The organism is Thalassobacter sp. HA4-2 (assembly GCF_055693705.1).
The window spans coordinates 1,572,708-1,799,040 of record NZ_JBVFUK010000001.1; the positions used below are offsets into that span (position 1 = coordinate 1,572,708).

General features: G+C 63.4%; 206 protein-coding genes, 2 tRNA genes, 1 other RNA gene, 21 pseudogenes and 1 riboswitch (2 of these 231 only partly in view). Of the genes and pseudogenes, 129 read left to right on the forward strand and 101 right to left on the reverse strand.

Features of this window, described 5'->3' with window-relative positions:
* Positions 1-469, forward strand: the 3' portion of a protein-coding gene (locus tag ACZ1G0_RS08040) for a CheB methylesterase domain-containing protein (RefSeq protein WP_472736468.1). 68 nt of this gene lie to the left of the window's left edge; 469 of the gene's 537 nt are visible here — the last part of the coding sequence; the start codon falls outside the window, past its left edge; it ends in the stop codon at positions 467-469.
* Between the two features lie 206 nt (positions 470-675).
* Entirely contained in the window at positions 676-993 is a 318-nt protein-coding gene (locus tag ACZ1G0_RS08045; RefSeq protein ID WP_472736469.1) for a chemotaxis protein CheD, read from the forward strand.
* A gap of 42 nt (positions 994-1,035) precedes the next feature.
* Here ACZ1G0_RS08045 and ACZ1G0_RS08050 read toward each other — a convergent pair.
* Positions 1,036-1,879, reverse strand: a pseudogene (locus ACZ1G0_RS08050) (fumarylacetoacetate hydrolase family protein).
* Positions 1,876-2,559: a GntR family transcriptional regulator gene (locus ACZ1G0_RS08055; RefSeq protein WP_472736470.1), complete on the reverse strand. Its 684-nt coding sequence runs from the start codon at positions 2,557-2,559 to the stop codon at positions 1,876-1,878. The pseudogene ACZ1G0_RS08050 and the gene ACZ1G0_RS08055 overlap by 4 nt, the downstream one beginning before the upstream one ends.
* A gap of 140 nt (positions 2,560-2,699) precedes the next feature.
* Between ACZ1G0_RS08055 and ACZ1G0_RS08060 the strand changes: the two genes are divergently transcribed.
* The 12 genes and pseudogenes from ACZ1G0_RS08060 to ACZ1G0_RS08115 all read left to right on the forward strand — a co-directional run bounded on the left by ACZ1G0_RS08060 (position 2,700) and on the right by ACZ1G0_RS08115 (position 14,750).
* Positions 2,700-3,719, forward strand: coding sequence for a TRAP transporter substrate-binding protein (locus ACZ1G0_RS08060; RefSeq protein ID WP_472736471.1), 1,020 nt, complete (start codon positions 2,700-2,702; stop codon positions 3,717-3,719).
* Between the two features lie 104 nt (positions 3,720-3,823).
* Positions 3,824-4,990: a mandelate racemase/muconate lactonizing enzyme family protein gene (locus ACZ1G0_RS08065; protein ID WP_472736472.1), complete on the forward strand. Its 1,167-nt coding sequence runs from the start codon at positions 3,824-3,826 to the stop codon at positions 4,988-4,990.
* 48 nt (positions 4,991-5,038) lie between these two features.
* Positions 5,039-5,869, forward strand: a complete 831-nt coding sequence (locus tag ACZ1G0_RS08070) for a TRAP transporter small permease subunit (RefSeq protein ID WP_472736473.1) — start codon at positions 5,039-5,041, stop codon at positions 5,867-5,869.
* Between the two features lie 3 nt (positions 5,870-5,872).
* On the forward strand, positions 5,873-7,684 hold the full coding sequence (locus ACZ1G0_RS08075) for a TRAP transporter large permease (RefSeq protein WP_472736474.1): 1,812 nt from the start codon (positions 5,873-5,875) through the stop codon (positions 7,682-7,684).
* Entirely contained in the window at positions 7,654-8,769 is a 1,116-nt protein-coding gene (locus ACZ1G0_RS08080) for a mandelate racemase/muconate lactonizing enzyme family protein (protein WP_472736475.1), read from the forward strand. Before ACZ1G0_RS08075 ends, ACZ1G0_RS08080 begins: the two co-directional genes overlap by 31 nt.
* Positions 8,766-9,710 (forward strand): phytanoyl-CoA dioxygenase family protein, encoded by a 945-nt coding sequence (locus ACZ1G0_RS08085; RefSeq protein ID WP_472736476.1) that lies wholly within the window; start codon positions 8,766-8,768, stop codon positions 9,708-9,710. The genes ACZ1G0_RS08080 and ACZ1G0_RS08085 overlap by 4 nt, the downstream gene beginning before the upstream one ends.
* Positions 9,711-9,717: 7 nt before the next feature.
* Positions 9,718-11,201 (forward strand): annotated as a pseudogene (locus ACZ1G0_RS08090) (UxaA family hydrolase).
* A complete protein-coding gene (locus ACZ1G0_RS08095) occupies positions 11,198-12,022 on the forward strand; it encodes a Gfo/Idh/MocA family protein (RefSeq protein ID WP_472736477.1) in 825 nt (274 codons plus the stop codon). Before ACZ1G0_RS08090 ends, ACZ1G0_RS08095 begins: the two are co-directional and overlap by 4 nt.
* On the forward strand, positions 12,007-12,258 hold the full coding sequence (locus ACZ1G0_RS08100; protein ID WP_472736478.1) for a hypothetical protein: 252 nt from the start codon (positions 12,007-12,009) through the stop codon (positions 12,256-12,258). The genes ACZ1G0_RS08095 and ACZ1G0_RS08100 overlap by 16 nt, the downstream gene beginning before the upstream one ends.
* A gap of 35 nt (positions 12,259-12,293) precedes the next feature.
* A pseudogene (locus tag ACZ1G0_RS08105) lies at positions 12,294-13,025 on the forward strand (NAD(P)-dependent oxidoreductase); the annotation flags it as partial.
* A 118-nt stretch (positions 13,026-13,143) separates the two neighbouring features.
* Complete coding sequence (locus ACZ1G0_RS08110; protein WP_472736479.1) at positions 13,144-13,866, forward strand: SDR family oxidoreductase; 723 nt, start codon at positions 13,144-13,146, stop codon at positions 13,864-13,866.
* A complete protein-coding gene (locus ACZ1G0_RS08115) occupies positions 13,866-14,750 on the forward strand; it encodes a DMT family transporter (protein WP_472736480.1) in 885 nt (294 codons plus the stop codon). The genes ACZ1G0_RS08110 and ACZ1G0_RS08115 overlap by 1 nt, the downstream gene beginning before the upstream one ends.
* Here the strand turns inward: ACZ1G0_RS08115 and ACZ1G0_RS08120 are convergent.
* Complete coding sequence (locus tag ACZ1G0_RS08120) at positions 14,738-15,532, reverse strand: NAD-dependent epimerase/dehydratase family protein (RefSeq protein ID WP_472736481.1); 795 nt, start codon at positions 15,530-15,532, stop codon at positions 14,738-14,740. The two genes, ACZ1G0_RS08115 and ACZ1G0_RS08120, sit on opposite strands and share 13 nt — an antisense overlap.
* A gap of 51 nt (positions 15,533-15,583) precedes the next feature.
* Here ACZ1G0_RS08120 and ACZ1G0_RS08125 point away from each other — a divergent pair, with 51 nt between their 5' ends.
* On the forward strand, positions 15,584-16,723 hold the full coding sequence (locus ACZ1G0_RS08125; RefSeq protein WP_472736482.1) for a mandelate racemase/muconate lactonizing enzyme family protein: 1,140 nt from the start codon (positions 15,584-15,586) through the stop codon (positions 16,721-16,723).
* A gap of 9 nt (positions 16,724-16,732) precedes the next feature.
* On the opposite strand, the gene ACZ1G0_RS08130 is transcribed toward ACZ1G0_RS08125, so the two are convergent.
* On the reverse strand, positions 16,733-17,467 hold the full coding sequence (locus tag ACZ1G0_RS08130) for an SDR family oxidoreductase (protein WP_472736483.1): 735 nt from the start codon (positions 17,465-17,467) through the stop codon (positions 16,733-16,735).
* Between the two features lie 72 nt (positions 17,468-17,539).
* Between ACZ1G0_RS08130 and ACZ1G0_RS08135 the strand changes: the two genes are divergently transcribed.
* Complete coding sequence (locus ACZ1G0_RS08135) at positions 17,540-18,226, forward strand: RraA family protein (protein ID WP_472736484.1); 687 nt, start codon at positions 17,540-17,542, stop codon at positions 18,224-18,226.
* Positions 18,227-18,338: 112 nt separating this feature from the next.
* Here the strand turns inward: ACZ1G0_RS08135 and ACZ1G0_RS08140 are convergent, their stop codons facing one another.
* Entirely contained in the window at positions 18,339-19,256 is a 918-nt protein-coding gene (locus ACZ1G0_RS08140; protein WP_472736485.1) for an NAD(P)-dependent oxidoreductase, read from the reverse strand.
* An 83-nt stretch (positions 19,257-19,339) separates the two neighbouring features.
* Here ACZ1G0_RS08140 and ACZ1G0_RS08145 point away from each other — a divergent pair, with 83 nt between their 5' ends.
* Genes ACZ1G0_RS08145 through denD form a run of 3 tightly spaced genes read left to right on the forward strand, consistent with a single transcriptional unit; the run spans position 19,340 to position 21,797 of the window.
* Positions 19,340-19,939, forward strand: a complete 600-nt coding sequence (locus ACZ1G0_RS08145; protein ID WP_472736486.1) for a LysE family translocator — start codon at positions 19,340-19,342, stop codon at positions 19,937-19,939.
* Complete coding sequence (locus ACZ1G0_RS08150) at positions 19,939-20,850, forward strand: sugar kinase (RefSeq protein ID WP_472736487.1); 912 nt, start codon at positions 19,939-19,941, stop codon at positions 20,848-20,850. The genes ACZ1G0_RS08145 and ACZ1G0_RS08150 overlap by 1 nt, the downstream gene beginning before the upstream one ends.
* Positions 20,847-21,797 (forward strand): D-erythronate dehydrogenase, encoded by a 951-nt coding sequence (denD, locus tag ACZ1G0_RS08155; protein ID WP_472736488.1) that lies wholly within the window; start codon positions 20,847-20,849, stop codon positions 21,795-21,797. Before ACZ1G0_RS08150 ends, denD begins: the two co-directional genes overlap by 4 nt.
* Positions 21,798-21,901: 104 nt before the next feature.
* Here denD and ACZ1G0_RS08160 read toward each other — a convergent pair whose 3' ends face one another.
* The 6 genes and pseudogenes from ACZ1G0_RS08160 to ACZ1G0_RS08185 form a co-directional block, all read right to left on the reverse strand.
* Complete coding sequence (locus tag ACZ1G0_RS08160; protein WP_472736489.1) at positions 21,902-22,810, reverse strand: 2-hydroxyacid dehydrogenase; 909 nt, start codon at positions 22,808-22,810, stop codon at positions 21,902-21,904.
* Positions 22,807-23,702: pseudogene (gene ltnD / locus ACZ1G0_RS08165) on the reverse strand (L-threonate dehydrogenase). Before ltnD ends, ACZ1G0_RS08160 begins: the two are co-directional and overlap by 4 nt.
* Before the next feature lie 79 nt (positions 23,703-23,781).
* The gene (locus ACZ1G0_RS08170) at positions 23,782-25,104 is read right to left on the reverse strand and encodes an HlyC/CorC family transporter (protein ID WP_472736490.1); all 1,323 of its coding nucleotides are present in this window, start codon (positions 25,102-25,104) and stop codon (positions 23,782-23,784) included.
* A gap of 31 nt (positions 25,105-25,135) precedes the next feature.
* Positions 25,136-26,086, reverse strand: a complete 951-nt coding sequence (locus ACZ1G0_RS08175) for a site-specific tyrosine recombinase XerD (protein WP_472736491.1) — start codon at positions 26,084-26,086, stop codon at positions 25,136-25,138.
* Positions 26,083-27,549 carry a hypothetical protein gene (locus ACZ1G0_RS08180; RefSeq protein ID WP_472736492.1) on the reverse strand — a complete coding sequence of 489 codons (1,467 nt, stop codon included), beginning with the start codon at positions 27,547-27,549 and terminating at the stop codon, positions 26,083-26,085. Before ACZ1G0_RS08180 ends, ACZ1G0_RS08175 begins: the two co-directional genes overlap by 4 nt.
* Before the next feature lie 22 nt (positions 27,550-27,571).
* Entirely contained in the window at positions 27,572-27,754 is a 183-nt protein-coding gene (locus tag ACZ1G0_RS08185) for a hypothetical protein (RefSeq protein ID WP_472736493.1), read from the reverse strand.
* An 11-nt stretch (positions 27,755-27,765) separates the two neighbouring features.
* Here ACZ1G0_RS08185 and ACZ1G0_RS08190 point away from each other — a divergent pair, with 11 nt between their 5' ends.
* Both ACZ1G0_RS08190 and aroB read left to right on the forward strand, forming a co-directional pair.
* Complete coding sequence (locus tag ACZ1G0_RS08190) at positions 27,766-28,359, forward strand: shikimate kinase (RefSeq protein ID WP_472736494.1); 594 nt, start codon at positions 27,766-27,768, stop codon at positions 28,357-28,359.
* Positions 28,349-29,455 (forward strand): 3-dehydroquinate synthase, encoded by a 1,107-nt coding sequence (aroB, locus tag ACZ1G0_RS08195; protein ID WP_472736495.1) that lies wholly within the window; start codon positions 28,349-28,351, stop codon positions 29,453-29,455. The genes ACZ1G0_RS08190 and aroB overlap by 11 nt, the downstream gene beginning before the upstream one ends.
* Here the strand turns inward: aroB and ACZ1G0_RS08200 are convergent.
* The 4 genes from ACZ1G0_RS08200 to ssrA form a co-directional block, all read right to left on the reverse strand.
* Positions 29,452-29,679 carry a ribbon-helix-helix domain-containing protein gene (locus tag ACZ1G0_RS08200; RefSeq protein ID WP_472736496.1) on the reverse strand — a complete coding sequence of 76 codons (228 nt, stop codon included), beginning with the start codon at positions 29,677-29,679 and terminating at the stop codon, positions 29,452-29,454. The genes aroB and ACZ1G0_RS08200 overlap by 4 nt on opposite strands.
* Positions 29,676-29,861, reverse strand: a complete 186-nt coding sequence (locus tag ACZ1G0_RS08205; RefSeq protein WP_472736497.1) for a DUF4169 family protein — start codon at positions 29,859-29,861, stop codon at positions 29,676-29,678. Before ACZ1G0_RS08205 ends, ACZ1G0_RS08200 begins: the two co-directional genes overlap by 4 nt.
* A 7-nt stretch (positions 29,862-29,868) precedes the next feature.
* Complete coding sequence (locus ACZ1G0_RS08210; RefSeq protein WP_472736498.1) at positions 29,869-30,330, reverse strand: SspB family protein; 462 nt, start codon at positions 30,328-30,330, stop codon at positions 29,869-29,871.
* A gap of 82 nt (positions 30,331-30,412) precedes the next feature.
* Positions 30,413-30,764, reverse strand: a transfer-messenger RNA (tmRNA) gene (gene ssrA / locus ACZ1G0_RS08215).
* A gap of 118 nt (positions 30,765-30,882) precedes the next feature.
* Between ssrA and ACZ1G0_RS08220 the strand changes: the two genes are divergently transcribed.
* Positions 30,883-31,260 (forward strand): TadE/TadG family type IV pilus assembly protein, encoded by a 378-nt coding sequence (locus tag ACZ1G0_RS08220; RefSeq protein ID WP_472736499.1) that lies wholly within the window; start codon positions 30,883-30,885, stop codon positions 31,258-31,260.
* Positions 31,257-32,723 carry a pilus assembly protein TadG-related protein gene (locus tag ACZ1G0_RS08225; RefSeq protein ID WP_472736500.1) on the forward strand — a complete coding sequence of 489 codons (1,467 nt, stop codon included), beginning with the start codon at positions 31,257-31,259 and terminating at the stop codon, positions 32,721-32,723. Before ACZ1G0_RS08220 ends, ACZ1G0_RS08225 begins: the two co-directional genes overlap by 4 nt.
* 10 nt (positions 32,724-32,733) lie before the next feature.
* On the opposite strand, the gene ACZ1G0_RS08230 is transcribed toward ACZ1G0_RS08225, so the two are convergent.
* From ACZ1G0_RS08230 to ACZ1G0_RS08240, 3 genes are all read right to left on the reverse strand, one after another.
* On the reverse strand, positions 32,734-33,087 hold the full coding sequence (locus ACZ1G0_RS08230; RefSeq protein ID WP_472736501.1) for a DUF4345 family protein: 354 nt from the start codon (positions 33,085-33,087) through the stop codon (positions 32,734-32,736).
* Positions 33,088-33,169: 82 nt separating this feature from the next.
* Positions 33,170-34,201, reverse strand: coding sequence for an extracellular solute-binding protein (locus ACZ1G0_RS08235; protein WP_472736502.1), 1,032 nt, complete (start codon positions 34,199-34,201; stop codon positions 33,170-33,172).
* Between the two features lie 70 nt (positions 34,202-34,271).
* The gene (locus ACZ1G0_RS08240; RefSeq protein ID WP_472736503.1) at positions 34,272-34,988 is read right to left on the reverse strand and encodes a FadR/GntR family transcriptional regulator; all 717 of its coding nucleotides are present in this window, start codon (positions 34,986-34,988) and stop codon (positions 34,272-34,274) included.
* A gap of 72 nt (positions 34,989-35,060) precedes the next feature.
* Here ACZ1G0_RS08240 and ACZ1G0_RS08245 point away from each other — a divergent pair, with 72 nt between their 5' ends.
* From ACZ1G0_RS08245 to ACZ1G0_RS08305, 13 genes and pseudogenes are all read left to right on the forward strand, one after another.
* Complete coding sequence (locus ACZ1G0_RS08245) at positions 35,061-35,840, forward strand: DUF2182 domain-containing protein (RefSeq protein ID WP_472736504.1); 780 nt, start codon at positions 35,061-35,063, stop codon at positions 35,838-35,840.
* A 3-nt stretch (positions 35,841-35,843) separates the two neighbouring features.
* Positions 35,844-36,551 carry a DUF1326 domain-containing protein gene (locus tag ACZ1G0_RS08250; RefSeq protein WP_472736505.1) on the forward strand — a complete coding sequence of 236 codons (708 nt, stop codon included), beginning with the start codon at positions 35,844-35,846 and terminating at the stop codon, positions 36,549-36,551.
* 25 nt (positions 36,552-36,576) lie between these two features.
* A complete protein-coding gene (acuI, locus tag ACZ1G0_RS08255) occupies positions 36,577-37,578 on the forward strand; it encodes an acrylyl-CoA reductase (NADPH) (protein WP_472736506.1) in 1,002 nt (333 codons plus the stop codon).
* A 190-nt stretch (positions 37,579-37,768) separates the two neighbouring features.
* Positions 37,769-39,184 carry a cryptochrome/photolyase family protein gene (locus ACZ1G0_RS08260; protein WP_472736507.1) on the forward strand — a complete coding sequence of 472 codons (1,416 nt, stop codon included), beginning with the start codon at positions 37,769-37,771 and terminating at the stop codon, positions 39,182-39,184.
* Positions 39,185-39,273: 89 nt separating this feature from the next.
* Complete coding sequence (locus ACZ1G0_RS08265; protein WP_472736508.1) at positions 39,274-39,399, forward strand: hypothetical protein; 126 nt, start codon at positions 39,274-39,276, stop codon at positions 39,397-39,399.
* A gap of 141 nt (positions 39,400-39,540) precedes the next feature.
* Positions 39,541-41,871, forward strand: coding sequence for an outer membrane protein assembly factor BamA (bamA, locus tag ACZ1G0_RS08270; protein ID WP_472736509.1), 2,331 nt, complete (start codon positions 39,541-39,543; stop codon positions 41,869-41,871).
* Positions 41,872-41,874: 3 nt separating this feature from the next.
* Positions 41,875-42,477: an OmpH/Skp family outer membrane protein gene (locus tag ACZ1G0_RS08275; RefSeq protein WP_472736510.1), complete on the forward strand. Its 603-nt coding sequence runs from the start codon at positions 41,875-41,877 to the stop codon at positions 42,475-42,477.
* A gap of 129 nt (positions 42,478-42,606) precedes the next feature.
* Positions 42,607-43,044: a 3-hydroxyacyl-ACP dehydratase FabZ gene (fabZ, locus tag ACZ1G0_RS08280; protein WP_472737783.1), complete on the forward strand. Its 438-nt coding sequence runs from the start codon at positions 42,607-42,609 to the stop codon at positions 43,042-43,044.
* A 4-nt stretch (positions 43,045-43,048) separates the two neighbouring features.
* The gene (gene lpxA / locus ACZ1G0_RS08285; protein ID WP_472736511.1) at positions 43,049-43,843 is read left to right on the forward strand and encodes an acyl-ACP--UDP-N-acetylglucosamine O-acyltransferase; all 795 of its coding nucleotides are present in this window, start codon (positions 43,049-43,051) and stop codon (positions 43,841-43,843) included.
* A 56-nt stretch (positions 43,844-43,899) separates the two neighbouring features.
* A pseudogene (locus tag ACZ1G0_RS08290) lies at positions 43,900-44,328 on the forward strand (LpxI family protein); the annotation flags it as partial.
* A gap of 188 nt (positions 44,329-44,516) precedes the next feature.
* A pseudogene (lpxI, locus tag ACZ1G0_RS08295) lies at positions 44,517-44,747 on the forward strand (UDP-2,3-diacylglucosamine diphosphatase LpxI domain-containing protein); the annotation flags it as partial.
* Positions 44,744-45,886, forward strand: a complete 1,143-nt coding sequence (lpxB, locus tag ACZ1G0_RS08300) for a lipid-A-disaccharide synthase (protein WP_472736512.1) — start codon at positions 44,744-44,746, stop codon at positions 45,884-45,886. The pseudogene lpxI and the gene lpxB, both read left to right, overlap by 4 nt.
* A 42-nt stretch (positions 45,887-45,928) precedes the next feature.
* Positions 45,929-46,005, forward strand: a tRNA-Arg gene (locus ACZ1G0_RS08305).
* A 72-nt stretch (positions 46,006-46,077) separates the two neighbouring features.
* Here ACZ1G0_RS08305 and ACZ1G0_RS08310 read toward each other — a convergent pair.
* From ACZ1G0_RS08310 to ACZ1G0_RS08320, 3 genes are all read right to left on the reverse strand, one after another.
* Positions 46,078-47,394, reverse strand: coding sequence for an aminotransferase class I/II-fold pyridoxal phosphate-dependent enzyme (locus tag ACZ1G0_RS08310; protein WP_472736513.1), 1,317 nt, complete (start codon positions 47,392-47,394; stop codon positions 46,078-46,080).
* 3 nt (positions 47,395-47,397) lie between these two features.
* Complete coding sequence (locus ACZ1G0_RS08315; protein WP_472736514.1) at positions 47,398-49,812, reverse strand: GcvT family protein; 2,415 nt, start codon at positions 49,810-49,812, stop codon at positions 47,398-47,400.
* A gap of 149 nt (positions 49,813-49,961) precedes the next feature.
* Positions 49,962-50,051, reverse strand: a tRNA-Ser gene (locus ACZ1G0_RS08320).
* 178 nt (positions 50,052-50,229) lie between these two features.
* Here ACZ1G0_RS08320 and ACZ1G0_RS08325 point away from each other — a divergent pair.
* From ACZ1G0_RS08325 to ACZ1G0_RS08370, 10 genes and pseudogenes are all read left to right on the forward strand, one after another.
* Positions 50,230-51,093, forward strand: a complete 864-nt coding sequence (locus ACZ1G0_RS08325; RefSeq protein WP_472736515.1) for a DUF2059 domain-containing protein — start codon at positions 50,230-50,232, stop codon at positions 51,091-51,093.
* A gap of 161 nt (positions 51,094-51,254) precedes the next feature.
* The gene (locus ACZ1G0_RS08330) at positions 51,255-51,968 is read left to right on the forward strand and encodes a 50S ribosomal protein L21 (protein WP_472736516.1); all 714 of its coding nucleotides are present in this window, start codon (positions 51,255-51,257) and stop codon (positions 51,966-51,968) included.
* A gap of 6 nt (positions 51,969-51,974) precedes the next feature.
* On the forward strand, positions 51,975-52,244 hold the full coding sequence (gene rpmA / locus ACZ1G0_RS08335; protein WP_472736517.1) for a 50S ribosomal protein L27: 270 nt from the start codon (positions 51,975-51,977) through the stop codon (positions 52,242-52,244).
* A 91-nt stretch (positions 52,245-52,335) separates the two neighbouring features.
* A complete protein-coding gene (locus ACZ1G0_RS08340) occupies positions 52,336-52,839 on the forward strand; it encodes a GNAT family N-acetyltransferase (protein ID WP_472736518.1) in 504 nt (167 codons plus the stop codon).
* Positions 52,836-53,444, forward strand: a complete 609-nt coding sequence (locus ACZ1G0_RS08345) for a LysE family translocator (protein WP_472736519.1) — start codon at positions 52,836-52,838, stop codon at positions 53,442-53,444. The genes ACZ1G0_RS08340 and ACZ1G0_RS08345 overlap by 4 nt, the downstream gene beginning before the upstream one ends.
* Positions 53,441-53,962, forward strand: a complete 522-nt coding sequence (locus tag ACZ1G0_RS08350) for a GNAT family N-acetyltransferase (RefSeq protein WP_472736520.1) — start codon at positions 53,441-53,443, stop codon at positions 53,960-53,962. The genes ACZ1G0_RS08345 and ACZ1G0_RS08350 overlap by 4 nt, the downstream gene beginning before the upstream one ends.
* A gap of 65 nt (positions 53,963-54,027) precedes the next feature.
* Positions 54,028-55,064 (forward strand): annotated as a pseudogene (gene obgE, locus ACZ1G0_RS08355) (GTPase ObgE).
* Entirely contained in the window at positions 55,061-56,170 is a 1,110-nt protein-coding gene (proB, locus tag ACZ1G0_RS08360) for a glutamate 5-kinase (protein ID WP_472737784.1), read from the forward strand. The pseudogene obgE and the gene proB overlap by 4 nt, the downstream one beginning before the upstream one ends.
* 9 nt (positions 56,171-56,179) lie before the next feature.
* Positions 56,180-57,436 (forward strand): glutamate-5-semialdehyde dehydrogenase, encoded by a 1,257-nt coding sequence (locus ACZ1G0_RS08365; protein ID WP_472736521.1) that lies wholly within the window; start codon positions 56,180-56,182, stop codon positions 57,434-57,436.
* On the forward strand, positions 57,433-58,614 hold the full coding sequence (locus ACZ1G0_RS08370; protein WP_472736522.1) for a trans-sulfuration enzyme family protein: 1,182 nt from the start codon (positions 57,433-57,435) through the stop codon (positions 58,612-58,614). The genes ACZ1G0_RS08365 and ACZ1G0_RS08370 overlap by 4 nt, the downstream gene beginning before the upstream one ends.
* Here ACZ1G0_RS08370 and ACZ1G0_RS08375 read toward each other — a convergent pair.
* Positions 58,611-59,006: a hypothetical protein gene (locus tag ACZ1G0_RS08375; RefSeq protein WP_472736523.1), complete on the reverse strand. Its 396-nt coding sequence runs from the start codon at positions 59,004-59,006 to the stop codon at positions 58,611-58,613. The genes ACZ1G0_RS08370 and ACZ1G0_RS08375 overlap by 4 nt on opposite strands.
* A 106-nt stretch (positions 59,007-59,112) precedes the next feature.
* On the opposite strand from ACZ1G0_RS08375, the gene ACZ1G0_RS08380 reads away from it, so the two are divergent.
* The 10 genes from ACZ1G0_RS08380 to ACZ1G0_RS08425 all read left to right on the forward strand — a co-directional run bounded on the left by ACZ1G0_RS08380 (position 59,113) and on the right by ACZ1G0_RS08425 (position 69,422).
* Entirely contained in the window at positions 59,113-60,156 is a 1,044-nt protein-coding gene (locus tag ACZ1G0_RS08380) for an ATP-binding protein (RefSeq protein WP_472736524.1), read from the forward strand.
* A gap of 138 nt (positions 60,157-60,294) precedes the next feature.
* Positions 60,295-61,320 (forward strand): substrate-binding domain-containing protein, encoded by a 1,026-nt coding sequence (locus tag ACZ1G0_RS08385; RefSeq protein WP_472736525.1) that lies wholly within the window; start codon positions 60,295-60,297, stop codon positions 61,318-61,320.
* Between the two features lie 83 nt (positions 61,321-61,403).
* The gene (pstC, locus tag ACZ1G0_RS08390; RefSeq protein WP_472736526.1) at positions 61,404-62,873 is read left to right on the forward strand and encodes a phosphate ABC transporter permease subunit PstC; all 1,470 of its coding nucleotides are present in this window, start codon (positions 61,404-61,406) and stop codon (positions 62,871-62,873) included.
* Positions 62,870-64,204, forward strand: a complete 1,335-nt coding sequence (gene pstA / locus ACZ1G0_RS08395) for a phosphate ABC transporter permease PstA (protein WP_472736527.1) — start codon at positions 62,870-62,872, stop codon at positions 64,202-64,204. Before pstC ends, pstA begins: the two co-directional genes overlap by 4 nt.
* A gap of 12 nt (positions 64,205-64,216) precedes the next feature.
* Entirely contained in the window at positions 64,217-65,011 is a 795-nt protein-coding gene (pstB, locus tag ACZ1G0_RS08400; RefSeq protein WP_472736528.1) for a phosphate ABC transporter ATP-binding protein PstB, read from the forward strand.
* A gap of 2 nt (positions 65,012-65,013) precedes the next feature.
* A complete protein-coding gene (phoU, locus tag ACZ1G0_RS08405) occupies positions 65,014-65,724 on the forward strand; it encodes a phosphate signaling complex protein PhoU (RefSeq protein ID WP_472737785.1) in 711 nt (236 codons plus the stop codon).
* 3 nt (positions 65,725-65,727) lie between these two features.
* A complete protein-coding gene (phoB, locus tag ACZ1G0_RS08410) occupies positions 65,728-66,414 on the forward strand; it encodes a phosphate regulon transcriptional regulator PhoB (RefSeq protein ID WP_472736529.1) in 687 nt (228 codons plus the stop codon).
* Positions 66,415-66,426: 12 nt separating this feature from the next.
* Positions 66,427-67,854, forward strand: a complete 1,428-nt coding sequence (gene xylB, locus ACZ1G0_RS08415) for a xylulokinase (RefSeq protein WP_472736530.1) — start codon at positions 66,427-66,429, stop codon at positions 67,852-67,854.
* Between the two features lie 360 nt (positions 67,855-68,214).
* Positions 68,215-68,661 carry a type II 3-dehydroquinate dehydratase gene (gene aroQ / locus ACZ1G0_RS08420; RefSeq protein ID WP_472736531.1) on the forward strand — a complete coding sequence of 149 codons (447 nt, stop codon included), beginning with the start codon at positions 68,215-68,217 and terminating at the stop codon, positions 68,659-68,661.
* A complete protein-coding gene (locus ACZ1G0_RS08425; protein ID WP_472736532.1) occupies positions 68,658-69,422 on the forward strand; it encodes a LuxR family transcriptional regulator in 765 nt (254 codons plus the stop codon). The genes aroQ and ACZ1G0_RS08425 overlap by 4 nt, the downstream gene beginning before the upstream one ends.
* 357 nt (positions 69,423-69,779) lie before the next feature.
* Here the strand turns inward: ACZ1G0_RS08425 and tsf are convergent, their stop codons facing one another.
* The 13 genes and pseudogenes from tsf to dusB all read right to left on the reverse strand — a co-directional run bounded on the left by tsf (position 69,780) and on the right by dusB (position 84,071).
* Positions 69,780-70,658 (reverse strand): translation elongation factor Ts, encoded by an 879-nt coding sequence (gene tsf, locus ACZ1G0_RS08430; RefSeq protein ID WP_472736533.1) that lies wholly within the window; start codon positions 70,656-70,658, stop codon positions 69,780-69,782.
* A 56-nt stretch (positions 70,659-70,714) separates the two neighbouring features.
* The gene (rpsB, locus tag ACZ1G0_RS08435) at positions 70,715-71,473 is read right to left on the reverse strand and encodes a 30S ribosomal protein S2 (protein WP_472736534.1); all 759 of its coding nucleotides are present in this window, start codon (positions 71,471-71,473) and stop codon (positions 70,715-70,717) included.
* A 185-nt stretch (positions 71,474-71,658) separates the two neighbouring features.
* Positions 71,659-72,216 carry a lipid-binding SYLF domain-containing protein gene (locus tag ACZ1G0_RS08440; RefSeq protein WP_472736535.1) on the reverse strand — a complete coding sequence of 186 codons (558 nt, stop codon included), beginning with the start codon at positions 72,214-72,216 and terminating at the stop codon, positions 71,659-71,661.
* Between the two features lie 85 nt (positions 72,217-72,301).
* On the reverse strand, positions 72,302-73,609 hold the full coding sequence (gene hflX / locus ACZ1G0_RS08445; RefSeq protein ID WP_472736536.1) for a GTPase HflX: 1,308 nt from the start codon (positions 73,607-73,609) through the stop codon (positions 72,302-72,304).
* On the reverse strand, positions 73,575-73,826 hold the full coding sequence (hfq, locus tag ACZ1G0_RS08450) for an RNA chaperone Hfq (protein WP_472736537.1): 252 nt from the start codon (positions 73,824-73,826) through the stop codon (positions 73,575-73,577). The genes hflX and hfq overlap by 35 nt, the downstream gene beginning before the upstream one ends.
* 127 nt (positions 73,827-73,953) lie before the next feature.
* Positions 73,954-74,700, reverse strand: coding sequence for a potassium transporter TrkG (locus ACZ1G0_RS08455; protein WP_472736538.1), 747 nt, complete (start codon positions 74,698-74,700; stop codon positions 73,954-73,956).
* Positions 74,646-75,461 carry a hypothetical protein gene (locus ACZ1G0_RS08460; RefSeq protein ID WP_472736539.1) on the reverse strand — a complete coding sequence of 272 codons (816 nt, stop codon included), beginning with the start codon at positions 75,459-75,461 and terminating at the stop codon, positions 74,646-74,648. The genes ACZ1G0_RS08455 and ACZ1G0_RS08460 overlap by 55 nt, the downstream gene beginning before the upstream one ends.
* 3 nt (positions 75,462-75,464) lie before the next feature.
* The gene (gene trkA, locus ACZ1G0_RS08465; RefSeq protein ID WP_472736540.1) at positions 75,465-76,844 is read right to left on the reverse strand and encodes a Trk system potassium transporter TrkA; all 1,380 of its coding nucleotides are present in this window, start codon (positions 76,842-76,844) and stop codon (positions 75,465-75,467) included.
* 62 nt (positions 76,845-76,906) lie between these two features.
* Positions 76,907-78,306: pseudogene (ntrX, locus tag ACZ1G0_RS08470) on the reverse strand (nitrogen assimilation response regulator NtrX).
* 9 nt (positions 78,307-78,315) lie between these two features.
* A complete protein-coding gene (locus ACZ1G0_RS08475) occupies positions 78,316-80,544 on the reverse strand; it encodes a sensor histidine kinase NtrY-like (RefSeq protein ID WP_472736541.1) in 2,229 nt (742 codons plus the stop codon).
* A gap of 87 nt (positions 80,545-80,631) precedes the next feature.
* The gene (locus ACZ1G0_RS08480; protein WP_472736542.1) at positions 80,632-81,996 is read right to left on the reverse strand and encodes a response regulator; all 1,365 of its coding nucleotides are present in this window, start codon (positions 81,994-81,996) and stop codon (positions 80,632-80,634) included.
* Positions 81,997-81,999: 3 nt separating this feature from the next.
* Positions 82,000-83,073 (reverse strand): two-component system sensor histidine kinase NtrB, encoded by a 1,074-nt coding sequence (locus ACZ1G0_RS08485; RefSeq protein ID WP_472736543.1) that lies wholly within the window; start codon positions 83,071-83,073, stop codon positions 82,000-82,002.
* Entirely contained in the window at positions 83,070-84,071 is a 1,002-nt protein-coding gene (gene dusB / locus ACZ1G0_RS08490) for a tRNA dihydrouridine synthase DusB (protein ID WP_472736544.1), read from the reverse strand. Before dusB ends, ACZ1G0_RS08485 begins: the two co-directional genes overlap by 4 nt.
* Positions 84,072-84,281: 210 nt before the next feature.
* Between dusB and ispF the strand changes: the two genes are divergently transcribed.
* From ispF to ACZ1G0_RS08510, 4 genes and pseudogenes are all read left to right on the forward strand, one after another.
* Positions 84,282-85,421 (forward strand): 2-C-methyl-D-erythritol 2,4-cyclodiphosphate synthase, encoded by a 1,140-nt coding sequence (gene ispF / locus ACZ1G0_RS08495; RefSeq protein WP_472736545.1) that lies wholly within the window; start codon positions 84,282-84,284, stop codon positions 85,419-85,421.
* Entirely contained in the window at positions 85,418-85,927 is a 510-nt protein-coding gene (locus ACZ1G0_RS08500) for a phosphatidylglycerophosphatase A family protein (protein ID WP_472736546.1), read from the forward strand. Before ispF ends, ACZ1G0_RS08500 begins: the two co-directional genes overlap by 4 nt.
* Positions 85,924-86,391 carry a CinA family protein gene (locus ACZ1G0_RS08505; protein WP_472736547.1) on the forward strand — a complete coding sequence of 156 codons (468 nt, stop codon included), beginning with the start codon at positions 85,924-85,926 and terminating at the stop codon, positions 86,389-86,391. Before ACZ1G0_RS08500 ends, ACZ1G0_RS08505 begins: the two co-directional genes overlap by 4 nt.
* A gap of 249 nt (positions 86,392-86,640) precedes the next feature.
* Positions 86,641-87,820, forward strand: a pseudogene (locus ACZ1G0_RS08510) (ammonium transporter).
* A gap of 59 nt (positions 87,821-87,879) precedes the next feature.
* Here ACZ1G0_RS08510 and eda read toward each other — a convergent pair.
* The 3 genes and pseudogenes from eda to hisI all read right to left on the reverse strand — a co-directional run.
* A pseudogene (gene eda, locus ACZ1G0_RS08515) lies at positions 87,880-88,488 on the reverse strand (bifunctional 4-hydroxy-2-oxoglutarate aldolase/2-dehydro-3-deoxy-phosphogluconate aldolase); the annotation flags it as partial.
* Between the two features lie 68 nt (positions 88,489-88,556).
* Positions 88,557-90,361, reverse strand: a pseudogene (gene edd, locus ACZ1G0_RS08520) (phosphogluconate dehydratase).
* A gap of 66 nt (positions 90,362-90,427) precedes the next feature.
* The gene (gene hisI, locus ACZ1G0_RS08525; RefSeq protein WP_472736548.1) at positions 90,428-90,787 is read right to left on the reverse strand and encodes a phosphoribosyl-AMP cyclohydrolase; all 360 of its coding nucleotides are present in this window, start codon (positions 90,785-90,787) and stop codon (positions 90,428-90,430) included.
* A 77-nt stretch (positions 90,788-90,864) separates the two neighbouring features.
* Between hisI and ACZ1G0_RS08530 the strand changes: the two genes are divergently transcribed.
* Positions 90,865-91,314, forward strand: a complete 450-nt coding sequence (locus ACZ1G0_RS08530; RefSeq protein WP_472736549.1) for an iron-sulfur cluster assembly scaffold protein — start codon at positions 90,865-90,867, stop codon at positions 91,312-91,314.
* 203 nt (positions 91,315-91,517) lie between these two features.
* On the opposite strand, the gene ACZ1G0_RS08535 is transcribed toward ACZ1G0_RS08530, so the two are convergent.
* The 5 genes and pseudogenes from ACZ1G0_RS08535 to sciP form a co-directional block, all read right to left on the reverse strand.
* Complete coding sequence (locus ACZ1G0_RS08535; RefSeq protein WP_472736550.1) at positions 91,518-91,640, reverse strand: hypothetical protein; 123 nt, start codon at positions 91,638-91,640, stop codon at positions 91,518-91,520.
* Positions 91,641-91,750: 110 nt separating this feature from the next.
* Positions 91,751-93,840, reverse strand: a pseudogene (gene recG, locus ACZ1G0_RS08540) (ATP-dependent DNA helicase RecG).
* Between the two features lie 3 nt (positions 93,841-93,843).
* Complete coding sequence (ligA, locus tag ACZ1G0_RS08545; protein ID WP_472736551.1) at positions 93,844-95,958, reverse strand: NAD-dependent DNA ligase LigA; 2,115 nt, start codon at positions 95,956-95,958, stop codon at positions 93,844-93,846.
* Between the two features lie 62 nt (positions 95,959-96,020).
* Positions 96,021-96,734: a response regulator transcription factor CtrA gene (ctrA, locus tag ACZ1G0_RS08550; protein WP_472736552.1), complete on the reverse strand. Its 714-nt coding sequence runs from the start codon at positions 96,732-96,734 to the stop codon at positions 96,021-96,023.
* Positions 96,735-96,832: 98 nt separating this feature from the next.
* Entirely contained in the window at positions 96,833-97,105 is a 273-nt protein-coding gene (sciP, locus tag ACZ1G0_RS08555; protein ID WP_472736553.1) for a CtrA inhibitor SciP, read from the reverse strand.
* 146 nt (positions 97,106-97,251) lie between these two features.
* On the opposite strand from sciP, the gene mnmA reads away from it, so the two are divergent.
* Positions 97,252-98,391: a tRNA 2-thiouridine(34) synthase MnmA gene (gene mnmA / locus ACZ1G0_RS08560; RefSeq protein ID WP_472736554.1), complete on the forward strand. Its 1,140-nt coding sequence runs from the start codon at positions 97,252-97,254 to the stop codon at positions 98,389-98,391.
* On the opposite strand, the gene ACZ1G0_RS08565 is transcribed toward mnmA, so the two are convergent.
* The gene (locus ACZ1G0_RS08565; RefSeq protein WP_472736555.1) at positions 98,388-98,699 is read right to left on the reverse strand and encodes a Dabb family protein; all 312 of its coding nucleotides are present in this window, start codon (positions 98,697-98,699) and stop codon (positions 98,388-98,390) included. The two genes, mnmA and ACZ1G0_RS08565, sit on opposite strands and share 4 nt — an antisense overlap.
* A 206-nt stretch (positions 98,700-98,905) precedes the next feature.
* Between ACZ1G0_RS08565 and ACZ1G0_RS08570 the strand changes: the two genes are divergently transcribed.
* A complete protein-coding gene (locus tag ACZ1G0_RS08570; protein WP_472736556.1) occupies positions 98,906-100,303 on the forward strand; it encodes an aminotransferase family protein in 1,398 nt (465 codons plus the stop codon).
* Between the two features lie 277 nt (positions 100,304-100,580).
* Positions 100,581-102,035 (forward strand): MocR-like pyridoxine biosynthesis transcription factor PdxR, encoded by a 1,455-nt coding sequence (pdxR, locus tag ACZ1G0_RS08575; protein ID WP_472736557.1) that lies wholly within the window; start codon positions 100,581-100,583, stop codon positions 102,033-102,035.
* On the opposite strand, the gene ACZ1G0_RS08580 is transcribed toward pdxR, so the two are convergent.
* The gene (locus ACZ1G0_RS08580) at positions 102,032-102,493 is read right to left on the reverse strand and encodes an Lrp/AsnC family transcriptional regulator (protein WP_472736558.1); all 462 of its coding nucleotides are present in this window, start codon (positions 102,491-102,493) and stop codon (positions 102,032-102,034) included. The genes pdxR and ACZ1G0_RS08580 overlap by 4 nt on opposite strands.
* Positions 102,494-102,635: 142 nt before the next feature.
* On the opposite strand from ACZ1G0_RS08580, the gene cysG reads away from it, so the two are divergent.
* The 6 genes from cysG to ACZ1G0_RS08610 all read left to right on the forward strand — a co-directional run bounded on the left by cysG (position 102,636) and on the right by ACZ1G0_RS08610 (position 108,095).
* Positions 102,636-104,027, forward strand: coding sequence for a siroheme synthase CysG (gene cysG, locus ACZ1G0_RS08585; protein ID WP_472736559.1), 1,392 nt, complete (start codon positions 102,636-102,638; stop codon positions 104,025-104,027).
* Positions 104,024-104,320: a DUF2849 domain-containing protein gene (locus ACZ1G0_RS08590; protein ID WP_472736560.1), complete on the forward strand. Its 297-nt coding sequence runs from the start codon at positions 104,024-104,026 to the stop codon at positions 104,318-104,320. Before cysG ends, ACZ1G0_RS08590 begins: the two co-directional genes overlap by 4 nt.
* Entirely contained in the window at positions 104,320-105,987 is a 1,668-nt protein-coding gene (locus tag ACZ1G0_RS08595; RefSeq protein WP_472736561.1) for a nitrite/sulfite reductase, read from the forward strand. The genes ACZ1G0_RS08590 and ACZ1G0_RS08595 overlap by 1 nt, the downstream gene beginning before the upstream one ends.
* On the forward strand, positions 105,977-106,717 hold the full coding sequence (locus tag ACZ1G0_RS08600; protein WP_472736562.1) for a phosphoadenylyl-sulfate reductase: 741 nt from the start codon (positions 105,977-105,979) through the stop codon (positions 106,715-106,717). Before ACZ1G0_RS08595 ends, ACZ1G0_RS08600 begins: the two co-directional genes overlap by 11 nt.
* A gap of 9 nt (positions 106,718-106,726) precedes the next feature.
* Complete coding sequence (locus ACZ1G0_RS08605) at positions 106,727-107,137, forward strand: DUF934 domain-containing protein (RefSeq protein ID WP_472736563.1); 411 nt, start codon at positions 106,727-106,729, stop codon at positions 107,135-107,137.
* A 106-nt stretch (positions 107,138-107,243) separates the two neighbouring features.
* Positions 107,244-108,095, forward strand: coding sequence for a ferredoxin--NADP reductase (locus ACZ1G0_RS08610; RefSeq protein WP_472736564.1), 852 nt, complete (start codon positions 107,244-107,246; stop codon positions 108,093-108,095).
* A gap of 196 nt (positions 108,096-108,291) precedes the next feature.
* On the opposite strand, the gene ACZ1G0_RS08615 is transcribed toward ACZ1G0_RS08610, so the two are convergent.
* A complete protein-coding gene (locus ACZ1G0_RS08615) occupies positions 108,292-109,215 on the reverse strand; it encodes a translation initiation factor 3 (protein ID WP_472736565.1) in 924 nt (307 codons plus the stop codon).
* Positions 109,216-109,514: 299 nt separating this feature from the next.
* On the opposite strand from ACZ1G0_RS08615, the gene infC reads away from it, so the two are divergent.
* Positions 109,515-109,925 (forward strand): translation initiation factor IF-3, encoded by a 411-nt coding sequence (gene infC, locus ACZ1G0_RS08620; protein WP_472736566.1) that lies wholly within the window; start codon positions 109,515-109,517, stop codon positions 109,923-109,925.
* A 59-nt stretch (positions 109,926-109,984) separates the two neighbouring features.
* Here infC and ACZ1G0_RS08625 read toward each other — a convergent pair whose 3' ends face one another.
* Positions 109,985-110,560, reverse strand: coding sequence for a lytic transglycosylase domain-containing protein (locus tag ACZ1G0_RS08625; protein ID WP_472736567.1), 576 nt, complete (start codon positions 110,558-110,560; stop codon positions 109,985-109,987).
* A gap of 153 nt (positions 110,561-110,713) precedes the next feature.
* Between ACZ1G0_RS08625 and ssb the strand changes: the two genes are divergently transcribed.
* From ssb to trpE, 4 genes and pseudogenes are all read left to right on the forward strand, one after another.
* On the forward strand, positions 110,714-111,268 hold the full coding sequence (gene ssb, locus ACZ1G0_RS08630; protein WP_472736568.1) for a single-stranded DNA-binding protein: 555 nt from the start codon (positions 110,714-110,716) through the stop codon (positions 111,266-111,268).
* 15 nt (positions 111,269-111,283) lie between these two features.
* A pseudogene (locus ACZ1G0_RS08635) lies at positions 111,284-112,452 on the forward strand (aminotransferase).
* Positions 112,453-112,509: 57 nt separating this feature from the next.
* A complete protein-coding gene (locus ACZ1G0_RS08640) occupies positions 112,510-114,381 on the forward strand; it encodes a peptidylprolyl isomerase (protein ID WP_472736569.1) in 1,872 nt (623 codons plus the stop codon).
* Positions 114,382-114,384: 3 nt separating this feature from the next.
* Positions 114,385-115,893, forward strand: a complete 1,509-nt coding sequence (gene trpE / locus ACZ1G0_RS08645; protein ID WP_472736570.1) for an anthranilate synthase component I — start codon at positions 114,385-114,387, stop codon at positions 115,891-115,893.
* 9 nt (positions 115,894-115,902) lie between these two features.
* Here the strand turns inward: trpE and ACZ1G0_RS08650 are convergent, their stop codons facing one another.
* Entirely contained in the window at positions 115,903-116,796 is an 894-nt protein-coding gene (locus tag ACZ1G0_RS08650; protein ID WP_472736571.1) for an endonuclease/exonuclease/phosphatase family protein, read from the reverse strand.
* A 108-nt stretch (positions 116,797-116,904) separates the two neighbouring features.
* On the opposite strand from ACZ1G0_RS08650, the gene ACZ1G0_RS08655 reads away from it, so the two are divergent.
* Together ACZ1G0_RS08655 and ACZ1G0_RS08660 are read left to right on the forward strand one after the other, a co-directional pair.
* Positions 116,905-118,140, forward strand: a complete 1,236-nt coding sequence (locus ACZ1G0_RS08655) for a bifunctional alpha/beta hydrolase/OsmC family protein (protein WP_472736572.1) — start codon at positions 116,905-116,907, stop codon at positions 118,138-118,140.
* A gap of 66 nt (positions 118,141-118,206) precedes the next feature.
* Complete coding sequence (locus ACZ1G0_RS08660; RefSeq protein ID WP_472736573.1) at positions 118,207-118,479, forward strand: DUF6455 family protein; 273 nt, start codon at positions 118,207-118,209, stop codon at positions 118,477-118,479.
* Here ACZ1G0_RS08660 and ACZ1G0_RS08665 read toward each other — a convergent pair.
* Positions 118,466-118,870: a DUF6314 family protein gene (locus ACZ1G0_RS08665; RefSeq protein ID WP_472736574.1), complete on the reverse strand. Its 405-nt coding sequence runs from the start codon at positions 118,868-118,870 to the stop codon at positions 118,466-118,468. The two genes, ACZ1G0_RS08660 and ACZ1G0_RS08665, sit on opposite strands and share 14 nt — an antisense overlap.
* 101 nt (positions 118,871-118,971) lie before the next feature.
* Here ACZ1G0_RS08665 and purB point away from each other — a divergent pair, with 101 nt between their 5' ends.
* From purB to ACZ1G0_RS08695, 6 genes and pseudogenes are all read left to right on the forward strand, one after another.
* Positions 118,972-120,279 carry an adenylosuccinate lyase gene (purB, locus tag ACZ1G0_RS08670; RefSeq protein ID WP_472736575.1) on the forward strand — a complete coding sequence of 436 codons (1,308 nt, stop codon included), beginning with the start codon at positions 118,972-118,974 and terminating at the stop codon, positions 120,277-120,279.
* 71 nt (positions 120,280-120,350) lie between these two features.
* The gene (locus ACZ1G0_RS08675) at positions 120,351-120,521 is read left to right on the forward strand and encodes a hypothetical protein (RefSeq protein WP_472736576.1); all 171 of its coding nucleotides are present in this window, start codon (positions 120,351-120,353) and stop codon (positions 120,519-120,521) included.
* A gap of 118 nt (positions 120,522-120,639) precedes the next feature.
* Positions 120,640-121,533, forward strand: coding sequence for an N-acetyl-gamma-glutamyl-phosphate reductase (argC, locus tag ACZ1G0_RS08680; protein ID WP_472736577.1), 894 nt, complete (start codon positions 120,640-120,642; stop codon positions 121,531-121,533).
* 48 nt (positions 121,534-121,581) lie between these two features.
* Positions 121,582-122,115, forward strand: coding sequence for a tetratricopeptide repeat protein (locus ACZ1G0_RS08685; protein WP_472736578.1), 534 nt, complete (start codon positions 121,582-121,584; stop codon positions 122,113-122,115).
* Positions 122,116-122,260: 145 nt separating this feature from the next.
* Positions 122,261-122,386: pseudogene (locus ACZ1G0_RS08690) on the forward strand (magnesium and cobalt transport protein CorA); the annotation flags it as partial.
* A 1-nt stretch (position 122,387) separates the two neighbouring features.
* Positions 122,388-123,245 carry a FliG C-terminal domain-containing protein gene (locus ACZ1G0_RS08695; protein WP_472736579.1) on the forward strand — a complete coding sequence of 286 codons (858 nt, stop codon included), beginning with the start codon at positions 122,388-122,390 and terminating at the stop codon, positions 123,243-123,245.
* A gap of 40 nt (positions 123,246-123,285) precedes the next feature.
* Here ACZ1G0_RS08695 and ACZ1G0_RS08700 read toward each other — a convergent pair whose 3' ends face one another.
* Positions 123,286-124,200, reverse strand: a complete 915-nt coding sequence (locus ACZ1G0_RS08700; protein ID WP_472736580.1) for an agmatinase — start codon at positions 124,198-124,200, stop codon at positions 123,286-123,288.
* Positions 124,197-125,156 (reverse strand): agmatinase, encoded by a 960-nt coding sequence (gene speB / locus ACZ1G0_RS08705; protein WP_472736581.1) that lies wholly within the window; start codon positions 125,154-125,156, stop codon positions 124,197-124,199. The genes ACZ1G0_RS08700 and speB overlap by 4 nt, the downstream gene beginning before the upstream one ends.
* Positions 125,157-125,262: 106 nt before the next feature.
* On the opposite strand from speB, the gene ACZ1G0_RS08710 reads away from it, so the two are divergent.
* Positions 125,263-125,766, forward strand: a complete 504-nt coding sequence (locus ACZ1G0_RS08710) for a flavin reductase family protein (RefSeq protein WP_472736582.1) — start codon at positions 125,263-125,265, stop codon at positions 125,764-125,766.
* Here the strand turns inward: ACZ1G0_RS08710 and ACZ1G0_RS08715 are convergent.
* From ACZ1G0_RS08715 to ACZ1G0_RS08740, 6 genes are all read right to left on the reverse strand, one after another.
* On the reverse strand, positions 125,763-126,803 hold the full coding sequence (locus ACZ1G0_RS08715; protein ID WP_472736583.1) for an ABC transporter ATP-binding protein: 1,041 nt from the start codon (positions 126,801-126,803) through the stop codon (positions 125,763-125,765). The genes ACZ1G0_RS08710 and ACZ1G0_RS08715 overlap by 4 nt on opposite strands.
* A 101-nt stretch (positions 126,804-126,904) precedes the next feature.
* Positions 126,905-128,023 (reverse strand): ABC transporter ATP-binding protein, encoded by a 1,119-nt coding sequence (locus ACZ1G0_RS08720; protein WP_472736584.1) that lies wholly within the window; start codon positions 128,021-128,023, stop codon positions 126,905-126,907.
* A 30-nt stretch (positions 128,024-128,053) separates the two neighbouring features.
* Positions 128,054-129,703, reverse strand: coding sequence for an alpha-amylase family glycosyl hydrolase (locus ACZ1G0_RS08725; protein ID WP_472736585.1), 1,650 nt, complete (start codon positions 129,701-129,703; stop codon positions 128,054-128,056).
* 9 nt (positions 129,704-129,712) lie between these two features.
* Complete coding sequence (locus ACZ1G0_RS08730) at positions 129,713-130,870, reverse strand: carbohydrate ABC transporter permease (RefSeq protein WP_472736586.1); 1,158 nt, start codon at positions 130,868-130,870, stop codon at positions 129,713-129,715.
* Positions 130,870-132,093, reverse strand: a complete 1,224-nt coding sequence (locus ACZ1G0_RS08735; protein WP_472736587.1) for a carbohydrate ABC transporter permease — start codon at positions 132,091-132,093, stop codon at positions 130,870-130,872. The genes ACZ1G0_RS08730 and ACZ1G0_RS08735 overlap by 1 nt, the downstream gene beginning before the upstream one ends.
* 68 nt (positions 132,094-132,161) lie before the next feature.
* Complete coding sequence (locus tag ACZ1G0_RS08740) at positions 132,162-133,427, reverse strand: ABC transporter substrate-binding protein (protein WP_472736588.1); 1,266 nt, start codon at positions 133,425-133,427, stop codon at positions 132,162-132,164.
* Between the two features lie 231 nt (positions 133,428-133,658).
* Here ACZ1G0_RS08740 and ACZ1G0_RS08745 point away from each other — a divergent pair, with 231 nt between their 5' ends.
* The 10 genes and pseudogenes from ACZ1G0_RS08745 to ACZ1G0_RS08790 all read left to right on the forward strand — a co-directional run bounded on the left by ACZ1G0_RS08745 (position 133,659) and on the right by ACZ1G0_RS08790 (position 141,872).
* On the forward strand, positions 133,659-134,684 hold the full coding sequence (locus tag ACZ1G0_RS08745; RefSeq protein WP_472736589.1) for a substrate-binding domain-containing protein: 1,026 nt from the start codon (positions 133,659-133,661) through the stop codon (positions 134,682-134,684).
* A complete protein-coding gene (locus ACZ1G0_RS08750; RefSeq protein WP_472736590.1) occupies positions 134,677-136,008 on the forward strand; it encodes a GH1 family beta-glucosidase in 1,332 nt (443 codons plus the stop codon). Before ACZ1G0_RS08745 ends, ACZ1G0_RS08750 begins: the two co-directional genes overlap by 8 nt.
* Positions 136,009-136,016: 8 nt before the next feature.
* Positions 136,017-136,967, forward strand: a complete 951-nt coding sequence (locus tag ACZ1G0_RS08755; protein WP_472736591.1) for a glucokinase — start codon at positions 136,017-136,019, stop codon at positions 136,965-136,967.
* A 101-nt stretch (positions 136,968-137,068) separates the two neighbouring features.
* The gene (locus tag ACZ1G0_RS08760) at positions 137,069-137,347 is read left to right on the forward strand and encodes an STAS domain-containing protein (RefSeq protein ID WP_472736592.1); all 279 of its coding nucleotides are present in this window, start codon (positions 137,069-137,071) and stop codon (positions 137,345-137,347) included.
* Positions 137,344-137,706 (forward strand): response regulator, encoded by a 363-nt coding sequence (locus ACZ1G0_RS08765; protein WP_472736593.1) that lies wholly within the window; start codon positions 137,344-137,346, stop codon positions 137,704-137,706. The genes ACZ1G0_RS08760 and ACZ1G0_RS08765 overlap by 4 nt, the downstream gene beginning before the upstream one ends.
* A gap of 12 nt (positions 137,707-137,718) precedes the next feature.
* Positions 137,719-139,852 (forward strand): annotated as a pseudogene (locus tag ACZ1G0_RS08770) (chemotaxis protein CheA).
* A gap of 3 nt (positions 139,853-139,855) precedes the next feature.
* Positions 139,856-140,323: a chemotaxis protein CheW gene (locus ACZ1G0_RS08775; protein ID WP_472736594.1), complete on the forward strand. Its 468-nt coding sequence runs from the start codon at positions 139,856-139,858 to the stop codon at positions 140,321-140,323.
* An 18-nt stretch (positions 140,324-140,341) separates the two neighbouring features.
* A complete protein-coding gene (locus tag ACZ1G0_RS08780; protein ID WP_472736595.1) occupies positions 140,342-141,160 on the forward strand; it encodes a CheR family methyltransferase in 819 nt (272 codons plus the stop codon).
* Positions 141,161-141,164: 4 nt separating this feature from the next.
* Positions 141,165-141,551, forward strand: coding sequence for a response regulator (locus ACZ1G0_RS08785; RefSeq protein ID WP_472736596.1), 387 nt, complete (start codon positions 141,165-141,167; stop codon positions 141,549-141,551).
* Positions 141,552-141,872 carry a hypothetical protein gene (locus ACZ1G0_RS08790; RefSeq protein WP_472736597.1) on the forward strand — a complete coding sequence of 107 codons (321 nt, stop codon included), beginning with the start codon at positions 141,552-141,554 and terminating at the stop codon, positions 141,870-141,872.
* Positions 141,873-141,920: 48 nt separating this feature from the next.
* On the opposite strand, the gene ACZ1G0_RS08795 is transcribed toward ACZ1G0_RS08790, so the two are convergent.
* Both ACZ1G0_RS08795 and ACZ1G0_RS08800 read right to left on the reverse strand, forming a co-directional pair.
* A complete protein-coding gene (locus tag ACZ1G0_RS08795; protein WP_472736598.1) occupies positions 141,921-143,765 on the reverse strand; it encodes an ABCB family ABC transporter ATP-binding protein/permease in 1,845 nt (614 codons plus the stop codon).
* A gap of 73 nt (positions 143,766-143,838) precedes the next feature.
* The gene (locus ACZ1G0_RS08800; RefSeq protein ID WP_472736599.1) at positions 143,839-144,951 is read right to left on the reverse strand and encodes a LysM peptidoglycan-binding domain-containing protein; all 1,113 of its coding nucleotides are present in this window, start codon (positions 144,949-144,951) and stop codon (positions 143,839-143,841) included.
* Between the two features lie 90 nt (positions 144,952-145,041).
* On the opposite strand from ACZ1G0_RS08800, the gene ACZ1G0_RS08805 reads away from it, so the two are divergent.
* Entirely contained in the window at positions 145,042-145,590 is a 549-nt protein-coding gene (locus ACZ1G0_RS08805) for an LOG family protein (protein ID WP_472736600.1), read from the forward strand.
* Here ACZ1G0_RS08805 and rarD read toward each other — a convergent pair.
* The 6 genes from rarD to ACZ1G0_RS08835 all read right to left on the reverse strand — a co-directional run bounded on the left by rarD (position 145,554) and on the right by ACZ1G0_RS08835 (position 151,361).
* A complete protein-coding gene (gene rarD / locus ACZ1G0_RS08810; RefSeq protein ID WP_472736601.1) occupies positions 145,554-146,432 on the reverse strand; it encodes an EamA family transporter RarD in 879 nt (292 codons plus the stop codon). The genes ACZ1G0_RS08805 and rarD overlap by 37 nt on opposite strands.
* A gap of 72 nt (positions 146,433-146,504) precedes the next feature.
* Entirely contained in the window at positions 146,505-147,104 is a 600-nt protein-coding gene (locus ACZ1G0_RS08815) for a superoxide dismutase (protein ID WP_472736602.1), read from the reverse strand.
* A gap of 81 nt (positions 147,105-147,185) precedes the next feature.
* Positions 147,186-147,593, reverse strand: coding sequence for a hypothetical protein (locus ACZ1G0_RS08820; protein WP_472736603.1), 408 nt, complete (start codon positions 147,591-147,593; stop codon positions 147,186-147,188).
* 18 nt (positions 147,594-147,611) lie between these two features.
* Positions 147,612-148,151: a sarcosine oxidase subunit gamma gene (locus tag ACZ1G0_RS08825; protein WP_472736604.1), complete on the reverse strand. Its 540-nt coding sequence runs from the start codon at positions 148,149-148,151 to the stop codon at positions 147,612-147,614.
* Complete coding sequence (locus ACZ1G0_RS08830; protein ID WP_472736605.1) at positions 148,144-151,047, reverse strand: 2Fe-2S iron-sulfur cluster-binding protein; 2,904 nt, start codon at positions 151,045-151,047, stop codon at positions 148,144-148,146. Before ACZ1G0_RS08830 ends, ACZ1G0_RS08825 begins: the two co-directional genes overlap by 8 nt.
* On the reverse strand, positions 151,044-151,361 hold the full coding sequence (locus ACZ1G0_RS08835) for a sarcosine oxidase subunit delta (protein WP_472736606.1): 318 nt from the start codon (positions 151,359-151,361) through the stop codon (positions 151,044-151,046). The genes ACZ1G0_RS08830 and ACZ1G0_RS08835 overlap by 4 nt, the downstream gene beginning before the upstream one ends.
* A gap of 141 nt (positions 151,362-151,502) precedes the next feature.
* On the opposite strand from ACZ1G0_RS08835, the gene ACZ1G0_RS08840 reads away from it, so the two are divergent.
* Positions 151,503-151,715: a hypothetical protein gene (locus tag ACZ1G0_RS08840; RefSeq protein WP_472736607.1), complete on the forward strand. Its 213-nt coding sequence runs from the start codon at positions 151,503-151,505 to the stop codon at positions 151,713-151,715.
* Here the strand turns inward: ACZ1G0_RS08840 and ACZ1G0_RS08845 are convergent.
* Entirely contained in the window at positions 151,712-152,956 is a 1,245-nt protein-coding gene (locus ACZ1G0_RS08845; protein WP_472736608.1) for a sarcosine oxidase subunit beta family protein, read from the reverse strand. The genes ACZ1G0_RS08840 and ACZ1G0_RS08845 overlap by 4 nt on opposite strands.
* 201 nt (positions 152,957-153,157) lie before the next feature.
* Between ACZ1G0_RS08845 and ccmI the strand changes: the two genes are divergently transcribed.
* Genes ccmI through ACZ1G0_RS08860 form a run of 3 tightly spaced genes read left to right on the forward strand, consistent with a single transcriptional unit; the run spans position 153,158 to position 155,114 of the window.
* The gene (gene ccmI / locus ACZ1G0_RS08850) at positions 153,158-154,411 is read left to right on the forward strand and encodes a c-type cytochrome biogenesis protein CcmI (protein WP_472736609.1); all 1,254 of its coding nucleotides are present in this window, start codon (positions 153,158-153,160) and stop codon (positions 154,409-154,411) included.
* 44 nt (positions 154,412-154,455) lie between these two features.
* Positions 154,456-154,890: a Holliday junction resolvase RuvX gene (ruvX, locus tag ACZ1G0_RS08855; RefSeq protein WP_472736610.1), complete on the forward strand. Its 435-nt coding sequence runs from the start codon at positions 154,456-154,458 to the stop codon at positions 154,888-154,890.
* Positions 154,887-155,114 (forward strand): DUF1289 domain-containing protein, encoded by a 228-nt coding sequence (locus ACZ1G0_RS08860; protein WP_472736611.1) that lies wholly within the window; start codon positions 154,887-154,889, stop codon positions 155,112-155,114. The genes ruvX and ACZ1G0_RS08860 overlap by 4 nt, the downstream gene beginning before the upstream one ends.
* A 73-nt stretch (positions 155,115-155,187) precedes the next feature.
* Here ACZ1G0_RS08860 and ACZ1G0_RS08865 read toward each other — a convergent pair whose 3' ends face one another.
* The 26 genes and pseudogenes from ACZ1G0_RS08865 to pyrH all read right to left on the reverse strand — a co-directional run bounded on the left by ACZ1G0_RS08865 (position 155,188) and on the right by pyrH (position 179,737).
* Positions 155,188-155,952 carry a hypothetical protein gene (locus tag ACZ1G0_RS08865; protein WP_472736612.1) on the reverse strand — a complete coding sequence of 255 codons (765 nt, stop codon included), beginning with the start codon at positions 155,950-155,952 and terminating at the stop codon, positions 155,188-155,190.
* Positions 155,943-156,761 (reverse strand): sulfite exporter TauE/SafE family protein, encoded by an 819-nt coding sequence (locus ACZ1G0_RS08870; protein WP_472737786.1) that lies wholly within the window; start codon positions 156,759-156,761, stop codon positions 155,943-155,945. The genes ACZ1G0_RS08865 and ACZ1G0_RS08870 overlap by 10 nt, the downstream gene beginning before the upstream one ends.
* A 93-nt stretch (positions 156,762-156,854) precedes the next feature.
* Positions 156,855-157,852: pseudogene (gene dusA, locus ACZ1G0_RS08875) on the reverse strand (tRNA dihydrouridine(20/20a) synthase DusA).
* Positions 157,853-157,995: 143 nt separating this feature from the next.
* A complete protein-coding gene (locus tag ACZ1G0_RS08880) occupies positions 157,996-159,555 on the reverse strand; it encodes a peptidoglycan-binding domain-containing protein (RefSeq protein ID WP_472736613.1) in 1,560 nt (519 codons plus the stop codon).
* Positions 159,556-159,611: 56 nt separating this feature from the next.
* The gene (locus ACZ1G0_RS08885; protein WP_472736614.1) at positions 159,612-160,346 is read right to left on the reverse strand and encodes an ABC transporter permease; all 735 of its coding nucleotides are present in this window, start codon (positions 160,344-160,346) and stop codon (positions 159,612-159,614) included.
* The gene (locus ACZ1G0_RS08890) at positions 160,343-161,119 is read right to left on the reverse strand and encodes an ABC transporter ATP-binding protein (RefSeq protein ID WP_472736615.1); all 777 of its coding nucleotides are present in this window, start codon (positions 161,117-161,119) and stop codon (positions 160,343-160,345) included. The genes ACZ1G0_RS08885 and ACZ1G0_RS08890 overlap by 4 nt, the downstream gene beginning before the upstream one ends.
* Positions 161,119-161,787 carry a TenA family protein gene (locus tag ACZ1G0_RS08895; RefSeq protein ID WP_472736616.1) on the reverse strand — a complete coding sequence of 223 codons (669 nt, stop codon included), beginning with the start codon at positions 161,785-161,787 and terminating at the stop codon, positions 161,119-161,121. The genes ACZ1G0_RS08890 and ACZ1G0_RS08895 overlap by 1 nt, the downstream gene beginning before the upstream one ends.
* The gene (locus tag ACZ1G0_RS08900) at positions 161,784-162,719 is read right to left on the reverse strand and encodes an ABC transporter substrate-binding protein (protein ID WP_472736617.1); all 936 of its coding nucleotides are present in this window, start codon (positions 162,717-162,719) and stop codon (positions 161,784-161,786) included. The genes ACZ1G0_RS08895 and ACZ1G0_RS08900 overlap by 4 nt, the downstream gene beginning before the upstream one ends.
* Positions 162,716-163,645 carry a HesA/MoeB/ThiF family protein gene (locus ACZ1G0_RS08905; protein ID WP_472736618.1) on the reverse strand — a complete coding sequence of 310 codons (930 nt, stop codon included), beginning with the start codon at positions 163,643-163,645 and terminating at the stop codon, positions 162,716-162,718. The genes ACZ1G0_RS08900 and ACZ1G0_RS08905 overlap by 4 nt, the downstream gene beginning before the upstream one ends.
* The gene (locus tag ACZ1G0_RS08910) at positions 163,642-164,238 is read right to left on the reverse strand and encodes a thiamine phosphate synthase (RefSeq protein ID WP_472736619.1); all 597 of its coding nucleotides are present in this window, start codon (positions 164,236-164,238) and stop codon (positions 163,642-163,644) included. Before ACZ1G0_RS08910 ends, ACZ1G0_RS08905 begins: the two co-directional genes overlap by 4 nt.
* Positions 164,235-165,002: a thiazole synthase gene (locus tag ACZ1G0_RS08915; protein ID WP_472736620.1), complete on the reverse strand. Its 768-nt coding sequence runs from the start codon at positions 165,000-165,002 to the stop codon at positions 164,235-164,237. The genes ACZ1G0_RS08910 and ACZ1G0_RS08915 overlap by 4 nt, the downstream gene beginning before the upstream one ends.
* 1 nt (position 165,003) lies before the next feature.
* Positions 165,004-165,198: a sulfur carrier protein ThiS gene (gene thiS / locus ACZ1G0_RS08920; protein ID WP_472736621.1), complete on the reverse strand. Its 195-nt coding sequence runs from the start codon at positions 165,196-165,198 to the stop codon at positions 165,004-165,006.
* Entirely contained in the window at positions 165,182-166,153 is a 972-nt protein-coding gene (locus ACZ1G0_RS08925; protein ID WP_472736622.1) for an FAD-dependent oxidoreductase, read from the reverse strand. The genes thiS and ACZ1G0_RS08925 overlap by 17 nt, the downstream gene beginning before the upstream one ends.
* Positions 166,150-166,947 carry a bifunctional hydroxymethylpyrimidine kinase/phosphomethylpyrimidine kinase gene (gene thiD, locus ACZ1G0_RS08930; protein ID WP_472736623.1) on the reverse strand — a complete coding sequence of 266 codons (798 nt, stop codon included), beginning with the start codon at positions 166,945-166,947 and terminating at the stop codon, positions 166,150-166,152. The genes ACZ1G0_RS08925 and thiD overlap by 4 nt, the downstream gene beginning before the upstream one ends.
* A 40-nt stretch (positions 166,948-166,987) precedes the next feature.
* Positions 166,988-167,085, reverse strand: a riboswitch (TPP riboswitch).
* 87 nt (positions 167,086-167,172) lie between these two features.
* Positions 167,173-167,907: an alanyl-tRNA editing protein gene (locus ACZ1G0_RS08935; RefSeq protein ID WP_472736624.1), complete on the reverse strand. Its 735-nt coding sequence runs from the start codon at positions 167,905-167,907 to the stop codon at positions 167,173-167,175.
* Positions 167,904-170,255, reverse strand: coding sequence for a mechanosensitive ion channel family protein (locus tag ACZ1G0_RS08940; protein WP_472736625.1), 2,352 nt, complete (start codon positions 170,253-170,255; stop codon positions 167,904-167,906). The genes ACZ1G0_RS08935 and ACZ1G0_RS08940 overlap by 4 nt, the downstream gene beginning before the upstream one ends.
* Positions 170,256-170,261: 6 nt before the next feature.
* Entirely contained in the window at positions 170,262-171,296 is a 1,035-nt protein-coding gene (locus ACZ1G0_RS08945; RefSeq protein WP_472736626.1) for a cysteine synthase A, read from the reverse strand.
* 177 nt (positions 171,297-171,473) lie between these two features.
* Positions 171,474-172,589, reverse strand: coding sequence for a gamma-glutamylcyclotransferase (locus tag ACZ1G0_RS08950; RefSeq protein ID WP_472736627.1), 1,116 nt, complete (start codon positions 172,587-172,589; stop codon positions 171,474-171,476).
* On the reverse strand, positions 172,589-173,032 hold the full coding sequence (locus ACZ1G0_RS08955; protein ID WP_472736628.1) for a TrgA family protein: 444 nt from the start codon (positions 173,030-173,032) through the stop codon (positions 172,589-172,591). The genes ACZ1G0_RS08950 and ACZ1G0_RS08955 overlap by 1 nt, the downstream gene beginning before the upstream one ends.
* Positions 173,032-174,243, reverse strand: a complete 1,212-nt coding sequence (locus tag ACZ1G0_RS08960; protein ID WP_472736629.1) for a class I SAM-dependent methyltransferase — start codon at positions 174,241-174,243, stop codon at positions 173,032-173,034. The genes ACZ1G0_RS08955 and ACZ1G0_RS08960 overlap by 1 nt, the downstream gene beginning before the upstream one ends.
* Before the next feature lie 96 nt (positions 174,244-174,339).
* Positions 174,340-175,662, reverse strand: a complete 1,323-nt coding sequence (gene rseP / locus ACZ1G0_RS08965) for an RIP metalloprotease RseP (protein ID WP_472736630.1) — start codon at positions 175,660-175,662, stop codon at positions 174,340-174,342.
* A gap of 26 nt (positions 175,663-175,688) precedes the next feature.
* Positions 175,689-176,864 carry a 1-deoxy-D-xylulose-5-phosphate reductoisomerase gene (gene dxr, locus ACZ1G0_RS08970; RefSeq protein WP_472736631.1) on the reverse strand — a complete coding sequence of 392 codons (1,176 nt, stop codon included), beginning with the start codon at positions 176,862-176,864 and terminating at the stop codon, positions 175,689-175,691.
* Positions 176,864-177,652, reverse strand: coding sequence for a phosphatidate cytidylyltransferase (locus ACZ1G0_RS08975; protein WP_472736632.1), 789 nt, complete (start codon positions 177,650-177,652; stop codon positions 176,864-176,866). Before ACZ1G0_RS08975 ends, dxr begins: the two co-directional genes overlap by 1 nt.
* The gene (gene uppS, locus ACZ1G0_RS08980; RefSeq protein ID WP_472736633.1) at positions 177,649-178,371 is read right to left on the reverse strand and encodes a polyprenyl diphosphate synthase; all 723 of its coding nucleotides are present in this window, start codon (positions 178,369-178,371) and stop codon (positions 177,649-177,651) included. Before uppS ends, ACZ1G0_RS08975 begins: the two co-directional genes overlap by 4 nt.
* Before the next feature lie 49 nt (positions 178,372-178,420).
* Positions 178,421-178,981, reverse strand: coding sequence for a ribosome recycling factor (gene frr, locus ACZ1G0_RS08985; protein ID WP_472736634.1), 561 nt, complete (start codon positions 178,979-178,981; stop codon positions 178,421-178,423).
* 27 nt (positions 178,982-179,008) lie between these two features.
* Positions 179,009-179,737 carry a UMP kinase gene (pyrH, locus tag ACZ1G0_RS08990; protein ID WP_472736635.1) on the reverse strand — a complete coding sequence of 243 codons (729 nt, stop codon included), beginning with the start codon at positions 179,735-179,737 and terminating at the stop codon, positions 179,009-179,011.
* Between the two features lie 100 nt (positions 179,738-179,837).
* Between pyrH and miaA the strand changes: the two genes are divergently transcribed.
* From miaA to ACZ1G0_RS09020, 6 genes and pseudogenes are all read left to right on the forward strand, one after another.
* Positions 179,838-180,704 (forward strand): tRNA (adenosine(37)-N6)-dimethylallyltransferase MiaA, encoded by an 867-nt coding sequence (miaA, locus tag ACZ1G0_RS08995; protein ID WP_472736636.1) that lies wholly within the window; start codon positions 179,838-179,840, stop codon positions 180,702-180,704.
* Between the two features lie 54 nt (positions 180,705-180,758).
* Positions 180,759-181,583, forward strand: coding sequence for a helix-turn-helix transcriptional regulator (locus ACZ1G0_RS09000; protein ID WP_472736637.1), 825 nt, complete (start codon positions 180,759-180,761; stop codon positions 181,581-181,583).
* A gap of 203 nt (positions 181,584-181,786) precedes the next feature.
* Positions 181,787-183,448 carry an ABC transporter substrate-binding protein gene (locus ACZ1G0_RS09005; protein ID WP_472736638.1) on the forward strand — a complete coding sequence of 554 codons (1,662 nt, stop codon included), beginning with the start codon at positions 181,787-181,789 and terminating at the stop codon, positions 183,446-183,448.
* A gap of 117 nt (positions 183,449-183,565) precedes the next feature.
* The gene (locus ACZ1G0_RS09010; protein WP_472736639.1) at positions 183,566-184,651 is read left to right on the forward strand and encodes an ABC transporter permease; all 1,086 of its coding nucleotides are present in this window, start codon (positions 183,566-183,568) and stop codon (positions 184,649-184,651) included.
* Positions 184,652-184,660: 9 nt separating this feature from the next.
* Positions 184,661-186,105 (forward strand): annotated as a pseudogene (locus ACZ1G0_RS09015) (ABC transporter permease).
* A 183-nt stretch (positions 186,106-186,288) separates the two neighbouring features.
* On the forward strand, positions 186,289-188,373 hold the full coding sequence (locus tag ACZ1G0_RS09020; protein WP_472736640.1) for a dipeptide ABC transporter ATP-binding protein: 2,085 nt from the start codon (positions 186,289-186,291) through the stop codon (positions 188,371-188,373).
* Between the two features lie 55 nt (positions 188,374-188,428).
* Here the strand turns inward: ACZ1G0_RS09020 and ispG are convergent, their stop codons facing one another.
* The 4 genes from ispG to ACZ1G0_RS09040 all read right to left on the reverse strand — a co-directional run bounded on the left by ispG (position 188,429) and on the right by ACZ1G0_RS09040 (position 192,862).
* Positions 188,429-189,547, reverse strand: coding sequence for a flavodoxin-dependent (E)-4-hydroxy-3-methylbut-2-enyl-diphosphate synthase (ispG, locus tag ACZ1G0_RS09025; protein WP_472736641.1), 1,119 nt, complete (start codon positions 189,545-189,547; stop codon positions 188,429-188,431).
* Positions 189,548-189,646: 99 nt separating this feature from the next.
* The gene (locus ACZ1G0_RS09030) at positions 189,647-190,864 is read right to left on the reverse strand and encodes a helix-turn-helix domain-containing protein (protein WP_472736642.1); all 1,218 of its coding nucleotides are present in this window, start codon (positions 190,862-190,864) and stop codon (positions 189,647-189,649) included.
* 110 nt (positions 190,865-190,974) lie between these two features.
* A complete protein-coding gene (hemA, locus tag ACZ1G0_RS09035) occupies positions 190,975-192,198 on the reverse strand; it encodes a 5-aminolevulinate synthase (RefSeq protein WP_472736643.1) in 1,224 nt (407 codons plus the stop codon).
* Between the two features lie 97 nt (positions 192,199-192,295).
* Complete coding sequence (locus tag ACZ1G0_RS09040) at positions 192,296-192,862, reverse strand: 5-aminolevulic acid synthase (protein WP_472736644.1); 567 nt, start codon at positions 192,860-192,862, stop codon at positions 192,296-192,298.
* 112 nt (positions 192,863-192,974) lie between these two features.
* Between ACZ1G0_RS09040 and ACZ1G0_RS09045 the strand changes: the two genes are divergently transcribed.
* From ACZ1G0_RS09045 to ACZ1G0_RS09080, 8 genes and pseudogenes are all read left to right on the forward strand, one after another.
* The gene (locus tag ACZ1G0_RS09045; protein ID WP_472736645.1) at positions 192,975-194,351 is read left to right on the forward strand and encodes a M20/M25/M40 family metallo-hydrolase; all 1,377 of its coding nucleotides are present in this window, start codon (positions 192,975-192,977) and stop codon (positions 194,349-194,351) included.
* Positions 194,352-194,485: 134 nt separating this feature from the next.
* Complete coding sequence (gene xsc / locus ACZ1G0_RS09050) at positions 194,486-196,264, forward strand: sulfoacetaldehyde acetyltransferase (RefSeq protein WP_472736646.1); 1,779 nt, start codon at positions 194,486-194,488, stop codon at positions 196,262-196,264.
* 37 nt (positions 196,265-196,301) lie between these two features.
* Complete coding sequence (gene pta / locus ACZ1G0_RS09055; RefSeq protein WP_472736647.1) at positions 196,302-197,276, forward strand: phosphate acetyltransferase; 975 nt, start codon at positions 196,302-196,304, stop codon at positions 197,274-197,276.
* Positions 197,273-198,043, forward strand: a complete 771-nt coding sequence (locus tag ACZ1G0_RS09060) for a TSUP family transporter (protein WP_472736648.1) — start codon at positions 197,273-197,275, stop codon at positions 198,041-198,043. Before pta ends, ACZ1G0_RS09060 begins: the two co-directional genes overlap by 4 nt.
* Entirely contained in the window at positions 198,040-200,865 is a 2,826-nt protein-coding gene (locus ACZ1G0_RS09065) for a molybdopterin oxidoreductase family protein (RefSeq protein ID WP_472736649.1), read from the forward strand. The genes ACZ1G0_RS09060 and ACZ1G0_RS09065 overlap by 4 nt, the downstream gene beginning before the upstream one ends.
* On the forward strand, positions 200,862-200,996 hold the full coding sequence (locus ACZ1G0_RS09070) for a hypothetical protein (protein ID WP_472736650.1): 135 nt from the start codon (positions 200,862-200,864) through the stop codon (positions 200,994-200,996). The genes ACZ1G0_RS09065 and ACZ1G0_RS09070 overlap by 4 nt, the downstream gene beginning before the upstream one ends.
* Positions 200,993-201,762 (forward strand): annotated as a pseudogene (locus tag ACZ1G0_RS09075) (4Fe-4S dicluster domain-containing protein). The gene ACZ1G0_RS09070 and the pseudogene ACZ1G0_RS09075 overlap by 4 nt, the downstream one beginning before the upstream one ends.
* Positions 201,763-202,635 (forward strand): dimethyl sulfoxide reductase anchor subunit family protein, encoded by an 873-nt coding sequence (locus ACZ1G0_RS09080; protein WP_472736651.1) that lies wholly within the window; start codon positions 201,763-201,765, stop codon positions 202,633-202,635. It begins immediately after the preceding pseudogene.
* Between the two features lie 10 nt (positions 202,636-202,645).
* Here ACZ1G0_RS09080 and ACZ1G0_RS09085 read toward each other — a convergent pair whose 3' ends face one another.
* The 3 genes from ACZ1G0_RS09085 to ACZ1G0_RS09095 are packed head-to-tail and all read right to left on the reverse strand — an operon-like array spanning position 202,646 to position 204,878.
* On the reverse strand, positions 202,646-203,101 hold the full coding sequence (locus ACZ1G0_RS09085) for a YaiI/YqxD family protein (RefSeq protein WP_472736652.1): 456 nt from the start codon (positions 203,099-203,101) through the stop codon (positions 202,646-202,648).
* A complete protein-coding gene (locus ACZ1G0_RS09090) occupies positions 203,098-204,099 on the reverse strand; it encodes a hypothetical protein (protein WP_472736653.1) in 1,002 nt (333 codons plus the stop codon). Before ACZ1G0_RS09090 ends, ACZ1G0_RS09085 begins: the two co-directional genes overlap by 4 nt.
* 26 nt (positions 204,100-204,125) lie before the next feature.
* Positions 204,126-204,878, reverse strand: coding sequence for an HpcH/HpaI aldolase family protein (locus ACZ1G0_RS09095; protein WP_472736654.1), 753 nt, complete (start codon positions 204,876-204,878; stop codon positions 204,126-204,128).
* Positions 204,879-205,078: 200 nt separating this feature from the next.
* Here ACZ1G0_RS09095 and ACZ1G0_RS09100 point away from each other — a divergent pair, with 200 nt between their 5' ends.
* From ACZ1G0_RS09100 to ACZ1G0_RS09125, 6 genes and pseudogenes are all read left to right on the forward strand, one after another.
* A complete protein-coding gene (locus tag ACZ1G0_RS09100) occupies positions 205,079-206,092 on the forward strand; it encodes a C4-dicarboxylate TRAP transporter substrate-binding protein (RefSeq protein ID WP_472736655.1) in 1,014 nt (337 codons plus the stop codon).
* Positions 206,093-206,176: 84 nt separating this feature from the next.
* Positions 206,177-206,851, forward strand: coding sequence for a TRAP transporter small permease subunit (locus ACZ1G0_RS09105; protein WP_472736656.1), 675 nt, complete (start codon positions 206,177-206,179; stop codon positions 206,849-206,851).
* Positions 206,848-208,247: pseudogene (locus tag ACZ1G0_RS09110) on the forward strand (TRAP transporter large permease). The gene ACZ1G0_RS09105 and the pseudogene ACZ1G0_RS09110 overlap by 4 nt, the downstream one beginning before the upstream one ends.
* Positions 208,248-208,556: 309 nt before the next feature.
* Positions 208,557-210,298: pseudogene (locus ACZ1G0_RS09115) on the forward strand (acetolactate synthase 3 large subunit).
* Positions 210,299-210,355: 57 nt separating this feature from the next.
* Entirely contained in the window at positions 210,356-210,919 is a 564-nt protein-coding gene (ilvN, locus tag ACZ1G0_RS09120) for an acetolactate synthase small subunit (protein ID WP_472736658.1), read from the forward strand.
* Between the two features lie 481 nt (positions 210,920-211,400).
* A complete protein-coding gene (locus tag ACZ1G0_RS09125) occupies positions 211,401-212,558 on the forward strand; it encodes an aromatic ring-hydroxylating oxygenase subunit alpha (protein ID WP_472736659.1) in 1,158 nt (385 codons plus the stop codon).
* Positions 212,559-212,561: 3 nt separating this feature from the next.
* Here ACZ1G0_RS09125 and ACZ1G0_RS09130 read toward each other — a convergent pair whose 3' ends face one another.
* Entirely contained in the window at positions 212,562-214,016 is a 1,455-nt protein-coding gene (locus ACZ1G0_RS09130) for a divergent polysaccharide deacetylase family protein (protein ID WP_472736660.1), read from the reverse strand.
* Positions 214,017-214,172: 156 nt separating this feature from the next.
* Here ACZ1G0_RS09130 and ACZ1G0_RS09135 point away from each other — a divergent pair, with 156 nt between their 5' ends.
* The 6 genes and pseudogenes from ACZ1G0_RS09135 to lexA all read left to right on the forward strand — a co-directional run bounded on the left by ACZ1G0_RS09135 (position 214,173) and on the right by lexA (position 219,023).
* Complete coding sequence (locus tag ACZ1G0_RS09135; RefSeq protein ID WP_472736661.1) at positions 214,173-214,754, forward strand: anthranilate synthase component II; 582 nt, start codon at positions 214,173-214,175, stop codon at positions 214,752-214,754.
* The gene (trpD, locus tag ACZ1G0_RS09140) at positions 214,751-215,770 is read left to right on the forward strand and encodes an anthranilate phosphoribosyltransferase (RefSeq protein WP_472736662.1); all 1,020 of its coding nucleotides are present in this window, start codon (positions 214,751-214,753) and stop codon (positions 215,768-215,770) included. The genes ACZ1G0_RS09135 and trpD overlap by 4 nt, the downstream gene beginning before the upstream one ends.
* Positions 215,767-216,578 (forward strand): annotated as a pseudogene (gene trpC, locus ACZ1G0_RS09145) (indole-3-glycerol phosphate synthase TrpC). Before trpD ends, trpC begins: the two are co-directional and overlap by 4 nt.
* A complete protein-coding gene (moaC, locus tag ACZ1G0_RS09150; RefSeq protein WP_472736663.1) occupies positions 216,578-217,057 on the forward strand; it encodes a cyclic pyranopterin monophosphate synthase MoaC in 480 nt (159 codons plus the stop codon). Before trpC ends, moaC begins: the two are co-directional and overlap by 1 nt.
* Positions 217,054-218,229 carry a molybdopterin molybdotransferase MoeA gene (locus ACZ1G0_RS09155; protein WP_472736664.1) on the forward strand — a complete coding sequence of 392 codons (1,176 nt, stop codon included), beginning with the start codon at positions 217,054-217,056 and terminating at the stop codon, positions 218,227-218,229. Before moaC ends, ACZ1G0_RS09155 begins: the two co-directional genes overlap by 4 nt.
* A 107-nt stretch (positions 218,230-218,336) precedes the next feature.
* Positions 218,337-219,023, forward strand: a complete 687-nt coding sequence (gene lexA, locus ACZ1G0_RS09160; protein ID WP_472736665.1) for a transcriptional repressor LexA — start codon at positions 218,337-218,339, stop codon at positions 219,021-219,023.
* Here the strand turns inward: lexA and ACZ1G0_RS09165 are convergent.
* Positions 219,017-220,888 (reverse strand): ComEC/Rec2 family competence protein, encoded by a 1,872-nt coding sequence (locus tag ACZ1G0_RS09165; RefSeq protein ID WP_472736666.1) that lies wholly within the window; start codon positions 220,886-220,888, stop codon positions 219,017-219,019. The genes lexA and ACZ1G0_RS09165 overlap by 7 nt on opposite strands.
* A gap of 254 nt (positions 220,889-221,142) precedes the next feature.
* On the opposite strand from ACZ1G0_RS09165, the gene gltX reads away from it, so the two are divergent.
* The 4 genes from gltX to ACZ1G0_RS09185 form a co-directional block, all read left to right on the forward strand.
* Entirely contained in the window at positions 221,143-222,543 is a 1,401-nt protein-coding gene (gltX, locus tag ACZ1G0_RS09170) for a glutamate--tRNA ligase (RefSeq protein ID WP_472736667.1), read from the forward strand.
* A 77-nt stretch (positions 222,544-222,620) separates the two neighbouring features.
* The gene (gene gltA / locus ACZ1G0_RS09175) at positions 222,621-223,916 is read left to right on the forward strand and encodes a citrate synthase (RefSeq protein WP_472736668.1); all 1,296 of its coding nucleotides are present in this window, start codon (positions 222,621-222,623) and stop codon (positions 223,914-223,916) included.
* A gap of 188 nt (positions 223,917-224,104) precedes the next feature.
* A complete protein-coding gene (locus tag ACZ1G0_RS09180) occupies positions 224,105-225,001 on the forward strand; it encodes a calcium-binding protein (RefSeq protein ID WP_472736669.1) in 897 nt (298 codons plus the stop codon).
* Between the two features lie 201 nt (positions 225,002-225,202).
* Positions 225,203-226,333, forward strand: the beginning of a protein-coding gene (locus ACZ1G0_RS09185; protein WP_472736670.1) for a peroxidase family protein. It continues 1,683 nt past the right edge of the window; only the first 1,131 of its 2,814 coding nucleotides appear in the window; it begins with the start codon at positions 225,203-225,205; the stop codon falls past the right edge of the window.

The following is a 226,333-nucleotide window of genomic DNA, read 5'->3' on the forward strand; positions in this document are numbered from 1 at the left end:
TGCGTTTCTTGTGTCGCTGTCTCAGCGCCTGAACGCGCGTCTTGCGCCCAAGGTTGCGCTTGCGCAAGATGGCTTGGCCGTCGCCCCAGGCCACATCTATTTTGCGCCTGGGGAAGAGACGCATCTTACGCTCCACGCCGATGGCCGCCACTTGAAATTGTGCTCTGAAGATCGTGTGACCGGGCACCGTCCGTCCGTTGATCGACTGTTCGAGTCCCTTTGCCCTGTTGCCACCAAGGTCAGCGCTGCCGTCCTGACCGGCATGGGGCGCGATGGGGCTGCGCAATTGGCACGTTTGCGGTCCTTGGGAGCGTCGACTTTTGCGCAGGATGAAGCCACAAGCGTGGTCTTTGGCATGCCGAGAATGGCGATCGAGGCAGGCGGGGCGGATATGGGCACTCCATTGGAAGACATCGCCAAAGGACTACTGTCCGTGCCTCGCCTATCAACACCAGTTGTGGCGCATTAACCTATGGGGTCGGAGCGGATCATCCACGTGCCACAGGGCACGCAATACGTCTCGGCAGAGGCCAACGTGGTTCTGTCCACGGTTCTGGGGTCTTGTGTGTCCACGGTTCTTTACGATGCGCGACGTGGTGTTGGGGGTTGAACCATGTTCTACTGCCCACACACCGATCAGGCGATGCCATGGGCGCCATGGCGCAGGTTAACCTGATGGAAACGCTGATCAACTCCATACTGCGGCTTGGTGCCGACCGAAGTGCTTTGCAAGCCAAGGTGTTTGGCGGCGCGGCCATGTTGGGGCGTGGCGATCGCATCGGGCAAGAAAATGCAGACTTTGTTCTGGGGTTTTTGAAAGACGAAGGGATTCCCTGCCTTGCTCAATCTCTTGGGGGCACGCAGGCCAGACGTGTTCGGTTCTGGCCAACGACTGGAAAAGTACAGCAAAAAATAGTGAATGAAACCGTGCAGGACCAAGTTCAAACAGCGAATTCTGGCACTGCTGATTTTGAGTTGTTTGGTATGGGATGAAGCAGCGCTTGCCCCGGATGCAACCCGGGGCAAGCACCGTGTCTAGTCAGCCGCCACGGCGGTCTGCTTTTGCGTCCCAAGGCCCTCGACGGTGATTTCCATCTCGTCCCCGGGGGCCAAGAACCGTTGCGGTTTCATGCCCATGCCCACACCGGAGGGCGTGCCGGTCGCAATGATATCACCGGGCTGAAGTTCCATGAATTGCGACATATGACTGATAATTTGGCGCACCGAAAAGATCATGTCCGACGTGTCGGAGGCTTGCACGGTCTCGCCGTTCAACGACAACGAAAGGGCCAGCGCCTGTGGATCGGCCACTTCATCGGCGGTCACAAGATAGGGGCCAATCGGTCCGAACGTGGGCGCGGATTTGCCTTTGATCCATTGGCCACCGCGTTCAATCTGAAACGCGCGTTCAGAGACATCGTTGATCGTGCAATAGCCTGCGACGTAGTCCAGCGCGTCCTCTTCAGACACATAAAGCGCGGTCTTGCCGATCACGACACCCAGTTCGACTTCCCAATCGGCCTTGACCGATCCGCGTGGTATGATCACCGGATCAAAAGGGCCCGACAGCGCGCTGCTGGCTTTTGAAAACACGATGGGCTCTGCGGGGGCTCGGCCCCGGTTTCGGCGGCGTGTTTGGCGTAATTCAAGCCGATGCAGAAAAATTCGGCACATCTGCGAGGCAGGACCCAATCCGCCCAGGCTCGTCGACAATGGGTTGCGCGTCGATGTCGGCGGCCTGCAAGCGGGCAATCGCCTCGAGCGACACGGTGTCCCGGGCGAAGTCGCCTGTCAGGGCCGACACATCGCGCACCTTGCCATCGCTGCCCAAAGCCCCGGGTTTTTCCTGACCTTTAGGACCAAATCGCAGTAGTTTCATTTGTCTCTCCCTTGGATAATGGGATCAGAGGCTTGCTGCGCCGCCTGATCGTAGCGTTGTTTGATAGAATTCATCAGCGCATCAAGATGCTCGTCGATCGCCGTGACAACTTGGGGCGCATCGCGGCGTTTCAAGCCCTCGATGATCCGGGCATGATCGCCCAAGACTCGGGCCTTTTCCTTGCGCCCGCGCGACGACAGGGACCGAACCCGCCACATCCGGGCCAAGTAGGCGCGGTGGGTCGCGATCAACTCTGGGTTGTGCGAGGCACGGGCAATGGCGCTATGAAACTCCATGTCCCGCTCAAAACGTTCGACCGAATCGCTGGTCTCGAACGCTTCGGCCATGCGGGCGTTTGCCTGTTCGATGTTAACGATGTCGTCGGCGGTGGCGTATTTGACCGCCAGTTTTGCCGACAATTCTTCGAGGGCGATCAGAACCACAAGGTTGTCCGTGGCCTCTTTGAAGGACGGATTGGCGACAATCGGACTGCGGGCAGGGCGCAAATCCACCAATCCTTCTTGGGCCAAAATGCGGATCGCCTCGCGCATGGGCGTGCGGCTGACGCCAAGGGCGTCGGCGTTGTCGCGTTCCTTGATGGGTGCGCCCGGCTTTAGGGTGCCGCGCAGAATCTCGCGGCGCAATTGGTCCGCAATCGTATGTGCCCGGGTGTTTTCCACGGGGGCGTCCCTCCCTTTTTTGAAATTTGGTATACCAAACACTGTTGCTTGGGAAGGCAACTTCGGTCTAGCGTACGAGTCAGGATGGTATACCATCTAACAACAGTGGGCGGGGAGGCTCACTACAGGGAGTATTAAAAATGATCAAGAAGTCGCTTTTGGCGACGGCTGCTGCCGTCGCAGTGCTGGCAACAGGCGTTGCCGCAAATGCACAACAAACCACACTGCGCATCCAAACACACCACGCGCCCGAGACCCCCATGGGTCAGTTGGCGACCAGCTACATCGAAGACGTGCAGCGCATGTCCAACGGTGAAATCGCCATCGAGATGTTCTATTCGTCCTCGGTCGTGAAATCCGTTGAGACCTTCGACGCTGCCGCCACGGGTATTCTCGATTGCGACATGACCGGTGGTGGTTATCAAACCGGTAAGAACCCTGCGTTCCAGTTCGTCGGCGACATCATGGGCGGCTATTCTACCCCCATCCAGCAGCTGACATGGCTGTATGAAGGCGGCGGCATGGAAGCGGCCCAAGCTCTGTACAACACCTACGACATGCAGCTGATCGGCTGGTGGGTGCCGGGGCAGGAGTCCCTGTCTTCGACCGAACCTTTGGCGGGCCTCGAAGATCTGCAGAACTGGAAGTTCCGCTCGCCCCCCGGCATGCAGACAGACATCTTTGCCAAGTTGGGCGCCTCGCCCATCGTGATGGATTTCACAGAGATCTTCACCGCGCTTGAAACCGGTATCATCGACGGGGCGGACGCTTCGGCGCTGGCCAACAACGTCGGGCTGGGCCTCTATGACATCGCGGGTCACGCGACGTTCCCCGGCTTCCACTCCATGCCGTCGGATCACCTTGCGTGCAACAAGGCCGTCTATGATGCCCTGCCAGAGCATCACAAGACGATCCTGAACGTCGCGATGGAGGCGCTGTCCCTGCGCACCGCCATGCGGTTTGAGCGCGCAAACGCCGAAGCCGCGGCCAACCTGACCGCACAGGGCATCACCCTGCACACTTGGTCTGACGAGGATCTGGCCGCCTACCGCAAGGCCGCTCAGGAAACCTGGCCCGAGTACGCCACCACGCCTGAGGCCGAAGCACTGGTCGCAAGCCACTTGGCCTACCTGAACCAGCTGGGTCTGGTCCAAGAATAATCCGTCAGGGTTAACCGGGCCGCCCCTGTTCTGGGGCGGTCCACATCATGCACGTACGGCCTTGGCGGTATGTGCTTTCTCCAGTCTTTTCCGGGTGTTGGCGCATGAAGATCACGCAGATCACAAGTCATGTACTTCAGTACGACATGCCCGAAACGCTGGGCTATTCCCAACAGTATTACAGCAGACGCACGGCGCATCTGGTCGAGGTCCGCACGGACGAGGGACTGACCGGCTGGGGCGAGTGTTTCGGACCGGGCGCAATTGCGCTGGCCAACAAGGGCATCGTCGAAGGGGTCATTGCCCCCATGGTGCTGGGCCGTAACCCCATGGACCGCGACGCGATCTGGCATCACGTTTACAACATGCTGCGCGACCACGGGCAAAAGGGTATGCCCATGCAGGCCCTGTCCGGGGTGGATATCGCCCTTTGGGATATCGCGGGGCAGGTGGCGGGGCTGCCGATCCACCAGTTGATCGGTGGCGCACACCGCCATGACGTGCCCGTCTATGGCTACGGCATGATGCTGCGCCCGGACATGGATGCGGCCAGCATGGCCGATCTGTTCCGCGACGAGGCCGCTGCGATCATCGGCGCAGGGTTCAAGGCCACCAAGATGAAAGTGGGCCTGGGACCCCGTGATGATGTCAAACTGTGTGCCGCCGTAGCAGACGGGGCCGGGGAGGCGCGGTTCATGGTGGATGCCAACCACTGCTACACCACGTCTGACGCCTTTTACGTGGGCCGCGCCCTAGACGAATTGGGCGCCTATTGGTTCGAAGAACCCGTGGCCCCCGAGGATCACGCCGGCTACCGCGAATTGCGCGCGGGCCTACGCACCAACATCTCGGGCGGGGAGGCTGAGTTTGGCCGGTGGGGCTGGCGCGCCATCCTGGAAAACCGGGGGCTCGACATTGCCCAGCCCGAGGTCTGCGCCCTGGGCGGGATCAGCGAATACATCCGGGTGCTGGCCCTGTGTCACGCCCATTTCACGCCCGTGATCAACCACGTCTGGGGCAGCGCCATTGCGGTTGCCACCAACCTGCAACTGTTGGCCGCCATGCCCGCGCTGCCCGGTGGTCTGCACCCGTGGGAACCGATGCTGGAATTCGACACCACGGACAACAAATTCCGCGATCAGTTGTTGATGGATCCCTTGGATATCCAAGGTCAGGTCGCTGCCAACGATGGTCGTGTCACCATACCGCAAGGACCGGGGTTAGGAGTGGCCCCTGACCTTGCGTTTATCGAACATTACAAGGTCGCCTAATCGCCCTTGGGGAGGGGAAGCATTATGCAAAGCAAACAATCGGGAACCATGATCGAGTGGCTTATGCCCTTGGCCTTCATCCTGTGCGCAGGCTGGGTCACGTGGCATGTGCCAGCCTTCACGCTGTCTTGGGCACCGCCCGAAACAGACAGCGCCATGGCGCGTCTGTCGGGCCTGTTCGAACGCCACGACGTCACGCCCAATCTGGGCGGACTGTTCGGGGGGCGGGCGGATATCGTGGATTACACCGCCCTGTTGCTGATGCCTGTGTTCTTCGTTCTGGGTGTCATGACCGTGCGCCGCGCCGCCATGGAGTTCGAAAGTTGGAGCGCGATTGACCGTATCGCCGTGTTCATCGGGCGGGTCACAATGCTGCTGGTGGTGCTGCTGACCAGCGTGATGCTCTACGAAGTGGTCCTGCGCTATGTGTTCGAGGCGCCCACGATCTGGGCCAACGAGCTGTCCCTGTGGCTGGCCGGGTTCGTGTTCCTGCTGGCGGGGCTTTATGCCATGCAGCAACGCAGCCACATCCGTATCTTTCTGCTCTACGATGTTTGCCCCCGCTGGTTGCAGCGCACGTTTGATGTGATCTCCACAGGGCTGATCGTCACCTTTGCTTTCTTTCTGGTCTACGGCGGCTATGGTGAGGCCTTTGCCAAGTTCTACCGCTGGGAGACCTTCGGCACGGCCTTTGACCCGCCGTTGCCCGCGACCCTGAAAATGGCTGTTCTGATCGTGATCCCGCTGGTGGCCGTGCAGGCCATCATCAATCTGATCGCCGATTGGAACGCAGAACCCGTGTTGCACACCGCAGCCGATGACATTGACGCAGACGAGATCGCGCGCCTGAAGGCCGCGGCCGGCGTGAAGGAGGACTGACCCATGGACGTTGGAACCATATCACTGGTCCTGATGCTGGCGCTTTTGGTGCTGCTGGCGATCGGGATGCCCCTTGGGCTGGCCTCGGCCGTCTTGGCCGTTCTGGTCCTGTTCATGCGGTTCGAGCCGGACGCCCTGTTGGCCATGTTCTCCTCCGAGATCACCTATACGTGGGGTGAGGGGATATTGACGGGCAGGCCCGGGTCAGGGCCCCTCAACATCCTTGCGCAAAAGATCTACGGGTTGCTGACGGATTATGTCCTGATTTCGATCCCGCTGTTCATCTTCATGGCCGCCCTTCTGGAACGCTCGGGCATTGCCAAGGACATGTATTCGTCGCTGAGCATTTGGTTGAACCGCACCCGCGGCGGCATCGCTATCGTCACCTCGATCATGGCTGTGATCATGGCTGCCATGTCCGGTATCATCGGGGGCGAGGTGGTCCTGCTGGGCCTGATCGCCCTGCCGCAGATGCTGCGCCTTGGGTATAACCAGAACCTGGCCATCGGCACGATCTGCGCCAGCGGCAGCCTTGGCACCATGATCCCACCGTCCATCGTGTTGATCATCTATGGGCTGATCACGGAAACCTCGATCAAGGCGCTGTTCACCGCGTCCTTCCTGCCCGGTTTCATGCTGGCCAGCTTCATCATCATCTACATCATCATCCGCACCAAAATTCACCCCGAGGATGCGCCCCTGCCGGACCCCGAACCGGGCGATCCCGTGGGCCGCGAAAAAGGCGGGCTGTTCATGGCCTTCCTGACCCTACTGGTGGGGGGCTTTTCGGTCGTGCTGTTCCTACGGGCGTTGTTCTTTACCCTGACGGGCCAGAACGCGGTGATCGAGGGCGTGGATCCCATTACACTTGGCACCCCGTGGCACGTGGGCTTCTTCGCGGTGCTGGTCGCAATCTGCGCGGCCTTGGGCTGGTTCTACTACGGCAAGGACAAGGTCCTGCGCGGCTGGTCCATGGGTAAGGGCCTTGTGCCCCCCGTGGTGGTGATCGGCGTCGTCATGGGCTCGATCTATGGCGGCATCACCGGCATCACCGAAGCCGCGGGCATGGGCGCGCTGGCGGTTTACATCCTGATGACCCTGTACCAGAAGACCGGCGCGGAATGGGCCGAGACGGTCAAATCCCACACCGGCTGGATCGTGGGCTGGGTCGTCGTGGTCCTGATCGCCCCGCACTTCATCTGGGGATCTGCGGCGGTGACCATCCCGACGGTCATGCTGACCCTTGGCGCGCTGCTGCTGTGCACCCTTCGGATCCCGGCGGTGGTGGACGGGCTGTGGGACAGCCTGATGCGGACCCTGAAATCCACGGGCACCATCATCTGGGTCACCATCGGGGCGGCCGCGCTGGCTGGGGCCTACACCATTGCGGGCGGTCCCACTTACGTGGCGAACTTCATCATCGGGTCTGAACTGTCCACCATGATGATCATCCTGTTCATGATGCTGATCCTGTTGTTCATGGGGGCCTTCATGGACTGGGTGGGCATCGTGCTGCTGATCATTCCGGTGTTCCTGCCCATCGTCCTGCGCCTGCCGGTCGAAGAAATCGGCGTCTTCGGCCAGTTGGAGCCGCGCCACGTGGCCATCTGGTTCGGGGTCCTGTTCTGCATGAACATGCAGGTCAGCTTCCTGTCGCCGCCCTTTGGCCCTGCGGCGTTCTACCTGAAATCCGTGGCCCCGGCGCACATCAGCCTGACCGATATCTTCCGCGGCTTCCTGCCGTTCATCGGCATTCAGCTGTGCGCGCTGGCGGTTCTGCTGCTGTGGCCACCGATCGTGACGTTGCTGCTGTGACCCGGATCGACAGGGTCCAGACGGATCACTACCTGATCCCGCTGCCCCGTGTGTTGGAGGATTCCATGCACGGGGCCATGGCCGGGTTCGAGGTTGTGACGGTGCGCGTCACCGATACCGATGGGGCCATAGGCGTGGGCTATACCTTCACCTGCGGCGTCAATGGCGGTGCGATTGCCAACATCCTGACCCGCGAGATGGGGCCCATGGTGCTGGGCCGCGACCCCGCGCTGATCGAGGCGATCTGGAAAGACGTCTTCTGGGCCTTCCACTACGGCGGGCGGGGCGGGCCGACCATGTTCGCCCAATCGGCCCTGGACATGGCCCTGTGGGACCTCAAGGCAGTGCGGGCGGGCCTGCCGCTTTATTCCCTGCTGGGGGGCTATGACCCTTCGGTGCCGTGTTATGCCGGGGGCATTGATCTGGACCTGACGGCGGCGCAGCTGGTGGACCAGACCCACGCCAATATCGAAAACGGCCACCGGGCCATCAAGATGAAGGTGGGCCGGGATCGGTTGTCCGAGGACGTGGCGAAACTGTCGGCCATGCGCGACACTTTCGGCCCCGATATGCCTCTGATGGCCGATGCCAACATGAAATACACCGTGGCGGGGGCCATCCGCGCCGCCCGGGCCTTTGTGGATTTCGACCTGACGTGGTTCGAAGAACCGATCCCCCCGGACGACCCCGCAGGACACGCCCGCGTGCAGACCGAAGGGGGCATCCCCGTGGCCACGGGCGAAAACCTGCGGTCCGTGTGGGATTTCAAAACCGTGATCGAGGGCGGCGGCGTCAGCTTTCCCGAACCTGACGTCACCAATTGCGGCGGCGTCACCCCGTTCATGAAAATCGCCCGACTGGCCGAGGCGCACCATTTGCCCGTGACCTCTCATGGGGCGCACGACATTACCGTGCACCTTCTGGCGGCCTGTCCCAACCGCTCCTACCTGGAGGCCCACGGCTTTGGGCTAGAGGCTTACGTCGAAACACCCCTGCGGATCGAGGACGGCCATGCCATCGCCCCGGACCGCCCGGGCCACGGTGTGGCCTTCGACTGGGACAGATTAGAAGGAGTACGAGCATGACCCTGACCGCTGCACAAATCGACACGTTCCACCGCGACGGAGTGCTGGTGGTGGACGATGTCCTGTCGCCCGACTGCCTGTCGGACGTGCGCGCCGAATATGCCGACCTGCTGGATCGTCTTTATGCCGATTGGCAGGATCAGGGCCTGCTGCCACAGGGGCAGGGCGGCGATTTCTGGGACAAGCTGCTGACCAGCTACAAGGCCGGACTGGACTGGTTCCAGCCCATGGATATCAGCCTGCCCGGGGACGCGATCACCCGCGACACGCCGTTCCACTTCGGCCCCGCCGTGTTCGAGATGATCCGCCACAAACGCCTTTTGGACATCGTCGAGGCGCTGATCGGACCCGAGATCACCTCGAACCCGATCCAGCACGTGCGCATCAAGCCCCCGGCCGCTGATCTGACCGCAGACGAGGCGCGGGCGCATATCACCGCCACAGCGTGGCACCAAGATCGCGCCGTGGGCCACGCGGACGCGGACGGCACCCAGATGGTCACCTGCTGGCTGGCGATCACCGATGCCACGCCCGAGAACGGCTGTCTGCAGGTCGTGCCGGGCAAGCCGCAGATGTATCCCCATTGCCCGCAAAAACAGACCTCGATCGCCCCCGGCGCGCTGGACATGACGCGGGCCCGGGCCTTGCCAGTGCGGGCTGGGGGGGCCGTGTTCTTTCACCCGCTGACGCCCCATGCCAGCCTGCCCAACCGCACGGACGGGTTCCGGTGGTCCTTTGACATTCGGTTCAACGTCACCGGACAACCCACGGGCCGCGCACACTTTCCGTCCTTTGTAGCGCGCTCCAGATCTGCCCCCCAGACCGAATTGCACGACTGGCAAGCCTGGCGCGCAGCGTGGCAAGAGGCCCGCGCGCGCCTGTCTGACGCGCCCCATATCCCGATCCACCGCTGGCGCGCCGACGCGCCGGTCTGCGCCTGAGGCCCCTATGAAGACCGTCCAACTCTCCGCCACCGACAATGTCGCCACCGCCGTCACCCCCCTGGAGGTCGGGACCGAAGGTGCCATTCAATTTATCCCGCGCGGCCACAAGATTGCCCTGACCGATATCGCCAAGGGGCAGCCGGTCACGAAATACGCCCAGACCATCGGTTATGCGTCCCAGGACATCGCCAAGGGCGCCCATGTGCACACCCACAACCTTGGGTTTCGCGCGGTGGATCAGGCCTATGAGTTTGCCACCAACCTGACCCCCGTGGCCCCCGCCACCGGCGACACCTTCATGGGCTATCGGCGGGCCAATGGGGTGGGCACGCGCAACTACATCGCGGTGCTGACCTCGGTGAATTGCTCGGCCACGGCGGCGCGGATGATTGCGGATCATTTTACCCCATCCGTGCTGGAATCTTATCCAAACGTCGACGGCGTGTGCGCATTCGTGCACGGGACGGGCTGCGGCATGGCCGACAGCGGCGATGGGTTCGAGGCCTTGCAACGGGTGATGTGGGGCTATGCCAAGAACCCGAATGTGGGCGGCGTTTTGATGGCCGGTCTAGGCTGCGAAATGAACCAGATCGATTGGTTAGTGGAGGCTTACGGGCTGACCCCCGGTCCCCTGTTCCAAACCATGAACATCCAGGACGTGGGCGGTCTGCGCAAAACCGTGGCGCTTGGCATCAAAAAGATCGAGGCGATGCTGCCCGAGGTCAACAAGGCCAGCCGCACCGAATGCCCGGTGTCTGAGTTGATGGTGGCCCTGCAATGCGGTGGGTCGGATGCGTGGTCCGGCATCACCGCGAACCCCGCTGTGGGCTATGCCTGCGACCTGCTGGTGGCCCAGGGGGGCACCGGGGTCTTGGCGGAAACCCCTGAAATCTATGGGGCAGAGCATCTTTTGACCGCCCGCGCCAAGGACCGCGCCACCGGCGAAAAGCTGATTGATCTGATCCATTGGTGGGAGGATTATACGGCGCGCAACAAAGGCTCCATGGACAATAACCCCAGCCCCGGGAACAAGAAGGGCGGTCTGACGACGATCCTTGAAAAGTCCTTGGGCGCTGCGGCCAAGGGGGGACGACCCCGCTGATGGGGGTGTACAAATACGCCGAACCCGTACGCACCAAGGGCTTTGTGTTCATGGACAGCCCCGGCTATGATCCGGCCAGTGTTACGGGCCAGATCGCCAGCGGCTGTCAGATCGTGTGCTTTACCACCGGGCGTGGGTCTGCCTTTGGGGCCAAGCCCAGCCCGTCGATGAAGGTCGCCACCAATTCCGAGCTGTTCGCCCGGATGCCCGACGACATGGACGTGAACGCAGGCACCATCCTGACCGGTGAAAAAACCGTCGAGGAGGTGGGCCGCGAGATCTATCAGATGTGGCTGGACATGGCCTCGGGCAAGGTCAGCAAGTCCGAGGCGCAGGGCCTTGGCGACTATGAGTTCGTGCCATGGCAAATCGGGGCGGTGATGTGAGACTGCCTGTCGCGGTCATGGGCGCGGGCCTGATCGGGATGCGCCATGTGCAGGTGGCGCAGGCCAGCGACAAGGTGCGCCTGTCAGCTGTGGTGGAGCCGGATGATGCACTCCGAAAAGTATTGAATGACAAAGGTTTACGGGCTGTTTCTGATGTGATGGATCTACCTGAGGATACTCGGGCTGTCATCATCGCCACCCCCACACCGGCCCATTTCGAGGGGGCCATGGCCGCGCTAGATCGCGGCTGCGCCGTGCTGGTGGAAAAGCCGATCACGGGCACCTTGGGCGAGGGTCGGGCGTTGATCGACCATGCCAAAGACACCCCCCTGATCACCGGGCACCACCGCCGCTGTCACCCCTTTGTGGCCGCGGCGCAGGCGCGCTTGGCGGGGCTTGGCCCCATCGTTGCGGTGCAGGGGTTTTGGTCCCTGCGAAAGCCCGATGCCTATTTCGACGTGCCATGGCGGCGCGCGCCCGGGGCCGGGCCGCTGATGACAAACCTGTCCCATGAGTTGGACCTTTTGCGCCTGCTGGTGGGCGAAATCAGGGAGATCACGGCCACCACGTCGACGGCGCGGCGGGGCCTTGCGGTCGAGGATACAGCGGCCCTGACCCTGCGGTTCGAGGGCGGCGCGCTTGGGTCCTTTGTGGTGTCAGACGCGGGCGCGTCCCCTTGGGCGTTCGAGGCCGCGACCGGCGAGAATCCGGGCATTGCCGCCAGCGGTCAGGACTATCTGCGCATCACCTGCGAGGGGGGCGCGCTGGCCTTTCCCAGTTGCACCACGTGGACCGGGGCCGCCGATTGGTCCGCCCCCTGACGATGACGCCCGCTGCGACATTCGCAAAGATCGACCCGATTGCCGCGCAGCTGGACCGCTTTGCCGCTCTTGTGGGGGGCGCGCAGGACCCGGGACTGGCCACGGGGGCGGACGGGCTGGCAGCGCTGGAATGGACCTTGGCCGCGGCCCTTTCGGCGGACACACAACGCCCTGTGCACGCGGGGCATACACCTGACACCTATCGTGGACCAATTCAAAAGGAAGTCGCAGCATGACCAAAGAGACAATCGGATTTATGGGCCTTGGCCTGATGGGCGCAGCCATGGTGGAGTGTTTGCAAAAGGCGGGCCACCCGGTCATCGCACTGGCCAACCGCGACCGTACGGGGATTGACGCCGCCATAGCGCGCGGGGCCACCGAGGCTGCCAACGCGGCCCAGCTGACCCGGGACGCGGATATCGTCATGCTGTGCATGGGCACGTCAGAGCATGTGGAGGGCCGCGTTTACGGCGACGACGGCATTTTGTCCGCTGTGAAGCCGGGGCAGGTTGTCATCGACTTTGGCACTTCGCTGCCCGGGTCCACCCAAAAGATCGCCGCCGATATGGCCGAAAAGGGCGCGGCGTACCTCGACGCCCCCCTTGGCCGCACCCCGGCCCATGCGGTGGACGGCTTGCTGAACATCATGTGCGCGGGGGACAAGGACGCTTACGACCGCGTGCTGCCGGTCCTGCAAACCGTAGGCGAAAACGTGTTCCATCTGGGGGCCTCGGGCGCGGGGCATACGATCAAGCTGATCAACAATTTCTTCGGCATGACCACCGCCGCCGCCATGTCCGAGGCCTTTGCCATGGCGGATCAGGCAGGTGTGGACCGTCAGCAACTGTATGATGTGATGTCCGCGGGGCCCCTGCGGTCGGGCATGATGGACTTTGTCCACACCTATGCCACCACAGGCAAACCAGCCATTGAGTTCTCGATCCAGAATGCGGCCAAGGACGTGGGCTACTACCGCGCCATGGCCGATGGGCTGGGTGTGACCAGTCAGATGTCTGGTGCGGCCAACGACACCCTGCAAGGTGCGATTGCCGCCGGCAAGGGGAGGGGATGGTGGCCGAGCTGGTTGATCATCTGGCCGATACATTCAAGGGAGATCGAAAATGAGACTGGACGGAAAACGCGCCTTTGTGACCGCAGCGGGTCAGGGCATCGGTCGGGCCATTGCCGAACGGTTCGCCGCCGAGGGCGCCCATGTCATCGCCACGGACCTGAACGGCGACCTGGTGGCGGGCGTGGGGGCCGAAAGCCACGCCTTGGACGTGACCGACAAGGCCGCCCTGACAGCGGCGGTGCAGGGGGCGGAGGCGGATATCCTCGTCAACTGCGCCGGTTTCGTGCACGCGGGCGAGATCACCCAAGCCACCGAGGAAGAGTTCGACTTTGCCGTCAACCTGAACATCCGCAGCCAGTTCCATTCCATGCAGGCCGCCCTGCCGGGGATGGAGGCGCGCGGGGCCGGGTCCATCGTGAACATCGCCAGCGTTGTGGGGTCGATCATCGGCGCGCCCAACCGCTTTATCTACGGCATGTCCAAGGCGGCGGTGATCGGGATGACGAAATCCGTAGCTTCGGACTACTTTACACGCGGGGTGCGGGTGAATGCGATCTGCCCAGGCACAGTGGACAGCCCATCTCTCCATGACCGGTTGCGCGCCACAGGCGATTACGAAGCCGCCAAGGCCGCCTTCATCGCGCGCCAGCCCATGGGTCGGATCGGTGAGGCGTCCGAGGTTGCCTCGCTGGCGCTTTATCTGGCCAGTGACGAGGCCGCTTTCACCACCGGCCAGTGCCATGTGATCGACGGCGGCTGGTCCGCCGTCTGATGCGGACCATCGCCCCGCGCGAGGATCGGGCCGCGGCGGGCCTTGGCCTGATGCTGGTCGCCGTGACCCTGTTCATCTGCGTGGACACCTCGGCCAAGTGGTTGGCCGGGGCAGGGGTGTCAGTCGCGGTCGTCGTTTGGTTGCGCTATGCGGGGCACCTCGTTCTGGCGCTGGCGTGGTATCTGCCGCGCGAGGGGGTGGACGCCTTACGATCCGCCAACCCGCGCCTGCAAGCCCTGCGGTCCGCATGCCTGCTGATGGGCACCACCTGCAACTTCATGGCGCTGTCACTGTTGCCCATCACGGTGACCACGACGATCCTGTTCGCAAATCCCATCGTCGTCACCCTTTTGGCGATCCCCATGCTGGGGGAACGGGTAGGCCTGCACCGGATCGGGGCGGTCTGCGTGGGCTTTGGCGGCGTTTTGGTGGTGATGCAGCCCTGGGGCGCGGGCTGGTCACCGGCCATGCTGTGGTCCGTGGCGGCGCTGCTGTTTTCATCCATGTTCTTTCTGCTGACCCGCAAACTGGCGGGGCAGGAATCCGACGCCACCGCGCAGATCTGGCCTGCCGCCTTGGCCACACTGGCCGTGACCCCCTTTGCCATCGCGTTCTGGCAGATGCCGCCCACGGGCCTTGTGATTGCTGTGGGCCTGGGCATCGGAGCCTTTGCGCTGGCGGGGCACAAGGCGAGTGTCGTGGCACACCGGCTGGCCGATGCGTCCATCCTGGCGCCTGTGTTCTACACCCAGCTGATCCTTGCGGCGATCATCGGATATGTGATCTTTGCCACGCCGCCCACAGTTTTTACCCTACTGGGTGGGCTGATCATCGTGGGATCGGGCCTGTACATCTGGCGGCGCGAGCGGCTTCAGTCCTCGTAGTGGCCCGCCTTGGCAAAACCGCCGCCCTGATAGATCACCTCCGGGTCGTTCGGGTCTTCGGGTGGCAGGTCCGCGAACAGATGGGCGAATTCGGCGCTGCTGTCTTGGGGGCGCCAGCCAAGGTAATCCGCATGGCTGTTGTCCCACCAGACTTCGGGGTTGTTGGACACGCCATAGATGATCGGGCAGGCCAAGCGCGGGGCCTCCAACACCCGGTCGATCAGGCGCAACAGGTCGCCCGCCGACAGCCAGGTGGCCAGCATCCGACGGTTGCGCGGGGCCGGAAAGCACGACCCGATCCGTACCAGCGCGCTTTCGATCCCGTACTTGTGCCAATACAGCCGGGCCAACCCCTCGCCATAGATCTTGGCCACACCGTAGTTCCCGTCGGGCCGCGCCTCGGCGTCCGCGCCAATCTTGTCCTCGCGCCTGTGGAACCCGATGGCGTGGTTCGAGGAGGCGAACAGCACCCGCCGCACGCCGGCCTTGCGCGCCGCTTCATAGACGTTGTAGGTGCCCTCGATGTTCACGCGATGGATGAGGCACGCCTCCTTTTCCACTGAAATACCACCGAAATGCAGGATTGCATCGCATCCGTCCACGGCCGCGTCCACCTGCGCGCGGTCGGTGACATCGGCCATCACCCAGTCCTCGCCCGGCTGTCGGCCGTCCTGGGGCTCGGCCACGTCCGACAGGCGCACGGGGTGACACAGCTGCCCCAGCATGGGGCGCAACTGTGTCCCGATCCCACCCGATGCGCCTGTAAAAAGGACCTTGCCCATGTCACTCTCCCCTGTTTGATCCCAGCCTAGACCCAGTGCCGGAGCGTCGCAATGAAGATCACCTGCATCACCCCCCATGTCCTGCGCCACACTTTGGCACAACCGTTTCAATCGGCGTTCTCGATCTTCACGGACCGTTGGGCCTGTGTGGTCGAGGTCGAATGCGACGACGGCACCATCGGCTGGGGCGAGGCGTTGGGCCCGTCCCGCACGCTCGCGGGGATCATTACCGACATGGCCCCGCTGTTGCTGGGCAAGGACCCGCGACGGGTCGAACCCCTGTGGACCCGCGTCTACACCCAATGGCGCCCACAAGGACACACGGGCTTGGCCGTGGCGGCCCTGTCGGGCATCGACATCGCCCTGTGGGACATCTGGGGCAAATCCCTTGGCCAGCCGATCCATGCGCTGGCAGGCGGGGCTTACCGCGCGTCGGTGCCCGCTTACGCCACGGGCGGCTTCAACATCCCCGGCCAGGACCGGATCGAGACGCTGGTCCAGGAAGTCACCCGCTACAAGGCCGCAGGCTTTCAGGCCACCAAGATCAAGATCGGTTTCGGCCATGACCTCGACGTAGCCGCTACCCGTGCCGTGCGCGCCGCCATTGGCGATGACATGGCCCTGATGGTGGACGCCAACCACGGCTACGATGCGACCGAGGCCATCGCCTATGGCCGCGCCGTGGCGGACCAGAACATCGCGTGGTTCGAGGAACCCGTGGTCCCCGAACAGATCAACGCCTATGTGGATATCCGCAACCGCCAACCGATCCCGCTGGCCGGCGGAGAGACGTGGTACGCCCGCCACGGCATGGCCCCCGCCCTGACCAAACGCGCCGTGGATATCCTGCAACCGGATGTGGCGGGATGCGGCGGCATCACCGAGATGCGCAAGATCGTCTATCAGGCCGAAACCCACGGCATCCGCGTCACGCCCCACGTCTGGGGCACGGGCATCGCCGTGGCCGCATCGCTTCACATGCTGGCAACCCTGCCGCCCGTTCCCCAACGCCATGCGCCCAGCGACCCATGGTTGGAGTTCGACCAGACCGACAACCCCTACCGCATGGCGATCCTCGACAAACCGATCACGCACGACCGGGGCCAGGTTGACATTCCAACCGCCCCCGGCCTCGGCATCACCGTGAACCGCGAGGAACTGATGCGCTGGTGTGTGGCTTCATTGGGTTAAAAATACCCACTACCCCCGCCCGATATAGGGCATGCCGCTGGCCATCAGGGTCATGAACTGCACATTCGCGCCCAAAGGCAGCCCCGCCATGTGCAGCACGGCATCGGCGATGTGGGCCGCGTCCATCACAGGCTCCACGGCCACGGACCCATCGGCCTGGGGCACACCCTTGGTCATCTTCTCGGCCATATCCGTCAGGGCGTTGCCGATATCAATCTGCCCGCAGGCAATGTTGAACTGCCGCCCGTCCAGGGACAAACACCGGGTCAGCCCGGTCACCGCGTGTTTCGACATGGTATAGGGTGTGGATCCATAGCGCGGCACATGGGCCGAGACGCTGCCGTTGTTAATGATCCGGCCCCCTTGGGGGTCTTGCGCGCGCATGTGCCGAAACGCGGCGCGGGCGGCATAGAACATCCCGTCAATGTTGATCCGTGACAGGGTCTGCCAGTCGTCTGCGCTGATCTCGTCTATCATGGCGGTGCCCAGGGACACGCCCGCATTGTTGAACAGCGCGTCAATCCGACCCCAATCGCGCGCGGCGGCATCGAAGGCCGCGTCTACCGCCTCGGGCTCCGTTACGTCCAGCGCCATGACCCGGGCGGCGCCGTGCCCGTCTGCCGTTTCTTCCAACGCCGCGACCCGGCGCCCGGCCAAACCCACGTCCCAGCCTGCGTCCATAAACGTCCGCGCCGTGACCCGTCCAATACCCGATCCGGCCCCGGTGATGATGATAGTTGGCATCGCTCTCTCCCTTGCGCTTTTGGCAAGTGTGCCGTTTGGTATACCAAACGCAACCCCAGATCGGACCCCGCCATGATCGAAGAACCGCCACTATTGACGATCCACACCCACCGCAACCGCCCTACAGCGGACCAGATCGCAGCGTTCCAAGATGTGCCCACGGGGATTGTCTGCGACGCGATGAACGGCACCGGCGCGCTGGCCGCCACCATCGCCCCCCTGAACCCGGACAATTGCACCTTTGCAGGCCCGGCCCTGACGGCAGACAACCGCCCCTCGGACCTGCTGGCAACCTTGGGCGCGTTGAACCTGATCCAGGATGGCGATGTGCTGATCGCCGGGGCGCAGGGCTTCCAAGGGTGCGCTGCAGCTGGTGACCGGGTGCTGGGCATGCTGAAGAACGCAGGCGGCGTGGGGCTGGTCACGGATGGCCCCATGCGCGACTACACAGGCCTGCGCGCCGTGGGCCTGCCCGCGTTTTGCACAGGCCTGACCCCCAACTCTCCCTTCGCCAAAGGCCCTGGCACCATTGGCGGCCCCATGACAATCGGAGGCTATCCCGTGGCCACCGGCGACATGATCGTCGCGGACCGCGACGGGGTCGTCGTGGTGCCCTTCGCCCAGATCGACACGGTCATCGCGCGCCTGAAAAACATCACAGACATGGAAAACGCCCTCGACGCCGAAGTTACCGCAGGCAAATCCACTGTCCTCGACCTTGACGAAATGCGCAGCCTCGGCACTTTGCGCGACATCTAACCCTCATTGTTCCCCAAATACCCTCGGGGGAGGCGCCCCGCGCCGGGGGGCAGCGCCCCCCTTAAACATCGCGTGCGGCGCAGCCGCCCCGCCAGGTCAGGCGTCGTTCAGGTCAAGCGTCGTTGGCCTTGCGCACCACCTCGGCTAAGTCGATCCCGTTCAGCCGCGCCACGTGATCCGACAGCATGGGCACATAATCGTCCCCTGCGCCAATCGCCTCCACATGGGTGTAGTAGTGCTTGATCGCCGCCGCCAGATTGTTCACCACGCCTGCATCCGTGGCCATCTGGTTGACGTAGCGCACGTCCTTGCTGGCGTTGGTGATGCTGAACTTGTGGGCGTCCCTGTCCCGGTCCACGGCATATTTCATGAACGTATCAAAGAACCCGTTGCCCATGCGGCTGGGGGCCAGAACCTGCCGGATCGTCTGGGGCGGGATGTCCACCGCCGCGCCCAGCGACAGCAGTTCGGAGTACAGCGCGCCGTAACCCATAGCCATGAAGTTCATCAACAGCTTCATCTTGTGCCCCGACCCGGTGGGTCCGATCAGGGTGGCCGTGCCGGACCAGGTGTCCAAGACCGGCTTGATCCGTGAGAAAACCTCTGGCGCGGCACCGACCAGCGCGTCCAGCGTGCCTTCCTCCGCCTCCTTGGGGGTGCGGCCCAAGGGGGCGTCCACCAGCACGGCACCCTTGGCCTCCAACTCGGCGGCCAGGGCGAGGGTGGAGGTCGGATCGGCTGTGGAACATTCCACCACGATCAATCCCGCGCGCGCGCCCTCTAGGATACCGCCAGGGCCACGGATCACCGCCTCCACCTGTTGCGAGTTCGACAGGCAGATGTGAATGATATCGCAGTCCGCAGCCATCTGCGCGGCACTTTCGGCCTCGACGGCGCCCAGACCCACCAACCGGTCCACCGGTGCGCGGTTGCGGTTGCCCTTCACCATCAGCGGATAGCCCGCCGCCCGGATGTTGGCAGCCATGCCCGCCCCCATGAACCCCAGCCCGATAAACCCGATCTTATCCATTCGCTCTCTCCCAATGCGGCGCCGATTGACACATCCGTCCCTGCGCGTCACAGATGGTATACCAAATGGGAGGGGGTTCAACGGTGCTGACATTCGCGGCCGCCGTCTTTTTTCTGATCATCACACCGGGGCCGGGCGTTTTGTCCGTGGCCGGCATCGGTGCGGCCTATGGATACGGTCCGGGGCTGCGGTTCATTGCGGGGCTGTGCATCGGGAACTTTGTCGTCTCTGTCGCCGTGATCACCGGGGTCGCAGCGCTGGTGTTGGCCGACCCTGTTGTGCGCACCGTTCTTATGGCGCTGTCCGTGGGCTACCTTCTGTTCCTCGCCGCCCGCATCGCCTTGGCCGGGTCAAGGGTCGCGTTTACCCCCGCCAAGTCCGCGCCCGGGATCACCGCAGGCTTTCTGCTGCAACCGATCAACCCCAAGGCCTATGCCGTGAATGCGGCGCTGTTTTCGGGCTTTGCCTTTTTGCCCGGGGCCTACTGGGCCGAGGCGGCGATCAAACTGGTGATCTTCAACGCGATCTGGATCCCGCTGCATGTGCTGTGGCTGTGGGCCGGGGTCTCGCTGCATCGCCTTGATCTGGCGGCCGCGCAGCAACGGCAGATCAATATCGCAATGGCCCTGTCCATGGTGCTTGTGGTGGCGCTGGCGATCTGGTCGGCACGGGGAGGGCTGTGATGCGGTTTCTGGCCTTGGGCGAATGTATGGTCGAGATGGCAGACAGGGGCGATGGCACCTACGCGCGCGGATTTGCAGGCGATACCTTCAACACCGCGTGGTACGCCCGCCGCCTTTTGCCTGCAGACAGCAGTGTCGCCTTTGGGTCCTGTATCGGCACCGACGCGGTCAGCGCCGAGATGCGCGCCTTCATGGCGGGGCAAGGGATCGAGACGACGGCCCTGCGCGCCGTGCCCGGGCGCACCGTGGGCCTGTACATGATTTCTCTGACCGGCGGCGAGCGGTCCTTCAGCTATTGGCGCAGCCAATCCGCTGCACGTACCATGTGCGACGACACGGACTGGTTGGCGCGGATCGTGCGCGCGGCGGATGTGATCCACCTGTCCGGCATCTCGCTGGCGATCCTGTCCCCACGGGGACGCACCGCCATGCGCGACACCCTGAACGCAGCCCGGGCGCGCGGGGCCAGCGTCAGTTTCGACACGAACCTGCGCCCCACCTTGTGGGAGGATACGGCGGCCATGAAATCTGGCCTGACCATGGGCGCGGCTTGTGCGGATATCGTGCTGCCGTCCTTTGACGAGGAAACGGCCCTGTTCGGGGACGCCACACCGGCGGACACAGCGCGGCGCTACGCGCAGGCGGGCGCGCGTGTGGTGGTCGTGAAGGATGGCGCAGGACCCATCACCGTGCTTGAGGACGGGGCGCTGGCCAAGGTGTCCCCCGTGCAAAACATCCAAGTGGTGGACACCACAGCCGCAGGCGACAGCTTTGCCGCAGGGTTCGTCACCGCTTACCAACAGGGCGCAGAGGCGGCAGAGGCCGCAGGGCAGGGCGCGCGGCTGGCCGCCAAGGTCATCGGCGCACGCGGGGCCTTGGCCCCCCAGATTTTCGAAGGAGACAACACATGAACATTCTGATCATCGGCGGTGGCGGGGTCATCGGCCAGAAACTGGCGAAGGCATTGACCGTAAGGGGGCACTTACGGGGGCAAGACATCGGCCGCATTGTGCTGGCCGACATCGTGGCCCCCGCGCCCGTTGAGGGCTGCGACAGCGTGGTGTGCAACATCACCGACCCAGCCTCGGTCGCGGGGTGTTTTACGGATGACATCCAGGTTGTCTACCACCTCGCAGCCGTCGTCTCGGCTCATGCGGAGGAGGAGTTTGACGAGGGCTACGCCATCAACCTAGGCGGCACGACCAACATCCTGAACCGCGCGCGGGCGCTTGGGACGGTGCCGGTGGTTGTTTTCTCCAGCTCTATCGCGGTGTTCGGGGGCGAGGTGCCGGACCCGATCCTGGATCACACACTTCTGAACCCGCAAACCAGCTACGGCGCGCAAAAGGCGATCGGCGAGATGCTGGTGACGGATTATTCCCGCAAGGGCTATGTCGATGGGCGCGCCTTCCGCCTGCCGACCATCAGCGTGCGCCCGGGCAAGCCGAACCGTGCTGCGAGCAGTTTCATGTCGTCGATCCTGCGCGAGCCCTTGAACGGGCAGACCGCTGTGTGCCCAGTGGATGAAGATTTCTTGCATTATTATTTGTCGCCAAGGCGTTGCGTGGCGAACTTGATCCAAGGGGCCGAGGTGGACGCCGCCGATCTGGGTCAAAACCGGGCCATGATGATGCCGGGCAAGATGCTGTCGATCCGGCAGCTGATCGACGCCATGACGGCCGTTGTTGGGCCGGAGCCTGCCAAATTGATCCAATGGGAACCACAGCCCGAGATAAAGGCCATCGTATCTGGCTGGCGGTTCGATATGCGGCCCGAAAAGTCGATCCGGCTGGGCCTGACCGCCGATGACAGTTTCCAGGACAACATCCGCTACTACCTTGAGGACGACAAACCTTAGGGGTGCGGCGGGACAAGTCCCGCCCTACGGGGCGCGCCGCTGCGGGCGGTGTGCCTGGTGTAAGGGCGGGACTTTGGGTATTTCTGACCCAATGAAGCGTGGGTTCAGTTCACTGGTGTCAACAGCGCCTGGCCGGTGAGCTGGGCGGTGATGTTGTCCCTTTGCAGCTTGGCCATGGCGGCGCGGGTGGCGTGGGTGCCGGAGCCTTGGTGCGGCTGGATCGTCACGTTATCAAGGACATAGAAGCGTTTGTTGATGTCGGGTTCGCCGTTGAACACGTCCAGCGCCGCGCCGCCGATCGCGCCTGCCTCCAAGGCGTCCAGTAGGGCGTCTTCATCCACTGTGGACCCGCGCGAGATGTTGACCACAATTGTGTCGGGCCCCATGGCGGCGATGCAGTCCGCGCTGACGTATTTCTCGGTCTCTGCCCCGCCCACCAGTGCGATGATCAGATAATCCACCGCCCCGCACAGGGCGACCGGATCCGCATGGTAGGTCCAGCTATCGGTCGCCTTTTCGCTGCGGGAATGGTAGTGGATATCGCATTTGAAGGCCGCCAGCCGGTCCGCGATTTCGCGCCCGATGCGGCCCAACCCCATGATGCCCACGCGCGCGCCAGACATCTTGCGGTTCAGGCGGTATTCGCCTTTCGTAGCCCAATTGCCCGAGCGCGCCCAGTCTTGCGCCTGCGCCATCTCGCGGCTGTGCATGATCATCATGCCCACGGTCAGGTCCGCCACATCGTCGTTCAGAACGTCCGGCGTGTTGGTCACCTTGATCCCCCGCGCGCTGGCGGCGCCCACGTCGATGCTGTCGTAGCCCACGCCGTAGTTTGCCACGATTTCAAGGTTGGGGTAGCGGTCCATAAGGTCTGGCCCCACACCTGCGTGTCCCTTGTAGGCCAAGGCGCGGATGGCAGCGGGGTCGGGCGCCGTGTCATAGACCACGTCGAATTCTTCGTTCAGGGCAGCGGTTTCGGCCGCGTTGAAGGGGCCAATGGCAAGAACGGTCATGTGTCATCTCCGGGCAGTTTCAGGTTCGCCGCTTTGGCATAGACCTTGGTGACGGCGGCATCATCTTCGGCCCCAAGTCCGGCGTCCACGGCCGATTGGAACTGGGACAGGGCGGCGTCGGTAACGGGTGTCGGCAGTCCAGCGTCTGCGGCGATGGACTGGACGATGCCCAAATCCTTGGGCCAGATCGTGACGGCGGACCGGGGGCGTAGTCGTTGTCGACCACGTGGGGGGCGCGATTGCTGAACATCCAACTGGCCCCGGCAGAGACATTGATCACCTCGACTGCGCGGCCAAGGTCCAGCCCTTGGGACGCGGCGAAGGCCAGCGCCTCGCCCATGGCGGCGATGTGCACACCTGCCAGCAATTGGTTGACGGATTTCATGGCGGATCCTGCGCCCGCCTCGGGCCCCAGATCGTGGACGGTTTCGGCCATGGTATCCAGCACAGGGCGCGCGGCGGCGAAAGCGTCAGCGGTGCCGGAGGCCATGATCGACAGTTGCCCCAAAGCGGCCTTGGCGGCCCCGCCCGAAATGGGTGCGTCAAGGTAGTGCAGGTCCAGTGAGCTGGCCTCGGCTGCATTGGCGCGGGCCTCCTCCGGGGGGATCGTCGCGCAGGAAATCATGACGGAGCCGGGGCGCATGTGCTGCGCCGCACCCTCGGGGCCGAACAGAACCGCCCGCGTTTGGGCCGCGTTCAGGACGACAGACACCACCGTGTCGGAGGCCGCCGCCGCCTGAGCCACGTCCCCGGGTGCACCGCCCTCGGCCACGAAATCCGCCATGCGGCCCGCGTCGACGTCAAACCCATGGACCGTGTGACCGGCCGCCAGTAACGCGCGGGCCATGCCGCCGCCCATGGACCCAAGGCCAAAAAGTGTGATCGTTCCCATATGTCCCCCATTTGGTATACCAAAGTGACTTTGGTCACCGAGGGCGCAGGTGTCAACGCCCCCCGGACATAGATTGGGCCTACAGTTTCGACAGGGGGCGAATTTTCAATTGGGTCAGCCGGTTGGCATCGCGCTCCGCGATTTCGAACCGGAAGCCGTGGAAACTAAAGACTTGGCCCGTGGTCGGGATCGTCTGCGCCTCGTGGATGACAAGGCCCGCGATGGTGTTGGCCTCGTCGTCGGGCAGGTTCCAGTCGGTGGCGCGGTTCAGGTCGCGGATCGTCATGCCGCCGTCCACGGTGTATTGGCCATGGTCGTCGGGGGACAGCACAGGTGCCTCTTCCACGTCGTGTTCGTCGGTGATCTCGCCCACGATCTCTTCTAGGATGTCCTCCAGCGTGATCAGCCCCTGCAAGGCCCCGTATTCATCCACCACGAGGGCGAAGTGTGTGTGACGGCGCAGGAACTGGCGCATCTGTTCATCAAGGGACGTCGTCTCGGGTACGAAATAGGGGGTCATGGCCACATCCATGACGTTGAACACCTTGAGCGCAGCGGCGCTGGCATCGGGGCCCCGGATCAGGCGGTCCATGGCGCGGCTGAGGTCCTTGGCGTGGACGACGCCGATGATGTTCTCATGCTCGCCCTTGTAGACCGGCAGGCGCGTGTGGGGCGAGGCAAGGATCTGGCTGAGGATCTGTTCGGGGTCGTCGTCCGCGTTCACCATTTCAATGGCCGAACGGTGGAGCATGATTTCCTCGACCGTGCGTTCGCCAAGATCCAGCGCGCCCAGCAGGCGGTCGCGGTCCTCTTTCTCGACGCTGCCTTCGGAGTGGCCAAGGTTGATCGCGCCCTGAATTTCCTCTTGGGCGGACATGATCCGGCTGTCGGGGTCGATGCGCACCCCGAACAACAGCAGCACCCCGCGCACCAGCGCCCGCACGATGGTGACCACGGGGCTGAATACCACGATGACGATGGCGATGACCGGCGACACCCGGCTGGCGGCCACCTCGGGGTTGGAAATGGCGTAGGTCTTGGGCAGCACCTCGGCAAAGATCAGAACCAGCAGGGTCATGACCAGCGTCGCCACGGCCACACCGGATTCGCCAAACGCCGTCGTGAACAGCACCGTGGCAAGGGATGCGGCAAGGATGTTCACAAGGTTGTTGCCCAGCAGCACCGCGCCGATCAGGCGTTCGCTGTCCTCGGTCAGGTGCAGCGCGCGGGCGGCCCCAGTGGCCCCCTTGTCGGCCTGCACGCGCAGCTTTCCTCGAGAGGCAGCGGTGAGGGCCGTCTCGGAGCCGGAGAAGAACGCCGACAACAGCAGCAAGCCGAGGATAGAGGCGGCAGTGCCCCAAAACGCGGCGTCGAAAACGGGGGTGATGGCTTCGGGTGTCATGGCATGGGTATGTAGGCGTTCCGCGCCGTTTTCAAGCGTCTCCGCCCTGTGCCAGCGGGTGGTGTTCCAGCACCAGCGATTTCAGGCGTTCGTCCAGCACGTGGGTGTAGATTTCCGTGGTCGAGATGTCCGCATGGCCCAGCAGGGTCTGGATCGCGCGCAGGTCCGCGCCGCCGGCCAAGAGGTGTGTTGCAAAGGCGTGGCGCAGGGTGTGGGGCGTGACCTTGTCCGGGTCCACGCCGCCCGCGACTGCGAAGTCCTTGATCCGGGCGTAGAACCAGTGGCGGGTGTAATGGCCCAGTTTGCCCCGCGAGGGAAACAGGAACCGCGACGGCGACGTGCCCTTTTGCAGGCGCGCCAGATCTTCGTCCCGGTCGCGCAAGGCCAGCCAATCGGACAGGGCCGCTTGGGCAGGGGGCGACAGGGGAACCATGCGTTCCTTGCCGCCCTTGCCTTGGATCAACAGCATGCGCGGATTGCCGCGCGCGGCGGCGACGGGCAGGCTGACCAGCTCTGTCACCCGCATGCCGGTGGCATACAGGACTTGCATCAGGGCCGTGTCGCGGGCCCGGGCGCTGTCGGATTTGGCCAAGGTGCGGGCGGCAGACAGAAGCGCGTCCACCTCGCCGTGATCCAGCGTCTTGGGCAGGGATTTCTGCCGCCCCGGTCCCTTGATCTGGATGGCCGGGTTGTCGCTGCGCCAGCCTTCCTCGTAGGCAAAACGGTACAGCTGTTTGATCGCAGACAAGCGCCGGGCGCGGGTGGATTGGGCCAGCCCCTCGTCGGCGCATCGGATCAGGTAGCGTTCCACGTCGTTGCGGGTCAGGGTCGCAAAGTCCAGACCCTGTGCCCCGGCCCATGCGGCAAAGGTCATCAGGTCCCGCGCATAGGCCAGTTGCGTGTTTTCGGCGGCGTCAAGCTCGGCCGCTTGCGCCTCGACAAACCGGTCTATCCAAAGGGCAGGGGTGGCGGGGGCGCTCATCGGTCCAGCAGCAGCATTTGCAGCGCCGCCTCGCGCGCGGTGGCCCGCAGGCCCGTTGCATTCAGCAGGCGCAGGGCGGCGGTGATGTCGCCTGCGTCGGACCCCGCCCCGGCGGTGATGGCTTGGGTCGCCTCGAACAAAGCCTCGCCCAATCGGCCCCCCGTCGCGCGGCTGGCATAGGCCCCCGGCGTGCCGTCGAACCCCGCGGCAATGGCGGCTTGCAGGGCCGTGTGATCGGCCTGTGGCGCGACACGGCCCGTGGCGACGGCGCGGGCAAAGTCGCCCTCGGGCAGGGCACGGGCAACCACCTCGTAGTCTTCGGACAAAAGGCCCACGGTTTGGGCCAGCGGTTTGACCGAGGCGGGCAGGGGCAGGCGTTGCAGGTCGGCGGCATAGGTGCGGGCAAAGGGCACCTCTAGCTCCACGGCCTGCATGGCGCGCCAAACGGCGGGCAGGGCGGCCCCGACGGCCCCCGGGTCCCCTGTGGTGATGGCGGTGTCAAAAACCTGATAGGCCTCGGCCCGGTCCCAGACCCCGCCCGATGCGGCGGGCATGCGGTCTGTGTAAAGGCCGCGCAGCCGTTCCATGCCGATGCCACCCGTGCGGGCAAGACGCTCCGCCGCCTCTAGCTGGGCCTTCCAGCCCATGGTCTCGCGCAGGTCGGCATTGGCAAAGGCCAGCGGCAGGGGGCCGGTTGCGGGCGGTTCCCCAAGCCCGTCCAGCAGGCGAAAGCGCATGGGCGTCATCTCGCCCGCAGGCGGGATCAGGGGCAGGCCCTCGTAGGCCTCGGGGTCCAGGAACCGCGCGATCAGGTCGGCCTCGTCGCCGGGGATCAGGCCGACAGCCCGCCCCGTGTCCAGCGTCACAAAGGCGGCACTGGCATCCCCAGTGCGCGCAAGGCAAAAGGCGCGGGCGGCAAGGTCTGGAGACAGGGTCGGACGGTCGGCAAGGGCCGCGCAGGCGTCGGCGTCCGTCCCGGTCAACAAGGCCACATCAAGGTAGGTCGGGAACAGCGCTGGTGTGCGCCAGTCGCTGGCTTCCAACATGGCCTGTGCCTGTTCCAGCGCGCCAAAGCGGACCAAGGCACGGACCCGGGACAGAAGGAACGCCGCCCCCGATGCATCGCCCACAGGTGCGTCCAACTCTGCCAGCAAAAGCATGGTTTGCAGATCTTGCAGGGCGGGCAGGGCGTGGGGGCGCAGCCCGTCGATCAACCCGACCAGCCGGTCCGTGTCACTGCCCGAAAATGTGTCCGCAGGCAGCCCTGTAATGTTGCGGGGCAAAAGACCCGTGGCATTGGCCGTGGTCTCCGCCAATTCGCTGGCCTCGATCACTTCGGGGCGCAAGCCGGGGACGGGCGCGGGATCATCCGACACCACCGGGACGGGCGGCGCCTGCAACGCCTCGCGCAGCCAGCCGATGGCGGCGGCGGGGTCGTCTTGGGCGGCCACTGGTCCCGCCATGACGACGAGTGCGGCAAGGGACCTAGTCCACATCCAGCGTGATCTCGCGCGTGATTTGCTGTGCATCGAACGTCATCACGAAGGAGTAGCCATAAAGCCCCCCACGGTCAAAACCGCCAAGATGATCAGATATTTCAGTAGCCTGCCCATGGACGTTGCCCCGTGTTCGTCTTATCCAATCAATATATGTAAATTCGTCGCCCATAACAGGGTTGATTGGCCGGAGATGTCCCTTTGCGCGAAGCCTCGCCCGTTTTGACCCCCGTTCTGACCCGGCCCGTCGTGCTGGTGGGGATGATGGGGTCGGGCAAGACGGCGGTCGGCACGGCGCTGGCGCGTCGGTTGGGCGTGCCGTTTCGGGATTCCGACCATGAAATCGAGGCGGCGGCAGACCGGTCGATCGCAGAGATTTTCGAACGCGACGGCGAGGCCTTCTTTCGTGCCCGGGAAACCGAGGTGATCGCCCGTCTATTGGGTGACGCGCCTGCGATCCTGTCCACGGGGGGCGGTGCGTATCTGCGAGCCGAGAACCGGGCGCTGATATCGGCCTCGGGCGTGTCATTGTGGTTGCGCGCTGACTTGGAACTGCTGTGGTCCCGGGTCCGGCACAAGGACACTCGGCCCCTGCTGCGCACGTCTGACCCCAAGGCGACGCTGGCACAGTTGCTGGCGGATCGTACACCGTCTTACGCCCTGTCCGAACTGGTTGTGGACGGCGCACCGGGTCTGAGTATCGAAGAAATGGTGGACCGGGTCATCGGCGTTTTGCGCCACGGCGCTGTCCTGACGGAGGCCACCCATGAGCGATGATATTGTCCACGTCGAGCTGGGCGCGCGGTCCTATGATGTGCGTATCGGCACCGGGTTGCTGGCTCAGTCGGGTGCGGCCATTGCCCCCTACCTGCGCCGCCCACGGGTCTTTGTCGTGACCGAGACGCGGGTGGCGGACCTGCATCTGGCGACATTGCGCGCGGGTCTGATGGCTGGGGACGTGGACTGCGAAGTGCTGCAAGTCCCTCCGGGCGAGGGCACGAAATCGTGGCGCTACCTTGAACAGGTCGTCGAATGGTTCCTATCCCAAAAGGTGGAACGCGGCGATGTGGTCGTGGCGTTCGGCGGCGGCGTGATCGGCGACCTTGTGGGCTTTGCCGCTGCGATCTTGCGGCGCGGAGTGCGGTTTGTGCAAATCCCCACCTCTCTGCTCGCGCAGGTGGACAGTTCCGTGGGGGGCAAGACGGGGATCAATTCGCCCGCTGGCAAGAACCTTGTCGGGGCCTTTCACCAGCCGGTTCACGTGTTGGCGGATGTCGATGTGCTGGGCACCCTGACGGCCCGGGACTTTTGCGCAGGTTACGGCGAGGTGGCCAAGTACGGCCTGCTGGGGGACGAGGCGTTCTTTCGCTGGCTGGAGGACAATGGACCCGCATTGGCCGCCGGGGACGTCGCCCTGCGCCAAGAGGCCGTGCGCCGGTCCGTGCAGATGAAGGCCGACATCGTTGCGCGCGACGAGACGGAGCAGGGGGACCGCGCCCTGCTGAACCTTGGCCACACGTTCTGCCATGCGTTGGAGGCCGCCACGGGCTATGGCGACCGGCTGCTGCACGGCGAGGGGGTGGCCATCGGCTGCGCGCTGGCGTTCGAGGCGTCGTCCCGGCTGGGTCTGTGCAGCCAAGAGGCGCCCAGCCGTGTGCGCGCCCACCTGACCGCCATGGGTATGAAGAAGGATCTGCGCGATATCGAGGGCGACCTGCCGGACAGCGCCGCCTTGGTGGACCTGATGGCCCAGGATAAAAAGGTTGTGGATGGACAGCTGCGTTTCATCATGGCGCGCGGGATTGGTGACGCTTTTGTGACCGCTGACGTACCACGCGATGTGGTGGTGCAGGTGCTGGACGACGCGCGCTAGCGGTCCGCCAAGGCGCGGTAGTGGCGCAGCACGAAAATGCGGATCGCGCCCGCGAGGCCGGATTGCAAGATGCGCTCTTCGTCAATCTCCGCCGCCAGTGCATTCACGCTGACGCCCCGTGCCGCCGCGATATCCGTAAAGGCCGCCCAGAAATCGTCCTCCAATGACACGCTGGTGCGGTGACCGCGCAGGGTGATGGAGCGTTTCTTGGGCCGTTGGGTCATTCGGGCGCGTCGCGCTTGTGCTGATCCAACGTCTTGCGCATGGCTGCATTGGCCTTGGCGGTGGCCTCCCGCTCTGCCTTGGTGCGCCCGAACTGGACGGCATTCTGATCCGCTTGCGCCGCTCGGGTCCCGCGCGCCTTGGCCTTGCGCGCTTGCCTCAGGTTGACGACTTTTCCGGTCATGGCGCCTCTAGTGTTTGCGGAACTGGTCCAGCTGGACCACCTCGGCGTCTCCCTGCACTGGGTCTTCGTCGCCATCCAGATCATCCTCGGGATCTGGATCGTCGCCATCGTCGTCGGTCTGTCCTTCAAACCTCAGGCCAAATTCTACGGACGGATCCACAAAGGTCTTGAGCGCATCGAAGGGCACCACCAGCGCCTCGGGGTTGTCCCCGAAATTCAGCGTCACGGTAAAGCCGTCCTCGGTCACATCCAGATTGTCGAACCAATGCTGGATCACAATGGTCATTTCCTCGGGGTAGCGTTCGCGCAGCCATGGGGCGATATCCACCTCGTCGTGTCGGGTGTCGAAGGTGATGAAAAAGTGATGCTCGCCGGGCAGGCCATCTTTGGACACGTCGGTCAGGACGCGCCGGATGAGGGACCGCATCGCACTGTGCATCAGGTTTCCGTAGTCGATCCGATCTGCCATGACACGCCTCGTTGGTTCGTCATGGCCAGCATAAGCATATCCCGAACGGGTTCCACCGGTTTTGCATCACTCAAAGGGGGAAAGTGCAGGTTTCTGTTGCCAGGTACCTGCGAACCCCGCCCTAAGCGGCTAGGCCTAGGGGCTTAAGTTTTGGTCTTACGAACCGCTTACGCGGCCAGTGCAACCGGAGCTTTGTTGTCATTTGCAACTACTAAGCTTGAACCGATAACGGTGGTATCTCACCGAGCGAAAGCTAACCCCTTTAGACGTCCGTCGATCCTATTTCGGCCCCATGATCCTGCAAATGAAGGATGGATGGTGGAGCCGCCGGGTACCGCCCCCGGGTCCGAGCCGCTTATTACGAGCGCGTTTATCGCCATATCCCCTTACGAGGCCAACCACACATACGAACCAGCCACCGGGATTTCAAGGCCTCAGATTGCTGGTCCATTGTTGGTTAATTGTGCAAAATGCCCCAATTGCGCCATCATTCTTCCGCTTAATTCCCCCAATGGCCCCTTATTGAGGAGCAAACCAAGTGGGAATTGTGACATGCAACGGTTTATCAAAGGCACAGACGGCGCAGTGACAGTCGAATTCTGCCTGTGGCTGATCGTTCTTGTGGCTGTGATCATGCTGGCCGCGGACGGCACCATTCTTCTGACCCGCCAAGCCGAGATGATCGACGTCGCCCGCGAGATCGGGCGGCAGGTCGCCATCGGCAAGCTTGCGGTGGCGGATATCGATGAAGTGGTCAACCTGCGCTGGCCCGACGCGACCTTTTACACGTCCAGCGTGACGGAGGTTGGCGACTTCTTTGCCGTCTCGATCAAGGCAAAATTCTCGGATGTGTTGGTCTTTGGTGATAATTTTGTCGGCGACTCGATCCTAGAAGGGCGGGTTGTCATGGCCCGGGAGGCGGGCGCATGATTGCGTCTGCGTTCAAATGGCAAGGCGATCCAGAGGCGGGCACAGCCTCGGTCAGTGGCCTGTATTGGCTGCTGCTAGTGTTGATGCTTTCGGGCGCGGCCATTGATAGTGCAAACAGTTGGCGCACCAAGGCCAAGCTGCAAGCGGCCACAGACGCCGCCGTTTTCGCCGCTGCCATGCATATGGATGATTTTGACAAGGCCCGCGAGACAGCCATAGCAGTGGCCGAGGCAAACCTTGATCCGCTGGTCTATGGTGACATCGTGCGCATACAGGATGTGCAATTCGGGACCTACAATTCGGTCTCGGGCCGTTTCATCGAAGACGAAACAAACGTGGACGCGGTTATGGTCACCGCCAACCGCACCGCCGCACGGGGCAACGGCCTGGGCACTTTCCTGCTGGGCCTTGCGGGGTATGACACGCTGGACATCACGACCACTGCTGTCGCAGCCCCCCGTAGCCGTACCGTAGACACGACCGACCCGACAAACCCTGCAACCGTCCAGTGCAATGACAGCATCTTCATCACGGAAAACACGTTGGCACTGGGGGGCGACGGTGCCTTCAACGGCGCCCATTGCCTGCACGGAGATCTGAGCGTCACGTCGGAGGGAGGGGACTTCTTCGCCTATGGATCGGCCATCACATCCCGCCGTGCAGGTGACGTGCAACTGGGCGCCTTCACATCCGGTCCCCCTGTGGGCGTTTCGACGCAGCCATCCGCGCCCAAGACGGTGGAAACAGGCAGTGCCAGCCAGCCCCTTGTGATCTTGCCCATTCTGGCAAAACGCTGGGAAGAGTACTTTACCATGAATGGCGACCAACCCGGTCAAAGTACGGCGTCTTACACGACCCAGTTTGCCGGCTCCCAGATCCCGTCCTTCATGGGGATCGCAACGGGGGACAAGGTGCGGCTCGACTATGTCAACGGCGACCTCACCCTTAGTGGCAACAACGCCTATGGCAAACGGATCTTCATTGTCGACGGCGATGTGAAGTTTGCCGATGGCTTCTACAATCCGGACCTGATGATCATTGTGCACGGCAAGGTCACGTCCGATCCGACCGCCACCATCACGCTGGACCGCACGTTTATCCTGTCGGAGGGCGAAGTGGCCCTGGGCGGCAACGTCTATATCGGAAAGGACACCTACTGCTCCGACGGATTTTCGCGGGTCTATCTGCTGAGCCTGACGGCGGTCAAAGTGGATCACGGACCCATCGAGTCAGAGATGTACGCCGCCACCGTGGTCGCGCCCCATGTCAATATCCGGGCCATAGCGACCGACATGGCCTCGGTCTATGTAGAGTCGGAATCCTACATGATGATCGACCCCAATGCCCTTGTGCACGCATGCGGCACACCGATGACCAACATCTTCAATATCAATCGGACCGTTGGCATGTCCTCGTCCACGGTTCAGACAGCAACCGTTTCCGGGTCGCGTCTGTTGCGATAGGCGGGCGCGATCAGGTCAGGTTGATCCAGATCGTCACAAGGCCCACGACCCATTCCGTTGCGGCAAAGGTCAGCTTTTGGCGCGTGATCCCGTCGCGGATCAGGGATGTGGTGCGTCCTACCGCAGCCCCCAGCCACGCAAAGCCGACCATCGCAAAGGCCGCAGGGGTGGCCAGGATCAACGCCCCCAAACCAAGCCCGATGAACAACGCGCCGGATGCGGCCCGCACCTCTGACGTGCCCATCCCCTCGGCGTCCGTGGCCTTGATGGACAGCACGCCCATGGTGTAGCGCGGGGCAAGCCATCCCACAGCCCCAAGGCCGATGGACAGGGCGGCCGCCACCCAGTTCAGAATATCAATCATCTGTCGCTCCGTTGTAAACCAAGCCCATGAAAAAGGCCCCGGCAGATCAACTCCGCCGGGGCCTTTATCGTTGCGCCGTTATTTAGAAACCGGCTTTGATCTTTTCGAACTCTGCGGCCTGTTTGGCGCGCAGCTCGGCGCTCATGGGCAGTTGGGCCAGGATCGGGGCGCTGATCTCGCCCAAGCCCGATGCCTCTAGCGCGTCCGCTCCCTTGGTGGCCATGGCCGCCGCGTTGGCCTGACCATAGCCCGACTCCAACAGCGCATCTGTTGCGGTGGGCGACAGGAAGGCGTTGAGGTAATCGTACACCTTGCCCTCATCGCCGGGGCCGTCCGCCATGTTCAGGTAGCCGCACAACCACAGGCTGGACCCTTCTGCTGCCTCACGCTGGAACCCAACAGGGAAGCCTTCGTCCGCCAAGGTGGGGTAGGTCTCGTTCCACGCCCAGCTGACCAGCACCTCGCCGCTGGCCATCAACTGGCTCAACTCACCGGGATCGACCCAATAGGTGCGCAGGTTGGCATGGGCTTGGCGCAGCCAGTTGCTGGCGGCTTCGAATTGTTCGTCCGTCGCATTCTGCCAATTCGTGGTGCCCGTGGCCAGATATCCCAGGGCGTAGGCGTCATCCACGTTGTCTGGGATGGTCACGCGACCGGCGTATTCGGGGTTCAGAAACACGTTCAGAGAGGCAACATCTTCCGCCGGGACCTCTTCGGTGTTGTAGGCGATGGCGGTGGACCCAAACTCCGACGGGATGAAGAAAACATCACTCCCCGCGCCGATCTCTTCCCCGGTCAGGTTGCGGTCCAGGTTTTCCCATTCGGTGATTTGCGACAGGTCCCAAGGCTCCACGATGCCGGACTCGACGAACTTGGTCACGGACCCCGCGCAAACCTTCGTCACATCCGCCTCAAACCCCGAGCGCAACTTTTGAAACGCTTCGTCCTCATCTCCGAAGAACGCAAAGTCGGGGCTTTCCCCGTGGGTGGCGACGTAATCGGGGTGAAAGATCGGATCCTCGAACCCCGAGTAGTCAAACACCAGCATGTCGGCGGCTGCGGTGCCGGCCATCAGTGTCAGGGCTGTCCCTGCAAGTAGGAATTGCTTTGTCATAGTGGTCACTCCCCTTTGGACCATTGCTTTGGTCGCAAACTATGACGCACCCCGGGGGGCGGCAAGGGGATTAGGCGCGTGCGGCCCGACTTGCGCGGAAACTATCGGCCAATTCCAGCGTATAGGCCTCCAACTCGCGCAGCAGGGCGATCACCTCGGCGGGGTCTTGCGCCTGCAGCGCGGTGGCAATCGCGCGGTGCAGGGCGATGATCCGCGCCCGGTCCCGCGCCTTGAAGGTGATCATGTTCATCAAGGGCTGCATCGCCTCGACCGCCCCGGCCAGTTGGTAGGACAGCACCGGATTGTCGGCGGCATCCACAAGGGCGCGGTGAAAGGCGACGTCGCTGGCGCACCAATCCTCGTCCGACAGGTCCGGCGTGCCTTGCAGGGTGATCTGCGCGGCCATGGTGTCCAGATGGGCGCGGGTGTGGCGGGCACAGGCCAGATGGGCCACAGACCGTTCCAGCGTGTAGCGTGCCTCGCAGGCGGTCTCGAAACTGACGGCGTTCATGGACAACAACAGGGTCGAGGTGCTGATGTGGCTGTCTACCGCCGCGTCGTAGGTCAGGCGGTTCACAAAGGCCCCGCCGGAGTGCCCGCGCTGTGTGCGGATCAGGTTTTGTGCGGCCAGCCGCTTCAATGCCTCGCGCACGGTGCCGCGACTGACGTCAAACCGCGCGCAAAGGTCCGCCTCGGACGGCAAGCGGTCGCCGGTCAGCAGCGCGCCCGACAGAATGTCCGCGCGCAGGGTGTCAGCGATGGTGGTCGACAGGTCTGTTTTGGGCATATCTATTGTCTGACATTCAAAAGTCTGACATTTGATTAGGGGAATTTGAGTCGTGTGACAAGGGAGGTGCGCGTGTCAGGTATCGTGCGATCCACACTCTGGCTGGGCTTTTTTGCCGCTATCCTAGGCGCTTGGGCGATCATGTACATGATGGCGACGGGGCTGGGATTGGACCTGATCGGACGCCCCGGACCGACCACAGACGCGGCACTGTCGGACCCGATGATGCGATCCATGATGACGGAGTTTACACCGCTGGCCATCATGTGGGCGCTGATGATGGCGGCGATGATGCTGCCGACCCTTGTGCCGACCTTGCGCACCTACGAGGACCTGATGCGCAGCGCCGATGGCACCCGGGCGGGGTGGTCGGGCGTGCTGCTGGGCTACTTCGTGGTCTGGGTCGCCTTCGCGGTTGGCATTGCGGGCCTTCAGGTGGGCCTGTTGCAAATGGGCCTGATCGACGACCTCGGCATCGCCACAAGTGCTTGGATTTCCGGGCTTTTGTTGGTCGCAGTGGGCCTGTATCAATTCACACGGCTGAAAGAAATCTGCCACGGCGTCTGTCATAGCCCAATGTCCTACTTCCTCGGCAACTGGCGCACCGGGTTTGCGGGTGGTTTGCGCATGGGGCTGGGCCTTGGCGCGTTCTGCGTGGCCTGCTGCTGGGGGTTCATGGCCCTTGGCTTTGTCGGCGGCGTCATGAGTTTTTTGTGGATGGGGGCCGCGACCCTGTTCATGGTACTCGAAAAATTGCCGCAAATCGGCCACCGGGTCACGAAACCCGCTGGCGTTTTGCTGGTACTGGGGGGCGTCTACGTGCTGACGATCCCTATGATTACAGGAGGATAGCACATGACCCTCAAGCGACGTCCCGACGCGGACCGCCTGCCCATCAGTCAGCGCATCGACAGCCGCATGGCCAACCCCAAGCGCCGCAAGATGAACCCCACCGAATGGGCCATCAAGGGGGAGCTGTTCCTGAACTGCTCTTGCACGGTGTTCTGTCCATGCGTGGTGTCGCTGGGCGCGTACCCTCCCACAGAGGGGCATTGCTATGCGTGGATGGCCATTGCGATTGATGAAGGCCACTTCGAGGGTGAGGATCTGTCGGGCCTGAACGTGGGCCTTATGGTCGAGATTCCGGGCCGCATGGGCGAGGGCGGCTGGAAGGTCGCGGCCTATGTGGACGACCGCAGTTCTGGCAAGGCTTACAATGGCTTACTACAGATCTTCAGCGGGCAGGCCGGGGGCACTACGGGGCTGTTCACGATGCTGGTCAGCGAGATTGTCGGGGCCGAGCGTGAGAAGGTCGAGATCGTCCGCGAGGGCAAGAAACGGGGTCTCTATGTGGGTCGCAAGATTCAGGGCGAGATCGAGATGATCGACGGCGCGTCCCCAGATCACCCGGTGATGATCACCAATTCCAAATACTGGATGGGGCCCGATATCATTGCCGCGCGTGGGCTGAAATCCAAGGTGCGTGATTATGGTCGCATCTGGGATTTCTGGGGTAAGTCCGCCGAGATTTGCCCCATCGACTGGTCTGGTCCCGGTAAATAAATCAACACACTACAGGAAGAAGTTCATGTCAGAGACGTTCAACGCCCTCGTGGTGACCCGCGACGAAGAAACCCGCAAAACCAGCGCCAGCGTAGAGGCAATGGCCCCCCATTGCCTGCCCGAGGGCGACGTGACCGTGGCGGTCGACTATTCAACGGTAAACTATAAGGACGGACTGTGCATCGGCCCCGGCGGCGGCCTTGTACGCAACTACCCCCACGTGCCCGGTATCGACTTTGCCGGCACGGTCGAGGCCAGCGATAATCCCAAGTACAAACAAGGGGATAAGGTGGTTTTGACGGGCTGGCGCGTGGGCGAGGCGCATTGGGGCGGCTATTCCCAAAAGGCGCGGGTCAAGGGCGATTGGCTGGTGCCCCTGCCAGAGGGGCTGACCACGCGGCAGGCGATGGCCGTGGGCACGGCGGGCTTTACGGCGATGCTGGCGGTCATGGCGCTGGAAGATCATGGCCTAACCCCCGAAAAAGGCGAGGTTCTTGTGACCGGCGCCGCGGGCGGTGTCGGGTCGGTTGCCACCGCGATCCTAGCCAATCTGGGCTACGAGGTGGCGGGCGTGACCGGTCGGCCCGAGACGGCGGACTACCTGAAATCCCTTGGGGCAAGCCGCATCGTGGCCCGGGACGAGATCAACGAAACCGTGAAAAGACCATTGGAATCAGAGACTTGGGCCGGTTGCGTGGACGCCGTTGGCGGCGCGATGTTGGCCCGGGTGCTGGGGCAGATGAAGTACGGCGGCTCCGTCGCGGCGGTGGGGCTGGCCGGGGGCGCTGCCTTGCCCGCCACGGTGGTGCCGTTCTTGTTGCGGGGCGTCAACCTGCTGGGCATCGACAGCGTCATGCAACCCTTTGAAAATAGGGTCAAAGCATGGAACCGCATCGCCAGCGACCTGCCCATGGACAAGCTGGAGGCGATGGTGCAGCCCGCAACCCTGTCCGACCTGCCACAGCTGGGCGCGGACATCCTGAAGGGTCAGGTCAAGGGCCGTGTCGTGGTCGATGTGAACGCCTAAAGGTTACCCCTAAACCATGCCAAACGCCACGCCTGACCAGCGTGGCGTTTTTGGTTAACGAGGCCCCTTTGGACCGATCTGGGTTTTACCCCCGAAACCCACCCCGAAAAGCCCCCCGATTTCGTCCTGTTAACCTTTTGTGGGTGGCGATGGGGTTCACTGGACCTAGGTGAGGTCCAACGGAGGAACCATGACTGCACCGACACTCTATTGGATGCGCCGCGACCTGCGGCTGGCCGACAACCCCGCCTTGACCGAGGCCGCGAGGGCTGGCCCCGTGATCCCGGTCTTTATCCTGGACCCCGAGACCGAGGCGCAGGGGGCAGCCCCCCTGTGGCGTCTGGGCCGTGGGGTGGAGCATATGGGCCAAACGCTGGCGCAGCAGGGCAGTCGGCTGATCCTGCGCAAGGGGGCTGCGCTGGATGTGCTGCGCGCCCTGATCGCCGAGACGGGGGCGCAGCGGGTCGTGTGGAACCGCCTTTATGATCCCATCGCGCGGGACCGGGACACGGGCGTCAAGGATGGCCTGCGCGAGGACGGCATCGCGGCGGACAGTTTCAACGGACACCTGATCAACGAGCCCTGGACCGTCGAGACCAAGACCGGCGGGTTCTACAAGGTCTACACCCCGTTCTGGAAAGCCGTGCGCGACCGCGCCGTGGCGGACCCCTTGCCGACGCCTGCGACGATCCCGGCGCCTGAGGCCTGGCCCGACAGCGACGACATTGCCGATTGGGACTTGGGCCGTGCCATGGGCCGGGGGGCCGCCATCGTCGCCCAACACATCAATCTGGGCGAAGAGGCCGCGCGCGGACGGCTGGGCGCGTTTACGGGCCACAAGGTGGAGGGGTATGCAGACGCCCGCGACATGCTGGCCCAGGACGGCACAAGCCGATTGTCGGAAAACCTGACCTATGGCGAGATCAGTGCGCGCAGCTGTTGGCACGCGGGACAGCGCGCCATGGCAGAGGGCAAGGCCGGGGCGGAGACCTTTCTGAAGGAAGTGATCTGGCGGGATTTTGCCTATCATTTGGTGTATCACACGCCCCAGATCACCACGGAAAACTGGCGGCCCGAATGGGACGGCTTTGATTGGCAGGGCGACAACGATCAGGCAGAGGCATGGCGCAGGGGCCGCACGGGCATGGCTGTGGTCGATGCGGGTCTGCGCGAGATGTACGTGACCGGCACCATGCACAACCGCGCGCGGATGTTGGTGGCCAGCTACCTGACCAAACACCTGCTGACCCACTGGAAGGTGGGGCTGGACTGGTTCGCCGATTGCCTGATCGACTGGGACCCCGCCAGCAACGCCATGGGCTGGCAGTGGGCCGCCGGGTCCGGGCCCGATGCAGCCCCCTATTTCCGCGTGTTCAACCCCGAAACCCAGGCCGAGAAGTTTGACCCCAAATCGGTCTATCGCCGCCGCTGGATCGCGGAACAGCAGCCAAATGCCCCGCAAACCGCGCTGGATTATTTCGACGCGATCCCGGTCAGTTGGGATATGAAGGTGTCCGATGGCTATCCGCTGGCCCCGATCGTGGGCGCGGGCGAGGGGAGGACACGGGCGCTGTCGGCCTACGAGAAACGTCCAAAGCCGGACTAAATACCCTACACTCGCCCCATCCATGCCCCATTTGCGCCCCAATTCGGGGGCATCTTCAGCAAAATGTTGGGCAAGACAGGAATGGTGCAATGAAACATATTCAACACGGATACAAAGGGCTGAGCCTGTTCGTCGGTTTGAACATCGACCGCATGTTGTCGATGCTGATCGTCAGCGCGATGATCCTGTTGGCGTGCTACCTCGGCTCTCTGTAAGTCGGGCACGCAAAGACGTATCGCAAAGCGCGCGGGGCTTGGCCTTGGCGCGCTTTGTTTTTGGGCTCGGGTTCGTTTTGACAACCCCGGCGGGCCACGTTACAGACCCTATATCTGGTGAGAGATAAAGAGGGTCCCCCTATGCCTGCGCACACAAAACGCCGCCTGTCCGTCCGCAGTGTGGGGCTGGCAACCGCTATGACTGTGATGCTGTCGGCGTCGGCCATGGCCCAGAGTTTCCGGTTCACCAGTTTCGAGGTGGACGGAAACCAGCGGATCGAAGACGCGACCGTGCTGAGCTACATCGGCGTCGCCCCGGGCGAGACGGTCAGCGCGGGTCAGTTGAACGACGGGTTCCAGCGTTTGCAGGCCTCGGGCCTGTTTGAACGGGTGGAGCTGGTGCCCCAAGGCAACCGCCTGATCGTGGTGGTGCAGGAATTCCCGACCGTCAATGAAATCAGTTTCGAAGGTAACGACAACCTCGATACCGAGGATTTGCAGCGCATCGTGCGCAGCCAGTCGCGCCGGGTCTACAACCCCGCGCAGGCCGAGCGGGACGCCGAAGCCATCGCAGAGGCCTATGCCGCCAGCGGGCGTTTGGCGGCCTCGGTGTCGCCCAAGATCATCCGCCGCTCTGACAATCGCGTAGATCTGGTGTTCGAAATTGGCGAGGGCCGCGTCACCGAGGTGGAGCGGGTGTCCTTCGTGGGCAACCGTGTCTATTCGGACCGCCGTTTGCGCCGGGTCATTGAATCCTCCCAGGCTGGTATTTTCCGCGCCCTGATCCAATCGGACACCTTCGTGTCGGACCGGATTGCCTTTGATCAGCAGTTGCTGCGCGATTTTTACCTGTCCCGCGGCTACGTGGACGCGCAGGTCCTGTCCGTCACGCCAGAGCTGTCGCCGCAACGCAACGCCTATTTCCTGACCTTCCGGGTGCAAGAGGGGCAGCAGTTCCGCTTTGCCAATGTCACCGTGTCCAGCGATCTGGATATCGACCTGGAGGCCTATCAGGCCCAACAGAAAATCCGCGAGGGGCAGGTGTACAACCCCGCCGCCGTGGACCGGATGATCGAACGGCTGGAATTGCTGGCCACCCGCGAGGGGCGTCGGTTCATCCGCGTCACCCCGCGCATCACCCGCAACGACGCCGATCTGACGCTGGATGTGGATTTTGTCGTGGAGCGGGGCGAGCGTATCTTCGTCGAACGCATCGACATCGAGGGCAACGCCACAACGCTGGACCGCGTGATCCGCCGCCAGTTCGACACGGTCGAAGGCGATCCGTTGAACCCCCGCGCCATCCGTGCCGCCGCCGAGCGCATCCGCGCCTTGGGCTTTTTCTCGAACGCCGAGGTGTCGGCCCGCGAGGGGTCGTCGCCCGACCGCGTGATCGTGGATGTGGACGTGGAGGAGCAGCCCACAGGGTCCCTCGGTTTCGGTCTGAACTATTCGGTGCAGGATGGGGCCGGTCTGGCCATCAACTTCTCCGAGGCGAACTTTCTGGGGCGCGGGCAAGCGGTGCGCTTTAACATCGATACCAGCAGCGCGGCACAGAACTCTTCGATCCGGTTTACCGAACCACACTTCCTGAACCGCGATCTGGCCTTCACAACGGGCATTGGCTACGTCACCACCGACGATGACAATGCCAGTTTCCAGACCGAAGAGGTCAGCTTTGACGTCGGTCTTGGCTTCCGCACGGGCGAGCATAGTCGGCTGGGGCTGACCTATGCGATCCGCCGCGACACGTTGGTCTTGAACGACCAGTCAACGGCGCCCCTGAAAACATCCGCCATTCTGACGGCGGACGAGGGGGCTTATACCACCTCCTCCATCGGCTATAACTGGACCTATGACACCCGCACCACGGGGCTGGATCCCAACCGCGGCGTGCTGCTGTCGCTGTCGCAGGAATATGCGGGCCTTGGGGGGGACGAGAAATTCGTCAAGACCAGCTTCGAGGCGCAGGCAGTCACCAAGGTCTGGAACGAAGAAGTCACCCTGTTCGTCACCCTGGAGGGCGGCAATATCACGTCGCTGGGTGACACGACCTCCCGCCGGGCAAACCGCTTCTTCAACAGCCAATCCATCTTGCGCGGGTTTGAATCCGCCGGGATCGGGCCGCGCGAATTGGGGGCCGGGGCCGCGCCCGACGCCCTTGGCGGCAACAACTACTTTGCCCTGCGGTCCGAGGCGCAGTTCCCGCTGCCCTTCGTGCCGGACGAATACGGGATGTCCGGCGCGGTGTTCTATGATGTCGGGTCTGTCTGGGGCCTCGACAACACCAATGGCGGTGTCGCGGGCAATGACCCTGTGGACGACGATCTGCACATCCGCAGTGCCATCGGGTTCGGCGTTCTGTGGGACACGCAGATCGGCCCCCTTCGGTTCAACTTTACCGAAGCGCTGGACGCCCAAAGCTACGACAAGGAACAATCCTTCGATCTGACCATTGAGGCCCGGTTCTAGGCCATGGTGCTGCGCGCGCTGGCCCTGTGTGCCTGCCTGGGGCTGGCCTTGCCCGCCGGGGCGCAGGACTTGGGCCTGCCGCGCTTGCCGATTGTTGTGCTGAACCAAGACCTGTTGTTCAGCGACTCGTTGTTTGGTCAGCGTATTCAGGCCGATCTGGCCGAGGCGCGCGATACTTTATCTAGTGAAAACAGGCGGATAGAGGCCCTTCTTGAAGCAGAAGAGCAATCCCTGACCGAGCTGCGCCTGACCACGGACCCTACGGAATTCCGCGCCATGGCGGCAGAGTTTGACGGCCGTGTGCAGGATATCCGCCGCGCCCAAGATGCCAAGTCCGATGCCCTGGGCCGTCAGTTGGATGCCGCCCGGGCCCTGTTCGCCCGCGAGGCGAATGCGGTGCTGGAACAGGTGATCGCCGATACCGGCGCGCTGCTGGTGCTGGATCGGCGCGATGTGGTCGCGGTGGCCGGGCAGGTAGACATCACCGCCCTGACCATCCGCCGGATTGACGCGCAACTGGGCGAAGGCCCGGGGCTGGCAGAGGTGGCCGATACGCTGGCCGCACCTGTGCCGCGCCCCGACCAACTGGTCCCCGAGGCGGAGTGACCAGACCCTGAACTCCGCCTACGGCCCCCGTTCACCTTGTGGGCGCGGGACGGGCGCGCTAGGTCTGGCACACCACACGAACCAAGAGGCCCCCATGACTGACACCGCGCCCCCCCGACCGAGGCCGACATTCATCTGATCCAGCGGATCATCCCCCACCGCTATCCGTTCCTTCTGGTAGACAAGGTGCGCGACATCGACGGTTATCACTCGGCTGTGGGCATCAAGAACGTCACCTTCAACGAGCCGCATTTTCAGGGTCACTTCCCCGCCACCCCCATCATGCCCGGTGTCACGATCATCGAGGCGATGGCCCAGACCTCTGCGGTGATGGTGGGTGTGGCCATGGATATGGCGGACAAGGAATTGCTGGTCTATTTCATGGGCATCGACAACTGTAAATTCCGCCGCAAGGTGGTGCCCGGCGACGTGTTGGAAATGCGGGTCGAGACCACGCGCGGCAAGCCCGGTGGCAAGGTGTGGAAGTTTCGGGGCGTGGCCACCGTGGACGGGGAAATGGCCGCCGAGGCGGATTTCACCGCCATGATGGACCTGCCCAAGGCCTGAACCCATGATTGATCCGAGCGCGCACATCCACCCTTCCGCCGTTGTTGAACCCGGTGCCGTGATCGGGGCGGGGGCCTCGGTGGGGCCGTTCTGCCTTGTGGGCCCAGAGGTGCGCCTTGGCGCGCGGGTCGCGCTGAAGTCCCACGTGGTGGTCACGGGCGACACCGAGGTGGGCGAGGATACGGTGATCTTTCCCTTCGCCAGCATCGGTGAAATCCCCCAGGACCTGAAATTCTCGGGCGAAAAGACCCGGCTGGTGATCGGCGCGCGCAACCGCATCCGAGAGCATGTGACCATGAACACCGGCACCAAGGGGGGCGGCGGCCTGACCCAAGTGGGCGATGACGGCATGTTCATGGCGGGGTGTCACATCGCCCATGACTGCATCATCGGGGACCGGGTGATCGTGGTGAACAACTCCGCCGTGGCCGGGCACTGCGTGATCGAGGACGAGGTAATCATCGGCGGGCTGTCGGGCATCCACCAGTTCGTGCGCATCGGGCGCGGGGCGATCATCGGGGCCTTGTCCATGGTGACGGCGGATGTGATCCCCCATGCCCTTGTGCAGGGGCCGCGCGCGGAACTGGACGGGCTGAACCTTGTGGGCCTGAAACGGCGCGGGGTGGCCCGGGCCGATATCATGGCCTTGCGGGCCGCGTTCCTGACCCTGAAACAGGGCGACGGGACCTTCACGGAGCGGGCCGAACGATTGGGCGAGGAATACGACAGCGCCTTTGTGCAACAGATGGTGGCCTTCGTGTTGGGATCCTCCGACCGTGGGTTCCTGACGCCGAAATGATCGCGCTGTTTGCGGGGCAGGGGGCGCTGCCCTCCATCGTGACCGCCGCGGCGCGGATGGACGTGGTCTGCGCGCTGGAAGGGTTTGCACCGGATATCCCGGTGGATGTGACGTTTTCCATCGAAACCCTTGGCACGCTGATCGCGGAGCTGCGCGCGCGTGGCGTGACCCGGATCTGCTTTGCAGGCAGCGTGGCGCGTCCGCCCATCGACCCCGCCCGGATCGACGCCGCCACCATGCCCCTTGTGCCGCGCATGATGCAGGCGATGCAGCAGGGCGATGACGCGGCCCTGCGGGTGCTGCTGGATTTCTTTGACGCCGCCGGGATTGCGCCACAGGCGGTGCAAGACATCGTCCCCGATCTGGTTCTGGCCGAGGGGGTCGTCACGGGCACCGTCACCGAACAGGACAAACGTGACCTCAGCCGCGCCCGTGCCGTGCACGGGGCGCTGTCCGCCGTGGACGTCGGTCAAGGCTGCGTCGTGGCGCGGGGCCAGGTGCTGGCGGTGGAGGCGACGCCGGGCACGGATTGGATGCTGCGCGCCTTGCGCAAACCGGCCCCGCAACCCACCACCCCCATTGTGGACAAGGGCGACCCTTTCGACTGGGCCTTTGGCGGAGTGGCCGATTGGCTGTCCGGGGATGGCGCGCCAAAACCCGCCCGCGCGCCTGCGGACAGTTTCCCCGGCCCCCCGGTGGCCTGTTCTTCAAGGCCCCGAAGCCCGGACAGGACCGGCGCATCGACCTGCCCACCATTGGCCCTGCGACCGCAGACGGGGTCGCCGCCGCCGGTCTGAACGGCATCGTGATCGAGGCGGGCGGCGTGCTGGTGCTGGATCAGGCGGGCCTGCGGGCGGCGTGCCAGCGCCATGGCCTGTTTCTTTGGGCCGTGCCTGCGCCATGACCCGCGTGTTCGTGATCGCGGGCGAACCCTCTGGCGACCGGCTGGGGGCGGCCTTGATGGCGGGCTTGCGCGCGCTGGCGTCAGACGTGAGTTTCGACGGCGTGGGCGGCGAGGAGATGGCGGCCCAGGGCCTGACCAGCCGTTTTCCCATGGAAGAGCTGACCGTCATGGGCATCGCCGAGGTGCTGCCAAAACTACCCAAGCTGCTGGCGCGCGTCTCTGAAACCGCCCGGGCCGTGACCGACACTGCACCGGACGTGTTGGTCACCATCGACAGCCCGGATTTCTGCCTGCGCGTGGCGGCCAAGGCCCGTGCGGCCAACCCCGGCTTGCGCACCGTGCACTACGTGGCCCCTTCGGTCTGGGCGTGGCGCGAGGACCGGGCCGAGAAGATGGCCCGCCACATCGACCACGTCCTGGCCCTGTTGCCCTTCGAGCCGCCCTATATGCAGGCCGCTGGCATGACCTGCGATTTCGTGGGCCACCCGGTGGTGGCGGAACCGCAGGCCACGGCGGCGGAGGCTGCGGCCTTTCGCACAGATCACGGCATCGCCCCGGATGCGCCCCTGATCCTTGCGCTGCCCGGGTCGCGGCGGTCCGAGATTGACCGGTTGGCGGGGATCTTTGGCGACACCCTGACCCGCGTCTTGGCGGACCACCCGACGGCCCGTGTGGTCGTGCCCACCGTGGCGGCGCAGACCGACCGCGTGCGCGCCCTGACCGCCCGCTGGCCCGGCGCGCCCGTGGTCCTTGGCCCGGATCCGGTGACGAAACGCGCGGCCTTCGGGGCGGCGGATGCGGCGCTGGCCGCCTCTGGCACGGTCAGTCTGGAACTGGCCGCCAGCGACACGCCCATGGTGATCGCCTACGACATGAACTGGATTTCGCGCCGCCTGATCGCGTCCAAGCTGAAGATTGACACGGTAACGCTGGTCAACCTTGTGTCCCAGACCCGCGCCGTGCCGGAGTTTCTGGGGACCGCCTGTGTGCCCGCCGCCATCGCCCCGGCCCTGTCGGGGCTTTTGACGGATGCAGGCACCCAACGCGCGGCCATGGCCCTGACCATGGAGCGGTTGGGGCAGGGCGGTCCCGCCCCCGGCCTGCGCGCGGCCCGTTCGGTGCTGTCCCAGATCAGATAGGTATTGCACGCACCTGCCGTGCGCGCTATCCGAGCGGCAGGAGCACCCATAGCTCAGCTGGATAGAGCGCTGCCCTCCGAAGGCAGAGGTCTCAGGTTCGAATCCTGATGGGTGCGCCATTTCCCCCGTTTGTCCGTGTTGCCCGCACCGTGTTGAGGTATTTTTGGAACAATGAGGCCATGGCCCGGGCCTTAGGGGTTGATGTAGTGCAACGTGGTAAAGGTTTGCCGCCACGCAGCGACCTCTGCGGCGATGTCCTCGCCCGCAAGGCCCTTTGCGATCAGGCTGGCCATGCGCGGGGCGTCGGAGGGGGTGACGCCCGTGCGGGTCAGTTCCGGCGTGCCGATGCGCAGCCCGTTCATATCGCCGTCTACGGGTGCGATGGGCAGGCCGATCCCGCAGGCCAGAAAGCCCGCCCGGCGCAGGGTTTTGGAGGCCGCTTGGCCACCGCCGAAGGACGCGGCCTTGAGCGCGAACTGGTGGGAGTGTGTGGGGCCATTGGATGTTGTGAACACCGGCAGGCCCAGGGCGGTCAGCTCTTGGGACAAGGATTGCGCCAAGTCGATCATCGCCCGCGCGTAGGCCACGCCGTGGTCGCGCCAGTCCAGCAAGGTGACCGCAAGGGCCGCGGATTTCGCCGCGTCAAAGTTGGCGGTCATGCCGGGAAAGGCGATGGCGTCCAGCCGCTGTGCCAGGTTCGCCTCGTTCGTGACGATGATGCCGCCTGCCGGGCCGCCGAGGGATTTATAGGTGCTCATGGTCATCATATGCGCGCCCTCGGCCAGAGGGTTGCGCCACGCGCCGCCCGCGATGATGCCGCATTGGTGGGCGGCGTCGAACAGAACCTTTGCCCCGACCGTATCGGCGATGGCGCGGACCTCGGCCACGGGGTGTTCGCACAGGTTCAGACTGCCGCCCACGGTGATCAGCTTGGGCCGCGTGTCCCGGGCCAGGGTCGCCAGCGCCTTTGCGTCCAGGGTGTAGCCATCGGCGGCCACCGGGGCCTCGATGATCCGCAACCCGTAAAGCCCAGCGCACCCGGCCCCGTGGTGGGTGACATGCCCGCCGATGGACGCGGGGGGCACGATGATCGTGTCGCCGGGCTGGCAGGTGGCCATAAAGCCATACAGGTTTGCCAGCGCCCCCGAGGGGACCCGGATTTCGGCGTATTTCGCGTCGAAGACTTCGGCACACAGCTGGGCGGCGATGACCTCGATCTCTTCGATCGCCTCTAGGCCCATTTCGTATTTGTCACCGGGATAGCCCAAGGACGGGCGCGACCCTATGCCAGAGGCCAACAAGGCCTCCGCACGCGGGTTCATGATGTTGGTGGCGGGGTTGAGGTTGAAACACTCCGCCTCGTGGATCGCCTTGTTGCGGGCGGCCAACGCTTCGATCCGGGCGGCGATCTGGTCCGACGCCATGGCAGCGGTGTCGCGCGCGATGGTCTGGACCCGGGTTTCGCACAGGGCGGGCACCCAGGGGCGGGCGGTCAGAGATTTCGTCATGGTCTAGGCCTTTACACGTGTCATTTCAGGATCATAGAGCGCGCCGTCCACGATGCGCGCCCGGGCATGGTGGCCGCAGATGTCGATGGTCAGATCGCCGTCGCGCGCATGGGGGGTCACGAACGCATAGGCGATGTTGTGGCCCGTGCGGTGCCCCCATTCGCCAGAAGTGACGGTGCCCACGACCCGGTCCCCCAGTTGGACAGAGGCCCCGGGGATCGCCCGCCCGCTCGCGTGATCCACCAGCAGCGTCACAAGACGCGTGCCATCGTCCGCGCGCGCCGCCAGCGCCGCCTTGCCCACGAAATCGGGTTTGGAAATGTCAACGAAACGGGACAGGCCGGTCTGGATGGGGTCAAATTCGGTGATCAGGTCCGCCTTCCAGTGCAGATAGCCCTTTTCCATGCGCATGGACTCCACGGCCAAGGCCCCGAACAGGCGCAGCCCATGGGCCGTGCCTGCGGCGCGCAGGGCGGTGTAGGCGGCATAGAGGGCGGCATTGGGCACGTGGATTTCATAGGCCAATTCGCCGCTGAAGCTGACCGACAGGACGGTGGCGGGGGCGTAGCCGATGAAACACTCGCGCACGCTGAGCCATGGGAAGGCCGCGCGGGACCAGTCGGCGCGAGAGACCGCCTGCATCACAGCGCGCGCTTTGGGGCCGGCCAGCACAAGGATGGTCTGGTCGTTGGTTAGGGACCGGATCTGAACGTCCCGCTCGCCGATGTGGCTTTGCAACCAGTCCATGTCGTGGAACTCCGCCGCCGCTGCGGACCCGTACCAGATGCGATCCGGCCCCCGGTCGCTGGCGGGGAGATTGGCAATCGTCGCCTCTGCCTTCACGCAGCCGCGGTGGTTCAACAGGTAGGCGAGGCCCACACGGCCTGCGCGCCGGGGCAGGCGGCCGCAGATCATGTGATCGAGGAAGGCGTGCGCGTCCGTCCCGGTGATCTCGAACCGGTTGAAGCCGTTGACCTCGCACAGGCCCACATCGTTTTGCACCGCCGCGACCTCTGCCGCCACCACGTCGAAGGATTCGTCGAACCCGAACCCATGGGTGACGCGCAGATCGGGGGCAAAGAACTCCGCCCGTTCCCAGCCGTTGACGACTGTGAAGTGCGCGCCCTGCGCCGCCAGCACCGGGGTCAGGGGCGTGGTCTTGGCCATGCGGCCTGCGGGGCGGTGTTCATTGGGGAAGTGAAAGCGGAATTCGTTTTGGTAGTCCTCGATGGCCTTCAGGGCCGTCAACTCCACATTGGCATGGCCGGTAAATCGGCGCGGGTCGATACACCACGTGTCATAGCAGGCCTCGCCGTGGACGATCTGTTGTGCCAACAGCCAGCCGTGGCCGCCGCCCTCGCCCAGACCCGCGCGCAACCCGATGATGCAAAAGGCATTGCGCTTGCCCGGGATCGGACCGACCAAGGGCGCGCCGTCGATGGTATAGGTGATGGGGCCGTTGATCACGGTCTTGATTCCCACCTCGGTCAGGGCTGGCATCCGTTCAAACGCCCCCTCCAGCACGTCCATCACGCGGTCCAGATCGTCGGGGCAGAGGTCATTGGTAAAGCTGGGCGAAATCCCGTCCATGCCCCATGTCTTGCAGTCCTGTTCATAGAACCCGACCAGCAAGCCGTTCTTTTCCTGCCGCGAATAGTAGTCGCTGATCGGGCAGCGCAGCAGGGGGATGCGGTGGCCCGCGTCGCGCACGGCCGGGATGTCTTCGGTGACGAAATACTGATGCTCCATGGACATGACGGAGTGGTGCACGCCCATCATGGCCCCCACCTCGTTCACGCGGTAGCCGCAGGCGTTCACCACCACCTCGCAGTCTATGTCGCCCTTGTCAGTGTGCACGGTCCATGTGTCGTCGGCGTGCTGGGTCAGCCCGGTGACAGAGGTGCCCCGGTACACCTCGGCCCCTGCTTTGCGGGCACGGCGCGCGAGAGCTTGGCACAGTTGCGCGGGGTCGATGTGGCCGTCGGACCCGTCCCAAAGCCCGCCCAACAGGTTGTCGGTCGAAATCAACGGATGACGGCGGGCACATTCGGCGGCGTCTAGCACCTCGAACTCCACCCCCATCCCCCGCGCCATGGAGGCGAAATGGCGATACCCCTCCATCTGCGCTTGGGTGTTGGCCAGCCGGATGCCGCCGTCGCCGTAGTTGTAATCCACCGGGTAGTCCGGGTCGGCGGCGAGGTCACGGTAGAGCGCGATGGAATGAGACTTCAGGCCCACCATGGTCTGGTTGGCCCCGAAATTCGTCACCTGCGCCGCCGAATGCCACGTGGTACCAGAGGTCAGCTCGTCCCGTTCCACCAGGACCACATCGGTCCACCCCTCTTGCGTCAGGTGATACAGGGTGGAACATCCTGCAATCCCGCCCCCAATCACCACGGCCCGTGTCGTCGTCTTCATAGCGCCCCCACAACTGGTACGCTCTACAATGCGCCCCCGGGCCGGGCGGTCAATGACATAAACAGGTGCCTGCCTTATTGTTCCACAGATACCCTTGGGCGGAGGGCGCGCACCAGCGCAGCGCACCATATGTCGCGTGGGGTGAAGTTTGGCGGAGAGACAGGGATTCGAACCCTGGGTAGACTTGCATCCACAACGGTTTTCGAAACCGTCCCGTTCGACCACTCCGGCACCTCTCCGCGACCAAGGGGCGAGTGGCGGCCCTTTGGTGGGCGCGGAATAGTCCATGACCCGGCCCCGCGCAAGCGTGTTTTCGCGGATTTGACCGGGCTGCGGGCAATCGGCGGCCAAAGGGCTTGGCCAATGGCCCCGCGTGCCCCATCTATACCCCAAACAGCCCAACCGCCGGAGAGCCCTATGCTGCGCATCATCATGACCTCGTTTCTTGCACTGGCCCCGGTTGCGGGCACGGTCGCGCTGCCGACCTTGGCTACGGCGCAGACCGCTCCCAACGCGACCGACAGTCAGTTGGCCGACCAGTTGATCGAAATGGTGCAGCTGGCCCCGCTGGTCGAGATCATTGCGCAGGAGGGGTTGGCCTCTGCCCCCGATTTGCAACGGGACATGTTCCCGGGACGCGGCGGGGCAGGGTGGATGACGCAGGCGCAGGCCATCTATGACGCCGACCGCCTGTTCGCCCTTGTGGTGCAGGACTGGCCCGGCGACATGACGCGCGCGGACCTTGAAACCCTGACCGCGTTTTATGGCAGCGACCTTGGCCAACGATTCATTACCGCCGAGGTCGAGGTGCGCGCCCAGATGATCGACCCCGCGATCCGCGATGCCACGCTGGCCGCCGGTGTGGTCCTGCGCGAAGAGGACGACCCGCGCGTGCCTCTGCTGACGGATTTCATTCAGGCCTATGACCTTGTGACCCAGAACGTGGTGGGCGGCATGAACTCCAACTTCGCCTTCTACCGGGGGATGGAGGCGGGGGGCGCCTTGCCCGAGGCCATGACCGAAGAGCAGATGCTGCGTGAGGTGTACAGTCAGGAACCCGAGATCCGCGCCGAGATGGAGGAATGGCTGTATGGCTATCTGGCCGTGGCCTACGCCAGCTTTACCGATGACGAGCTGCGCACCTACACCGCCTTTGCCGAAACCTCTGCCGCTCAGGCCTTCAACCGCGTGATCTTTGACGGCTTCAACCGTCTGTTCGAAACCGTCAGCCGGGATCTGGGCCGGGCGGTCGCGGGCTATATGGTGGCCGAGGATATCTAGTGTTGACAGCCCCAGCCTGATCCCCCATACGCCCCTCACGACCGCTCGGGGACCGTTCCGCGCGGCGTTTTGCAATTATGCCCTTGGGGCACGCTGTCCGCGGTACCAAACTCTGGGCTTGATCCAGGACCACAGGATGCGACTGACAAAGGAAACATGCGATGTTCGCAGTCCTCAAGACAGGCGGCAAACAGTACCGGGTCAAATCCGGTGACGTTCTGCGCGTCGAAAAGCTGGCGGCAGATGCCGGCGAAACCATCCAATTCAACGAAGTGCTGATGCTGGGGGGTGACAGCGTCACCGTCGGCGCGCCACTGGTGGACGGTGCGGCTGTGCAAGCCGACGTGATCGACCAGATCAAGGGCGAAAAGCTGATCCACTTCGTCAAGCGTCGTCGGAAGCACTCGTCCAAGCGGACCAAGGGCCACCGTCAACAGCTGACCCTGCTGCGCATCACGGACATCCTTGCCTCGGGCGCCGATGCCACGGGCGTCAAGGCTGCTGTGGGTGCGGGTTCCGTGGCCGGTGTTGCCGTTGCGGCCACCGCCGCTGCCGCTGCCCCCAAGAAGGCCGCTGCCAAGAAAGCCGCGCCCAAGGCCGCCGCTGCCGAGGCACCTGCGGCAGAAGGCACGCGCCCCGAGAACCTGCTGACCGAGGCCCGCGAGGGTGGTGCGGACGATCTGCGCAAGATCTCTGGCGTGGGTCCAAAACTGGAAAGCACCCTGCACAGCATCGGTGTGTTCCACTTCGACCAGATCGCCGCTTGGGGTCCCGAAGAAATCGCATACATGGATGACAAGCTGTCGTTCAAAGGTCGCATCGAGCGCGACAACTGGATCGAGCAAGCCACCGCGTTTGCCGCTGAAAAGGAGTAAGGACACATGGCACACAAAAAAGCTGGTGGTTCATCCCGGAACGGTCGCGACTCTGCGGGTCGTCGTCTTGGCGTGAAATTGTTCGGTGGCCAAGCCGCCATCCCAGGCAACATCATCGTGCGTCAGCGCGGCAACAAATGGTGGCCGGGTGAAGGCGTGGGTCAAGGCAAGGATCACACGATCTTCGCCACGACCGAGGGCGCTGTGACCTTCAAGAAAGGGTTCAAAGGCCGTACCTTTATTTCCGTGCTGCCGGTGGCCGAGGCCGCAGAATAAGCGCTGACCTTTAGGTTTTGAACAAGGGGGATCGGTGCAAGCCGGTCCCCTTTTTCGTTGTGCCCCCCTTGTGAAAGCAGGCTGCATGTCCATGCTCCCGCCCCCTATCCAGACCGACCGCCTGACCTTGCGCCCTTTTTCGGCGTCGGACGCGGGGGCAGTGGTGCTGGGCCTGGGCGATCTGGCGGTGTCGCAATGGTTGGCCAAGGTGCCCCATCCTTTCACCCCCGACGACCTGCACCTGACCTGTCCCCATGGGGACAGCCGCTGGCCGGACCTGGCGGCGATTGAATACAAGCGCGCCGTGGTGGGGGCGGTCTCGACGGGGGATCATTTTGGCTTTTGGCTGATGCGCGGGGTCTGGGGGCAGGGCTTCGGGTTCGAGGCCGCGCGCGCCGCCCTGCCGCTGGCCTTCGCGGACCGCGACGTGGTCGAAAGCGGGTACTTCGTGGGCAACAGCGCCAGCGCGCGCATCCTGCACCGTCTCGGCTTCACGATCACCGGACGCGGGCGCACCTATTGCACGGCCCTCGACCAGATGCGCCCGGATGTGACCTGTCACCTGACCCGCACCGATTGGCAGGCCACCCCATGAGCGTCGCCATCGCCAGTTTCGCCGTCTTCGCCGCCAGCCAGGTGGGCACCCCCGGTCCCGCCAACATGGCGCTGCTGACCACGGGGGCGCGGTTCGGCCTGCGCGCGGCGCTGCCGTTTGTGGCGGGCGTAGCCTTGGGCAAGCAGTTGATCATCTGGCCCATCGGCTTTGGCTTGATGGGGGTGCTGTCGGCCTATCCGCTGGTGTTTCTGGGGCTGAAGTACATCTCGGCGGCCTATATCATCTATCTTGCGTGGCGGGTGGCCAACCTGCGGCTGGAACCGGGGCAGGCGGGGGCGGCGGCCCCGGGCTTTGCCGCCGGGCTGATCGTGCACCCCCTGAACCCCAAGGCCTGGGCCATGATCACCACGGGCTTTACCGCCTTCACCGCCCCCGGCACCCCGGCCCTCGAGGCGACGGCGATCATCGCGGCCGTGTTGTTGTTGTGTCAGGTGGTGCTGCACCCCATCTATACCTCAGCCGGGTCGCTGTTGGCCGCGCGAGTGGCGGGCACCCCGGCCGAACGCGGTCTGATGTGGACCCTTGCCGCCCTGACCGTGGCATCGGTCCTGTTTGTCCTGTTTGCCGGAGGAGGCGCGCCATGATCCAGACCTACACCACCGACCGTTTCGTGCTGCGCCCCCTGCGCGCTTCGGACGCGGGTCCCATCGCGCAGTTCGCGGGCGACAAACGTGTGGCCAATGCCACCCGCGACATTCCCCATCCGCTGCCCCCCGGGGCCACCCAGGCCTTTGTGGAGCGGATCTTGTCGGGTGCCAGCGACCAGCGGGTCTGGGTGATGGACGCCAGCGCGTCGGGCCTGGGCGAGGTGATCGGTCAGATCGACCTGACCCCCATGGACCGCAACCAATCCGAGATCGGCTTTTGGGTGGCCCCCGTGGCCTGGAACACCGGCATCGCGTCCGAGGCCGTGCGCCACCTGATCGCGGCCAACCCCCTTGGCAATGCCACGATGTTTGCCAGCGTGTTTCAGGACAACCCCGCCTCCAGCCGCGTGGTCACGGGGGCGGGCTTCGACTACATCGGGGACGCCGAGGCGTTTTGCGTGTCGCGCAACGCCCGCGTGGCCACCTGGACCTACCTGCGCCGCATGGATCCGTAGGGCGGGACTTGTCCCGCCGCGCCCCCGGGCTATCCCGGCCCCGAAACCACGAAAGTCGACACGCCATGAAGTTCCTCGATCTTGCCAAGGTCTACATCCGCTCCGGCGCGGGCGGCAACGGCTGCATCTCGTTCCGGCGCGAGAAGTATATTGAACACGGTGGCCCCGATGGCGGCGACGGGGGCCGGGGGGCGATGTGGTGGCCGAGGCGGTCGAGGGGCTGAACACCCTGATCGACTTTCGCTACCAACAGCACTTCTTTGCCAAGAACGGCGTCCCCGGCATGGGCCGACAGCGGACGGGGGCCGATGGGGACACCATGGTCCTGCGTGTCCCCGTGGGGACAGAGATCCTGGACGAGGACGAGGAAACCGTTCTGGCCGACCTCACGGAGGTGGGCCAACGGGTGACGCTGGCCAAGGGCGGCAACGGCGGCTTTGGCAACCTGCATTTCAAATCCTCCACCAACCAGGCACCGCGCCGCGCCAACCCGGGCCAGCCCGCCATTGAGCGCACCATCTGGCTGCGCCTGAAACTGATTGCGGATGTGGGCCTGTTGGGCCTGCCCAACGCGGGCAAATCCACCTTTCTGGCCGCCACGTCCAACGCGCGGCCCAAGGTGGCGGATTATCCGTTCACCACCCTTGTGCCGAACCTGGGCGTTGTGGGTGTGGACAATGTGGAATTCGTGGTGGCCGATATCCCCGGCCTGATCGAAGGCGCCCACGAGGGGCGCGGCATCGGGGACCGGTTTCTGGGCCACGTGGAACGCTGCGCGGTGCTACTGCACCTTGTGGACGGGACCAGCCCGGACGTCGCCGGGGACTACCGCACCATCATCCACGAGTTGGAGATGTACGGCGGCGGTCTGGCGAACAAGACCCGCGTGACGGTCCTCAACAAGATCGACGCCCTGATGGACGACGAGCGTGCGGAAAAACTGGCAGAGTTGGAGGCCGCAGTGGGCGGCCCCGTGATGACCATGTCCGGCGCATCCAAGGAAGGCACCGTCGATGTGCTGCGCGCCCTGCGCGGTGAGATCGACGCGGACCGCCTGCGCCACAAACCCCAGGAGGAGGCCCAACCGTGGTCTCCGGTCTGACGCCGCGCATCGCCGACGCCCAGCTGATCGTGATCAAAATCGGCTCGGCCCTGTTGGTGGACCGGGTCAGCGGCCGCTTGCGCACGGACTGGCTGCAAAGCCTTGCCGCCGATGTGGCCCACTTGCGCGCGCGCGGGGCGGGGGTTGTGCTGGTGTCCTCGGGTTCCATCGCCCTTGGGCGGCGGGTGCTGGACCTGCCGGGCACGGACCTGTCGCTGGAACATTCCCAGGCGGCGGCTGCCGTGGGGCAGATCCAGTTGGCCCAGGCGTACCAACAGGTGCTGGCCCCCCTGGGCCTGACGGCGGCGCAGGTGCTTGTCACCTCCGAGGACAGCACGGACCGGCGGCGATACCTGAATTCCCGCGCAACCCTTGCGGCCCTGTTGGCCCTTGGAACCGTGCCCATCGTCAACGAAAACGACACCATCGCCACGGATGAAATCCGGTTCGGCGACAACGACCGTCTGGCCGCACAGGTCGCAGTGATGGCGGGGGCGGATCAGTTGATCCTGCTGTCGGACGTGGATGGCCTGTACAGCGCCAACCCCCACACCGACCCCGCCGCCCGTCACCTGGACACCGTGGCCGAGATCACGCCCGAGATCGCCGCCATGGCGGGCGAAGGGGTCAGCGGGCTGTCCAAGGGCGGCATGATTACCAAGCTGATGGCCGCCCGCACCGCCATGGACGCAGGATGCGCCATGGCGATTGCCCAAGGCGCTGTGCCCGGTCCGATCCGCGCGCTGGAGGATGGCGCACGTGCCACGTGGTTCCTGCCCAAGGATGATCCCCAGGCCGCCCGCAAACGCTGGATCGCGGCGATGAAACCCAAGGGCACCATCGCGATTGACGCAGGCGCGGCGGCGGCCTTGCGCGCCGGGAACTCCCTTCTGCCGGCCGGTGTGACCTTTGTGGGCGGCACCTTTGGCCGGGGCGAGCCGGTGGTCATCGAGGGGCCGGACGGTATGGCCATGGCCCAGGGCCTGACCCGTTACACCGCCACCGAGGCGCGCAAGATCAAGGGCGCGCAAAGTGGCGATATTGCAGACTTGCTTGGCTATCCGGGCCGCGCCGCTATGGTGCACCGGGACGACATGGCGCTTTGAGGATTTGATATGACTGACATCCAGACCATGATGGCCGATATCGGCGCGCGCGCCCGGGCGGCCAGTACACAGCTGGCCACCGCCAGCGCCGAACGCAAGCACGCCGCCCTGATCGGCGCGGCCGAGGCTGTCTGGGCCAAACGCGCCGATATCATCGCCGCCAACGCGTTGGACATGGAATTCGGGCGCGACAAGGGCCTGTCGGACGCCATGCTGGACCGCCTGATGCTGGACGAGGACCGGGTGCGTGGCATCGTCGACGGTCTGCGTGCCGTGGCCGAACAGGCGGACCCCGTGGGCCGGGTGCTGGCCGAATGGGACCGCCCCAGCGGCCTGTCGATCCAGCGGGTGGCGACCCCCCTTGGGGTCATCGGTGTGATCTACGAATCCCGCCCCAATGTCACCGCCGACGCCGGGGCCCTGTGCCTGAAGGCCGGGAACGCCGTGATCCTGCGCGGCGGGTCGGAATCCTTCAACTCCAGCGCCGCGATCCACTCCTGCCTTGTGCAGGGTTTGCAAAGCGCGGGCCTGCCTGCGGATGCGATCCAACGGGTCCCCACCCGCGACCGCGCCGCCGTGGCCGCCATGCTGACCGCCACGGACCACATCGACGTTATCGTGCCGCGCGGGGGCAAGGGTCTGGTGGGTCTGGTCCAGCGCGAGGCGCGGGTGCCCGTCTTCGCCCACCTCGAAGGGATTGTGCACATCTATGTGGATAAATCCGCCGACCCGGAAAAGGCCCTGAAAGTGATCCTGAACGCCAAGACCCGGCGCACGGGGATTTGCGGCTCGCTTGAATGTCTGCTGATCCACGGGGACGTCATGGACACCATCGGCCAAGGCGTGATCCGTGCCCTTGTGGACGCCGGGGTCGAGGTGCGCGGGGATGCGGCCGTGCAAGGGGTGCCAGGTGTGGTGCCTGCCACCAAGGACGACTGGGGCACCGAATATCTGGACATGATCATGGCCGCGCGCGTCGTCGCGGACGAAGACGCTGCCATCGCCCACATTCGCCAGCACCACAGCCAGCACACCGATTGCATCATCGCCGAGGACGAGGGCGCAGTGGCCGCCTTTTTCGCGCAACTCGATTCAGCCATCCTGATGCACAACGCCTCGACCCAGTTTGCAGACGGCGGAGAGTTCGGCATGGGCGCGGAAATCGGCATCGCCACGGGCAAGATGCACGCGCGCGGCCCCGTGGGGGCAGAACAATTGACCAGCTTTAAATACCTCGTACGGGGCAACGGAACGGTGCGCACATGACCCAGCAAACGCCTCGCCCCAACATCATCCGCCGAGCGGCCCTGCCCGGGTCGGTGTCCCGCCCCGTGGTCACGCCGATCCAGCCGTCGGTGGTCTATGCCAGCCCCGACATCGACACCCTGCACGCGCAATACGAAGGCCGCGCCACGGGATATACCTACGCGCGCGAAGGGCATCCGAACGCGCAACTGCTGGCGCAGAAGATCGACATGCTGGAAGGCGGGCAGGGCGGTCTGGTGCTGGGCAGTGGCATGGCCGCCGTGGCCGCAACCCTGCAAGGGTTGCTGGGGTCGGACGATCATATCGTGGCGGGCGATCAGCTCTATGGGCGGTCCCTGCGGATGCTGACCCAGGACCTGCCGCGTTTCGGCATCACTGCGACCCTTGCGGACCCCACGGATGCGGCGGCCTTTGCGGCGGCGATCCAGCCCAACACCAAGCTGATCCTGATCGAGGCCGTCAGCAACCCCACCCTGCGCATCGCGGATATGGAGGGGATCACGGCGCTGGCCCACGCACGCGGCATCACGCTGGTGGTGGACAACACCTTTACCACGCCCATCGGCTATCCTGCCTACGCGCGCGGGGCGGACATCGTGATCCATTCCGTGACCAAGCTGTTGGCGGGCCATTCGGACGTGACCCTGGGCTATGTGCTGGCGCGCGATCCGGGGCAGGCCAAGGCGATCTACGATTATTCCGTCACCGTGGGCTTCACCCCCAGCCCGCAGGAATGTTGGCTGGCAGAACGGGGCCTTTACACCTTTGATCTGCGCTATGACCGGGCCGAGGCGAACGCCGCCATCCTTGCCGATCACATCGCCGCCAGCGACAAGGTGGCCCAGGTCCTGTACCCCGGGCGCGCCGATCACCCCGATCACAACCGGGCGGCCAGCGTTTTGAACGGGCGGTGGGGCAACATGGTCAGCTTTGCCCTGAAGGGGGGCGAGGCGCAGGCCAACGCCTTTGTGCGCGCGGCCCCGCAACTGGCCTTCGCGCCCACCTTGGGCGATGTGGGTACGACCCTGTCGCACCCGCCCTCGTCGTCGCACCGGGCGCTGACGCCCGAGGGGCGCGCGGCCATTGGCATTACGGACGGGTTCTTTCGCGTCTCGGTAGGGGTGGAGCCGATCGAGACCCTGATCGCTGACTTCGATCAAGGCCTTGCTGCCGTCTAGCTGTAGCGGACACCGGCGGCGGGGCGCAGGACCTTGACATCCAGCGCAAGGTCCGGGGCCACGGTGCGGATGTCGCCCGTCACCACATTTGCCGCGAGGGGGGCAAAGCTGACGGCGACGTAGGTGCCGGTATAGCCCACGTCCGTCAGATAGGCGGCGATCTCCATGGCGTCGAAATCGGGGGCGATGACAGGCGTGACCATGATCTCGCTGTTGGCCAAATCCTCTGCCCGCAGATGGCTGAACCGTTCATATGTCGCCACAACACGCCCCGCCGACAAGGCAGAGGCGTAAAGCGCCCGTTGCAGATCTGAGTTCAGCCCCACTGCCAGAACGCGTCCGTCGGGGGGTATAACGCCATCTGACACTTTGATCGTGTCTCGGCCTGTCATGTTGATCACCAAAAATCCCGACGGTTTCCCGTCCTTGGGGTTACCGCTATAAGGTGCCTGTTGCCGGGTGTGTAAGCAACGATTATCGGTGGATTTCGGGGCAGTCATGGATGAATTCGGCACTTTGGCAGAGGCTTTACCCGCCCCGGTTGTGGTGCTGGACGGGGCAGGGCGCATAGCGGTTGCAAATGCGCCGGCCCGGGCAATCTTCGGAGAATGGGTGCTGAGTCGGTCTTTTGTCGCCGTTTTGCGCCAGCCGGGGCTGTTGGACGCGATCGAGCGTGTCGTTGAAACAGGCAGCGCCCAAGGGGCGAGCTATCGCCACGCAGAGGTGGGCCTTGTCACTGAATACCGGGTCAGCGTGCAGCCCATGCGCCCGGATCCGGGAGGCCCTTGGATCGTTTTGTCGTTCGAATTTGTGGGCCACGTGTCCGAGGCCGCGTCGCAGCGCCGGGATTTTGTGGCCAACGTCAGCCATGAACTCAAGACGCCCCTGACCGCGCTGATGGGGTTTATCGACACCCTGCGCGGCCCCGCACGCGACGACAGCGCGGCGCAGGCCCGATTTCTGGATCTTATGGCGCGCGAGGCGCAGCGGATGGACCGGCTTGTCACGGATCTGCTGTCCCTGTCCCGGGTCGAGGCGCAGGGCAGGTCGCGGCCCACGCAGGTCGTGGATCTGGTGCCGATCATCGCGGCGGCGGTGTCGATTTTGGATCCTGTGGCCGAGGGCGCGCAGGTTGCGCTGGCGCTCACCACGCCCGATCACGCCCCCCTGACCGGGGATGCGGATCAACTGACCCAAGTGGTGACGAACCTGATCGAGAACGCCATCAAATACGGGGCCGGTATGGTACAGGACGGCAAGGTTACGATCACAGTCACGGACCTGCCGAAGGATGCCCGCCTGCGCGGGCCCGCATGGCGGCTTGATGTGGCGGACAACGGGCCGGGCATCGACCCGCTGCATTTGCCGCGCCTGACCGAGCGATTCTATCGGGTGGACAGTCACAGAAACCGCGCCACGGCGGGCACAGGGTTGGGTCTGGCCATCGTCAAACACATCGCACAGCGCCACCGGGGGTATATGACGCTAGACAGCGTCCCCGGAAAAGGCAGTGTTTTCAGTGTGATCCTGCCGCGCGGCTAGTTTTTCGGGCGGGCGTGCCCGATTGTCATAAAACTGCAATATAACTGTCACAAAACCCCAGCGAAAGCCGCCTAGGTGTGACGCCGAGCGGGGCTTCCCCGCCACACGATCTAAACCAAGGGACCAAAGGAGCTGTCCATGTCTCTCTCGAAAATCTCCGTATCCGCTTTGGCGTTGGCTGCCATGTCCACCGCTGCAACGGCCCGCGATCAGGTCCAAGTGGCCGGTTCGTCCACCGTGCTGCCCTATGCGACCATCGTTGCCGAAGCCTTCGGTGAAAACTTCGACTTCCCGACACCGGTTGTGGAATCGGGCGGCTCTTCGGCCGGGCTCAAGCGGTTCTGCGAAGGCCTGGGCGAAAGCACCGTGGATATCGCCAACGCCTCGCGCGCGATCCGCGACAGCGAACGGGCTGTCTGTGCCGAGAACGGCGTGACCGACATCATCGAAGTGCGCATCGGCTATGACGGCATCGTCTTTGCCAGCCAGATCGACGGCCCGGCCTTCACCGCCTTCACCCCATCGGACCTGTTCAACGCCCTGGCCCCCAAGGTCATGGTGGACGGCGCGTTGGTGGACAACCCCCACCAGCAGTGGGTGGATTTCAACGCTGATTTGCCTGCGGCCGATATCCTGGCCTTTATCCCCGGCACCAAGCACGGCACCCGTGAAGTGTTCGAAGAAAAGGTGATCGCCGCTGGTTGCGAAGCCACCGGTGCGTTCCAAGCCATGATGGATGCCGGCATGTCCGAGGATGACGCAGAGGATGCCTGCCTTGAGGTGCGCACCGACGGTAAATCCGTGGACATCGACGGTGACTACACCGAAACGCTGGCCCGGATCGACGCGAACCCCAACGGCGTGGGTGTCTTTGGCCTGGCGTTCTACGAGAACAATACCGACAAGCTGAAGGTTGCGACCATGTCTGGCGTGGCCCCCTCGACCGAGACGATCTCGACCGGGGAATACCCCGTGTCCCGTCCGCTGTACTTCTACATCAAGAAGGCCCACATCGGCGTGATCCCGGGCTTGAAGGAATATGCATCCTTCTTCATGATGGATGATATTGCGGGTCCCTTCGGGCCGCTGGCAGATTACGGGTTGGTCGCTGATCCGGAATTGGCAGAGACCCAAGCCAAGATCGAGAACGAAGAAACGATGTAAGCCCCGGCTTGCACCAACACACTGGGGCGATTATGCCCCCGCGCCTCCGCATCCACGCGGGGGCGCCATTGTGGGAGAGGTCCATGCCGCTACTTTGGCTTTTTGCTTTGCTTGCTGCCCTGTCCGCCGTTGCCTATTTCTTGGCACGGCAGCGGGCCATGGCCTCTGTCAATGGGGACCTGCGGGATCTGCATTCGCTGCCCCATGCCTACGGCATGTTCGGGGCGCTGGCCGGTCTTGTGCCCGCCCTTGCCGTGATGGCGGTTTGGCTGGTGGCCCAACCCGTGGTCCTTGAGAACCGCTATGCCGGTCTGATCCCCGCCGATGCCATCGCCGAGGGCAGCACCCGCAGTCTTGTCATGTCCGACGTGCGCCGGGTGGCCGATGGCCTGTCTGCCGCCGTGACGCAAGGCGCGTTGGACGAAGCGGCAGTGGATGCCATGGATCTGGATGCCACCGACCTGCGCGCTGTTCTGGGGCAGGTGGGCGTGGCCCTTGGGGACGAGGTGTCCCCGGCGGTGCTGGACACGGCCCGCGCCTATCGGGCGGCCAGCGTGTGGGGGGCCGCGTTGATGTGGGTCGCCGTGCTGGCCGTGGCGGTGGTCGGGGCGATGTACGGCGTGTGGTCCGCACGCAAGGATTTCCGCGCACGCAACGCCGTCGAAGCCGGGGTGAAGGCCCTGCTGATTGCCGCCGCTTCCATCGCCATCCTGACGACTGTGGGCATCGTGCTGTCCATGCTGTTCGAGACCCGCAACTTCTTTTCTCAATACGACTGGCGGGACTTCTTCTTTTCGGCCACGTGGTCGCCCAGCTTTTCGGGGCGCGGCGGCGGGTCGGAGTTGGGGATCCTGCCTCTGCTGTGGGGCACCCTGTATGTGTCCTTCATCGCCCTTCTCGTCGCGGTCCCCGTGGGTCTGTTCGCAGCCATATACCTGTCGGAATACGCCGGGCCGCGCATGCGGTCCGTTGCCAAGCCGATGATCGAAGTCTTGGCCGGTATCCCCACCATCGTCTACGGTCTGTTTGCCTTGATCACCGTGGGCCCCTTGCTGCGGGACTATTTCGCGCAGCCCATGGGCCTGGGCGACAGCTCCAGCTCTGTCATGACGGCGGGGCTGGTCATGGGCATCATGCTGATCCCCTTTGTGTCCAGCCTGTCCGACGACATTATCAACGCCGTGCCACAGGCCATGCGGGACGGGTCGCTGGGGTTGGGGGCGACGCAATCGGAAACCATCCGCCAAGTGGTCATTCCAGCGGCCTTGCCCGGCATCGTGGGCGCGATCCTGCTGGCCGCCTCTCGCGCCATCGGGGAAACGATGATCGTGGTGTTGGGGGCAGGGGCCGCCGCCCGGCTGGACCTGAACCCGTTTGAGGCGATGACCACCGTCACCGTCAAGATCGTCAGCCAGCTGACCGGGGATACGGATTTCGCCGCCCCCGAAACGCTGGTGGCCTTTGCCCTTGGCCTGACCCTGTTCGTCATCACACTGGGGCTGAACGTTCTGGCCCTCTACATCGTGCACACATATCGGGAGCAGTACGAATGACCGACCTTACCGCAAATGCGCCCAAAACCTCGATCCTGACCGAGGACGCCAACACCAAGCGCCGCAATGCCGCCGAAAAGCGGTTCCGCGCCTATGGGCTGACGGCCATCGTGATCGGGATGCTGGCGCTGGTCATGCTGCTGACATCCATCGTGATGAACGGCGCATCAGCCTTCATGCAGACCAAGATCACCTTTCAGGTGACGCTGCCCGAGGATCGGCTGGACCCTTCGGGCGTGCGCGACATCGAGGCGATGAAGAAGGTCACGACCTTTGGCTACGCCCCCCTGATCCGCGACGCCCTGGCCGAGAGCATTGCCGCCGCCGGGGTCGAGACGGACTTGAATGCGCGCGATATCAGCGGCCTGATCTCGAAGGACGCGCCGGCGCAGCTGCGTGATTTCGTGCTGGCCAATCCGCAAGTCCTTGGCAGTACGATCGACATTACGGTTCTGGCCCATGGCCGGGTGGACGGTTACGTCAAAGGCCGCGTGACCATGGAAAGTGCCGCGCTGGACAAGAACATCAGCCCCGAGCAACTGGTCCTGTCGGATCAACTGACCGACGCGGGCTTGATGGAGACGTCGTTCAACTGGGACTTCATCACCGGCGCCGATGCCTCCGGCCAGCGGCCAGAGGCGGCGGGACTGGGCGTGGCCATCATGGGGTCGCTTTACATGATGCTGGTGGTCCTGTGTCTGGCCCTGCCCATCGGGGTCGCGGCCTCGATCTACCTGGAGGAATTCGCCCCCAAGAACCGCTGGACCGACCTGATCGAGGTGAACATCTCGAACCTGGCCGCTGTGCCCTCTATCGTGTTCGGCATTCTGGGTCTGGCGATCTTTATCAACGTGGCGGGGCTGCCCCAGTCTGCGCCCATCGTCGGCGGGCTGGTCCTGACCCTGATGACTCTGCCCACGATCATCATCGCCACACGGGCCTCGTTGAAATCGGTGCCCCCCAGTATCCGGGATGCCGCCCTGGGGCTGGGCGCGTCCAAGATGCAATCGGTGTTCCACCACGTCCTGCCCTTGGCCGCCCCCGGTATCCTGACGGGCACGATCATCGGCCTGGCCCAGGCCCTTGGGGAAACCGCGCCCCTGCTGCTGATCGGGATGGTGGCCTTTGTACGCGAATACCCCGGCGGCCTGCCGGACGGGTTCTTTGATCCCGCCAGCGCGCTGCCGGTGCAGATCTTTAACTGGACCCAGCGGTCGGACCCTGCCTTTGTCGAGCGGGCCTCGGGCGCGATCATCGTGCTGCTGGTGTTCCTGTTTGCCATGAACCTGGCCGCGATTTTGTTGCGCCGCCGCTTTGAACGCCGCTGGTAAGGGGCTAAACAGATGTATGACCTTCAAATGGAGAGTGCCGTGACCACCGACCAGATCAAGATCGCCGCCAAGGGCGTGCAGGTCCACTACGGCGACAACCACGCCATCAAGGACGTGGATGTGGATATCCTCGACAACACCGTGACCGCGTTCATCGGGCCCTCGGGCTGCGGCAAGTCCACCTTCCTGCGCTGCCTGAACCGGATGAACGACACCATCGACGTGTGCCGGGTGACGGGCGATATCCATCTGGACGGCGAGGATATCTACGATCCCCGCGTGGACCCCGTGCAGCTGCGCGCCAAGGTGGGGATGGTGTTCCAGAAACCCAACCCGTTCCCCAAGTCGATCTACGACAACGTGGCCTATGGCCCCAAGATCCATGGGCTGTCCCGCAACAAGGCGGAACTGGACGAAATTGTCGAGATGTCCCTGAAGCGCGCCGCCCTGTGGGGCGAGGTAAAGGACCGCCTGAACGCGCCGGGCACCGGCCTGTCCGGGGGCCAGCAACAGCGCCTGTGCATCGCCCGCGCCGTTGCCACCAACCCCGAGGTCCTGTTGATGGACGAGCCGTGCTCGGCCCTTGATCCCATCGCAACGGCTCAGGTTGAGGAGTTGATCGACGACCTGCGCTCGCGCTTTTCGGTGGTGATCGTCACCCACTCCATGCAACAGGCCGCGCGGGTCAGCCAAAAGACCGCCTTCTTCCACCTCGGCAACCTTGTGGAATACGGCGAAACGGACAAGATTTTCACCAACCCAGAGGATCCGCGCACGGAATCCTATATCACCGGGCGGATTGGCTAATGATCGACAGCACCCATATCTCCAGCGCGTTTGACCGCGATCTCGAAGGCATCCAGGCCATGATCATGAAGATGGGCGGCTTGGTGGAACACGCCATCGACCAGTCGTTCCATGCCTTTGTGACCAACGATCTGGACCTTGTGAACACCGTCCGAAACGGGGACAAAGTCATCGACGCGCTGGAAGAGCAAGTCAACGAGGCCGCAGCCCGGGTCATCGCCCTGCGCGCGCCCACCGCGGGGGATCTGCGCACGGTGCTGTCGGTCTTTCGCATCGCGGGCAATCTGGAACGGATTGGCGATTATGCCAAGAACGTGGCCAAGCGGGTGTCCCTGTTGGACGATCACACCACGGTCAAAGGCGCGCCCGAGGCGATCCAGCGCATGGCCCGCGAGGTCGAGGCGATGCTGCGCGATGTGCTGGATGCCTACATCCAGCGCGACGTGGATCTGGCCCATTCCGTGCGTGACCGTGACGCCGATGTGGACCGGATCTACAACACCCTGTTCCGCGAATACCTGACCCATATGATGGAAGACCCGCGCAACATCACCGGATGCATGCATCTGCATTTCATGGCCAAGAATGTGGAACGCATGGGCGACCATGTCACGGCGATTGCCGAACAGGTGATCTATCTGGTCACAGGCGAGATGCCGGACGAGGATCGCGAAAAGATCAGTCGTTTGCCCCAGACCCCGGTGGTGGAGTAACCCATGTCTGCGCCCTTGGTTCTTGTGGTCGAGGATGAGGCGTCCCAACGGGAACTGCTGCTCTATAACCTGGAGGCCGAGGGCTATCGCACCATCAACGCCGATGCAGGCGACGTCGCGCTGGAGCTGGTGGCGGAGGACGAGCCGGATCTGATCGTGCTGGACTGGATGCTGCCCGAAGTGTCGGGGATCGAGGTCTGCCGCCGTCTGAAATCCAAACCCGCGACCCGTGCCGTTCCGGTGATCATGCTGTCCGCCCGCTCCGAAGAGGTGGACCGCGTCAGGGGTCTGGAGACGGGTGCGGATGATTACATGGTCAAGCCGTACTCCGTGCCCGAACTTATGGCCCGCATCCGCACCCAGCTGCGCCGCACAAGACCTGCCGCCGTGGCTGAAACGATCGAGTACGATGACATCCGCGTGGACCTGACCGAACATCGGGTCGTGCGTGGCGACACCGCGATCAAGCTGGGCCCGACAGAGTTTCGCTTGCTGGTGGTCTTCATGGAACGTCCGGGGCGCGTTTGGTCCCGGGATCAGCTGCTGGACCGTGTTTGGGGCCGCGATGTCTATGTGGACACCCGGACGGTGGATGTGCACGTGGGTCGCCTGCGCAAGGCCCTTCGGGCCCCCGGCTCGGTCGATGATCCGATCCGCACGGTGCGCGGCGCGGGGTATGCGCTTGGGTAGTTGGGGTCCAGCATGACCCAGTACCTCGGCATTGATCTGGGCACGTCCGGGGTCAAAGTGGTGCTGGCCGAAGGGCAGGGGGTCGTCGCATCTGCCACGGCCCCTCTGACCGTCCAGCGCCCCCAACCGGGGTGGAGCGAGCAAGACCCCGACACATGGATCACCGCCACCCGCGCCGCGATCAACGCCCTCGACCACGACCTGTCCAGCGTACGTGCCATCGGTCTGTCGGGTCAGATGCACGGGGCGACACTGTTGGGGGCCGACGATCGGGTGCTGCTCCCCTGTTTGTTGTGGAATGACACCCGTGCCCATGCCCAAGCTGCCGCCATGGATACCGAGACCGCCCGTAAGATCACGGGAAACATCGTGTTTCCGGGCTTCACCGCACCCAAGGTGAAATGGGTAAGCGATCACGAACCATCCGTTTTCGCCCAGATCGCCAAGGTGCTGCTGCCCAAGGACTATCTGCGCCTGTGGCTGACAGGCTTCCACGTATCCGAGATGTCCGACGCCGCAGGCACCGCGTGGCTGGACGTGGGCGCGCGGACGTGGTCAGATCAGATGCTGGCGGCTACGGGCCTGACCCGAACGCAAATGCCGGATTTGGTGGAGGGAACGCAGGTAAGTGGCTCCTTACGGCCAAAACTGGCCGCGGAACTGGGCCTGCCGGCCGGTATTCCCGTGGCGGGCGGTGCCGGTGACAACGCCGCCTCTGCCATCGGGATGGGGGTCACACAGCCGGGGCAGGGGTTCGTCTCCCTTGGAACCTCCGGCGTGCTGTTCGCCGCAACGCCCACCTATGCCCCGGACGCGGATACGGCGCTGCACACCTTTTGTCACGCTCTGCCGGACACATGGCACCAGATGGGCGTGATCTTGGCCTGCGGTGATGCGCTGGCGTGGTACGGACGGTTTGTGGGCGCGGATCCTGCAACTCTGACACGCGACCTGGGCACTCTGCAAGCACCGGGCCGCACGCTGTTCCTGCCATACTTGGGCGGAGAGCGGACACCCCACAACGATGCTCACGTGCGCGGCGCGTTCCTTGGCCTTGAACATGCCACGGACCGAAGGGCCGGAACCCGCGCTGTGCTGGAAGGATCCGCCTTTGCCTTCCGCGACACGCTGTTGGCCATGCAGGCCACAGGCACGCAATTGGACGCGGTCACGGCAGTCGGCGGCGGCGCGCGGTCCGACTATTGGCTACAGGCGATTGCGACGGCCTTGAACGTGCCGGTGGACGTGCCAGAGGGTGGCGAGACTGGTGCAGCCTTTGGAGCGGCGCGACTGGCCATGATGGCCGACGGCGCGCAGGCGGACGCATTGGCGTCGCCAAAGATCGCGCGCCGGATCGCGCCGGACGCAAACCAGACGGCTGCTTTCGCCGAGGCGCACGCGCGCTACCAAGAGGCATATAATGCGATAGGGCGTATGTGATCGGTCCGCGCCGAAACCGGCGTTAAAATTCCGTTAATCAGTATTATGTAAATTAAATACCTATGCAATAGATGAACTATACACGATAAGCCTCAGTAATCCCAACGTATTCGCGTGATGCGTCTGTATGCACCCCGCGCCATTCGGGCTCTCTGTTCACACAGCGCCACGCAGGCTGCGCGCTGCTCTGCGATCTTCCATGTGTCTGGGGCGTTGTCCAAGGCGTCCCGTTGGATCACCGGCGCCGTGCTCCCGCGTATCTGTTCCACCCCTGCCTTGGACGCGTCATCGTGCAACGCGGCATAAGGACTTGAAATAGAACAAAGCTTCGCGGCACAGTCAGCGAAAAGGGATTGAACGATGACCAAACCGCATATCCGGGTGCTCAATGGCCCGAACCTGAACCTGCTGGGCACCCGTCAGCCAGAGGTTTACGGCCACACCACCCTGTCGGATGTAGAAGACATGTGCCGGGCGCAGGCATCCGAGCTGGGCATCGAGATCAGCTTTTTCCAATCCAATCACGAAGGCGCGTTGGTGGACGATCTGCATCGCGCGCGCGGTCAGGTGGATGGGATCGTGTTTAACGCCGGGGCCTACACGCATACGTCCATCGCCCTGCGCGACGCCATCTCGGGTGTCGAGATCCCGGTGATCGAGCTGCATGTGTCCAACGTCCATGCCCGCGAGACCTTTCGCCACCATTCCATGCTGGCCCCGGTGTGCCTTGGCGTGATCGCTGGTCTTGGAGTGGCTGGCTATCCGCTGGCCGTGCGGGCCATGGCAGGTCACTTGGCGCAGGCATGACCGATCTCGCGGCCAAGGTGAATGCGATGATGGATGCGGCGTCCATCGACGCGGCTTGGCCGCTGTTGACGGGCATGTTGGCGGAGTATGGGTTTGACCGCTGCCTTTACGCGGCCACGCGGTTTCGGACAGATCACAGCCTGGGCAATCTGGATGACGCCCTGATCCTGACCAACCTGCCCCAAGCCTATATGGACCAGTTTCTGGCCAACGACATGTACCTTCATGCGCCAGCGGTGCAGTGGTCCGCGCACAATGTGGGCAGTGCCAGTTGGACCGAAACAACGGCGGCGCTGGCGCGGGGCGAGATCACGGAACAGCAAAAGACCCTGCTGGCCCTAAATGCGGAATACGGAATCACAGCAGGCTATACGGTGTCTTTTGCGACTCTGTCCGCCCGGTCTGGTGGCGGGATCGGCATGTCCTCGACCACCATGACTCAGGCTGAAATCGACGCTTTGTGGCAGGCAAAGGGCCCCGAGATCGAGGCCCTCGTCAAAGTTGCTCATCTGCGCATCGACGATTGTCCCTATCTTGGGTACGGGCAACGCCTGACTGCAAAGCAGTTGGAGATTCTGGAACTGGTGGCGGACGGCAAGACCACCGCTGACATCGCCATGTTGATCGGGCGCACGGTGGCGACAGTGGAAAAGCATCTGCGGAATGTGCGCGATGCCTTGGGTGTCGAAACCACGGCGCAAGCGATCGTCAAAATGGCGACCCGAAACCAGTTTTTCCTGATCAAAGGCCGGTCGGAGTAGGGTTTTCCGTACTTCCCCTACGTCAACCAGATGCGCGATACAGAACGGGTCTAGTGAGTGATGGCATTTGCCATGGGACTATTCGAGATATTGGCGCGACGTGTATTTTAACGCCGCAATTCAATATCTTGGCCTGTGAAACGGGCATGCTGGTCTGTCGGTCAATTTCGGGTCCGAGAGCCAGCGCATACATCGCCTGCGCCCTTCATTCCCTTTTCCCGGGCGCAAGCGGTTCTTCCTTGCGGCGTTGCAGAGCACCCTCTGCGGCGCCGTTTTTACTTCATTTAGGCCGACCCCACCCGCAACGAAAAAGGGCGATGCAAAGCACCGCCCTTCCCCAAATTCTGATCAACTGACTTAGTTGCCGGATGCGGTCTTGGCGACCTCGGCGGCGAAATCTTCGACCTTTTTCTCGATGCCTTCACCCACTTCAAGACGGGCAAAGCCTGTGATCTCGACACCGGCCTCGGCGGCGGCAGCGGACACGGTCAGGTCAGGGTTCACAACAAAGGCTTGGTTCAGCAGGGTCGACTCGCCGACGAATTTCTTCATCCGACCCACGATCATCTTTTCGATCACGGCCTCGGGCTTGCCCGATTCACGTGCGATGTCCATCTGGACCTGCTTTTCCTTCTCGACCACGGCTGGGTCAAGGTCGTCCTCGGACAGGGCGGCGGGGTTCACAGCGGCGACATGCATCGCAACCTGCTTGCCAAAGGCTTCGTTCTCGGCGGACAGGGCCACCAGAACGCCGATTTTGCCCATGCCGGGGGCGGCTGCGTTGTGCACATAGGTCACGACGGACGCACCGGACAGCTTTTCCATCCGGCGGATCGACATGTTTTCACCGATGGTGGCGATCTTGTCGGTCACGGTCTGTTCAACGGTTTTGCCGCCCAGATCCGCCGCTTTCAGCGCGTCCAGATCGTCAACGGCCACAGCAGCGTTGGCAATGCCCGACACCATTTCCTGGAATTCGGCGTTCTTGCCGACAAAGTCGGTTTCCGAGTTCACTTCGACAGCGACAGCCGTGCCACCGTCAACGGCCACAGCCACCAGACCTTCGGCGGCGACGCGACCGGATTTCTTGGCGGCCTTGGCCAGACCCTTGGTGCGCAGCCAGTCCACGGCGGCTTCCATGTCGCCGCCTGTTTCGGTCAGGGCTTTTTTCGCATCCATCATGCCCGCGCCAGTCGAGTCGCGGAGTTCTTTAACCAGTGCAGCGGTGATTGCCATTGCAGGTCTCCTCAAAGAATAGGGGGATGGGCAGGGACGCGCCCTGCCCTATAGTTTCAGCCTTCGGCGACGGCTTCTTCGGTGGGCGCTTCTTCGAAGGCCCCCAGATCAACACCAGCCGCACCCAGTTGGGCGGTCATACCGTCCAGCGCCGCACGGGCGATCAGGTCGGTGTACAGGCCAATGGCGCGCGCCGCGTCGTCGTTGCCGGGGATGATGTAGTCGACACCGGCAGGCGAGCAGTTGCTGTCCACGACAGCCACAACCGGGATGCCCAGCTTTTTGGCTTCCAGAATGGCCAGGTCTTCCTTGTTGACGTCGATGACGACCAGCATGTCCGGCACACCGCCCATTTCGCGGATACCGCCCAGAGAGGCTTGCAGCTTGGCCTGGTCGCGTTCCATGCCCAGACGCTCTTTCTTGGTCAGGCCTTCGGCGCCGTTTTCCATGGCCTCGTCAATCGCCTTCAGGCGCTGGATCGAGTTGGAGACGGTTTTCCAGTTGGTCAGCGTGCCGCCCAGCCAACGGTGGTTCATGTAGTATTGTGCGCAACGCTCGGCGGCATCGGCGACGGGCTTTTGTGCCTGACGCTTGGTGCCAACGAACAGGATGCGGCCGCCCTTGGCGACGGTGTCACGGACAGCGGCCAGCGCCTGTTCCAGCATGGGAACGGTCTGTGTCAGGTCCATGATGTGGATGCCGTTCTTGGCGCCGTAGATGTACGGGGCCATACGGGGGTTCCAACGCTGGGTTTGGTGGCCAAAGTGGACACCAGCTTCCAACAGCTGGCGCAGAGAAAATTCAGGCAGCGACATGCGCGTTTCCTTTCCGGTTTATGCCTCGGTGGGGCCATGAGAACTTGCGTTCAACCGGCGGACGTTGCGGGATGTCTCCCCGCGCGGCCCAAGCCCCACCTGTGAAGTAAGCGCGCGATACACCGCCCATGGACCAAGCGCAACCCCTGTCCTGAAGGCTTGGGCGATATCCCGTGGACGCGCTGCTAGGGAATGATGCGTGTGTACTTTGTGCCCTCAAGGGACGCGCCTGCGATTAGGCCCGCTTGGCCAAAGATCACGGCGATCACGGGCGACAGTGCCGTGGTGGTGGCCCCGGTCAAGGTGCCGCCATTGCTGGACACGGCATATTCAAGGTCTGCCCCTGCGGCCCAGCCGCTGCTGCGGCGGAAATCGGACAGCGCCTCTTCGGTCATGAAGAACAGGGCATGGGCGTATTGCTGTGCCCCGATCTGAAACCCGAAAGAGGCGTTGGCGTTGGAATAGAAATCCACGGTCGCGCCGTTCACCCGCAGCGCCCCACGCCCGTAGGAACCACCGACCATGAACCCGGCCTCGGTCACAAGGGGCATCATCAGGGTGCCTGCGGCCTTGTTGTCCAGCTCGCGCGTGCCGGGGACGTTGGCGTACATATAGGCAAAGGCGCTGTCGACGCGGGCGTCGATCTTTTGGCTGCCACGGCTGTTCACACCATTGCCGCAAGCGGCCAGAAGAACGGGCGCCGAGGCGGCCGCCATGAAACGACGTCGGGAAAGGGTCTGCATCGGATGGGTCCTGTAAATGTTTACTGCCAAGGGCGGACCTCTGTCGGGTCCATTGGGCATAGAATACAGGGTCGAGGCGCGCTTGTCACGCACCCACGCGCAGAGATGCGCAGGTTTGTGCCTGCCGCGCGGTCCAGCGCACGCGCAGGGCATAGCCCTCGTCCGTCGCGGCCTCGGATTGAACCAGATCGTTTTCGTGCAACCATGCCCGCGCGCGCCCCTCGCCGTAGCCCAGCACAAGGTCGGCCTCGGTGATGGGGTCGGACAGGTGATCGGCCAGGGCGGCCAGGGCGGGGTCCCTGCCCTCGCCCGTCAAGGCGGACAGGGTGTAGACGTCCTCTTGCCGGGCGGCGATGGCTTGGATCGCCTCGCGGGCCTCCGGATCCAGGGCGTCGATCTTGTTCCACAGCTCTACGCGCGGGATGGTGTCCTTGACGCCCAATTGCTCCAGAATGGTGTTTACGTCCGCCGCCTGCTGTTCCGTTTCCGGGTGAGCGATGTCGCGGACGTGGCATATCAGGTCGGCGTCCAGTACCTCTTCCAGCGTCGCGCGGAAGGCGGCGACCAGTTGCGTGGGCAGGTCACTGATGAACCCCACGGTGTCTGATAGGATCACGTCCGCCCCGCCGGGCAGACGCACGGCGCGCATGGTCGGGTCCAGCGTGGCGAACAGCATGTCCTTGGCAAAGACATCCGCCCCGGTCAGGTGGTTGAACAGGGTGGATTTGCCCGCGTTGGTATAGCCCACGAGGGCCACAATCGGGTATGGCACCTTGGCCCGCGCCGCCCGGTGCAACGCCCGGGTCTTGGAGACCTTGGCCAATTGCTTGCGGATGCGGCCCAATTGTTCGTCGATGGCGCGGCGGTCCGCCTCGATCTGGGTCTCGCCCGGGCCGCCCACGAACCCCAGCCCGCCGCGCTGGCGTTCCAGGTGGGTCCATGCGCGCACCAGCCGGGTGCGTTGGTAGGACAGGGCCGCCAGTTCGACCTGCAACACCCCCTCGCGGGTGGCGGCGCGGTCGGCAAAGATTTCGAGGATCAGGCCCGTCCGGTCCAGCAGTTTGACCTTCCACGCCTTTTCAAGGTTGCGCTGCTGCACGGGGCTGACTGGCCCGTCAATCAGCACGAGTTCCACGTCATCTGCTGCAAAACGTGCACGCAATTCCTCGACCTTGCCGGACCCGAACAACATACCCGGATGGGGTCGTGGCAGGCGCACGACATCACTGCCCACGACCTCCAGGCCCGGCAGCGCATGGGCCAGCGACACAGCCTCGCTCAGTGCATGGGCCGGCGTGCGGGTCTGTTCAGCGCGCGGGGTGTCGGGGTGTAGAACGATGGCCCGTGTGGGCCGCGCCTCAGTCTCGTTGCCCAGCTTCGGCCTCACCATCATAAAGAGAAATCGGTTGCGACGGCATCACGGTCGAGATCGCGTGTTTGTACACCAGCTGCGACTGCCCGTCGCGGCGCAGCAACACGCAAAAGTTGTCGAACCACGTGATAACGCCCTGCAATTTCACGCCATTGATCAAAAAGATCGTCACCGGAACCTTGGTCTTGCGCACATGATTGAGGAACGCATCCTGTAGGTTTTGCTTGTCGGAAGCCATGATTGCAGCCTTTTTTTGTGATCCGCCGCTTTATCAAAGGGCGTTTGTCCCGGTCGTCTGAGAGAGAGTATGACAATCGCCCTGCCGGATTTCCACCCCCTATCAAGGATTTATTGCAATTTGCGCATCAGCTGCGCCAGAACTCCGGATTGAACAGGGCGATCAGGGCCAGCGCCTCCAGGCGGCCCAGGACCATGGCGGCGGTCAGGATGGCCTTGGCGGTTTCGGGCAGTGTGCTCCAGATCAGAGGCGTGTCTGCGGCGACGCTGGACAGGGGGCCGGTGGTGGACAGGGCCGAGGTGGCCAGCACGATCGCGCCCTCAAACCCGACCCCGACCATGGCCAGACCGCCGCTGACGGCGGCAATGGAGAGGGCAAACAGCATGAAAAAGACCCATGCCGCCTCCACCCCGTCAAAGGTGACACGGCGCGCCTGGGGTTGCGCCGCGGGCATGGAGTGGGGGTGGATCAGCAGGTCCATCTCGCGCCGCCCGTGTTTGTACAGCGCATAGACCCGCAACAGTTTGACCCCGCCCGCGGTCGTGGCCACCCCGCCCCCGAACAGGGCCAGCCCGATCAACAGGATGCCCGGCGTGTCAAGGCCCGACCACGCCTGCGCCGCGCCCCAATCGGCGCTGACAAAGCCGGTGGTCGTCAGAAAGGACAACACCATGAACGCGCTGCCCCAAAGCGCGCGCACGGATGCGGTGCCGTCGGCCATCTGGTCCACCTCCAGCGCGCCCCACCAATGGCGCAGAAACAGCGCCACGGGCAGCAGAACAACAGCGATCACCGCCAAGCGCAGCTCTCGGTCTTGGGTCAGGCGCAGGATCTGGTCCTTGTGCAGATCGGCGGCAAAGGTCTGGCGCGACACGGCAAAGAACAGGAATACGAAAATCGCCGCCTCGCCCCAAAAGCCAGAGGTCGCAACGGGCAGCCCCCGGGCAGTGTGATACCCGATGTAGACAGGGTCGACATGGCAAAGATCAGCGCGCCCGTGCCATCCTGCCCCGCGATCAGCAACAACAGCCAAAGATTGATGGTCAGGAACAGATAGATCGGCATCAAGGTGCGCGCGGCGCGGTAGATCCGGTGGCCGGGGTCCACGGATTGGCCGGGCACGCGGACATTGCCCTCTTCGCGCGAAATCGACACCTCGAACCCGCCAAGGCGCAAGGGGGCGAGGATCGCGATGGCCCCGATCCACATGACAGCACCCCCAAGCCACGCCACAAACGCCCGCCAAAAGTGGACCGAAGCGGGCAAACGCCCAGGATTGTCAAAGACCGGGGCGCCGGTGGTGGTGATGGCGGACACCATATCGAGGTAGGCGTTGACGTATGTGGTATCGCGCACAATCTCGCGCACAGGGGCGGCCAGCATCAGGGGCAACAGGGCAAAGGTGGCCACCAGCGCGGACAGGTGCGACCGCGCGGGCCGGTCCAGGGGGCGGTTCATGGTCGCCAGCGCGATGATCATCCACAGAAAGAAAAACACCAACCCGTTGTACAGAAAGATGTTGGCCGTCCGGTGATCGTCAAGGATCAGGGCATGGATGCCCGGCACGAACATCGCCAGCGCCCCGATCCCGCCCATGACCACGATCAGTGGCAGTCTGAGGAACAGACGCTCCATCCCCTAGAAAAAGTCGATCTGCACCTGCAACAGGCGCTCCACTTCCGCCACATCGGCGGCCAGGGCGAACAGGGCGATCACGTCGCCTTCCTCGATCAACGTGCCGCCCTTGGGGCGCTGCATGGTGCCGTTGCGCTTCAGCAGACCACCCACCAGCACCCCTTCGGGAAAGTCGATATCGCGCAGGGCCCTGCCCGCCAGCGGCGAGGTGGACAGCACTTGCGCCTCGATCACTTCGCCCTCCGCATCGCCAATGGAATAGACCGCCCGCACCCGGCCGTGCCGCACATGGCGCAGGATCGAGCTGACGGTGGTCTGGCGCGGGTTGACGTAGGCGTCGATGTTCAAAGGACCCATCAGGGGCACCAGCGTTGGGTCGTTCACCAGACTGATCGACATGTGGCATCCGGCGGTTTTGCCCCGGACCGAGGCCAGCAGGTTCGTCTTGTCGTCGTCTGTCACGGCCAGAATCGCATCGGCCTTTTCGATCCCCGCCTCGCGCAGCAGGTCAATGTCCAATCCGTCCCCGTTTAGCACGATGGTCCGGTCCAGCGCGTCAGCGGCCAGTTCGGCGCACTTGCGCGACCGCTCGATCACCTTGGCGCGGATCCGCTCCGGCGCGCTTTCAAGGGCCCGGGCCACGGCCAGCCCAACATTGCCGCCCCCCACGATCACCACCCGTTCGGGGGCCTTTGCGACCTTGCCGAAAATCTCTTGCATACGCAGCGTGTCGTCCACGTGGCACATCACATAGATCTGGTCGCCCGAGAACAGCTGATCCCCCGGCTCTGGGGCAAAGAGCGTCCCGTTGCGGCGGATCGCCAGAACCACGGCACGCAAGGTGGAAAACAGTTCGGACAATTGGCGCAGCGGCGTGTTGAGGACCGGACATTCCGGGTCCAGCGCTAGGCCCACCAGTTCGGCCTTTTTGCCAAGGAATTGTTCCGTGTCAAAGGCCGCAGGGGCGCGCAGGCGGCGCAGGGCGGCGTCGGCGACCTCGCGCTCCGGGCTGATCACCACGTCGATGGGCAGATGCTCGCGACGGTAGAGGTCCGAATGGATGGCGGTCAAATAGCTTTGCGCCCGCAGCCGCGCGATCTTGCGCGGGATTTCAAAGACCGAATGGGCGACCTGACAGGTGACCATGTTCACCTCGTCCGAGAACGTGGCGGCGATGATCATTTCTGCATCCCGCGCCCCTGCCCTGTCCAGCACGTCTGGATAGCTGGCAAAGCCGGTGATGCCCTGCACGTCCAGCGTGTCCGTGGCCCGGCGCACCAATTCTGGGTTGTTGTCCACAACGGTGACGTCGTTGCGTTCACCGCTCAGTTGCCGGGCGATTTGCCAGCCCACCTGGCCCGCGCCGCAAATGATGACTTTCATGTCGGAATGCTCCGCCTATCAGACGCTTTGGATGGCAGGGATCGCGCCCCGCGTCAATTGCGCTAGGCTTCGTCCTCGACCCGCGCGACGCGGTTGCCCGCGCGGTTGGTGGTCACCACGCCCAAGGATTTCAGCTTGCGGTGCAGGGCGCTGCGCTCCATGCCGACGAAACTGGCGGTGCGCGAGATGTTGCCCCCGAACCGGTTGATCTGGGTCATCAGGTACTGCCGTTCGAACAGCTCTCGCGCCTCGCGCAGGGGCAGCGTGGCCAGACTGCCCGACAGGGTCATCTCGCCGCTGTCGCCCCCGCCCTCGCCGGGGTTTGGCAACTCGTCCGGCTCGATCGGCCCGCTGCTGTCACCCAGGATCAACACCCGCTCGATCACGTTGCGCAGCTGGCGCACGTTGCCGGGCCAGCGCATGGTTTGCAGCAGGGCGATGGTATCCTCGGACACCTCCCGCTCTGGCAGGCCTTGGGCCTCGTGCAGGGCGTGGATGAAATAACGCGCAAGATCCGGGATATCCTCGCGGCGATCCTCCAGACTGGGCACTTGGATGGGAACAACGTTCAAACGGTGATACAGTTCCTCGCGGAAGCGGCCAGCTTGAATCTCGGTCTGCAAATCCCTGTTTGTGCTGGAAATCACCCGAATATCCACGCGCACCTTGTCGTTGCCACCCACGCGGGTGAACTGCTGATCCACCAGCACGCGCAGGATCTTGGATTGGGTGCCGGAGGGCATGTCAGCAATCTCGTCAAAGTAGACCACACCGTTATGCGCCTGTTCCAGCAGGCCCGGCTCCACCCCCGCTCCGCGCTTTCGCGGCCAAACAGGACCGCCTCCATCCGCTCCGGCTCCACGGCGGCACAATTGACTGACACGAATGGCCCGCTGGAGCGATTGGAATTGGCATGGATGTAGCGCGCCGCGACCTCCTTGCCGCTGCCCGCCGGGCCAGACAGCATCACGCGCCCATTGGATTTCATCACCTTTTTCAGGTTTGACATCAGGGCTTTGAAGGATGGACTGGACCCGATCATTTCCGTTGCGACCACATCCTTGCGTCGCAGTTCGGAGTTTTCGCGCCGCAGGCGGCTGGTTTCCATGGCCCGCCCCACGACAACCATCAATTGATCAATGTTGAACGGCTTTTCGATGAAATCGTAGGCGCCCTGTTTGATTGCGGCCACTGCGATCTCGATGTTGCCATGGCCCGAGATGATCACGATGGGAATGTTCGGATTGTCCCGGCGCGTGGCCTTTAGGATGTCGATCCCGTCCATGTGGCTGTCTTTCAGCCAGATATCGAGGATCATCAGCGCAGGCTCGGCCTCGTTGATCGCGGCCATGCATTCGTTGGCATTGGCGGCCATGCGGGTGGCAAAGCCTTCGTCCCGCAGGATATCGGACACCAGTTCGCGGATGTCTTGTTCGTCGTCGATAATCAGGATGTCACTCATAACGCGTCCTCAGGTCTGGGCCACAAGGGGCAGGCGCACAACGGCCACGGCCCCCGGATGGGTGTTGGTTTTGTAGGGCAGCGCGTCGCGCAGGTGCAGCGTGCCGCCGTGTTCTTCGATGATCTTTTTCACAATACTCAGGCCCAGCCCGGTGCCCTTGGCGCGGGTGGTCACGTAGGGTTCAAACAGGCGTGTGCGATCCTCGGGCAGGCCGATGCCGGTGTCCGCAATATGCACCTCGACCCAGTTTTCGATCTGGATCATGGTCACCTTTATGCCATGTGTGTGGCCCTCGGGTGCGCCCTTTTCCTGAAGGCTTTCAATGGCTTCACCTGCATTCTTGATCAGATTGGTGAAGGCCTGGCCGATCATTGTCGCGTCGATCGACATCTCCAGGGGGGCGTCGGGCAACTGCACCTCTAGGGGGATGGGTTCAAGGGCGGCGCGCTGCAACGTCACCGTGTCGCGCAACAGGGCCGCCACGTCTGTGACCCGCCGTTCGGGTTCGGGCATGCGGGCAAACTTGGAAAATTCATCCACAATGCGGCGCAAGTCATTGGTTTGGCGCACAATCACGTCTGTATATTGGATCAGGCTTGCGGCGTCGTCTTCGGGCACAAGGGGGGCAAACTTGCGTTTGACCCGTTCGGCAGACAGTTGGATGGGCGTCAGGGGGTTCTTGATCTCGTGCGCGATGCGTCGGGCCACATCGCCCCATGCCGCCATCCGCTGGGCGCTGACCAGATCGGAGACATCGTCAAAGGCCACAACGTAGCCTTCCAGCGCACCGTCGGAGTTGCGCCGCACGGCCATGCGCACCAGCAAGGTCTCCAGTCGGCCATCGCGGGTCAGGCGCAACTCTTCCTGCACGGTCTCGACACCCCGGGCGCGCAGGCGATCAAACAGCGCCGCATATTCGGGAACGACCGCATACAGGGGCTGTCCGTAGCAATCGGTGACTTCCACGGACAGGATCGACTGGGCCGACCGGTTCATGAAATCCACCTGCCCCTTGGCATCCAGCCCGATCACCCCCGCCGTCACCGACGTCAGCACACTGTCAAACAGGCGGCGGCGGCGTTCGGTCTGGGCGTTGGTTTCCACCAGCGCGTCCCGCTGCCCCTTCAGCTGCCGGGTCATCTGGTTGAACATCCGACCCAGCATGGCGATCTCGTCGTCGCCCTTTTCCTCGCGCACGCGGACGTCCAGATCGCCTTGGCCCACCCGCTGCGCCGCACCCGCCAGCCGCCCCACGGGGCGCGCAAGCCGTTCTGCAAACCACAGGCCGAACCAGACGGCGGCAAGGATCATCACGATGGCAAAGCCCAGATACAGCAGGCCGAAATCAAACAGCACCCTGCCCCGCTCCGCCTCCAGCTGGCGATACAACTGTGCTGTGGCTTGGGTTTCGTCCAGCAGGCCCAACAGCGCCCCGTCCACCTGCCGACTGACATAAAGGTATCGGTCCACATAGGCGGTCAGGCGCAGCAGGATGCGGTATTCGTTGTTGGCCTTGTCCTCGATCACGACCATCTCGTCCGCGGAGGCGCGGGCCAGCATATCAGCATCGGGCTGGGTGTAGTTGAACAGGTAACTGCGCGTGCCGCGTGCCCGGATTTCGCCGGTGCCGTCGATCACATAGGCCGATTGCAGCCCGCGCTGGATGCGTTCCTGCCCTTGGCTCAGCAAATCGCGCAGGTTGGCATCGGTGATGAAAAACCGCGCCTGTTTGGCGATGTTCAGATAGCCCGCCAAGGTCAACGTGTCCTGGGACAGGGCGTCCCGTTCTTCTTGCGTATAGGCTTGGGCGGCATCCACAGAATTGCCAAGGGCGTCGCGCACCCGGTCCGAAAACCACCCCTCGATCCCCATGTTGATGGTTACGGTGGCAAAGACCGCCACCAGAACCGTGGGTACCAGCGCCACGATGGTAAACACCCCCGTCAGGCGCAGGTGCAGGCGCGACCCCGCAGATTTCGCGCGCCGGGCGGCGATCATCCGGCCCAACCGGGCAAATACGGCGGCCGCCACGGCAAGGATATAGATCAGATCGGCCAGAAGGACGGCACGCAGGGCATCGGTGCTGCTGGCGCCAAGGGGACCGAGCACGGCAAAGGTGGCGATCACCAAGACCGGGCCAAGGGCCACCAGCGCCAGCGTCAGCCACGTCTGCACGTCGCGTCTGCGCCACGGGCGAGACAGGCGTTTGGGGGTCAGTTGGGGCCCTGTGTGCGCCAACGGTTTCTCCGCGTGTGACGGGGTTTTGGCCCCTGTTGATCTACCTTTGCCACGGCTGTCGCCTTTCGGCAACACCCTGTGGCATGGCTACATCAACTTGCGGCGGCGGGTCACTTGGATATCCAGCTCCGTGATCTTCTTGCGCAAGGTATTGCGGTTGATGCCCAGCAGGTCGGCACATTTGGCCTGATTGCCGCCCGTGGCCTCCAGGGCGATCTCGATCAGAGGAACCTCGATTTCGCGCAACACACGTTGATAGACACCGGGCGGCGGCAGCTGTCCGCCGTGCAGATCGAAATAGCGTTGCAGGTGCTTGGCGACGGAGCCTGACAGCTGCTGCGCCTGACCTTCGGTGCCCTGCGCCTCGATGGCGGGTTGGTTGCCAAGGACCAGATCGACCTCGCTGCGCAGGATTTCATCCGTGGAACTGGTCACGACCAACCGGCGCACGGCATTTTCCAACTGCCGCACGTTGCCGGGCCACGGATAGGCGCGAATGGCAGACATGGCGTCGTCCGAGAACCGGCGCACCGTGCCGGTGTCCCGTTCCGCACGCGTCAGAAAATGACTGGCCAACAGCGGGATATCATCCACCCGTTCGCGCAGGGCGGGCACGGTCAGGGTCACGCCGTTCAAACGGTAAAACAGGTCCGATCGGAACGCACCGCTTTCCATCTTGGACTGCAAATCCCGTTGCGAACTGGCCATGACCCTGGGCATCGTATCGCCCATGGCGTCCAGCATCCGCACCACCCGTTCCTGAGCATCCGCATCCAGATCGCCCACCTCGTCAAACAGGACCGACCCGCCGCGCGCCTTGGACAGCAGGGTTTGCGGCCCCTCCATCCCCGCCAGATCGGCCCCCGTGGCCACCACAAAGGGCAGCGTGCGCCGGTCCGAAAAGTCGTGGATGGCGCGGGCGATCAGGCTTTTGCCCGTGCCGGATTCCCCGGTGATCATCACGGGCAGGTCGGTGTTCATCACCCGCGCGACCAATCGGTACAGCGCCTGCATGGAGGCCGTGCGCCCCACCAGCGGCAGGTCGTCCTGGGCCGCGTCCTCGGACTTGGCCGCAGGGGTGGCGCGGCGCTTTTGATCCAGGGCCCGGGCGGACCGTTTCATCAGATCCGGTAGATCAAAAGGCTTGGGCAGATAGTCAAAGGCCTCCGCCTCGGTGGCCTGAATGGCGGTGGTGATGGTGTTCTGGGCCGAGATCACGATCACGGGCAGGCCCGGGCGTTCCTGGCTGATGGCGGGCAACATCTCCAGGCCATTGCCATCGGGCATCATCACATCCGTGATGACCAGGTCGCCCTTGCCTTCCTCGACCCACCGCATCAGCGTCACAAGGCTGGAGGTGGCATGCACCTTGCAGCCCGCCCGCGTCAGCGCCTGTGTCAGAACGGTGCGGATGGTGCGGTCGTCGTCTGCGACAAGTACGGTGCCGTCCATGGTCTACTCCTGGATTGCGTCTTTGGGGGCGATGGGCAGGGAAATGCGAAAGACCGTGCGCCCGGGCACACTGTCCACATTCACCCAGCCCTCGTGTTCGGAAATGATTTTGCTGACCAATGCCAGACCCAGACCGGTGCCGTTTTCACGGCCCGACACGAAGGGTTCAAACACATTGCCCGCGATTTCGGGAGGCAGGCCGGGGCCGTCGTCGATGATTTCGACCTGCAAGGGCACCGCCGCCCCGGACCCGTCTGGTTTGCGCAGGCGCAGGGACAGCTCGTAGAACGTGCGGATCGTGATCTTGCCCCCGTGGGTCCCCACCTCGGAGGCATTCTTGAGCAGGTTCAGGAACACTTGCGTCAACTGGTCCGGGTCCGCAAAGGTTGCGGGCAGCGAGGGGTCGTAGTTTTCCGTGATCGCCATATGCGCGCCAAAGCCCACCATGGCGGATTTGCGCGCCCGATCCAGAATGTCGTGGATGTTCACGGCTCGGCGTTGGGGCGGCAGCAGGTTGCCGAACTGTTCCACCTGTTCCAGCAGTTTCACGATGCGGCGGCTTTCGGCGACGATCAGGTCCGTCAGCTCCAGATCCTCGGAGGCGAGATTCATGGACAAAAGCTGCGCCGCCCCGGTGATGCCCGCCAGCGGGTTCTTGATCTCATGGGCCAGCATCTCTGCCATGCCGATGGCGGATTTGGCCGCCGTCTTTGACGAATGGCCCCGGCCCAACCGTTCGGCAATCTCGCGCGGGTGGAACAGGATCAGCACGTCGCCGGGCTGGTCCGAGATAGGCGTGATCTGCATGTCGCAGGTCTGGGGCGGGCGGTCTCCGATGCCCACGGCCACATCGTGCAAGGACAGCGGCGAGTGTGCCGACCGCAGCCGTGCAAAGGCCGCGTCCAGCGGGCTGTCCACGGCCAGCTTGTCCCACACGGGCTGACCCACCAGCGACTTGGCCGAGGCGTTCAGAAAGGTCTCGGCGGCGCTGTTTACCGCGCGAATGGTGTCGTCCCCATCCAGGATGATCGCGGCTACGGGCAGGGCCGCCCAGAGGGGATAGCTGCTGACATTCATGCGGCGGTGTCCTGTATGTGGCCCAACAGGGCGTCGGGCAGCAGGTCCATGACCCCTTCGGGCGTGGCCGTCAGAACGGATTTGCGCAGGGCTTGGGGCGTGGCCGCGTCGTCCATGTACCAGCCAAGGTGCTTGCGCGCGACCTTGCCACCGAGGGCGGTGCCGTAGAACGACAGCATGTCGTCGTAGTGGCCGCAAACCATCTGCACCAAATCTGTCCCCGTGGGGACAGTGGGCGCGGGCGTGCCATAGAGGGCGGCGGCAATCTGGGCCAGCACCCAAGGCCGCCCCTGCGCCCCGCGCCCCACCATGACCCCAGCTGCGCCCGAGGCGTCCAGCGCCGCGCGGGCAGTCGCGGGCGAGGTGATGTCGCCATTGGCCAGCACCGGAATATCCACCGCATCCACAACCGGGGCGATCGCGTCCCAGCGGGCGGAGCCCTTGTAGAACTGACAGCGCGTGCGCCCGTGGATCACCAACATGCGCACCCCGGCCCCCTCGGCCCGCTTGGCAAGGGTGGGGGCATTCAGGGCCGCATCGTCCCAGCCCAACCGGGTCTTCAGGGTCACGGGCACGTCCACGGCCGCGACCACAGCCTCGATCAGCGTCAGCGCATGATCCAGATCCCGCATCAACGCAGAGCCGGAGTAGCCAGAGGTCACCTTCTTGGCGGGGCACCCCATGTTGATGTCGATCCGCGCGGCCCCCTGATCGGCCACAAGGCGCGCGGCCTCGGCCATCCAATGCGCCTCTCTGCCGGCCAGCTGGACGGAGGTGCGCGCGCGGTCAAAGCCCAGCTCCGCACGCTCGCGGGTGCTGCCCTTGGCCTGCACCATTTCCTGACTGGCCACCATTTCCGACACCACCAATCCCGCGCCAAAGCGGCTGACCAGATCGCGGAACGGACGATCCGTGATCCCCGCCAAGGGGGCCAGCGCCACGGGCGGGTCAATGCCGAGGGCGGCGAGGTCAGATGTGGGTGTCGCGTCGGGGTGCATGCCTAATCCTTGTGCGTCTTACGGGTAACGGGGTGGGGTCAGCGGGGGAAATGCCGGGACTGCGCCGCGCGCGCCTGTCAGCGTATTTGCATAAATTATATGCACATTTTGTTAGCTGCGCACAATCCTTAACCACTACAGGTTCGCCCTTGGCGGGCGGGGTTTGTCAGGGTACGACCCTCTAAACCGACCGGAGCCTTCTGACCAGCCATGACCACCACCGCCCTTATCGTCGCCGCAGGCCGGGGCACGCGCGCAGGCGCGGGCCTGCCGAAACAATACCGCCCCCTTGCGGGCCGCCCGGTGCTGGCCTGGACGGTGGATGCGCTGGCGCCCATGGTGGATCATACGGTGATCGTGCACCACCCCGACGACCTGCCTCTGCTGTCCCCGATCGCTGGGGCCGCGATCCTGACCCCCGGGGCGGACACGCGGGACGGGTCGGTGCGCGCGGGTCTGGCCGCCCTGCCCCCCGGCACCACCCGGGTGCTGATCCACGATGCCGCCCGCCCCCTTGTCAGCGCACAGGTCATCGCCCGGGTGCTGGCGGCGCTGGACCACGCCCCCGGGGCCGCCCCCGCCCTGCCCGTCACCGATGCCCTGTGGACCGGTGCGGACGACCGCGTCACGGGCACGCAGGACCGCACGGGCCTGTACCGCGCGCAGACCCCCCAAGGTTTTCGGGTCGAGGCCATCCGCGCCGCCCATGCCGCCCTGACGGGCCCCGCCGCCGACGATGTCGCAGTCGCCCGCAGCGCAGGGCTGGAGGTTGCCATTGTCCCGGGCTGCGACGACAATATCAAAATCACGCACCCGGGCGATTTTGCCCGGGCCGAACGACTGCTGAAGGAACGCCCCATGGATATACGACTGGGCAACGGCTATGACGTGCACCGTTTTGGACCCCACAAGGATGGCGAGGAACACGTGATCCTGTGCGGGGTCAAGATCCCCCACGACCGGGGGCTGCAGGGCCACTCGGACGCGGACGTCGGGATGCACACGGTGACAGATGCGATCTACGGCGCGCTGGCCATGGGCGACATCGGCCAACACTTCCCTCCCAGCGACCCACAGTGGAAGGGTGCCGCCAGCGAAATCTTTTTGCGCCACGCCTGCGCCATGGCCCGCGACATGGGGTTCAGCATCGGCAATGTGGACTGCACGCTGGTCTGCGAGTTCCCCAAGATCGGCCCCCATGCCCTTGATATGCGGGCAGAAATGGCCAGATTGATGGAGATGCCCATGGACCGGGTCAGCGTCAAGGCGACCACCTCGGAACGGCTGGGCTTTACGGGGCGGGGCGAGGGCATTGCCTGTATCGCCACCGTGACACTGGTGAAGCCATGAGCGCCCCGAAACACACCCTCGCCCAGCTGATCGGCACCGTGTGCTATGCCGGATATCTGCGCCCGGCCCCGGGGACCTGGGGCACGCTGGCGGCCCTGCCCATCGGTTATGCCATCTGGTGGCTGGGGGGCGTGTGGCTGTTCATTCTGGCCATCCCCGTGGCCTACCTCAAGGGGCTGTGGGCCACGCGCATCCTGACCGCAGGCCGCGACGACCACGACCCGTCCGAGATTGTGGTGGACGAGCTGGTGGGCGTCTGGATCGCCCTGCTGCCCGTGGTCTGGGGGGCGGCGCGCACCGGGTCCGACCCCTTGGCCCTGTGGCCCGGGATCGTCGCCGCCGTGCTGTTGTTCCGCCTGTTCGACATCTGGAAACCCGGCCCCGTGGGGACCATGGACCGGCGGGGCGATCCTTGGGGCGTGATGCTGGACGACGTGGTCGCGGGGATCATGGCGGCCATGGGGGTTGCGGTTCTGGCGGCCCTTGCGCACGGGGTGCTGATGTGATCGCCAAGGTGCTGGAGGTCGCTTTGGCGCAGGGCTGGCGCATTGCGACCTGCGAGTCCTGTACGGGCGGCCTGATCGCGGCAAGTCTGACCGATTTGCCCGGCTCCTCGGCGGTGCTGATGGGGGGCTTTGTTACCTATTCCAACGCCGCCAAGACCGCGCTGGCGGGGGTCGATCCCGCCCTGATCACGACCCATGGGGCCGTGTCCGAACAGGTGGCCCGCGCCATGGCCGAGGGCACCTTGGCCCGCATCCCGGACGCCACCCATGCCATCGCCGTCACCGGGATCGCAGGCCCCGGCGGGTCCGAGCACAAGCCCGAGGGCCGCGTTTGTTTCGCCCTGTCCACGGTGAATGGCACCCAAGCCGAGACCGTGGACTTCGGCCCCCTTGGCCGCGCGGGCGTGCGGGCCGCGACCCGGGACCACGCCTTGGGGATGTTGCTGTCCTTGGGCAATGCCTAACCTTTAGGCAAGATCGGCGCTCAATTTCGGGGGCGGCCCCGTCAGACGTCCAGCACACGCCCTGCGCAGGCAAACTCGGCAGCGTTCACACTTTGCACAATTTTACAGCAGGGACAGGAATGAGCGCAAAGTTAATGCGCAATTTCTGAACAACCGCCTGATTAAGCATCTATTGGCGTGCTTGCTTCTTTTTTGTGCGGAGCGAGTCGCCCATCACCCGCGCAATCTGAGACACGGAAGGACATTCTCATGAACGCAGCGGACACCGCTTGGATCCTCGTCGCAACGGCACTGGTCCTCTTTATGACACTCCCGGGACTGGCGCTGTTTTACGGCGGGCTGGTGCGGTCGCGCAACGTGCTGTCGGTGTTCATGCACTGCTTTGCGATTGCGTGCCTGATGAGCGTGCTGTGGCTGGCCGTGGGATACTCCATCGCTTTTGGCGACGGCGGCCTTTGGTGGGGGGCTGGGCAAGGCGTTCCTGAACGGCGTGACCGAGGACACGATGGCGGGCAACATCCCCGAGGTTCTGTTCTTTGCCTTCCAGATGACCTTTGCGATCATCACCCCCGCCCTGATCGTCGGCGCCTATGTGGAACGGATCAGCTTCGGCTTTGTGCTGACGTTCTCGGGCGCGTGGATGTTGATCTGCTACGCCCCGGTGGCCCACTGGATCTGGGGCGGCGGGTTGTTGGCGGGGGGCGAAGGCGCCCTGTTTGCCGAAGGGGTCAACGATTTTGCCGGGGGCATCGTGGTGCACCAGACCGCAGGCTTGGCCGCGCTGATCGTGGCGGCCTTTCTCGGCCCGCGCCGGGACAAGAGCAAACCGCCCCACAACCCGGGCTACGTCATGCTGGGTGCGGCGATGCTGTGGGTCGGGTGGTTCGGCTTTAACGGCGGGTCGGAACTGGCGGCCAATGGCGGGGCGGCCATGGCGATCACGGTGACCCATATTTCGGCCGCCACGGCCTCTCTGACATGGGCCCTGTGGGAGCGCATCCGGTTTGGCAAAGCCTCCATGGTGGGCATGGTGACGGGCACAATTGCGGGTCTGGCGTCGATCACGCCCGCCTCTGGGTCCGTGGGTCCGATCGAAGCGCTGATCATCGGCGGTATCGCGGGGGTGCTGTGTCAGGAGCTCTGCGGGCTGGTCAAGAATATCCTCAAGATCGACGACACGCTGGATGTCTTCGCAGTCCACGGTGTGGGCGGCATGTTCGGCATCGTGATGCTGGCGGTCTTTGGCCACGCGGGCTGGACGGCGCAACTGGGCGGTCTGGCGGTCGTGGGCCTGTGGACAGTCGTGACAACCGTCGCAATCGTGCTGGTGGTCAAGGTGATCTTCCCGATCCGGGTGGACGAAGAGGCGGAGGTCACAGGCCTCGACCTGACCGCCCATGGCGAGCGGGCCTACGATCACGCGTCCTGACATGAAAACAGGGGCGGCCGCTGATGTGCGCCGCCCCTGTTCTTTGAGCTGATAACACCTCAGAGTGCAGCTGCATCCCGGGCCAGCGCCTCGATCCCGGCCCAATCGCCCGCAGTGACCCGGTCCTTGGGTGCGACCCAGGATCCGCCCACACAGACCACATTGGCCAGTTTCAGATAGTCGTTGGCGTTGGACGGGCTGACGCCCCCCGTGGGGCAAAAGGTGATCTGGGGGATCGGCGCGCCGATGGATTTCACGGCATTCGCCCCGCCCGACGCCTCGGCCGGGAAGAACTTGAGCATGTCATACCCCTTTTCAAGCAGGGCCATGGCCTCGGTCGCGGTGGCGGCACCGGCCAAAAGAGGCAGGTCCGCGTCCACGCAGGCCTGCAACAGGGTGTCCGTCGCCCCGGGCGACACGCCGAATTGCGCCCCTGCGGCCTTGGCGGCGCGCACATCGGTGGGGGTCAGCAGGGTGCCCGCGCCCACGATCCCGCCGGGCACATCGGCCATGGCGCGGATCGCATCAAGGGCGGCGGGGGTGCGCAGGGTCACCTCCAGCGCGGGCAGGCCACCGGCCACCAGCGCACGGGCCAGATCAGCGGCAGAACCTGCATCATCCACCACCAGCACGGGCACCACGGGGGCGCGGGCACAGATGTCACGGGCGGCTTTGGATTGGTCTTGGGGGTCATACTTTTTGCCTCCGGCGGGGGTATTTGGAACCCAATGAAGATTTAGAAAAAGACGGCGGCGCCGCTTGTGGCGGGGCCTGCGCGATCCCGGAAGAGCGAGAACAGCTCGCGCCCCACGCCCCAGGAATTGGCGGTCAGGTCGGGGGCGTGATCGTGCGCGCCTCGATGCCCTCGGTCAGGACGGACAGGTCGCCGGACACCGCATCCACGCGGACCAGATCGCCGTCCTGCACCTTGGCGATCAGCCCGCCGTCCAGCGCCTCGGGGGCGACGTGGATCGCGGCGGGCACCTTGCCCGATGCACCCGACATGCGCCCATCGGTGACCAGCGCCACCCGGTGGCCGCGCCCTTGCAGGATGGTCAGCACCGGGGTCAGCCCGTGCAGTTCGGGCATGCCGTTGGCCTTGGGACCTTGGTAGCGGACGACGATGACGACATCCTTGTTCAACTCTCCGGCTTTGAAGGCCTCTTTCACGGCGTCTTGGCTTTCGAAAACGCGGGCGGGGGCTTCGGTTATGTGGAAATCGGGATCCACGGCCGAGACTTTCATCACCCCGCGCCCCAGATTGCCCGACAGTTGCGCAAGCCCGCCCGTGGGTTGGAACGCCTGGCCGACGGGGCGCAGGATCTTGTCGTTCAGGGTGGTGTTGGTGCCGTCTTCCCAGACCACCGCATCGCCATGCAGCTTGGGTTCCTGGGTGTAGCGGGTCAGGCCATCGCCGGCCACGGTGCGCACATCTTCGTGCATCAGGCCTGCATCCAACAGCTCCCCGATCATGTAGCCAAGGCCGCCTGCGGCATGGAAATGGTTCACATCCGCCAGACCGTTGGGATAGACCCGCGCCATCAAGGGCGTGGCCTCGGACAGATCCGCGAAATCCTCCAGATCCAGAATGACCCCAGCCGCGCGCGCCATGGCCACAAGGTGGATCACAAGGTTGGTGGACCCGCCCGTGGCCATCAGACCGACCAGACCGTTCACAAAGGCCTTTTCGTCGAGGATATCGCACACGGGCGTATAGGCATTGCCCAGACCCGTGATCGCGGCGGCCCGGTGGGTGGTCGCCTCGGTCAGGGCGTCGCGCAGGGGCGTGCCCGGGTTGACAAAGCTGGCCCCGGGCATGTGCAGCCCCATGAATTCCATCAGCATCTGGTTGGAGTTCGCGGTGCCATAGAATGTGCAGGTGCCCGGCCCGTGGTAAGAGGCCATCTCGGCCTCCATCAGCTTGTCCCGACCGATCTTGCCCTCGGCGTATTCCCGGCGCACCCGAGCCTTTTCGTCGTTGGGCAGGCCAGAGGTCATGGGACCAGCCGGCACAAAGATGCCCGGCAGATAGCCAAAAGTGGCCGCCGCGATCACCAACCCGGGGACAATCTTGTCGCAAACGCCCAGATAGATCGCCGCGTCAAAGGTGTTATGAGAGAGGGCAACGCCCGCAGCCATGGCAATCACATCGCGCGAGAACAGGGACAGTTCCATCCCCACCTGGCCCTGGGTCACGCCATCGCACATGGCAGGCACGCCGCCCGCCACTTGCGCCGTGGCACCCACGCTACGGGCGGCGGCCTTGATCCGGTCGGGATAATCCTTGAACGGTTGGTGCGCCGACAGCATGTCGTTGTAGGCGGTAACGATCCCAAGGTTGGGGGCCTTTTCCGCGACCAGCGCGTCCTTGTCCCCTTCCATGGCGGCATAGGCATGGGCCTGATTGCCGCAGGTCAGATGCGCCCGGCGCGGCCCGTCGTCGGCCAATTGGCGCATGCGGTCCAGGTATTGCCCACGCGCCGTGGCAGAGCGGGCGATGATCCGTGCGGTCACGGCTTCGATACGATGATCCAGAGGCATGAGAGTCTCCCTTGGCTGAATTTGGGGCCTCTATAACCTGTTAGCGCTAACGGTGCTAGGGGCTTTTCACACCATAGGCGCCATCAGCTCCACCTCCTCGCCGTCGCGCAGGGCGGTGTAGAAACAGCTACGCCGATTGGTGTGGCAGGCGGGACCCTCTTGGCGCACCGTGGCCAGCAGGCAATCGCGGTCGCAATCCACGCGCAGATCCACAAGGGTTTGGGTGTGGCCCGACGTCTCGCCCTTGATCCAGAACGCTTGACGGGACCGCGACCAATAGGTCACCCGCCCCGTGGCCAAAGTCTGGGCCACGGCGTCGGCGTTCATCCAGGCCATCATCAACACGTCCCCCGTGTCCGCATCCTGGGCAATGCAGGGCACCAGCCCGGCGGCGTCGAATTTCAGGGTGGTGGGGTCAAATGCCATGGTCTTTCCTTTGCAATTCAGCCCCACCTGTCTATCTTGAGGATGGACCGAATGCACCCCGCAATGGAGGCCCCCGCGTGAGCGACAGTGACCTGATCAAACTCTATTCCGCCCGAATTCTGGCACTGGCCGCCGATATGCCCCATGTGGGGCGGCTGGACGGGGCCGACGGAACGGGCAAGAAACGCTCGCCCCTGTGCGGATCATCGGTGACGGTGGATGTGCGCGTGGACGGTGACCGGGTCACGGATTACGGCCAGGACGTGAAGGCCTGCGCCCTGGGGCAAGCGGCAGCGGCGGTCGTGGGCGGGGCCGTGATCGGGCGCACCCGGGCCGAGGTGCAGGCCGCACGCGACGCGCTGACGGCGATGTTGAAATCCGGTGGCCCTGCCCCGGCGGCCCCCTTTGACGGCTTGGAGGTTCTGTTGCCCGCCCGCGACTACAAGAACCGCCATGCGTCGATCCTGTTGTCCCTTGATGCGACCCTCGATGCCATGGACGAAGCCGCGGCGCGTCTGTCCGCCTGATCGCCAAAACGAAGCGCACCAAAAAAACCGCCGCACTCCGTGGGGCGGAGGCGGCGGAAGGTACACTGTGCGGGCTGGGCTAAGGGGCGACCGAGGCAGAGATCGCGCCCGAAACTTCGGCGGAAAACCGGGGCAGTTCGGCATAATTCAAGGGACAGAGATATGCGAGGCCCGGCCCGACAGTGTGGGGCAGAAAGGGTAAATCAGATCATGGACGGCAGGTGCAGCGCCCCCAGAACAACAGTCACAAGCCAGACACCGCCCAGTACATCCACCGCCAATTGGTCGGGGGCGCGGTTCAGCAGTTTGCGTAGTTCGGTCAGCATCTTGGCTCTCCTGTTCTTGTTCTGTGCTCTGTTGGCCCTTTGTTCTCATTTTGGAAACGGCAAAGCAAGAACTTTTTAAGAACATTTAACAGTTTATGAACAGGAAATCGCTAACCCACTGATATCAAAGGGAACGCGCGATCCTGCCGCATCAGCCACAGCAGAACACGCACGGCCCGCCCCCGGTCAGACGTCAGGTCCGGGTCATGGGTCAACAGGGTGCGCGCGTCCGATTGGGCCAGCGCCATCAGGGCGGACTGGCGTTCCAGATCGGCAATGCGGAACCGGGGCACGCCGGATTGCGCCGTGCCGATGACATCCCCCGCACCGCGAATCCGCAGATCTTCTTCGGCGATGCGAAAGCCGTCCTCGCTTTCACGCAGGATACGCAGGCGCTGCTCAGCGGTCTCGGACATGGGGGACTTGTACAGCATCAGGCAGGTGGACTTCGCGGAGCCCCGCCCCACCCGGCCCCGCAACTGGTGCAATTGCGCCAGTCCGAACGTCTCGGCCCGTTCGATCACCATGATCGAGGCGTTGGGCACGTTCACCCCCACCTCGATCACCGTGGTGGCCACCAGAACCGCGATCTCTCCGGCGACAAAGGCGGCCATGGTGGCGTCCTTGTCCCGGGGGTGCATCTGGCCGTGGACCAGCCCGACAACCCCGTCCCCCAAGGCGGCGCGCAGGGCCTTGAATCGGGTTTCGGCGGCGATCAGGTCCATGGTCTCGCTCTCCTCGACCAAGGGACAGACCCAATAGGCCTGCCGCCCCTCGCCCAAGGCTTGGCGCAGGCGCGCGATCACATCGTCCAGCCGCGCCGTGGGCACCAGGGCGGTCTGGACCGGCGTGCGCCCGGGGGCTTTTCATCCAGAACCGACACATCCATGTCCCCGAACTGCGTCAGAGCAAGGGAGCGTGGGATCGGCGTCGCCGTCATCACCAGCATATCCACGGCGGCGTTCTTGGCCCCCAGCAACTGGCGCTGGCGCACGCCAAAGCGGTGCTGTTCGTCCACAATCGCAAGGCGCAGGTCGTGAAACACCACGTCTTCTTGAAACACCGCGTGGGTGCCCACCAGAATCTGCAACGCGCCCGAGGCCAGTGCCGCCAGCTTGGTCCGCCGTTCTGCCCCCTTGTCGCGGCCCGTCAGGAGTTCCAGCGACACGCCCGCCTCCGCCGCCAAGGGCCGCAGCCCGTCCAGATGTTGCCGCGCAAGGATTTCCGTGGGGGCCATCAACACCGCCTGCCCGCCCGCCTCGACCGCCGTGACCATGGCCAACAGGGCTACCAGCGTTTTGCCGGACCCCACATCCCCCTGCAACAACCGCGACATGCGGTGCGGCGCGGCCATATCGGTCAGGATTTCGCCCAAGGCCCGGGTCTGCGCGCCCGTGGGCGCGAACGGCAGTGCCTGCAACACCGCGCGCTGCACCGCGCCGGGGGCTTCGGTCACGCGTCCCGGTTGCGCGCGGTCCCGCGCCCGGGCCAAGGCCAGCGTGACCTGATGGGCGAACATCTCGTCATAGGCCAGACGCAGGCGCGCCGGGGCCTCGGGGGCCAGATCGGCGGGCCCTTCGGGCGCATGGGCCGCGTGGACCGCCGCCTGCCAATCGGGCCAGCCTTTCCGGGCGATCAGGGCCGGATCGATCCATTCGTCCAGCTTGGGCGCCCGCGTCAACGCCCCGGCCAAGGCGCGGGCAAAGGTCTTGCGCGCCATGCCCCCGTGCAGCGTGTGCACGGGTTCGAAATTGGGCAGGCTGCCCGCCTCCTCCGGTGGGACGATGTGGTCCGGGTGGGCCATCTGCGCCACACCGTCAAAACGTTCCAGCTTGCCCGACACGATGCGCACCGCCCCCACGGGCAGCTGCGATTTCAGGTAGTTGCCGTGGGCGTGAAAGAACACGAGGAAAAAGCTGGTCTCGGCATCGCTGACCTCGATGCGATAAGGGCGGCCCTTGCTGCGCGGCTCGAAATGTTGGCCGACGGTAACGGCGGTGGTGACAATCTCGCCCGTGACCGCGCCGTTGATCGTGGGGCGCAACTGGCGGTCGATCCCGCCCGTAGGCAGCTGCATCAACAGGTCCACCGGAGCCTCGATCCCGACCTGTTCCAACGCCTGCCCGATCTTGGGGCCGATGCCGGGCAGACTGTCGATGCCGGCAAACAGCGGGAACAGGATTTCGGGGCGACCGGCCACGGATCAGTGGCCCGCGATCAGGTCGAACCAGCCGTCTTCGTCGATGGTTTCCACGCCCAGATCCGCAGCCTTCTTGGCCTTGGACCCGGCACCGGGCCCGGCCACCAACAGATCGGTCTTGGCAGAGACGGAGCCTGCGACCTTGGCGCCCAGGCTTTCGGCGCGGGCCTTCGCCTCGGCCCGGGACATGCGTTCCAAGGTGCCCGTAAAGACCACCGTCTTACCCGCCACCGGGGAGGCGGAGGTGTCGGCCCGCGCCACGGGGGTCACGTCCAGATGCGCCACCAGCCGGTCGATCGCCGCGCGTTCGGCGGGGTTGGCAAAGGTGGCAATCAGCGACGCCGCCATGACCTGCCCGACCCCGTCGATATCCACCAGCGCCCCGTAGGCCGGGTCGTCCGGGTCCGCGGCGGCGACAAGCGCGCCCTCGAACTGGGGCCAGTCGGCATAGTGGCGCGCCAGCAGGTTCGCCGCCTGTTCGCCCACGTGGCGTATGCCAAGGGCAAAGATCATGCGGTTCAGGGGGATGGTGCGTTTGGCGTCGATGGCGGCGAAGAGGGCAGTGGCGGATTTCTCGCCCCAGCCGGTCTTGTTCCTGAGCGCCTGAAGGCCGGAGCCGTAGCGGTCGCGCAGGGTGAAGATGTCCGCGAAATCCTTGATCCAGCCGTCCAGATAGAATTGCTCCACCTGTTTGCTGCCCAACCCCTCGATGTCGAAGGCGGCGCGCGAGACGAAATGTTTCAGCTTTTCAACGGCCTGCGCGGGACAGATCATCCCGCCCGTGCAGCGGCGCACGGCGTCGCCCGGCTCGCGCACCGCATCCGATCCGCATTCGGGACAGGTGGTCGGAAAGGGGAAGGGGGTGGCGTCGTCGAGGCGCGCGGACAGGTCCACGTCCGCGATCTTGGGGATCACATCGCCTGCGCGGTAGACCTGCACCCGGTCGCCCACGCGGATGTCACGGCCGTCGCGGATCGCCTCACCCTTGGCGTTCAGCCCCTTGATATAATCCTCGTTGTGCAGGGTCGCGTTGGACACCACGACGCCGCCCACGGTCACGGGGGTCAGGCGCGCCACGGGGCTGAGCGCGCCGGTGCGGCCCACCTGGATGTCGATCGCCTCTAGCCGGGTCCAGGCCAGTTCGGCGGCGAATTTATGGGCGATGGCCCAGCGGGGCGTGGTGGAGCGTAGGCCGAGCCGGTCCTGATAGGCGAGATCGTCCACCTTGTAGACCACCCCGTCGATGTCATAGCCCAGATCCGCGCGGCGGTGCTCGATGTGGCTGTAGTGGGCCAGCAGCTCGGCGGGCGTGGCGCAGCGCCGGGTCAGGTCATTGAGCACAAACCCCATCGCCGCCAGCCGCGCCAGCGCCTCGGTCTGGGTGGGGGCCAGCGGGGCCGAAACCTCGCCCCAGGCATAGGCGAAGAACCGCAAGGGGCGCGCGCGGGTGATCTCTGGATCCAACTGGCGCAGGGATCCGGCGGCGGCGTTGCGCGGGTTGGCAAAGGTCTTTTCACCCTTGTCCGACTGGCGCGCGTTCAGGGCGGCGAATTCGGTGTGAGACATATAGACCTCGCCCCGCACCTCCAGCACGTCGGGCACATCGCCCGTCAGGGTGTGGGGGATATCCGCGATCATGCGGGCGTTGGCAGTGACGTTTTCGCCCACGCTGCCATCGCCGCGCGTGGCCGCCTGGATCAGCTGGCCCTTTTCATAACGCAAAGAAAGGGACAGACCGTCGATCTTGGGTTCTGCGGTGTAGGCCAGCGGATCATCCGGTGCCAGTCCCAGAAACTTGCGCACGCGATCGTCAAAGTCCTGCACGTCCTCCGCGTCAAAGGCATTGCCAAGGGACAGCATCCGCCGGGCGTGGATGATCTTGCCAAACCCGTCGGCGGCGGGGGCGCCGATCTGTCGGGACGGGCTGTCGTCGCGGACCAGATCCGGAAAACGCGCCTCGATGGCGGCGTTCTCACGTTTTAGACGATCAAATTCCGCGTCCGTCAGAACCGGATCGTCCTTGCCGTGATAGGCCACGTTCGCCTGCCCCAAAAGGCTGGCAAGACGCGCAAGCTCTGCCCGCGCGTCCTGTTCTGTCATATTCTCTACGTCCGACATGGCCACCCCGCCCCTAGCTTAGGGTTTGGTTGTAGGTGGCCCCTGCCCCCATTTCCAGTGGGTCAGGACGCGGCGGCGATGGTTTCTTGCATTTCCGACCCGACAGGGTCGCGCAGCACATAGCCCCGGCCCCACACGGTTTCGATATGGTTCTCACCGCCATTCGCCTCTGCCAGCTTCTTGCGCAGCTTGCAGATGAAGACGTCGATAATCTTCAACTCCGGCTCGTCCATGCCGCCATAGAGGTGGTTGAGGAACATTTCCTTGGTCAGGGTGGTGCCCTTGCGCAAGGACAGCAGTTCCAGCATCTGGTATTCCTTGCCCGTCAAATGCACAGGCGCGCCTTCCACATCGACGGTCTTGGCATCCAGATTGACACAGACCTTGCCCGTCTTGATCACGGATTGGGAATGGCCCTTGGACCGGCGGATAATTGCGTGGATGCGGGCGACCAGTTCTTCGCGGTGGAAGGGCTTGGTCATGTAGTCATCGGCCCCGAACCCGAATCCCCTGATCTTGCTTTCGGTATCGTCGGCCCCGGACAGAATCAGGATCGGCGTCTCGATCCGGGCCAGCCGCAACTGGCGCAGGACATCATGGCCATTCATGTCCGGCAGGTTCAGGTCGAGCAGAATAATGTCGTAGTCATAGAGTTTCGCCAGATCGATGCCTTCTTCGCCAAGATCTGTGCAATAGACGTTGAGATTGGCGTTGGACAGCATCATTTCGATGCTTTTCGACGTGGTTGGATCATCTTCGACCAGTAGGACTCGCATCGTGAATTCTCCTTATGCCCCTTGAATGCACCCAACTTTGGTCAAAAAGGTTAACGCACCGTTACCGTAAGTGACCTATCTAAAAATACAACTGGACGTTAACGATACTTCTGCAGGTCGGTCGTCTTCAGCCCCGGCACCCCATGAGTGGACACGGCATAGACCCACGAGGCGAACTCTTCCTCGGACAGGCCATAGCGTTCCAACGCCTCCTCCAACCCGATCAGCCCGGCCTGCACGCCGATCACCACGGCGGCTTTTCTGCTTGCAACCCAACGGGTTGTCTTGGGCGATGGCAGATCATCGCGGGTCATTTGTTTGCCGTTGGGCAAGGTCACCGAATAGGGTTGTTTTGGGCGACGGATGTACATTTTGGTCCCTCATCTTCGTGTCGCCCCCGTCTTGCCCGCAGATGTTTAAGGCTGTCTGAAGCCCGCCCTTGAGAATACCTAAGATTTTCATATATCTGGCCCTAACCCACCCCAATCTGGCCCCCAACCCCACCCGGAGCGCCGCCATGCCCCTCGATCCTGCCCTCAACTCCTTGGGATTCGCCAAGCCGCCCAGCGAGACGCGCGTTGTCGTCGCCATGTCTGGCGGCGTGGACAGTTCGGTCGTGGCCGCACATCTGGCCGAACAGGGCTATGACGTGGTGGGCGTGACCTTGCAGCTGTACGACCATGGCGCGGCGCTGGCCAAGAAGGGCGCGTGTTGCGCGGGCCGCGACATCCACGACGCGCGCCGGGTGGCCGAAGAGATGGGCTTTCCCCATTACGTGCTGGATTACGAGAACACCTTTAAGGAAGCGGTGATTGACGAGTTCGCCGACAGCTATCTGGCCGGGGCCACGCCCGTGCCCTGCATCCGCTGCAACGAACGGGTCAAATTCAAGGACCTGCTGGAAACCGCGCGGGATCTGGACGCCGATTGCATGGCCACGGGCCACTATATCCAGCGTATGATGGGCGCGACCAAGGCCGAACTGCACAGCGCCGCGGACGCGAACCGGGATCAAAGCTATTTCCTGTTTTCCACCACGCAGGAACAGCTCGACTATCTGCGCTTTCCCTTGGGCCATCTGCCCAGCAAGGACGACACCCGGGCGCTGGCGGCGAAATACGGGCTGGCGGTGGCGGACAAGCCCGACAGTCAGGACATCTGTTTCGTGCCGAACGGCGATTATGCCGCCGTGATCGAGAAACTGCGCCCCGGCGCGGGCGAGCCCGGCGATATCGTCCACGCCGATGGGCGGGTTCTGGGCCAGCACAATGGGGTCATCCACTACACCATCGGCCAGCGGCGGGGCTTGGGCATCGGGGGGCTGTCGGAACCGCTCTATGTGGTCAAGCTGGATGCGGACACGCGGCGCGTGGTCGTAGGGCCCAAGGACATGCTGTCTACCCGCACCATCCCCGTGCGCGAGATCAACTGGCTGGGCGACGCGCCCTTTGACAGTCAGGGGGAATGGCACGTGGGCGTCAAGGTCCGCAGCACCCGCCCCCCGCGCGACGCGATCATCCGCCCCCTTTCAGCCACCCAAGCCGAGGTGGAGCTGATCGTGGCCGAGGACGGGATCAGCCCCGGACAGGCCTGTGTGTTCTACGACCAGAACAGCACCCGCATCTTTGGTGGCGGCTGGATCTGGCGCGGCTACTAGAAGTCCGCGGCCACCCGCAGGTCCCGCAAGGGGCGTACAACCTCGATGCTGCGCTGATACAGGGGATGGGCGTGGTAGGCGGCCAGGGCCGCTTGGTCCTCGAACTCCGCATAGACAACGACATCCACGGCATTGCCGATCCCGTCGGCCTTTTGGTTGCGGCAGACCTCGAAGTGCCGGGCGTGGGGGATGTCCGCCAACAGGCGCAGCCCGGCCTCGATCCGGTCCAGATCGGCGGCATCGCGGGCCGAGAAAAACACCACATGGCGCAGAAAACCGCGCGTGGCCGGGTCGCTGGAAGATGCCATCCCTGTCGTCCCCAAATGTCCGTCCCCGAATGTGCGGGCTGGTTGCAATGCGCCCGGTTATACCGCCCAAGGCCCCCGGGGCAAGGCAACTCCGCCCGCCCAGCCCCCTGATTTGGCCCTAAGCCTGCATCGCATTTGGCCCTATCGGCCCGGCGCATTTAGGGCCATCACGGTTGCAAGCGTCCATTCAACCGGGAGACTGAACGATGTCCACTGTCACCACGCCCAACGACCTGACCCACATCGTCGAGGCCGACCGCGCCCACCTGTGGCACCACATGATGCAGCACAAGGCCCTGGAAACCGGCGAGCCGCGTATCATTGTCGAAGGCAAAGGTATGCGCGTGTGGGACCAGAACGGCAAGGAACACATCGACGCCGTGTCGGGCGGGGTGTGGACCGTGAACGTGGGCTACGGGCGCACCGAAATCGCCGACGCCGTGCGCGACCAACTGGTCAAGATGAACTACTTTGCGAACTCCGCCGGGTCCATCCCCGGGTCGCTGTTTGCCGAAAAGCTGATCTCCAAGATGCCCGGCATGACCCGGGTGTATTACTCCAACTCCGGGTCCGAGGCGAACGAAAAGGCCTTCAAGATGATCCGCCAGATCGCCCACAAACGTCACGGCGGGCGCAAGCACAAGATCCTGTACCGCGAACGCGACTACCACGGCACCACCATCACCGCCCTGTCCGCTGGCGGCCAGCCGCAGCGCAACGGGCAATACGGCCCCTTCACCCCCGGCTTCGTGCCCGTGCCCCACTGCCTTGAATACCGGGCGGGCGATCAGGGCTGGGGCGACCTGTCGGGCGAGGATTACGGCCGCCGCGCCGCTGATGCCATCGAAGAGGTCATCCTGCGCGAAGGACCCGACACCGTGGGGGGCCTGTGCCTTGAACCCATCACCGCAGGGGGCGGCGTGATCGTCCCGCCCGAAGGTTACTGGCCCCGGGTGCAGGAGATCTGCGACAAATACGATATCCTGCTGCACATCGACGAGGTGGTCTGCGGCGTGGGCCGCACGGGCGCGTGGTTCGGCTATCAACACTACGGGGTCCGGCCTGACTTTGTGACCATGGCCAAGGGCGTGGCCTCGGGCTATGCCGCGATCAGCTGCACCGTCACGAACGAGCGGGTGTTCGAGATGTTCAAGGACGACGCCAGCGACCCCATGGGTTACTTCCGCGATATCTCGACCTTCGGGGGCTGCACCGCCGGTCCTGCGGCGGCGCTGGAAAACATGGCGATCATCGAACGCGAAGACCTGCTGGGCAACACCAATGCCATGGGCGACTACTTCATGGACCTGCTGCGCGGCCTGCAGGACAAGCACCGGGTGATCGGGGACGTGCGCGGCAAGGGGCTGTTCTGCGGCGCCGAACTGGTGGCCGACCGCACGACCCGGGAACCGGCGGACGAAAAGAAGGTGCAGGCGGTCGTGGCCGACTGCATGGCCCAAGGCACGATCATCGGGGCCACCAACCGGTCCCTGCCCGGGTTCAACAACACCCTGTGTTTCAGCCCGGCCCTGATCTCGACCAAGGACGATCTGGACCAGATCGCAGCCTCCGTGGACAAGGCCCTGACGCGGGTGTTCAACTAGACCCGCATTTTCCCGCACGATCGGACGACCATGCTGCCGCCTGCCCCCACCCCGGGGCGGGCGGTTTTTTTGGGGCCTGCTTTTTAGTACCTGCTTTTTAGAGCCTGCATTTTTCGGGGGGCGTTTCGGGGTGGTTTTCGGGGGTGGTTTCGGGGGGCGCGGCACATGCGGCCCATGCCGCGAAAAGCAGAATTTTGTTCTTTTGGCGATTTGGGCCAATGCGCGGCCCCTTTATATCCAGATTGTCAGGTCTATCGGTCCAGTATAGCCTACCCCCATGCGCATCGCTGTCGAAAGTTTCAACCTTGATCCCGACCACCCCGGCACCCTGCAACGGCAGGTGCAGGACATGGTGATCCAAGGGGTACTGGCGGGGCGGTTTGCGCCCGGTGACAAGCTGCCCTCGTCGCGCGGGTTGGCCGATCATCTGGGCCTGTCGCGGATCACGATCACGCTGGCCTATACGGACCTTGTGGCCAATGACTACGTCACGTCCCGGGGGCGGTCGGGGTATTATATCTCGGACTCCGCGCCGCAACCCATCGCCCCGCCCCGGGTGCTGGCACAGCCCCGGGCGGCGGTCGAATGGTCCCGGGTGCTGCGCCAAGGGGCCCAAGCCTCGGGGGTGGAGCGTCCGGCCAATTGGCGCAGCTACCGCTATCCGTTCATCTACGGGCAGCCCGATGCCACCCTGTTCGACCACCAAAGCTGGCGGCGCTGCGCCCTGGAGGCCTTGGGCAAGCGGGACTTCAACGCCCTTGCCGCCGATGCCTACGCGGCGGACGACCCGGACCTTGTCACCCAGATCATCCGCCTGATCCTGCCCCGGCGCGGCTTCACCGCCCGACCAGAGGAGGTGATGATCACCCTTGGCGGGCAAAACGCCCTGTGGACCGTGGCGCAAATCCTGCTGACCCAACGGCGCACGGCGGTGATGGAAAGCCCCGGTTATCCGCAACTGCGCGATATCCTTGCGCAAAGCCGCTGCAATCTGGTGAACCTGCCCGTGGGGCCACAGGGGCTGGATCCGGCCACTGTCCCCACGGGGACAGATGTGCTGTTTGCCACGCCTTCGCACCATTGCCCGACCTCTGTCACCCTGCCCACGGCGCGCAGGCGGGCCCTGCTGGCGCGGGCGGCGGCGGATGATTTCGTGGTGGTCGAGGACGACTATGAATTCGAGCTTGGGTATATGCAGCGCCCCTCTCCAGCCCTTAAATCCCTGGACCGGGACGGGCGGGTGATCTACATCGGCTCGTTCTCCAAGTCGATCTTTCCGGGGCTGCGGCTGGGGTTCATGGTGGCCCCCGAACCCGTGATCCGTGAGGCGCGTGCCCTGCGGGCCGTGGTCCTGCGCCACCCGCCCGGGCACATCCAGCGCACGGTGGCCTACTACCTTGGCCACGGTCACTACGACGCGCAGGTGCAACGTGTGGCGCGTGCCTACAAGGCGCGGCGCGTGGTGCTGGACCGCGCGCTGACCGACAACGGGTTGGCCCCCGCGACCAACAACGCCTTTGGCGGATCCTCCGTGTGGATGCAGGCCCCCGTGGGAACAGACAGCGCCGATCTGGCGGCCCGTCTGCGCAGCCAATCGGTACTGATTGAACCGGGGGCCGCGTTCTTTGGCGATCCGACCCCGGCCCAGCGGCGGTTCTTTCGACTGGGATATTCGTCGATCGCAGAACGGGACATCCCCGCAGGCATCGCGCGGCTGGCGGCGGCGTTCTAAAGCGGCAGCGCGGTGGTGTGTTTGATGGTCTCCATGCTCAGCAGGGCCGTGACGTTGAACACGCGCACCTCTGCGATCAGAGCCTGATAGAACACATCATAGGCGCGGGCATTGGCGACCTGCACCTTGAGGATATAGTCGATGTCCCCCGCAAGGCGGTGTGCCTCCATGACCTCTGGCCGGGCCTGCAGGGTGGCGAGGAACTTCTCCTGCCACTCCGCCTCGTGTTCCGATGTGCGGATCAGCACGAAAAAGCACGCCTCCAGGCCCAGGGCCTCGGGGTCCAGAATGGCGGTGGTGCGTTCGATGATCCCCGCCTCGCGCATCTTGCGGATCCGATTCCACACCGGCGTCTTGGAGGAGCCGATCTTGCGGGCGATCTCGTCCAGGCTTTGGCTGGCATCGTCCTGCAAGGCCGCAAGGATGTTTCGGTCGGTGTCGTCTAGGCGGACGGTCATTCTGTTTTTCCTTGGATTGGGAAACATGCGTCCCGTGTTTGGCGCGGGTTGGGATAATGTTCCTTATCTTGCGGCGCATCTCGCCTCAAGGGGGAACAATGTTCTATATATCCGGTAACACACCAAGCCCGAGGCGCCCCAAATGCAGCACTTCCCCATCTTCCTCGCCGTCGCCGGCCGCCGCATTGTTCTGTCGGGCGGGAGGGACGCGGCGCTGGCCAAGTTACGCCTTTTAATGAAGAGCGAGGCGCATATCAACGTCTTTGCGCCCGATGCCGCGCCCGAGATCCACGATTGGCACGCACAAGGCCGCCTGACCCTGCACCCGCGCGCGATGGAACCCGGGGACACCATGTGCGCCGTGCTGTTCTACGCCGCCAACGAGGACGCCGCCGAGGATGCCCGCGTGGCCCGGATCGCCGCGGCCGATGGCGCGCCGATCAACATCGTGGACAACCTGTCCGACAGCCAGTTTATCACCCCCGCCATTGTGGACCGGGACCCGGTTGTGGTGGCCATCGGCACCGAAGGCGCGGCCCCCGTGTTGGCGCGGGCGATCAAACGCGACCTCGAAGAAAAACTGCCGCAGGAGTTGGGCCTGCTGGCGCGCATCGGCAAGGGGTTCCGCCGGGCTGTCTTTGCCCTGCCCGCCGGGGCGGCGCGCCGGGATTTTTGGTCCAAGTACTACTTTGAACGCGGACCCAAGGCCCTGTCGGACGGCCCCGCCGCCGTGCTGCCCGCCCTCGAAACCTTGCTGGCCGAGGCCAAGGCCGACGAGGCGCGCCAAGGCCATGTGGATCTGGTGGGCGCAGGCCCCGGGGATCCGGATCTGTTGACCCTGAAGGCGCGCAAGGCGCTGGACCGGGCTGATGTGGTGATCCACGACCGCCTTGTGCCCCCCGCGATTCTGGAACTCGCGCGCCGCGAGGCAACAATCATCGACGCGGGCAAGACGGGCTTTGGCCCCTCCACCGCCCAGGGCGACATCGACGCCATGTTGGTGGAACACGCCCTGGAAGGGGCCCATGTGGTACGCCTGAAGGCGGGCGACGCCACGGTCTTTGGCCGTCTCGACGAAGAGGTCGAGGCCCTGCAGGCCGCCGATGTCCCCTACACGATCATCCCCGGGATCACCGCTGCATCGGCGGCTGTGGCCACGATTGGGCAAAGCCTGACCAAGCGCGGTCGCAATTCCGCCGTGCGGTTGATCACCGGGCATGACACACGCGGCTATGCCGAACAGGATTGGCGCGCACTGGCCCGCCCGGGCGAGGTCGCGGCGATCTACATGGGCCGCCGGTCCGCGCGCTTCATCCAGGGCCGCTTGATCATGCACGGGGCCGACAATGCCACCCCCGTCACCATCGTGGAGCGCGCCAGCCAGCCTGACCAGCGGGTGCACGCCACCACCCTGGCCGACCTGCATGACACCATGGACCGGGTGCACGGGCCCGCCTTGACCCTTTACGGGCTGGCTCCGCGCGCCGCCCTCGCCGCCACGAAAACCCTTTCGCTACAGGAGGCTGCACAATGAGCCGCAAGCCATTCACCCCCAAGGTCGTCACCGGCAATGATCTGTTGTTGGGCGACGTGGTCTACCTTGCCGCCGATGACACCTGGGTCCGCGCGCTGGACGCAGCAGAGGTCATCACCGACGAGGCTCACGCGCAAATCCGCCTGCTGGACGGATCCAGCCAGCCGCAACAGGTCGTGGGCGTCTACCTGATGGACGTGAACACTGCCGGGCAACCTGTTCATTTTCGTGAAGATTTCCGCGCCACCGGCCCATCCAACTATGCCCATGGCAAACAAGTGGAGCTGTCCTGATGTATCAATACAACGAATTCGACACCGCCTTTCTGGCCGAACGCAACGCCCAGTTCCGCGCACAGGTGGAACGGCGGCTGGACGGGTCCCTGACCGAGGACGAGTTCAAGCCCCTGCGCCTGATGAACGGGGTCTATCTGCAACTGCACGCGTACATGCTGCGCGTGGCGATCCCCTACGGCACGCTGAGCGGGGCTCAGATGCGGGTGCTGGCGGATCTGGCGCAGGACTATGACAAGGGTTACGGCCATTTCACCACCCGCCAGAACATCCAGTACAACTGGCCCAAGCTGCGCGACATTCCCGACATGCTGGACAAGCTGGGAACAGTGGGGATGCACGCCATCCAGACCAGCGGTAACACCATCCGCAACGTCACCGCCGACCATTTCGCAGGGGCCGCGGCGGACGAGGTCGAGGACCCCCGCCCCACCGCAGAGCTGTTGCGCCAGTGGTCCACCGACCACCCGGAGTTTCAGTTCCTGCCGCGCAAGTTCAAGATTGCCGTGACCGGGGCTGCCGCCGACCGTGCGGTGATCAAGGCCCATGACATCGGCCTGCGTCTGGTGCGTGATGCGGCAGGCAACACGGGCTATCAGGTCGTCGTGGGTGGCGGCCTGGGGCGCACGCCGATGATCGGCAAGGTGCTGCGCGACTTTCTGCCCAAGGCGGACCTGCTGCCCTATTGCGAGGCGATCGTGGCCGTCTACAACCGCCTTGGCCGCCGGGACAACAAGTACAAGGCACGGATCAAGATCACCGTGCATGAAAACGGGATCGAGGATATCCGGAGCCGCGTCGAGGCAGAGTTTGCCCGCATCCGCCCCGCCTTTGGCGGTGTCGATCAGGCCATGCTGGCGGGGATCGAGGCGCAGTTTGCCGCACCCGCCTACGCGGATGTGCCAGACGCGCCGTACCGCGCGGCCTACGACAGTGATCCGGTGTTCCGGTCCTGGGCCGATACCAACCTGACCGATCACAAGCGTTCCGATCACGCCATCGTCACCATCAGCATCAAGGCCCACGGTGCCACCCCGGGGGATGCCACGGCCGATCAGATGCGCGTCATGGCCGATCTTGCGGACCGCTACGCCTATGGCGAGTTGCGGATCAGCCACGAACAAAACGTCGTCCTGCCCCATGTGCCCCGGGGCCACCTGCCCGCGATCCACGCGCAATTGCGCGCGGCGGGTCTGGCCACGGCCAACATCGGTCTGATCTCGGACATCATCGCCTGCCCCGGCATGGACTACTGCGCGCTGGCCACGGCGCGGTCCATCCCCGTGGCGCAACAGATCGCAACGCGGTTCGACGCGCTCAAGCTGGAGCATGACATCGGCCACCTAAAGCTGAAAATCTCGGGCTGCATCAACGCCTGCGGGCACCACCACGTGGGCCATATCGGGATCCTCGGGCTGGACCGAGCGGGGGTCGAGAACTACCAGATCACTTTGGGCGGCGATCACACGGACACGGCGGCGATAGGCGAACGGGCAGGCCCCGGCTTTGCCTACGACGAAATCGTGCCCGCCATCGAACGGCTGGTTCTGGCCTATCTCGATCTGCGCGAAGGCCCGGGCGAGACCTTCATCGAGACCTATCGCAGGCTGGGCCTTGCGCCCTTCAAGGCCGCCCTTTACCCGGAGGCCGCGCAAAATGCCGCTTGATTTCGAAACCCCCATGGTGGAACGGGTCGATGCCCTGAACGCCGCCTACAAACACCATTCCGCCTTTGCGGTGATGTCCCGGGCGCTGGATGATCCCAACCTTGGGGCCACGGCGCTGGTGTCGTCCTTCGGGGCAGAGTCGGTGGTCTTGCTGCATATGCTTTCGGTCATGGACCGCACCAAGCCGGTGTTGTTCTTGGAAACGGGCATGCTGTTTCCCGAAACCCTGACCTATCAACGCGAACTGGCGGACCACCTTGGCCTGACGGATGTGCGCGTGATCACGCCGGATACGGACGACCTGTTTGCCCAGGACCCCGAGGGCGACCTGCACACCCGCGCCCCCGACGCCTGCTGCGCCATCCGCAAGACCGCACCGCTGGACCGCGCCCTTGCGCCGTTCGATGCCTGGATCACTGGGCGCAAGCGGTTTCAGGCGGGCACCCGCGCAGCGTTGGAGTTCTTTGAGGCAGGCGACCTGCGGATCAAGATCAACCCCTTGGCCCATTGGACGCCCGAGGACGTGCAGGACTACATGACCAACAACCGCCTGCCCCGCCACCCGCTGGTCGCCCAAGGCTATCCCAGCCTGGGCTGCGCGCCCTGCACGGGCAAGGTTGCCCCGGGCGAGGATCCCCGGTCGGGCCGCTGGCGCGGACGCGAAAAAACCGAATGTGGCATCCACTTTACCGCCCGAGGGGCCGTGCGCGGCGCCGTTGTGGCTGGATAGGAACAGACGATGATTGTGACCGATACGGGCTTTGCCCCCGATACCTTTGACGCGACGTTTACACCGCTGGCCGAGGCGCCGGCCAACGTCGCCGCCCTTGATCTGAGCAGCGATGCAGAGCCCGAGGCGCTGCGTCCCTATCTGGATGCGGTGCAGATGATCCGGGTGGATTTTCCCAGCTTTGCAGACGGGCGTGGCTTTACCATCGCGCGGCAGTTGCGGGCCATGGGCTACACCGGGCGTCTGCGGGCCCGGGGCCACGTGATCGCGGATCAATACGCCATGGCCCGGCGGTCCGGCTTCGACGAGGTGGAGATCGACGCCGATCTGGCCGCCCGCCAGCCAGAGGATCAGTGGCTGGCCCGGGCCAATTGGCGCGCCCACGACTACCAATCCCGCCTGCGCCGGGCGGCGGGATAAATCCCGCCCTACGGTAGGGTGGGACTTGTCCCACCGCTGCGCCCTTTCCCTGATACAGATCAAAGCCTATAGAGGGTGCGCGATGTAGATATCGCGTACAACAACCATGACCGAGCACTCCCCCGTGACCCAAGCCACTGCCACCAAAGCCGTTCCCACCCTGCCCGACGCTCAAAAGGTGACGGAGGTGAAGCACTACACAGACCGTCTGTTTTCGTTCCGCGTGTCGCGTCCCGCGTCCCTGCGATTCCGGTCAGGCGAGTTCGTAATGATCGGCCTGATGGGCGACCCGCACCCCGAGACGGGCAAGGTCAAGCCGCTCTTGCGGGCCTACTCCATCGCCTCGCCCAGCTGGGACGAGGAATTGGAATTCTATTCCATCAAGGTGCAAGACGGCCCCCTGACCTCGAAGTTGCAGCACATCAAACCGGGCGACGACATCATCCTGCGCCCCAAACCCGTAGGCACGCTGGTCCATGATGCATTGCTGCCGGGCAAGCGGTTGTGGCTGTTTGCGACCGGCACGGGCTTTGCGCCCTTCGCGAGCTTGCTGCGGGAGCCGCAAACCTATGAGGACTACGATGAGATCATCATCACCCACACCTGTCGCGAGGTCGGAGAGCTGACCTATGGGCGCGACCTGATCGAAAGCTTGAAGGACGACGAACTGTTGGGCGAACTGATCGGAGAGGGCTTCTGGAAGAAGATCAAATACTACCCCACGACCACCCGTGAAGAGAGCCCCAAGATGGGCCGAATCACGGACCTGATGAAATCCGGCGAGGCCTTTGCCGATCTGGGCGTGCCACCCCTGTCGCCCGAGACCGACCGGGCAATGATCTGCGGCAACCTCGCGTTCAACTTGGAATTGAAAGAGATGTTCGAAGGCTACGGCCTGGAAGAAGGCGCGAACTCCAAGCCCGCCCATTACGTGGTCGAGAAGGCGTTTCTGGACTAGGGTCCCGTTAGGGTCCCGGTCGTACCGGTTCAGAAAAGGCAGGTCCTCGGGCCTGCCTTTTTGTTTGGGGCTCTGCCCCCGGCCTGCGGCCGCCCCCGAGGGTATTTTTGGCCCAATGAAGCCTTGACGGTTATCGAAATGAAAAAGGCCGCCTCGATCCGGAAGCGGCCTTTTGTGTTTTGAGTGTGCGGCGGGTTTATTGACCCATCGCGCCTTTGATCTGGTCGATCACGGTTTGCACCATGTCGGGGTTGTCGCGGGCTTGCTCGATGGCGGTTTTCAGACCGGTTTTGGCGATGGACCCCAGATCGGAATTTTCCACCATGTTGAGTGCTGCATCGGCGTCAAACCCATCGGCGGTCATCAGATCGGTGATGGAGGTGCCAGCCTCTTCGGCTGCAACGGTCGCGGTATCGGCGGCATCGGTGACGGCGTCTGCTGCACCTTCGGCTGTGTCCGTCGCGGCATCGGTGACGGCTTCAACCGCGTCCGTTGCCGTATCCGTTGCGGCGTCCGCTGCGTCTGTTGCGGCATCCGTCGCCGCGTCCGCTGCGTCTGTTGCCGCATCGGTGGCTGCGTCAGTGGCTTCGGCGGCCGTATCGGCAGCCTCGGTTGCGGCGTCGGTGGCCGCTTGCGTTGCATCGGTCGCAGCGTCTGTAGCAGCGTCGGTCGCCTCGTCCGCGGCACCGGTGGCTGCGTCAACGGCGTCGGAAGCTGTGTCCATCGCGGCATCCGCTGCGTCAGAGGCAGCTTCGGTTGCCGTATCCACGGCATCAGATGCGGCTTCGGTCACGGCGTCAACGGCATCTGCGGCGGCCTCGGTCGCGGTTTCTGCACCGCTGGTGACGGCCTGAAGTGCGTCAGACGCGGCCTCTTCGGCGGCTTCGGTGGCAGAGGTTACGGCATCGGTGACAGCATCCGCTCCATCCGTGGCCATGTCGGTGGCTGTATCCGCAGCTTCGGTCACGGTCTCGGTCACGGTTTCAGTCACGGTTTCTGTGACCTCGGGGGCAGCGTCTTGCACGGCCTCGACGGTCTCTTGCCCGCGTTGGGTGTAGACGATGGTGACCAGTGCGGCGATGACGACAACGGCCAGTCCTACGATTGCATTACGACTCATGGGGACGCTCCTTTTCATGTGGGCTGTCAGGTATGGCAGGGTCATGGGTGTTTTAAGGGGGAAAAGCAAGCGCTGCAGCGCAGCAACCGTGAAAGCGGCCTTGAATAAAGGGCCAACTGCGGGTACTTTTGGCCCACGCTACAACAACAACCGAAAGGTCAAACCCATAGCCCGCAGACCCCATAACGCGCCGCCGCAACGAGACACCGGCCCCCGCGTCAACGACCGCATCCGTGCCATCGAAATCCGCCTGATCGGCGCCGACGGCGAAAACGTCGGTGTGGTATCCCCCCAAGGCCATGGCCCTTGCCGCAGAGGCAGGACTGGACCTTGTAGAGATTTCCCCGAACGCCAATCCACCCGTGTGCAAGATCATGGACTTCGGCAAGTTCAAATATGAACAGCAGAAGAAAGAGGCCGAGGCGCGGCGCAAGCAAAAGACCATCGACGTCAAAGAGGTCAAGATGCGTCCGGGTACGGACAATCACGACTTCGAGCGCAAGATGCGCGACACCATCAAGTTCCTCGAAGGCGGGGACAAGGTGAAGGTCACCCTGCGTTTCCGGGGCCGCGAAATGGCCCATCAGAACCTGGGCCGTGAGCTGTTGGAGAAAGTGGCCGCCGGTGTCGAGGGCACGGGCAAGATCGAAAACATGCCCAAGATGGAAGGCCGCCAAATGGTCATGATGATCGGGCCGCTGTCCAAATAACGCCGTCGGTCTGAACAGTTTGGGGCGTGCGGGGCAACCTGTGCGCCCTTTTTCGTGCCCTAGAGCCGGCCCAAGATGGTGCGCACGTAGTTACGCGTCTCGCGGAACGGCGGCACACCGCCGTGCTTTTCCACCGCGCCGGGGCCCGCATTATAGGCCGCAAGGGCCAAGCGCCACGACCCGAACTTGCGATATTGTTCCGCCAGATAGCGCGCGCCGCCTTCGAGGTTCTGTTCGGGATTGCGCGGGTTCACGCCCAGATACCGGGCGGTGCCGGGCATCAACTGGGCCAGACCAATGGCACCCGCGTGGGACACGGCGTTGGGGTTCCAATTGCTTTCCTGTTTGACCAGCCGCAGGAACAGATCCTCGGGGATACCATGACGGCGCGCCATCTGCCGGGCCACGGGCAGGTATTGCGACCGCATGGACCCGGTGTAGCGCGGGATCGCCGTGGGGATCGCAACGGTCTGGGGCACCAATCGGTTGGAGTTGGAGTATTGCGTCGCAAGACGCCCATCCAGCAGCCGGGTCTGGTCGCTGAACTGGGACATGCGATTGGGGTTTTGCGCCTGCGCGGACCCAACACCTGCCAAGGTCAGCACGGTCAAACCCGAAATCATGTGTCTCAACATATGGTGGATCCGCCCCTATATCCGTCGGTGCATACAATAGGGAGTATGGCGCAAAAGGGAAGCCTTGCGGTGTTTTGGGCGGAATTCGGCTTTCCTTAACCCCGTGCAAGTGATCTGTTGAGGGCCAGATTCGAGATATGGGGAGTGCTTGCAATGGCGGGCTCGGTGAACAAAGTCATCCTAATCGGCAACCTAGGGCGCGACCCCGAGGTGCGCACTTTCGGCAACGGCGGCAAGGTGTGCAACCTGCGCATCGCCACCTCCGAGACGTGGAAGGACAAGAGCAGCGGCGAGCGGCGCGAGCGGACCGAGTGGCATTCGGTGGCGATCTTTTCCGAACCACTGGTCCGGGTGGCCGAACAGTATTTGCGCAAAGGCTCCAAGGTCTATCTCGAAGGCCAGCTGGAGACGCGCAAGTGGCAGGATCAGTCCGGTCAAGATAAATACAGCACCGAAGTTGTGCTGCGGCCCTATACCTCGAGCCTGACCATGCTGGACGGACGCGGCGATGGCGGGGGCGGTGGCCAGATGGGCGGCGGCGGCGGTGGCGGCTACATGTCCGACGACCGTGGCGGTGGCGGCTATGGCGGCGGCAATCAGGGCGGCGGCTACGGCGGCGGGTCTGATCGTGGTCCCAGCAGCGGCGGTCCGGGCGGCGGTGGCGGCTACGGCGGCCCCTCGGACATGGACGACGAAATCCCGTTCTAGGCCAAAGGACCGCCCATGCGTCTGACCCCAAACCTGTCCGCCACGACCCCGCCCCCGGTGATGGAGGCGCGCCGCTGGCTGGCCGACGCCACGTTCACGCAGGACAAACCGCTGCTGAACCTCAGTCAGGCGGCCCCCGTGGATCCCCCGCCTGAGGCCCTGCGCACATATATGGCGGACGTCATCGTGCTGGACCCGGGCACGCACCTTTACGGCCCGGTTCTGGGCCTGCCCGAATTGCGCGCGGCTGTGGCGGATCGTTGGTCGCGCGATTATGCAGGTGCGGTCAGGGCGGATCATGTGGCGATCACCTCGGGGTGCAATCAGGCGTTCACGGCGGCCATGGCAACCCTGTGCGACGCGGGCGATAACGTGATCCTGCCGACCCCTTGGTACTTCAACCACAAGATGTGGCTGGACATGGGCGGGGTCGAGACGCGCGCCCTGCCCTCCGGCCCCGGGCTGATCCCGGACGCCGCACAAGCGGCCAGGCTGATCGATGTCCGCACTCGCGCCATTATCCTGGTCAGCCCGAACAACCCCGGCGGCGTGGAATATCCCGCCGCCACCCTGCGCGCCTTCTACGATCTGGCCAAGGCCCACGGCCTGGCCCTCGTGATCGACGAGACCTACCACGATTTTGACAGCCGCAGCGGCCCGCCCCATGACCTGTTCCAAGACGCCAACTGGGACCAGACGCTGATCCAGCTTTATTCGTTTTCAAAAGCATATCGCTTGACCGGGCATCGGGTCGGGGCGCTGACCTGTGCGCCAGAACGTCTGGCCCAGGTGGAAAAGTGGCTGGACACCGTCACCATCTGCCCCAACCAATTGGGCCAACGCGCGGCCCTTTGGGGCCTGCAGAACCTTGGTCCATGGGTTGCAGGCGAACGGGACGAAATCCTGCGCCGCAAGGCCGCCATGCTCGCGGGGTTTGACGCCCTGCCCGGCTGGGACGTGCTGGGCTGTGGGGCCTATTTCGCCTATGTGCGGCATCCCTACGACCTCCCCTCTGACGTACTGGCCCAACGCATGGTCCACGCGGCCAGCGTGCTGGTCCTGCCCGGCACGATGTTCGCGCCCCCGGAGACTTTGCCGACACCACCCTGCGCATTGCCTTTGCCAACGCCGATCTGGACGGGATCGCGGAATTGTTCCGCAGGCTGGCCGGGATGCACATCTAGGCGCTTGCACCCCCGGCGCTGGCCACTACCAAAAGCCATCGGAAAGCGGAGCGTACAATGGCTAAATCCACCGGGGCTAAATCCACAGGCAAAACCCTGTCCAACGTCTTTGTTTGGCTGATCCTTGGCCTTTTGATCTTTGCGCTGGCCGGTTTCGGCATTTCGGGCTTTGGCAACTCTGCCACCACCGTGGCCGAAGTGGGCGACGAAGAGGTCACGGTGCAAGACTATCTGCGCGCGTTCCAGCAGGAACAGCGCGGCCTGCAACAGCAGACGGGCCAGTCGATTTCCACCCAGGACATGCAGACCTTCGGCTTTGATCAATTGGTCCTGCAACAGCTGATCGCCCAAGCCGCCCTGAACAACGAAACCGCCAACCGGGACCTGTCCGTGGGCGATGCCGAAGTGGCCCGCCAGATCCGCGAAACGACCGCATTCCAAGGCGTGGACGGCCAGTTCGACCGCGAGGCCTACCGCTTTTCCCTGCGCAGCGTGGGCCTGAACGAGCCCCAGTTCGAAGAGAGCATCCGCAAGGACACCGCCCGCGAGTTGTTGCAAGGGGCGATCATCGGCGGTCTGCAACCCTCGGACGTATTTGCCGAAACCCTGGCCGCCTGGCGCTTTGAAACCCGGGACGTGACCCTTGTAACCCTTGGGGCCAACGATCTGCCCACCGGCCCCCTTGCCCCCAGCGACGCGCAGGTGCAGGCCTACTACGACGAGAACGGTGCCGATTTCACCGTGCCCGAGGCGCGGCAGATCACTGTGGCCTGGATCACCCCCGACCGTCTGGCCGGGGACATGGACGTGCCCGAGGCGGACCTGCGCGCCGCCTATGCCGCCCGCAGTGCCGAGTTCAACCAGCCCCGGCGCATCATGGCCGAACGCCTGAACTTTCTGGAAGGGGGCGATGCCATGCGCGCCTTTGCCCAGATCGAGGCGGGCGAGACCACATTCGACGCGCTGGTCGAGGCGCGCGGCCTGACCCTTGCAGACGTGGACGAGGGGGTCCTGACCGAAGCGGACCTGCCCGAGGCCGTCCGTGAAACCCTGTTCGCCATGACCGAACCCGGCGTTTCTGTCCCCGTGGGGACAGACCTCGGGGCTGCGCTGTACCGTGTGAACGCGATCCTGAATGCCACCACCGTCCCGTTCGAGGATGTGGTGGACGAATTGCGCGTGGACTTTGCCGAGGACGCCGCGCGTCGCCAGATCCTGGACGCCTTTGACGACAACGATGACCTGCTGGCCGGGGGGGCCACCCTCGAAGAGCTGGCCGCCGAAAGCGACCTGATCGTGGAAACGCTGGACTGGCGTCCGGGCGACAGCGGCGGGATCGCGGGCTATCAAGCGTTTCAGCTGGCCGCTGCGGCGGTGCAGGACACGGACTTTCCCGAGTTGATCAACCTGTCCGACGGCGGCGTGTTTGCTTTGCGTCTGGACGGGATCACCCCTGCCGCCATTCCGCCGCTGGCCGATATCCGGCCCCGGGTCGCCGCCGCATGGACCGCCGCCAACACCAACGAACGGCTTTTGGAACAGGCCGAGGGCCTGATCGACGCCCTGCCCGACCAACCCCTGGACGGCGAGACGATCACGGGCCTGACCCGGGACGGCTTTCTGGATGGCGTCCCCGCGACCCTGATCGAACAGGCGTTCGAGGCGGACGTGGGCACGGCGCTGGCCATCAGCGGCCAGAACGGCACGGCCTATGTGGTGCGCGTGGATGCCATCAACGCCGCCGACATGACCGACACCGAGGTGCAGGCCGCGGTCGACGCCCTGCGCACCTCCATGGGGCAAGGGCTGGCCCAGGACGTGTTCGAGGCTTACGGCCAGGCCGTCCAGGCCGAGGCCGGGTTCACCCTGAACCAAGGGGCCGTGAACGCGGCGTTGACCGCCCTGTCCACTCAAGGCGGGCAGTTCTAGACCATGGCCATTCTGCCCGACTTTGCCGACTTCGGCCCCCGTTTCGAGGCGGGCCAGAACCAAGTCCTCTATACCCGCCTGGCGGCCGATCTGGACACGCCGGTGTCCCTGATGATGAAGCTGGCAGAGGCGGAGCCGCAGTCCTTCATGCTGGAATCCGTCACCGGGGGCGAGGTGCGGGGCCGCTATTCGATCATCGGCATGAAGCCTGATCTGGTCTGGGAATGTCGCGGCACCACCAGCCGCGTGAACCGCGCCGCCCGCTACGATCCCGATGGCTGGCAGGACTGCGACGGCGATCCCCTGACCGCGCTGCGCGCCCTGCTGGCCGAAAGCCGGATTGACCTGCCCGACGATCTGCCCGCCTCTGCCGCCGGTCTGTTCGGGTTTCTGGGTTACGACATGATCCGCTTGGTCGAGCATTTGCCGAACGTGAACCCCGACCCCCTTGGCCTGCCCGACGCCTATCTGATGCGCCCCTCCGTGGTGGCGGTTCTGGACGGGGTGAAGGGCGAGGTGATCCTTGTAGCCCCCGCATGGGCGGATGCAGGCACCCCGGCCCGCGCGGCCTATGCCCAAGCCGCAGAGCGTCTGTCCGACGCCCTACGCGCGTTGGAACGGCCCGTGTCCGGGCGCACGGATTTCGACGGGGTGGCGGACCTGCCCGAGCCGGTGTCGAATTTCTCCAAGTCCGATTATCTGGCGGCGGTGGAAAAGGCCAAGGATTACATCCGCGCGGGCGACATCTTTCAGGTGGTCCCCAGCCAGCGGTGGACGCAGGACTTTCCCTTGCCGCCCTTCGCGCTCTACCGGGCGCTGCGGCGCACGAACCCCTCGCCCTTCATGTTCTTCTTCAACTTCGGCGGGTATCACGTGGTCGGCGCCTCGCCCGAGATCCTTGTGCGGGTCTTCGGGTCCGAGGTCACGATCCGCCCCATCGCCGGCACCCGTCCCCGTGGGGACACCCCCGAGGCCGACCGCGCCCTGGAGGCGGACCTGCTGGGCGATCCCAAGGAATGTGCTGAACACCTGATGCTGCTGGATTTGGGGCGCAACGATACGGGCAAAGTGTCCAAGATCGGCACCGTGCGCCCGACCGAGAAGTTCATCATCGAACGCTACAGCCACGTGATGCACATCGTGTCCAACGTGGTGGGCGAATTGGCCGAGGATCAGGACGCCCTGTCTGCCCTGCTGGCAGGCCTGCCTGCGGGCACCGTGTCAGGTGCGCCCAAGGTCCGCGCCATGGAGATCATCGACGAGCTGGAGCCTGAAAAGCGCGGCGTCTACGGCGGCGGTGTGGGGTACTTTGCCTCCAACGGGGATATGGACATGTGCATCGCCCTGCGCACGGCGGTGGTCAAGGATGACAAGCTTTACATTCAGGCGGGCGGCGGCGTGGTCTATGACAGCGACCCCGAGGCGGAGTTTCAGGAAACCGTGAACAAGTCCAAAGCGATCCGGGCCGCCGCCGCGGAGACCGCGCGTTTTGCCGGGCGCACCAATCGGTAGGGTGCGGCGCTAGCGCACCTCCACCGTGGCCAAGGGCAGTTCCACCAGCAGCGCCCTGTGGTCGGATCCCGCCCAGTCCCGCGCCTCGATCTTGCCACCCAAGGGGCCAAGAACGTGGTCAATCTGCATCGGGTAAGGGCCCAGCCAGAAGGTCGCCCAGACCGGCCCCGCGCGCTGCGTTCGGGTCACGGTCGCAATCTCGCGCAGGCGGTGGCCGCGCCCGACCATGTTGAAATCGCCGCCCACCACGACCAACCCATCCAGATCGGCCAGAAAGGCATCCACGCGCGGGGCGTCCCGGGCCTGATTGTCCGGCCATGGCCAGGCTTGGTGCAGGGTTGCGACCCAGACCGGCCCCGCATCGGTGACGACCTGCAGCGCGGCGACGCCGTCCCACATCTTGCAGCGCGGGGCCGCCTCGGTCACGGGCAAGCGGGACAGCACGGCAACGGTCATGCGGCTGGTGACCTCGCAGGACACCTGATGGGGATAGGTGCCCGCCAGCGCGTCCAGCATGGACAGGTCCGCCGTTGGAACCTCTTGCAAGGTCACAACATCGGCGCCCGAGGCGATGATGTCGGCCACCGTCTCCTCCATGCGGGGATTGATGTACCACAGGTTGGCTTGATACAGGGACAGGTGCGGCTCTCCGGTTTGGGCGGGGCGGGCCATGGGCTCAGACGCGATATCCCCCAACAGGGCCAGAATAGCCGCCGCAACGCAGGCCAGCGCCTGCGCCCGGGTGCCAAAACGCGCCAAGGACAGGCCCATGGCCGCCAGCGCGATGGCGATCAGGGGCCGAAACACCGACAGGCTGTCGCCCAGGGGATGCACCATCCCTGCGTAACTCAGCACCAGCGCCAGCGCCAAAACCACGACAAGACTGTAACAAATGGCTCTCATAATCGCGCGCTCCTGCGGGTTGTGTCACGGGGCTGTGAGGTGGCCCTTGCAAAGCTTGCTCTGCCGCCTGCGTCCCGCCATGTCTAGGGCAACGAAAGGACCATGGCTATGCCAACCGAAAAACTCACATTCCCCGGCCACTCCGGCGCGCAGCTGTCTGCGCGGCTGGACATGCCCGAGGGGGCCCATCTTGCGACCGCGCTGTTCGCCCATTGCTTTACCTGTTCCAAGGATATCCCCGCCGCCCGCCGCATCGCGGCGCGTCTGTCGGCCATGGGGATTGCCGTGTTGCGGTTCGACTTTACGGGACTTGGCCATTCGGACGGGGAGTTTGCCCATACCTCCTTCACTTCCAACGTGGGCGATTTGCGCGCCGCGGCGGACATGCTGGCTGACCGTGGCATGGCCCCGGATCTGCTGATCGGTCATTCCCTTGGCGGGGCGGCGGTCCTGCGCGCGGCGGGCGACATCGACAGCGTACGCGCGGTCGTTACCATGGGGGCGCCCTTTGATCCGGGTCACGTCACCCACAACTTCGCCGAGGCCCTGCCCGCAATCAAGGCCAACGGTAAGGGCACAGTGACCCTTGGGGGACGGCCCATCACCATCGGGCAAGACTTCGTCGAGGACGTCAGCCAAGCCCAGCTTGCCCCTGCCATCGCCGGGTTGAAGCGGGCCCTGCTGGTGCTGCACGCGCCCATGGACGATATCGTGGGGATCGAGAACGCGACCCAGATCTTCAGCGCGGCCAAACATCCCAAATCCTTTGTGACGCTGGACAATGCAGACCACCTGATCACCCGCCCGGCGGATGCCGAATACGCCGCCGAGGTGATTGCCGCATGGGCCGGGCGCTATCTGGACCTGCGGCCCCCCGCGCCCCCCATCGGCGCGCCCGAGGGGGTGACCCGCGTGTCCGAGGCCGATGCAGGCGGGTTCCTGCAAGACATCACCGCGGGTGCCATCCACCACGCGTTGGCCGATGAACCGGCGGCTTATGGCGGCACGAACAAGGGCATGTCGCCCTACCAGTTTCTGGCGGCGGGCCTTGGGGCCTGCACCTCGATGACGGTTCGGATGTATGCCCGGCGCAAGGGCTGGCCACTGCATCACGTCAGTGTGGATGTGACCCATGACCGGGTCCATGGGCAAGACGCGGACAGCCCGGTGGAGCGGATCGACCGCTTTCGCCGCGAGATCACCCTGACCGGCGCGCTGGATCCCGACCAACAGCAACGCCTGCTGGAAATCGCGGACCGGTGCCCGGTGCACCGGACCTTGGAAACCGGAGCCGTGATCGAGACTGTGCTGCGCGACGCGCCAACCTTGACGGCCGTGGAGTGATTTGACACGGATCAAGGCGCGCTGCAGCGGCACCGCTTAGGATCATGGCAACCACAGGAGGTGACCATGACCCTTTTTTCCCGGATCGAGACGGCGGGCGCCCGCGTGCTGGCCATGGCCTCGGCGCTGGACCGTGATCTGGCGGCCAGCGTGCGGCAGGACCCCGACGCCCAAGCCCGCGCCTACCGTACTGCCACCCGCAACTGCGCCCATTGCGCCTTGGCCGAGACCTGCGATCAGTTGTTGATCCCCGGTGCCGCGCTCATCTCGCCGCCCGTGGCCTGCCCCAACGGGGCGTGGTTGCAGCGGTTGCACCCCAAGGGTGTCAAAGCCGCGTAAAGCGGGTGGTCATCGTGTAATCCTTGCGCGGGCCCTGCACCCGCCACCGGGTCGTGAACGTGGGCCACTGGGCAAAGTCATAGCTGACGACATAGGTATCCGGGTCGCACCAGTGATCCGCCGTGCCATCCTCGGCCCCGCCCTTTGTCCCCGTGGGGACACGGTGAAAGAACCGCCCATCGTCGAAATAGACCTCCAGATCGTGGGTCCAGCGGTAGCGGCGCGTGGCGGTCATCGGCGGCTGGCCTGCCATCACAAGCGTGCCCTGTTCGGCGTAGTCCGCCCCCGTGGACGTCGCGGTCCACAGGCCCTGACCCGTGAACACCCCTTGCGCGCCGTCCCCTTGGACAATCTCGCGCGACAGGGACCACGGCCCAATGAACTCTGCCATGGTGCGGATCCCTCCCATCTGCGACAACCCCCTATCTTGCGTGTGCCCGGCCCCCACCCTAGAAGACCGGCAACACCCCCGCAATTGACGAAAGCCTGCCCATGATCCCCCGCTATTCCCGCCCCGAAATGGTCGCCATCTGGTCGCCACAGACGAAATTCCGCATCTGGTACGAGATCGAGGCCCACGCCTGTGACGCCATGGCCGATCTGGGCGTGATCCCCCGCGAAAACGCCGAGGCCGTGTGGAAGGCTCGGGACGTAGAATTCGACGTGGCCCGGATTGACGAGATCGAGGCCGTGACCAAGCATGACGTCATCGCCTTTCTGACCCATCTGGCCGAACACGTGGGCAGCGACGAGGCGCGGTTTGTGCACCAGGGCATGACCAGCTCTGACGTGCTGGACACCTGCCTGAACGTGCAACTGGTGCGCGCCGCAGATATTCTGATCGCGGATATCGAGGGGCTGATGGCCGCCTTGAAACGCCGCGCGCTGGAACACAAGGACACCCTGCGCGTGGGCCGCAGCCATGGCATCCACGCCGAACCCACCACCATGGGCCTGACCTTTGCCCGCTTCTACGCCGAAATGGACCGCAACCTGACCCGGATGCGCGACGCCCGGGCCGAAGTTGCCACGGGGGCAATTTCCGGCGCCGTGGGGACATTCGCCAACATCGATCCGGCGGTCGAAGAACACGTGTGCGACAAGCTGGGCCTTGTGCCAGAGCCGATCAGCACCCAAGTCATCCCCCGCGACCGTCACGCAGCCTTTTTCGCCACGCTTGGCGTGATCGCGTCATCGGTGGAAAACATCGCCATCGAAATTCGCCACATGCAGCGCACGGAGGTGTTGGAAGGGGCCGAGTTCTTTTCCATGGGGCAAAAGGGCAGCTCGGCCATGCCGCACAAGAAAAACCCCGTGCTGACCGAAAACCTGACCGGGCTGGCGCGGCTTGTGCGCATGGCGGTCATCCCGGCCATGGAAAACGTGGCGCTGTGGCACGAACGGGACATCTCGCACAGTTCCGTGGAACGGATGATCGGGCCGGACGCCACCGTGACCCTGGATTTCGCCCTGGCCCGTCTGACCGGCGTGATCGACAAGATGCTGATCTTCCCCGAAAACATGCTGGACAATATGAACAAGTTTCCCGGTCTGGTGATGTCCCAGCGAGTGCTGCTGGCCCTGACGCAGGCCGGTGTCTCGCGCGAGGATGCCTACGCCATGGTGCAACGCAACGCCTTGAAGGTCTGGGAGGAACGCACTGATTTCAAAGAGGAACTTCTGGCCGACGAGGCTGTCGTCGCCGCCCTTGGGGTGGACGCCATACACGAGAAATTCGACATGGGCTATCACACCAAACATGTGGACACGATTTTCAAACGGGTGTTCGGCGAGGACTAGATCACAGATCCGTTATTTGGCGGGGTGGGTTTTCGTGTTACCGTCAGGGCACTCAACAACAGGAGACGACAATGAAGACCATGAAGACCCTTGTGGCTGCCGCTGTGCTTGCCGCCTCCCCGACGTTTGTGGCCGCGTATGAATGTGGTTGGTCCAAAACGGAACAATCCGCTTCCATGTCCTGCGCGGCGGGTGCGACTTGGGACGATGTGTCCAAGTCCTGCGTGACCACCACCAGCTAAGAACACCGCCAAAGATCGTTTCGATCCGATCAACGCGGGCCTCCGGGTCCGCGTTTTTCGTTTGAGGTTGCGGGCGCGCTGCGCTACGCCCAGCCCAATCCACGGAGAGGGGCATGATATGACCACCAAAGTCTTTATTGATGGCGAGGCGGGTACGACCGGTCTGCAAATCCGCGAGCGTTTGGCATTGCGCGATGACATCACCCTGGTGTCCGTGGACCCCGCCCTGCGCAAGGACGCCGACGCCCGGGCCAAGGCATTTGCCGCCGCCGACGTGGCCATCCTGTGCCTGCCCGATGCCGCAGCGATCGAGGCGGTGACGCTGGCGGGCGACTGTCGGATCATCGATGCCTCTACGGCGCACCGGATTGCAGACGGCTGGACCTACGGCATGCCGGAACTGCCCGGACAGGCGCAGGTCATCGCAGGCGCCAGCCGGGTGGCCAACGTCGGCTGCTACGCCACCGGGTCCATCGCGATCCTGCGGCCCCTGCGCGACGCTGGCCTGATCCCCGCCGACCATGCGGCCACACTGACCGGGGTGTCGGGCTATTCCGGCGGGGGCAAGGCCCTGATCGCGGAATACGAGGCCGGAACCGCCGCCGATCATTTCCTCTATGCAACGGGCCAAGCCCACAAGCATGTGCCCGAGATCATGGCCTACGGACGTCTGGACCGCGCGCCCCTGTTCCAGCCCGCCGTGGGCAATTTCGCCCAAGGGATGATCGTCCAGCTGCACCTGCACACCGATCACACCATTGTGACCCTTGAGGAATGTTATCGCGCTTTCTACGCCGATGCGCCTTTCGTGGATCTGATCCCCAGCCCCGACCGCATCGACGCCACGCGCCTGAACGGCACAAACCGTATGGAAATCAGCGTGCAAGGCAACCCGGACGCAGGGCTGATCACTGTGGCCGCAACGCTGGACAATCTTGGCAAAGGGGCAAGCGGGACAGCGATCCAGAACCTGAACCTGATGATCGGCGCGGACGAGGGGCTTGGTCTGTAGGGATTGCGCGCTACCCTTGGTCAAACCTCGCAACCCGGAGACTTGACCATGCGCACCCTGATCCTGACCACGGGCCTTGCCCTCACCCTCGCCGGCCCTGCCCTGGCCGCAGGCGGCGGCAGCGTGCCCACAACCACACCGACAACCACCACTTGCGAACAGGGTCAAATCTACGACAAAGACAGCAAGAGCTGTGTGGATGCGCGTGAAAGCAGCCTGTCCGACGACGATCGGATCATCGCGGCACGCGAGTTGGCCTACAAGGGTCGCTACGACGAGGCGTTCCAGATCATGGCAACGCTCGACGCACCCGAAACGACCGACGCCCTGACCCTGCGCGGCTTTGCGACCCGTAAAACCGGCGACTTCGACACTGCGATGGAGTTGTACGATGCGGCCCTCGCACTCGATCCCAACAACTGGCTGGCGCGCAGCTATATGGGCCAAGGCTTGGTCGAGGCGGGCGACACAGACGGCGCGCGCGCCCAGCTGACCCTGATCCGCGACACCGGCGGCACGGGCACATGGGCCGAGGTGTCCCTGAGCAAGGCCATCGATCGGGGCACAGGCTACAGCTACTAAAGTTGTCGGATAATGCGGCGCGGATTTTGCCGCGCCGTTAAGGCCCCCTATACCCTTTGTGCCCCACAACGCCCCAAACAGGTTGTGGCAGTGGGACATGAACCAGATTGTGACCAGACCCGCCGGGCGCTTGACCCCGGCCCAGATGACCTCGGTGGAACGCGCCGCCGTGGTGGTTCGGCTGTTGTTGTCCCAAGGGGTCGATCCCGGCCTTAACCGCCTGCCCGAGGCGCAGCAGGAACGCCTTGCCCGCACCATGGCCGACCTGCGCTATGTCACCAAGGACAGTCTGGCGGCCATCGTGCGCCAGTTCGCGGCAGAGTTGGACAGCGTCGGCATACACTTCCCCCGGTATCTCTGGCGCGCTGTCCGTACTGGATGGCTACCTGTCGCCCAACACCACGGATGTGCTGCGCGACGAATCCGGGGCAGAGATTCAGGGCAACCCTTGGGAACGGCTGGCGGGGCTGGACGTGGCCAAGCTGCGCCCCATCGTGGAACGGGAAAGCATCGAGATTTGCGCCGTGCTGCTGTCGAAGCTGTCGGTGCCCAAGGCCGCAGAATTGCTGAGCGAAATTCCCGAGGATCGCGCGCGACAGATTGCCTATGCCGTGTCCCTGACGGGCGGTGTGGACCCCGACACCGTGGCGCGCATCGGTCTGGCCCTTGGTCGCCAATTGGACGCGCAACCGAACCAAGCCTTCCGCGATGGACCTGTGGAACGGGTGGGCGCGATCCTGAACGCCTCCAGCTCTGCCACCCGCGACAAGGTTCTGGAGGGGTTGACTGACGTAGACGAGATCTTTGCCGAAAAGGTCCGCAAGGCGATCTTTACTTTCCACAACATCCCCACCCGCGTGGACAAACGCGATGTGCCCAAGATCAGCCGTGCTGTTCCTCCCGACATCCTTGTTACTGCGCTGGCATACGGACAGAACAACGCGGGCGAGGTGGTGGACTACATCCTGTCCGCCCTGTCCCAACGTCTGGCCGATCAGTTGCGCGATCAGATCAAGGAACGGGGCGCGGTCAAACTGGCCGAAGGTGAAGCGGCCCAAAGCGACCTGATCAACGCGATCCGAGATATGGAGGCGTCGGGCGAGCTGCTGCTGCTGGCCGACGAGGGCTAGCGGTAGGGGACCCCGGGCAGGATGCACAGCATCTCGTACATCAGGGCCGCGGCCAGATGCGCGGTTGTTCCAGCGGGATCGTAGGGGGTGCGACCTCGACCAGATCGCAACCCACGATGGGCAGACCGCGCAGTCCCCGGATCAATTGCAGGGCTTGGGGCGGGGTCAGGCCGGCAATTTCAGGCGTGCCCGTGCCCGGCGCATATCCGGGATCAAGGCTGTCGATGTCAAAGGTGACATAGACCGGACCCGGCCCCATCTGCGCCACGATCCGCGCTGCCAAGGGGCCAAGGTCTTGCTGCCAACACGCCTCGGCGGGCACAACGCGAAAGCCCCACGACCGCCCCTCGTCAAAGTCCTGCGCCGTGTAACCCGTACCTCGCAACCCGATTTGCCATACATCAGAAGGCCTTATCAGCCCTTCTTCATACGCGCGGCGCACGGGCGTGCCATGGGCAATCTTTTCGCCAAACATCGTGTCGTTGATATCGGCATGGGCGTCGATATGGATCAGTCCAACAGGCCCATGGACCGCCGCGACCCCGCGCAGCGCCCCCAGCAACAGCGTATGATCGCCCCCCAGCGTGACCGGCACAGCGGCTGCACGCGCCGCCCCCTCTATCCGGTGCGCAATCGCATCGACACTGGCAGGCAGGTTGAACGGGTTGACCGCCACATCCCCAAGGTCCGCCACCCGCAGCGCATCGAAAGGTGCGGCCCCGGTGCCCATGTTGTAAGGGCGCAGCATGTTGGATTGCTTGCGGATCTCTTGCGGCCCAAAGCGCGCCCCGGACCGCCAACTGGTGCCGTGGTCCATGGGCACGCCGAGAATGGCGGCGTCCAGACCCTGCGCCGTCTCGGCCCAGGGCAGCCGCATAAAGCTGCCCGGCCCACCGGCGCGGGGCATGTGGTTGCCGGACAGTGGCTGATGTGTGGGGTGGGCAGGATCGGTCACCGCCGGGTCCAGCACCATAGGCAGATCAGTTCCATCGCCACGTGGGCGCCCGCGATGGCCGTGGCCCCGGTGGTGTCATAGGGGGGCGAGACCTCGACCACGTCACCGCCCACCATGTTGATCCCCGCCAGATCCCGCAGGATCGCCGCCGCCTGCCCCGAGGACAGCCCGCCCCACACCGGCGTGCCCGTGCCGGGGGCAAATGCCGGGTCCAGACAGTCGATGTCGAAGGTCAGATAGACCGGATGATCGCCCACGATCTGTTTCACCTTGCCCGCCACCGCGCCCGGTGCCGCTTCGTGGACCGCGCGGGCGTCGATGGTATGCACGCCAAGAGGGTCCTCGTTCACTGTCCGGATCCCGATCTGCACGGATTTCGACGGGTCCACGACGCCGGATTTCACGGCCTTGTAGAACATCGTGCCGTGGTCGATCCGGGTCATGTCGTCGTCTGGCCATGTGTCCGAATGGGCATCGAACTGCACCAGCGCCAGCGGCCCGTGCTTTTCCGCATGGGCCTGCAAGATTGGAAAGCTAACGTAATGATCGCCGCCCAAGGAAATCATGCCGCTGTCCTGGTCCAGGATGGACTTGGCGTGGGCGCGCAGGGCGGCGGGAAAGTCGGCCACCTTGGCGTAGTCAAAAGCCACATCTCCGTAGTCCGCGATGGCGAACTCCGACAGGGGGTCAAAATCCCAGTAATAGGGCGGATCAAAGGTTTGCAAGGCAGAGGCTTCGCGGATCGCGCGGGGGCCAAAGCGGCTGCCGGGGCGGTGGGTGACCGCCTGGTCAAACGGTACCCCGGTGACAGCAAGGTCAAAGCCGGTCAGATCCTTGGTGTAGTGCCGCCGCAGGAACGACGTGACGCCGCCAAATGCGTTTTCGAATGCGGCCCCCTTGCGGTCTCCCCCGCCCATGGCGCGGTCTACGTTTGTGCGGGCTTTTTCCAGGCTCATGACGCTCCCTTTCGTTTTTTGTACCGAACCACAGGGGCGCGGGGCTGCCAAGGCTCGACACCACCGCTGGGTGCATTATCTGTGCATCAACCACAAAGGATGTCCCATGCCCGATACCGCCCTGCGCAACGCCTTTCTCGACGGGATGAGCCGCGCGGCCTCGACCGTGACCGTAATCACCACCGATGGCCCCGCCGGGCGCGCGGGTGTCACCGTGTCCGCCATGACCAGCGTGTCGGCTGATGGCGACGCGCCAACGATGTTGGTCTGTGTCAACGCGACGGCGTCCGCTGCCGGGCCGCTGTTGGACAACAGGGTGTTCTGCATCAACGTGTTGCGCGATGATCAGCAACGCATCGCAAACGTTTTTGCCAGCCGAGAGGAAGCGCCGGGCGGTGACAAGTTCAACGTCGCGGCGTTTCAGACACTGGCGACCGGCGCGCCCGCCCTGACCGACGCGCTGGTGGCCTTTGATTGCAAACTGACCAGCGCGGAACAGGTCGGCACCCACCACGTGGTGATCGGCGCAGTGCAGGCGGTCCATGTGCAGGCCGAGGGCACGCCCCTGATTTACGGGTTACGCAGCTATCTGCGGGCGGAACCTGTCTAGACGCGCGGGAACACGAAACAGCGGTCCCGCCGGATCGACAGCCAAAGAGGCGTCCCGGGCTTGGGCAGGAACACCGCAGGCACCGTGGCGCAGATCGTCTGACCGTCATCGAGCAGGAATTCCACAAGGCTTTCCTTCCCCATGAAGCGGGCGCGCACGACCGTGCCGCGGGCAGGTGTGCCCTCTTGCGGGGTGGGATTGGGGCCGCGCCCGCCGCGATCGAAGTCGATGCGCACATGTTGGGGGCGGAACACGATGTCCACGGGCGTGCCATCGGGCACACCGGGGGCAAGGAACTGGCCAAAGGGCGTATCGGTCAGCGCACCTTCAACATCACCTTCTATCGCATTGATATCGCTAAAGAACGCGGCGGCACGCTTGTCCTTGGGCGCGTTGTAGATGTTGTAGGGTGCTGCGCGTTGCACCACTTTGCCGTCGCGCATAAGGGCAATCTCGTCGGCCATGCGCATGGCCTCGTCCGGTTCATGGGTGACCAGCAAGACGGCGGTGCCCTCCTCCTTCAACACGGCCAGGGTCGCGTCGCGGATTTCGTCGCGCAGACGGTTGTCGAGGCCCGAGAACGGCTCGTCCATCAGCATGATGCGCGGGCGCGGGGCCAAGGCGCGGGCCAGGGCAACGCGCTGCTGCTCTCCGCCCGACAGCTCGATCGGGGCGCGCGGGCCGTAGTCCGCCAGATCGACCTTTTCCAGCAGGTGCTGCACCCGGTCCGCCTTGGCCGCGCGGGAACCTGTCAGGCCGAAGGCCACGTTGTCGGCCACGGACATATGGGGGAACAGGGCGAAGTCCTGAAACATCAGGCCGATGCCCCGCGCCTCGGGCGGGGTGTTGATGCCGTCGCCCGCCACCGGAACGCCGTCGATCTGGATCGTGCCGCTGGTTTGCCGGTCCACCCCGGCAATGATGCGCAGGGTCGTGGACTTGCCACATCCCGATGGCCCCAACAGGCAAGTAACCTGCCCGGGATAGACGGACAGGGACACGTCATCCACCACATTGCGGCCCTGAAACGTACGCACAAGGTGGGACACCTCTAGACGGGGGGTGATTGCACTGCGGACCTCTTTTCCGACCAAACCGCTCAGGGATAGCTAGCAGCGCGGTCCGAAGGGTGCAACCATCACCGATAGAGCAGCGACACCCCGTCCCGGAAGATGTGCACTTTGGCCGGGTCCGCCGCCAGACGCAGGGATTGGCCGCGCATGTTCTGGTGAATGCCCTGCAGCTTGGCCACAATCGGGTCGGTGTCCCCATGGGGACGCTTGAAGTACAGCAGGGTCACTTCGCCCAAACGCTCCTCCACCTCGACCTGGCCGCCAAAGGCATAGGTGTCCTCGGTGGTGATCAAGGCGTCTTCGGGGCGAATGCCGACCTTGACCCGCGCGCCCATATCGCTGTCCAGCGACGGGATGTTCGATGTGATCGTGCCGCCGCCGTGATCGGTCTTGACGGTGGTGGTGGCGCCAGTGCCCACGACCTCCCCCTCCATCAGGTTCATGGAGGGGGACCCGATGAAACGGGCGACGAATTCGGAATTGGGCGTTTCGTACAGCTCCAGAGGTGTGCCCACCTGGGCGATGGAGTATTTGTGGCCATTGTCCTTGAGCGCGTCCAGAACCACGATCCGGCTGGCCAGTGTCATCGCCTCGACCTGATCGTGGGTGACGTAGATCATGGTACTGTCGGGCATCTGTTCCTTGAGCTGGGCAATCTCGATCCGGGTGGCCACGCGCAGGGCGGCGTCCAGATTTGAGAGGGGTTCGTCAAACAGGTACACCTTGGGGTCGCGCACGATGGACCGGCCGATGGCGACCCGCTGGCGTTGTCCGCCGGACAGGGCCTTGGGCAGTCGGTCCAGATATTCCGTAAGCTGCAACTTACTGGCGGCCGCCTCGACCGCCGCGTCGATGTCGGCTTGCGGCATCTTGGCGATCTTCAGGGCGAAGGACATGTTTTCGCGCACGGTCAGGTGCGGGTACAAGGCGTAGGATTGGAACACCATGGCGATGCCCCGCTCGGACGGGGGCACGTCGTTGACCACTTGTCCGTCGATTTCCAGCGTCCCGCCCGAGATCTTTTCCAGCCCCGCAATCATACGCAGCAGCGTGGACTTGCCGCAGCCAGAGGGGCCGACGAAGACGATCAGCTCCCCCTTCTTGATGTCCAGATCAATGTCCTTGAGGACCTCGACCGTGCCGCCATAAACCTTGGCCACATCGCGCAGTTTCAGATCTGCCATTTCAATCCCTCCCCTAGACCCTGTGGGCCGTTATTGTTTCAACAGCAGACTGATCTGCCACGGCCCCAAGTGTACCTGCCCGTCCGCCATGGGCCCCGTGCTGCCGACCTCGGCGCCCACGTGGGTCCAGTCGCCCTTGGGCAGACTGACGGAGTGCGGCGTGTCGCTGAGGTTGAAGGCACAGAACAGGGTCTGGCCCGCGCCGCTGCGCACAAAGTGCAGCACGTCGCCGTCCACGGTCATGGCATCGAGATCCCCTGTCACCAGCGCCGGGTTGGCACGGCGGAAGCCCAGCATCCGGCGGTAGAAGTGCAGCAGCGCGCCGGGGTCATCCTCTTGCGCGGCGACGGATTGGGCCAGATGTTCATGGGACACGGGCAACCACGGCTGGCTGGCCGAAAAACCGCCGTTCTGGTTGGACGGTTCCCACACCATGGGCGTGCGACAGCCATCGCGGCCCTTGAATTCGGGCCAGAACTCGATCCCATAGGGGTCTTGCAGAGCCTCGAAGGGGACGTCCGCCTCGGACAGGCCCAACTCTTCGCCTTGATACAGGCACACCGATCCTCGTAGGGACATGATCAGCGCCGCCATGCAGCGTTGGCCCGCGGGCGTCAGGTTCCAGCGGCTGGCGTGGCGCATCACGTCGTGGTTGGAAAACGCCCAGCACGCCCAACCGTCCTTGGCCACTTCGTTCAGCTGTGTGAACACATCGTTCACGCGGGTGGCGGTCAAAGGGTCCTTGGCAAGGAATTCAAAGGCATAGCACATCTGCACCCCCTCGTTTTCCTTGGTGTATTCGCCCAGCAGTTGCAGGCCCAGTTGCGCGTCCCCTACCTCGCCCACGGCGGCGGTGCCGGGGTATGCGTCCAGCAGGGTGCGGAAGCGTTTGAGGAACGCGAGGTTCTCGGGCTGGTTCTTGGAATACAGGTGTTCTTGGTGGTTGTAGGGGTTCACGCTGGGCGCGATGTTGGCGTTGCGCCGCTCGGGCGGCAGGGCCGGGTTGTCGCGCAGATCCTTGTCCGCGAAGTAGAAGTTGATGGTGTCCAGCCGGAACCCATCGACCCCGCGATCCAACCAGAAACGTGTCGCGTCCAGCAGCGCGTCCTGCACATCTGGGTTGTGGAAATTCAGGTCCGGTTGACTGACCAGAAAGTTGTGCAGGTAGTACTGCTCGCGCCGGGCATCCCAGTGCCACGCGGGCCCGCCAAAGATCGACAGCCAGTTGTTGGGGGGCGTGCCATCGGGTTTCGGATCAGCCCAGACGTACCACTCGGACTTGTCGTTGTCCCGGGATGCGCGGCTTTCAGCAAACCACGGGTGCTGGTCAGAGGTGTGGGACAACACAAGGTCGATCATCACCCGCAGGCCCAGCCTGTGCGCCGTATCCACCAGCACGTCGAAATCCGCCAGCGTCCCGAACATCGGGTCCACATCGCAATAGTCCGACACATCGTAGCCGAAGTCTTTCATGGGCGAGGTGAAGAAGGGCGAAATCCAGATCGCATCCACGCCCAGCGACGCGATATAGGGCAGGCGTTGGGTGATGCCGCCCAGATCACCGATCCCGTCGCCGTTGCTGTCCTGAAAGGACCGGGGGTAGATTTGATAGATCACACCACCCCGCCACCAGTCGGTGTTTGCAGCGGGATCGAAGACTGTTTGCGCTTGAGCGTTCATTTGGGAACCTTACTTGACGGACCCGGCCAACAGGCCGCGCACCAGATATTTTTGCATTGCGAAGAAGACGACCAACGGCACGGCGATGGACACAAAGGCGGCGGTGGCGAGGATTTCCCAGTTGCCGCCCCGGGTGCCCAACAGCTCCACGATCTGGTTGGTCATGACAGTGGTCTGGCCCGTGGCGTCGATCAGGAACACCTTGGCCACCAGCAGATCGTTCCATGTCCATAGGAACTGGAAGATGGCAAAGCTGGCAAGCGCCGGGAACGACAGGGGCAGGACGATCTTGGTGAAGATCTGGAAATCCGTGGCCCCGTCCACCTTGGCGTTTTCAATGATGTCCTTGGGCAGGCCGACCATGTAGTTTCGGAGCAGATAGATCGCCAGCGGCAGGCCGAACCCCGTATGCGCCAGCCAGACCCCGAGGTAGCCCTTTCCGATCCCGATCCCAAGGTGCAGTTTCAGCAGCGGGATCAGTGCCAGTTGCAGCGGCACGACCAACAGGCCCACCACCAACGCGATCAACAGCGCGCGCCCCGGAAAATCCATCCATGCCAGCGCATAGGCCGCAAAGGCCGCAATGACGATGGGGATGATCGTGGCCGGGATGGTGACGGTCAGGGTGTTGAAAAACGCCTTGGCCATGGAGTCGGTGGAATTGCCTGACACGAGGACCTGTTCGTAGTTTTCCAGAGTGAAGTCTGGTGGCGACGTGACCGTGGCAAAGACACGTTGCCCGCGCCCCGACATCTGATCCTCCGTGCCGGTCCAGACATAGTCGCCGGTGGCGGAGACCGTAATGGTTTCGCCCTCGCCCAGATCCGCGGTCTCGCCGGCCACATAGACGTCGATGGCGCGGCTGGACGTACCCCAGACAGAGATCACACCGTCGGTGGTACTGGAGTCGTCGAACAGGTTGCCCGACACGGTGAAACGGTCCCCATCGGCCACGCGGAAATCATCCGGGTCGGCCGCGCGCATGACCACGTTCTGCTCCGCCGGGAACATGGATGCCCACCATCCAGAGGAGCTGATCTGATCCGCGGTGCGGAAGGACGACACCAACAGGCCCACGGTCGGGAACAGCCACAGGGCCACCAGCAGCAGGGTCGAGATCTGCACGACCCAGTTCAGGGATGATTTGGAACCGGCAATGTTATCCATTATTTCATCTCCTTGCGGGCGGTATAGACGTTCCAGACCAGAATGGGCGAGACCAGCAGCATGATGATGATGGCACTGGCCGACCCCACGCCCCAGTCATTCGCGCGGAACAATTTGTCGAACATGTAGTTGGCAAGCACCTGCGTTTCCCACTGCCCGTTGGTCATTGCAAAGACGATGTCGAATACCTTGAGCACGACCAGCGTGATCGTCGTCCACACCACCACGATGGTGCCCATGATCTGGGGGATCTTGATCTTGAAGAAAATCTGCAAGGGACCCGCGCCATCCACAATGGCCGCCTCGATCGTGTCCTCAGGGATGCCGCGCAGGGCGGCGGACAGGATCACCATGGCAAACCCGGTCTGGATCCAGATCAGAACCACCATCAGGAAAAAGCTGTTCCAGAAGGGGATGGTAAGCCAGTTCATAGGCTCCCCATAGGCGGGTTCGGCGGTGAATACGTTGAGGATGGATCGCAGCGCCAGAAAGATCATCCAGGCCGCCCCTGCCCCGCCCGCAAGACGCAGGGCAGTCTGCCAGAGCGGGCCACCGTCCCCAAGGGGACGCAGGATCACATAGGCGACATAGCCCATCAGCGCGCTGAAGGTCAGCAGAATAAAGGTGGGCAGGACCTGCAGGAACAGAATCGACCCGATCCCGCCGTCAAAGTTCAACCACACCGCGTTCAGCACGCCGATCTGCGCCTGGTCCACGGGGCGGGCGTCGTAGATCAGCTTGAAGATCACCGCCGCGCCCACAAAGGAAATCGCCATGGGCATGAAGATCAGGGACTTGGCGATGTTGCCCCAACGGATCCGGTCCGTCAGCTGCGCCGCCAGCAGGCCAAAGGCCGTGGAGGCGGCAGGCACCACAATCAGCCACAGCATGTTGTTGCGCATCGCCTCCCAGAACTTGGTTTCCGAGAACATCTGTTGGTAGTTGGCAAAACCGACAAAGGCCCCACCCTGGTCGCGGTCCGTGAAGGACAGACGCAAGGTCTCGACCACCGGGTAGGCCAGATACAGACCAAGGGCCAGGATCGCGGGCAGCAGGAACAACCAGGGCCGCACCATATTGGCGCGGTTGATGTTGCGCCCGGCGTTGGCACCCTTGGCCGGAAAGATGAATTTATCGAGAATGACGTTGGAGAAGTAGAAATACCCCACGCAGCCGCCGACGCCCAAGATGATGGTGATTAGTCCCAAAAGTGCCGGGTGCATGGTCGTCCCCTCCCAAAGCGTCATGCGGATATGGTGGGTGAGCCGACCGGCGGCTCACCCGGTCTTGCTTACTTCAAAGCGTCCCAGCTGGACTGGATTTCAGCGGCCACTTCGCCGGCATCCTTGCCGCCTGCGTAGTCGACCATGCCGGTCCAGAAGGACCCCGCGCCCACGCCGCCGGGCATCAGGTCCGATGCGTCAAAGCGGAAGGTGGTCGCCCCCAGCAGGATGTCGTTCATCTTGGCCGCCGCTGGTGTCGCAAACTTGGAGCTGTCGACGCCCTTATGCGGTGTCAGGAAGCCGCCCAGACCCATCCAAATTTCATGCGCATCCGTGGTCTGCAGATAGGCGATCAGGTCGTGCGCCGCCTCGTTCTCGTTGGTGATGGCCCACAGGGTCCCTGCCCCCAGAACCGGCGCGCCGAGGTCTCTTTCGGCGTAGGCTGGGAAGTAGAAGAAGTCTGCGTCTTCACCCACCTCGGTGCCTTCGGGGAAGAACGCGGGGATGAAGGATGCCTGACGATGCATGTAGCATTGGGGCGGCGAGGCGAACAGACCCTTGGGACTGTCGCGGAAATCCGTGGAGGCCACGGCCCCAGCCCCGCCCGACACGTAGGCGTCGTTACGGGCAAAGGCGCCAAATTCCTCGATCGCGGCCACAACACGTGGGTCGTCGAAGGGGATTTCGTTGGCGACCCATTGGTCATAAACGGACGGATCCTGTGTGCGCAGCATCATATCCTCGACCCAGTCGGTCGCGGGCCAGCCCGTCGCACCGCCGGAGCCCAGCCCGATGCACCATGGTGTGCCACCATCGGCGACGATCTGATCGGTCAGCGCCTTCAGATCTTCCATCGTGGTGGGGATCTCGTAGCCCGCATCCTCGAAGTTCTCGGGCGAGTACCAGACCAGCGACTTCACGTCGACTTTGTAGAAAAAGCCGTACAGGTTGTCTGCGCCGTTTGCATCCGCGTAGGTGCCCAGATCGACCCAGGATTGCCCGGCCGCATAGTTTTCACGAACCCAGTCGCCCGTGCCGTCTTTCAGCGGTGTCAGGAACCCGCGCGAGGCCATATCGGCCGCCAGACCGGGCTGCGGGAACACGGCGACGTTGGGGGCAGAGCCTGCCTCGGCGTCGACCATGATCTGCTGCTCGAAGCTGTCCGAGCCAACGTAAGACACGTCATGGCCGGATTTGGCGGCAAAGTCCGCCAGCACGGTTTCGACGATTTCTTGGTCTGGGCCAAGCCACGGGCCAAAGACGGTCAACTGCTCGGCGTAGGCCATCTGTGCAGTTGCGATGACGGCCACGCCGCCCAATAGCGATTTCTTCATGTTCTCTCCCTTAGGCGCCGGTTTGCGGTGCCTCTGTCTGGTTACCCTCAGCACTTTTGAAAGCGCTTTGACACGCCTACGGTGACGACAACGGCGGCCCCTGTCAATGGAGATTCAATGCTGCACATGCAGCATAACTGCTGAAAGATCCCACCCGTTGACAACGCGGCCAGCTGCAGGTTCAAAAGAAGGACCCGCACAGGCCCGGCATTTTTGAAAGCGCTTTAAAATATGAACCTGAAACAATTGTCAGATCTGTTGGGCCTTTCGCAGACGACGGTGTCCCGGGCCTTGGGTGGCTACCCAGAGGTCAAGGAAAAGACCCGCAAACTGGTGCAAGAGGCGGCGAAGGCCCATAACTACAGCCCTTCGCGCCGGGCCACCAGCTTGGCCACAGGCCGGTCCATGGCGATCGGGCACGTTCTGCCGACCTCTGCGAATCACGAAATGGTTAACCCGATCTTCTCGGATTTCCTCGCCGGTGCCGGAGAGGTGTACAGCGCCCACGGCTATGACATGCTGCTGTCGGTTGTGCCCGACACGGACGAGGCGCAGGCCTATCGCGATCTGGCCACCAAGGGTGCTGTGGACGGCATCATCCTGCACGGCCCCCGCGCGGACGACCCCCGGCTGGCCCTGCTGCGCGATATCGGTCTGCCCTTTGTGGTCCATGGCCGTGCCCCGGGGGGCGCGCACGACTATTCCTTTGTAGACGTCAACAACACCTCTGCCTTCCGGCGGGCCACGGACCTTTTGCTGGATCTTGGCCACAGGCGGATCGGGTTGATCAACGGGCTTGAATCGCTGGACTTTGCCCAACGGCGACGTGCGGGCGTGGAACAGGCCCTGGACGCCCGGGGGCTGGCTCTTGATCCGGCTTTGGCCCGCAGCGACGAGATGACCGAACACTACGGCCACCGTGCGGCCAGCGAGATGTTGGCGCAAGACGACCCGCCCACGGCGTTCATCGTCAGTTCCATCATAGCCGCCATTGGGGTGCGCCGGGCGATCCATGGCACCGGGGCCAAGATCGGGCGCGATATCTCGGTGATTACACACGACGACGTGTTGTCCTATCTGGGCAACGGCGAGGGAGAGCGGATCTTCACCGCGACGCGGTCCTCCGTCCGGGCGGCTGGACATCGGTGTGCCGAAATTTTGATGGAGCAGATCCAAGGCCGGGCGCGCGATCATGTGCAAGAGGTCTGGGACTGCGAACTGGCCCTTGGCCAAACCACAGGAGCTTTACGTGGCTGACACTTTCGCCTTTACGCGCGCCGATTTCCCCAAAGGGTTCAAGTGGGGCGTCGCCACCTCTGCCTACCAGATCGAGGGGCACCAGTTCGGTGGCGCAGGCCCCACCCATTGGGACAGTTTTGCCGCCACCCCGGGCAATGTGGTGCGAGCCGAGAACGGTGCGTTGGCCTGCGATCACTATCACCGTTTTGCCGAAGATATCGCCCTGATGAAGGCCGCTAATTTCGACGGCTACAGGTTTTCCATGTCTTGGGCGCGGGTCATGCCCGATGGAATGAACGTCAACCCGCAAGGCCTTGATTTCTATGATCGCCTTCTGGACGCGCTGGCCGAGGCGGGCCTTGAACGCTACGCGACCCTGTACCACTGGGAATTGCCGCAGGCGATGGCCGATATCGGCGGTTGGCGCAATCGCGATGTGGTGGAGCGGTTTGCCAATTATGCGGGCCTGATCGCGCAACGGTTCGGGGATCGTTTGACCAGCGTGGCCCCCATCAACGAGCCTTGGTGCGTCGCGTGGTTGTCGCACTTTCTGGGCCACCACGCGCCGGGCCTGCGCGACATCCGCGCCGCCGCCCGCGCCATGCACCACGTGGCCCTTGGGCACGGGATGGCGGTGCAGGCCATGCGTGCCGTGGGTCAGACCAACATCGGGGCTGTGTGCAACTTCGAACGCGCCCTGCCCCTGACCGATCGCGCCGAGGATGCCGCTGCCGCCACGCTCTATGACGGGATCTACAACCGCTGGTTCCTTGGCGGCTTTTTCCACGGCACCTACCCCACGGATGTGTTGGCCGGGCTCGCCCCCCATATGCCCGACCGGTGGCAAGACGACATGGCCACCATCAGCGCGCCCGTGGATTGGCTGGGCCTGAACTACTATACCTGCAAGCGCATCGCCGCCGCCGATGGGCCTTGGCCTGCCCTGTCCGAGCATGTGGGCGACCTGCCCCTGACCCAGATGGGCTGGGAAATCCACCCCGAGGGGCTGCATCATTTTCTGACCCGCACAGCCCGCGACTACACCGGCGACCTGCCGCTTTACGTGACCGAAAACGGCATGGCGAACCCGGACACCCCGGATCAATCCGACACGGCCCGCATCGACTACTTGAACCAGCACATCGCCGAGGCGCGGCGTGCCATGGCGGACGGCGTGCCGCTGGCCGGGTACATCGTCTGGTCCTTGTTGGACAATTACGAATGGGCCTTGGGCTATGAAAAACGCTTCGGCCTTGTCCATGTGGATTTCGACAGCTTGACGCGCGCACCCAAAGCCTCCTACCACGCGCTGTCCCGGGCGCTGTCCCGCGCCCAGAAGTGAGCCCTTTCATGTCTGAGACCTACCTTGTTGCCGATGTTGGGGGCACGAACACCCGCATTGCCCTGACCGACGGCCCGGTGCCGCGCACGGATACGGTCGCGCGTTACAAGAATGATGCCCACAGCGGGATCGCCGATGTGATTGCGACCTATCTGACCGGGCGCGAGGTGACCTTGCAAGGGGCGTGCATCGACGTCGCCGGTCCCGTGATAGATGGCGTCGGGCGTCTGACGAACCGTGATTGGTCCATGTCCGAAACACAGCTGGCGGCGGCCACGGGTGCGTCGCACGTTGCGGTTCTGAACGACCTCCAGGCCCAAGGCTTCGCCTTGGCCCATCTGCCCAACGCGGCATTTCAAAAGGTGCTGGGCAAAGCCAGCGGCCAAGGCGCGCGGCTGGTGGTGAACATCGGCACGGGTTTCAACATCGCGCCCGTGCACCCCATCGCCGGCGCCCATGTCGTACCCGCCTGCGAGGCGGGTCACGTCGCCCTGCCCGTTCAAACACCCGAGGATCTGGCGCTGGCTCAGTATCTGGCCAGCCATCACGGCATGGCCGCGGTTGAAGATGTTCTTTCCGGGCGCGGCCTTGCGGATGTCTATGCCTACCTGACCGGTCAGCCGCCCGTGAGCGCCGCCGATGTGATGGATCGGATCAGCACCGATGCCGACGCTGATGCCGCCCTTGGCATCTTTATCCGCATGATGGGCACGGTCTGCGGGGACTTGGCGCTGACGCATTTGCCCGTGGGTGGCCTTGCCCTCGTGGGCGGTGTAGCCCGGGCCTGCCTGCCCCATCTGGACCGGCATGGGTTCGAGGCGGCATTCCGCGCCAAGGGGCGCTTTGGTCCCTTTATGGATCAATTCGCCATCGAGGCTGTGGTGGACGATCACGCGGGCCTGACCGGCTGCGCCGCATATCTTTTTGAACAAACCCAGCTGAAAAAGCGGATCGGGTAACCTTTTTTTAGCACCCCAAGCGCTATCCACGATCCACAAGCAGAGATCGGAGGGTCGCGTATGCCGCACACACACCGCAATTTCCATGATTGGGTCGCCCTATGAGTGGCGCGATCTCCCTGCCCGTTCGCTTGGATGCGCAAGCCGTAGATGCCCTGCGCACATCGCTGTTGGAGGCTGAGGGCGACGTCACGCTGGACGCGGCGCGTGTTACCATGATCGGCACCCTGGGCGTGCAGGTCCTGATGGCGGCCCGCACCCAGATTGAAGGTCGCGGGGGACAGTTGGCTCTGTCGGACCCTTCGGCTGATTTTCTTGATTGTATCGCAGATTTGGGTGTCCCGCTGGACCGCCTACAGACACAAGGAGTCGCGGCATGAAGGTACTCGCCGTAGATGACAGCCGAACCATTCGCAACATGCTGACCCTCGCGCTGACCCAAGCCGGGATCGAGACCGAGGTCGCCGAAGACGGGATCCACGGCCTCGAGGTGCTGGAAGGGTTGAAACCCGACGCCATCGTCACCGACATCAATATGCCGCGGATGGATGGCTTCGGATTTATCGAGGCGGTGCGCGCCCAAGAGGAACACAAGGGCATCCCGATCCTCGTTCTAACCACAGAAAGTGCCGCTGACATGAAGGCCCGTGCCCGCAAGGCAGGGGCAACGGGCTGGATCGTAAAACCCTTTGAACCGACCAAACTGGTTGGCGCACTGCGCATGGTCGCGGGGTCCTAAGTCATGGATCCAATGGCCGAAATCAAAGCCTCCTTCTTCGTGGAATGCGCCGAATTGCTAGAAGCGTTGGAAGAGGGGCTGCTGCAAATTCAGGGCGGCGATCATGACATGGAAACGGTCAATGCCGTATTCCGATCGGTCCATTCGATCAAGGGGGGGCCGGGGCCTTCGGATTGGACGCACTGGTCGACTTTGCGCACCGATTTGAAACTGTGCTGGATGGTGTACGGGCCGGAACCTTCGGGCTGACCGATGACCTGATTTTGTCTCTGCTCAAGTGTTCTGACCAACTGTCTGACCTCGTAGCTGCCAGTCGTGATGAACGCGACCATGATGCAAAGACCAATGCAGAAGCCTTGGCAGAGCTGGAGCGGCACGCCGGTATGGATACGATGGGCGATCCGGCGGAACAGGTGGAAGAAGCGATTGAATTCGCGCCAATGACCTTGTCCTTGGACCTTGGCCCAGATGTCGACGACTCCAAAGATATTGCTACACCTGCTTTCGACATCCGCTTCGACAGCGAACCCGGCTTGAACGAAAGTGGCAACGAGCCTTTGTTCCTGCTGCGCGCCCTCAAGGCGCTTGGTACGACAGATGTAGCCTGTGATGACCATACCCTTCCAACTCTAGAAAACCTTGATCCTCAAAAGACCTATCTGTCTTGGGATATCACGTTAACGGGCGACACCTGCGAGGCAGACATCCGCGAAGTCTTCGACTTTGCAGAGGGGCTGTGCACGTTGCGTATCGCCTCCACATCGGGCACTACTTCGGACACGGATTTGCCTGACCTTCCCACGATAGACTTGCAGGAACCGGATCCCGTGCCGCCCATCGCACAGGTCCCTGAAATCACACCCAAACTGGAATTGGTCGACGCCGGCGCGGCGCTGAAGGCAAATGAACCCAAGATTGGGTCTGGCAAAGCTGCTGCACAGGCACAACCAACGGTCCGCGTCGATCTTGACCGCATTGATCGGCTGGTCAACTTGGTTGGTGAGCTGGTCATCAACCAAGCCATGTTGGCGCAAAGCCTTGCGAAGGAAGACGTCAAAGGCAACGCCGTGATTGAATCGGCCTTGGAAGAGTTCCAGCAGCTAACACGTGATATCCAAGAAGGGGTCATGGCGATCCGGGCGCAACCGGTGAAGCCATTGTTCCAGCGTATGTCACGGATCGTCCGCGAAGCCGCCTCGGACACTGGCAAAGATGTAAAGCTGATCTTTGAAGGCGAAAATACAGAGATCGACAAGACTATCATTGAGCGTTTGGCTGACCCCCTCACCCACATGATCCGAAATGCAGTGGATCACGGTCTCGAAAGCCCAGAGGCACGTGCCAAAGCCGGCAAAGAGGTCACAGGTCAGATCCACCTGCGCGCCACGCATCGGTCTGGTCGCGTGATCATCGAAATCCAGGATGACGGCGCAGGCATCAATCGCCCAGCCGTGTTGGAAAAGGCTCGCAGCAAAGGGCTCGTGGCTGCAGATGCAAGCCTAACTGACAGCGAAATCGACAATCTTCTGTTCCTACCCGGTTTTTCAACCGCGTCCGCGATCTCAAATCTATCCGGCCGGGGGTGGGAATGGATGTTGTGAAGCGCGCGATTCAGGGCCTCGGCGGACGTATCTCAATCACGTCTGAAACAGGTGCGGGTTCCGTATTCTCGATCAGCCTCCCACTGACCTTGGCGGTGCTAGACGGCATGGTGATCGAAGTATCTGAACAAACGATGGTCGTTCCTTTGTCAGCAATCATCGAAACACTCACCCTAAGTGAAGCTCAGGTTGAGACTTTGGACCACGGTAACCCCGTCATTCACATCAGGTCCGATTTCGTGCCGTTGTTGGACTTAGGGGCCGAATTTGGCTACCGCGAGAATGGGGATCACCCCGAGTCGGCCGTAGTTCTGTTCATCCTGTCCGAAGGCGGTCAACGCTATGCCTTGGTGGTTGATGCCATACATGAACAGCGCCAAGTTGTGATCAAAGGCCTTGCGGACAGCTACGGCTACGTCCCCGGAGTCGCAGCGGCAACTATTCTGGGCGACGGTAAAATCGCTCTGATCCTTGATCCTGTAGATTTGATCACCAGAGCAAAACAACCCAGCACCTTTGGATCCACCGAAAAACGAGCAGGCTGACACATGGACAACACCACAACACAAAACACCCAGGCAGACTTGGAATTGTTGGCTTTCCGTATGGGAGAGCAAGAGTATTCAATCGACATCATGAAGGTCCGCGAGATTAGAGGATGGACGCCAGCAACGGCCCTGCCCCACGCGCCATCCTACGTCCGTGGAGTCATCAACCTACGTGGCGCAGTGCTGCCGATAATTGATCTGTCCGCGCGCCTAGGCCTTAAACCCATTGACGCTAATGATCGCAATGTCATCATCGTCGTCCAAATTGCCGAGCAAACCCTTGGCATACTCGTGGACGCAGTTTCGGACATCCTTTCTTTATCCAAAGACGATATCCAGCCGCCCCCCGAAATCTCGAATGCGACCCGCGCAAATTTTATCAGCGGGCTCACCATTATTGAGGAACGTATGATCAGGATCTTGGATCTTGACGGCATCTTGCCAGATGCCGGTGCGCACGCGGCATAGTCAGGAGCGGAACAGTCGATGGAATTCACCGATGCGCATTTTGATACGATCACAAACCTCGCCTATCAGGAGGCCGGTCTGGTGTTGCCAGCTGCAAAACGCTCATTTGTCTACTCCAGGCTTCATAGACGCCTAAAATCCCATGGTGTGGATACTTTTGATGCCTATTGCGATCTATTATCCAAGCGCGAAAACCATCGCGCGCGTATGGACCTTGTCTCCGCACTTACAACCAATGTGACCAGTTTCTTTCGAGAGCCGCATCATTTCAAGTCATTCGAAGAGCATGTCATTCCTCACCTACGCGAGAAGCTAGATAGGAAACAGCCAATACGAATTTGGTCTGCTGGCTGCTCGGCTGGGCAGGAAGCATACTCTATAGCACTGGTGCTGTCTCAGTCCATTAACGACCTTTCCGATAAGGATATTCGAATTCTGGCAACGGATATTGATCATAAAGTCTTACAACACGGAATGCTTGCTCAATACGAATACGAATCCATTCCTGCAGCTTTTACAGAGTTTTTCAATGGTCGGACAACAAAAGTTTCTGAAACCGAATTTCAATTCTCAGATGAGATTCAGAATTTAGTTCATTTCAAGTACCTTAATCTACAAGATACTTGGCCCATGACCAAGCACTTCCAAACTGTTTTTTGCCGTAACGTTGCAATCTACTTTGATAACAAAACTCAAGATCGGCTTTTTCAACGTCTGAGCGCTACTCTCGAACACGACGGATGGCTTTTCATTGGGCATAGCGAACGGATCAGATCCGTATCTACCGACGTCTTGGTTCCATCAGGTCTTACAAGCTACAAAAAGAAACAGGGATAAAAAAATGGCATTGCGAGATCAGCTAAAAGTACTGGTTGTTGATGACATGGCCACCTCGCGTGGCCTCATTCTACAAGCTTTGGACGGTTTTGGAATTCGAAATGTTGAGCACACAGATAACGGCCTTTCCGCTATGCAAATTATGAAAACAAAAGGGGCCCATCTGGTCATATCAGACTACAATATGCCGCAGATGGATGGCCTAAAACTCCTCCAACATATTCGACATGATGCCGGTACGCGTGGGGCTGGCTTTATCCTGATTACAGGGCGCGCAGATCCGCAAGTAATTGGAACTGGTCAAAAGCTAGGTATGAATAACTTTCTGAAGAAACCCTTTACGCCAGTTGAAATGCGGGATTGCATTGAGGCTGTTGTTGGGAAACTCTAGATGGACACAAAACAACTCTTCCAAAGAATTTCATCTGAAATCAACGATTTGCGACAGGATATTGTATCTATTGAAACCGATATTCTACCATTGCTAGAACACTCTTTAGTGTGCGATGAAAAACTAAACTCAACCCAAAGCATTGACCGCTCGCTACAGGTGCTCGCGGATATTTCAACTCTAATCACAAATCTTTCAAGTATCGTTCAAATTGACACAGGGCAAGAACATGACGTGCTAGATGGGTTAATCCTAGAGAGCCTGAAGGCTCGATTACAGGGCCATTCTCAGCCGTCTGATGAAGAAATCACCTTATTTTAGTTTTGCGTAGTCACCGCCCATCTAAGCCAAAAAACAGTACGATGACCGTCAATTTTTTCGCGCAACACTGGAAACGTCTGAAACATCAGTACCAGCCGACTGACGGTGCCACATATCTGCGTAGCGCCTATGACGTGCCAAAAGGTCATCATGCCGCCCGTATTCTGTTATCATACCATTTTCGAGCACGATGATGACATCTGCCTCAACAATCGTTGACAGGCGGTGGGCGATTGTAATGACGGTGCGCCCTGCGCTCATGGCGTCCAGTTGTGCTTGTATGTCTCTTTCTGTTTCGGAGTCCAAAGCTGAAGTGGCCTCATCCAATAACAATATCGTAGGGTTCTTCAACAAAGTGCGGGCGATACCAACCCTTTGCTTTTCGCCCCCAGACAATTTCAAACCACGCTCACCGACTTGCGTCTCATACCCGTTTGGGAGGTTTGTAATGAAGTCATGTATTTTGGCACCGCGTGCAGCGGCTTCGATTTCTGACCTTGTTGCATCTGGTCGACCGTAGGCCAAATTATAATAAATTGTATCGTTGAAAAGTACTGTATCTTGGGGAACGACACCGATTGCGGCGTGCAGACTCTCCAAAGAAACCTCGCGAATATCTTGCCCGTCAATCAAAACGGCCCCATCGGTTACGTCATAGAAACGGAACAGAAGTCGTCCGATTGTGGACTTGCCGGAACCTGACGGCCCGACCAGTGCAATCGTTTGTCCGGAGGTCGCCTTTAGGGAAACCCCTTTCAAAATGGGGCGTTCGGGATCATAGGCGAAGTGAACATCATTGAACACAATTTCGCCTTTGGACACCTTCAGTTCCCCTGCGCCCGGACGATCAATCACGTCCGCCGGTTGCTCTAGCAGGACAAACATTTCGCCCATATCGACCAGAGCCTGCCGGATCTCACGGTACACGGTGCCAAGAAAATTCAGCGGCATCGTGATCTGGATCATAAAAGCGTTCACAAGGACGAAATCGCCCACGGTCAGGTCGCCATTCTGGACCCCCACCGCAGCCATGACCATGACGGCCACCAGACCACCGGTGATCAGAACCGATTGACCGAAATTGAGAAAGGCCAAGGAATAGGCTGTTTTCAAGGCCGCCGCCTCGTAGCCCGCCATGGAGGCATCGTATCGCGCCGCCTCGCGCTTCTCGGCGCCGAAGTACTTCACGGTTTCGTAGTTCAAAAGGCTGTCGATGGCCTTTTGGTTGGCTTGAGTATCCTGATCATTCATCTCGCGGCGAATGCGCACCCGCCACTCCGTCACGGTGAAAGTAAACCAAACGTAAAGCGCGATGGTCACCACAATCGCAGCCAGATACCACGCATCGAACTGCACGAACAAAATGCCCGCAACAAGGATCAGCTCCAGCACCAATGGACCTATGGAGAACAGCAAGAAGCGCAAAAGAAATTCCACACCTTTGACGCCCCGCTCGATGATCCGGCTAAGGCCCCCGGTCTGGCGCGTGATGTGATAACGCATGGACAAACGGTGGATATGTTCAAAGGTTTCAAGGGCCAAGGCCCGCAGCGCGCGTTGACCCACGCGGGCAAAGAAGACATCGCGCAGCTGCTGTAAGCCGACGTTCATGGCGCGCGCCACACCGTAGGCGACCGTCAACCCAACGGCGCCCAAAGTGAACACTGCCACCTGACCATCCTCGGCCAGGGCATCCACGGCCCATTTGTAGAAAAATGGTGTTGTCACGGCGATGATCTTGGCCAGGACCAGCATTGCCAAAGACGCGACGACCCGTTGTTTGACCCATAATTGATCTTTGGGCCACAGATATGGGGCAACTTTGGCGACCACGCGCCAGCCTTGGGACAACGCTTCGGGGGATGGATCAGTGGCAGGTGTTCCGCGACGCATGAGGGCCCTTTCTTAGTTTGGCCTCACCCTAGGCGGCCCCACGTCGCGCCACCAGCCCCCTAATCCGCACAGCCTATTGCGGAAGTGCGAACACCTGACCGGGATAGATCAAGTCCGGATCGCGGATCAGATCCCGGTTTGCACGGAACAGTTGGATATAGCGTTGCCCGTCCCCGAATTGATCTTCGGCGATGCTCCACAATGAAAAGCCGGGTTGGACGGTCACAACAGATATGGCCGCTTCATTCCCGGCGGCGGTGACCTGCGCGACAACCTCGGGGGCGGTGCGCTGGAACGGTGTTTCGACCCGGCTGACCACGTCGCCCGCCGCATCCAATGCGTCAATGCGCAGGGTGTAAATCCCGGTGTCAATATCGGGCAATTCCGTGCGCCACTGGCCCGTGGGTTCAATCGGTGTGGTGTTAATGGGTCGGTTGTCCAAATACACGCGGACAAATCCGATATCAGGGCTGCGCCCGGCCAGCACGACCTCCCCATCCGCGGTATAGGTTATGGTGTCCAATCCCATATCGGTCGTCACCTCTGGCCCGCCTTGGATCAACTCAACCCCTTGGGGGGAAGCGCGCAGGACCTGTGGGGCCGCAGCAGGCGGTGGCGCGGGTAAGGGCGGCCTGGGGGTCTCGACTTGCGGATCTGGCGCGCTGGCGACTTGCGGCGATGCATCAACCGACGGAGCCTCTGCCCGCGGTGGTGACGTCTCAAGCTGCGGTTGCGGTGTGGGCAAAACGATCGGATCGATGATCAACTGGTCCGCTGCGGCAAACCGTGTGCCCGACCCGTCCACGGACGCCAATGTCAGGACACGCGGCACGTCCGAAGGTGACAAGGTAAAAAGGGCCACAAAAGCCCCGCTGTCATCGGCCGCCGCCTCGGCGACCCTGTCCCCGTCCAAGGCAAACTCGATCCGGTGGCCCGGGGCAGCCTGTCCTGCGAAAACGGCGCTGCCCTGCGCATCAATGCGGATCACGTCGAGGGTGGGTAAGATCGGGAAGGGTGTTTGCGCCACCTGCGGCGCGGGCGGCTGTGTCGGGGCGACCTCTGGCGTGGCGACGACGGGCGCTGGTGCCTCGGTCCAATTGCGCAGCACCACGGCACCGGCGACGACCACCGCCACGGAAACGGCGGCCAATCCGCCGCTGACGCCCAGTCCTGACCAAAGTGCCATCTCGCGTGCCTCCCATATTTGCGCGCGGTTTCGTTGCGCTACGCTAGCAATAGGCGTATCCGGGGTCAAAACCCCATGCGAGGTGCGCCCATGTCCTATTCAATCTGTGTCTATTGTGGCTCACGCGATGGGGGAAATCCGGCATATGGCACCGCGGCCGAGGATTTGGGCCGTGAAATTGCGCAGCGAAACTGGCGGTTGGTCTATGGGGCGGGCGACGTCGGGCTGATGGGACGGGTTGCGCGCAGTTGTCAGGCGGCAGGCGGCGAGACCTTTGGCGTGATCCCGACCCACCTGCTGGACTGGGAGGTGGGCAAGCGCGACCTGACCCGTTTTGTGATCACCGAGACGATGCACGAGCGCAAAAAGGTCATGTTCATGAACGCCGACGCCGTGGCCGTCCTGCCCGGTGGCGCCGGATCCTTGGACGAGTTTTTCGAAGTGCTGACATGGGCGCAGCTGAAACTGCACGCCAAGCCCATCGTTCTGGTGAACATCGCAGGCTATTGGGACCCGTTGCTGGCCCTGCTGGATCGCGTGATTGGCGAGGGGTTCGCTGACGCCAGCCTGCGCAGCCTGTTCACCGTCGCACCAGACGTGGGTCAGGCCCTTGATCTTTTGAAGGCCGACGCCGCGTAGAACCCCACGGCCAGCCAGATCAACGGGAAGGCGATCATGTGGGACGGGGTCAACACCTCGCCTAGTACCGCCACGGCGCACAGGAACTGCAAGGTCGGGTTCAGGTATTGCACCACCCCGACGCTGGCCATGGCGATGCGGCGGCTGGCATAGGAAAACAGGATCAACGGCAGGGCCGTGACCACGCCGGACACCACCAACAGCGCGACGGTTTTGACATCCCAAGGCACCGATATCCCGCCGATATAGACCACATATGCAAGGGCTACGGGGGCCAGGATCACCACCTCGGCCGTGACGGACACAACCGGGCCAAGGTCCAGCGATTTCTTGACGACACCGTAGGCGGCAAAGGTCATGGCCAGCACCATCGCGATCCACGGCGCGGCATTCAACCCGATGGTCAGGACCGCCAGCGCAAGGGCCGCAAGGCCGATGGCCGTCCATCGCAGGGGGCCAATCGCCTCTCGGAACAGCAACGCGCCAAGTGCAATGGCCAGCAAGGGGTAGGTGTAATAGCCCAAGGACGCCTCGACCGTGCGCCCGGCATGGATGGCCCAGATGAACAGGCCCCAGTTGACCGTGATCAACAGGGCCGCGCAGGTGATCGCCCCCAGCGACCGGCGGTCCGACAGGGCTGCGCCAAGGGCGGATAAGCGGCGTTGCGCGGCAAGGATCACCGCGAACACGATCAGCGACCACAGGGCGCGGTGAGCCAACACCTCTAGGGGTGGGACGTGGGACAGCTGCGCCCAATACAGGGGCGACAGGCCCCAGATCGTACAGGCCCCGATAATGGCGGCAAAGCCCCTACCCTGTTCCGTCATTGTGTCCCCCGACATACAAAAGCCCCACGCCAGCGGCGCGGGGCTTGAACCTGCTAACGTCCCAGGATGGGGGACGCAATCGTCAGATCACATGCGCGATGCGACGTTTTCCCAGTTCACCAGATTGTCGAGGAAGTTCGACAGGTAGCCGGGGCGTTTGTTGCGAAAGTCGATGTAATAGGAATGTTCCCACACATCACACCCCAGCAGCGCCGTTTGACCAAAGCACAGAGGGTTCACGCCGTTCTCGGTCTTGGTCACCGCCAGAGAGCCGTCGGCGTTTTTCACCAGCCAGCACCAGCCAGAGCCGAACTGCCCGGCACCCGCCGCCGAAAACTGCGACTTGAATTCGTCTACGGACCCGAAGGCCTCGACCAGCGCTTTTTCCAGCTCGGACGGCATGGCGTTGTCACCGGGGCCCATCATTTCCCAAAACTGGTTGTGATTCCACAACTGGCTGATGTTGTTGAAGATCCCGTTCTGGGCCACGGCATTGGGGTCGTAGGTGCCCGTGATGATCTCTTCCATGGACTTGCCGTCCCATTCGGTGCCCGCGATCAGCTTGTTGCCGTTGTCCACATAGGCCTTGTGGTGCAGGTCGTGGTGAAATTCCAACGTCTCTGCGGACATGCCTTTGCTGGCAAGGGCGTCGTGGGCGTAGGGAAGATCGGGAAGTTCGAAAGCCATTTGGGCCTCTCCTGTCAATAAGTACTGCTGTGCAATGTCGTGCGCCATGGCCCGAGGTCAACCCCGTACCGACAAATCAACTCAGGATTTCGCGCAGGCGCCATCGCCTCGGAACTGGTTGGTAAAGCCCAAGGGCTTGGCCACGATCGAGGCACGGTTGGTGCGTTTGATCCACGTCAGCGTGTAACTCCAACGTGTTCGACGATAGCCGTTCCCTTCTGTGATGACCTCAACCGCCGCGCGCATCCGGCTGTCGTTCATGGTTTGAATGGTCGCCTTTGGGCCATCTGCCTTGGCCAGTTGATCCAGCAGCGGCTGTGGTCCCAGAACAGTGACATTGGTCTCGTTGTCCGTCACCGCCAAAAACACCTGCTGCGGCACCCAACCGCCGCCGTCTTTCAGATCGGTCATCTCACAGGTCAGACGATAGTCCTGCGCCAACGCGCCGGTGGCCAAGAGGGTCGCAAAGCAAAAAGCAAGATATTTCATGGCGTGGTCCTTTGAGGTTCAGTGCACCTGCGACCCGGTTCGGGACACCGACGCCAGTACATCGAAAGCATATTGCGCGACAGAGCGAAAGCAAACCAGCCGCAGGCCCGTGTCCGTCCGCCAGACCGCCACCGCGATCTGTGCCAACCGGGTACGGCGCATCTCGCCCGGTGCGAGGTTTGCGGTGTCCACGGGGGCGACCTTGGCCAGCACCTCGTCTGCTCTATCACCTTCTAGGTCAAACATCGCACGGGCATCGCTGACCACGACCGCCAGCGTATCGGCACCGTTCAGCGCCGCCGCAATGCCCGGGGCCGCCGCGTAGTCACACAGGATCAACACCTCGTCCGGGGCCATCCAAGCCACTGTGGTGTCGGTCCCGGTCGTCATCCGGCGGGTTTCAGGTACCGTCGCACCGGTCGCAGCTTTCAGTGCGGTGGCAAGCACGGCGCTGGACAGATCACCCCGCAACGTGACCATACCGGTTAAGGGGGCCTCAGTCACGGTGACGTAGCCTGCGGACTGCGCCCCGTTCAGGGCTGTCACTGCGTTAGACATTTTGCTTCTCCCCCTGCGGGTCATAGAACACCGGGCTGACGATGCGGGCGCGGATTGGATCGCCGCCAAGGGTCGGGAATTCCAGCACCTCGCCCATTCGGTCCGGCCCGTGGTGCACAAGGCCCATGGCGATGCCCTTGTTCAAGGTCGGTGAATAGTAGGTCGAGGTCACGCGCCCGATCATGTTGCGCTGCCCGTTCTCGTTGACGCCATCGGCGACCGCATAGGCCCCGTCAGGCAGCACATCGCCATTTACGGTCTCAAGGCCCACCAATTGCCACCGATCAGGGTTCGCCATGTGGGACCGCAACTGCGCGCGCTTGCCCAGAAAATCGGTCTTTTTCTTGCTGATCGCCCAGTGCAGGCCAAGGTCCTGCGGGATCACGGTGCCGTCGGTTTCGTCCCCGATCATGATAAAGCCCTTCTCGGCGCGCATGATGTGCAGCGCCTCGGTGCCGTAAGGTGTGGCGTTGAACTCCGCGCCCGCCTCCAGCAAAGCGTCCCAGAAGGCTTGGCCCTGCGACGCGGGTACAGCGATCTCGTAGGACAATTCTCCTGAAAAACTAATGCGATAGGCGCGGACGTTAAAGTCGCCCAATGTGCCGTCCTGCCACCCCATGAAGGGCAGCGCCTCGGCCGAAACATCCATGCCGCCCAGCTTTTCCAGAACCTTGCGTGCGTTCGGACCGACCACAGCGACTTGTGCGTATTGCTCGGTCACATTGGCGACATAGACCTGCCAGTCCCACCATTCGCATTGCAACCAATCCTCCATCCACGCGTGGATGCGGTCGGCCCCGCCGGTGGTGGTGTGGCACAGCCATGTATCCTCGTCGATCCGCGCGACCACACCGTCGTCAGACAGAAAGCCGTTCTCGTCGCACATCAACCCATAACGACAGCGCCCGGGTTTGAGGTTCGACATCATATTGGTGTACATCATGTCGAGGAATTTGCCCGCATCCGGCCCCTTGACGATCAACTTGCCAAGGGTCGAGGCGTCCAACAGGCCCAGGCTTTCGCGGGTCGCGCGCACTTCGCGATGGACGGCCTGTTCCGTCGTCTCGCCTTCGCGGACAAAGGCGTATGGGCGGCGCCACTGGCCCACAGGCTCCCACTCCGCGCCGTTGGCGTCATGCCAGTCGTGCATGGGCGTTCGGCGGATCGGCTGAAAAATATCACCGCGCGCCTCGCCGGCAATCGCCCCCATGGAGATCGGCGTATAAGGCGGGCGGAATGTGGTGGTGCCCACCTGCGGAATGCCGTTGTCCAGTGCATCGGCCAGCACGGCCAGCCCGTTGATATTGGACAGTTTTCCTTGATCTGTGGCCATGCCAAGCGTGGTGTAGCGCTTGGTGTGCTCAACGCTTTCGAACCCCTCTTGGGCCGCCAGTTGCACGTCCGAGACTTTGACATCGTTTTGGAAATCCAACCACATCTTGGCGCGTTTCCGGATCGGCGCGCCCTGGGGCATGATCCATGTCGGCTGGATCTCGCCCTGGTCGATGTCGCCATTGGCCCACCCGGCGCAACGGACGAACCCTGCGCCGTTCTGGTCCTTGGGCGGGCGGGATGCGTCGGGACGGAACATCGCCTGCCCCTCGTCCCACGTCAGCTTGCCGCCGCAGTGGGACCACAGATGCACCACCGGGGACCAGCCACCAGACATGGCCACGCAGTCGCAGGGGATGTTGGCGACCGATTTGCCTTCGCCCGCCTGACTGCACAGATCCACCGAGGTGACGCGGTTCAATCCGTTCACCTTGGCAATGGCCATACCAGCCTTAACTTCAACACCAAGGCCCTTGATTTCATTGACCAATACACCATCAGGATTTGGGCGCACGTCTACCACGCACAGCACATCAACCCCCGCCTGTTTCAGCACGCGGGCCGTGCGATAGGCGTCGTCGTTGTTGGTCACGATCACCGTGCGATCCCCGGGCGACACCCCGTGGTTCACCACATAGTCACGCACCGCAGAGGCCAGCATGACCCCCGGCACATCATTGCCGGCAAAGGAAAGGGGGCGCTCCAATGCGCCGGTGGCCGTGATCGTTTCCGTCGCGCGGATCCGCCACAGACGGTGGCGCGGGGCGTCCCCGGGGGCGTGATCGGACACACGTTCGTAGCCAAGGACATAGCCGTGATCGTAGACACCCGCCCCCATGCAGCGGGTGCGCAGGGTTACGTTGTCCATCTTATCAAGGGCTTGAACGGTGTCGTTAATCCAATCCTCAACCGGCTGGCCCTCGATGTCGGTCACGTCCACGGGCGCGCGGCCACCCCAGTGGGCGTTTTGTTCCAGCACGATAACGCGCTTGCCAGACTGTGCCGCCGCCCGCGCCTCTTGCAGACCGGCCACACCGCCCCCAATCACCAGCACATCGCAATAGGCGTAAAAGTGTTCGTAGGTGTCGGCGTCGCGGTCCTTGGGCGCGGCCCCTAGGCCCGCGGATTGGCGAATGAACGGCTCGTAGATGTGTTTCCAGAACGACCGGGGCCACAGAAAGGTCTTGTAGTAGAACCCCGCAGGCAGGAAGCGCGACACCAGCGTGTTCACCGCGCCTACGTCGAACTCAAGGCTGGGCCAGTGGTTCTGGGTCTTGGCCGTCAGACCGTCGAACAACTCGGTGGTGGTGGCGCGCTGGTTGGGTTCGAACCGACCGTCCTTGCCGATCCCCATCAGGGCATTGGGCTCTTCCCCGCCGCTGGCCACAACGCCGCGCGGGCGGTGGTACTTGAACGACCGGCCCATCAGCATCTGGTCATTGGCCAGCAGGGCACTGGCCAGCGTGTCGCCCTTGTACCCCTTCAGGCGCTTGCCGTTGAAGGTAAAGCTGACGGGCTGGGAACGGTCGATCAAACGCCCCCCGGTGGACAGGCGCGTGGTCATGGTTTCCACTCCGGTCTTTTTGCTTGGATGGCGTCGATGATGTGCTGGGGCGGCTCGGTCGTCTGCGCCGGGTATGTGCCAAAGACCTCCAGCGTCATGGTGCAGCGCGCGGCCAGAAACCACTTGCCGCAGCCGTAGGCGTGACGCCAGCGTTCAAAGTGCACGCCCTTGGTGTTGGGACGGGTGAAAAGATAGCCCTCGAAATCCTCGTCCGAGCTGTCGGGGCCATAGCGTTTCAAATGCGCTTCGCCACCAGCAGAGAGTTCCGTTTCCTCTGCGTGCACGCCGCAGTAGGGGCATTCAAGGATCAGCATGGTTGCGGTCCTTTGTTAGTGATGAGAGAGGGCAGCGCCCGAACCTGGGGGGCGAGAAGCGCCCTGCCGGGGGAGGGTCGGGCGCTGCCCGGCGGTGCCGGGCGATTTGCGTTCAATAACTGAACCGCTTACGATGTGTGAATGGATCTGTTTTTCGCCTCTATCACAATTGCATTGCTTCTTGTTTTTGTCTTTCGATGGAGCGCGAAACGATCCCATCGCTTCAACCCCATGACGACCGCAGAGTACTGTGCAGCACAAGAACAAATGCAAAAATCGCGTCGACACGACCAAGGCACTCAACAAATTGAAGTGCCGTCGGGAGTGGATGCGGGCAATACCAGCGGCCATTAGTGAGCCACCCCCGCCGCAACGCTCTCGTCGATGAACCGACCCTCGCGGAAGCGTTCCAACCCGAACTCGGCTGTCAGCGGTGAGTAGCCCTTGGCCATCAGCTCCGCGAAACCGAAACCTGATCCGGGGATCGCCTTGAACCCACCGGTGCCCCAGCCGCAGTTGATGAACACTCCCTCCACGGGCGTTTTGCTCAAGATCGGGGAGCGGTCGCCGGTCACGTCCACGATCCCGCCCCATTGGCGCAGCACCTTGAGGCGCGAAATCATCGGGAAGGTCTCGATCAGCGCGCGCACGGTTTCCTCGATGTGCTGGAAGCTACCCCGCTGTGTGTAGTTGTTGTAACCGTCCGTGCCGCCGCCAATCACCATCTCGCCCTTGTCCGATTGGCTCATATAGCCGTGGACGGTGTTGGCCATGACCACCACGTCCATGCAGGGCTTCACCGGTTCGGACACCAGCGCCTGCAGGGCGACGCTTTCGATGGGCAGGCGGAACCCCGCCATTTCGGCCAGATGGGACGAATGGCCCGCGACCACGATCCCCAGTTTATCGCAGGCGATGTCGCCTTGGGTGGTGCTGACCCCGGTGACCTGGCCCCCTGCGGTCTGCACGCCCGTGACCTCGCACTGCTGAATGATGTCCATGCCCATGTCGGTGCACGCGCGGGCATAGCCCCAGGCCACCGCATCGTGGCGGGCCGTACCCCCGCGCGCCTGCCACAGACCGCCCATGACCGGATAGCGCGGCCCGTCGAGGCAGATGATCGGGCACAACTCTTTGACCCGCTGCGGCCCGATCCATTCGGTCTGCACCCCTTGCAGGGCATTGGCATAGGCCGTGCGTTGATAGCCGCGCACCTCGTGGTGGGTCTGGGCCAGCATGATCACGCCCCGGGGGCTGAACATGATGTTGTAGTTGAGGTCCTGGGACAGGGTCTCATAGAGGCTGCGCGCCTTTTCATAAATCGCCGCTGATGGGTCTTGCAGGTAGTTGGACCGGATGATCGTTGTGTTGCGCCCGGTGTTGCCGCCGCCCAGCCAGCCCTTTTCGATCACAGCCACGTTGGTGATGCCGTGGTTTTTGCCCAGATAATAGGCACTGGCCAGCCCGTGCCCGCCTGCGCCCACGATGATCGCGTCATAGCGTTTCTTGGGTGGGCGTTTGGCCCATGTGCGTTCCCATCCGGTATGATACCGGGCGGCTTCGCGCGCGATGGCAAAGGCAGAAAAGCGGCGCATGGGGCAGGCTCCGATCTGGTAAGACGTCTGATCCCGATATCGCGCGAATGTCTGTCAAGGGGAAGCCCCCGCGCGGCGCATGTACCGCTTTTTGCGACATTACGCCCGGTGCTGCCGGGGATGTGACGCGAAGTCCACCGCTCAGGGGTTTTCGCACGGCCCCGGGATCGCTACATGGGGTGAAACAAAGGGGATGTGCACATGGTATTTTGGGCTGTAACGGGGCTGATCTTGGTGGCCTGCATTGTGCTGTTCTGGCGTGCGATCCAGGTGGATGGCGGGCAGGACACGCTGGGGGCCGAAGATGTGCAGGTCTACCGCGACCAGCTGCGCGAGGTGGACCGCGACGAGGCGCGCGGCGTCCTTAGCCCCGAGGATGCGGAGCGAACCCGGGTCGAAGTCTCTCGCCGCCTGCTGGAGGCCGACGAGGCCCTGCGCGCAGGCGTTACCGTGGACCGGTCCCGCAGCGCCCTGCCCCTGTTGATCGGTTTGGCCGTGGCCGTCACCGGCATCAGCTATTGGACCTATGTCAGCATCGGCGCGCCAGGCTTCGGCGACATGCCCCTGCAGGCCCGCCTGGAAAACGCACAGACCTTGCGCGAAACCCGTCCCAGCCAGCAAGTGGCAGAGTCGGCAACTCCGGCTCGCGCGCCCGTTCAGGTCGAACAAGACGTCGAGGATATGGTCAACCAGCTGCGCACCATCCTCGAAACGCGGACAGACGATGTGCAGGGGTTTCGCCTGTTGGCCCGCAACGAGGCGGGCCTTGGCAACATGACCGCCGCATGGCGCGCACAGGCCCGTGTGATTGAGCTGTTGGGCGAGAACGCGGTGGCCCAAGACCACGCGGCCCTGGCAGAGTTGAAGATCTTGGCGGCAGGCGGCTACGTCTCGCCCGAGGCCGAGGTCGCCCTGCGCGCCGCCTTGGATGCGGATGTTCAGAACGGCACCGCTCGGTACTATCTTGGCCTGATGCACGCGCAGACCGGGCGACCTGACCTGACGTTCAATATCTGGCGCGCGCTGATTGCGGACAGCCGCGAGGACGCACCGTGGCTTGAGACGATCTATTTGCAGATCGAAGAAATCTCGGCCCTTGCCGGGGATCCGACGCCACTGGATCAATTGCCCCGTCCACGCCCCGTGAACGCACAGCCCGGACCCACGGCAGCGGATATCGAGGCGGCGGGCGATCTGTCCATGACCGAACGGGTCGACATGATCCGGGGCATGGTCGGACAGCTGGCCGAACGGCTGGCCACCGAAGGCGGCCCGGTCGAGGATTGGGCGCGGCTGATCACGTCCCTGGGGGTGATTGGCAACACGGACGGCGCCTTTGATGTCTACCTGGAGGCCACGCGCCGGTTCGAGGGCGACCAAACCGCGCTGGACCGGATCGACGCCGCCGCCGACCAAGCCGGGGTGAACCCGGACGGGTTGGAGTATCTTGAATGAGTGTCTTCGACACATTCGATGCTTTTGCGGGTGCCCTACCGCCGATGTCACCGCTCGCGGGGCTGGATTTGGGCACCAAGACCATAGGAGTGGCCGTGTCGGATGCCTTTTTGTCCGTGGCCACCCCGCTTGAGACGATCAAGCGCAAGAAGTTCGGTGTCGATGCGACGCGGCTGGAAGAGATCATCGCCGCCCGTGGCTTGGCCGGTCTGGTGCTGGGGCTGCCTGCCAACATGGACGGAACCGAAGGGCCACGCGCCCAGGCCACACGCGCCTTTGCCCGCAACCTGTCGGCGCGCGTGGATATCCCCATCGGGTTCTGGGACGAACGTCTGTCGACCGTGGCCGCCGAACGGGCGCTATTGGCGGCCGATGCCTCGCGCAAACGGCGGGCGGAGGTCATTGATCACGTGGCCGCCGGATTTATCCTGCAAGGCGCGCTGGACAGGCTGCGACACATCAAGGCGGAGGCGGTATGAACGACGAGGTTTGGAGCCGGGCAGAGATTGAAAGCCCTTGTGTAAAGGTTTGCGTTGTACACCCAGAGACGCGGCTGTGCGTCGGATGTGCCCGCACCATCGACGAAATCGGCGGCTGGTCTCGCCTGTCACCCGAGGCGCGCCGCGCTGTGATGGACGATCTGCCGAACCGCTCTGCGAACCCGAAGGGACGCCGGGGCGGTCGGGCGGCGCGTGTGACTTGAGGCGAAGGGGGCTCTGCCCCCGCGCGTGCCGCGCCCCCCGGGCGTATTTGGGACCCAATGAAGGGGGCCGCCGCTAGGGTGCGGTGAGCCATGCCGAGAGGCCACCTGCGATATAGGGGCGGAAGTAGGCAATATGGCGCGGATCTTCCGTGGTGCTGGTCCAGGGAGCCACGCCGTGCAGGGCCAGCCTATGGGTGACGCTGGCCTCGCCCGGGGCAAGTTGGATCTCGCGGCGCGGGCAATGGTCGAAGCAGCGGCGGCGGGCGGCTTGGTAGACCTCCGTCAGGTCGATGTCAGGCCAAGTGTGTGGTGGATGTCGGGTCAGGTGGTCGGACAGGGCGGCGCGCATGATCTCGTGGCTGCCCTCGTAGATCACCAGCGGGCTGCGTCCGGGACCACTGTCAGTCAGGGCGATGCCCAAGATGGTGCCGTGGGGTTCCACAAGGTGCCGGCGTTTGTCCGGCCCCATGGGCAGCAGGCCGTCCAGATGTGCGGCATCCCGGTCCCGGCGAAAGCGGTGGTTGGCATCGCTTTGATCCGCGTCTTGGCGCGGGTAGCCCGGATAAACGACCGACAGCTGGCCTGCGTCCCAAGGGACTTGGCCCGCCTGTACCTGCGCAAAATCGACAGCAGCCCCTTGTAAAGGCACGCCAGAGATTGCGCCCTTGGGCAGGACGCCCACCCCGGGAAACCAAGTGCCGCCGTGGCGCAGGGCTTGGGGTGGGTTGGCAAGGATCGCCGCCGCACGGGTCTGCGCCGCCTGTCCCCATGGGGACAGGGTCGGGTCGGCGGCAAACCGGGCCCAGCCTTTGGCTGCGAAATCCGCGTCTAGCCCCATAGGGCCTGACGGGCCATATTCAGAGCCACAAGGAACAGGAACACCGCAAAGGCCTTTTTGAGCGGGCCGGGATCCATGGCATGGGCCAGTCGCGCGCCGTACGGTGTGGTGATCAAGGTCATGGCGATCACGATCAGGAATGCAGGCAGGTTCACAAGGCCGATGGTCAAGGGCGGCACGCCCTGCCCGTCCGCGAGCAAGAACCCGATGACCGCCGGAACCGCTATGACCACGCCAAAGCCTGCCGCCGTGGCAACGGCGTTGTGGATGGGACGGCCGAACAGGGTCATGAGGGGCACGCCGAAACTGCCCCCGCCGATGCCCATCAGGACCGACCCAAAGCCCACAGCCGGCGACAGGGCTGCGCGCGCTGCCCCTTTGGGCATGGCCGTGCCCAAGCGCCACGTAGGTTTGGACAGCGCCATGTACAGGGCCACCGTCAGGGCAAGGCCAGCAAACACCAAGGTCAGGGTCTGGCTGGCCACGCGTGTCGCAACAACCATGCCGCCCACGGCCCCGAGTGCGATGCCCGGTGCCCAAGTGCACAGGATGTCCCATTCTACTGCGCCCTTCTTGTGGTGCGACAGGACCGACCGTACAGAGGTGACGATAATCGTGGCCAGCGACGTGGCCACGCAAACCTGCATCGCTTGGGGACCGTCGTAGCCAAGCGCCTTGAACACGTAAAAGAAGGCAGGCACCAGAACGATGCCGCCCCCCACGCCCAGCAAACCGGCGAGCACGCCCGCAAAGGCCCCGACGACCATCAGAAATCCGACCAGCGGCAGGAGGGAGGAGAGGTCTGGCATGGGGGCGGCTCCGACTTGTTTGGTCTTGGGTGGCATGGGGCGCGCGGCATTGGCAAGGGTGCACCCGGGCCCCCGAGCCGCGTAGGGGTATTTTTAACCCAATGAAGCCGCTGCGGTATGCTCTAGGGCCGCGTGCAGGACCTCGATCCCGGCGCCGGGTTTTGCGCCCTGTTCGGACAGGATACGCCGATAGCCGCGCGCGCCGGGCTGGCCTGCGAACAGGCCCAGCATGTGGCGGGTGACCTGGGACAGCTTGCCGCCCTCGGCCAAATGCGCCTCGATATGGGGGACCATGGCCAGCGCCGCGGCGTGGCGAGAAAGCGCTGGTCGCGTGTCGCCCCAGATCACCTGATCCGCGTGGGCCAGAATGGCGTAGGGGTCGTGATAGGCAGCGCGGCCCACCATGGCGCCGTCCAGCCCGTTTTCGATCTGCTGGCGGGCGTCGTCCAGTGTGGCAAGGCCACCGTTCAAGCTGATGTGCAGGTTTGAGAACAGCTGCTTCATCTCGAAGACCAGCGGGTAGTCGAGGGGCGGAATATCCCGGTTTTCCTTTGGGCTGAGGCCTTGCAACCACGCCTTTCGGGCGTGGATCGTGACCCGCTCGCACCCGGCGGCCACGATGCGGGACAGAAACTCCGGCAAGATGTGTTCGGGGTCTTGGTCATCGACACCAATGCGGCATTTGACGGTCACGGGTACATCACCCGACGCCCGCCGCATGGCGGCGACACATTCGGCCACGAGCCTCGCGTTTTCCATCAGAACCGCACCAAAGAACCCCGATTGCACCCGGTCGGATGGACAGCCGCAGTTCAGGTTCACCTCGGCATAGCCGGCCTCTACGCACATGGCCGTGGCCTCGGCCAGCTCGGCCGGGTCGCTGCCGCCGAGTTGTACGGCCACGGGGTGTTCCTTGGCGTCAAAGCGCAGCAAATGCCGCGCCCCCCGCGCACGAGGGCAGGTGCTGTGACCATTTCGGTGTAAAGCAGCGCGTTGCGGGACAATACACGGTGAAACGCCCGGCAATGGCGGTCTGTCCAGTCCATCATCGGGGCCACGCTGAGGCTTGCGGATTGAGTGAGGGTGAGCATCGCAAAAGACCTGTAATTCTGGCCCCTGCGGATAGATCAAATCCCGCGATCCTACAAGGCGGTGGCCTGCATCGGAATGGTGCCAAAGGGGACCAAGGTCCGAGCATTGCCGCAGGCGGGATCCGCCCCCGAAACAAAGCGACCTATTTGCGCATTTTCTTCAGTTCAGCCTCGATCAGCTTCTCGATCTCGCTCGAAATGCTCTTGTCTTCCTCGATGGCCTTGATCGCCATGGCCTCTAGCGCTGCAGCGCTTTCGTGGCCTGTCGCCTCGGAAAACACTTTGTCATAGCCTTTGGACAAGGCCTTGCCCTGCACCTTGCCCAGGAATTTTGCGACAATGGCGGCCCGCTGCGGGTCAGACAACTCGTTCGCCTTGTCGATCTTGGCAAACCCCATGGCGGCGACCTTGGCACTGAGATACTTTTCGTTCTTGATGACAAAGGCCTTGGAAAACTTGCCGAGATTCTTGCCCAAGCCCCCCAAAACGGCGGATTTCACGACATCTTCAAACAGCTTTTCCACATCGGCTTTGTTCGGCGTCTTGCCCGTTTTGACCCACTTTTCGACGGCTTTGACCAGCGCGTCCATGACCTCTTTCAACGCGCCCTCGCTGAACCCCTGGATGTAGCGGGCCACAAACCGCTGGGCGTGTTGTTTGGGAATGAACGGAAAGGTAGAGCCTACCACAGGGCCGATCTTGGCCATCATCTTGGTCAGCAGTGGCCCCTTGAAGACGATCTTGTTGCCGATCCACCCCATCACCAATTCCTTGGCCATGGCATAGCTGGCCCGACCCAAAGCGCCCGAGACTTTGACATCCTGTCCGGCGATCTGCTTGCCCAGATCCGTTGCAAGGGATTCTATACCCGCCACGGCTGTCTTGGATGCCAGATAGGCCTGTTTCGGGGGCAGCCGGGTATAGGTCATCACAACGGGAACCGCCAGAATTTCAACGGCCGTAAACGCCACAGAATTGACAACCTTCAGGTTGCCTTGAATCGCATTGCCGTTGCTTTCCATCTTTTGGACATAAGCGCGGAAGTCATCGACAAAGGCGTTCACGTCCCGTTCTGCGGTCCGCATGGTCTTGCAAAACAGCTTTAGATCATTGCTTTTCAGGCTGCGCTCAAGGGCGTTGCGTGCGTCCAGCGCCTTGATCATCTTACGATCGTCTGGAAAGTCGACCCGCCCAAGTGCCATGATCGAACTTTGGACCAACGCCATCGCGATCCCGTTCTTGATCTGCGCCGTTTCCAGATAGAACTGATAGCGGTCCATGGAATAATCGACCTTGCGGATCAGTGCGCGGGTCGAAGGTGTTACCGTTTTCAGGATTTTCGGGACGACCTTGGCGTAATCGCTTTCCAGAACTTCGAAGGTCTTTCCGCCCACTTTGAACGTCATCATCTTGACGTTCGCGGCCTGCTTTTCGACGATCATGTATTTCGTCACAAGGGACTTGTGGGTCTTGTCCCCGGGCACGATCACGCCGTCACACTCCTTGAGGCCTGACTTCTTTTGCACGGCCTTGATCATCGCCCCCAACTTGTTGTCAAAGCGCCCCTCTTCGGCGATGCCATAGCCGTTGGCCGACAACATCCGACGCAGGACGACAACATCCTTGGGGGTATTTTTCACAAGTTTGGCGTTCCCGGATTTGCCCGGTGTGCCCACGGGTGCCCGCATCATTTCAATGGCCATAATGCCCTCGTAATCAAATGTCTTTCCGGGACCTTAGCGCGCAAGATAACATCGCGCTAGGGGGCAGCTTCGGCCCACTTGCGGGTCAGGCGCACGGCCAACGCATACAGGATCACCGAGAACACACCCAAGGTCAGAAGGGCCGCAAACATAAGGTCGGTCTTGGCCCGCCCATTGGCCAACAGCATGAGATAGCCCAGCCCCTGAGACGATCCGACCCATTCGCCAATCACCGCGCCTATAGGCGCATAGACCGCTGCCAGACGGATGCCGGATGCAAGGCTGGGCAAGGCGGCAGGCACGCGGATCCGCCATAAAACCGCGCGCGGGGTCGCCTGCATGGTGCGCGCCAGATCAAGATAGCCTTGGGGCGTACGCATCAGCCCGTCCAGAAAGCTGGAGGCCACGGGGAAGTAGATGATCAGCACCGCCATCGCCACCTTGGACCACAGCCCGTAACCCAGCCACAGGGTCAGGATCGGGGCGAGTGCGAACACCGGCAGCGCTTGGGTGAACACCAGCATGGGGCGCACCAACACCCGCGCCCAAGGGCTGGTGGCCAAGTGGATCGCAGTGGCGATGCCCAACGTGCAGCCAATCAGCAGGCCAAGGATAACCTCCAGCCCCGTAATCCACGTGTGTTCAGCGATGATCCAGCGGTTCTCCCACCACGTCTCGGCGACCAAGACGGGGCCCGGCAGGATGAAGCGCGGCAGATCCGTCGCCATGACCACCCCCTGCCACAGGGTCAGGGCGAACAGGGTCGCAAGCAGAGGCGCGAGGAACTTCATGCCGCGCGCAACCGGGTCAACAGCGCCGCCCCCGCCTGCAATACCTGCGCTGCGTCCACGGGGCGTGGGATCGGGCCGCCCGGGACTGGGACCTGGGTCAGGCCTTGCGGGGTCAGAACGGCAATCTGGTCGCCCAGGCGCACGGCCTCCGACGGCTCATGGGTCACCAGCAGAACCGTGCGGTCAGCCAGCAGGCGCGCGGCAAGGTCCTGCATATCCACCCGGGTGCGGGCATCCAGGGCGCTGAACGGCTCGTCCAGCAGGACAATAGGCTTGTCCTCCATCAAGGTGCGGGCCAGCGCGGCGCGCTGACGCTGCCCGCCAGAGATCTGGTGCGGATACTTGTGCGCATGATCAGACAGGCCCACCTCGGACAACAGGGCTAGGACCTTGCCCATATCTGGGGGGTCGCCGCGCAACCGTGCGCCCAGACTTACGTTCTGCGCAATGGTCGCCCAAGGCAGCAAAAGGTCATCCTGCGCCATGTAGGCCACGCGCGGCGCAATCGGTAAGCCGTCACTTGCGGTGATATCTCCGTGGAACGTTGCACCGACATCAAGGCCGGCGATCAGGCGCAGAATCGTGGATTTCCCAACGCCCGACCCGCCCAGAAGGCAGGTCCACGTACCGGGGGTGAGTGTGAGTGTAAGGGCCGCGAAGAGGGCCTTGTCCCCAATATCTGCATATCCATCGAGGAAGATTGACGGTGAAGGGGGCGCTGCCCCCGCGCGTTCCGCGCTCCCCCGAGGGTATTTGGGGAACAATGAGGGCATCAGGGCGTCAGGCCCATTTGCCAAAAGTTCACCTCTAGGGCCGTGGCGGTTTCGAAGCGGGCGCACAGGCGGGGCCATCGCGGGGAGGATTGCCAATCGGGACCAAGGCGGTGGCTCAGGGCCGCATCAAACAGCCGGCCCGCGGCGACGCTGGCCGCCTGATAGTCTTCGCCCGCATAGGTGTCGATCCAGCCCCTGTAGGTGTCGCTGGTGGCCTCAGCGCCCAGACGCGCGCCGATCTCGGCGTAACCCAGAACACAGGGCATCAGCGCCGCCAGCAGGTCCAGCAGATCGCCGGAGTACCCTGCCTCCAGGACGTAGCGGCTGTAGGCAAGGTTTTCGGGGCGTTCGGTGGTGGCGAACAACTCAGCCTCCGATATCCCTTCGGCCGCGCAGGTCTGGATGTGCAGCTGCATTTCCTCGGCCACCAGAGCGTTGACGGTGCCTACCGCGCCCAGCATCTCGCCGTGGGTTTCTGCCTTGACGATGGCCAGCGCCCACGCGCGGCTGAAGTGGGTCAGAAACACATAGTCCTGACGCAGGTAATGCAGAAAGGCCGCCCGCGGCAGGGTGCCGTCGCCCAACCCCTCGACAAAAGCGTGGCGGGTGTAGGCGTCCCAACTGGGGGACGCCTGTTTCATCATGGTGAAGGCCGCGCCGTAAGTCATTGTGCATTCACATCAATTGCCAAGTCTGACACAGGCAAGGCGCTGTCCACGAGACCGCTTTCGACCATATAGGCCTCGAACCGGACATAGCGGCCCGCATCCAGGGCGGCCGGACGCAGAGCAAAGCGGGGCAGCGTGTCGACCCATGCACGCGCGTTCAGCTCGTCATCCAGCTCGGCGCTGGTGGCGCGGAACAGGTCCCATGCGGCGTTGGGGTTGTTGACGATGTATTGCGTGGCCTTTTCGGTCGCGGCCAGAAAGCGGCTGATCTTGTCCGCGTCCATGCGCGCGGGGTTGGCCACGTAGATCAACTCGTCGTAGCTGGGCACGCCCTCTTCCTCGAGGTAGATGCAGTTGCCTGCCACCCCTTCGATATCCATCTGGTTCAACTCAAAGTTGCGGTAGGCGCCGATTACGGCGTCCACTTGGCCCGACATCAGCGCGGGCGACAGGGAGAAGTTTACGTTGATCATCTCAACCTCGTCCAAGGCCACGCCGTATTGGCCAAGGACCGTTTGCAGCAATGCCTCTTCTACGCCCGCGACCGAGAAGCCGATCTTGCCGCCGCGCAGGTCTGCGGGGGTTTCAATGGGGCCACCCTCGAGGGTCAGCAGGCAGTTCAGAGGGCTGGCGACCAGCGTGCCCACCCGGACAAGGGGCAAGCCCTCGTGGACCGCCAAATGCAGTTGCGGCTGGTAGCTGATGGCAAGATCCCCCTGCCCGGCGGCCACAAGGCGCGGCGGGGCCGAAGGGTCGGCGGGCGCAATCACTTCGACCTCCAGGCCCTGTTCCGCGAAATACCCTTTTTCCTGCGCGATCACGAGGGGGCCGTGATTGGGGTTGATGAACCAATCGGCCAGAACGGTCATCTGGTCTTGGGCCAAGGCGGGGGTCGCGGCCAGCAGGGCTGTGGCGAGGGCAAGGTGTTTCATGGGGTATTCTCCGGTTGGATGGATGCGGCGGCCAGACGGATTTCACCCGGCCAATCGAGGGTTTCAGCGGTGCGCCAAGCCCGCAGGCCCGTGGCGCAGGCCAGCGTGATGGGCCCCGTATCCGGGGGCGGCAGGGCGCGCAGGGCGTCCGGTGTGATCGGCGCGCCTTCGGACGGATCGCGCAGATCAACCACGCGGTCGCCCGCCTTGGCCGTGACAAAAGGGTAGGCGCGCGGCGGTTCGTCAGCACTTACCAAGGACATCTGACTGATGTGCCAAGTGTCTGTTGCGACCTGGATCAATGTGCCGAGAACGGGTAGGCCCAGGATCACCTGCAAAGCCATTTGCGCCTGCATTGCGCCAATCGTGGCAACGACCGGGCCAAGGACACCGGCAGTGGCGCAGGACGCACCTGACGCTGGCGCATCGGGGAACACGGCGCGCAAGGATGGCCCGCCCCCGCACAGAGCCGCAACATAGCCAGAGGTGCCCAGAACAGACGCCGTAAGCAGTGGCTTACCCTGTTCGCGGCAGGTGTCAGACAGGGTGTAGCTGACCGCATAGCTGTCGGCGCAATCGAGGATCACATCATGGGTGGCCACCAAATAGGCCGCATTGTCCGGGGTCAGGCGGGTGGAGTCGGCGATTATCTCGACTTCGGCGTTCAAGGCCGCACAGCGCCGGGCGGCGGCCCGGGCCTTTGGGGTGCCGACGTCAACCTCGGTGAACAGGGTTTGGCGGTGCAGGTTGGTGATTTCCACGCGGTCGGGGTCAAGGATCGTGATCTGGCCCACGCCCGCGCCCACCAATACGGGCAATGCAGGCGCGGCAAGGCCCCCGGCCCCTACAACCAACACGCGGGCGGCACGAATCGCGGATTGCCCCGCCGCGCCGATCACCTGGACCTGTCGTGCGTAGCGGTTCACTGGGTCACCTCCAGCCATTGACGCACCCGCGCCTCGGGATCGTCGTTCAGGGTGATGTCCGTCACGGCGGCAATGATATCCGCACCGGCCGCAAAGCCCCCGGGCGCGCGGTCCACGGACATGCCGCCGATGCCCACGAGGGGCGTGTCACCGATGATGCGCTTCCATTCTCCCAGCTTCTCCAACCCCTGCTGATGCCACTTCATCTGCTTTAAAATCGTCGGATAAATAGGCCCAAGCGCTACATAATCTGGCTGCAACTCCATAGCGCGCTCCAGCTCCACCTTGTCGTGGGTGGACAGCCCCAATTTTAGGCCCGCGCGCCGGATTGCGTCCAGATCGGCGATGTCCAAATCCTCTTGACCGAGGTGAAGCCAATCGCACCCTTCCTCGATCGCAAGGTGCCAGTAGTCGTTGACGACCAAGGTACACCCCATTCCCCGACACAGATCTCGGGCGGCGATGATCTGGGCCCGAACCTCCGCCCAAGGGCGGTCTTTCACGCGCAACTGGACCAGTTTGATCCCCAAGGGCACCAAGCGTTCCAGCCAGCGCACATCATCGAAAATCGGGTAGAACCGGTCGAGGGTCATAGAAAGGCCTTTCCGATCACAGGGGTGGAGGGGGTTGCCATGTCGCGCGCCTCGATGGGGTCGGCCTGTGCCGCCAACCGCCCGGCCTCACAGGCCGCCGCGAAAGCCCGCGCCATGGCAATCGGGTCACCAGCCCTGGCCACGGCTGTGTTCAGCAGCACTGCGTCATACCCCATCTCTAGGGCCTGTGCTGCGTGACTGGGCAGGCCGATGCCCGCATCCACCACCAAGGGTACATCGGGAAATTCGGCCCGCATGGCGCGCAGGGCGTAAGGATTGGCCAGCCCCCGACCCGACCCGATGGGCGCGCCCCAAGGCATCAGAACCTCGCAGCCCGCCCCCAACAGACGTTCGCCCACGACCAAATCGTCCGTGGTGTAGGGGAACACCTCGAACCCCTCGTCGGACAGAATTTGTGCCGCCTCTACCAGTTGGAACACATCCGGTTGCAGGCTGTCCGTGTGGCCGATCAGCTCCAACTTGATCCACTTGGTGTCGAACACCTCGCGGGCCATGTGGGCGGTGGTCACGGCCTCTTTCACGGTGTGACAGCCTGCGGTGTTCGGCAGGATATGCACGCCCAGATCCCGGATCATCTGCCAGAACGCCTGACCCGCGCCACCCGCCCCTTCGCGCCGCAAGGACACTGTGGCTACGGACGCACCGCTGTCGCGGAACGCCTGTTCCAAGATCGCCGGGCTGGGGTATTGCGCCGTGCCCAACATCAACGGGTTGGCCAGGGTCGTGCCATAAAAGTCGCGCATGTTATCCACCTTGCATGGGGGCGAGGACCTCGACCCGGTCACCATCGGCCAGCACAGTTGTCGCGCGCGCGCCAGCGGGCACAAAGACCTCGTTCACGGCCGTGGCCACGCGGCCGCTGATCTCGGCCTCGGTCAGCAGCGCCTCCAGCGTGTGTGCGCTCACGTCGCGCGGGGTTCCGTTAAGGATGATTTTCATCAACAAACTCGCTTTCTGTATTGTCCAGCACCAGATCCGCAACCCCGCGCGCGACAGCCGGGGCCAGCAGATAGCCGTGTCGGTACAGCCCATTGGCATAGACACGCGCGCCGCGCCGCCGAATGCGCGGCAAGTTGTCGGGGAAGGCCGGGCGCAGATCGACCCCGATCTCAAGCACCTCTGCCTCGCCAAAGGCCGGGTTCAGGGCATAGGCCGCCGACAGCAGTTCCAGCATGGACCGCGCGGTGATCCGGCCCCTGTCCTCTGCCTCGATCATGGTCGCGCCCAGCATATAGACCCCGTCCCCGCGCGGCACGACATACAGCGGAATGCGCGGATGCAGCAGGCGCACGGGCCGCGTCAGGGTGACATCGGGGGCGCGGATCACGAGCATCTCGCCCTTGACGCCGCGCAAATCCGTCAGCGCATCGCGCGCGGACAGCCCCCGGCAATCTATTGGGTTGGGCGCGTTCTCGGGGGCGAGTGCCGCGTGGAACGTTACGCCCTTGGCCATCAGCGCCGCGTGCAAATCCGCCAAGGCCCGGCGCGGGTCCAGATGCGCCTCGGCCTCGAAAAACAGGCCCTTGCGGTACCCATGCAGGTCAGGCTCCAGCCCCGCCACATCCGTTGTTTCCGTGAACCCCCCGGTCCGGCGGGCAAAGCGTTTCAGGTCGGGCAAGTCGCGCGTGTTGGCCACGACCAGCGTTCCGCTTCGGGTCACTTGGGTGCGATCGGCCCACCATTCTAGCGCCTCTTGGCCATGGCGCAAAACCGGTTCCTCGGCATTTTCAAACTCGCACCAGGGGGCGAGCATCCCTCCCGCCCACCAACTGCAATGGTGGGGCCCGGGCGTGGGCGTGGGGTCATAGACCTGGACCTGCGCGCCACGCGCCACCAGTTCCGTGGCAACCGCAAGCCCCGCAACACCGGCGCCTATGATGGTGTGCAGGGTCACGACCATATCCGGTGAAAATGGTGCACGGGGCCATGGCCCGACCCGACGCCCAGGGTATCGGCAGCGGCAATCGCCCCTTGCAGATAGTTGTGGGCATCACGGAACGCCGCCTGCGCCGAAAGGCCCCGGGCAAGCCCCGCCGCAATGGACGACGACAGGGTGCAGCCCGTACCATGGGTATTGCGCGTCACCAAACGCCGCGCGGTTAAGGTTAATAGCGGACCGTCCGGGCCTACCAACACGTCGGTGCAGGTGTCGCCCTGTCCGTGCCCGCCCTTCATCACGACAGCGCGCGCGCCCATGGCACACAGCGCGCGGCCCTGATCGACCTGCTGGGCCGCGCTTGTCGCCTCGGCCGTGTCCAACAGGCAAGCCGCCTCGGGCAGGTTCGGGGTCAGGATATCGGCGCGCGGGATCAGCACGTCGCGCAAAGTGGCCACGGCATCCGCGGCCAACAACGCATCGCCCGATTTCGCAATCATCACCGGGTCCAGCACCACCGGCCCTTCAAAACCGGCCAAGCCCTTGGCTACCACCTCGATGATCTCGGGCGTGGCCAACATCCCGATCTTGATCGCGCCTACGTCCAGATCCGACAGGACCGCGTCCATCTGCGCTGCAATCACGTCCAAGGGGATGCCATGGACCGCCGTCACACCAACCGTGTTCTGCGCGGTCACAGCCGTGATCACGCTGGCCCCATAGACACCAAGCGCGGAAAACGCCTTCAGGTCCGCCTGAATGCCCGCGCCGCCGCCGCTGTCACTGCCTGCAATGGTTAACGCAATCGCCATGGTCGCCCCCAAGGTTCTTGGACAGCAGACATAGAAAGGCCGATCTCGTTGGTCCGTTTCCTACGCCGGCATTGCCCGGATCAGGTACGATGGGTTTGCTTGCGCATCTCAGCCAATTTGGCACCCCAACGGAATTGCCAAATAGCTAGACGCCTGCTTGGTCAGGGTCAACCCCTGCTTCATTGGGTCAAAAATACGCCCGGGGGTTTGGGGGCTGGCCCCCAATCAATCGGCAAAGACAAGGCTCACGCGGCGGTTCATCTTGCCCTTCTTCTCGACCTTGCCCAGGCGCACCTCGCCGATGTCGCGGGTGTTGGCCACGTGGGTGCCACCGCAGGGCTGCAGGTCCACGGTGCGCGTGCCATCCCCGATGCGCACCAGACGCACGCGGCCCTGTCCCATTGGCGGGGCCACGGACATTGTCTTGACCAACTCCGGCTGGGCCAACAGCTCCCCTTCGGTGATCCATTCCTCGGTCACATCGAAATGCCCGCCGATCAGCTGGGTCAGCTTGGCCTGGATGAAGTTCTTGTCGTCGATCAACTCGGGCAGGTTGAAATCGAGCCGCCCCTTTTCGGCTCCGATGGACCCGCCGGTGACGGGCGCGGGGATCACCACCGACAACAGGTGCAAGGCCGTGTGCATTCGCATGTGGCGATAACGGCGGTCCCAGTCGATGGCCTGGGTGATCTGGGTGCCAACGGGGGGCAGCGGTTCGGCGGTGGCGGGCACAAGGGCCACGCTCTGCCCGTCGGCACCTGCCTTCACGGCTGTGGCGATATCGCGTCCGCCCCCCGAGGGATTGGCCCATGTGATGCGGCCGCTGTCGCCCGGCTGCCCACCGCCCGTGGGATAAAAGATCGTCCGGTCCACCACCAGCCCCCCTTCGGGGGTGTGACCGGTGATCACGGAGCGGCAGGTCTTTTTCATGACATCGTCGCGGAACAGCAGGTCGGTCATGTGGCTGGATCCTCGGTTGTACCGGGCACCAGCGCCTCTGGGTTCTTGATCCAGATGTCGCGCTGCATGAACGGAATTTCGATCCCTTTTTCGGCAAAGCGTTTGGCAATCTCGTGATTCATATCGGACTTTACCGATAGCATCCAGTTCACGTCGCGCAGGATCGCGCGGATCTCGAAATCCATACTGTCCGCGCCAAAGCCTTGGAACACCACGGATGGAGGTGGATTCAAAAGCACCATGGGGTGGTTATGGGCAATCTCTTTGAGGACGGCCTCGACCTGGCGCGTGTCGGACCCATAAGCGACCCCCACGGGCACGATCACCCTGCCAGAGGTCGAGGACAGGGTGTAGTTCGTGACCACCCCAGCAATAAGGTCGGCGTTGGGAACGATCACGTCCTGGCGGTCAAAGGTCTCGATCCGGGTAGAACGGACAGAGATGTCGCGCACATAGCCCGACACGCCCCCCACACTGATCCAATCGCCCAGCTTGATGGGCCGCTCCACCAGCAGGATGATGCCGGAGACGAAGTTCGACACGATGGTTTGCAGACCGAAACCAATACCCACGGACAGGGCACCGGCAACGATGGCGAGGCCCGACAGGTCAATCCCCGCAAGGGTGATGGCCACAAGGGCGGCGATGAAGAAGCCGACATAGCCCGTGCCCGACAGGATGGCGTTCTTGCCGCCCTCGTCCATCTTGGTCTTCGGCAGGACAGAGTTACGCAAGACCCCCTGCACCACCCGCACCAGCATGTATCCGATGGAAAACACGATGGCGAAAGTGAGGAAGTTCATCGGCGAAATCACTGTCCCGCCCAGATCGACGCCGTTCAAAAAGGCAGCCCAAAGTTCGCGCAGGGTGGTCGTTCGCATGCCCCAGATCAAGGCAAACAGGGGCACCGACCCCAGCCACGCGGCAAAGCCGATCAGGGTGGGCACAAGGGCCGCACGGGTATCTTCGCTGCGCCGGGTCAACACCGCGTATAAATCAAAGATCAGCGCCTGTGTGGCCGAGATCAGCGTCAGAAGCGCCAAGGACAATATCGTGGGCCAGACCAGGGCCGCCGCCGCATTGGCGTAGCCGAACGCGGACAGGGCCGGGCCGACGACGGCAACCACGCTGATGGCCCGGCCCAGGATGCGGACGACTTGGGGCAGGAACACCGCCTCCTCCGCCGCTTCGATGGCCGCGCGGGCATGGGCGACCAGCAGTTGCGACAAGCGGATCAGAACGATGCCTGTGACCACGTAGAGCGGGAAAGACAGCACCGACACATAGGCGGCAAAGCTTTCACTCGTGTCCGCCACCGTGCCCAGCACAAGGGCCACCGCAAAGAACAGGCCCAGCATGGTCGCGTGCCAACGCCCCTCCCCGCGCTTTTCGGGCGGCAGGGTCAGAATGGCAAAGGCCGTCTCGCGGCGCGGGAAGGCCTGCCAGCCCAGCCAGCGCGCGCCAATGATGGACAGGGCCACCCATGGCACAAGGTCCACCAGCCGTGTCGTGCGCAGGCCCGCCAGTCCAGCGTAGTCCGCCGCCTTGGCAAGGGCAAAGGCCCCAAGGGTGATCAACACCACCTGCCCGACCGATACCAGAAAGACCCCAATCCGGCGCAGGGGGCTGTTGTCTTCGCCCTTGGCAATCCGTTCCACGACAAGGCCCAGCCAGCGCCCTGCACGCAAGAACAGGACCAACGCGGCCAGCAACAGCAGACCGATAGGGACGATATTGGCCCGCAGGGCATCCCGTTCAATCTGGGTATCGAAGCTGTCCGCAAGCTCGGTTTCCAAGCGCGTGGAGTACTCGCCCAAAGACACCAACGCGGGCACCCAGTGCACCGGGTTGATCGGGGCGTTGTCCAGATCGAACAGCGCCTCTGCCTGCCGGGCGGCGATGACTTGATCCACCTCGCCGATCAGGCCGCCTGCCCGCTCGAACGCCTCTGTGGCGGCGCGGCCCAGGGCCTCCAGCGCGGCGAGCTGGGTGCGCAGTTCGGCCCGGCGGGTGGTGATCTCAGATGGCTCGGTCTCTCCCTCTGCGGGTTCTGCCCCAAGGGCGGCGATCTGTTCGCGCACGGTCTGGATGCGGGCGGCCTGGGCGGTCTGGCCGATGCGGAACCGCTCTCGCCACTCTGCCAGCTGGCGCCGCATTTCCTCCAGCGCGGCTGTCGAGGCCAGTCCGCGATCCAGCACCTCTTCGGCCCGGGTGGCCAGATTGCCCCAATCGGCATAGGCCTCTTCGGTCAGGGTGGTGGTTTCAGGCGCGGCGGTCTGGGCGGCGGCGGGCATAGCCAGCAACAGCCAGATCAGGAAGACCCGGGCAAAGGCGATCAATTGGGTCACGGTCGGTTACACGTCTGTAAAGGCAGAGGGCAGGTCTTGGGGTGCACGATCCAGCCACCCGGGCACGGGCAAGCCCTTGGAGCGCAGGAATTCAGGGTTGTAGATCTTGGATTGATAGCGCGTGCCGTAGTCACACAGGATCGTCACAATCGTATGCCCCGGCCCCATGTCGCGGGCCATCTTGACCGCACCGCCGATGTTCACCCCGGTTGACCCGCCCATGCACAGCCCTTCGTTCTGCAGCAGGTCAAAGACAATCGGCAAAGCCTCCTCATCGCTGACCTGACACACGAAATCGGGGGTAAAGCCGTCAAGGTTTGCGGTAATGCGCCCCTGCCCGATCCCTTCGGAGATCGAGGTCCCCTCGGAGGACAGCGTGCCTTCGGTGTAGAAGTTGTAGAGCGCCGCACCCATGGGGTCCGCCAGACCGACCTTCACGCCCTTGGGTTGCAGCGCCATCCCGACCCCCGCCACGGTGCCACCGGACCCTGCGGCACAGATAAAGCCATCAACCTTGCCCCCGGTTTGATTCCAGATCTCTGGCCCCGTCATCTCGATATGGGCCTGGCGGTTGGCTGTGTTGTCGAACTGGTTGGCCCAGATTGCGCCGTTGGGCTCTGTCTTGGCGAGTGCCTCGGCCAGCCGCCGGGAATAGTGGATGTAGTTGTTTGGATTCTTGTAGGGGGCTGCGGGCACCTGCACCAATTCCGCACCCGCAAGGCGCAGCATGTCCTTCTTTTCCTGACTTTGCGTCTCGGGGATGACGATCACGGATTTGAAGCCCATGGAGGCGCCCACAAGGGCCAGACCGATGCCCGTGTTGCCCGCCGTGCCCTCGACAATCGTGCCGCCCGGCTGCAACCGGCCCGAGGCCACGGCGTCGCGGATGATATAGAGCGCGGCGCGGTCCTTGACCGATTGGCCGGGGTTCATGAACTCTGCCTTGCCAAGGATTTCGCAGCCCGTGGCGTCACTGACGGCATTCAGGCGGATCAGGGGCGTGCTGCCGATAGCGGCGGCGAGGTCGGAATGAACAGTCATGGCAAGCTCCGGCGTTGGTTGGATCACATCTATGCCCCGTGGCCGCGCAACTCAAGCAGATGTGCGCGGTTTGACCAAACGGAGCGGCTGCGCCGCACGCTATGTTTTGGGTTGGGGGGCGCTGCCCCCTCGGCGCGGCGCGCCTCACCCCCGAGGGTATTTGTGGAACAATGAGGATCAGGCGCGCAGTCGGTCGCGGTGCAGGGCCAACCATTGGGCCGACATGATCAGGGGCGCGTTCGCGGCTTCGCCCGAGGTGACCATGTCCATGAGCGCATTGTAGCTGACAAGATGGGCGCGGATGTCTTCATTCTCTTCTTGCGCCCCGCCCAGACCTGCGGCGCTGTCGGGCAGATCGCAGGTGGCCACATATGTAAACAACAGTTGCGCTACGCTGCCGGGCGTGGGGTAGTAGCGGCCCACCCAATGCAGCGCGTCCTCAGGCAGGGTCAGGCCCGCCTCCTCCTGCGCCTCGCGCAGACCGGCCTCGACCACGGTTTCACCCGCGTCGATCATGCCCGCAATGGGCTCCAGCAGCCACGGCTGCGGATCGCCTTTGATCAGGGGGCCAAAGCGGATCTGTTCCACCAGCATGACCCGGTCGCGCACGGGATCATAGGGCAGGATCGTGACTGCGTCGGACACGTGGTAAACCATGCGGTGCATGGGCTGGGACTGAGTGCCATCGTGGCGGGTATGATGCAGGGTGAATTCCTCGACCCGGAAGAACCCCTCGTAGATCATGGTGTGGTCCGTCAGGGTCGCATCCTTGGCCCCAAGGGGACTACCGATGGTGTTGGGGCGGTGGTGGGTGCGCGCGTTGACGACCGCCGCCGCCCGGGCGCGAATGATACCAAAGCGCGCGTCGATCTCGGCCAAGGGCACGCCGGTGTCATACCCACGCATGATTTCCGCCGCAGCCTCCATCGTGGTGGCGGCCCAGTCGCGGGTCCATGCGGCAAGGGACCACGGCTGTTCCGTGGGGGCGGTGTCGTCGGTCACGTAGACCATGGCTTGTGCGGTGCCCGTGGCCGTCTGCACCTGCATGGGCGTCAGGTCGTATCCGAAACCGCCCTCATAGTAGTCCAGACGCGCACGTTCGGCAACGGTCACGTCGCGCACCAGCAGACCGTCCGCCCCGCGCGGGCCTTTGGCCAGAACTGGGAATTCGTGACCCGCAACGCAAAGCGCCTGCCACCCCGGCAAATGGGCGGGGGCCGTCTGGGGCGTGCGGCCCATCACGAAGGTCAGCAAAGGCAGGTGGCGCAGGGTGCCAAAGACAAACAGGTCCATCACGACCACACTCGGGACACCGCGTGCCCGATCAATCCCGTCAGCGCGCCGCCGCCAAACAGAGTGCCCATGATAGGCGGGGTCGCCGCCTGCTGGGCCATGCGCCACGCGATTGCGATCATGTCGTTGGCCGCCTGATCCAGTTCCGAGTATCGCAGGTTGATGCCACGCATATTGACCTCCCAGAAGGCTTGCAATCCGATCACCAGCACCAGCAGGAAGGCCGCCGCCAGCAAACCGGCCGACAGCGAGACACCCCACCGCTCCCCGACCCGGGTGCCGATGGTGCGCCAGCCCAAAATAAGGGCCAGCCCGGTGTTGAGCAAGGTGAACGGGCCAAAGGGTGCAAGGGCTGGACGCACGGTCCAGATCACGACCAAGGAGGCCGCCAAGCCCACGGCAGCGAACAGCAGAGCCGAAACCAGTTTGGCCGCAGTAGGCATTATTCGGGGTTCTGCACAGTGATCTGGATCACGTCGCAATTGGCCCCGTGAAAGGTTGCCGCGCAGGACGTCAGATACACGTTCCACATGCGCCGGAACCGATCATCAAAGCCCAGCTTGGCGATCTGGTCCCACTTGGCGTTGAAGGTGTCGTACCAGCGGCGCAGGGTGATGGAATAGCTTTCGGCAAAGCTGATCTCGCCCACTTTGGCCAGACCCGCGGCGTCGATTTCCTCGGCCAGCCGTTTGGGTGGGGGCAGCATGCCGCCGGGGAAGATATACTTCTGAATGAAGTCCACGGCGCTGCGGTAGATCTCCCACCGGTGGTCCTGGATGGTGATGATCTGCAGGGTGGCGTTCTTGCCGGGCTTCAGACGCTTTTTCAAGGTCTCGAAATAGACGGGCCAGTATTGTTCGCCCACGGCCTCGAACATCTCGATGCTGGCGATGCCATCATAGGTGCCGGTCTCGTCGCGGTAATCCTGCAGCTTGAAAGTGACCTTGTCCGACAGGCCCGCCTTTTCGATCCGCTCGACCGCATAGTCGTATTGTTCCTTGCTGATGGTCAGGCAAGTGACCTTCAGGCCCCGTTCCTTGGCTGCATATTCCGCGAACCCGCCCCAACCGCAGCCGATTTCCAGCACGTGATCCCCGGGCTGCGCGCCCATTTGATCCACCATCGAGGCGTATTTCTGTTCTTGCGCCTTTTCGGTGCTTTCCTGCCCGGTTTTGAACAGGGCGCTGGAATAGGTCATGGTATCGTCCAGCCACAACCCGTAGAAATCATTGCCCAGATCGTAGTGCGCGCTGATGTTTTTCTTGGCCTGCGCCTTGGTGTTGCGTTGCAGCCAGAACCGCAACCGCTCGTACATGGCCACCAGTTTCATGGCGGGGAAACCATCGAAAATCGCATAGTTGTCGGCGTGTAGGAAATCAAAGAAGGCCATCAGGTCCGGCGTGTCCCACCACCCGTCCATGTAGCCTTCGCAGAACCCCAGATCGCCGTCGCGGATCAGGCGGGCAAAGATGTCGGGGTTGTGGATCTGCGCCTCGCACACGGGGCCGGGTTTGGGCCCCTCTGCACGGAAACGGCGGCCATCAGGCAGGATCAGATCAATGCGCCCGTGGTCCAGTTTTTTGGCAATGGCAAAGACGCGGGCAAAGTACCGGGGCAGGTTCGCCTGCCCGTCGGTGGTGGTAAGTACTGTCATCGTCCCCCCGGGGTGGGTTTGTTGTTTTTCGTAAAGTTTCAGATAGGGCGATTTGAGGCAAGTCCCGGGGGAAGTTTAACTTTTCTTTAACCCCTCTCAGGGGCAGAGGAAATCCTGGCTAAGCGCGAACAGCATCAACGTGCCCATCAATGCCAGACCGATGGTCATCAGGACCCGCAGAGCACCATCAGACGGTTTCTTGCCCGTCACGGCCTCGTAGGCGTGGAACACAAGGTGGCCACCGTCCAGCACCGGGATTGGGAACAGGTTCAACAGGCCCACGGCGGTGGACAGCACCGCGATGAACCAGATGAACTGCGTGGCCCCCAGCGACGCGGTGGAGCCGGCGGTTTCCGCGATGCCCACGGGACCGGACAGGTTGCAGGTCGAAATTGCGCCCGTTGCAATGTGCCACAGGGCCGACAGGGACGAGGTGATGATGAACCACGTCTGGTTGGCCCCGTATTGCAGCGCCTCGCCAAAGCCCGCGCTTTCGGTCAGGGGTTCAAAGAACAGCCCCCCCGTGATGCCGATCAGCCAACGCGTCTCGAACCCGCCTTCGGGTAGGGGCAGATCTACGCGACGGGGCGCAAGAGTGACGTCCAAGGTCTGCCCTGCGCGCCAGACGGACAGTTCCAGCGGATTGCCGTCGGACGCGCCGACCGCCGTGCGCAATTGCTCAAACGCATAAATCGGGGTGCCGTCGATGGATTGTATCACGTCGCCCACCTCCAGCCCGGCGTCCATCGCGGCAGATCGGGGTTGCAAGCTGTCCACCACGGGCATCATGGGAAACGCAGCATCCACGGTGATGGTAGCGCCGTCGCGGATCACCTCGTAGGTGACGAATTGGCTGGGCGGTGTCTCGCGGGCCCAATCCATCAAACCGGACAACGTGTCCACGGGGGTGCCGTTCACCGACACGACCTCGTCGCCCGGTAGCAACAGGTTCAGTTCCGCAGGCAAGGACTTCAACTCACCGACCTTGGCCTGCTCCACGGCCTGCCCGCCCACGAGGACGAAGCAGGCGAACACAAGGATCGACAGGATAAAGTTGAACACGGGCCCGGCCACAACCGTCGAGGCGCGGGCCCACAATGGCGCGCCGGGCATGGTGTCGCGGGCGTATTCCACATCGCCCGCGTCCCCGCCCACACTGGCGGCGTTGGCGTCGCCTGCGAATTTCACATAGCCGCCGAACGGCAGGGCCGCGAATTGCCACTGGGTGCCGCGTTTGTCCGTGCGGGCATACAAGACCTTGCCGAACCCGATCGAAAACACCTCGGCCCGGATCCCGCACCACCGACCCACGATGTAGTGGCCGTATTCATGGATGGCGACGATGATGGACAGGGCCACCACGAAGGCGATCAATGTCCAGATCACTCCGCCAAGTTGCGGGATCAAACTGATGTCCAAGGGTATTCTCCCCGTTGTTTTGCTGCTCAGGCCAGTGCGCGTTGCGCGGCCACCTCTGCGGCAACCACCCGACTTAGGTGGTCCACGTCTAGGATGTTATCAAGATCGATTGTGGCACCTTCAAGGCGGTTTTGCCGGTGCAACGTGGCAATCGTTTCCTCGACCACGTGGGACATGGTCTGAAACCCGATGTCGCCAGCGATGAAGGCATCAAGGGCGGCCTCTTTGGCGGCGTTGAAACAGGCCCCGGCCAGCCCGCGCATCTCCATCACCTCGCGCGCAAGGCGCAAGGCCGGCCAGCGGTCCTCGCAGGCAGCGCGAAACTCCAATGTGCCAAGCTGCACCAGATCCAGCCGCGCCACAGGCAGGTCGCGCCGCTGGGGCCAATGCAGCGCGTAGCCAATGGCGTGGCGCATATCGGGCGGGCCAAGGTGGGCCATCAACGCCCCGTCGCGAAAGCCCACCAGCGCGTGGATCATGGATTGCGGGTGGACCACCGCCTCGATCATGCCGGGGTCCACGCCGAAAAACTCGCGGGTCTCGATCAACTCCATGGCCTTGTTGAACATGGATGCGCTGTCGATGGTGATCCGTTGCCCCATGTCCCAATTGGGATGGGCGCAGGCCTCGGCTACGGTGGCCTTTTGCAGCGCCTCTAGGGGCCAGTCGCGCAAGGCCCCGCCGCTGGCGGTGATCACGATCCGCTCCACCTCTGCGAGGTCTTCGCCGACAAGGGCTTGAAACACCGCTGAATGTTCACTGTCCACCGGCAAGACAGTGGCCCCATGGGCCGCCGCTTGGTCCATGAAATAGGGGCCCGCGCAGACCAGTGTTTCCTTGTTGGCCAGCGCCAGCGTGCCGCCATGGGCCAAGGCGCGCAGGCCAGGCACCATGCCAGCGGCCCCGACGATGGCAGACATGGTCCAATCGGCAGGACGGTCTGCGGCCTCGGCCATGGCCTCGGCTCCTGCGGCCACCTCGATCCCCGAGCCGGCCAACGCATCACGCAAGTCCGACAGCCTATCCTCGAATGCCGTAACCGCGATCTGGGCGCCCAAGGCCCGCGCGTCCGCAGCCAGCTGCGCGATGTTGCTGCCCCCGGTCAGGGCGATCACGCTATAGTCATCTGGCGCGCGGCGGATCAGGTCGATGGTATTCTGCCCGATGGACCCGGTGGCCCCGAAAATCGAAACGCTGCGCATCAATAGGCACCGACCGGCGGGAACTCGGCCACGGACTCGATCAACAGCAGCAGGACCGCCGCCCCGATCATGGCATCGAACCGATCAAACAGCCCCCCGTGACCGGGCAACAGGTTGGAGCTGTCCTTGACCCCCACCTTCCGCTTTACGGCACTCTCCGCGATATCACCCATCTGCGCCATCATCGCCAGCGCGACAGAGATCGAAATCAACGAAACCCCCGTGCCCGTATAGACCATGGTCACGGCCCCCACGACACCCGCGCCGAACCAGCCCGCGATGGTGCCGGACCATGTCTTCTTGGGTGAAATCGCGGGCCAGAACTTTGGCCCCCCGATCATGCGCCCGGCGAAATAGCCCATCACGTCGCTGGCCACGACCACCGCCACCAGCCAGATCATCCAGACCACGCCAAAGTTTTCCAGGTGAATTGTCAGGCCCAGCCCGGCCAGAAGGATGGCGATTGAAAACGTCATAAAGATGCGACGGTGCACGTTCAGCATCGCAATGCCCGCCATGGGCACGCCCAACAGCAGGGGCAAGATTAACTCGATGGGAAACAGATAGGCGGCGATCAGCGCGGCAAAACCGGCAGCTCCAAGGACCAAGGCCCGTTTGCGCCCTGCCCCGATCATGGTGGCCAGCTCCCAGATCATGGTGGCGCAGATCAGGGCGATCAGTCCGGCGAACCAGATGCCGCCCGCCCAGACCCCCGCCACGGCCACGGCGGTCAGGGCAATGGCGGTGCCAACGCGAGGGCCAAGGTCGCCCCACTTATCGGCACTCATGTCCGCACCCCGCCAAAGCGCCGTTCGCGCTTGCCGTAGCGGCCCACAATGGTTTCAAAGTGTTCCCGGGTGAAATCGGGCCAGAGCGTATCCACGAATTCGTATTCCGCGTAGGCCGACTGCCACAGCAGAAAGTTGGAAATCCGCGCCTCGCCGCTGGTGCGGATCACAAGGTCGGGATCCGGCAATACGCGGGTGTCTAGATAGCGCGGCAGGGTTTCGTCGTCGATCTGGTCGGGGTCCAGCTTGCCGTCGCGCACATCGGCTGCCAGCCGTTTGGTCGCCCGCGCAACCTCGTCCCGGCCGCCGTAGTTCAGGGCGATGGTCAGGTTCACCCGGGTGTTGTCGCAGGTCTTGTGTTCCACCATGTCCATCAGACCAACCAGCTTGGGATCAAGCCGCACCCGGTCCCCGATGAAACGAACGCAGACGCCTTCGTCATACAGGCTTTGGGCCTCACGCTCGATATAGCGGCGGAACAGCAGCATCAGCCCCGCAACCTCGGTCTGGGTGCGTTTCCAGTTCTCGGTCGAGAAGGCAAAGATCGTCAAATAGCCGACGCCCAGATCGGGGCAGGCTTCGACCACCTCGCGCACCCGCCGGGCCCCTGCGCGGTGGCCCAGCAAGCGCGGACGCCCCCGCTTTTGCGCCCAACGCCCGTTGCCATCCATGATGATGGCCACGTGACGCGGCCCGCCTGTCTGTGTCGACTTGGCCATGTTGCCCCCCTCATACAAACGCAAAAGGCCCCCGAGGGGGCCTGACGCGCTAGACTTGCATGATCTCTTCTTGCTTGGTCTCAAGGGCGGCATCAATCTTCTTGATGTAGGCGTCGGTCATTTCTTGCACCTCGCCCTCCCACAGCTTGGCATCATCCTCGGACATGCCGTCCTTGGCCTTCTTGATCTGCTCCATCCCGTCGCGGCGCACGTTGCGCACGGACACACGGGCGTGTTCGGCGTAGGAGCCCGCGACCTTGGTCAGCTCGCGGCGACGTTCCTCGTTCAACTCGGGGATCGGCAGCATAATGATCGTGCCGTTGGTCTGGGGGTTGATACCCAGCCCGGACTCGCGGATCGCCTTTTCCACCTTGCCCACCAGACCTTTGTCCCAGACGTTGATCGTCACCATGCGTGGCTCTGGCACGTTCACGGTGCCCACCTGGTTGATTGGCGTCATGGATCCGTAGGCGTCCACCATCACAGGCTCCAACATCGAGCCCGAGGCCCGGCCCGTCCGCAAAGACGCAAATTCGGTTTTCAGATTGGTCATGGCGCCGTCCATGCGGCGTTTGAGGTCGTCGGTATCCAGCATAAAGTCGTCAGACATGCCCGCTCTCCTTTTCTTTGGTCGGGTTTATACCTGTTCACAAACGGTTGTATAGGTGCCCTCGCCCGCAAGAATACCCTTGAACCCGCCCGGTTCATCCAAGGAGAACACGATGATCGGCAGGTTGTTGTCGCGCGCAAGGGCGATGGCGCTGGCATCCATGACGTTTAGGTGATCCGCCAGACATTGGTCATAGCTGACACGATCATAGCGCACGGCGTCGGCGTGTTTCACCGGATCCTTGTCGTAGACACCGTCCACCTTGGTGCCTTTCAGGATCGCCTGACAGGCCATTTCATTGGCGCGCAATGTGGCGGCGGTATCGGTGGTGAAATAGGGGTTTCCGGTCCCGGCGGCAAAGATGCAGATCCGCTTTTTCTCGAGGTGGCGCACGGCGCGGCGGCGGATGTAGGGTTCGGCTACCTCGTTCATGGTGATGGCGCTGATGACGCGGGTGTGGATGCCCAGCTCTTCCAGCGCGCTTTGCATACCAAGGGCGTTCATCACCGTCGCCAGCATCCCCATGTAATCGGCGGTCGTCCTCTCCATCCCTTGGGCGGACCCGGACAGGCCGCGAAAGATGTTGCCGCCCCCGATGACCATGCAGATCTCGACACCCATGTCGTGGACCTTCTTGACCTCTTGGGCGACGCGCTGCACGGTCGGCGGATGCAGCCCGAACCCCTGATCCCCCATCAACGCCTCCCCGGAAATCTTGAGCATCACGCGGGTGTAGGCGGGTTTGGCGGCGGTCATGGACGGCTCCTGTCAGGTCAAGCAAACGTGTGCAATATCCCGCAAATGCTGCGCGCGCGCAACGGGATTCGAGACAACATCAAGAACGCAATGTAAGTCATTGATAGACATCAACACCATATCCTCGGAGCAACCAGTCCTGATCGCAGGCCCCACGGCCAGTGGCAAGTCTGCGCTGGCGCTGGAAATCGCCACCCGTCAGGGCGGCACCGTGATCAATGCGGACGCGCTGCAGGTCTTTGGCAACTGGTCGGTGTTGACCGCGCGCCCGCCGGCCGCGGACATCGCACAGGCCTCCCATGCGCTCTATGGCCATGTGCCCGGGGATGCGGCCTATTCCGTGGGGCACTGGATGCGCGACCTTGAACCGCTGCTGGACCACACGCGGCCCATTATCGTGGGCGGCACGGGGCTGTATTTCCGCGCTCTGACCGAGGGGCTGGCCGACATCCCCGCCACGCCCCCGGAGGTCCGGGCGCAGGCCATGGCGCGCACGGTCGATCAGATGATCCCCGAGATCCACCCCGACACTCTGTCCCGCATCGACACGCTTAACCCCATGCGTGTGTCCCGCGCGTGGGAGGTGGAGCGTTCGACGGGCCGTCCCCTGCACGTCTGGCAGGACGACACACCGCCCCCGCGCCTGCCCCTGCATGACTGCGCCGCATTGGTGCTGGATGCGCCAAAGGACTGGCTGTCGCCGCGCATCAACCGTCGCTTTGACATGATGCTGACGGACGGCGCGCTGGATGAAGCGCACGCCAACCTGCCCACATGGAATCCCGCCCACCATTCGGCCCGCGCCATCGGCGCGCCGGAGCTGATCGCCCACCTGCAAGGCACCCTGACGCTGGATCAGGCCCGCGCCGCCGCTACGCTTGCCACGCGCCAAATGGCCAAGCGGCAACGCACATGGTTCAAGGCGCGCATGGGCGATTGGACGCCGGTGGATATGACGAAAATGTGACCCGCTTGCCGTTTTGCCATCTTTTCGCCACAAGCGCTGGTAATCTTGTGGGGTATGGGTGCAATGATCGAACATCAGATGGAACGGGCGGCGCGGGACACCGCCCATGTCGCGTCCTTTTCGGCATCGACAGCCATGCACCGCGAGGCGTGGCGACACGCCCTGCCCCATGCCCGGCCTGCGCCGACCCTGATCTGGCTGACGCGGGGCAACGCACGGCTGATGATGAATGGCGTGACACGTGGTCTAGGCGCACATGCGGTGGCCTTTGTGCCCGCAGGCGTGCCCTTTGCCCTGGCCCCCCTGTCCACCGGGGCGGGCACGTTGATCACTTTGCCCGGCACCATTCCCCTGCCCCAAACGGCCTTTGCCCAGCGGATCGCGGACCGGGACTTGCAAAGCGAACTGTCCACGGAAATCGACGCCCTGCGCCGGGCCCTGAGCACACCGGGGCGCGCACAAGCCCGTCTGGTACTGGCCCATTGCCTGTTAATTTCGGCCTGGTTGGACGCGCGCAACGTAACCGCACACAAGGACACGAAGGCGACGCAGCTGGCCGCCCGCTTTGTCGCGCAGGTCGAGGCGCGATTTAGCGAGGCGCCCACATTGGCGCAGATCGCCGCGACACTGGACATGACGCCGACGCACCTGACCCGCACCCTGCGTCAGACCGCAGGCCAGACGGCGGCCGCCTACTTACAAGACCGGGTGATGCACGCCGCGCGCACGGCTTTGGTGGACACGGACGACAGCGCAGCGGCGATCTCCCGCGCCCTTGGCTATTCCAGCCCCGCCTACTTCAGCCGCGCCTTTGCGGCCCATGCCGGGGTGACGCCGGGTCAATTCCGTACCCATGCTGCACCGCAGCTTGTCGCCTAAAATTAACTGTTTCCCAGAATCGACTTGAAACGACATCAAAATGTCGTTTTTGTGCCGCTCGACGTCGAAAGCTACCGTTGACGCGGCCCGGCTTTGCGGCGCTAATGAGTGTGATTGAAGTGGGGAAAGGCAGCGGCAAACGCCGCTGTTGGATGAATGACCCTCTTTGTCAGATAAAAATATGTGTCAGGGAGAACTGATTAATGACGCTAAGCGAAACCGAAATGCACCCCGGTGCCGTGATGTATGCCGAGGAATTCAAGAAGGGTCTTATGGACCGTCGTGAATTCCTTGTCCGTGCGACCGCCCTTGGTGTGACCTCTGCTGCGGCCTACAGCCTGATCGGCGCGAAACCCGCAGCCGCCGCTGGCCATGCCCAGCAAGGCGGCACCCTGCGCATGCAGATGGAGGTGCGCGCGCTGAAAGATCCACGGACCTTCGACTGGACCCAAATGGCCCACGTATCCGCCGGTTGGTTGGAGTATCTGGTCGAGTACAACTCGGACGGGACTTTCGAGGGCATGTTGCTCGAGTCGTGGGAGGTCAACGACGACGCCACGGTCTACACCATGAAAGTACGCCCCGGTGTGAAGTGGAACAACGGCGACGACTTTACCGCCGAACACGTCGCCTACAACTTCCGCCGTTGGGCCGAGGGCGATGCCGAGGGTAACTCAATGGCGGCCCGTGTGACGTCGATCGTGGATCCCGAAACCAACATGGCCGCCGAAGGCGCCATCGAAGTGATCGACGATCTGACCCTGCGTCTGAACCTGCGTCAGCCCGACATCACGCTGATCCCCGGTATCGCAGACTACCCCGCGGCCGTGCTGCACCCCGATACCGACCCGGCGGACATTCTGGCCAACCAAATCGGGACCGGTCCGTACCTGAGCACCATGCACGAAGTGGGCGTGAAGTCCGTGCTGGAGCGTAACACCGAGCATGAGTGGTGGGGCTACGCCGCTGGCAAAGGCGGCTTCCTCGATACCATCGAATACATCGACTATGGCACCGACCCCTCCGCTTGGGTGGCCGCAGCCGAAGCCGAAGAAGTCGACACCCTGTACGAAAACATCGGCGATTTCGTTGATATCTTCGACGCTTTGGGTTGGGAACGGTCCGAAGTGGCAACAGGCTCCACGATCGTGGTGCGTCCAAACCAGCTGGCCGAAGACGAAAACGGCGAGCGGATCTACGCGGACAAAGGCCTGCGTCAGGCGATTGCCATGGCTGTCGACAACGCCGTGTGTAACGAGCTGGGCAATGCCGGTCGCGGTATCCCTGCGGACAACTGCCATGTCGGTCCTGTCCACCCCGAGCATGACGCCTCCGTGACCCGGATCCCCTACGATCCGGCAAAAGCGAAAGAGCTGCTGGATGCCTCGGGTCGTGCGGACTACGAGTTCGAGATCCACTCGATTGACGACGACTGGCGCCGGAACACCACCGACGCTGTGGCTGAACAGCTGCGCGATGCAGGCTTCAAGGTAAAGCGGACCATCCTACCCGGTTCGACCTTCTGGAACGACTGGACGAAGTACGCCTTCTCCTCCACCAACTGGAACCACCGTCCGTTGGGTACGCAGGTTCTAGGTCTGGCCTATCGGTCCGGCGTGGCATGGAACGAGTTTGGCTGGTCCAACGAGGAGTTCGACACCCTGCTGTCGCAGGCAAACTCCATCGCGGATGCAGATGCACGCCGCGAGGTGATGGCGAAAATTCAGGCCATCGTCATCGAGGAAGGTGTCACGATCCAGCCCTATTGGCGTGCCCTGTACCGTCACACCCGTCCCGGGTTCGTCGGTCTGGACATGCACATCGCCTACCTGCCCCAGATCTACAAATGGGGTGTCGCGGCCTAAGGCCTCCGACCAGACACCGCCGCGTCCCCCAAGGGGCGCGGCATTTCTAAATACGCCCGCTGCCATGGCCCCCCGGGGCCCCAAAGAAAAATCTGGGCGTAAACACAGGGGACCCCCATGGGACTTTTCATCCTCCGCCGCCTCGGAGTGATGTTGCTGACGGCGCTTTGCCTGACGTTCATCGTTTTCTGGCTGACGAACCTTTACCCGAACCTTGAAAAACTGGCCAAGACCGAAGGCAACTTCCGGATGAGCGACGAACAGGTCGCAAGCTGGCTGGACAAGAACGGCCACCTCGACCCCATGCTGGTTAAATACGGCCGCTGGTTGGGTGTTGCCCCCGGCTGGACCTACACCGAAGATGACGGACGCCTGCGCGGCCGCTGCGTGGGCCTGTCCGAAGACCCAGCCGACGCGCCCAGCCACTGTGGCCTGCTGCAAGGCTATTGGGGCCAATCCAGCGTCTTTAAGGCAGAGGTGGGCGGCATCGTCGCCGAACGCGGGTCCCAAACGGCCAAGCTGATGTTCTGGGTCATGGTGGTCATGGTTCCCGGTGCTCTGATCTTGGGCGTGCTGGCGGGCATGAAGGAAGGTTCGCGCCTCGACCGCAGCCTGTCCACCTTCTCGATCACCGCCACGGCAACGCCAGAATATGTCTCGGGGGTTCTGTTCATCGCCCTCTTTGCCGCCTCTGCCTCGCCCCTGAACCAATGGCTGTCGGCCAACGGCCTGATCGAGGGGCGCACCTTGTTCAAGGGCACTGCCACATCGGCCATGGAGGATGCGAATTTCGAAAACTTCTTTCTGCCAGTGATCACGATTGCCCTGTATGGCATGGGCTATATCGCCCGCATGACCCGGGCGAGTATGACCGAGGTCATGACCGCCCAATACGTGCGCACCGCGCGCCTGAAGGGGGTCAGCTTTGGCAAGATCGTGATGAAGCACGCCCTGCGCAACGCCCTGATCGCGCCCTTCACCGTCATCATGTTGCAGTTCCCATGGCTGCTGAACGGGGTGGTGATCGTCGAGACCCTGTTCAACTTCAAAGGCTTCGGCTGGACCCTGGTTCAAGCCGCGGGCAACAACGACATCGAGCTACTGCTGGCGGTTTCGGTCGTGTCGGTCTTTGTCGTCCTCGCCACACAGCTGATCTCTGATATCGGCTATGTGTTCCTCAACCCCCGCATTCGTGTGTCCTAGGAGGTCATGATGGAACCCTTAACCTGGACTGGGACCCTCGGGTCCTTTCTGAACTACCCGCTTTATCTGGCATTGATCCTGCTGGCGGCGGGGATCGTGGCGCAAACGCTGGTGGGCTGGGTCCTGCCAGAGGAACGCCTGTCCTTTAACACAGACGGCACAATCGTGCGCACGGGCGGGCCACGGGCGTGGTCCAATGCCCTAACCAAATGGTCCATGGCCGGTCTGGTTGTGATCCTGCTGGGCTATATCGTGGGCGGCATGATCGCAGGCTGGCAAGGCGGAGGCATCGTCGGCGGTGTCATGCGGGCCTTCCTGCCCGTCTGGGTGGCGCTGGTCGTGACCTTTGGCGTGTCGATCTATTACAAACGCAAACTGGGCCTCTATGGCAAACTGATGGACAGCACGATCGGCATGATCGGTTTCGGCATCGTGATGTTCTGGGTCTACACTGCTTTTTTCTACGGCGCCTTTGGCTGGATCGCCATGTTTGACCCGCTGGACGCGGTGTCAGGCATGAAAAACAAGGTTCCCGGCACGCCCCTGCGCGGGGCCGAAGAGGGACAGCTGCCTTTCTACCTGCTGGGCGGTGACAACCTGGCCCGGGACGTATTCAGCCGTATGGTGGCCGGGTCCACGGTGGTGATCGTGATCGCCCCACTGGCGACGATCTTTGCCTTCATGGCCGGCATCACGCTGGGCCTGCCCGCTGGGTACTACGGCGGCAAACTGGACACCTTTTTGTCCTTCCTTGCCAACCTGATCCTCGCTTTCCCGGTGATCCTGCTGTTCTACCTGCTGGTCACGCCGGAGATCGTGGCCACGGGCCTGCCCCAATACATGGGCGCAATCTTGTTCCTGTTCCCGCTGATCTTTTTCTCGGTACTGCTCTGGTCGCGGTTCCGCACGGATCCATCCAAGGCCTACATTTGGCTGGCGATTGTCCTGATCCCCTGTCTGCTGTTGTACATGAGCGTGATCAACGTACCGGGGTCCACCATCGCCTTCTGGCCGCTGGACTTCTTCAACCCACCGCCTGAAATTCTGGTGGTTTTCGTGTCGGTGGTCTTCGTAAACTCCCCGACGGTTTACCGGATCGTACGAGGCCTGACCCTGGACATCAAAACCCGGGACTATGTGGCAGCCGCCCAGACCCGGGGGAGCGCCCGTGGTACATCATGCTGTGGGAAATCCTGCCCAACGCCCGAGGCCCGCTGATCGTCGATTTTTGCCTGCGGATCGGCTACACGACCATTCTGCTCGGGACCCTCGGGTTCTTCGGACTGGGCCTGCCGCCGGAGTCGCCGGACTGGGGTTCCACGATCAACGAAGGGCGCAAGCTGATCTCGATCTTCCTGCACCCACCGCTACCACCGGCGTTTGCCTTGCTGACACTGGTGCTGGGCATGAACCTGCTGGCCGATGGCCTGCGCGAAGAGAGCCTGAAAGACTAAGGTGTTTCGCCTGACGGCGACCCACGGGGGGCTTTGCCCCCCGGCCCCCCCAGGGGTATTTACAACCCAATGAAGAGCGCGACGCGCCACACAGAAAGGTCGACAATCTCTAAATCACACGAGTGTACGGGGAATGTACCCGAGGTGACATAGGATTTTCGACCCAACACAGGGAAAGTTAACATGGCCAAAGACACCTACGATGGTCCCATTCTAGAGATCGACAAACTGTCGATTTCCTTTTTTACGCGGTTGCGGGAAATTCCTGCGGTCATGGATTTCTCCGTCTCCGTCAAACCGGGCGAAGCCGTTGGCTTGGTCGGAGAATCCGGTTGCGGGAAGTCGACCGTGGCCTTGGGCGTGATGCAGGATCTGGGCGTAAACGGACGCATCGTCGGCGGGTCCATCAAGTTCAAAGGCCGCGATCTGGGCGAGATGTCAATGGAAGAGCTGCGCGATATCCGTGGCAACGAAATTGCCATGATCTATCAAGAGCCTATGGCCTCTTTGAACCCGGCCATGAAAATCGGCAAACAGTTGATGGAGGTGCCGATCATCCACGAAGGCGTGTCCGAGGCCGAAGCCTACAAGCGCGCCCTAGAGGTCGTGACAGATGTGAAACTGCCCGACCCGGAACGGATGCTGAGGTCTTATCCCCACCAGTTGTCCGGCGGCCAGCAGCAGCGGATCGTGATCGCTATGGCCTTGATGTCAAAGCCTTCCTTGCTGATCCTTGACGAACCCACCACCGCGCTGGATGTGACCGTAGAGGCCGCCGTTGTCCAGTTGGTCAAGGATCTGGGCAAGAAATACGGCACCTCGATGCTGTTTATCTCGCACAACCTCGGCCTCGTGTTGGAAACCTGCGACCGCCTGTGCGTGATGTATTCCGGTGAGGCCGTGGAGCGCGGGTCGATCGAAGACGTTTTCGACGACATGAAGCATCCCTACACCCAGGCGCTTTTCCGGTCTATCCCCTTGCCCGGCGCCGATAAAAACGCCCGCCCCCTCATTGCGATTCCAGGCAATTTCCCCCTGCCGCACGAACGCCCGCCGGGCTGTAACTTCGGCCCGCGCTGCGACTATTTCGAGGCCGGGCGCTGCGACGCGGGGGCCATCACGATGGAACCTGTCGCGGGCAACGACCGCCACGTCTCGCGCTGTTTGAAATTCAACGAGATTGATTGGAATGCCCCGATCCAGGTCGGGGAAGACAAAGGGAAAAATGAGCCCGGCGATGTCGTTCTGCGGATGGACAACCTCAAGAAATACTACGAGGTTGCGGCCAGTGCCCTGTTCGGCGGCGGCGACAAGAAGGTGGTCAAGGCGAACGAGACTCTGAGCTTTGAGGCGCGCGAGTCCGAGACCCTTGCCATCGTGGGTGAATCCGGCTGCGGCAAGTCCACTTTTGCCAAGGTTCTCATGGGCTTGGAGACCGCAACCGACGGTAAGATCATCCTTGGAAACGAACAAATCCAAGACATCCCCATCGAAAGGCGCGACACCAAAACCGTGGCAGACATTCAGATGGTGTTCCAGAACCCGTTTGATACGCTGAACCCCTCCATGACGGTGGGGCGGCAAATCATCCGCGCGTTGGAGATCTTTGGCATCGGCAACAGTGACGCTGAACGTCGGGATCGGATGTTGAGCCTGCTTGATCTAGTAAAACTGCCCCGCGCCTTTGCAGACCGGATGCCGCGCCAGTTGTCCGGCGGGCAAAAGCAGCGGGTCGGTATCGCGCGGGCCTTTGCAGGCGACGCGCGGATCGTGGTGGCAGACGAACCAGTGTCCGCGTTGGACGTGTCCGTGCAGGCCGCTGTCACCGATTTGCTGATGGAAATCCAGCGCGAGAACAAGACCACCCTGCTGTTCATCAGCCACGACCTGTCCATCGTGCGCTATCTGTCGGACCGAGTGATGGTGATGTATCTGGGCCACGTGGTGGAATTGGGCACGACAGATCAAGTGTTTAGCCCGCCCTATCACCCCTATACAGAGGCGCTGTTGTCGGCCGTTCCCATCGCGGACACAAAAGTCCAGAAACAGCACATCGTGTTGGAGGGCGACATTCCATCGGCCATGAACCCGCCCTCGGGCTGTCCTTTCCAAACCCGCTGCCGGTGGAAGGATCAGGTGCCCGACGGCCTGTGCGACCGAGAGGTACCGCCCGTGCGCATGTTGGACGCGGGTCATCAGGTCAAATGCCATCTCGCAGAGGATATTCTGGCCCGCATGCAACCGGTCATCAAGATCGCAGCCGAATAAGGCTGCAACTCAAAAGGGGGCCATCTGGCCCCCTCCTTATTGCAATTTACGGCGTTTATTCAGCAGCTTGAGCGGCTTCGATCTCGGCAGCCTTTTTCTCGACCTGCTCAACGATGTGTTCGACCATCTGCTCGTTCGACAGCTTGTGGCTTTGTTTGCCCGCCAAATAAACCATGCCCGCGCCATTGCCGCCGCCGGTAAATCCGACATCGGTCATAAGCGCCTCGCCGGGGCCGTTGACCACGCAACCGATGATCGAAAGGGACATGGGCGTCTTGATGTGTTCGAGACGTTTTTCCAGTGTCTCCACAGTCTTGATCACGTCAAACCCCTGCCGCGCACAACTGGGGCAGCTTATCACGTTGACACCACGGTGCCGCAAACCCAGAGACTTCAGGATTTCATAGCCGACCTTAACCTCTTCGACAGGGTCGGCGGATAGGCTGACCCGAATTGTATCACCAATCCCCGACCAAAGAAGGTTGCCCAGACCAATCGCAGATTTGATCGTCCCGCTGACCAGACCACCCGCCTCGGTGATGCCAAGGTGAATGGGCGCGTCGGTGACCTCTGCCAGGCCTTGATAAGCGGCAGCGGCCATGAACACGTCCGAGGCCTTGCAGCTGATCTTGAATTCGTGGAAATCGTTGTCCTGCAAGATCTTGATATGGTCGAGACCGGACTCGATCATCGCATCAGGGCAAGGTTCCGCATATTTGTCCAACAGGTGCTTTTCAAGCGATCCTGCGTTGACCCCAATGCGGATCGAGCATCCATGATCCTTGGCAGCCTTGATGACTTCCTTGACGCGCTTTTCGTCCCCGATGTTGCCGGGGTTGATCCGCAGGCACGCGGCCCCCGCCTCTGCGGCTTCGATCCCGCGTTTGTAGTGAAAATGGATGTCAGCGACCAAGGGCACCGGGCTTTCGCGCACGATTTCTTTCATCGCCTGTGCGCTGTCTTCGTCGGGTACGGACACGCGCACGATATCTGCACCGGCATCCGCCGCAGCTTGAATCTGCGCTATGGTCGCCTTCACGTCTGTGGTCAGTGTGTTGGTCATGGTCTGCACAGTGATCGGCGCATCGCCCCCGACGGGCACATTGCCCACCATAATCTGGCGACTTTTGCGACGCTCGATCTGACGCCAAGGACGGATAGCGTGTAGGGACATGGAACACCTTTCGTGGTTGCGGCAACTGGCAGCGTGTTGCCGCAAAACTAACCCTGTCAGGCTGGGCTTACAACTCAGGACAACCTTGCACAGTTGGCTTTATTGGAGTGGCGCGTCATCGGGCAAGATCAGACTTGCCTCTACTGTTCCAAGATCGCGGTCGGCTGACGGATCGGCCACGGCGTAGGTCTCGGTCAGAGCCTCAACACCCAAGACAACGCCACGGGCGACAGAGGTACCAGGTCCAGCGGGACCATAACTTTGCCCGCCAATCATGAAATACACGGAACCGGAATTGCCCGCATGCAACGTCGGGGGCGCTTCCGTCTGCGGGATGGCAAAACTTTCGCCCGCATCCAGAATCTTCTCGAATACGAGTGTCCCGTCTGCGCCGCTAATCCGAACCCAAGCTGGACGCACGGCGAACAAAACGACTTCATCGGGTTTTTGTGCAAGGACCTGAGGCACGGACGACGCCTCTTCCGAACTGACGGAGGCGGGCAGCACATCCACCACGGACGGCGTCTGCGCAAGCGCGCCGAGGGCGCCGGGCTGAATCGTGGAAATCGGGGCGTCGCGTGGAATAAGGACCGGAACTTCAAGGGCTTGTGGTCGGTACAGACGATCCAAAGCCTCCGATGACGGGGTGCGCACAGACGTGGTGACCGAGGCAATCTGTTGGTTATCGATGACCGGAACGGCCATACTTGCCAATGGGTCGGCGATCTGAGCTACGACGTCCGGCGCGGCCTCAATCGGGGCAACCTGCACCCGCTGCACCTCTTGCAGCAGGGACCAACCACCGTAGCCAAGGCCTGCGCACAGGGCGATCAACACGGCAAAGGAGCCGAGCGCGCCGGGTTCCACCTGAGGCATCCAACCGGTCGTAGGCGCACCGAAGGGGGTGCGTGCCGTAGCCAGAACATCGTTGGGGTCCATCCGAAGGGGTGGCGCTTCAGACATGGGGCGCGCGTCGGCCGTTGCGGCGGTCGCCGATAGGCCATGCACACCGGCAAATCCGGCCTCTGCGCAAAAGGCTGCAAACGTCCATTCGGGGTCCATACCAAGGTAGCGGGCGTAGGACCGCACGTAGCCGGCGATGAACCCAGGGGTTTCAAACGCCGATGTATCACAGTCCTCGATGGCCGCGATATAGGCCGCCTTGATGCGCAATTCGCGCTGTACATCCAAAAGAGACTTGCCCAGCGTGGCCCGCTCGCCACGCATAACATCCCCCAAGCGCAGCTCGAAACTATCGAAACCACGGTCGACCGGTGCCTTGGTCGGCGTATCTTGTCCAAAAATTCGGGCGAACATGGCCCCTGCCTCGCGATTTACGCTGTTTTACCTGCCTTATTGCAAACCGACTCGTCGATCTACTGGCAACATCCTTACCAGAGTTTCATCGCGCGCGCACTGAGTTCTTATCAACCGGTTAATTCGGCACGATTCAGCGCACAATGTGACCAGAGATCATCCATGGCGCGCACGAGGCCCTCGATCATCAGGGGCGTGTGCACGGGCGACGGGGTAAAGCGCAGCCGCTCTGTCCCCCTGCGGACAGTGGGAAAATTGATCGGCTGCACGTAGATCCCATGATCCGACAGCAAACGGTCCGAAATCATTTTGCATTTCACCGGGTCGCCCACGTGCACCGGAACGATGTGACTGCCGTGATCAATGATGGGCAGGCCCAGCCCACGCAGGCGCAATTTCAGCACCGCCGCGCGCTCTTGGTGGGTGTCGCGCAAGGTCTGGTCGGATTTCAAGTGCTTGACCGACGCCGCCGCCCCGGCAGCCACCGCAGGCGGCAAGGACGTGGTGAAGATGAAGCCGGGCGCATAGCTGCGGATCGCATCGCACATGCGCGCGCTGGCCGCAACATAGCCCCCCATGACGCCGTATGCCTTGGCAAGCGTGCCGTTGATCAGGTCAATTCGGTGGGCAAGGCCGTCACGTTCCGTCACGCCGCCGCCGCGCGGGCCGTACATGCCCACTGCATGCACCTCGTCAATGTAGGTGAGGGCGTTGAATTCATCGGCCACGTCGCAAATGGCCTCGATCACGCCAAAGTCACCGTCCATGGAATAGACGGATTCGAAGGCGATCAGCTTGGGCGCGGCAGGATCATCAGCGGCCAGCAGTGCCCGCAGGTGATCCACGTCATTGTGACGGAACACACGTTTGGCCCCACCGTTGCGGCGCACGCCCTCGATCATAGAGGCGTGGTTCAACGCATCAGAATAAATAATCAATCCAGGCAATAGCTTAGGTAGCGTACTTAATGTCGCGTCATTGGCGATGTAGGCAGATGTAAACAGCAGCGCCGCCTCTTTGCCATGCAGATCGGCCAGCTCCGCCTCCAGAGCTTTGTGGTGGATCGTCGTGCCCGAGATATTGCGCGTGCCCCCCGACCCGGCCCCGGTCGCATCTACCGCGTCCTTCATCGCCTCCAGCACGACGGGGTGTTGCCCCATGCCCAGATAGTCGTTGCCGCACCAAACAGTGATGTTCCGCTCGGACCCGTCATCCTTGCGCCAGACGGCATGGGGAAACTGTCCCCTCCGCCGTTCGATATCAATAAACGTGCGATAGCGCCCCTCGGCGTGCAGGGCGTCAATGGCGGCATCAATGGCCTGGGTGTAGTCCATGGAAGTCTCCCGTAGGGCGCGTCTGCGGCTTTGAAGTAGCTAATGACCGATAGGTCTTAGGACGAGGTTACAAAAGGTCGCGCTCGCTGTCGTACACTTAGTTTTCGATCACCACGGCGCAATCGGACGCGCCGTCACTGGCGCAAGCCGCTATGGCCGTGTCTGCGTCGGTGCCGATCCCCCACGCACCGGTGTCCCCGGAAATGGCAAAGGCCTTGGGATCCTTTGCGCGGCGATATTCAGATGTGAAGGCAAAGGTCGCGTCGATAGACAGTTGCAGATCACGCCCCTCGGCGTAGCGGCGAGGCAGGATATCGGCCCCGATCACGCAAGGAGAGGTGCCGGAGGCACGCTTGGAATTGCACTCCTTCAACGCGGCCGCCCGGGCCGGTTCGACGCTGTGGTAGTTGGCAGCGGCCACCGTCGCTTCGGACAACAGGCCCTCGTCGGGGGAAAAGGCAATCGCGCCGTAGTACTTTTGGGTCACGGCGACCCGGCCGAGCAGATCCGCAGTCTCGGCGTCGATGTCGGCGGCCACGGCCCCTTCGGATCCGCGCGTGCCGAACAGCATCTTACGCGCCTCTCGGTCATCGGGCAGCGCGTCTTGCGCGGCGGCGGACCCTGCAATCAGCGCGGCAAGGCACAGGGGTGTGAATCGGATCATGGTATTCTCCCGTCGTTGCAGGGTTTGTAGTGCGAAGGGCCGCGCGGTTCCAGTCTGGACAGCCCCGAAACCGCGAGGCACGGTGCGCCAAACCGCAAAATCGGAGAGTTCCATGACCCTTGACGCCGTCCTGACCCAAGCCGACGCCGACCTTGACCCCGCCCTGAACCGCCTGTTTGCGTTGATGCGCATCCCCTCCATCAGCACGGACCCGGCCTATGATGCCGACTGCACCCGGGCCGCCGACTGGCTGGTGGCGGATTTGCAATCGCTGGGCTTTGACGCGCGGGCAGACCAGACCCCGGGCCACCCGATGGTGGTGGGGCACGCGGACGGCCCCGGGCCGCACGTTCTGTTCTATGGTCACTATGATGTGCAGCCTGTGGACCCGCTGGACCTGTGGGACCGTGATCCGTTTGATCCGGCCGTGGAAGAGACCCTCAAGGGCAAGGTCATTCGGGGCCGCGGGGCGGTGGACGACAAGGGGCAGCTGATGACCTTTCTGGAGGCCTGCCGCGCCTACAAGGCTGTCACTGGCGCCCTGCCCTGCAAGATCAGCGTGATCTTTGAGGGAGAGGAAGAGTCCGGCTCCCCCTCCCTGATCCCCTATCTCAAGGCTCATGCGGAGGAGTTGCGCGCCGATGTGGCTCTGATCTGCGACACCGGGCTTTACGGACACGACACCCCCGCCATCACCACCATGCTGCGCGGCATGGTGATGGAGGAAGTCACGATCCACGGTCCCGCCATGGACCTTCATTCGGGCCAGTTTGGCGGGCTGGCGATGAACCCGATCCGGGTGTTGACCAACCTTCTGGGCCGGTTGCATGATGAAAAGGGCCGGGTGCAGATCCCCGGTTTCTATGACAACATCCCCGACATCAGCCCCGAGGTGGCCGCGCAATGGGCGGCCCTCGATTTCGACGCAGAGGCGTTTTTGGCCGCAGTCGGGCAGAAACACCCGTCCGGGGAGCAGGACCGCACGCCGCTGGAAATGAACTGGGCCCGCCCCACGGCAGAGGTGAACGGCATCTGGGGCGGCTACACAGGCGCGGGTTTCAAGACCGTTCTGCCCGCCCAAGCCAGCGCCAAGATCAGTTTCCGCATGGTGGCCGGCCAGGACCCCGGGGCGATCAAAGATGCTTGGCGCAAATGGGTCACGGACCACCTGCCCGCCGATTGCCGGGCGGAGTTCACCAATGGCGGCGCGGCGCCAGCCTCTGCCATGGACCTGTCGCATCCAGCGTTCGAGGCGACCCGCGCCGCCCTGTCCGACGAATGGCCCAATCCAGCGGCCTTTGTCGGGTCCGGCGGCAGCATTCCGATTGCGGGCTATTTTCAGGACATCCTCGGCATGCAAAGCGTTCTGGCAGGCTTTGGTCGCAAGGACGACAACATGCATTCGCCAAACGAAAAGTACGATCTGGAATGCTATCACAAGGGCATCCGGTCCTGGGTCCGCATTCTGGATGCACTGGCGCAGAAATAGGCGCAGTTTTGGCCTGATCGGGCTGGTACAACTGGCCCTAACGCCCGCTTGACCCCAAGGGTATTTTCGCACAGAGTACGACCAAATTATTGAGACGCAACGTCTCATTTTTCCACAATTCGGAGGATACCCCCATGAAGATGACGACCGAAGAGGCGTTTGTTAAGGTTCTGCAAGCACACGGCATCCGCCACGCCTTTGGCATCATCGGGTCGGCCATGATGCCGATCTCGGACCTGTTCCCGACAGCGGGCATCAAGTTCTGGGATTGCGCCCACGAGGGGTCTGCGGGGTTCATGTCCGACGGCTACACCCGCGCCACGGGCGAAATGTCGATGATGATCGCGCAGAACGGCCCCGGTATCACCAACTTTGTGACGGCCGTGAAAACCGCCTATTGGAACCACACACCCCTGTTGCTGGTTACGCCGCAGGCGGCGAACAAGACCATCGGCCAGGGCGGCTTCCAAGAGGTCGAGCAGATGAAACTGTTCGAGGATATGGTCGCCTACCAAGAAGAGGTGCGCGACCCCTCCCGCATCGCCGAGGTGCTGACCCGCGTGATTTCGCAGGCCAAACGTCTGTGCGGCCCTGCGCAGATCAACCTGCCGCGCGACTTCTGGACCCAAGTGGTCGATATCGAAATCCCCGAGCCGATCGAGTTCGAAGTCTCCCCCGGTGGTGAGAACTCTGTGGCCAAAGCGGCCGAGATGATCTCGAACGCAAAAAATCCGGTGATCCTGAACGGCGCGGGCGTTGTCCTGTCCCAAGGCGGCATCGCCGCCTCCATGGCGCTGGCCGAACGTCTGGATGCGCCTGTCTGCGTGGGCTACCAGCACAACGATGCCTTCCCCGGGTCCCACCCCCTGTTCGCGGGTCCTCTGGGCTACAACGGGTCCAAGGCGGCCATGCAGCTGATTTCCGAGGCAGATGTGGTTGTCTGCCTTGGCACGCGCCTCAACCCGTTCTCGACCCTGCCCGGCTACGGCATCGACTATTGGCCCACGGACGCCAAGGTGATCCAAGTGGACATCAACCCCGACCGCATCGGCCTGACCAAGAAGGTCAGCGTCGGGATCGTTGGGGACGCCGCAAAGGTCGCCAACGGCATCCTGAAACACCTGTCCGCGGACGCCGGTGACGCGGGCCGCGACGCACGCAAGGCCAAGATCGCACAGGTCAAATCCGCCTGGGCGCAGGAGCTTTCCTCGCTGGATCACGAACAGGACGATCCCGGCACCACTTGGAACGAACGTGCCCGCGCCGACAAGCCCGACTGGATGTCCCCCCGTATGGCGTGGCGTGCTATCCAGGCCGCGCTGCCGCGCGAGGCGATCATTTCGTCCGATATCGGCAACAACTGTGCCATCGGCAACGCCTACCCCGATTTCGACGAGGGGCGTAAATACCTCGCGCCGGGTCTGTTCGGGCCTTGCGGCTACGGACTGCCCGCCATTGTGGGCGCCAAGATCGGCCAACCCCACGTACCGGTTGTGGGTTTTGCGGGCGACGGCGCCTTTGGCATCGCGGTGAACGAGCTGACGGCCATCGGCCGGGGCGAATGGCCCGCCATCACGCAGATCGTCTTCCGCAACTATCAGTGGGGTGCGGAAAAGCGGAACTCCACCCTGTGGTTCGACGACAACTTTGTCGGGACTGAGCTGGACACCCAAGTCTCTTACGCCGGTATCGCACAAGCCTGTGGCCTGATCGGTGTGGAAGCCCGCACCATGGAAGAGCTGACCGCGATCCTGAACCAGGCAATCAAGGACCAGATGGAAAACAACAAGACCACTATCATCGAGGTCATGTTGAACCAAGAACTGGGCGAGCCCTTCCGTCGCGATGCGATGAAAAAACCTGTCAAGGTCGCCGGCGTGTCCGACAAGGACATGAACGTCGCTGCAGAGTGATCTGTTATCGCGTGATAAATTTGTCGGGGGCGGGTCTATGACCTCGCCCCTTGACGCATTGAAGGCGCGCGCGAAGGCGTCGCCCAAACATATTGTCCTGTCCGAAGGGCCAGACCCCCGCGTGCTGGAGGCAGCGGCCCGCGCGACCAAGGAAGGCTTGGCACAGGTGACTGTGCTGATGCCCGATGCCACACCGCTGGACCTGCCAGAGGCGGTGACGGTCATTGATATCAGCGACCCGGCGCAACGCGCACCGTTCGTGGCAACTTACCTAGAAGCACGCGCCAAGAAGTCCCCGACCCCGGAGCTTGCGGACAAAGCCCTTACCGACCCGCAGATCTTTGCCGCCGCCATGGTGCGCGCCGGGGCCGCGGATGGGACGGTCGGGGGCGCTGTTGCCACCACATCGGCCACCGTAAGGGCCGCCTTACAAATCATTGGCACGGCGCCGGATGCCCCCATGGTCAGCAGCTTTTTCTTGATGGTCTTGCCAGACCACCATCCCAGCCGCGCCCAACAGGGGATCTTGTTCTCGGACGCGGGTCTTGTGATTGATCCGGACGCTGCGGGTCTTGCGGCCATAGCGCAACAATCCGCCGCCAGCGCGCAGCAGTTGCTTGGCCGCAGCCCCCGGGTCGCCATGCTCAGCTTTTCGACCAAGGGGTCTGCGAAACATCCCATGGTCGACAAGGTCACTAAAGCCACCGAACTGGCCCGCGCCGCTGGCCTGGTCGTGGACGGCGCGTTGCAGTTTGACGCGGCCTTCGTGCCAGAGGTCGGCAGATCTAAGGCCCCCGACAGCGAAGTGGCGGGGCAGGCAGATGTATTCATTTTTCCCGACCTCAACGCGGGCAACATCGGTTACAAAATCGCCCAACGGATCGGGGGCTGCACCGCCATCGGCCCGGTTCTGCAGGGCCTCGCAAAGCCCGCCAATGACCTCAGCCGGGGCTGCAGTGCCGACGACATCATCGACATCATCGCCGTGACGGCAGTTCAGGCGGGGGCATGACGTGGCTGGGCGATCTTTTGACCCTCGACCCCGGCCTTGCCGTCCTTGCCATTTGCGTCTGCTTTCTGGCGGGGATGGTGCGGGGGTTTTCGGGTTTTGGCCTGTCGGCGTTCTGCATGGCTTGTCTGGGTCCGGTGATCCCGCCGATCGAGCTGATCCCCGTGTTCTGGTGGCTTGAGATGTCCGCGAGCGTGTTATTGATGAAGGGCGGCTGGGCCGACGCTGACCGCCGCACGGCGATCACGCTGCTGGTCGCCTCGGGCGTGGCTATGCCCGTGGGGCTGTTGGCCACCATGGCCCTACCGTCGGATGTGTCCAAGGTCATCGCCCTGTGCGTGGTCATCGTCCTTGCTCTGTTACAGCTGTCCAAACGCCGTTTTGCGGTTTTGGCGACCCAACCGGGCACCATCGCGGCGGGCGCGGGGGCGGGCATCGTCAGTGGCCTGTCTGGCGCGGGGGGAATGTTCATCGCCGTGTATACTCTGGCCCGCGACCTGCCGGCCCGCGTGATGCGCGGCACGTTGAACATCTACCTTTTGGGCAGCGGCACCCTGGCCCTGATCACCTTCGTCGTGACAGACACCATGACCGAAATCGCCACGTGGCGCGGTCTGGTCCTGATCGTCCCGACTCTTGCCGGGGTCTACGCTGGACGGTTGTTCTTCACGCCACGGTTCGAGCCCTACTACAAACCTTTCTGCCTGACACTTCTGATTGCGCTGGCGGCCCTCGGCCTGCTGCGTTTCGCCATGGGAGGCCAATCATGAATAAACCTGTCGTCAACCTGCACCCCAAACCCGGTGACGAGGTCCGCAAGACAACGTGCTACATGTGTGCCTGCCGCTGCGGGATCAACGTGCACATGAAGGACGGTAAAGTTGCCTATATCGAGGGCAACCGCGACCACCCTGTGAACCAAGGTGTGCTTTGCGCCAAGGGGTCTGCGGGCATCATGCAGCACAACGCCCCCTCGCGCCTCAAGGCGCCGCTGAAACGGGTCGGCCCGCGCGGGTCGGGCGAGTTTGAAGAGATCAGCTGGGACGAGGCCTATGACATCGCCGCCGGGTGGCTGGAACCGATCCGTCGCGACGACCCCAGCAAGCTGGCGTTCTTTACCGGGCGCGATCAATCGCAAAGCTTCACGTCCATGTGGGCGCAGTCCTTTGGCACGCCGAACTACGCGGCCCACGGCGGCTTTTGTTCGGTAAACATGGCGGCGGGCGGCATCTACACCATGGGCGGCGCGTTCTGGGAATTCGGCCAGCCCGATTGGGAACGGACCAAGCTGTTCATGCTGTTCGGCGTGGCCGAGGATCACGACAGCAACCCGATCAAGATGGGTCTGGGCAAGATCAAGGGACGCGGGGCCAAGGTGATCGGCGTGAACCCGATCCGCTCGGGCTACAACGCTGTGGCCGACGAATGGGTCGGCATCACGCCGGGCACGGACGGTCTGTTCATTCTGGCGCTGGTGCACTGCCTGATGAAGGCGGGCAAGATGGACCTGAAGTACCTGCGCGACTTTACGGACGCGCCTGTGCTACTGGATGCGCGGCCCGGCCCCGGGCACCTGCTGCCCCTGCGCGATGACGACGGGCACCCGCTGGTCTGGTGTCGTGATCAACAAAAGCCCCGGTGTTTCGACGCCGAAGACGTGCACCCGGATCTGGGCGGCCAGTGGCAGGTGGACGGCGTCACCCACCGCACGGTGTTCCAGCACATGGTCGACCGCTACCTGTCGGACGACTACGCGCCGGAAACCGTGGCCGACACCGTGGGCATTCCAGCCCCCCGCATCCGCGCCATCGCCAATGAGATCGCCCGCGTCGCCTTCGAGGAGGCGTTTGAGCTTCCGATCGAGTGGACCGATTTCCGGGGCCGCACCCACAAGACCATGCAGAGCCGCCCCGTGGCCTTTCACGCCATGCGCGGGATATCGGCGCACGCCAACGGGTTTCAGACTTGCCGCGCCCTGCACATGCTGCAAATCTTGCTGGGCAGCGTCGAGGCACCGGGGGGCTTTCGTTTCAAACCGCCCTACCCCAAACCGGCCACGGCACACCCCAAACCCCACTGCAAGGTGACCCCGGGCAAGCCCCTGGACGGCCCGCACCTTGGGTTTGTCCATGGCCCCGACGATCTGGCCCTGAAAGACGACGGGACGCCCGCGCGCATCGACAAGGCGTTCACATGGGACAACCCCATGTCCGCCCACGGGTTGATGCATATGGTGATCTCGAACGCCCACGCGGGCGATCCGTACAAGATCGACACGCTGTTTTTGTACATGGCGAACATGTCGTGGAATTCCTCCATGAATACGCGCGGCGTCATGGATATGCTGACGGACAAGGATGAGAACGGCGAATATGTGATCCCACACATCATCTATTCCGACGCCTACAGCTCGGAAATGGTGGCCTTTGCGGACCTGATCCTGCCCGACACGACCTATCTGGAGCGCCACGACTGCATCAGCCTGCTGGACCGCCCGATCTGCGAAGCGGATGGCGCGGCGGACGCCATCCGCTGGCCCGTGGTGGAACCGGACCGCAACGTGCGCGGGTTCCAGACAGCACTTGTACAACTGGGGGCCAAGATGGGCCTGCCCGGCTTTGTCAATGACGACGGCAGCGCCAAGTACGCGGATTACGCCGACTATATCGTCAACCACGAACGCCGCCCCGGCATCGGCCCCCTGATGGGCTGGCGCGGCGAAGAGGGCGACAAACAGGGGCGCGGTGCGGTCAATCCAAACCAGCTGGAAAAGTACATCGAGAACGGCGGCTTTGCGATTGCCCATGTCCCCGAGGAAGCCAGCTTTTTCAAACCCTGGAACAAGGCTTATCAGGATTGGGCCGTAGAGATGTCGTTCTATGACAGCCCGCAGTTCTATCTGTTCACCCTGTGGTCCGAACCCTTGCGCAAGTTCCAACTGGCCGCCGAAGGCCACGGCGAGCGTCAGCCGCCCGAACACCTGCGCGCGCGGATCAAGGCCACCATGGACCCGCTGCCCATCTGGTATCCCTGCACGGACGAGGAACATTCGGGCGATGCGGAAACCTACCCTGTCCACGCCCTGACCCAACGGCCCATGGCGATGTACCATTCGTGGGGGTCGCAAAACGCATGGCTGCGTCAGATCCACGGGCGCAACCCCCTCTATGTGCCAACCAAGATATGGGAGGCGAACGGCTTCGCCGAGGGCGATTGGGCCAAGGTCGCCTCGCCCCACGGAGAGATCACGGTGCCCGTGGCGCATATGGCCGCGCTCAATGAAAATACCGTCTGGACGTGGAACGCGATTGGCAAACGCAAAGGCGCTTGGGCGTTGGAGGAAAACGCCCCCGAAGTGACCAAGGGTTTCCTTTTGAACCACCTGATCCATGAGCTGATGCCGCCCAAAGGCGACGGGTTGCGTTGGTCCAACTCGGACCCGATCACGGGCCAGGCGGCGTGGTTTGACCTGCGCGTGTCGGTCACAAAAACGGACGCCCCCCAGGACGCCGAGGCGCAACCCAGCTTCCCGGCGCAAAAGGCCCCCGTGCCCACAGGCCCGGGCAAACTGGCGTGGAAGGTCGGCCAATGACCCCGCGCCGCACCCTGATCCTGATCGCGCTGTTCCTGACCTTCACCTTGGGCAGCTTTGCCTACTACCTGGTCCGCAACATCAACGCTGAACCCCAATCGGCCATGATACATACAGGAGCCTTCGCATGACGACCCTGCCCCAGACCACAGACAAAAAGCTTGGCCTTGTCATTGACCTTGATACCTGTGTGGGCTGTCATGCCTGCGTGGTGTCGTGCAAAGGCTGGAACACCGAAAACTACGGTGTGCCCCTGTCGGATCAGGACCCCTACGGCGATGCCTCGGGCACCTTTTTGAACCGGGTGCACAGCTTTGAAACCGTGCCAGATCTGGGCGGCGGGCAGTTCGGTGCGGCCCAGACCACCCATTTCCCAAAATCCTGTCTGCATTGCGAAGATGCCCCCTGCGTCACCGTCTGCCCCACGGGGGCCAGCTACAAGCGCGCAGAGGACGGGATCGTTCTGGTAAACGAGGACGCCTGCATGGGCTGCGGCCTGTGCGCCTGGGCCTGCCCCTATGGCGCGCGGGAACTGGATTTCAACGCAGGTGTGATGAAGAAATGCACCCTTTGCGTGGACCGGATCTACAACGAAAACCTGCCCGAAGAGGACCGAGAGCCCGCCTGCGTGCGCACCTGCCCAGCAGGCGCCCGGCACTTTGGCGATCTGGGGGATGCCGACAGCGATGTATCGAAACTGGTAGCAAGCCGTGGTGGTATGGACCTGATGCCGGAACAAGGCACCAAGCCCGTGAACAAATACCTGCCCCCCGTCCAAAGGATACGCTGATGGAGGGTGCGGGCGACGTGGACGTCCTGGCCCCCTTCCTCGCCCCCATCGCCGAAGAGCCCAAGGGCTTCTTAGGTTGGCTCGACCGCACGCTGGAGAAACTGTAAATGCATCCCGCACCCTCTGTTATCATCTTTTCGGTCCTGTCTGGCGCGGGCTTTGGCCTGCTAGCCTTCCTCGGGTTCGGGGCTGCGGCCACGTCCCAAGGCTGGGTTGCCTTCACCTTCTTTGCCATCGGGTTTGTGCTGGCCGTGGGCGGGCTGTTGTCGGCCACGCTGCACCTCGCGAACCCCAAGAATGCGATCTATTCGCTGTCCCAATGGCGGTCGTCTTGGTTATCGCGGGAGGGGATTGCGGCAATCGTGTCTTTGACCCTGATGGGGGTCTACGCGGGCCTGATCATCTTTTTTGACACACGCATTGCGGTTCTGGGCTATGTGGCCGCCTCTCTGTGCCTGTTCACGGTGTTCACCACGGCTATGATCTACACCCAGATCAAGGCGATCCCGCGCTGGAACCAAAGGCTGGCCACCCCTGCCATGTTCATGGCCTATGCCATCACCGGCGGTGCCCTGTTGGCCGGAGAGGTGCAGATCGCGGGCGGCCTGTTCCTGCTGACGGCCATTATCCAGTTGTGGCACTGGACCGAGGGCGACAAGGCCTTTGGCCGGTCCGGGTCCACCATGAACACCGCCACGGGGCTAAAGGGCCAGGTCCGCCAGTTCGAGGCGCCGCACACCGGCGAAAACTACCTGCTGCGCGAGATGGTCTATGTCGTCGCGCGCAAACATGCGTTTAAACTGCGCATCATTGCCCTGCTGGCGGGTACGATAGTGCCCAGTTTCATCATGTTGGCGGATGTGTCCCACCTGTTGGCACTGGTCGCCGTGATCCTGTATTTCGCGGGGGCTTTTACGTCTCGCTGGCTGTTCTTTGCCGAGGCCGAACATGTTGTCGGACTGTATTACGGCGCGCGCTGATCGCACGACACTACGGCGCGCGCTGCGCCCGCGTTACCAGCCGGTCCAGTCCATTGAGGTAGTTGGACCGGTCCCGCGCTGAAAACGCCTTAGGTCCGCCCGCACTGTGCCCGTCTAACCCACTGCGGATATCGGCCATCAGGTTGCGGGTAGCGACTGCGTTGCCAATGGCGGCGGCGGTGAACTCTTGCCCCCGCGGATCCAGACAGGCCGCGCCGTTTTCCAGTACACGTTGGGCCAGCAGAATGTCCGCGGTGACGACGATGTCGCCCGGCCCGCACTCCGCCTCGATCACGTCATCGGCCGCATCGAAGGCATCCCCGGCAACCCGGGTCGAGATCAGCGGATGCGCAGGCACGCGCAGGTACTGGCCGGACACGACAATCACGGGGGTCTTGGTGCGGTAGGCGACCTTGTAGGTCTCCTCCTTCACCGGGCAGGCGTCGCCGTCGATCCAAATGGTCATGCAAAGAACTCCGGGTCAAAAGGGGTGGTGTGGGTGTCGCCGGTCTCGGTCGTCACCGCAAGGCCCGCGTCCGTCAGCGCGACATCCGCGACCGTCAGGGGACGGGTCAGGCGCACAATCGCATGGCGCAAAACCAACGTACCGCCCAAGGTCAGCGCCGTGGGCACGCCCGCCTGCGCTACGGGACCAGTCCCATCTACGCCCGCGCGCAGACCGGCACCGCCCGCCGTGCAACCGTCCTCAATGCCGAAGACACCTGTATGCCGCCCGTCCCATGGGCTGTGGTCGCGCCCGCCATTGGACACCCAGATCATGGTCACGGGCATGACCCGTGCGTCGCGCAGGATCACAATCGTGTCCGCCTCGGCGCGCCGTTCCACGGCGGTCCAGCCAAGGCGGGCGTCGGGGGCCTCTACCATGGTCAGGAAGTCCTCGCAGGGCACGTCAGGGTAGTCACGCAGGTCCACGGACTGCCCCCCGCGCGGCAAGCGCCAGCCGTCGGCCCGCGCCTCCAAGTCCCAGAACTGTGCCCCGGGTTCCTGAGCGGTCGGCTCGGTAAAGATCACCTGTTTGGCCGAACATCGAAACCGTCCCCCTTGGGCCAGCCGCACCATGGGATGGTGCGCCGCCGTGATCCGCCCGCACCCGCCGGTAAACCGGTGGGTCTGATAGAGCACACCGTGCCCGGGCCGCAGGGCCATCTGGTGGTCCAGCCGCGCGCCCTGCACGTTCATCGCCAGCCGCGCATGGATCGCTTCGGGACTGTGGCGGCGCACGATCCAACGCGTGTTGGCCGGGGCACCATGGGGCGGCCCGCCATGCAAATCGTCCAACCCAAAGGGCGCGCAAAAGAACGTACCGCCAAGCCGACGGTCCACCATGGGGATCGCGCGGTCTGCCTGCACGCGTGCTTCGTCCCGCCAAGGGGCCGCGTGCAGAACATCGGCCCCGTCGATGGTCAGACGCGGGACATGGCCCACGGTTGCCTCATACGTCAAGGCGCATCGGTCAGACGCAAGGGAAATCACAACTGGGCCCGCAACCCGCGCAAGGCCCCAGCATACAACAACGCATCACTGCCCACCCCGATAAACCCGACACCGCGATCCCGGTACGCGCGCGCCTGGGCCGGGTCCAAGGCCAGAATGCCCGCCACCTTGCCGGCCGCCATGATCCGGTCCAGGGCCGCGTCAATGGCGGCACCGACATCGGCATGGCCAAGGTCGTGCAGGTATCCCATATCGGCGGCCAAATCGGCAGGACCGATGAATACCACATCGACACCCTCCACGGCGCAGATATCCTCAATGGCGTCCAACCCGGCGCGGCTTTCGACCTGAACCATCAGACTAACCTGATCGTTGGCGCGCTGCGGATAATCCGCAATCTCTGCATAGAACGAGGCGCGCGCCACAGCAGACCCCAGCCCCCGGTGCCCCTCGGGTGGATAGCGCATGGCGCGGGCCAGATGCGCGGCTTGGGCGCCGCTTTCCACCATGGGCACCAGCACGTTTTGCACACCCAGATCCAGCACCTGCTTGATTACCCAATCCTCGCCCACAGGCACGCGCACACAGATACCAGTGCCAGTGCCTGTCAGCGCCTGCACTTGGGCCGCGATCCGCCCCATGTCGAACGGCCCATGCTCGGCATCCACCATGCACCAATCAAAACCGGCACGCCCCGCCACTTCGGCAGCGATTGGCGCGTCAAGGTTCAGCCACAGCCCCATCTGACAGGCCCCCGTCGCCAGCCGCTTTTTCAACCAGTTTTCCAAGTCCCCACTCCCTCATTGTTCCGCAAATACCTTGCCGGATTTTCAAGGACTGCAAAAGTCCTTGAAGCAGGGGGATCGGGGGACGGCAGGCCCCCGACATCCGCCGCGAGAGCCGAGGGCCCGCGCAACCCCTTTGACAAAACGCCGCAGGTGTTTAGGCTCCCCACCCAGGACACCAAAAGTCCAACAGGGAGAAATACATGAAATACCTATCAACCGCAGCCGTGGCTGCGCTATCCATCGCATTCGTATCCGAAGCTGCGGCCACAACCTGGGACGTGTCCGTTTGGGGCAAACGCCGCGCCTTCACCGAACATGTCGAGAAACTCGCCGAACTCGTCAGCGAAAAGACCGGTGGCGAATTCACCATGAACATCAGCTACGGCGGCCTGTCCAACAACCGCGAAAACCTCGACGGGATCGAGATTGGTGCCTTCGAGATGGCGCAGTTCTGCGCGGGCTACCACCGGGACAAGAACCGCGTGATCACCGTGTTGGAGTTGCCGTTCCTCGGCGTGTCCAACTTGGCCGAAGAGGTTGCCGTTAGCCAAGCCGTCTACGCCCACCCAGCCGCCATCGAGGAAATGGCCCAGTGGAACGCCAAGCTGCTGATGACCACGCCCATGCCCCAGTACAACATCGTTGGCACCGGGGAACCGCGCCGCACACTGGCCGAGATGGAGGGCATGCGCGTCCGTGCCACGGGCGGAATTGGCCGTGCATTCGAGACCGTCGGTGCTGTGCCCACCTCCGTCACCGCGACCGAGGCGTTTCAGGCCATGGAATCCGGCGTCGTGGACACCGTGTCCTTCGCCCAGCATGCGCACCTGTCGTTTGGCACGATCAATCAGGCCGATTGGTGGACCGCCAACCTGAACCCCGGCACGCTAAACTGCCCCGTCGTTGTGAACACGGACGCCTACGCGGATCTGTCCGACGAACACCGCGCGGCCCTCGACAGTTCCGTCGATGAAGCGATCGAGCATTACTTGGCGAATTACGCCGAGTTGCTGGAACGCTGGGACAGTGTTTTGGCGGAGAAGGGCGTGGAAAAGGTCGAGATTGCGGACAGCGAAATCGCCAAATTCCGCGAAATGGCCGCTGTGCCGATCCAGCAGGAATGGATCGCGGACATGGAGGCGCAGGGCCTGCCCGGGCAAGAACTGTTTGATCTGGTGATGGACACGCTCGACAAGGCGCGCATGTCGAACTGATCCAACGGCAGGCGGGACAAGTCCCGCCCTACCGGTAGGGCGGGACTTGTCCCGCCCATCCTCTCACATCACGATAGGTGCGCCATGGCCTCCGCCTCTCCTGTCCTCGAAGACGACAGCCTTTTGTCACGCTGCGACCGCGCTCTGCTGCCCATTGAAAAGGCGATGGCGCTTATCTCGGGCCTTGCCGCGTTCTCGCTGATGTTTATGGCCGCGTGGTCCGTGGCCGGGCGTCAGTTGGATCGCACGTTCCTTGCCCCTTTCTTTGACAAGCTCGGCTTTCTGGACGGGGCGCTGCTGGGCTATGTGGACTACATCGAGGCGCTTATGCCCCTGATCGCAATCATGGGCGTATCCTACGTGCAGCGGGACGGGGTACACATTCGCATGGACATTGTGGTGGGTGCCTTGAAGGGTCGCGTGCTATGGCTGTTCGAGACGATCACGGTTTTGATGATCCTGATCCTTGTGATCGCGTTGGTCTGGGGGTCTTGGGCGCATTTCGACCGGTCCTTCGATTGTGCCCGGCCCTTGTGTTCGCGGGACAGCTCCATTGACGTGGGCATCCCGATCTGGCCCAGCAAGCTGATCGTGCCTGTAGCCCTGTCCGTGCTGGCCCTGCGCCTTGTGCTGCAAACCATTGGATACGCCCGGGCCTTTGTCTTGAACATCGAGCGCCCTGTCGCCGTGCCCCTTGTCCTGAGTGCGGCGGAACAAGCCGCGATCGAGGCCGAAGCTCTAGAGAAAGCAGGCAAATGACCGACATTCAAATCGGCCTGTGGGTCACGGGCGGCCTGTTGGTCGCGGTTGTCATGGGGATGCGGGTGGCCTTTGCGGCAGGGCTTGCAGGCTTTGTCGGCCTTGTCTGGCTGCGCTGGAACGGCTGGGATTATGACCCGGACCGATTTGGCCGCGCGGTGGAGGTGTCGGCCAAGATCGCAGGCCAAGTGCCCCACTCCAAGGTTTCCTCCCACGCCCTGTCCCTAATCCCTACATTCATTCTGATCGGCTATCTGGCCTACTACGCCAAGCTGACCACAGCCCTGTTCGAGGCGGCCAAGCGGTGGATCGCTTGGGTCCCGGGGGGGCTGGCGGTATCCACGGTGTTCGCCACTGCAGGCTTTGCCGCCGTATCCGGAGCCTCGGTTGCCACGGCCGCCGTCTTTGCCCGCATCGCCATCCCCGAGATGCTCAAGGTCGGGTATAACAAGCAATTTGCCGCCGGGGTTGTGGCCGCCGGTGGAACACTCGCCAGCCTGATCCCACCCTCTGCCATCCTTGTGATTTACGCCATCATCGTTGAGGCCGATGTGGGGTCCCTGCTGTTGGCGGGGTTCATCCCGGGCGTTTTCTCGGCCTTCGTCTATGCGGCTTTGATCATCGGGATCGCCATGACGTTCAAGAACGTAGGCCCCCCCGTGGGCGGTTTCACATGGCGCGAACGGTTCGAAAGCCTGCCCCCCGCCCTGCCTATCGTCGCCGTGGTCGTGATCATCATCTTCTTTGTTTACAACCCCTTTGGCGATGCCTGGGGTACCCCCACCGAGGGCGGTGCCGTAGGCGCCTTTATCGTGTTCCTGATGGCCCTGTACCGGGGCATGAAACTGCCACAGCTGAAAGACGCCCTGATCGAGACCGCCAAGCTGACAGTTATGATCTTTACCATCATCTGGGGCGTGCTGATCTATGTACGCTTCCTCGGCTTTGCGGATCTGCCCGGCGCGTTTTCGGACTGGATCACATCCCTGCAGATGTCGCCTTGGACCATCCTGATCTGTATCTTGCTGGCCTATGCCGTGTTGGGCATGTTCATGGACGCCATCGGCATGCTGTTGCTAACCCTGCCCGTCGTCTACCCAGCGGTCATGGCCCTGAACGGAGGCGAGACAGTCGCGGCGGCGGACAGCGCCTTTGGCATGTCCGGCCCCATGTGCGCCATCTGGTTCGGGATATTGGTGGTCAAAATGGCGGAGTTCTGTTTGATCACGCCCCCATCGGCCTGAACTGCTTTGTCGTGGCAGGCGTGCGCGATGACCTGTCCGTGCAGGACGTGTTCAAGGGCGTCACCCCCTTCTTCATAGCAGATGCCGTGACCATCGCCCTGCTGGTCAGCTTTCCGGCGATTGTCCTTTGGCTGCCGTCATTGGCCGCTTGAAATGCGTGATATTGCGGGCTGAACCGCGGGGCCCGCAATAATCGAAAAGAAAATACCGCCACTGGCGACATATTGTGAAGAAAAATCACTGTTGACGGTCGGAATCCGCTTGTCTACGCTTTCTGCACGTGAAATGGAGTATCCGAACGATGGCACGGCTAATCGTAGTAGTAGGCAAATGGCGCATGGGCTGATTAGTTTCAGTAACCAGACCGGTTTCCATGCGCCCCCGAATGACCTTCGGGGGTTTTTTATTGCCCACCTACGACAGCGGTCCACAGGATCAGATGGAGAAGTGCGATGACCCAAATGACGGGCGCGAAGATGGTTGTGACAGCTCTGAAGGATCAAGGGGTCGACGTGGTGTTCGGCTATCCCGGCGGCGCTGTCCTGCCGATCTATGACGAGATTTTCCAGCAAAACGATATTCGCCACATCCTCGTCCGTCACGAGCAGGCCGCCGTCCACGCCGCCGAAGGATACGCCCGATCCACGGGCAAACCCGGCGTGGCCCTTGTCACCTCTGGCCCCGGGGCGACCAATGCCGTGACCGGCCTGACCGACGCGCTGATGGACAGTATCCCGATTGTCGTTTTGACCGGCCAAGTGCCCACTTTCATGATCGGCTCCGACGCCTTTCAGGAGGCGGACACCGTCGGCATCACGCGCCCCTGCACCAAGCACAACTGGCTGGTCAAGGAAACCGACCGGCTGGCAGAGACGATGCACGAGGCATTCCACGTCGCCACCCACGGTCGGCCCGGTCCGGTCCTGATCGACATCCCAAAGGACGTGCAGTTCGCCACTGGTGACTACGTGGGCCCCGCCAAGACCAAAGTCAGCCATTACCAGCCCCGCCTGAAAGGCGACCAGGACGCGATCGAACAGATGGTCGAGTTGATGGAAACCGCCGAACGACCCGTTTTCTACACCGGGGGCGGCGTAATCAACTCGGGCGATGCGGCGACACAACTGCTGCGCGAGTTTGTGGAGGCGACGGGCTTTCCCATCACCTCCACGCTCATGGGGCTGGGCTGTTATCCAGCCTCCGGCGACAAGTGGCTTGGCATGTTGGGCATGCACGGTCTGTACGAGGCGAACATGGCCATGCACGGCTGTGACGTGATGATCAACATCGGCGCGCGTTTTGACGACCGGATCACCGGGCGGCTGGATGCGTTCAGCCCCGGGTCCAAAAAATCCACGTGGACATCGACCCGTCCTCCATCAACAAGGTGATCAAGGCCGATGTCCCGATCCTGGGCGACGTAGCCCATGTGCTGGAGGATGCCCTGCGCATCTGGAAGGCGCGCGGGCGCAAGACCAACAAGGCAGGTCTGCAAAAATGGTGGGCGCAGATTGAGCAGTGGAAGACTGTGCGCTGCCTCGATTTCAAAACCTCCGAAACGACGATCAAACCGCAGTACGCCGTGCAACGTCTGGAGGAGTTGACCAAGAAACACGACCGCTACATCACCACCGAGGTGGGCCAACACCAGATGTGGGCCGCGCAATATCTGGGGTTCGAGGATCCCAACCGCTGGATGACATCCGGGGGCCTGGGCACCATGGGCTACGGCTTTCCGGCGTCTATAGGGGTGCAGATCGCCCATCCGGATGCGCTGGTGATCAATGTCGCGGGCGAGGCGTCTTGGCTGATGAACATGCAGGAATTGGGCACCGCGATCCAATACAACCTGCCCGTAAAACAGTTCATCCTGAACAACGAACGTCTGGGCATGGTGCGCCAGTGGCAAGAACTGCTGCACGGCGAGCGCTATAGCCACAGCTGGTCCGACGCCCTGCCCGACTTTGTGAAACTGGCCGAGGCCTTTGGCGCCAAGGGTATTCTGTGTTCCGATCCAGCGGATCTGGACGACGCCATCATGGAGATGATCACCCACGACGGCCCGGTCCTGTTCGATTGTTTGGTGGAAAAGCACGAAAACTGCTTCCCGATGATCCCATCGGGCAAGGCCCACAACGAGATGCTGCTGGGCGAGGCCGACACCCAAGGCGTCATCGACGCCAAAGGCAGCGTGCTCGTGTAACCCTACATGGCGCGCCCTTTGTCGGGCGTGCCGCTTTTTGCCGAAACGGAAATCCCGATGTCCCCCCTACAAATCTCCAAAGGCTCTACCAGCCATTCCGCCTACAACCTGCGCCCGACGTTCAGTGACGTTCAGGAACGGCACACCCTGGCCGTTCTGGTCGACAACGAACCCGGGGTGCTGGCCCGGGTGATCGGCCTGTTTTCGGGCCGTGGCTATAACATCGAAAGCCTGACCGTGGCCGAGATCGACCACACCGGCCACCAGTCCCGCATCACCATCGTGACCATCGGCACGCCACAAGTGATCGAACAGATCAAGGCGCAACTGGGCCGGATCGTGCCCGTGCACAGCGTCAATGACCTGACTGTCGAAGGCCCATCCGTGGAGCGGGAACTGGCCTTGTTCAAGGTTGCAGGCACAGGCGACAAACGGATCGAGGCCCTGCGTCTGGCCGAAATCTTCCGCGCGAATGTGGTGGACAGCACCTTGGAAAGTTTCGTGTTCGAGCTGACGGGATCAAGTGAGAAAATTGACAGTTTCGCAGACCTCATGCGCCCCTTGGGTCTGGTCGAGATCGCGCGCACCGGGGCCGCGGCGCTCAGCCGGGGCGCCGTGTGATCCCCATTGCGGTGCAGCGCGATCACCGGTGCACCGCAGCCTTGCTTAGGGGCACCCATCAGGGCGGGGCACTCCTGACTTAACCAGTTGATATTCCCAATTGGACCCCGTGCAACGGCCGGCGTCACCTAAGGCTGTGTGCCCCACTGCTCGTCCAGTCCAGCTCTGCCTCGGCCAAATCAGTCACCGCTCCCGGCCAGTTTGCGGGGTCAACGTCTTTTCCGTCCGCATCCCGTAGAAAAATGCAGATGCGCAGCCTGGCGGGCAAAATCGCTTGGCCGGGTTTAAAGCCGTTGGAATAGCCACGTACACCGGAACGTCTCCAGCGACATTTGGTGATGGCAGCTCTACCCCAATGAGACCAAACTATCGCCGCCGGTAAATACAAGTCGTTTTTCAACTCAAACCATGTCGCGGTGGTGCAAGCGCGCGCGCATGACGTTTGTAACCATCATGCCAAGCCAAGACTTGGGAGGGTTGCATGTCTATCACGGATCTCGCCGCTGTTCGCACCACGGTGGCTTTGGCGCGTGGCCTGCCGAACGCCCATTACACCGACCCCGAAACGATTGCGTTCGAAAACGAAGCGGTCTTGAACGCCGGTTGGTCCGCCATTGGCGTCGCCGCTCAGGTGCCAGAGCCGGGCGACGCCTATCCGATCTCTTTTCTGGGCAATCCCCTGCTGTTGTTGCGCGACAAGGACGGCGATGTCCGGGTGTTCCAGAACATCTGCCGCCACCGGGGCATGATCCTTGTGGATGCCCCGCGCACGATCGAGGGCGCGATCCGCTGTCCCTATCATTCGTGGTGCTATTCCACCAAGGGCAAGCTGGTCTCGACCCCCCACGTGGGCGGCCCGGGCCAGAACCTGCACCCCGATATCAAGCGCGATGACCTTGGCCTGATCGAGATCCGCAGTGCCATCTGGCGGGATGTGGTGTTCGTGAACATCTCGGGCGACGCGCCCGCATTTGCCGAAGCCAACGCCGACCTGATCGCACGCTGGGCAGAGTTTGACCAACCTCTATACCACGGCGGGCCCGACAGCACCTTTACCCTGCCCGTCCAAACCAACTGGAAACTGGCGGTGGAAAACTATTGCGAAAGCTATCACCTGCCTTGGGTGCACCCGGGTCTCAACAGCTACTCACGCCTCGAAGATCACTACCATATCGAGGAACGGGGTCGCTATTCCGGCCAGGGCACCCTAGTCTATCGCCAGTTGCAGGGCGAGGATGGACAGACCTTTCCCGACTTCAAGAACCTTGCGCCCAAGTGGGACACGGCCGCGGAATACATCACGGCCTTTCCAAACGTCCTACTGGGGGTCCACCGGGACCACGCCTATGCGATCATTCTTGAACCCGTCGCCCATGACCGCACCCTAGAGCATGTGCATATCTACTACGCCCAGCCCGACACAGACGCGGCCCTGCGCGCCAAAAACACGGACCTTTGGCGCGGCGTGTTTGAAGAGGATGTTTTCGTCGTCGAAGGCATGCAGCGCGGCCGCCACGCTCCGACCTTTGACGGTGGCAAATTCTCCCCCGCGATGGACGGCCCGACCCACGTATTCCACGATTGGGTCGCGGGCATGGTCGAAGACCACCTGACCAAAAGCACCCTCGCGGCCGAATAACCGCTAGGGCGCGCCGATGGTGCGCAGCAGGTGGCTGACAGGGGCAATTTGCACGCCGCCCGTTCGGTCAGACGCTTGCCACGAATACAGCGCCGTGACCGTATCCGCAAAGGTGCGCCCGACGACCAGTGCTGCGCCTTCTTGCCGGGCCACGAAGGTGGCGCGATCCAGATAGCGGGTGATGACCGTCGCCCGCTCTCGCTCTGCGTCTAACAGGCGATAGATGGTGGCCGCCGGCACCCCTTCGCGGCGCGCGTCCGCGACACCGGTGTTCAGCCCGCTTTCATAGAACAAAACGCCGTGCCCACTTGCCAACATTTCGTCCAGCATGGGTTCAAGGGCAGAACGGGTCCGCTGCAAAAACCCCGATTGCGCATCTAAAATCGCCACAGCCTCGGGGAGCACTTGCTGCACCTCAGCAAAGGCTGCGGTGAAATCAGCGGGCGCGCCGCTGCGGGGCAGACCGTCCGCAAGGATCACCACCTCGAATCCGGCATCGCGGTAGGTGCGCGCAGCCTCCGCCGCATCGGGGGCAGCGGGGTCAATGGCAAAGGCCACAGGGAAGGGAAAACCCAACAGATTGCTGCGGTCCAAACGGCTTTCGGGTGTGTCGATCAACACGATGGAAAACGGCGGCAAGCTGGGGTCCGGCGTGAACGGAACTGCATTGGCCACAAGGGCGGGGCCCGTGACAGCCGCGGTGGGTTCTTCGGCAACGGGTTGCGTTTCCACGGTCCCCTCGGGCGTGATGAAACCCGGCACCGGCGCTTGTACAACGACTTGCGGGGCGGCGGGGGCTGTGGGTTCCGGGGCCACCGGTTCTTGTGTCGTTTCAATCACGGGTGTGGCCTGCGCGGCCTCTCCCTCCGGCGCCGCGTCGACGGGCGCCTCAGCCGCCACCGGTTCCTCGGTCACCGCTGGGGCCACAGGCTCCGCTTGCGCGATCTGGGCCAAGGGGTCTTCGGCCCCCTCTGCCACGGCGATATCCTCAATGGCCGGCGCGGCCTCCGCCTCGGGTTGCTCTACGATCTCGGGCAAAGTCACCTCTAGGGGGCCCGGCTGGAACTCGGCAGGGGGCGGGCCGGGGTCAATGGTGGCCGAGACATCGGGCGCATCGGGTTCCACCGGTGCGCGGACCACCGGGGCCTCGTCAGTGGCAACGGGTAAAGCGGGGGGCGCTGTGTCCGGCGCAGGGCTGGTGGCGGGTTCGGTTGCGGGGGCTGCAGGGGTCGCCGCCTCGGGCGCAATGTCCACGTCCGGGACGGGTGGCGTCTCATCCAAGGGCGGCTGGTTGAACTCCGACGCGCCGGGGATTGGCACCGCCGCCTCCTCCGCCGCGATCACAGGGGCCTCGGCCACGCGCTCCTCTGGCAGGGGCGCAAAAAGGGACAAACCGGCCAGACCGCCCCCCACCAAAATAATCCCCCAAAGGATGCCGCCTAGAAATCCACGACCCATGGTCCGCTCCTTACCTGCCTTTGCGCCCCAAATCGGGACCGCCGGGGCGTGTGGACCGTTGTGGCCCTTGACCCTGACGCAATGCTCTGGGCAATTATACCGCGACAACGGGCGGGGGGCACCCCCTTCCTGCATCCCTTTGGGAAGGACGGCCGAATGCTGCTGCTGATCGACAATTACGACAGTTTTACCTACAATCTTGTGCATTATATAGGCGAGCTTGGGGTGACCTCGAAGGTGGTGCGCAACGATGCACTGGACGTGCAGGCCGCAATGGCCCTGAACCCCGATGCGATCCTTTTGTCCCCAGGGCCTGCCACACCGAACGAGGCTGGCATCTGTCTGGACATGGTGCACGCGGCGGCGGACACCGGCACGCCCCTGATGGGCGTGTGCCTGGGCCACCAGACCATCGGGCAAGCGTTTGGCGGCACGGTGCAGCGCCACGACGAGATCGTGCACGGCAAGCTGGGCGCCATGCACCACGAGGGCAGCAGCGTGTTCAAGGGCCTGCCCAACCCCTTGAACGCCACGCGCTACCACAGCCTTGTCGTGGACCGCGCCACCCTGCCCGACTGCCTGCAGGTCACCGCGCAGCTTGAGGATGGTACGATCATGGGGCTGGCCCACCGGGACCTGCCCATCCACGGGGTCCAGTTTCACCCTGAAAGCATCGCCTCCGAACACGGGCACGCGATGATCCAGAACTTCCTAGACCTGATGAAAGTGTCCGCATGAGCGACCGTTTGAAACCGCTGATCGGCCTTGCCGCCGAGGGGCCCCTGACCCGAGACCAAGCCGAAACCGCCTTCGACGCCCTGTTTGAGGGAGAGGCCACCCCAAGCCAGATCGGCGGGCTTTTGATGGCCCTGCGCGTGCGCGGCGAAACGGTCGAGGAATACGCCGCCGCCGCCGCCGTGATGCGTGCCAAATGCAACGCTGTCACTGCCCCCGCAGACGCGATGGACATCGTGGGCACCGGGGGCGACGGCAAGGGCACATTGAACATCTCGACCGCCACGGCCTTTGTAGTGGCTGGTGCGGGTGTCACCGTGGCCAAACACGGCAACCGCAATCTGTCGTCAAAATCCGGCGCGGCCGATGCGCTTGGGGCCATGGGGATCAACGTCATGGTCGGCGCGGATGTGGTGGAACGGGCCCTGGAACAAGTGGGCATCGCCTTCATGATGGCCCCCATGCACCACCCTGCGATCCGCCATGTCATGCCCACGCGGGCGGAACTGGGCACCCGGACGATCTTCAACATCCTTGGCCCCCTGACCAATCCGGCTGGCGTCAAGCGGCAGTTGACCGGCGCGTTTTCGCGCGAGCTGATCCGGCCTATGGCCGAAACCCTGTTGGCGTTGGGGTCCGAAAAAGCGTGGCTGGTCCACGGGTCCGACGGCACGGACGAACTGTCCGTGGCGGGCGTGTCCTGGGTTGCCGCCTTGGAGGACGGTCAGGTCATCGACCGAGAAATCCACCCCGAGGAGGCGGGCCTGCCGGTCCACCCATTTGAGGACCTGCTGGGCGGCACGCCACAGGAAAACGCGGTGGCGTTCCAGGCCCTACTGGAGGGGGCGACCGGGGCGTACCGAGACGCCGTCCTATTAAATTCTGCCGCCGCCCTGATGGTCGCGGACAAGGTGAAGTCTTTGACGGAAGGCGTTGAATTTGCGAAACAAAGCATCGATAGCGGCGCCGCCCGGGCCAAGGTCCAAGGACTTGCCACACTCACATCGGAGGCCTCATGAGCACCCCAACCATTCTTGAGAAGATCAAAGCCTACAAGCTGGAAGAGGTCGCCGCCCGCAAAGAGGCAAAGCCTCTCGCAGAGGTGGAGGCCGACGCCAAGGCGGCCAGTGCCCCGCGCGGGTTCTTCGACGCCCTGCGCACCGCCTCCCGCGAGGGGTACGGGTTGATCGCCGAGATCAAGAAGGCCAGTCCTTCCAAGGGATTGATCCGCGCCGACTTCGATGTACCAGCGTTAGCGCAGGCTTACGAAGCGGGCGGGGCCACGTGTTTGTCCGTGCTTACCGATGGTCCCAGTTTTCAGGGCGACGACAGCTATCTGGTCGCCGCGCGTGACGCCGTGGACCTGCCCTGCCTGCGTAAGGATTTTCTGTACGATACCTACCAAGTCGCCGAAGCGCGCGCCCTTGGGGCCGACTGCATCCTGATCATCATGGCCAGCGTGTCCGACGCGCAAGCCCAAGACCTAGAAGCCGCGGCAGAGCATTGGGGCATGGACGTCCTCGTCGAGGTACACAATGCCCAAGAGCTGGAGCGTGCAAAGGTCCTGAAATCCCCCTGTTGGGTGTCAACAATCGCGACCTCAATACCTTTGAGACCACCTTGGACACCACCCGTCAGCTTGCCCGCATGGCGGACGCCGAACGCATGCTGGTGTCGGAGTCGGGGCTGTTCACACCCGAAGACCTCGCCGATATGGCCCGCTACGGCGCACGCACCTTCCTGATCGGTGAAAGCCTGATGCGGCAAGCGGACGTCACTGCTGCAACGCGAGCTTTATTGGCCAACCCTTTGAAAGGCGGGATTTAATGTCTGAACTGACCCATTTCGACGGCGACGGGCAGGCGCATATGGTGGATGTGTCCGGCAAGGCCGACACAGCGCGGTTGGCCATCGCCGAGGGTTACGTGAAGATGTCCTCGCAAACCCTTGATCTTATTACATCGGGCGAGGCGAAAAAGGGCGATGTCTTGGGCGTTGCGCGCATTGCGGGCATCATGGGGGCCAAGCGCACGGCGGATCTGATCCCGCTGTGCCACCCCCTGCCGATCACCAAGGTCGCGTTGGATCTGACGCCTGACGCAGCCCTGCCTGGCATCCGCGTTACAGCCACGGTTAAGACGGGCGGCAAAACCGGAGTTGAGATGGAGGCGTTGACGGCTGTCACCACCGCTTGCTTGACCGTCTACGACATGGTCAAGGCGGCGCAGAAGGACATGGAAATTACCGATATCCGCCTGTTGCGCAAAGAGGGTGGCAAGTCCGGCGTGTTCGAGGCGCCCCGGTGATCTCTGTCGCGCAAGCGTTGGAACATGTCCTGGCCCTGTCTAGGGTCACAGGGGTTGAACAGGTGCCCCTGCGCCATGCGGCGGGCCGCGTGTTGGCGCAACCGGTGCACGCAAAACGCAGCCAGCCGCCCTTTGCGGCCTCTGCCATGGACGGCTATGCGATCTGTGCACGGGATTGGGCACCGGGCAAGACCCTCACGGTCATTGGCGAGGCCGCAGCGGGTCACGGCTGGAATGGCACCCTGACGCCCGGACAGGCGGTGCGTATTTTCACCGGAGCCCCCGTGCCGGCCGGCGCGGACCGTATAATCATTCAAGAGGATGTCACCCGCACCGACGACACCATTACCCTGGCCGACGGCCTGGACAGAAAAACCCACGTTCGGCCCGCAGGCGTAGACTTTGGCGAGGGCGACGAAATGGCGGCCCCGCGCCGTCTGACACCCTCGGACGTGGCTTTGCTGGCCTCCATGAACCACGCGGTCGTGCCGGTACACCGGCGCCCCACCGTCGCAATCATCGCCACGGGGGACGAGCTGGTCATGCCCGGTGAAGCACCCGGCCCGGATCAGATCATCGCCAGCAACGCATTTGGCATCGCCACCCAAGTTGAGGCGCAGGGGGCGATCGCCCGCGTGCTGCCCATCGCCCGCGACACGCTGGCCAGTCTGGACATGGTCCTGACGCTGGCCGAAGGCGCGGATCTGATCCTCACCATCGGCGGTGCATCCGTGGGAGATCACGATCTGGTGGCGCAGGCCACTGCCGACAAGGGGATGGAACGGGCGTTCTACAAGGTTGCCATGCGCCCCGGCAAACCCCTGATGGCGGGGCGGATTGGGGATAGTGCCGTTATCGGTCTGCCGGGCAACCCCGTGTCTTCAATGGTTTGCACGTCGATATTTGTCCTCCCTCTGCTGGACGCAATTCAGGGTCTGCCCGCCGGGCCGCGCGCCCGCACGCAGCATCCCCTTGGCAACAGCCTGCCCCCCAACGGTCCGCGCGAACACTACATGCGCGCACGGATGCGGGCGGATGGGACGGTTTGGGGCGAGGATCGTCAGGACTCTTCGCTGCTGTCGGTCCTTGCTGCCGCTGACACGCTTATTGTGCGTGCCCCGAACGCCCCGGCCGCCCACCCCGGCGACACCGTAGAGACGATCCCCCTCTAAATCTGGCCCCCCTAAATCTGGTGGCGTGCGGCGGCGTTGACACAAAAGAAGAACGCATGTAGAACAGGACCCGAACACACAAGTCAGCTTTACACGGAGGTGCGGGGATGTTGACGCGCAAACAATTGGACCTGCTGGATTATATCCAAAAACGCATGGCGCGCGATGGTGTTCCTCCGTCGTTCGACGAAATGCGCGAACATCTGGGCCTGCGGTCAAAATCGGGCATCCACCGTCTGATCACCGCCCTCGAAGAGCGCGGCTATATCCGCCGCATGGCGCACCGGGCCCGCGCCCTAGAGGTCGTGAAGCTGCCCGAGGCGCTTGGTGGCAAGTCCAGCTTCTCCCCGCGCGTGATCGAGGGCGACAAGGCACCCGCGCCCAAGGGCGCGATGCCGGTCAGCGCCGATGCGATATCGCTACCTGTCATGGGGCGCATCGCGGCCGGGACCCCGATCGAGGCGATCTCGGAAGTGTCGACCCACGTGGCCGTGCCGGGTCAGATGATCGGCAGCGGGGGCGAGCACTACGCGCTGGAGGTCAAGGGCGACTCGATGATCGACGCCGGGATCAATGATGGCGATGTGGTCGTGATCCGCGAACAGACCTCCGCCGACAATGGTGAAATCGTTGTGGCGCTGGTCGAGGGGCACGAGGCGACCCTCAAGAAATACTACCGGCGCGGGGGTATGATCGCGCTGGAGGCTGCGAACCCCGCCTACGAGACCCGCATGATCCCAGAGGATCAGGTCAAGGTGCAGGGGCGTCTGGTGGGTTTGATCCGCACCTATTGATCCAAGGGTCCCGCCAGCCGCTGCGGCGCAACGGCCAGGTTGGGCAGATCAGGTGATGGCCCACTCGGCACCCATGGCCGGCGTCCTTGATGGTCACGGGCCGTGATGATTGCCCCATCCGCCATGATTGCCCAAGCGCCGGTGCGGCGCAACAGGTCCGGCCCGATTGTGGCGCAGCCAGCGGCGTCCTTGTTCAGAACCACCCACAGACCGGCAGCGCAGGCATCCAATGCCTGATCTTGCCAGCCGCGTCCGCCGACCGTGGCAATGCGGTACGCTTGGGTCAGCGTTGGGGTCCAAGCGGTGGCGGCAGCCTCTTGCGTCCTGGGGTCCGCGTCATTTTCCAGCCAGCTGCGTGCCACGAATCCGTCCCCGCGCGGTTTGGACAGAACGCGCCCCTCGGGGGTCAGCACGCCGACCAATCCACCGCTTTCGGAAATCAGGACAACGGGGCGCGGGGTTTGGACCCACAAGGCCAAGGCCGCCGCCACTGCAAGGCTCCCGGCCCATCGCGCCCGCCCGGCCCAGGTGACGCACCACAACACTCCGGCGGCGAACAGCGGTAGAACCGCGGGCGATGGTGCCGGGATCAGGCGCAGCGCCCCGTCCAATCCCGCGATCCAATGGGCCACACCGATAATCCAGTCGATGCCCAAACCCGCGATCCATAGGGGCAATGCCTCCAGCCCGAAGGGCGCAAGGATCGCGGCCATGACAATAGCGGGCATGATCAGCCCACCCATCAGCGGGACGGATAGCAGGTTGGCCAAGGTGCCGTATTGCCCGATCTGGTTAAAGTGCGCGGCGGCGAAGGGTGCCGTAGCGGCCCCTGCCACCAGAGACGCCAGCAGGACCGACACGGCGGGCAGGATCCAACGCGGCACGCCAAGGCGTGGCAGAGACACGGCGCGGAAAGTCAGGACAAGGGCGATTGTGGCCGCAAAGGACATCTGGAACCCCGGGCCCAGCAGCGCCTCTGGCCGCCACGCCAGCACGATCAGGGCGGCAAGACCGATGGAGCGCAAGGTGAACGCACGCCGCCCGACAATCACCGCCACCAGCATGACCGCCACCATCACAAACGCGCGCTGCGTTGGGATTGCGGCCCCGGACAGGGCGAGGTAGGCGCCAGCGGCTGGCAGTGCGACCCAGGCCGCCCACACCTTGATCGGATAGCGTAAGGCGATCCACGGGACCAGAGCCAGACCCCCGCGCACCGCCATGAACACGAACCCCGCCAACAGCCCCATGTGCAGGCCCGAGATCGCCAACAGGTGCGCTAGGTTCGAGGCGCGCAGCACCTCCAGCGTGGGTTGGTCGAGACCGGACCGATCCCCCACGGCCAGCGCCGCAGCCACGGCCCCCGTCTGGCCCGGCAGGTGATCCTGCAGCGCGGCGGACATGCGCTTGCGCAGGGAATAAACCGGCATGGCCCCGTCCGCCGGGGCCGCAAGCACAACCGGGTTGCGGGTATAGCCGACTGCGCCCAAGGACAGAAACCACGCGTGGCGTTGGAAATCGAAGCCCCCGGGCTCCGTCGGGCCTTGGGGCGGCGACAGGTGCCCCGTCGTCATGATCCGCTGGCCCGGGATGATCGCGGCACTGTCCCCATGCACCGAGATGCGCACCCCGCGCGGGGTCCGTTCGGGCGATGTCCGCTCCAGCCGGACCGTATCCAGCGTCAGGCGCGCCTTATCCGATGCAGAACGGTCCATGGCCACCACCCGCCCCTCGATCGCGCCGTAGTACCGGAAATCGAGCACGGGTCCGGCCACGGCCTGAGTCCGCGCCGCCCCGGCCAGAACGCCCAGCAGGCACACCGCGCAGGTCACCGCGATCCCCCCCAACTGCCCCGTGCCACCCATCCCGCGGCAAAGGCCAACGCGCAGAGGACACCCATCAGGGCCAGCGCGGGCGCGCTCGGCTCTACCGGCCAAGCGAAATACGCGCCGATCCCCGCCCCAAAGGCAACGGCCACCTGTGGCAGGCGGTGCCCCCTTTGGGACTGCAAGGCGTGGATAAGGTGGTCGGTGGCGCGCACGCTTGTGTCCCCTTGACGCATAACCTACACGGACCGCGACACTCTATTTCCCCCATGGTTACCGAAAGGTTAATTCCGATGACCCAGCCGCCCGTGACCCGTTTCGCCCCGTCGCCCACAGGTTTTCTGCACATCGGTGGGGCGCGGACGGCGCTGTTCAACTGGCTGTATGCGCGCGGACGCGGGGGCAAGTTCGTGCTGCGCATCGAGGATACGGACCGCGCGCGATCCACCCCCGAGGCGACCGACGCGATCCTGACCGGCCTGCGCTGGCTGGGGCTGGATTGGGACGGCGATGCGGTCAGCCAGTTCGACCAAGCCCCCCGCCACGCCGAGGTCGCGCGCCAGATGTTGGCAGATGGCACGGCCTACAAGTGTTTCGCCAGCCAAGATGAAATCGCCGCCTTCCGCGACGCCGCCCGGGCCGAGGGGCGCAGCACCCTGTACCTGTCCCCATGGCGCGATGCGGACCCCGCGACCCACCCGGACGCGCCTTACGTGATCCGCCTGCGTGCCCCGCGCGAGGGGGCCACGGTGATCCGCGATCAGGTGCAGGGCGACGTGACCATCCAGAACGCGCAGCTGGACGATATGATCCTGCTGCGGTCCGACGGCACGCCCACCTATATGCTGGCCGTGGTGGTGGATGATCACGACATGGGCGTGACCCATGTGATCCGGGGCGATGACCACCTGAACAACGCGGCGCGCCAGATCCAGATCTACGCCGCCATGGGGTGGGATGAACCTGTGTGGTCCCACATTCCCCTGATCCATGGGGCCGACGGCAAGAAGTTGTCGAAACGCCACGGCGCGCTCGGGGTCGAGGAATACGCCGCCATGGGCTATCCCGCGCCCGCCATCCGTAACTATCTGGCCCGCCTGGGCTGGTCCCATGGCGATGACGAGTTCTTCAGCGATGCCCAGGCGTTGGAGTGGTTCGACCTGTCCGGCATCGGCAAGGCCCCTGCCCGACTGGACCTGAAAAAGCTGGAAAACCTGTCGGGGCAACATCTGGCGGTCATGGACGACTCCGAAGTGGTCGACGCCTGCGCGGACTTTTTGGCCCGCACCGGGGCCCCCGCCCTTTCTGCAACGCAGCGCGAGGGCCTGCAAACTGCGATGTATTGCCTCAAAGGCAGTGCCAAAACCTTGCCCGTTCTGCTGGAAAAGGCCCTGTTTATACTGGCGGAACGCCCTATTCAGCCTGATGCGAAGGCGCAGAAAAACCTTGATGATGTATGCAAAGGCATACTGACAGAATTGACGCCGCACCTGCAAACTGCTAGCTGGACGCGAGAGGCGATCGAGGCCGCCGCGAGCACCATTACCGAGGCCCACGGGATCGGTTTCGGCAAGCTTGCAGGCCCCCTTCGCGCCGCACTCGCAGGACGGACCGTCACACCGAGTGTTTTCGACATGATGTTGGTTCTGGGCAAAGACGAGACCCTGGCCCGGATCACAGACGCAACGTCATAGTCCCGGCCTTCAGGTCGGGTCTGCGGCGCCGTATACCCGACCACGCGACCGTCGCGTGGCCTGATGAAAGGACAACCATGGCTGACACCCCAAAGACTGCGACGCTGACCATTGGCGACGCGAGCTACGATTTGCCCATCTTCTCGCCCACGGCCGGGCCAGATGTGCTGGATATCCGCAAGCTGTACGGGCAAGCGGGCGTGTTTACCTATGATCCGGGTTTCACCTCGACCGCGTCTTGCGACAGCGAAATCACCTATATCGACGGCGGCGAAGGCGTGTTGCTGCACCGGGGGTATCCCATCGGGCAACTGGCCGAGAAATCGCACTACCTGGAGGTCTGCTATCTGCTGCTGTACGGCGAGCTGCCCTCGGCCGCCGAGCTGGAAAAGTTCGAAACCACGATCACCCGTCACACGATGATCCACGAACAGATGGCCAACTTCTTCCGTGGGTTCCGCCGCGATGCCCACCCCATGGCCGTCATGGTCGGTGTGGTCGGGGCCATGTCCGCATTCTATCACGACAGCACGGACGTCAGCGATGCCCGCCAGCGCGAGATTGCGTCCCACCGCCTGATCGCCAAGATGCCGACCATCGCCGCATGGGCCTACAAGTACACCATTGGCCAGCCCTTCGTGTACCCGCGCAACGATCTGGATTACGCCTCGAACTTCCTGCACATGTGCTTTGCCGTCCCGTCCGAGGAATACCATGTGGACCCGATCCTGGCCCGTGCCATGGACCGGATCTTCACCCTGCATGCAGATCACGAACAAAACGCCTCGACCTCGACCGTGCGTCTGGCGTCGTCGTCGGGGGCGAACCCTTTTGCCTGTATCGCCGCTGGCATCGCCTGCCTTTGGGGCCCAGCCCACGGCGGCGCAAACCAGGCCTGTCTGGAAATGCTGCAGGAAATCGGGACCGTCGATCGGATCCCCGAATTCATCGCCCGCGCCAAGGACAAGGACGATCCGTTCCGCCTGATGGGCTTTGGCCACCGGGTCTACAAGAACTTCGACCCGCGCGCGACCGTGATGAAGGAAAGCGCGGACGAGGTGCTGGACCTGCTGGGCATCGAGGACAACCCGATCCTGCAAGTCGCCAAAGAGCTGGAGAAAGCCGCGCTGGCCGATCCCTACTTTGCCGAGAAAAAGCTGTTCCCCAACGTGGACTTCTATTCCGGCATCATTCTAGAGGCGATGGGCTTCCCCACCTCCATGTTCACGCCGATCTTTGCCATGTCGCGCACCGTGGGTTGGATCAGCCAGTGGAAAGAGATGATCGCTGATCCACAGCTGAAAATCGGGCGTCCCCGTCAGCTTTACAAAGGTCCGACCAGCCGCGATTATGTTGACGTCGAAAACCGCTAAGGCACCTGCCTTGCACATTGAAACAGCGCGCCCCCGTGGCGCGCTGTTTTCGTTTGGCACAGACAGCGGCGCGGGCGCGGAGCAAGAGCCTGCCACTCAATTGTACGGGCTTTGACACAAATGGATCGTAATTAAACCGAAAACAAAAGGCATGATCACCGCAGATTGTTGATACGGAGACCGTAATCATGTGGACACTTGCACTTTTGGCTTTGGGGTCTTTGGCCCTGTCCTTCACCTTGGGCGGAGACGACGCCCCGGCCACCTTGGACGATGACAGCCCCGCGCCGGCTGATGACGGATACAGCGACGCAGGTGATGGCGATTTGCTGGATTTTGCACTGCTGGGCCCCCAAGGCAGCGCGGATGCCACTTCGACGGGTGTATATGGAACCAACGGTTTATTGACCCCGGCGTTGACCGACGCAACTGCCTCTGCAGACCCGGTTCAAAACACGGATCAGGCCGCACAGACGGAGGACACCGATACACTTGCCCCTGCACTCAGCGATCCAGCGACCGACCCGGCAGCTGTTTCGGAGGACGAGGCAGAGTTGATCTTTGGGACACCAAACAACGACGACCTGACCGGAACGACAACAGATGACACCATCGCGGGCGGTCTGGGCGAAGATACGATGGACGGCGGCGCCGGGGACGATACCCTGTTTGGCGGGCGCATGATCTCTGTCACTGCGGACATCGATTCGGGCCCGCAGCCCATGTCCGATGACGCGACTGACATCATGTTTGTGGATGACGCGGTGGCGGACGATCTACGCGGCGGCGCAGGCGACGACACGCTGATCCTTGGCGGTCTGGACAGCGCAACAGGTGGGGACGGCGCAGACCTGTTCGAGGTTCTTGCCGATGCCCGGGGCGACACACCGCCCACCATCACCGATTTTGAGACGGGGATCGACAGCCTGGATCTGGATGTGGCGGAAGATGCAGAGGTTACAATCGAACAAGACGAGGATGATCTGGTGGTTCGCGTAGACGGCCTGCCCGTTGTGCGTTTGTCTGATCTAACGCTGGAAGCCTTCGATATGGCCGACATTACCCTGAATGTCGCGGAGGCCTGATAGGCACCGCGACCTTGGACCTGATTGCGCCCCGATCGGAAACAGTGCAGTCTTTTGTTTACCCAACTCTTGTTCCTATTTTTGCAAATTTATGGCAACACGGGGGCGGGTGGCGGCGTGAGCGATGGAATGCGACATGCCTTTTTGTGTTTTATTTGGTGAAGCGCGGACCCGGTCGGTCCTGCGTCGGAGTGTGTAACGATGTCGGATGCAGCCAGCCGGTGCCCCTTTCTCGCGCAGCTACAGGAAATGCCGCGTCTGACCGAGGCGCGCTATGCCGATGGTCTGGGCGCGCTTTACGCCACCGAAGATCCGGTCCTGATCTCGCAGCACATTTTTGACCAAGAGGGCGACATGCCCAACTCGGGCAATCTGTCGACCATGTTCACCACATGGGGCCAGTTTCTGGACCACGACCTGTCCCTGTCCCCCGAACAGCACGCCGACGAAGGCGGCGAGACCATGGCAGACGGGCTGGGCAATGACATCGGTCGGTCCGAGGTTGCCGAAGGTTCCGGCGTCGATGGGCCTCGCGTCCAACTGAACGCGATTTCATGGCAGATTGATGGCGGCAACGTCTATGGCCACGGCGACCGCGTCGATGATGTACGCAGCTTTGAGGGGGGCAAGCTGACCCTGATCGACGATCCCACCTCGGACCGTGGGCTGCTGCCCAAGGCCACCGCCGAGACGCTCATGGCGGGCGAGATCGAGGGCGAAAACACTGTCTTTCTGGCCGGTGACATCCGTGCCAACGAGAACCCCAACCTGCTGGCCATGCACACGATCTGGGCGCGGGAGCATAACTATTGGGCCGAAAAGCTGGCCGAAGAGCACCCCGATTGGGATGATCAGCAACTGTTCGACGGCGCGCGCCAGATCGTCGAATACAATATGCAAAAGATCACCTACGACGAATGGCTGCCCCATCTGGTGGGCGAGGCCGTGGGCGACCCCGAGGGGATTGCCTATGATGCCGCCGTCAACGGCGAAGTGGCCATCGAGTTTTCCACCGCAGCCTTCCGGTTCGGCCACACGCTGGTGTCCAGCCAGATGCAGCGCCTGGACGAAGACGGGTCCGAGGCCGAGGGCGGCCACCTGTCCTTGATGGACTCGTTCTTCAACCACGATGTGGTCGAACAGAACGGCATCGACACCCTGTTCCGGGGCATGTCCAGCCAGAACGCGCAGGAACTGGACGCCAAGGTCATTGACGATCTGAACTTCTTTCTGGCGTCGCCTGAAGGGGTTGCCAGTTTCAGCCTCGTGGCGCTGAACCTGCTGCGTGGGGCGGACCATGGGTTGCAAAGCTATGTGGACACCCGCGCCGCC

Coding starts and splice junctions, on each gene's coding strand:
- thiS (WP_472736621.1), bottom strand. CDS start 165,198: ATGAAAATCATCCTTAACGGAACCCCGCGCGACGTGAGCGCACACACG.
- ACZ1G0_RS08805 (WP_472736600.1), top strand. CDS start 145,042: ATGTCCTATTCAATCTGTGTCTATTGTGGCTCACGCGATGGGGGAAAT.
- infC (WP_472736566.1), top strand. CDS start 109,515: ATGGCCCTTGCCGCAGAGGCAGGACTGGACCTTGTAGAGATTTCCCCG.
- ruvX (WP_472736610.1), top strand. CDS start 154,456: ATGTCACCGCTCGCGGGGCTGGATTTGGGCACCAAGACCATAGGAGTG.
- ACZ1G0_RS08140 (WP_472736485.1), bottom strand. CDS start 19,256: ATGGATAAGATCGGGTTTATCGGGCTGGGGTTCATGGGGGCGGGCATG.
- ACZ1G0_RS08975 (WP_472736632.1), bottom strand. CDS start 177,652: ATGAGTGCCGATAAGTGGGGCGACCTTGGCCCTCGCGTTGGCACCGCC.
- ACZ1G0_RS08785 (WP_472736596.1), top strand. CDS start 141,165: ATGGCATTGCGAGATCAGCTAAAAGTACTGGTTGTTGATGACATGGCC.
- pta (WP_472736647.1), top strand. CDS start 196,302: ATGACCTCGCCCCTTGACGCATTGAAGGCGCGCGCGAAGGCGTCGCCC.
- ACZ1G0_RS08160 (WP_472736489.1), bottom strand. CDS start 22,810: ATGACCGTTCTTGCCATTGGCCCCTTCAACGCGGCCGAAACCGCTGCC.
- ACZ1G0_RS08315 (WP_472736514.1), bottom strand. CDS start 49,812: ATGAAGACGACGACACGGGCCGTGGTGATTGGGGGCGGGATTGCAGGA.
- speB (WP_472736581.1), bottom strand. CDS start 125,156: ATGAGCCTGGAAAAAGCCCGCACAAACGTAGACCGCGCCATGGGCGGG.
- ACZ1G0_RS08075 (WP_472736474.1), top strand. CDS start 5,873: ATGGACGTTGGAACCATATCACTGGTCCTGATGCTGGCGCTTTTGGTG.
- ACZ1G0_RS09130 (WP_472736660.1), bottom strand. CDS start 214,016: ATGGGTCGTGGATTTCTAGGCGGCATCCTTTGGGGGATTATTTTGGTG.
- ACZ1G0_RS08045 (WP_472736469.1), top strand. CDS start 676: ATGGAAACGCTGATCAACTCCATACTGCGGCTTGGTGCCGACCGAAGT.
- ACZ1G0_RS08790 (WP_472736597.1), top strand. CDS start 141,552: ATGGACACAAAACAACTCTTCCAAAGAATTTCATCTGAAATCAACGAT.
- ACZ1G0_RS08885 (WP_472736614.1), bottom strand. CDS start 160,346: ATGAAGTTCCTCGCGCCTCTGCTTGCGACCCTGTTCGCCCTGACCCTG.
- ACZ1G0_RS09165 (WP_472736666.1), bottom strand. CDS start 220,888: ATGGGTGGCACGGGGCAGTTGGGGGGGATCGCGGTGACCTGCGCGGTG.
- gltA (WP_472736668.1), top strand. CDS start 222,621: ATGGCTGACACCCCAAAGACTGCGACGCTGACCATTGGCGACGCGAGC.
- rpmA (WP_472736517.1), top strand. CDS start 51,975: ATGGCACACAAAAAAGCTGGTGGTTCATCCCGGAACGGTCGCGACTCT.
- ACZ1G0_RS08950 (WP_472736627.1), bottom strand. CDS start 172,589: ATGGACCTGTTTGTCTTTGGCACCCTGCGCCACCTGCCTTTGCTGACC.
- thiD (WP_472736623.1), bottom strand. CDS start 166,947: ATGGCGATTGCGTTAACCATTGCAGGCAGTGACAGCGGCGGCGGCGCG.
- pstB (WP_472736528.1), top strand. CDS start 64,217: ATGTATGACCTTCAAATGGAGAGTGCCGTGACCACCGACCAGATCAAG.
- ACZ1G0_RS08795 (WP_472736598.1), bottom strand. CDS start 143,765: ATGCGTCGCGGAACACCTGCCACTGATCCATCCCCCGAAGCGTTGTCC.
- ACZ1G0_RS08870 (WP_472737786.1), bottom strand. CDS start 156,761: ATGCCAGACCTCTCCTCCCTCCTGCCGCTGGTCGGATTTCTGATGGTC.
- ilvN (WP_472736658.1), top strand. CDS start 210,356: ATGTCCCCCCTACAAATCTCCAAAGGCTCTACCAGCCATTCCGCCTAC.
- ACZ1G0_RS08350 (WP_472736520.1), top strand. CDS start 53,441: ATGATCCAGACCTACACCACCGACCGTTTCGTGCTGCGCCCCCTGCGC.
- ACZ1G0_RS08830 (WP_472736605.1), bottom strand. CDS start 151,047: ATGACCACGCGCCTGTCCACCGGGGGGCGTTTGATCGACCGTTCCCAG.
- ACZ1G0_RS08230 (WP_472736501.1), bottom strand. CDS start 33,087: ATGATTGATATTCTGAACTGGGTGGCGGCCGCCCTGTCCATCGGCCTT.
- ACZ1G0_RS08725 (WP_472736585.1), bottom strand. CDS start 129,703: ATGAACGCTCAAGCGCAAACAGTCTTCGATCCCGCTGCAAACACCGAC.
- ACZ1G0_RS08640 (WP_472736569.1), top strand. CDS start 112,510: ATGGCTAAATCCACCGGGGCTAAATCCACAGGCAAAACCCTGTCCAAC.
- ACZ1G0_RS08835 (WP_472736606.1), bottom strand. CDS start 151,361: ATGCTGATCCTTGAATGCCCCTACTGCGGCGTGCACGCAGAGGAAACG.
- ACZ1G0_RS08210 (WP_472736498.1), bottom strand. CDS start 30,330: ATGGCAGATCGGATCGACTACGGAAACCTGATGCACAGTGCGATGCGG.
- ACZ1G0_RS08815 (WP_472736602.1), bottom strand. CDS start 147,104: ATGGCTTTCGAACTTCCCGATCTTCCCTACGCCCACGACGCCCTTGCC.
- ACZ1G0_RS08200 (WP_472736496.1), bottom strand. CDS start 29,679: ATGACCCAACGGCCCAAGAAACGCTCCATCACCCTGCGCGGTCACCGC.
- ACZ1G0_RS08485 (WP_472736543.1), bottom strand. CDS start 83,073: ATGAATGTCAGCAGCTATCCCCTCTGGGCGGCCCTGCCCGTAGCCGCG.
- ACZ1G0_RS08860 (WP_472736611.1), top strand. CDS start 154,887: ATGAACGACGAGGTTTGGAGCCGGGCAGAGATTGAAAGCCCTTGTGTA.
- ACZ1G0_RS08845 (WP_472736608.1), bottom strand. CDS start 152,956: ATGCGCCGCTTTTCTGCCTTTGCCATCGCGCGCGAAGCCGCCCGGTAT.
- ACZ1G0_RS08330 (WP_472736516.1), top strand. CDS start 51,255: ATGTTCGCAGTCCTCAAGACAGGCGGCAAACAGTACCGGGTCAAATCC.
- ACZ1G0_RS08720 (WP_472736584.1), bottom strand. CDS start 128,023: ATGGCAGATCTGAAACTGCGCGATGTGGCCAAGGTTTATGGCGGCACG.
- tsf (WP_472736533.1), bottom strand. CDS start 70,658: ATGGCAATCACCGCTGCACTGGTTAAAGAACTCCGCGACTCGACTGGC.
- ispG (WP_472736641.1), bottom strand. CDS start 189,547: ATGTCCCTACACGCTATCCGTCCTTGGCGTCAGATCGAGCGTCGCAAA.
- trkA (WP_472736540.1), bottom strand. CDS start 76,844: ATGAAAGTCATCATTTGCGGCGCGGGCCAGGTGGGCTGGCAAATCGCC.
- ACZ1G0_RS08775 (WP_472736594.1), top strand. CDS start 139,856: ATGGACAACACCACAACACAAAACACCCAGGCAGACTTGGAATTGTTG.
- ACZ1G0_RS08440 (WP_472736535.1), bottom strand. CDS start 72,216: ATGCAGACCCTTTCCCGACGTCGTTTCATGGCGGCCGCCTCGGCGCCC.
- ACZ1G0_RS08890 (WP_472736615.1), bottom strand. CDS start 161,119: ATGCCCTCATTGTTCCCCAAATACCCTCGGGGGAGCGCGGAACGCGCG.
- ccmI (WP_472736609.1), top strand. CDS start 153,158: ATGGTATTTTGGGCTGTAACGGGGCTGATCTTGGTGGCCTGCATTGTG.
- ACZ1G0_RS08125 (WP_472736482.1), top strand. CDS start 15,584: ATGAAGATCACCTGCATCACCCCCCATGTCCTGCGCCACACTTTGGCA.
- ACZ1G0_RS08675 (WP_472736576.1), top strand. CDS start 120,351: ATGAAGACCATGAAGACCCTTGTGGCTGCCGCTGTGCTTGCCGCCTCC.
- ACZ1G0_RS08900 (WP_472736617.1), bottom strand. CDS start 162,719: ATGAAACACCTTGCCCTCGCCACAGCCCTGCTGGCCGCGACCCCCGCC.
- pdxR (WP_472736557.1), top strand. CDS start 100,581: ATGCGCATCGCTGTCGAAAGTTTCAACCTTGATCCCGACCACCCCGGC.
- gltX (WP_472736667.1), top strand. CDS start 221,143: ATGACCCAGCCGCCCGTGACCCGTTTCGCCCCGTCGCCCACAGGTTTT.
- ACZ1G0_RS08235 (WP_472736502.1), bottom strand. CDS start 34,201: ATGACAAAGCAATTCCTACTTGCAGGGACAGCCCTGACACTGATGGCC.
- pstC (WP_472736526.1), top strand. CDS start 61,404: ATGCCGCTACTTTGGCTTTTTGCTTTGCTTGCTGCCCTGTCCGCCGTT.
- hflX (WP_472736536.1), bottom strand. CDS start 73,609: ATGATGGTGAGGCCGAAGCTGGGCAACGAGACTGAGGCGCGGCCCACA.
- ACZ1G0_RS08150 (WP_472736487.1), top strand. CDS start 19,939: ATGCGGTTTCTGGCCTTGGGCGAATGTATGGTCGAGATGGCAGACAGG.
- lpxB (WP_472736512.1), top strand. CDS start 44,744: ATGACCCGCGTGTTCGTGATCGCGGGCGAACCCTCTGGCGACCGGCTG.
- ACZ1G0_RS09135 (WP_472736661.1), top strand. CDS start 214,173: ATGCTGCTGCTGATCGACAATTACGACAGTTTTACCTACAATCTTGTG.
- ACZ1G0_RS08375 (WP_472736523.1), bottom strand. CDS start 59,006: ATGACAGGCCGAGACACGATCAAAGTGTCAGATGGCGTTATACCCCCC.
- ACZ1G0_RS08185 (WP_472736493.1), bottom strand. CDS start 27,754: ATGGGCGACGAATTTACATATATTGATTGGATAAGACGAACACGGGGC.
- ACZ1G0_RS08115 (WP_472736480.1), top strand. CDS start 13,866: ATGCGGACCATCGCCCCGCGCGAGGATCGGGCCGCGGCGGGCCTTGGC.
- ACZ1G0_RS08710 (WP_472736582.1), top strand. CDS start 125,263: ATGCCCGATACCGCCCTGCGCAACGCCTTTCTCGACGGGATGAGCCGC.
- ACZ1G0_RS08170 (WP_472736490.1), bottom strand. CDS start 25,104: ATGACACCCGAAGCCATCACCCCCGTTTTCGACGCCGCGTTTTGGGGC.
- ACZ1G0_RS08060 (WP_472736471.1), top strand. CDS start 2,700: ATGATCAAGAAGTCGCTTTTGGCGACGGCTGCTGCCGTCGCAGTGCTG.
- ACZ1G0_RS09030 (WP_472736642.1), bottom strand. CDS start 190,864: ATGTTCGCCCGAATTTTTGGACAAGATACGCCGACCAAGGCACCGGTC.
- ACZ1G0_RS08735 (WP_472736587.1), bottom strand. CDS start 132,093: ATGCACCCGGCACTTTTGGGACTAATCACCATCATCTTGGGCGTCGGC.
- aroB (WP_472736495.1), top strand. CDS start 28,349: ATGAGCGATGATATTGTCCACGTCGAGCTGGGCGCGCGGTCCTATGAT.
- hisI (WP_472736548.1), bottom strand. CDS start 90,787: ATGGCATTTGACCCCACCACCCTGAAATTCGACGCCGCCGGGCTGGTG.
- ACZ1G0_RS08695 (WP_472736579.1), top strand. CDS start 122,388: ATGTCACCAAGGACAGTCTGGCGGCCATCGTGCGCCAGTTCGCGGCAG.
- ACZ1G0_RS09085 (WP_472736652.1), bottom strand. CDS start 203,101: ATGACCATTTGGATCGACGGCGACGCCTGCCCGGTGAAGGAGGAGACC.
- ACZ1G0_RS08610 (WP_472736564.1), top strand. CDS start 107,244: ATGACCGAGCACTCCCCCGTGACCCAAGCCACTGCCACCAAAGCCGTT.
- rpsB (WP_472736534.1), bottom strand. CDS start 71,473: ATGTCGCTGCCTGAATTTTCTCTGCGCCAGCTGTTGGAAGCTGGTGTC.
- ACZ1G0_RS08175 (WP_472736491.1), bottom strand. CDS start 26,086: ATGAGCGCCCCCGCCACCCCTGCCCTTTGGATAGACCGGTTTGTCGAG.
- ACZ1G0_RS08880 (WP_472736613.1), bottom strand. CDS start 159,555: ATGGCCATTGAAATGATGCGGGCACCCGTGGGCACACCGGGCAAATCC.
- ctrA (WP_472736552.1), bottom strand. CDS start 96,734: ATGCGAGTCCTACTGGTCGAAGATGATCCAACCACGTCGAAAAGCATC.
- dxr (WP_472736631.1), bottom strand. CDS start 176,864: ATGCGCAGCGTTTCGATTTTCGGGGCCACCGGGTCCATCGGGCAGAAT.
- acuI (WP_472736506.1), top strand. CDS start 36,577: ATGTCAGAGACGTTCAACGCCCTCGTGGTGACCCGCGACGAAGAAACC.
- ssb (WP_472736568.1), top strand. CDS start 110,714: ATGGCGGGCTCGGTGAACAAAGTCATCCTAATCGGCAACCTAGGGCGC.
- trpD (WP_472736662.1), top strand. CDS start 214,751: ATGAGCGACCGTTTGAAACCGCTGATCGGCCTTGCCGCCGAGGGGCCC.
- ACZ1G0_RS08935 (WP_472736624.1), bottom strand. CDS start 167,907: ATGACCGACCTGCTGTTCCGCGACGATGTCATGAAAAAGACCTGCCGC.
- ACZ1G0_RS08480 (WP_472736542.1), bottom strand. CDS start 81,996: ATGGACGGCACCGTACTTGTCGCAGACGACGACCGCACCATCCGCACC.
- ACZ1G0_RS08840 (WP_472736607.1), top strand. CDS start 151,503: ATGGATCTGTTTTTCGCCTCTATCACAATTGCATTGCTTCTTGTTTTT.
- bamA (WP_472736509.1), top strand. CDS start 39,541: ATGCCTGCGCACACAAAACGCCGCCTGTCCGTCCGCAGTGTGGGGCTG.
- rarD (WP_472736601.1), bottom strand. CDS start 146,432: ATGTCGGGGGACACAATGACGGAACAGGGTAGGGGCTTTGCCGCCATT.
- ACZ1G0_RS08910 (WP_472736619.1), bottom strand. CDS start 164,238: ATGACCCTCGACCGGTTCTACCCGATTTTCGATGATGTGCGCTGGCTG.
- ACZ1G0_RS08340 (WP_472736518.1), top strand. CDS start 52,336: ATGCTCCCGCCCCCTATCCAGACCGACCGCCTGACCTTGCGCCCTTTT.
- ACZ1G0_RS09180 (WP_472736669.1), top strand. CDS start 224,105: ATGTGGACACTTGCACTTTTGGCTTTGGGGTCTTTGGCCCTGTCCTTC.
- ACZ1G0_RS08800 (WP_472736599.1), bottom strand. CDS start 144,951: ATGGCACTTTGGTCAGGACTGGGCGTCAGCGGCGGATTGGCCGCCGTT.
- ACZ1G0_RS08570 (WP_472736556.1), top strand. CDS start 98,906: ATGTCCACTGTCACCACGCCCAACGACCTGACCCACATCGTCGAGGCC.
- ACZ1G0_RS08755 (WP_472736591.1), top strand. CDS start 136,017: ATGTCTGAGACCTACCTTGTTGCCGATGTTGGGGGCACGAACACCCGC.
- ACZ1G0_RS08365 (WP_472736521.1), top strand. CDS start 56,180: ATGACTGACATCCAGACCATGATGGCCGATATCGGCGCGCGCGCCCGG.
- cysG (WP_472736559.1), top strand. CDS start 102,636: ATGCAGCACTTCCCCATCTTCCTCGCCGTCGCCGGCCGCCGCATTGTT.
- ACZ1G0_RS08740 (WP_472736588.1), bottom strand. CDS start 133,427: ATGAAGAAATCGCTATTGGGCGGCGTGGCCGTCATCGCAACTGCACAG.
- ACZ1G0_RS08275 (WP_472736510.1), top strand. CDS start 41,875: ATGGTGCTGCGCGCGCTGGCCCTGTGTGCCTGCCTGGGGCTGGCCTTG.
- hfq (WP_472736537.1), bottom strand. CDS start 73,826: ATGGCTTCCGACAAGCAAAACCTACAGGATGCGTTCCTCAATCATGTG.
- ACZ1G0_RS09080 (WP_472736651.1), top strand. CDS start 201,763: ATGCATCCCGCACCCTCTGTTATCATCTTTTCGGTCCTGTCTGGCGCG.
- hemA (WP_472736643.1), bottom strand. CDS start 192,198: ATGGACTACACCCAGGCCATTGATGCCGCCATTGACGCCCTGCACGCC.
- ACZ1G0_RS08425 (WP_472736532.1), top strand. CDS start 68,658: ATGACCGATCTCGCGGCCAAGGTGAATGCGATGATGGATGCGGCGTCC.
- ACZ1G0_RS08180 (WP_472736492.1), bottom strand. CDS start 27,549: ATGGCGGGACCAGTGGCCGCCCAAGACGACCCCGCCGCCGCCATCGGC.
- ACZ1G0_RS08345 (WP_472736519.1), top strand. CDS start 52,836: ATGAGCGTCGCCATCGCCAGTTTCGCCGTCTTCGCCGCCAGCCAGGTG.
- ACZ1G0_RS08205 (WP_472736497.1), bottom strand. CDS start 29,861: ATGACCGGAAAAGTCGTCAACCTGAGGCAAGCGCGCAAGGCCAAGGCG.
- ACZ1G0_RS08250 (WP_472736505.1), top strand. CDS start 35,844: ATGACCCTCAAGCGACGTCCCGACGCGGACCGCCTGCCCATCAGTCAG.
- ACZ1G0_RS08780 (WP_472736595.1), top strand. CDS start 140,342: ATGGAATTCACCGATGCGCATTTTGATACGATCACAAACCTCGCCTAT.
- ACZ1G0_RS09070 (WP_472736650.1), top strand. CDS start 200,862: ATGACCCCGCGCCGCACCCTGATCCTGATCGCGCTGTTCCTGACCTTC.
- pyrH (WP_472736635.1), bottom strand. CDS start 179,737: ATGACCGCCGCCAAACCCGCCTACACCCGCGTGATGCTCAAGATTTCC.
- ACZ1G0_RS09010 (WP_472736639.1), top strand. CDS start 183,566: ATGGGACTTTTCATCCTCCGCCGCCTCGGAGTGATGTTGCTGACGGCG.
- ACZ1G0_RS08745 (WP_472736589.1), top strand. CDS start 133,659: ATGAACCTGAAACAATTGTCAGATCTGTTGGGCCTTTCGCAGACGACG.
- ACZ1G0_RS09000 (WP_472736637.1), top strand. CDS start 180,759: ATGGGTGCAATGATCGAACATCAGATGGAACGGGCGGCGCGGGACACC.
- ACZ1G0_RS09005 (WP_472736638.1), top strand. CDS start 181,787: ATGACGCTAAGCGAAACCGAAATGCACCCCGGTGCCGTGATGTATGCC.
- ACZ1G0_RS08310 (WP_472736513.1), bottom strand. CDS start 47,394: ATGACGAAATCTCTGACCGCCCGCCCCTGGGTGCCCGCCCTGTGCGAA.
- ACZ1G0_RS08760 (WP_472736592.1), top strand. CDS start 137,069: ATGAGTGGCGCGATCTCCCTGCCCGTTCGCTTGGATGCGCAAGCCGTA.
- ACZ1G0_RS08130 (WP_472736483.1), bottom strand. CDS start 17,467: ATGCCAACTATCATCATCACCGGGGCCGGATCGGGTATTGGACGGGTC.
- xylB (WP_472736530.1), top strand. CDS start 66,427: ATGACCCAGTACCTCGGCATTGATCTGGGCACGTCCGGGGTCAAAGTG.
- ACZ1G0_RS08915 (WP_472736620.1), bottom strand. CDS start 165,002: ATGCGCGACTTTTATGGCACGACCCTGGCCAACCCGTTGATGTTGGGC.
- sciP (WP_472736553.1), bottom strand. CDS start 97,105: ATGTACATCCGTCGCCCAAAACAACCCTATTCGGTGACCTTGCCCAAC.
- aroQ (WP_472736531.1), top strand. CDS start 68,215: ATGACCAAACCGCATATCCGGGTGCTCAATGGCCCGAACCTGAACCTG.
- ACZ1G0_RS08685 (WP_472736578.1), top strand. CDS start 121,582: ATGCGCACCCTGATCCTGACCACGGGCCTTGCCCTCACCCTCGCCGGC.
- lexA (WP_472736665.1), top strand. CDS start 218,337: ATGTTGACGCGCAAACAATTGGACCTGCTGGATTATATCCAAAAACGC.
- denD (WP_472736488.1), top strand. CDS start 20,847: ATGAACATTCTGATCATCGGCGGTGGCGGGGTCATCGGCCAGAAACTG.
- ACZ1G0_RS08665 (WP_472736574.1), bottom strand. CDS start 118,870: ATGGCAGAGTTCATTGGGCCGTGGTCCCTGTCGCGCGAGATTGTCCAA.
- ACZ1G0_RS08565 (WP_472736555.1), bottom strand. CDS start 98,699: ATGGCATCTTCCAGCGACCCGGCCACGCGCGGTTTTCTGCGCCATGTG.
- ACZ1G0_RS08600 (WP_472736562.1), top strand. CDS start 105,977: ATGCCGCTTGATTTCGAAACCCCCATGGTGGAACGGGTCGATGCCCTG.
- ACZ1G0_RS08955 (WP_472736628.1), bottom strand. CDS start 173,032: ATGCCTACTGCGGCCAAACTGGTTTCGGCTCTGCTGTTCGCTGCCGTG.
- ACZ1G0_RS09060 (WP_472736648.1), top strand. CDS start 197,273: ATGACGTGGCTGGGCGATCTTTTGACCCTCGACCCCGGCCTTGCCGTC.
- lpxA (WP_472736511.1), top strand. CDS start 43,049: ATGATTGATCCGAGCGCGCACATCCACCCTTCCGCCGTTGTTGAACCC.
- ACZ1G0_RS08260 (WP_472736507.1), top strand. CDS start 37,769: ATGACTGCACCGACACTCTATTGGATGCGCCGCGACCTGCGGCTGGCC.
- ACZ1G0_RS08650 (WP_472736571.1), bottom strand. CDS start 116,796: ATGAGAGCCATTTGTTACAGTCTTGTCGTGGTTTTGGCGCTGGCGCTG.
- ACZ1G0_RS09065 (WP_472736649.1), top strand. CDS start 198,040: ATGAATAAACCTGTCGTCAACCTGCACCCCAAACCCGGTGACGAGGTC.
- ACZ1G0_RS08460 (WP_472736539.1), bottom strand. CDS start 75,461: ATGGAGCGTCTGTTCCTCAGACTGCCACTGATCGTGGTCATGGGCGGG.
- phoB (WP_472736529.1), top strand. CDS start 65,728: ATGTCTGCGCCCTTGGTTCTTGTGGTCGAGGATGAGGCGTCCCAACGG.
- ACZ1G0_RS08820 (WP_472736603.1), bottom strand. CDS start 147,593: ATGAAATATCTTGCTTTTTGCTTTGCGACCCTCTTGGCCACCGGCGCG.
- ACZ1G0_RS08895 (WP_472736616.1), bottom strand. CDS start 161,787: ATGACTTACGGCGCGGCCTTCACCATGATGAAACAGGCGTCCCCCAGT.
- ACZ1G0_RS08380 (WP_472736524.1), top strand. CDS start 59,113: ATGGATGAATTCGGCACTTTGGCAGAGGCTTTACCCGCCCCGGTTGTG.
- uppS (WP_472736633.1), bottom strand. CDS start 178,371: ATGGCCAAGTCGACACAGACAGGCGGGCCGCGTCACGTGGCCATCATC.
- ACZ1G0_RS08085 (WP_472736476.1), top strand. CDS start 8,766: ATGACCCTGACCGCTGCACAAATCGACACGTTCCACCGCGACGGAGTG.
- ligA (WP_472736551.1), bottom strand. CDS start 95,958: ATGTCGGACGTAGAGAATATGACAGAACAGGACGCGCGGGCAGAGCTT.
- argC (WP_472736577.1), top strand. CDS start 120,640: ATGACCACCAAAGTCTTTATTGATGGCGAGGCGGGTACGACCGGTCTG.
- ACZ1G0_RS08765 (WP_472736593.1), top strand. CDS start 137,344: ATGAAGGTACTCGCCGTAGATGACAGCCGAACCATTCGCAACATGCTG.
- ACZ1G0_RS08730 (WP_472736586.1), bottom strand. CDS start 130,870: ATGGATAACATTGCCGGTTCCAAATCATCCCTGAACTGGGTCGTGCAG.
- ACZ1G0_RS08265 (WP_472736508.1), top strand. CDS start 39,274: ATGAAACATATTCAACACGGATACAAAGGGCTGAGCCTGTTCGTCGGT.
- frr (WP_472736634.1), bottom strand. CDS start 178,981: ATGTCTGACGACTTTATGCTGGATACCGACGACCTCAAACGCCGCATG.
- ACZ1G0_RS08625 (WP_472736567.1), bottom strand. CDS start 110,560: ATGTTGAGACACATGATTTCGGGTTTGACCGTGCTGACCTTGGCAGGT.
- ACZ1G0_RS08580 (WP_472736558.1), bottom strand. CDS start 102,493: ATGACCGTCCGCCTAGACGACACCGACCGAAACATCCTTGCGGCCTTG.
- ACZ1G0_RS08240 (WP_472736503.1), bottom strand. CDS start 34,988: ATGCCCAAAACAGACCTGTCGACCACCATCGCTGACACCCTGCGCGCG.
- purB (WP_472736575.1), top strand. CDS start 118,972: ATGATCCCCCGCTATTCCCGCCCCGAAATGGTCGCCATCTGGTCGCCA.
- ispF (WP_472736545.1), top strand. CDS start 84,282: ATGACCACCACCGCCCTTATCGTCGCCGCAGGCCGGGGCACGCGCGCA.
- ACZ1G0_RS08590 (WP_472736560.1), top strand. CDS start 104,024: ATGAGCCGCAAGCCATTCACCCCCAAGGTCGTCACCGGCAATGATCTG.
- ACZ1G0_RS08605 (WP_472736563.1), top strand. CDS start 106,727: ATGATTGTGACCGATACGGGCTTTGCCCCCGATACCTTTGACGCGACG.
- ACZ1G0_RS08655 (WP_472736572.1), top strand. CDS start 116,905: ATGCCAACCGAAAAACTCACATTCCCCGGCCACTCCGGCGCGCAGCTG.
- ACZ1G0_RS08535 (WP_472736550.1), bottom strand. CDS start 91,640: ATGCTGACCGAACTACGCAAACTGCTGAACCGCGCCCCCGACCAATTG.
- ACZ1G0_RS09045 (WP_472736645.1), top strand. CDS start 192,975: ATGACCCTTGACGCCGTCCTGACCCAAGCCGACGCCGACCTTGACCCC.
- ACZ1G0_RS08220 (WP_472736499.1), top strand. CDS start 30,883: ATGCAACGGTTTATCAAAGGCACAGACGGCGCAGTGACAGTCGAATTC.
- ACZ1G0_RS08110 (WP_472736479.1), top strand. CDS start 13,144: ATGAGACTGGACGGAAAACGCGCCTTTGTGACCGCAGCGGGTCAGGGC.
- ACZ1G0_RS08595 (WP_472736561.1), top strand. CDS start 104,320: ATGTATCAATACAACGAATTCGACACCGCCTTTCTGGCCGAACGCAAC.
- ACZ1G0_RS09125 (WP_472736659.1), top strand. CDS start 211,401: ATGTCTATCACGGATCTCGCCGCTGTTCGCACCACGGTGGCTTTGGCG.
- ACZ1G0_RS08135 (WP_472736484.1), top strand. CDS start 17,540: ATGATCGAAGAACCGCCACTATTGACGATCCACACCCACCGCAACCGC.
- ACZ1G0_RS08070 (WP_472736473.1), top strand. CDS start 5,039: ATGATCGAGTGGCTTATGCCCTTGGCCTTCATCCTGTGCGCAGGCTGG.
- ACZ1G0_RS08945 (WP_472736626.1), bottom strand. CDS start 171,296: ATGACTGTTCATTCCGACCTCGCCGCCGCTATCGGCAGCACGCCCCTG.
- moaC (WP_472736663.1), top strand. CDS start 216,578: ATGTCTGAACTGACCCATTTCGACGGCGACGGGCAGGCGCATATGGTG.
- ACZ1G0_RS09105 (WP_472736656.1), top strand. CDS start 206,177: ATGGCCTCCGCCTCTCCTGTCCTCGAAGACGACAGCCTTTTGTCACGC.
- mnmA (WP_472736554.1), top strand. CDS start 97,252: ATGCCCCTCGATCCTGCCCTCAACTCCTTGGGATTCGCCAAGCCGCCC.
- ACZ1G0_RS08385 (WP_472736525.1), top strand. CDS start 60,295: ATGTCTCTCTCGAAAATCTCCGTATCCGCTTTGGCGTTGGCTGCCATG.
- ACZ1G0_RS09100 (WP_472736655.1), top strand. CDS start 205,079: ATGAAATACCTATCAACCGCAGCCGTGGCTGCGCTATCCATCGCATTC.
- xsc (WP_472736646.1), top strand. CDS start 194,486: ATGAAGATGACGACCGAAGAGGCGTTTGTTAAGGTTCTGCAAGCACAC.
- ACZ1G0_RS08865 (WP_472736612.1), bottom strand. CDS start 155,952: ATGGGGCTAGACGCGGATTTCGCAGCCAAAGGCTGGGCCCGGTTTGCC.
- dusB (WP_472736544.1), bottom strand. CDS start 84,071: ATGCACCCCGACGCGACACCCACATCTGACCTCGCCGCCCTCGGCATT.
- ACZ1G0_RS08660 (WP_472736573.1), top strand. CDS start 118,207: ATGACCCTTTTTTCCCGGATCGAGACGGCGGGCGCCCGCGTGCTGGCC.
- ACZ1G0_RS08615 (WP_472736565.1), bottom strand. CDS start 109,215: ATGAGTCGTAATGCAATCGTAGGACTGGCCGTTGTCGTCATCGCCGCA.
- ACZ1G0_RS08825 (WP_472736604.1), bottom strand. CDS start 148,151: ATGTCTAACGCAGTGACAGCCCTGAACGGGGCGCAGTCCGCAGGCTAC.
- ACZ1G0_RS09040 (WP_472736644.1), bottom strand. CDS start 192,862: ATGATCCGATTCACACCCCTGTGCCTTGCCGCGCTGATTGCAGGGTCC.
- ACZ1G0_RS08065 (WP_472736472.1), top strand. CDS start 3,824: ATGAAGATCACGCAGATCACAAGTCATGTACTTCAGTACGACATGCCC.
- trpE (WP_472736570.1), top strand. CDS start 114,385: ATGGCCATTCTGCCCGACTTTGCCGACTTCGGCCCCCGTTTCGAGGCG.
- ACZ1G0_RS08325 (WP_472736515.1), top strand. CDS start 50,230: ATGCTGCGCATCATCATGACCTCGTTTCTTGCACTGGCCCCGGTTGCG.
- ACZ1G0_RS08500 (WP_472736546.1), top strand. CDS start 85,418: ATGAGCGCCCCGAAACACACCCTCGCCCAGCTGATCGGCACCGTGTGC.
- ACZ1G0_RS08225 (WP_472736500.1), top strand. CDS start 31,257: ATGATTGCGTCTGCGTTCAAATGGCAAGGCGATCCAGAGGCGGGCACA.
- ACZ1G0_RS09020 (WP_472736640.1), top strand. CDS start 186,289: ATGGCCAAAGACACCTACGATGGTCCCATTCTAGAGATCGACAAACTG.
- ACZ1G0_RS08370 (WP_472736522.1), top strand. CDS start 57,433: ATGACCCAGCAAACGCCTCGCCCCAACATCATCCGCCGAGCGGCCCTG.
- ACZ1G0_RS08960 (WP_472736629.1), bottom strand. CDS start 174,243: ATGACAGTACTTACCACCACCGACGGGCAGGCGAACCTGCCCCGGTAC.
- pstA (WP_472736527.1), top strand. CDS start 62,870: ATGACCGACCTTACCGCAAATGCGCCCAAAACCTCGATCCTGACCGAG.
- ACZ1G0_RS08120 (WP_472736481.1), bottom strand. CDS start 15,532: ATGGGCAAGGTCCTTTTTACAGGCGCATCGGGTGGGATCGGGACACAG.